General features: G+C 66.3%; 185 protein-coding genes, 1 tRNA gene and 5 pseudogenes (2 of these 191 cut by a window edge). 102 read left to right on the forward strand and 89 right to left on the reverse strand.

The window, feature by feature from the left end; all coding sequences use genetic code 11:
- Window positions 1-3,398: the 5' portion of an amino acid adenylation domain-containing protein gene (locus LZC94_37725; protein WXB13566.1), read on the reverse strand. The gene continues 1,225 nt to the left of window position 1, outside the view; the window shows 3,398 of its 4,623 coding nt (coding positions 1-3,398); it begins with the start codon at window positions 3,396-3,398; the stop codon falls past the left edge of the window.
- A 910-nt stretch (window positions 3,399-4,308) separates the two neighbouring features.
- Here LZC94_37725 and LZC94_37730 point away from each other — a divergent pair.
- Window positions 4,309-4,944, forward strand: coding sequence for a hypothetical protein (locus tag LZC94_37730; GenBank protein WXB13567.1), 636 nt, complete (start codon window positions 4,309-4,311; stop codon window positions 4,942-4,944).
- Between the two features lie 154 nt (window positions 4,945-5,098).
- On the opposite strand, the pseudogene LZC94_37735 reads toward LZC94_37730, so the two are convergent.
- From LZC94_37735 to LZC94_37750, 4 genes and pseudogenes are all read right to left on the reverse strand, one after another.
- Window positions 5,099-5,233: pseudogene (locus tag LZC94_37735) on the reverse strand (IS701 family transposase).
- 520 nt (window positions 5,234-5,753) lie between these two features.
- Window positions 5,754-6,821, reverse strand: a pseudogene (locus tag LZC94_37740) (recombinase family protein).
- 251 nt (window positions 6,822-7,072) lie between these two features.
- Window positions 7,073-8,209, reverse strand: a complete 1,137-nt coding sequence (locus LZC94_37745) for an IS701 family transposase (GenBank protein WXB13568.1) — start codon at window positions 8,207-8,209, stop codon at window positions 7,073-7,075.
- Between the two features lie 121 nt (window positions 8,210-8,330).
- Window positions 8,331-8,993: an HAD family hydrolase gene (locus LZC94_37750; GenBank protein ID WXB13569.1), complete on the reverse strand. Its 663-nt coding sequence runs from the start codon at window positions 8,991-8,993 to the stop codon at window positions 8,331-8,333.
- Between the two features lie 185 nt (window positions 8,994-9,178).
- Here LZC94_37750 and LZC94_37755 point away from each other — a divergent pair, with 185 nt between their 5' ends.
- Entirely contained in the window at window positions 9,179-10,480 is a 1,302-nt protein-coding gene (locus LZC94_37755) for a beta-lactamase family protein (protein WXB13570.1), read from the forward strand.
- On the opposite strand, the gene LZC94_37760 is transcribed toward LZC94_37755, so the two are convergent.
- Entirely contained in the window at window positions 10,398-10,976 is a 579-nt protein-coding gene (locus LZC94_37760) for a hypothetical protein (GenBank protein ID WXB13571.1), read from the reverse strand. The two genes, LZC94_37755 and LZC94_37760, sit on opposite strands and share 83 nt — an antisense overlap.
- Before the next feature lie 344 nt (window positions 10,977-11,320).
- Here LZC94_37760 and LZC94_37765 point away from each other — a divergent pair, with 344 nt between their 5' ends.
- From LZC94_37765 to LZC94_37795, 7 genes are all read left to right on the forward strand, one after another.
- Entirely contained in the window at window positions 11,321-11,749 is a 429-nt protein-coding gene (locus tag LZC94_37765; GenBank protein WXB13572.1) for a hypothetical protein, read from the forward strand.
- Window positions 11,750-11,896: 147 nt separating this feature from the next.
- The gene (locus LZC94_37770) at window positions 11,897-12,913 is read left to right on the forward strand and encodes a hypothetical protein (protein ID WXB13573.1); all 1,017 of its coding nucleotides are present in this window, start codon (window positions 11,897-11,899) and stop codon (window positions 12,911-12,913) included.
- A gap of 3 nt (window positions 12,914-12,916) precedes the next feature.
- Entirely contained in the window at window positions 12,917-15,187 is a 2,271-nt protein-coding gene (locus tag LZC94_37775; GenBank protein ID WXB13574.1) for a molybdopterin oxidoreductase family protein, read from the forward strand.
- A gap of 15 nt (window positions 15,188-15,202) precedes the next feature.
- Entirely contained in the window at window positions 15,203-15,883 is a 681-nt protein-coding gene (locus tag LZC94_37780; GenBank protein ID WXB13575.1) for a 4Fe-4S binding protein, read from the forward strand.
- A 1-nt stretch (window position 15,884) separates the two neighbouring features.
- Window positions 15,885-16,466 (forward strand): Rieske 2Fe-2S domain-containing protein, encoded by a 582-nt coding sequence (locus tag LZC94_37785; GenBank protein WXB13576.1) that lies wholly within the window; start codon window positions 15,885-15,887, stop codon window positions 16,464-16,466.
- A gap of 2 nt (window positions 16,467-16,468) precedes the next feature.
- On the forward strand, window positions 16,469-16,690 hold the full coding sequence (locus LZC94_37790) for a hypothetical protein (GenBank protein ID WXB13577.1): 222 nt from the start codon (window positions 16,469-16,471) through the stop codon (window positions 16,688-16,690).
- Window positions 16,691-16,955: 265 nt separating this feature from the next.
- Complete coding sequence (locus LZC94_37795) at window positions 16,956-18,158, forward strand: MFS transporter (protein WXB13578.1); 1,203 nt, start codon at window positions 16,956-16,958, stop codon at window positions 18,156-18,158.
- A gap of 9 nt (window positions 18,159-18,167) precedes the next feature.
- Here the strand turns inward: LZC94_37795 and LZC94_37800 are convergent, their stop codons facing one another.
- On the reverse strand, window positions 18,168-19,076 hold the full coding sequence (locus tag LZC94_37800; protein ID WXB13579.1) for an AraC family transcriptional regulator: 909 nt from the start codon (window positions 19,074-19,076) through the stop codon (window positions 18,168-18,170).
- An 80-nt stretch (window positions 19,077-19,156) separates the two neighbouring features.
- On the opposite strand from LZC94_37800, the gene LZC94_37805 reads away from it, so the two are divergent.
- Window positions 19,157-20,023 carry an alpha/beta hydrolase gene (locus LZC94_37805; protein ID WXB13580.1) on the forward strand — a complete coding sequence of 289 codons (867 nt, stop codon included), beginning with the start codon at window positions 19,157-19,159 and terminating at the stop codon, window positions 20,021-20,023.
- 370 nt (window positions 20,024-20,393) lie between these two features.
- Entirely contained in the window at window positions 20,394-21,542 is a 1,149-nt protein-coding gene (locus LZC94_37810; protein WXB13581.1) for a hypothetical protein, read from the forward strand.
- Here LZC94_37810 and LZC94_37815 read toward each other — a convergent pair.
- The 4 genes from LZC94_37815 to LZC94_37830 form a co-directional block, all read right to left on the reverse strand.
- Window positions 21,537-22,592 (reverse strand): serine/threonine protein kinase, encoded by a 1,056-nt coding sequence (locus LZC94_37815; protein ID WXB13582.1) that lies wholly within the window; start codon window positions 22,590-22,592, stop codon window positions 21,537-21,539. The two genes, LZC94_37810 and LZC94_37815, sit on opposite strands and share 6 nt — an antisense overlap.
- Window positions 22,593-22,900: 308 nt before the next feature.
- A complete protein-coding gene (locus tag LZC94_37820) occupies window positions 22,901-23,641 on the reverse strand; it encodes a ferritin-like domain-containing protein (protein ID WXB13583.1) in 741 nt (246 codons plus the stop codon).
- Window positions 23,638-24,849: a hypothetical protein gene (locus LZC94_37825; GenBank protein ID WXB13584.1), complete on the reverse strand. Its 1,212-nt coding sequence runs from the start codon at window positions 24,847-24,849 to the stop codon at window positions 23,638-23,640. The genes LZC94_37820 and LZC94_37825 overlap by 4 nt, the downstream gene beginning before the upstream one ends.
- A 331-nt stretch (window positions 24,850-25,180) precedes the next feature.
- A complete protein-coding gene (locus LZC94_37830; protein ID WXB13585.1) occupies window positions 25,181-26,062 on the reverse strand; it encodes a hypothetical protein in 882 nt (293 codons plus the stop codon).
- A gap of 253 nt (window positions 26,063-26,315) precedes the next feature.
- Between LZC94_37830 and LZC94_37835 the strand changes: the two genes are divergently transcribed.
- Both LZC94_37835 and LZC94_37840 read left to right on the forward strand, forming a co-directional pair.
- On the forward strand, window positions 26,316-26,495 hold the full coding sequence (locus LZC94_37835; protein ID WXB13586.1) for a hypothetical protein: 180 nt from the start codon (window positions 26,316-26,318) through the stop codon (window positions 26,493-26,495).
- Between the two features lie 352 nt (window positions 26,496-26,847).
- Window positions 26,848-27,306: a hypothetical protein gene (locus tag LZC94_37840; GenBank protein ID WXB13587.1), complete on the forward strand. Its 459-nt coding sequence runs from the start codon at window positions 26,848-26,850 to the stop codon at window positions 27,304-27,306.
- A 10-nt stretch (window positions 27,307-27,316) separates the two neighbouring features.
- On the opposite strand, the gene ptsP is transcribed toward LZC94_37840, so the two are convergent.
- Window positions 27,317-29,515 carry a phosphoenolpyruvate--protein phosphotransferase gene (gene ptsP, locus LZC94_37845; GenBank protein WXB13588.1) on the reverse strand — a complete coding sequence of 733 codons (2,199 nt, stop codon included), beginning with the start codon at window positions 29,513-29,515 and terminating at the stop codon, window positions 27,317-27,319.
- 224 nt (window positions 29,516-29,739) lie between these two features.
- On the opposite strand from ptsP, the gene LZC94_37850 reads away from it, so the two are divergent.
- Window positions 29,740-30,471, forward strand: a complete 732-nt coding sequence (locus LZC94_37850) for a pirin family protein (protein WXB13589.1) — start codon at window positions 29,740-29,742, stop codon at window positions 30,469-30,471.
- A 249-nt stretch (window positions 30,472-30,720) separates the two neighbouring features.
- Here the strand turns inward: LZC94_37850 and LZC94_37855 are convergent, their stop codons facing one another.
- Window positions 30,721-32,415: a sigma 54-interacting transcriptional regulator gene (locus LZC94_37855; GenBank protein ID WXB13590.1), complete on the reverse strand. Its 1,695-nt coding sequence runs from the start codon at window positions 32,413-32,415 to the stop codon at window positions 30,721-30,723.
- A 460-nt stretch (window positions 32,416-32,875) separates the two neighbouring features.
- On the opposite strand from LZC94_37855, the gene LZC94_37860 reads away from it, so the two are divergent.
- The 7 genes from LZC94_37860 to LZC94_37890 all read left to right on the forward strand — a co-directional run bounded on the left by LZC94_37860 (window position 32,876) and on the right by LZC94_37890 (window position 39,781).
- Window positions 32,876-33,415, forward strand: a complete 540-nt coding sequence (locus tag LZC94_37860; protein ID WXB13591.1) for a hypothetical protein — start codon at window positions 32,876-32,878, stop codon at window positions 33,413-33,415.
- A 217-nt stretch (window positions 33,416-33,632) separates the two neighbouring features.
- Complete coding sequence (locus LZC94_37865; GenBank protein ID WXB13592.1) at window positions 33,633-33,941, forward strand: RNA-binding protein; 309 nt, start codon at window positions 33,633-33,635, stop codon at window positions 33,939-33,941.
- Window positions 33,942-34,186: 245 nt separating this feature from the next.
- Entirely contained in the window at window positions 34,187-34,768 is a 582-nt protein-coding gene (locus LZC94_37870; protein WXB13593.1) for an RNA polymerase sigma factor, read from the forward strand.
- Between the two features lie 38 nt (window positions 34,769-34,806).
- Complete coding sequence (locus tag LZC94_37875; protein WXB13594.1) at window positions 34,807-35,571, forward strand: hypothetical protein; 765 nt, start codon at window positions 34,807-34,809, stop codon at window positions 35,569-35,571.
- A gap of 141 nt (window positions 35,572-35,712) precedes the next feature.
- On the forward strand, window positions 35,713-37,980 hold the full coding sequence (locus LZC94_37880; protein ID WXB13595.1) for a PQQ-dependent sugar dehydrogenase: 2,268 nt from the start codon (window positions 35,713-35,715) through the stop codon (window positions 37,978-37,980).
- Between the two features lie 15 nt (window positions 37,981-37,995).
- The gene (locus LZC94_37885) at window positions 37,996-39,093 is read left to right on the forward strand and encodes a hypothetical protein (protein WXB13596.1); all 1,098 of its coding nucleotides are present in this window, start codon (window positions 37,996-37,998) and stop codon (window positions 39,091-39,093) included.
- A 76-nt stretch (window positions 39,094-39,169) separates the two neighbouring features.
- Window positions 39,170-39,781, forward strand: coding sequence for a TetR/AcrR family transcriptional regulator (locus LZC94_37890; GenBank protein ID WXB13597.1), 612 nt, complete (start codon window positions 39,170-39,172; stop codon window positions 39,779-39,781).
- Here the strand turns inward: LZC94_37890 and LZC94_37895 are convergent.
- Window positions 39,753-40,736, reverse strand: coding sequence for an alpha/beta hydrolase (locus tag LZC94_37895; GenBank protein WXB13598.1), 984 nt, complete (start codon window positions 40,734-40,736; stop codon window positions 39,753-39,755). The genes LZC94_37890 and LZC94_37895 overlap by 29 nt on opposite strands.
- A gap of 130 nt (window positions 40,737-40,866) precedes the next feature.
- On the opposite strand from LZC94_37895, the gene LZC94_37900 reads away from it, so the two are divergent.
- From LZC94_37900 to LZC94_37920, 5 genes are all read left to right on the forward strand, one after another.
- Window positions 40,867-42,492, forward strand: a complete 1,626-nt coding sequence (locus tag LZC94_37900) for a hypothetical protein (protein WXB13599.1) — start codon at window positions 40,867-40,869, stop codon at window positions 42,490-42,492.
- A 131-nt stretch (window positions 42,493-42,623) separates the two neighbouring features.
- Window positions 42,624-43,706, forward strand: coding sequence for an AraC family transcriptional regulator (locus LZC94_37905; protein ID WXB13600.1), 1,083 nt, complete (start codon window positions 42,624-42,626; stop codon window positions 43,704-43,706).
- A 76-nt stretch (window positions 43,707-43,782) separates the two neighbouring features.
- Window positions 43,783-44,847 (forward strand): cyclase family protein, encoded by a 1,065-nt coding sequence (locus tag LZC94_37910; GenBank protein ID WXB13601.1) that lies wholly within the window; start codon window positions 43,783-43,785, stop codon window positions 44,845-44,847.
- A 250-nt stretch (window positions 44,848-45,097) separates the two neighbouring features.
- Window positions 45,098-45,952 carry a hypothetical protein gene (locus LZC94_37915; protein WXB13602.1) on the forward strand — a complete coding sequence of 285 codons (855 nt, stop codon included), beginning with the start codon at window positions 45,098-45,100 and terminating at the stop codon, window positions 45,950-45,952.
- 323 nt (window positions 45,953-46,275) lie between these two features.
- Entirely contained in the window at window positions 46,276-46,596 is a 321-nt protein-coding gene (locus LZC94_37920; GenBank protein ID WXB20300.1) for an enoyl-CoA hydratase-related protein, read from the forward strand.
- Between the two features lie 545 nt (window positions 46,597-47,141).
- Here LZC94_37920 and LZC94_37925 read toward each other — a convergent pair.
- Both LZC94_37925 and LZC94_37930 read right to left on the reverse strand, forming a co-directional pair.
- Window positions 47,142-47,366, reverse strand: a complete 225-nt coding sequence (locus LZC94_37925) for a hypothetical protein (protein WXB13603.1) — start codon at window positions 47,364-47,366, stop codon at window positions 47,142-47,144.
- A 205-nt stretch (window positions 47,367-47,571) separates the two neighbouring features.
- A tRNA-Val gene (locus tag LZC94_37930) sits at window positions 47,572-47,643 on the reverse strand.
- A 126-nt stretch (window positions 47,644-47,769) separates the two neighbouring features.
- On the opposite strand from LZC94_37930, the gene LZC94_37935 reads away from it, so the two are divergent.
- Window positions 47,770-49,806 carry a bifunctional aldolase/short-chain dehydrogenase gene (locus LZC94_37935; protein WXB13604.1) on the forward strand — a complete coding sequence of 679 codons (2,037 nt, stop codon included), beginning with the start codon at window positions 47,770-47,772 and terminating at the stop codon, window positions 49,804-49,806.
- On the opposite strand, the gene LZC94_37940 is transcribed toward LZC94_37935, so the two are convergent.
- The 3 genes from LZC94_37940 to LZC94_37950 all read right to left on the reverse strand — a co-directional run bounded on the left by LZC94_37940 (window position 49,766) and on the right by LZC94_37950 (window position 53,942).
- The gene (locus LZC94_37940) at window positions 49,766-50,881 is read right to left on the reverse strand and encodes a trypsin-like serine protease (protein ID WXB13605.1); all 1,116 of its coding nucleotides are present in this window, start codon (window positions 50,879-50,881) and stop codon (window positions 49,766-49,768) included. The two genes, LZC94_37935 and LZC94_37940, sit on opposite strands and share 41 nt — an antisense overlap.
- A gap of 130 nt (window positions 50,882-51,011) precedes the next feature.
- Window positions 51,012-52,214 (reverse strand): hypothetical protein, encoded by a 1,203-nt coding sequence (locus LZC94_37945; protein ID WXB13606.1) that lies wholly within the window; start codon window positions 52,212-52,214, stop codon window positions 51,012-51,014.
- 9 nt (window positions 52,215-52,223) lie between these two features.
- On the reverse strand, window positions 52,224-53,942 hold the full coding sequence (locus tag LZC94_37950; GenBank protein WXB13607.1) for a TonB C-terminal domain-containing protein: 1,719 nt from the start codon (window positions 53,940-53,942) through the stop codon (window positions 52,224-52,226).
- 160 nt (window positions 53,943-54,102) lie between these two features.
- Between LZC94_37950 and LZC94_37955 the strand changes: the two genes are divergently transcribed.
- From LZC94_37955 to LZC94_37970, 4 genes are all read left to right on the forward strand, one after another.
- Window positions 54,103-55,131, forward strand: coding sequence for an arginine N-succinyltransferase (locus LZC94_37955; protein ID WXB13608.1), 1,029 nt, complete (start codon window positions 54,103-54,105; stop codon window positions 55,129-55,131).
- Window positions 55,128-56,015, forward strand: a complete 888-nt coding sequence (locus LZC94_37960) for a lysophospholipase (GenBank protein ID WXB13609.1) — start codon at window positions 55,128-55,130, stop codon at window positions 56,013-56,015. Before LZC94_37955 ends, LZC94_37960 begins: the two co-directional genes overlap by 4 nt.
- A 101-nt stretch (window positions 56,016-56,116) precedes the next feature.
- Window positions 56,117-58,048 carry a GMC family oxidoreductase gene (locus LZC94_37965; protein WXB13610.1) on the forward strand — a complete coding sequence of 644 codons (1,932 nt, stop codon included), beginning with the start codon at window positions 56,117-56,119 and terminating at the stop codon, window positions 58,046-58,048.
- Between the two features lie 35 nt (window positions 58,049-58,083).
- Window positions 58,084-58,980, forward strand: a complete 897-nt coding sequence (locus tag LZC94_37970) for a hypothetical protein (protein ID WXB13611.1) — start codon at window positions 58,084-58,086, stop codon at window positions 58,978-58,980.
- Window positions 58,981-59,010: 30 nt separating this feature from the next.
- On the opposite strand, the gene LZC94_37975 is transcribed toward LZC94_37970, so the two are convergent.
- A complete protein-coding gene (locus LZC94_37975; protein ID WXB13612.1) occupies window positions 59,011-60,444 on the reverse strand; it encodes an FAD-binding protein in 1,434 nt (477 codons plus the stop codon).
- 66 nt (window positions 60,445-60,510) lie between these two features.
- Between LZC94_37975 and LZC94_37980 the strand changes: the two genes are divergently transcribed.
- Both LZC94_37980 and LZC94_37985 read left to right on the forward strand, forming a co-directional pair.
- Entirely contained in the window at window positions 60,511-61,305 is a 795-nt protein-coding gene (locus LZC94_37980) for a hypothetical protein (protein WXB13613.1), read from the forward strand.
- A gap of 80 nt (window positions 61,306-61,385) precedes the next feature.
- Entirely contained in the window at window positions 61,386-62,225 is an 840-nt protein-coding gene (locus LZC94_37985; GenBank protein WXB13614.1) for a MoxR family ATPase, read from the forward strand.
- Window positions 62,226-62,242: 17 nt separating this feature from the next.
- Here LZC94_37985 and LZC94_37990 read toward each other — a convergent pair whose 3' ends face one another.
- From LZC94_37990 to rpsD, 5 genes and pseudogenes are all read right to left on the reverse strand, one after another.
- Window positions 62,243-63,325: an Mrp/NBP35 family ATP-binding protein gene (locus LZC94_37990; protein ID WXB13615.1), complete on the reverse strand. Its 1,083-nt coding sequence runs from the start codon at window positions 63,323-63,325 to the stop codon at window positions 62,243-62,245.
- Window positions 63,326-63,416: 91 nt separating this feature from the next.
- The gene (locus tag LZC94_37995; GenBank protein WXB13616.1) at window positions 63,417-64,853 is read right to left on the reverse strand and encodes an aldehyde dehydrogenase family protein; all 1,437 of its coding nucleotides are present in this window, start codon (window positions 64,851-64,853) and stop codon (window positions 63,417-63,419) included.
- A gap of 191 nt (window positions 64,854-65,044) precedes the next feature.
- Window positions 65,045-65,488 (reverse strand): annotated as a pseudogene (gene rplQ, locus LZC94_38000) (50S ribosomal protein L17).
- 45 nt (window positions 65,489-65,533) lie between these two features.
- Window positions 65,534-66,565 (reverse strand): DNA-directed RNA polymerase subunit alpha, encoded by a 1,032-nt coding sequence (locus tag LZC94_38005; protein WXB13617.1) that lies wholly within the window; start codon window positions 66,563-66,565, stop codon window positions 65,534-65,536.
- Between the two features lie 135 nt (window positions 66,566-66,700).
- Window positions 66,701-67,330, reverse strand: coding sequence for a 30S ribosomal protein S4 (gene rpsD / locus LZC94_38010; protein WXB13618.1), 630 nt, complete (start codon window positions 67,328-67,330; stop codon window positions 66,701-66,703).
- Between the two features lie 287 nt (window positions 67,331-67,617).
- Between rpsD and LZC94_38015 the strand changes: the two genes are divergently transcribed.
- Window positions 67,618-68,049: a hypothetical protein gene (locus LZC94_38015; GenBank protein WXB13619.1), complete on the forward strand. Its 432-nt coding sequence runs from the start codon at window positions 67,618-67,620 to the stop codon at window positions 68,047-68,049.
- A gap of 15 nt (window positions 68,050-68,064) precedes the next feature.
- On the opposite strand, the gene LZC94_38020 is transcribed toward LZC94_38015, so the two are convergent.
- Complete coding sequence (locus LZC94_38020; protein ID WXB13620.1) at window positions 68,065-68,970, reverse strand: GGDEF domain-containing protein; 906 nt, start codon at window positions 68,968-68,970, stop codon at window positions 68,065-68,067.
- A 260-nt stretch (window positions 68,971-69,230) separates the two neighbouring features.
- Window positions 69,231-70,367 (reverse strand): DUF362 domain-containing protein, encoded by a 1,137-nt coding sequence (locus LZC94_38025; GenBank protein WXB13621.1) that lies wholly within the window; start codon window positions 70,365-70,367, stop codon window positions 69,231-69,233.
- A 345-nt stretch (window positions 70,368-70,712) separates the two neighbouring features.
- Here LZC94_38025 and LZC94_38030 point away from each other — a divergent pair, with 345 nt between their 5' ends.
- Window positions 70,713-71,051, forward strand: a complete 339-nt coding sequence (locus LZC94_38030; GenBank protein WXB13622.1) for a hypothetical protein — start codon at window positions 70,713-70,715, stop codon at window positions 71,049-71,051.
- Window positions 71,052-71,061: 10 nt separating this feature from the next.
- Window positions 71,062-71,631 (forward strand): helix-hairpin-helix domain-containing protein, encoded by a 570-nt coding sequence (locus tag LZC94_38035; protein ID WXB13623.1) that lies wholly within the window; start codon window positions 71,062-71,064, stop codon window positions 71,629-71,631.
- Here LZC94_38035 and murA read toward each other — a convergent pair.
- The 5 genes from murA to LZC94_38060 all read right to left on the reverse strand — a co-directional run bounded on the left by murA (window position 71,612) and on the right by LZC94_38060 (window position 78,727).
- Window positions 71,612-72,919: a UDP-N-acetylglucosamine 1-carboxyvinyltransferase gene (gene murA, locus LZC94_38040; protein ID WXB13624.1), complete on the reverse strand. Its 1,308-nt coding sequence runs from the start codon at window positions 72,917-72,919 to the stop codon at window positions 71,612-71,614. The two genes, LZC94_38035 and murA, sit on opposite strands and share 20 nt — an antisense overlap.
- A gap of 99 nt (window positions 72,920-73,018) precedes the next feature.
- Window positions 73,019-74,203, reverse strand: coding sequence for a hypothetical protein (locus LZC94_38045; protein ID WXB13625.1), 1,185 nt, complete (start codon window positions 74,201-74,203; stop codon window positions 73,019-73,021).
- Window positions 74,204-74,304: 101 nt separating this feature from the next.
- Window positions 74,305-75,735 (reverse strand): bifunctional UDP-N-acetylglucosamine diphosphorylase/glucosamine-1-phosphate N-acetyltransferase GlmU, encoded by a 1,431-nt coding sequence (glmU, locus tag LZC94_38050; protein WXB13626.1) that lies wholly within the window; start codon window positions 75,733-75,735, stop codon window positions 74,305-74,307.
- Between the two features lie 30 nt (window positions 75,736-75,765).
- Window positions 75,766-78,327, reverse strand: coding sequence for an ATP-binding protein (locus tag LZC94_38055; protein WXB13627.1), 2,562 nt, complete (start codon window positions 78,325-78,327; stop codon window positions 75,766-75,768).
- 46 nt (window positions 78,328-78,373) lie between these two features.
- Window positions 78,374-78,727: a hypothetical protein gene (locus tag LZC94_38060; GenBank protein WXB13628.1), complete on the reverse strand. Its 354-nt coding sequence runs from the start codon at window positions 78,725-78,727 to the stop codon at window positions 78,374-78,376.
- 596 nt (window positions 78,728-79,323) lie between these two features.
- Here LZC94_38060 and LZC94_38065 point away from each other — a divergent pair.
- The 8 genes from LZC94_38065 to LZC94_38100 all read left to right on the forward strand — a co-directional run bounded on the left by LZC94_38065 (window position 79,324) and on the right by LZC94_38100 (window position 87,519).
- Window positions 79,324-79,758, forward strand: coding sequence for a DUF2384 domain-containing protein (locus LZC94_38065; protein WXB13629.1), 435 nt, complete (start codon window positions 79,324-79,326; stop codon window positions 79,756-79,758).
- Window positions 79,759-79,986: 228 nt separating this feature from the next.
- A complete protein-coding gene (locus LZC94_38070; GenBank protein WXB13630.1) occupies window positions 79,987-80,532 on the forward strand; it encodes an RES family NAD+ phosphorylase in 546 nt (181 codons plus the stop codon).
- A 135-nt stretch (window positions 80,533-80,667) separates the two neighbouring features.
- Window positions 80,668-82,203, forward strand: a complete 1,536-nt coding sequence (locus LZC94_38075) for a porin (GenBank protein ID WXB13631.1) — start codon at window positions 80,668-80,670, stop codon at window positions 82,201-82,203.
- A gap of 11 nt (window positions 82,204-82,214) precedes the next feature.
- Window positions 82,215-83,237, forward strand: a complete 1,023-nt coding sequence (locus tag LZC94_38080; GenBank protein WXB13632.1) for a sulfate ABC transporter substrate-binding protein — start codon at window positions 82,215-82,217, stop codon at window positions 83,235-83,237.
- Between the two features lie 2 nt (window positions 83,238-83,239).
- Window positions 83,240-84,079, forward strand: coding sequence for a sulfate ABC transporter permease subunit CysT (cysT, locus tag LZC94_38085; GenBank protein WXB13633.1), 840 nt, complete (start codon window positions 83,240-83,242; stop codon window positions 84,077-84,079).
- Window positions 84,076-84,849 carry a sulfate ABC transporter permease subunit CysW gene (gene cysW / locus LZC94_38090; protein WXB13634.1) on the forward strand — a complete coding sequence of 258 codons (774 nt, stop codon included), beginning with the start codon at window positions 84,076-84,078 and terminating at the stop codon, window positions 84,847-84,849. Before cysT ends, cysW begins: the two co-directional genes overlap by 4 nt.
- Window positions 84,840-85,895, forward strand: coding sequence for an ABC transporter ATP-binding protein (locus LZC94_38095; protein WXB13635.1), 1,056 nt, complete (start codon window positions 84,840-84,842; stop codon window positions 85,893-85,895). Before cysW ends, LZC94_38095 begins: the two co-directional genes overlap by 10 nt.
- Window positions 85,896-86,079: 184 nt before the next feature.
- On the forward strand, window positions 86,080-87,519 hold the full coding sequence (locus LZC94_38100; GenBank protein WXB13636.1) for an outer membrane protein transport protein: 1,440 nt from the start codon (window positions 86,080-86,082) through the stop codon (window positions 87,517-87,519).
- A gap of 26 nt (window positions 87,520-87,545) precedes the next feature.
- Here the strand turns inward: LZC94_38100 and LZC94_38105 are convergent, their stop codons facing one another.
- From LZC94_38105 to LZC94_38115, 3 genes are all read right to left on the reverse strand, one after another.
- Entirely contained in the window at window positions 87,546-87,983 is a 438-nt protein-coding gene (locus LZC94_38105) for a hypothetical protein (protein WXB13637.1), read from the reverse strand.
- 127 nt (window positions 87,984-88,110) lie between these two features.
- On the reverse strand, window positions 88,111-90,276 hold the full coding sequence (locus LZC94_38110) for a DEAD/DEAH box helicase (protein ID WXB13638.1): 2,166 nt from the start codon (window positions 90,274-90,276) through the stop codon (window positions 88,111-88,113).
- A gap of 91 nt (window positions 90,277-90,367) precedes the next feature.
- Window positions 90,368-92,446, reverse strand: a complete 2,079-nt coding sequence (locus LZC94_38115) for a LysM peptidoglycan-binding domain-containing protein (protein WXB13639.1) — start codon at window positions 92,444-92,446, stop codon at window positions 90,368-90,370.
- An 862-nt stretch (window positions 92,447-93,308) separates the two neighbouring features.
- Here LZC94_38115 and LZC94_38120 point away from each other — a divergent pair.
- Window positions 93,309-95,330 carry a hypothetical protein gene (locus LZC94_38120; protein ID WXB13640.1) on the forward strand — a complete coding sequence of 674 codons (2,022 nt, stop codon included), beginning with the start codon at window positions 93,309-93,311 and terminating at the stop codon, window positions 95,328-95,330.
- Window positions 95,331-95,911: 581 nt separating this feature from the next.
- Entirely contained in the window at window positions 95,912-98,377 is a 2,466-nt protein-coding gene (locus LZC94_38125) for a hypothetical protein (protein ID WXB13641.1), read from the forward strand.
- Between the two features lie 222 nt (window positions 98,378-98,599).
- Here LZC94_38125 and LZC94_38130 read toward each other — a convergent pair whose 3' ends face one another.
- The gene (locus LZC94_38130; GenBank protein WXB13642.1) at window positions 98,600-99,031 is read right to left on the reverse strand and encodes a hypothetical protein; all 432 of its coding nucleotides are present in this window, start codon (window positions 99,029-99,031) and stop codon (window positions 98,600-98,602) included.
- A gap of 280 nt (window positions 99,032-99,311) precedes the next feature.
- On the opposite strand from LZC94_38130, the gene LZC94_38135 reads away from it, so the two are divergent.
- The gene (locus LZC94_38135; GenBank protein ID WXB13643.1) at window positions 99,312-99,791 is read left to right on the forward strand and encodes a hypothetical protein; all 480 of its coding nucleotides are present in this window, start codon (window positions 99,312-99,314) and stop codon (window positions 99,789-99,791) included.
- A gap of 1,006 nt (window positions 99,792-100,797) precedes the next feature.
- Here LZC94_38135 and LZC94_38140 read toward each other — a convergent pair.
- Window positions 100,798-101,847: pseudogene (locus LZC94_38140) on the reverse strand (VanW family protein).
- Window positions 101,848-102,126: 279 nt separating this feature from the next.
- Here LZC94_38140 and allB point away from each other — a divergent pair.
- The 5 genes from allB (at window position 102,127) to LZC94_38165 (ending at window position 108,051) form a co-directional block, all read left to right on the forward strand.
- Window positions 102,127-103,512, forward strand: a complete 1,386-nt coding sequence (gene allB / locus LZC94_38145) for an allantoinase AllB (protein ID WXB13644.1) — start codon at window positions 102,127-102,129, stop codon at window positions 103,510-103,512.
- On the forward strand, window positions 103,509-105,038 hold the full coding sequence (gene alc, locus LZC94_38150; GenBank protein ID WXB13645.1) for an allantoicase: 1,530 nt from the start codon (window positions 103,509-103,511) through the stop codon (window positions 105,036-105,038). The genes allB and alc overlap by 4 nt, the downstream gene beginning before the upstream one ends.
- Before the next feature lie 9 nt (window positions 105,039-105,047).
- Window positions 105,048-105,386, forward strand: a complete 339-nt coding sequence (gene uraH / locus LZC94_38155) for a hydroxyisourate hydrolase (protein WXB13646.1) — start codon at window positions 105,048-105,050, stop codon at window positions 105,384-105,386.
- Between the two features lie 13 nt (window positions 105,387-105,399).
- On the forward strand, window positions 105,400-106,593 hold the full coding sequence (locus LZC94_38160; protein WXB13647.1) for a urate hydroxylase PuuD: 1,194 nt from the start codon (window positions 105,400-105,402) through the stop codon (window positions 106,591-106,593).
- Between the two features lie 171 nt (window positions 106,594-106,764).
- On the forward strand, window positions 106,765-108,051 hold the full coding sequence (locus LZC94_38165) for an ATP-binding protein (protein WXB13648.1): 1,287 nt from the start codon (window positions 106,765-106,767) through the stop codon (window positions 108,049-108,051).
- On the opposite strand, the gene LZC94_38170 is transcribed toward LZC94_38165, so the two are convergent.
- Genes LZC94_38170 through LZC94_38195 form a run of 6 tightly spaced genes read right to left on the reverse strand, consistent with a single transcriptional unit; the run spans window position 108,032 to window position 114,643 of the window.
- Window positions 108,032-109,426 carry a phosphoenolpyruvate kinase gene (locus tag LZC94_38170; GenBank protein ID WXB13649.1) on the reverse strand — a complete coding sequence of 465 codons (1,395 nt, stop codon included), beginning with the start codon at window positions 109,424-109,426 and terminating at the stop codon, window positions 108,032-108,034. The two genes, LZC94_38165 and LZC94_38170, sit on opposite strands and share 20 nt — an antisense overlap.
- Window positions 109,423-110,346, reverse strand: coding sequence for an FAD binding domain-containing protein (locus LZC94_38175; GenBank protein ID WXB13650.1), 924 nt, complete (start codon window positions 110,344-110,346; stop codon window positions 109,423-109,425). The genes LZC94_38170 and LZC94_38175 overlap by 4 nt, the downstream gene beginning before the upstream one ends.
- Entirely contained in the window at window positions 110,343-110,846 is a 504-nt protein-coding gene (locus LZC94_38180) for a (2Fe-2S)-binding protein (GenBank protein WXB13651.1), read from the reverse strand. Before LZC94_38180 ends, LZC94_38175 begins: the two co-directional genes overlap by 4 nt.
- A complete protein-coding gene (locus LZC94_38185) occupies window positions 110,843-113,104 on the reverse strand; it encodes a xanthine dehydrogenase family protein molybdopterin-binding subunit (protein ID WXB13652.1) in 2,262 nt (753 codons plus the stop codon). The genes LZC94_38180 and LZC94_38185 overlap by 4 nt, the downstream gene beginning before the upstream one ends.
- 5 nt (window positions 113,105-113,109) lie before the next feature.
- Complete coding sequence (locus LZC94_38190; protein ID WXB13653.1) at window positions 113,110-113,772, reverse strand: NTP transferase domain-containing protein; 663 nt, start codon at window positions 113,770-113,772, stop codon at window positions 113,110-113,112.
- Between the two features lie 4 nt (window positions 113,773-113,776).
- Window positions 113,777-114,643 carry an XdhC/CoxI family protein gene (locus LZC94_38195; protein ID WXB13654.1) on the reverse strand — a complete coding sequence of 289 codons (867 nt, stop codon included), beginning with the start codon at window positions 114,641-114,643 and terminating at the stop codon, window positions 113,777-113,779.
- A gap of 96 nt (window positions 114,644-114,739) precedes the next feature.
- On the opposite strand from LZC94_38195, the gene glgC reads away from it, so the two are divergent.
- The 3 genes from glgC (at window position 114,740) to LZC94_38210 (ending at window position 119,257) form a co-directional block, all read left to right on the forward strand.
- A complete protein-coding gene (gene glgC / locus LZC94_38200) occupies window positions 114,740-115,996 on the forward strand; it encodes a glucose-1-phosphate adenylyltransferase (GenBank protein ID WXB13655.1) in 1,257 nt (418 codons plus the stop codon).
- Between the two features lie 32 nt (window positions 115,997-116,028).
- Complete coding sequence (locus LZC94_38205; GenBank protein ID WXB13656.1) at window positions 116,029-116,766, forward strand: metallophosphoesterase; 738 nt, start codon at window positions 116,029-116,031, stop codon at window positions 116,764-116,766.
- A 1,003-nt stretch (window positions 116,767-117,769) separates the two neighbouring features.
- Window positions 117,770-119,257: a hypothetical protein gene (locus LZC94_38210; GenBank protein WXB13657.1), complete on the forward strand. Its 1,488-nt coding sequence runs from the start codon at window positions 117,770-117,772 to the stop codon at window positions 119,255-119,257.
- A gap of 142 nt (window positions 119,258-119,399) precedes the next feature.
- Here LZC94_38210 and vgrG (LZC94_38215) read toward each other — a convergent pair whose 3' ends face one another.
- The 6 genes from vgrG (LZC94_38215) to LZC94_38240 all read right to left on the reverse strand — a co-directional run bounded on the left by vgrG (LZC94_38215) (window position 119,400) and on the right by LZC94_38240 (window position 131,719).
- On the reverse strand, window positions 119,400-121,673 hold the full coding sequence (vgrG, locus tag LZC94_38215; GenBank protein WXB13658.1) for a type VI secretion system tip protein VgrG: 2,274 nt from the start codon (window positions 121,671-121,673) through the stop codon (window positions 119,400-119,402).
- Window positions 121,674-122,033: 360 nt separating this feature from the next.
- Window positions 122,034-122,333 carry a hypothetical protein gene (locus LZC94_38220; GenBank protein WXB13659.1) on the reverse strand — a complete coding sequence of 100 codons (300 nt, stop codon included), beginning with the start codon at window positions 122,331-122,333 and terminating at the stop codon, window positions 122,034-122,036.
- 6 nt (window positions 122,334-122,339) lie between these two features.
- Complete coding sequence (locus tag LZC94_38225) at window positions 122,340-125,420, reverse strand: RHS domain-containing protein (protein WXB13660.1); 3,081 nt, start codon at window positions 125,418-125,420, stop codon at window positions 122,340-122,342.
- Window positions 125,421-126,420: 1,000 nt separating this feature from the next.
- Entirely contained in the window at window positions 126,421-127,944 is a 1,524-nt protein-coding gene (locus tag LZC94_38230; protein ID WXB13661.1) for a hypothetical protein, read from the reverse strand.
- A gap of 35 nt (window positions 127,945-127,979) precedes the next feature.
- Window positions 127,980-130,220, reverse strand: a complete 2,241-nt coding sequence (gene vgrG, locus LZC94_38235; GenBank protein ID WXB13662.1) for a type VI secretion system tip protein VgrG — start codon at window positions 130,218-130,220, stop codon at window positions 127,980-127,982.
- A 272-nt stretch (window positions 130,221-130,492) separates the two neighbouring features.
- Complete coding sequence (locus LZC94_38240) at window positions 130,493-131,719, reverse strand: hypothetical protein (GenBank protein WXB13663.1); 1,227 nt, start codon at window positions 131,717-131,719, stop codon at window positions 130,493-130,495.
- Between the two features lie 474 nt (window positions 131,720-132,193).
- Here LZC94_38240 and LZC94_38245 point away from each other — a divergent pair, with 474 nt between their 5' ends.
- The 10 genes from LZC94_38245 to LZC94_38290 all read left to right on the forward strand — a co-directional run bounded on the left by LZC94_38245 (window position 132,194) and on the right by LZC94_38290 (window position 147,566).
- Window positions 132,194-133,480 carry a hypothetical protein gene (locus LZC94_38245; GenBank protein ID WXB13664.1) on the forward strand — a complete coding sequence of 429 codons (1,287 nt, stop codon included), beginning with the start codon at window positions 132,194-132,196 and terminating at the stop codon, window positions 133,478-133,480.
- Between the two features lie 1,556 nt (window positions 133,481-135,036).
- Complete coding sequence (locus LZC94_38250) at window positions 135,037-136,632, forward strand: adenylate/guanylate cyclase domain-containing protein (protein WXB13665.1); 1,596 nt, start codon at window positions 135,037-135,039, stop codon at window positions 136,630-136,632.
- A 101-nt stretch (window positions 136,633-136,733) separates the two neighbouring features.
- Entirely contained in the window at window positions 136,734-137,618 is an 885-nt protein-coding gene (locus LZC94_38255; protein ID WXB13666.1) for a 50S ribosomal protein L11 methyltransferase, read from the forward strand.
- 12 nt (window positions 137,619-137,630) lie between these two features.
- Window positions 137,631-138,368 carry a 16S rRNA (uracil(1498)-N(3))-methyltransferase gene (locus tag LZC94_38260; GenBank protein WXB13667.1) on the forward strand — a complete coding sequence of 246 codons (738 nt, stop codon included), beginning with the start codon at window positions 137,631-137,633 and terminating at the stop codon, window positions 138,366-138,368.
- Between the two features lie 78 nt (window positions 138,369-138,446).
- A complete protein-coding gene (locus LZC94_38265; GenBank protein ID WXB13668.1) occupies window positions 138,447-139,874 on the forward strand; it encodes a CocE/NonD family hydrolase in 1,428 nt (475 codons plus the stop codon).
- Between the two features lie 41 nt (window positions 139,875-139,915).
- The gene (locus LZC94_38270; protein ID WXB13669.1) at window positions 139,916-141,892 is read left to right on the forward strand and encodes a CocE/NonD family hydrolase; all 1,977 of its coding nucleotides are present in this window, start codon (window positions 139,916-139,918) and stop codon (window positions 141,890-141,892) included.
- 78 nt (window positions 141,893-141,970) lie between these two features.
- Entirely contained in the window at window positions 141,971-142,771 is an 801-nt protein-coding gene (gene dapB / locus LZC94_38275; protein WXB13670.1) for a 4-hydroxy-tetrahydrodipicolinate reductase, read from the forward strand.
- On the forward strand, window positions 142,768-144,780 hold the full coding sequence (locus LZC94_38280) for a CocE/NonD family hydrolase (protein ID WXB13671.1): 2,013 nt from the start codon (window positions 142,768-142,770) through the stop codon (window positions 144,778-144,780). The genes dapB and LZC94_38280 overlap by 4 nt, the downstream gene beginning before the upstream one ends.
- Before the next feature lie 71 nt (window positions 144,781-144,851).
- The gene (locus LZC94_38285) at window positions 144,852-146,384 is read left to right on the forward strand and encodes a hypothetical protein (GenBank protein ID WXB13672.1); all 1,533 of its coding nucleotides are present in this window, start codon (window positions 144,852-144,854) and stop codon (window positions 146,382-146,384) included.
- Window positions 146,385-146,387: 3 nt separating this feature from the next.
- Window positions 146,388-147,566: a hypothetical protein gene (locus LZC94_38290; protein ID WXB13673.1), complete on the forward strand. Its 1,179-nt coding sequence runs from the start codon at window positions 146,388-146,390 to the stop codon at window positions 147,564-147,566.
- Here LZC94_38290 and LZC94_38295 read toward each other — a convergent pair.
- Both LZC94_38295 and LZC94_38300 read right to left on the reverse strand, forming a co-directional pair.
- On the reverse strand, window positions 147,494-148,216 hold the full coding sequence (locus tag LZC94_38295) for a hypothetical protein (GenBank protein WXB13674.1): 723 nt from the start codon (window positions 148,214-148,216) through the stop codon (window positions 147,494-147,496). The genes LZC94_38290 and LZC94_38295 overlap by 73 nt on opposite strands.
- A gap of 182 nt (window positions 148,217-148,398) precedes the next feature.
- Entirely contained in the window at window positions 148,399-150,798 is a 2,400-nt protein-coding gene (locus LZC94_38300) for a hypothetical protein (protein ID WXB13675.1), read from the reverse strand.
- Window positions 150,799-151,078: 280 nt separating this feature from the next.
- Here LZC94_38300 and LZC94_38305 point away from each other — a divergent pair, with 280 nt between their 5' ends.
- Genes LZC94_38305 through LZC94_38315 form a run of 3 tightly spaced genes read left to right on the forward strand, consistent with a single transcriptional unit; the run spans window position 151,079 to window position 153,500 of the window.
- The gene (locus LZC94_38305; protein WXB13676.1) at window positions 151,079-151,876 is read left to right on the forward strand and encodes a hypothetical protein; all 798 of its coding nucleotides are present in this window, start codon (window positions 151,079-151,081) and stop codon (window positions 151,874-151,876) included.
- The gene (locus tag LZC94_38310) at window positions 151,873-152,808 is read left to right on the forward strand and encodes an ATP-binding cassette domain-containing protein (GenBank protein WXB13677.1); all 936 of its coding nucleotides are present in this window, start codon (window positions 151,873-151,875) and stop codon (window positions 152,806-152,808) included. Before LZC94_38305 ends, LZC94_38310 begins: the two co-directional genes overlap by 4 nt.
- Entirely contained in the window at window positions 152,805-153,500 is a 696-nt protein-coding gene (locus LZC94_38315; protein WXB13678.1) for a hypothetical protein, read from the forward strand. The genes LZC94_38310 and LZC94_38315 overlap by 4 nt, the downstream gene beginning before the upstream one ends.
- Window positions 153,501-153,503: 3 nt before the next feature.
- On the opposite strand, the gene LZC94_38320 is transcribed toward LZC94_38315, so the two are convergent.
- The 3 genes from LZC94_38320 to cysE are packed head-to-tail and all read right to left on the reverse strand — an operon-like array spanning window position 153,504 to window position 155,057.
- A complete protein-coding gene (locus LZC94_38320) occupies window positions 153,504-153,773 on the reverse strand; it encodes a hypothetical protein (GenBank protein WXB13679.1) in 270 nt (89 codons plus the stop codon).
- Window positions 153,770-154,264: an SsrA-binding protein SmpB gene (gene smpB / locus LZC94_38325; protein WXB13680.1), complete on the reverse strand. Its 495-nt coding sequence runs from the start codon at window positions 154,262-154,264 to the stop codon at window positions 153,770-153,772. Before smpB ends, LZC94_38320 begins: the two co-directional genes overlap by 4 nt.
- A 31-nt stretch (window positions 154,265-154,295) precedes the next feature.
- Window positions 154,296-155,057, reverse strand: coding sequence for a serine O-acetyltransferase (gene cysE / locus LZC94_38330; GenBank protein ID WXB13681.1), 762 nt, complete (start codon window positions 155,055-155,057; stop codon window positions 154,296-154,298).
- A 174-nt stretch (window positions 155,058-155,231) separates the two neighbouring features.
- Between cysE and LZC94_38335 the strand changes: the two genes are divergently transcribed.
- Window positions 155,232-155,807, forward strand: a complete 576-nt coding sequence (locus LZC94_38335) for an NUDIX hydrolase (protein WXB13682.1) — start codon at window positions 155,232-155,234, stop codon at window positions 155,805-155,807.
- A 66-nt stretch (window positions 155,808-155,873) separates the two neighbouring features.
- Here LZC94_38335 and LZC94_38340 read toward each other — a convergent pair whose 3' ends face one another.
- Window positions 155,874-156,950, reverse strand: a complete 1,077-nt coding sequence (locus LZC94_38340; protein ID WXB13683.1) for a protein kinase — start codon at window positions 156,948-156,950, stop codon at window positions 155,874-155,876.
- Window positions 156,951-157,243: 293 nt separating this feature from the next.
- Here LZC94_38340 and LZC94_38345 point away from each other — a divergent pair, with 293 nt between their 5' ends.
- The 11 genes from LZC94_38345 (at window position 157,244) to LZC94_38395 (ending at window position 167,356) form a co-directional block, all read left to right on the forward strand.
- On the forward strand, window positions 157,244-157,549 hold the full coding sequence (locus LZC94_38345) for a (2Fe-2S) ferredoxin domain-containing protein (GenBank protein ID WXB13684.1): 306 nt from the start codon (window positions 157,244-157,246) through the stop codon (window positions 157,547-157,549).
- Window positions 157,549-157,860: a hypothetical protein gene (locus tag LZC94_38350; GenBank protein ID WXB13685.1), complete on the forward strand. Its 312-nt coding sequence runs from the start codon at window positions 157,549-157,551 to the stop codon at window positions 157,858-157,860. Before LZC94_38345 ends, LZC94_38350 begins: the two co-directional genes overlap by 1 nt.
- Entirely contained in the window at window positions 157,844-158,617 is a 774-nt protein-coding gene (locus LZC94_38355) for a Smr/MutS family protein (protein WXB13686.1), read from the forward strand. Before LZC94_38350 ends, LZC94_38355 begins: the two co-directional genes overlap by 17 nt.
- Before the next feature lie 17 nt (window positions 158,618-158,634).
- Window positions 158,635-159,312, forward strand: a complete 678-nt coding sequence (locus LZC94_38360) for a hypothetical protein (GenBank protein ID WXB13687.1) — start codon at window positions 158,635-158,637, stop codon at window positions 159,310-159,312.
- A 322-nt stretch (window positions 159,313-159,634) separates the two neighbouring features.
- On the forward strand, window positions 159,635-160,492 hold the full coding sequence (locus LZC94_38365; protein ID WXB13688.1) for an RDD family protein: 858 nt from the start codon (window positions 159,635-159,637) through the stop codon (window positions 160,490-160,492).
- Complete coding sequence (locus LZC94_38370) at window positions 160,483-161,487, forward strand: stage II sporulation protein M (protein WXB13689.1); 1,005 nt, start codon at window positions 160,483-160,485, stop codon at window positions 161,485-161,487. Before LZC94_38365 ends, LZC94_38370 begins: the two co-directional genes overlap by 10 nt.
- A 34-nt stretch (window positions 161,488-161,521) precedes the next feature.
- Window positions 161,522-162,331: a hypothetical protein gene (locus LZC94_38375; protein WXB13690.1), complete on the forward strand. Its 810-nt coding sequence runs from the start codon at window positions 161,522-161,524 to the stop codon at window positions 162,329-162,331.
- Window positions 162,328-164,340: a hypothetical protein gene (locus tag LZC94_38380; protein ID WXB13691.1), complete on the forward strand. Its 2,013-nt coding sequence runs from the start codon at window positions 162,328-162,330 to the stop codon at window positions 164,338-164,340. Before LZC94_38375 ends, LZC94_38380 begins: the two co-directional genes overlap by 4 nt.
- Window positions 164,341-164,416: 76 nt before the next feature.
- On the forward strand, window positions 164,417-165,373 hold the full coding sequence (locus tag LZC94_38385; GenBank protein WXB13692.1) for a MoxR family ATPase: 957 nt from the start codon (window positions 164,417-164,419) through the stop codon (window positions 165,371-165,373).
- Between the two features lie 6 nt (window positions 165,374-165,379).
- The gene (locus LZC94_38390) at window positions 165,380-166,684 is read left to right on the forward strand and encodes a DUF58 domain-containing protein (GenBank protein WXB13693.1); all 1,305 of its coding nucleotides are present in this window, start codon (window positions 165,380-165,382) and stop codon (window positions 166,682-166,684) included.
- A gap of 81 nt (window positions 166,685-166,765) precedes the next feature.
- Window positions 166,766-167,356, forward strand: coding sequence for an RNA polymerase sigma factor (locus LZC94_38395; protein WXB13694.1), 591 nt, complete (start codon window positions 166,766-166,768; stop codon window positions 167,354-167,356).
- 13 nt (window positions 167,357-167,369) lie between these two features.
- Here LZC94_38395 and LZC94_38400 read toward each other — a convergent pair whose 3' ends face one another.
- The 11 genes from LZC94_38400 to LZC94_38450 all read right to left on the reverse strand — a co-directional run bounded on the left by LZC94_38400 (window position 167,370) and on the right by LZC94_38450 (window position 180,380).
- Complete coding sequence (locus LZC94_38400; GenBank protein WXB13695.1) at window positions 167,370-167,756, reverse strand: GFA family protein; 387 nt, start codon at window positions 167,754-167,756, stop codon at window positions 167,370-167,372.
- Between the two features lie 729 nt (window positions 167,757-168,485).
- On the reverse strand, window positions 168,486-170,978 hold the full coding sequence (locus LZC94_38405) for a S1 RNA-binding domain-containing protein (GenBank protein ID WXB13696.1): 2,493 nt from the start codon (window positions 170,976-170,978) through the stop codon (window positions 168,486-168,488).
- Between the two features lie 73 nt (window positions 170,979-171,051).
- A complete protein-coding gene (locus LZC94_38410) occupies window positions 171,052-172,677 on the reverse strand; it encodes a 1-acyl-sn-glycerol-3-phosphate acyltransferase (protein ID WXB13697.1) in 1,626 nt (541 codons plus the stop codon).
- Between the two features lie 10 nt (window positions 172,678-172,687).
- Window positions 172,688-173,437: a creatininase family protein gene (locus LZC94_38415; GenBank protein WXB13698.1), complete on the reverse strand. Its 750-nt coding sequence runs from the start codon at window positions 173,435-173,437 to the stop codon at window positions 172,688-172,690.
- Window positions 173,434-175,131 carry an AMP-binding protein gene (locus LZC94_38420; GenBank protein ID WXB13699.1) on the reverse strand — a complete coding sequence of 566 codons (1,698 nt, stop codon included), beginning with the start codon at window positions 175,129-175,131 and terminating at the stop codon, window positions 173,434-173,436. Before LZC94_38420 ends, LZC94_38415 begins: the two co-directional genes overlap by 4 nt.
- Window positions 175,132-175,141: 10 nt before the next feature.
- Window positions 175,142-176,569 (reverse strand): NADH:flavin oxidoreductase, encoded by a 1,428-nt coding sequence (locus LZC94_38425; protein ID WXB13700.1) that lies wholly within the window; start codon window positions 176,567-176,569, stop codon window positions 175,142-175,144.
- Complete coding sequence (locus LZC94_38430; protein WXB13701.1) at window positions 176,566-177,714, reverse strand: acyl-CoA dehydrogenase; 1,149 nt, start codon at window positions 177,712-177,714, stop codon at window positions 176,566-176,568. Before LZC94_38430 ends, LZC94_38425 begins: the two co-directional genes overlap by 4 nt.
- 10 nt (window positions 177,715-177,724) lie before the next feature.
- The gene (locus LZC94_38435) at window positions 177,725-178,549 is read right to left on the reverse strand and encodes an enoyl-CoA hydratase family protein (GenBank protein WXB13702.1); all 825 of its coding nucleotides are present in this window, start codon (window positions 178,547-178,549) and stop codon (window positions 177,725-177,727) included.
- Between the two features lie 9 nt (window positions 178,550-178,558).
- The gene (locus tag LZC94_38440; protein WXB13703.1) at window positions 178,559-179,110 is read right to left on the reverse strand and encodes a MarR family transcriptional regulator; all 552 of its coding nucleotides are present in this window, start codon (window positions 179,108-179,110) and stop codon (window positions 178,559-178,561) included.
- A gap of 19 nt (window positions 179,111-179,129) precedes the next feature.
- Entirely contained in the window at window positions 179,130-179,534 is a 405-nt protein-coding gene (locus LZC94_38445; GenBank protein WXB13704.1) for a RidA family protein, read from the reverse strand.
- 195 nt (window positions 179,535-179,729) lie between these two features.
- Window positions 179,730-180,380 (reverse strand): hypothetical protein, encoded by a 651-nt coding sequence (locus LZC94_38450; protein ID WXB13705.1) that lies wholly within the window; start codon window positions 180,378-180,380, stop codon window positions 179,730-179,732.
- 48 nt (window positions 180,381-180,428) lie between these two features.
- Between LZC94_38450 and LZC94_38455 the strand changes: the two genes are divergently transcribed.
- Entirely contained in the window at window positions 180,429-181,466 is a 1,038-nt protein-coding gene (locus tag LZC94_38455) for a threonylcarbamoyl-AMP synthase (protein WXB13706.1), read from the forward strand.
- A gap of 27 nt (window positions 181,467-181,493) precedes the next feature.
- On the opposite strand, the gene LZC94_38460 is transcribed toward LZC94_38455, so the two are convergent.
- The 4 genes and pseudogenes from LZC94_38460 to LZC94_38475 all read right to left on the reverse strand — a co-directional run bounded on the left by LZC94_38460 (window position 181,494) and on the right by LZC94_38475 (window position 186,539).
- Window positions 181,494-182,744 carry an ABC transporter permease gene (locus tag LZC94_38460; protein ID WXB13707.1) on the reverse strand — a complete coding sequence of 417 codons (1,251 nt, stop codon included), beginning with the start codon at window positions 182,742-182,744 and terminating at the stop codon, window positions 181,494-181,496.
- Window positions 182,741-183,961: an ABC transporter permease gene (locus tag LZC94_38465; protein WXB13708.1), complete on the reverse strand. Its 1,221-nt coding sequence runs from the start codon at window positions 183,959-183,961 to the stop codon at window positions 182,741-182,743. Before LZC94_38465 ends, LZC94_38460 begins: the two co-directional genes overlap by 4 nt.
- Window positions 183,962-184,494: 533 nt before the next feature.
- Window positions 184,495-185,214 (reverse strand): annotated as a pseudogene (locus tag LZC94_38470) (ABC transporter ATP-binding protein).
- Window positions 185,215-185,270: 56 nt separating this feature from the next.
- Window positions 185,271-186,539, reverse strand: coding sequence for an efflux RND transporter periplasmic adaptor subunit (locus tag LZC94_38475; GenBank protein WXB13709.1), 1,269 nt, complete (start codon window positions 186,537-186,539; stop codon window positions 185,271-185,273).
- A 453-nt stretch (window positions 186,540-186,992) separates the two neighbouring features.
- On the opposite strand from LZC94_38475, the gene LZC94_38480 reads away from it, so the two are divergent.
- From LZC94_38480 to LZC94_38490, 3 genes are all read left to right on the forward strand, one after another.
- The gene (locus LZC94_38480; protein ID WXB13710.1) at window positions 186,993-187,586 is read left to right on the forward strand and encodes a sigma-70 family RNA polymerase sigma factor; all 594 of its coding nucleotides are present in this window, start codon (window positions 186,993-186,995) and stop codon (window positions 187,584-187,586) included.
- Window positions 187,583-189,178: a hypothetical protein gene (locus LZC94_38485; protein WXB13711.1), complete on the forward strand. Its 1,596-nt coding sequence runs from the start codon at window positions 187,583-187,585 to the stop codon at window positions 189,176-189,178. The genes LZC94_38480 and LZC94_38485 overlap by 4 nt, the downstream gene beginning before the upstream one ends.
- A 106-nt stretch (window positions 189,179-189,284) precedes the next feature.
- Window positions 189,285-189,443, forward strand: a complete 159-nt coding sequence (locus LZC94_38490; protein WXB13712.1) for a hypothetical protein — start codon at window positions 189,285-189,287, stop codon at window positions 189,441-189,443.
- A 58-nt stretch (window positions 189,444-189,501) separates the two neighbouring features.
- Here LZC94_38490 and LZC94_38495 read toward each other — a convergent pair whose 3' ends face one another.
- The 5 genes from LZC94_38495 to LZC94_38515 all read right to left on the reverse strand — a co-directional run bounded on the left by LZC94_38495 (window position 189,502) and on the right by LZC94_38515 (window position 195,070).
- Window positions 189,502-190,428, reverse strand: coding sequence for a 2-dehydropantoate 2-reductase (locus LZC94_38495; GenBank protein WXB13713.1), 927 nt, complete (start codon window positions 190,426-190,428; stop codon window positions 189,502-189,504).
- 60 nt (window positions 190,429-190,488) lie between these two features.
- On the reverse strand, window positions 190,489-192,249 hold the full coding sequence (locus LZC94_38500; GenBank protein ID WXB13714.1) for a GMC family oxidoreductase: 1,761 nt from the start codon (window positions 192,247-192,249) through the stop codon (window positions 190,489-190,491).
- A gap of 23 nt (window positions 192,250-192,272) precedes the next feature.
- Window positions 192,273-193,079: a gluconate 2-dehydrogenase subunit 3 family protein gene (locus LZC94_38505; GenBank protein ID WXB13715.1), complete on the reverse strand. Its 807-nt coding sequence runs from the start codon at window positions 193,077-193,079 to the stop codon at window positions 192,273-192,275.
- 99 nt (window positions 193,080-193,178) lie between these two features.
- On the reverse strand, window positions 193,179-194,840 hold the full coding sequence (locus LZC94_38510) for a sodium:solute symporter (GenBank protein ID WXB13716.1): 1,662 nt from the start codon (window positions 194,838-194,840) through the stop codon (window positions 193,179-193,181).
- A complete protein-coding gene (locus tag LZC94_38515; protein WXB13717.1) occupies window positions 194,837-195,070 on the reverse strand; it encodes a DUF3311 domain-containing protein in 234 nt (77 codons plus the stop codon). Before LZC94_38515 ends, LZC94_38510 begins: the two co-directional genes overlap by 4 nt.
- Window positions 195,071-195,292: 222 nt before the next feature.
- On the opposite strand from LZC94_38515, the gene LZC94_38520 reads away from it, so the two are divergent.
- Complete coding sequence (locus LZC94_38520; GenBank protein WXB13718.1) at window positions 195,293-197,563, forward strand: PQQ-dependent sugar dehydrogenase; 2,271 nt, start codon at window positions 195,293-195,295, stop codon at window positions 197,561-197,563.
- 29 nt (window positions 197,564-197,592) lie between these two features.
- Here LZC94_38520 and LZC94_38525 read toward each other — a convergent pair whose 3' ends face one another.
- The 3 genes from LZC94_38525 to LZC94_38535 all read right to left on the reverse strand — a co-directional run bounded on the left by LZC94_38525 (window position 197,593) and on the right by LZC94_38535 (window position 199,691).
- On the reverse strand, window positions 197,593-198,495 hold the full coding sequence (locus LZC94_38525; GenBank protein ID WXB13719.1) for a PhzF family phenazine biosynthesis protein: 903 nt from the start codon (window positions 198,493-198,495) through the stop codon (window positions 197,593-197,595).
- Between the two features lie 111 nt (window positions 198,496-198,606).
- The gene (locus LZC94_38530) at window positions 198,607-198,948 is read right to left on the reverse strand and encodes a histidine triad nucleotide-binding protein (GenBank protein WXB20301.1); all 342 of its coding nucleotides are present in this window, start codon (window positions 198,946-198,948) and stop codon (window positions 198,607-198,609) included.
- Window positions 198,949-198,989: 41 nt separating this feature from the next.
- Entirely contained in the window at window positions 198,990-199,691 is a 702-nt protein-coding gene (locus LZC94_38535) for a class I SAM-dependent methyltransferase (protein ID WXB13720.1), read from the reverse strand.
- A gap of 96 nt (window positions 199,692-199,787) precedes the next feature.
- On the opposite strand from LZC94_38535, the gene LZC94_38540 reads away from it, so the two are divergent.
- Window positions 199,788-201,668, forward strand: coding sequence for a hypothetical protein (locus LZC94_38540; GenBank protein WXB13721.1), 1,881 nt, complete (start codon window positions 199,788-199,790; stop codon window positions 201,666-201,668).
- A gap of 9 nt (window positions 201,669-201,677) precedes the next feature.
- On the opposite strand, the gene LZC94_38545 is transcribed toward LZC94_38540, so the two are convergent.
- Window positions 201,678-202,763 carry a DMT family transporter gene (locus tag LZC94_38545; GenBank protein ID WXB13722.1) on the reverse strand — a complete coding sequence of 362 codons (1,086 nt, stop codon included), beginning with the start codon at window positions 202,761-202,763 and terminating at the stop codon, window positions 201,678-201,680.
- A 129-nt stretch (window positions 202,764-202,892) separates the two neighbouring features.
- On the opposite strand from LZC94_38545, the gene LZC94_38550 reads away from it, so the two are divergent.
- The gene (locus tag LZC94_38550) at window positions 202,893-203,756 is read left to right on the forward strand and encodes a LysR substrate-binding domain-containing protein (GenBank protein ID WXB13723.1); all 864 of its coding nucleotides are present in this window, start codon (window positions 202,893-202,895) and stop codon (window positions 203,754-203,756) included.
- 24 nt (window positions 203,757-203,780) lie between these two features.
- Here the strand turns inward: LZC94_38550 and LZC94_38555 are convergent, their stop codons facing one another.
- Window positions 203,781-204,284 (reverse strand): hypothetical protein, encoded by a 504-nt coding sequence (locus LZC94_38555; protein ID WXB13724.1) that lies wholly within the window; start codon window positions 204,282-204,284, stop codon window positions 203,781-203,783.
- Window positions 204,285-204,665: 381 nt separating this feature from the next.
- Here LZC94_38555 and LZC94_38560 point away from each other — a divergent pair, with 381 nt between their 5' ends.
- From LZC94_38560 to LZC94_38575, 4 genes are all read left to right on the forward strand, one after another.
- Complete coding sequence (locus tag LZC94_38560; GenBank protein WXB13725.1) at window positions 204,666-205,436, forward strand: amino acid ABC transporter ATP-binding protein; 771 nt, start codon at window positions 204,666-204,668, stop codon at window positions 205,434-205,436.
- 12 nt (window positions 205,437-205,448) lie between these two features.
- Window positions 205,449-206,396 carry a glutamate ABC transporter substrate-binding protein gene (locus LZC94_38565; protein WXB13726.1) on the forward strand — a complete coding sequence of 316 codons (948 nt, stop codon included), beginning with the start codon at window positions 205,449-205,451 and terminating at the stop codon, window positions 206,394-206,396.
- 84 nt (window positions 206,397-206,480) lie between these two features.
- Window positions 206,481-207,137, forward strand: a complete 657-nt coding sequence (locus tag LZC94_38570) for an amino acid ABC transporter permease (GenBank protein ID WXB13727.1) — start codon at window positions 206,481-206,483, stop codon at window positions 207,135-207,137.
- Window positions 207,134-207,967: an amino acid ABC transporter permease gene (locus LZC94_38575; GenBank protein WXB13728.1), complete on the forward strand. Its 834-nt coding sequence runs from the start codon at window positions 207,134-207,136 to the stop codon at window positions 207,965-207,967. Before LZC94_38570 ends, LZC94_38575 begins: the two co-directional genes overlap by 4 nt.
- Before the next feature lie 352 nt (window positions 207,968-208,319).
- Here the strand turns inward: LZC94_38575 and LZC94_38580 are convergent, their stop codons facing one another.
- A complete protein-coding gene (locus LZC94_38580) occupies window positions 208,320-208,940 on the reverse strand; it encodes a hypothetical protein (GenBank protein ID WXB13729.1) in 621 nt (206 codons plus the stop codon).
- 144 nt (window positions 208,941-209,084) lie between these two features.
- The gene (locus tag LZC94_38585) at window positions 209,085-209,642 is read right to left on the reverse strand and encodes an NAD(P)H-dependent oxidoreductase (protein WXB13730.1); all 558 of its coding nucleotides are present in this window, start codon (window positions 209,640-209,642) and stop codon (window positions 209,085-209,087) included.
- A 263-nt stretch (window positions 209,643-209,905) separates the two neighbouring features.
- Here LZC94_38585 and LZC94_38590 point away from each other — a divergent pair, with 263 nt between their 5' ends.
- The 4 genes from LZC94_38590 to LZC94_38605 are packed head-to-tail and all read left to right on the forward strand — an operon-like array spanning window position 209,906 to window position 213,116.
- Window positions 209,906-210,475: a TetR/AcrR family transcriptional regulator gene (locus LZC94_38590; protein ID WXB13731.1), complete on the forward strand. Its 570-nt coding sequence runs from the start codon at window positions 209,906-209,908 to the stop codon at window positions 210,473-210,475.
- 2 nt (window positions 210,476-210,477) lie between these two features.
- Window positions 210,478-211,038: a hypothetical protein gene (locus tag LZC94_38595; protein WXB13732.1), complete on the forward strand. Its 561-nt coding sequence runs from the start codon at window positions 210,478-210,480 to the stop codon at window positions 211,036-211,038.
- 16 nt (window positions 211,039-211,054) lie between these two features.
- On the forward strand, window positions 211,055-211,819 hold the full coding sequence (locus LZC94_38600) for an SDR family NAD(P)-dependent oxidoreductase (protein ID WXB13733.1): 765 nt from the start codon (window positions 211,055-211,057) through the stop codon (window positions 211,817-211,819).
- A gap of 28 nt (window positions 211,820-211,847) precedes the next feature.
- Window positions 211,848-213,116, forward strand: coding sequence for an NADH:flavin oxidoreductase (locus LZC94_38605; GenBank protein WXB13734.1), 1,269 nt, complete (start codon window positions 211,848-211,850; stop codon window positions 213,114-213,116).
- A gap of 163 nt (window positions 213,117-213,279) precedes the next feature.
- Here LZC94_38605 and LZC94_38610 read toward each other — a convergent pair whose 3' ends face one another.
- The 3 genes from LZC94_38610 to LZC94_38620 all read right to left on the reverse strand — a co-directional run bounded on the left by LZC94_38610 (window position 213,280) and on the right by LZC94_38620 (window position 217,520).
- Window positions 213,280-214,662 carry a pyridoxal-dependent decarboxylase gene (locus LZC94_38610; protein WXB13735.1) on the reverse strand — a complete coding sequence of 461 codons (1,383 nt, stop codon included), beginning with the start codon at window positions 214,660-214,662 and terminating at the stop codon, window positions 213,280-213,282.
- Window positions 214,663-215,019: 357 nt separating this feature from the next.
- The gene (locus LZC94_38615; protein ID WXB13736.1) at window positions 215,020-215,997 is read right to left on the reverse strand and encodes a 2-dehydropantoate 2-reductase; all 978 of its coding nucleotides are present in this window, start codon (window positions 215,995-215,997) and stop codon (window positions 215,020-215,022) included.
- Window positions 215,997-217,520, reverse strand: coding sequence for an acyl--CoA ligase (locus tag LZC94_38620; protein WXB13737.1), 1,524 nt, complete (start codon window positions 217,518-217,520; stop codon window positions 215,997-215,999). Before LZC94_38620 ends, LZC94_38615 begins: the two co-directional genes overlap by 1 nt.
- Before the next feature lie 107 nt (window positions 217,521-217,627).
- On the opposite strand from LZC94_38620, the gene LZC94_38625 reads away from it, so the two are divergent.
- Window positions 217,628-218,230, forward strand: coding sequence for an HdeD family acid-resistance protein (locus LZC94_38625; GenBank protein WXB13738.1), 603 nt, complete (start codon window positions 217,628-217,630; stop codon window positions 218,228-218,230).
- Here the strand turns inward: LZC94_38625 and LZC94_38630 are convergent.
- Window positions 218,218-218,856, reverse strand: coding sequence for a class I SAM-dependent methyltransferase (locus LZC94_38630; GenBank protein WXB13739.1), 639 nt, complete (start codon window positions 218,854-218,856; stop codon window positions 218,218-218,220). The two genes, LZC94_38625 and LZC94_38630, sit on opposite strands and share 13 nt — an antisense overlap.
- Before the next feature lie 113 nt (window positions 218,857-218,969).
- Here LZC94_38630 and arfB point away from each other — a divergent pair, with 113 nt between their 5' ends.
- The 3 genes from arfB (at window position 218,970) to LZC94_38645 (ending at window position 221,346) form a co-directional block, all read left to right on the forward strand.
- The gene (gene arfB / locus LZC94_38635; protein WXB13740.1) at window positions 218,970-219,398 is read left to right on the forward strand and encodes an aminoacyl-tRNA hydrolase; all 429 of its coding nucleotides are present in this window, start codon (window positions 218,970-218,972) and stop codon (window positions 219,396-219,398) included.
- A gap of 43 nt (window positions 219,399-219,441) precedes the next feature.
- Window positions 219,442-219,957 carry a DUF1993 domain-containing protein gene (locus LZC94_38640; GenBank protein WXB13741.1) on the forward strand — a complete coding sequence of 172 codons (516 nt, stop codon included), beginning with the start codon at window positions 219,442-219,444 and terminating at the stop codon, window positions 219,955-219,957.
- Window positions 219,958-220,203: 246 nt separating this feature from the next.
- Window positions 220,204-221,346, forward strand: a complete 1,143-nt coding sequence (locus LZC94_38645) for a glycerophosphodiester phosphodiesterase (GenBank protein WXB13742.1) — start codon at window positions 220,204-220,206, stop codon at window positions 221,344-221,346.
- A gap of 88 nt (window positions 221,347-221,434) precedes the next feature.
- Here LZC94_38645 and LZC94_38650 read toward each other — a convergent pair whose 3' ends face one another.
- On the reverse strand, window positions 221,435-221,872 hold the full coding sequence (locus tag LZC94_38650; GenBank protein ID WXB13743.1) for a response regulator: 438 nt from the start codon (window positions 221,870-221,872) through the stop codon (window positions 221,435-221,437).
- Between the two features lie 180 nt (window positions 221,873-222,052).
- Here LZC94_38650 and LZC94_38655 point away from each other — a divergent pair, with 180 nt between their 5' ends.
- The 3 genes from LZC94_38655 to radC all read left to right on the forward strand — a co-directional run bounded on the left by LZC94_38655 (window position 222,053) and on the right by radC (window position 226,049).
- A complete protein-coding gene (locus LZC94_38655) occupies window positions 222,053-224,110 on the forward strand; it encodes a hypothetical protein (protein ID WXB13744.1) in 2,058 nt (685 codons plus the stop codon).
- A gap of 199 nt (window positions 224,111-224,309) precedes the next feature.
- The gene (locus LZC94_38660; GenBank protein WXB13745.1) at window positions 224,310-225,200 is read left to right on the forward strand and encodes a hypothetical protein; all 891 of its coding nucleotides are present in this window, start codon (window positions 224,310-224,312) and stop codon (window positions 225,198-225,200) included.
- Between the two features lie 174 nt (window positions 225,201-225,374).
- Window positions 225,375-226,049: a DNA repair protein RadC gene (gene radC, locus LZC94_38665; protein WXB13746.1), complete on the forward strand. Its 675-nt coding sequence runs from the start codon at window positions 225,375-225,377 to the stop codon at window positions 226,047-226,049.
- Between the two features lie 9 nt (window positions 226,050-226,058).
- On the opposite strand, the gene LZC94_38670 is transcribed toward radC, so the two are convergent.
- Both LZC94_38670 and LZC94_38675 read right to left on the reverse strand, forming a co-directional pair.
- Window positions 226,059-229,748: a UvrD-helicase domain-containing protein gene (locus tag LZC94_38670; protein ID WXB13747.1), complete on the reverse strand. Its 3,690-nt coding sequence runs from the start codon at window positions 229,746-229,748 to the stop codon at window positions 226,059-226,061.
- A 2-nt stretch (window positions 229,749-229,750) separates the two neighbouring features.
- Window positions 229,751-230,686: the 3' portion of a PD-(D/E)XK nuclease family protein gene (locus LZC94_38675; GenBank protein ID WXB13748.1), read on the reverse strand. 2,169 nt of this gene lie beyond the right edge of the window; 936 of the gene's 3,105 nt are visible here — the last part of the coding sequence; the start codon falls outside the window, past its right edge; the stop codon is at window positions 229,751-229,753.

Consider the following 230,686-nt stretch of genomic DNA (forward strand, 5'->3'; position numbering starts at 1 on the left):
CGCAGCGCCCCGGCCGGCGCCTGATGAAGCGCCAGCGACGCATGAAACGCGGGGAGCAGCGCAAGGCCCCGCACATCGCCCACGATGACCGTGCCGCCCGGCCGCACCAACGCCACCGCGCGCGCGAGCACCCGTTCGAGGTAGTCCGCGCTCGGAAAGTACTGCACCACGGAGTTGAGGATCACGGTGTCGAAGGAGCCGGGCTCGAGATCGTCCAGCGAGTTGGCCGCGCGCTCGAGCAGGCTCACGTGCGGCAGCGGCTGCAAGGCCAGGCGCCGCCGGATCCCTTCGATGGCCGCCTTCGAGATATCCGTCGCCATATACGTCGTGCACATGGGCGCGACGCGGAAGAGCAAGAGCCCCGTACCGCAGCCGATCTCGAGCACCTTCCGCGGCCCCGTCTCCAGGATGGCGCGCACCGTGGTGTCGACCCACTCGCGCATCGTCTCCGCGGGGATCGGCGCGCCCGTGATGCGCGAGCTCCACCCGGAGATATCGAAATCCGATGCCTCGCCAGCCGGCGCCGTGCGGTACGTATCATCCCAGATCGAGCGCCACTGCTCGATCCGCTCGGCGCCAAACGCTTCGCCCTCGCCGTTTCGTGCGCCCGCCTGCGCCCGGTCCATCACCACGTACGCCAGGAGCCTCGGATCGCTGGGCGCCACCTCTTTGGCCACGGCGACGGCTTCGCGCACGGCCGGGTGCGAGCGCAAACGCGCCTCGATCTCGCCGAGCTCGATGCGAAAGCCCCGCACCTTCACCTGATGGTCAAGCCGCCCCAGGTATTCGATCGTTCCATCGGTCCGCGCGCGCACCAGATCCCCGGTCCGGTAGAGACGTTCGTTCGGATCGAGCGGGTGCACCACGAACCGCTCCGCGGTGAGCTCGGGCCTCCCCAAGTAGCCGCGCGCGAGCCCCATTCCCCCGATGCACAGCTCGCCCGGCACACCGTCGGGCAGCGGCTGCAGGCGCGCATCGAGCACGTACGCGGACGTGTTGGCGATGGGGCGCCCGATGGTCAGCGGACCTTCACCCGGCTCCACCTTCTCCAAGGTCGACCAGATCGTCGTCTCGGTGGGCCCATACAGGTTCCATACGCCGGCGCCCCGCGCGCAAAGCCGGTTGGCGAGATCGCGCGAGAGCGCCTCGCCCCCGCAAAAGATCCGGAGCGAGGGTGAGCCGCGCCAGCCGCTCTCGACCAGAAGCCGCCAGGTGGTCGGCGTGGCCTGCATGACCGTGGCACCCACCGCCTCGAGCCGCGCGGCGAGGCGTGCGCCATCGGCGGCCACCTCCCGGCTCGCGATGTCCACGCGCGCCCCCGCGCAAAGCGGGAGGTACAGCTCGAGCCCTGCGATGTCGAACGACAAGGTCGTCACCGCCACGAGCACATCGCTCGCGACGAGCCCGGGCTCCACCCGCATCGACACGAGAAAATTGGAGAGCGCCCGATGCGGGATGAGCACGCCCTTCGGCTGCCCCGTCGATCCCGACGTGTAAATCACGTACGCCACATCGTCGGGCCCGGGGGGATCGAGCACGTCCTCGCCGCTCTCGCGCGCGATGGGCTCCGCGTCCGCATCGAGGTCGACCACCGCGACCCCCGCGCAGGCGAGCGACGGGAGCCGCGCCCGAATCGTCTCCTCCGTGATGAGCACGCGCAGCCCGGAGTCCTCGCGCATGAAGGCCAGCCGCTCCTCCGGAAAGCCCGGATCGAGCGGAACGTACGCGCCGCCCGCCGCCAGCACACCCAAGGTCGCCTCCAGCATGCGCACCGAACGATCGACGCACACACCGACCAGCACCCCAGGCCCGACCCCCCGCTTGCGAAGGTAGCGCGCCAACCGATGCGCGCGCTCGCCAAGCTCGGCATACGTGCGCGTGGACACCCCGTCCGTGGCGGCCACTGCATCGGGCCTGTGTGCGCGCTGCGCTGCGAAGAGATCGAGCACTGTATTCGTGCCATACCCACCCCGCCGCGTCACGCGCGCGCGGAGCTCGAGCTCCGCCCGCTCTCCGTCCGTGAGAAGCGGAAGCTCCGAGATGGGTCGATCGGGCGATTCGGCCGCCGCCCCGAGGAGCACCGCCAGATGCTCCATCATGCGCGCCACCCGGGCTCGATCGAAGAGGTCGAGGTTGTACATAAGACAACCCCACACATCGTCGTCGAGCTCCTCCATCATGAGATCGAGATCGAAGCGTGTGACCCCTTGCGCGAGCGCCACCGACTCGAGCTCGAAGCCGCGAAGGTTCATCCGCGCGCCGCCCGGGCCGAGCACGAACGGCAAGGAGCCGGGCAAGCGGTGCGGCTTCTGCAAGATGAAGGTGACCTGAAAGAGCGGCGTCCGGCTTGGATCGCGTGGCGGGCGAAGCCGCTCGACCGCCAGCGCAAACGGATATTCCTGATGTTGAAAGGCGCCCTTGGCCACGACCCGCGCGCGCTCGAGCGCCTGGGCAAAGCTCGGGTCCCCGGAGAAATCCGCGCGCAGGGCCACCGGGTTCACGAAGTACCCGATGGTCTCCGCCAGATCGGCTCGCCCCCCGCGCCCCGAGGTGAGCGTCCCCAGGAGCTGCTCGTCCTGACCGGAGTAGCGATGAAGGAGCGCCTGAAAGCCCGTGCGAATGACGGTATGAAGGGTCGCCCCGCGCGCGCGTGCAAATTGCCGAAGGCGCGCTGTCAGCGCGGCATCGAGCCGGAACTCGTGAACGCTTCCGCGGTATGTCTGCAAGGCCGGCCGAGGGCGGTCGGTGGGCAGGTCCAGGACCGGGAGCTCACCGCCGAGCTGCGCTTTCCAGTGCGCCCAAAGGCGATCGCCCTCGGGGCCCTCGAGCATGTCGTCCTGCCAACGGACGAACTCGGCGTAGCTCGTGCCGTGCGCCGGCAGCGCGGAGGCTACGCCTTCGGTTTCTTCGAGGTAGAAGGCAAAAATCTCATCGGTCAGGATTTGCAGCGACCAGTAGTCGGCCGCAATGTGGTGCACGGGCAGAAGCCAAAGGTGCTCCTGGGGCGTCCGCGAAAAGATGTGCAGCCGAATGACGGGTCCTTGCTCCAGAACGAACGGCCTGCGGAACGCGGCGGCCGCCTGCGCGCAAAGCTCCTCGTCGCCAATCCCCGGCACCTTCATATGCTCGAAACATATCGGTACACAATCGTCGACACATTGAATGGGGCCATCGTCCGCGAGATGATCGAGGGGATAGCGCGTGCGCAACGAGGGATGTCGTTCGACCAGCTTCTCGAGCGCGCGCCGCCAAGCGGCCGCATCGAGCGGGCGCCGGAGCCAGCACGCGAAAACCAGGTTGTAAGCCGGATCCTCGGGCGCATTCTGATGGAGAAACCAGAGCGCGCGCTGGCCGTGCGAGAGCGGTTGACCGTGCCGGGTGGGGCGAGAGAGGCTCATGGATGGACGGGCTCCTGTCGATCCGACGGACCAAACGCTATTAGGACCTGGTGCCACCGATGACAACTTACAGTCGTATTTTATTCGAAGATGCACCCAATGCGATGAAATCCAAAGAGCATTCGACGAGCCGGCCGACTTCTTAAATCAGTAGAACATCCTTCAAATATCTTAACGAGCCTCGGAACCGGAGCTCCTCGATATGGTAATAATCCACTGAACCAACGATGGTTCATGATGGCAACGGAGATGCGACGGAGCCGTCGATGCCGAACTGGCCTTAAATTGGACTGCTCGGGGCGAGCGAGCTCGGTGAACGACACGTTGTACACATCATCGATGTTCGATAGGCACAATCGACTGGCGCGACTCGTACGATGTTCCTACGCCGCCGTGAACAGCGTGCACGCTCGCCATGCTCGTGCGTGCGGCATGCTCGCGGCGTTCCCACTTGACGGCCTCGTGTCTTTTTACACGGCTCGAAAGATGAATTGCGAAGTTCAGGATCGCGACGTAGTCCTATTGCACATCCCTTCCACGATTTGTACATCGAATTCAACGAGTGCTGTTGTATTTCCCACACCGCATGTCCATGCCATTTGAGCGCACCCGTGTGCTCGATCGCGATCCGCACCCTGACGTGTCGCGTACGTCTGCGTCCGGGTGCATCGCGCGCATCGGAGCTCGTGAACGTGCGCAGGTCCGCTCCCCGAGTCTACGTAGGTCCACTTCCCAAAAAACACGGTGCGTCCGAGCTCGTGAACGTGCGCAGGTCCGCTCCTCGGAGCGTGCGGGGCGTCAGGTTCCGAAGTGACCGGCGCGGCGTTTTCCGGACCGATCGAGCGACACGAGGTTCGGCGGCGCGTCCGAGAATGGGGTGACGGGGTCCGTTCGAAGGTTTATTTATCGCATGATGCTCCGAACGCCCGCGCTCCTGATCCTCGCCGCGTCCGCGTGCACGCCCAGCGCGCCGCCTTCGTCCGCGGCGGCCGAAAAGGGCGCGCCGCCGGCCGGCGCGACGGAAACGCGAGCCGGCGGGGCCGGCGAAACGAACGCTCCGCCCACGAGCGTCGATGTCGGATGTCAAAATAACAAACCGTATGCACCACCGGTCGGTGTCGAGACCGTGCCGGTCACGTTACGGGTTCAAATACGTCTGCCGTCCTTTCGGACAACCCTTGGCTGTGTCCTTCTCGATGGTGCGAGGCTGTTCACGGCCAATGTGACGACGCGGCTGGTCAACGGCGAGAGCCTCATCGAGCAGACCGTCCAAATCCCGCGCGCCGCCGAACACAAGGTGGAGTTCTTCGTTCGCGCGATCCCCATTCGTTTTCCCACCTACCAGTGTGATATCCGCTCGGAGCACGTCTTTCGCGTCACGGGCACGAACGGCGGCGGCGGCAGCATCGACGCGCTCTCCTACGAAAACGAGAAAGAACAACACATCGAGCGCCGCCCCGCCATCGTCTGGAGCGACTCCAGCACCATCGAGAGCATACCGGCCCCCAATCCGGTGCGATCGCCGGCCGCACCCGGCACGCCCTAACACTACTCAGTCAATTTATGGTGGAGCGAACAGGCGCACCGGAGCGCTGCATCGCGGGCAAGGCGTAGTGAGGCACTGCAGGAGACGCTTCCGAATCGAAGGGAGCGTCGCCGGCCGGTGCGGGTCCTCGCTACGCCGAAGCTTTATTTTCGCGGAGGCGTTCCTGTTGAAGAAACGCGAAGCTCACGAGAGTGAGAAGTGCGTGGTGATGAAGGCCACGCCAGGAGCGACCCTCGAAGTGGTCGAGCCCGAGCTCCTCTTTTAGCTGCTGGTGGCCTTGCTCGATCACCTTGACGCAAACCACCAAATCGTCCTGACAGAGGGATAGCGTGCTCGATCGTGAGCTTGTCGCCGGTAACGACGACGCGCTCAAGAAGAAGACGGACGATCCTTTGGCGCTCGGTGAAGTCGAGCTTGTCGAATCCCTTGCGGAGTGTCGAGGCGAAGGCCGCGAGGTCATCGGCGATGCGTGTAACGCGGGTGGAGTCCATCTGCTGACCAATCAAGTCCTCGCCTCGGAGGCTGACGGAGTCCATGGCACTGTCGAGTCTCTCGCGTCGGGACTTCAGTTGCTCGACGCTGATCGCTCCTCGTTGGTATGCGTCGATCAATCGCTCGACTTGGAGTTCGAGTTGTCGTCTCGCTCCTTCCAGGCGCGCGAGCTCCTTGGCAACGCTCGACGCGGCTTGACGACTTGTTCGCCATAGTTCGAGTTCGCGTTGGAGCATTGCGGGGCTCTGCACCCAAGATCGAATCGCGTCCCACACAACACCGTCGAGTTCCTCTGCGCGCACGCGCTTGGCGGTGCACTTGCTCATTCGCCCGGTGTCGACAGGATCGCGGCGAGCACATTCATAGTAAAAATACTCGTAGCGCTTGCACACGCTCGACTGGTGCCCACACGCCATCTTCCAACCGCACTCACCGCACGTGACGAGAGCCCGCAGCAAGTAGTCATGCTGCACGTTGCGTGGCGCCCAGATTTTGTTCTTCGCCAGCCGTGTCCGCACGCACTCTTGATCCTTTTCGGTAACGAGCGAAGGAATCGAAACGTGTAGCCATTGCGCCCGCGGGCGGATGACGTGCGAGCTCTTCGCGTTCTTACGATATCCACCAGGACGACGCGGACGCTTTGGCTCTGCGGGTTCGCGTTTGCCGTACGTCGCCATGCCCGTGTACGCAGCGTTGGTCAGGATGACGTGCACGCTGCCTGCGACCCAGATCTTGGCGCGGCGCGGCTTGATGCCGAGCGCGTTCAATCGTTTGGCGACTTGCCGTGCACTCAGCCCTTCGTCGAGCACCCATCGATACATCGCACGGACATTCTGCGCCTCGACCTCGTCGATCACAATGCTTCCACCGGGCACGGCCTTCGTCCTGACGATCGCGTATCCGTACGGCGGTATTCCAAAAGGAAGCATTCGACCTTCGCGCACTTTGTGCATTCGTCCTCGCCGCGTACGTTCCAGGATCTTGGCACGCTCGTACTCGGCGATCACGCCTTGCATCTGGACAAGCAGTCGATCCTCCGCACGCTCGCCGACAGGATGTTCAACGAAGTGTACGCGCACCCCACGCTTGGTGAGCTCTTCGAGGATGACCTGCTGATGGACGTAACTTCGCGCGAGCCGATCAGGACAATATATGTAAATTACATCTATCAATCCATCTGCCGCGGCGTCGCGAAGTGCATCGAACGCGGGGCGGTCCAAACGCGACCCGCTGAATCCTTCATCGACATAGCGCCGATCCGGCGCGATGCTCACGCCACCAGCGGCGCACGCGCGTTCGATCGCTTCGACTTGCGAGCCGATCGTTTTCTCTTGCTCCTGGCGCGCCGTTGAAACGCGCGCGTACAGCGCCGCTCGGTTCTTCATGCATCACGCTCCTCGAGAACGCCGACGCTCGTGGGGATGAGGAGCCTCGACCTCTCGTTGTTGTCCGTTTGCATTGCGCGGGCGGCGGCCTCTCGGACGATCACGAGCTTCACCACCTGCCCGAGTCGTTCCAAACCGTCGGATTGCGGTCTCGCGCGTAACTCGACCTTCCATTTTCGCTTCGCCATCGCCGATGGCCTCCCCGCGCGAGGGAGCCCCATCACGACTCGCGCCGCAGGGCAAGTTTTCGGCTACGCCGCGATGTCGCGATCGACGAACCAGCTTGAAAACTCGTCGCTCCAGCGCGAAGCGGACCAAGATTTTACGGTTTGCGTCTGGGCTTCCTCGCACGACCAGCGCGCTTTGATCGCGCCCACGACTTTCCGAAGCGATGCGTCGGTTGGATGGTTCGTTAGGTAGTACTTCTTTTCGCCGTTCGCTCGTTCTTCACAGACGAGCCAGGCCTCCGTGCCGGGCAAACGGCATCCGACGCCGGTTCGCTTGCCGTCTGCGATGGCGACGCGACAACGAGCGAAGCGGGCACTCATCGGTCTGCCTGTCGTCGTTGTTCGCCAGGTGACTTTCTTGAATCCTTTATCACCGAGGGCCTGAATCATCTCCGAGGCGGCATCGACGGGGTGGCTCGGAATCGGATGTTTCTGATTTCCGATGCGAGCTGGCATCTTGGTTTTCACGTTGGCCGGATAGACCTGTTGAGTCGACTGTACTCCGAGTGCCCAGAGCAGCCCTTCGCTCGAAAGCGCCTCGCGAAACTCTGTGCAGTGGCCGTAACCGGCGTCGGCCAGCACCGTCCCGAACCGAACGCCCGCTTTCCGAAGGCGTCTCACTTCGTCGATCGCGATCCTCCACTTCTCGCGAAAGACGACGTTGTCCGGGATGCCCACTTTCGCGCGTCGCTCCGGGTCGGCAGCCCAATCCATCGGAACGTAGAGCTGCAAGGACAGCGGAAGGGGAACGATGTCGTTGGCCAACGTCACGGACACCAAGCACTGACAGTTCGCCTGTTTTCCGAGCGCTCCGCAGTACTGATGTGCGACGCCAACCGATTCGCTTCCCTTCTTTGGGAGTGCGGTGTCGTCGATGATCAAGAACGCATCGTCCGCACCAAGTAATGCATCCGCCTTCTCCCACAGCACTTCTTCGACCGCCGCGGCGTCCCAAGCAGACTCGCTTACGAAGTGACGCAACTCCTGCTCGTGACCAGGCGCAACTCGCTCTGCCAGCGGCTCGATACTCTTCCGCTCGCCGGGCAGCAGTAGCCCTCGCAGGTAGAGCGGTGCCCAATACCTGCGTTTCTTCGTCCGCCACGCCGCGAGAAAGGGCTCGAGGAACCGATCGAAGCGCTGCTCCCAACCTGTCGAAGACACGGCCCACAATGGAGCAGAGCGGCCGCCGAATGGAAAGTAAAAAGTGACCGAGTAGTGCTAACCGAGATACCGGTTCTCCGTCATTCGGTTCCGGGCGGCGCTTCGCGACCGCGGCGCGCGATCAGGGAAGGACGCCGAGCTCGTCGAGCGAAGCATCGAGCTCCGCGGCGTCGCGGTAGACGCGATAGGCCCCCGCGCCCGACAGCTCGTCTTCGCCGTAGCCGCCGGTCAGAAGACCGATGCTCATCATGCGCGCGCGCCGCGCCGCGAGGAGATCCCACACGGCGTCGCCGATGACGTAACACTCCTCGGCCGCAACGGACAGACGCGACTGGCAGGCCAGAAAGAGATCCGGCTCCGGCTTGGCGCGCGCCACGTCCCCGCGCTCGATGACCACGGTGCTCGCGGGGATCTCGAGCGCGCGGAGCGACGGATCGATCTCGGGACGGCGCCCCGAGGTGGCGATGCCATGGGGAACCTCCAGCTCGCGCAACCGGCGCAGGAGCGCGATGGCGCCGGGAAGCGGCCGGCGCTCGGGGAGCAGCTGGCGAAAGATGACACCGTGCCGATCTTGCAGCGCGCGCGCCTCGCCGGGCTCGAGGCTGCGACCCAGCTCGCGCGCGAGCGCCCGCGTGAACAGGCCGCCGCTCATGCCGATCTTGCGGTGAATGCGCCACCCGTCGATGGACATGCCCGCCTCCGCGAGCGCCTGCTGCCACGCAAAGACGTGGGCGTAAACCGTATCGACCAGGGTACCGTCGAGATCGAAGATGAGGGCGCGCATGCCACGGATTTAGCGCGTCTCCTTGCGCATGTCCTGCACCCGATACCGGCCTCGGCACGCATCGTGCTGAGGTCGACACCCTCCTCGTCGGATCGACCGCCCGACGATCTCGAAAAAAAAGCGCCGCGCATTTGTCGACTCGGCACCGGCTCGTTCGACTTCCAGATGGAGGCAAGCGGACCATCATGATGCGCACGACACCGAAATCGACCACCGTGGGCCGGCGAGATGCGTTGAAGGCGCTCGGCGGCTTGGGCACCCTGCTCGTATGGGGCTGTCATCCGAACGGAGAAAGCTCGTCCACCCCCCCGCCCGATCGCGTGGGCAAAACCATGGCCGGCTATGTCGAGCGCGGCGAGGTGCCGGGCGTCGTCACCCTGGTCAGCCGGCGCGGCGAGGTGCGCGTGGACGCGTTCGGGCACAAGGCCATCGGCGGCAAGGCCCCCGTCCAGCGCGACACCATCTTCCGCATCGCATCGATGAGCAAACCCATCACCGCCGCCGCCGCCATGATCCTGGTGGAGGAGGGCAAGCTGCGCCTGGACTCGCCCATCGATGGCCTGCTCCCGGAGCTCGCCAACCGCCGGGTGCTGCGGCGGCTCGATGGCCCGCTCGATGATACCGTGCCCGCCAAGCGCGCCATCACCGTGCGCGATCTGCTGACGTTTCGCATGGGATTCGGGCTGCTGATGGTGCCGCCCGAGGCTTACCCCATCGTCAAAGCGGCCAATGAGCTCAAGGTCAGCGTGGGCGCGCCGCGGCCGCAGGAGACACCCGCGCCCGACGAGTGGCTGCGCCGCCTGGGCACCTTGCCGCTCATGCACCAGCCGGGCGAAAAATGGATGTATCATACAGGCGCCGACGTCCTGGGCATCGCGATCGCGCGCGCATCGGGCCGCTCGTTCGGCGCGTTCCTCGAGGAGCGCATCTTTCAGCCGCTCGGCATGAAGGACACCGGCTTCGCGGTCCCCGCGGCCACGATCGATCGACTGGCCACCAGCTATTCGCCGAATGTCACCACCGGGAAGCTCGAGCTCTTCGACGAGGCGGCCGGCGGCCAGTGGAGCCGCCCGCCCGCGTTCCCATCGGGCGGCGGCGGCCTCGCCTCCACCGCCGACGATATGCTCGCCTTCGGTCGCATGATGCTGGACGGGGGAACGCTCGGCGGCACGCGCGTCCTGCGCAGCGAGTCGGTGCAGAGCATGATCACGGACCAACTGACCCCGGAGCAGAAGGCCAGCGCCATCTTCGCCGAGGGTTTCTTCGACAGCCGCGGCTGGGGGTTTGGCCAATCGATCATCACCGGCCGCGACGAGCTGGGGCGGCCCGTCGGGACCTTCGGCTGGGACGGCGGCTTGGGCACCTCGTGGTACTGCAACCCCAAAGAAGACGTCATTGGCATCCTCATGACCCAACGCGCTTGGACTTCGCCGAATCCACCGAACGTGTGCCGCGACTTTTGGCGCTCGGTCTACGCGAGCGGCTGACCCCTGCCGTCTGCAGCGCCCGCGCGCGATTGCGCCGGATGGTCTCGTCGATGGACCTCAGCACCGATCGCGCGTCGCCCGTCAAATAAGCAACTTGGCAATCCTTGCCCACCACGCCGCTCTCCGCGATGCTCGCGATGACCCGCCGCGCGCAGCGCATTTGAATGCCGGGCCGATCTTCGCGGACGTCGCGCCCTCGTTTCAAATCGAGCGCGATGGCCGTCCGCCGCTCGGGATCGGGGGACGAGACGTCCACCACGATGAAATCGCCGCCGAACGCGCGCTGATGGACGCGGTAAATCCACAAATGCGTGCGCTCGGCCAGCTCGCGAGCAAATGTGTATTCGCTGTCTTTGAAGGCGAACGCGCACGCCAGCTCCGCGCGTTTGCCCGCGCGGTGCTCCAGCCGCGCGACGAGCCGTTCGACGACGCCTCTCCTCGCCAGCTCCGCGCGGCGAAGGAGCAATACGAAACGATACGAATGACGGGATGCCATGGACACGCACCAAGCCTTCGCGGAGCGCGCTCCTCGGAGCACGGCCGCAGATTGGAAAACACGTCGGTCGACCCCGTCACAGTGCCTTCCGTGCGAAAACGCGAAACGCGAAGACGCAGGAGAACATCGACGGCGGACGAACTCGGAAGGACGGTTTAGGCTTGGACGTAGCGCATGGCGGGCCTCGCCGGGTGACGAGCGGAAGAAGGCTTAAGCCATTTTGGCCGCCAAAGCAAGGAAGCGGCCGCTCAGTCAGGTGGGACATCAAAACGAACAACGCGACACGCGCCTACACATCGAAAGGAGTGACTCGGAACGAAAGGTGACGAGGTCCGGAGAGGTCCATGTTCATCGCCAAGCTGCTCGTCCCCTTTGCCCTCGCGGCCGCCATCCTGGCCGTACCCACCGTTGCCAACGCGGAAAACACGCTCACCGGGGCAACGCAAAGTGCCACCGCGGCATCGTCGCTCAGCGCCCGCCTGGATGCCTTACGCCAGGGAGAGCGCGAGCTCGACGCGCGCGCCAAGGCCATACGCGTGCGCATGGAGAAGGCGGAGCCACGGCTCCGCCGGCACTCGAAGCGCATCCTGGTCACGGTGGAAGAAACGCAAGTGTCCATTGCGACCCGCCTCGACATTCTCCAGACCACCACCACGGAGATGGAGGAGGCCAGCATTCAGAACATGGAGAAAATGTACAAAGAGGCCATCAAGCTGCTCCAGCGGGTCGAAAGCTGGTATCAGCCCCCGGCCAACAAGCGACGCACCCCTTGAGGTGCATTGCTGAAGCGGAATTTTTCAACTCGGTCCTATACGCGCTGCGATTCCATATCCTATAGTCGCGTCGAATAGGAAACCACGCCAATGGAACGCCGCTCATCTCGTGAGGCGCGCCTTCGAGCTGGCTCCTGGGGGACCGCCGTGACAGCCGTATTGGCGATCTCCATCGTTGCCGGCTCGCGCAATCTCTCACAATTCGACGCTGCGCTCGTGGGCTATACGTTCGCGACGCTTTTTGCAGCATTTGGCATTACTTATCGTTATGCCATATGGCTCCAGCGGCCTCCCACCCAGATGTACTGGAGGCGCGCCTGGCAGGTCTTCTTGGCCCCGCGATTTTTCGCGCGAAACATGGCGCTCGCCGCGCGGCGAGCCGTCGTCGACCTGGGCGCAAACCGCTTTATTTTCCGGCGCGGCATCCTTCGAGGCGCGGCCCACTGGTGCATCATGTGGGGCTGCCTCGTCTCGGCGGCCATTACATTTCCGCTCGTTTGGGGGTGGATTCACTTCGAGACCGTGCCCGGCCACGTCGATTGGTACCGGGCTTTTCTATTCGGTCTTCCGGCGGGAGATTTTCCCGTCCATTCGGCATTTGCGTTCATAATTTTTCATGGCCTTGTTTGGGCCTCATTTCTGGTCATTGTCGGCGTTATGATCGCATTCCGTAGGCGAATGATGGATCATGGCGCCGCCGCCGTGCAGCAATTCGGTGAGGACATCCTGCCGCTCGTCTTGCTCCTCGGCATCAGCGTGACAGGTCTGATGCTGACCGTGAGCTATTCTTGGATGAAGGGATACGCATACTCCTTTCTCGCGGTCCTTCATGCGTTCGTCGTCATTATGACATTACTCTGGCTTCCGTTCGGTAAGCTCTTTCACGTTTTCCAACGCCCGGCGCAACTCGGTGTCAGCTTCTACAAAGACGCCGTCGAGCGCGGAGAGCAAGCCCGCTGCCGCCGTTGCGACAAACCCTATGCCGGCAGCGCGATGGTGCGCGACCTCATCACGGTCGAACGCGAGCTCGGCTTTCGTTACGAGCTGCGCGGCCATGTCGAGCATTATCAATGGATTTGTCCTCGCTGCCGGCGCGCGCTCTTCGGGCTGGCACAAACCGCAATGTGGAAGCCCGGCCCCGCGCCGGAATCCGTGGAGGATTGAAATATGGCAAAGATCCCCACCTCGGACCTCGCCATCACGCGAGCCTATGGTCCCCACCTCTCGGCCGCCGTCCGCATGGGCGGCGAGCCGGAGAAGCTCGTCAAAACCCACTGCTGTTTCTGTGGTCAGCAATGCGGCATCCAGCTGAAGGTGCGCCAGAACGAGGTCATCGGCTTCGAGCCCTGGGACGAATTCCCATTCAACCGTGGAATGCTCTGCCCCAAAGGCGTGAAGCGCTACTTGCAAGGCTCGCACCCCGACCGCCTTCAGAGCGCCCTGCGCCGCGATCCATCGAGCCCATCGGGTTTTCGACCCATGCCGTACACCGAGGCCATCGAGCTCGCCGCGCGCGAGCTCGGGCGGCTGCAAGAAGCGCACGGTCCGAGCAGCGTGGCGGTGCTGGGCGGCGCCAGCCTGACCACGGAAAAGGCTTACCTGCTGGGCAAGTTTGCGCGCGTCGCGTTGAAGACACCGTACATCGACTACAACGGGCGCCTCTGCATGGTGAGCGCCGGGGCCGGCAACCGCAGGGCATTCGGCATCGACCGGGTCACCAGCCCTTGGTCGGACATGCTGGAGACCGGGGTGGTCTGGGTCGCCGGCACCAACGTGGCCGACTGCTCGCCCATCACCACCAACTACGTGTGGCAGGCGCGCGAAAACGGGGCCAAGGTCATCGTGCAGGATCCGCGCATCACGCCCATCGCGCGCACCTGCGATCTGTATTTGCCCGTGCGCCCCGGCCGCGACGCCGCGCTCTTCGCCGGCGTCCTCCACCTTCTGATCGAGAACGCCGACAAGGGATGGATCGACCGGGACTTCATCGCGGCGAACACCATCGGGTTCGAGAAGGCGGCCGACTACTGCCGCGCGTGGACCCCCGCGCGCACCGCCGAGGTCACCGGCGTGCCCGAGCGGTCCATCCGCCAGGCGGCGGAGATATGGGGCTCGGCGCGATCGAGCTTCCTCCTGCACGCGCGCGGCATCGAGCACCACTCGAACGGCGTCGAGAACGTGCTCGGCGCCATCAACTTGGTGCTCGCCACCGGGCGCATCGGAAAGCCGAACAGCGGCTACGGCACCATCGTGGGCCAAGCCAACGGGCAAGGGGGGCGCGAGCACGGCCAAAAGTGCGATCAGCTCCCCGGCCTTCGCGACATCTCGAACCCCGAGCACCGCAAATACGTCGCCCGCATTTGGGGCATCGAGGAGCGCGACATGCCGGGCCCCGGGGTCGACGCGTACGAGATCTTTCGCAAGATCGACGCGGGCGAGATCAAGGGGCTGCTCTCCATCTGCTTCAACCCCAAGGTATCGTTGCCCGACAGCGGGTTCGTCACTCGGGCGCTCGAGAAGCTCGAGTTCTACGCGGCCATCGACTTCTTCCTCAACGACACCGCGCGCCACGCCGATCTGGTGCTCGCCGGGAGCCTCCAGGAGGAGGACGAGGGGACGGTCACCCAAGTCGAAGGGAGGGTCATCAAGATCAACCAAGCCGTCGAGCCGCCGGGCGAGGCACGGCAAGACTGGCGCATCGTTCAAGATGTGGCGCGCGCCATGGGGCGGCCAAAGGGCTTCGATTTCGAGAGCCCGCGCGACATCTTCAACGAGCTGCGCGTCGCCAGCCAGTACGGCATCGCCGACTACTCGGGGATCACCTACGAGAAGCTCACGGAACAAATGGGCGTCTTCTGGCCATGCCCCGCGGAAGATCCAAAGACCCGCCATCCGACGCCGAACCACCCGGGCACACCGAGGCTCTTCGAGCCCGGCAGCTACAACCCGATTGCAAAGGGCGCGGGCCCCTTTTATTTCCCCGATGGCAAGGCGCGCTTCCACGCCGCGGAGTACCGCACACCGGTGGACGACCCCGACGAATCGTATCCCCTTTTTCTGACCACGGGGCGGGTGGTGAGCCAGTTCCTATCCGGTACGCAGACGCGCCGCATCGGGCCGCTGGTCGACCAATATCCGGAGCCGCGCATCGAGATGCACCCGAGGCTCGCGGCCAAGCACGGCATCGCCGACGGCGATTGGGTCACCTGCGAGACGCGCCGCGCCGAAATCACCTTGCGCGCCATGGTGGTGACCACCATACGCCCCGATACGCTCTTCGTTCCTTATCACTGGGCGGGCCCCAAGAGCATCAACCGCCTCACGGTGGCGGCGCAGGATCCCATCAGCAAGATCCCTCAATTCAAGGTCTGCGCGTGCCGGCTCCGCAAGGCGGCCGGCGCCCCCGACTACACGGCGACCCTCGAACCGCAGCAGTGACCTCGCGAGCCATCGATGCCCCACCACGCCCACCTCGAGTTCTTCCTCGATCCGAGCCGATGCATCGGTTGCCAGTCGTGCGTCCAAGCGTGCAGCGAATGCGACACGCACAAGGGCGACTCCATGATTCACCTCGAGTACATCGATCGCAGCCAGAGCGTGCAGACGGTGCCCATGGTCTGCATGCACTGCGAGCAGCCCACGTGCGCCGAGGTCTGCCCGGCCGACGCCATCAAGCGCACGGGCGACGGAATCGTGCAGAGTGCACGCAAACCGCGCTGCATCGCCTGCGGCAACTGCGTGATGGCCTGCCCCTTCGGTGTTCCAGAGTTGTACATCGATCGTCAAATCATGATGAAGTGCGATATGTGCTACGACCGCACGTCCATTGGGAAGAAGCCCATGTGCGCCACCGTCTGCCCTAGCCAGGCGCTCTTCTTCGGCACCCGCGAGCAAATCGATGCGCTCCGCCCGCAGTCGATGCCGACCAATCGATTCACCTTTGGCGAACAGACGATTACGACGCGCGTCAACGTCATGGTGCCCAGGCACAAAGCCCCGCCGGCGCCCCACCTGGACGTGACGTCGGCGATGGATGAGCGCCCCCAAAATCGCACGGTTCGATTGAAGGTCGTGCGCAGCGAGGCGGCGGTCGAACCGCGCATCGACGACCCCTTCGGCGAAGTGGAGATCTGACATGTCCGACGATGCCAAGCGCCGCGCGCTCGCGGCCGAGGAGCTCGATCCCTCCGAAATCACGACGTCGCCCGACGGCGAGCCGCTCGCCTTACAACCGATTTGGCGGGGCGATTTCCCCATCGACGCCCCCGTCGACCAATACGTCGCGCGCCGCAACTTCGCGAGGCTCCTCGTCCTGACCAGCGGGGCCTTCGTCGCCGGGCAAGCGTGGCTGGCCGCGAAAGATCTGGTGCGCAAGCGGCGCGCGCCCCCGCCGCGCATCACCATCGCCACCTTGAAGGACATCCCGGTCGGCGCATCCCTCGTCTTCCACTATCCGACCCCCCGCGACCGCTGTCTCCTGCTTCGCCCCGAGGTGAAGCTGCTCGTCGCCTACAGCCAGGCGTGCACGCACCTCTCGTGCGCCGTGGTGCCGCGTATGTCGGAGGGTGTTTTGCATTGCCCTTGTCATCAAGGCTACTTCGATCTGCGCACGGGGCAGAACATCGCAGGCCCCCCACCGCGCCCTTTACCGCGTATCTTGCTCACCATCGAGGGCACCGACGTCATCGCCACCGGCGTCGAGGAGAGAATGGTGTAACCATGGTCATCTCGCGTCACTTCTCGCGGCAGCAACGGAGCGCGGTCCTCTACGGAATTCTCTGCTTCGTTTTGACCCTGGTCGCGCTCCAGCTCTGGCTGCTCACCGCCACGGTGGACGCGTGGCTCGGCGGCGACGACTCCATCGTCTGGCCGGCCCTCGGCGCGAGCAGCGTGTGCCTGTCGTTCAACCTGGGCCTACTGCGTCATCTTCGCATCGAATGAGCACGGGCGCCCATTCACGAGTACACGGACCGGACCTATTTCAAATCAGCATCACCGCATCACGAAACGAACACCTTACACGCTGAGAACATGGCGCGCCCATCTTGCGTTCCGGGACCGCCAGGAGGGTATGGGGATGTCGCGGTGGATTTCGGAGTGGAACCCCGAAGACGAAGGGTTTTGGCGGCGGACGGGGGAGCGCGTAGCGCGGAGAAACCTCCTTTGGTCGATCCCGGCTGCGAATATTGGATTTTCGGTTTGGCTGATGTGGAGTGTCGTCGCGACACGGCTCCCGAAGGCAGGATTCACGTATACCACCGATCAGCTCTTTCTCTTGGTCGCGCTCCCGGGTTTGGTCGGCGCGTTCATGCGCTTCCCGTACACGTTCGCGGTGCCTCGATTCGGCGGACGCAACTGGACGGTCGTCAGCGCCGCGCTCCTTCTGATCCCCACGGCGTCGCTCGCGCTGCTGGTCACGCGCCCCGACACGCCCTTTTGGCTGATGGCCCTCGCGGCCGCGACGTCCGGCCTGGGCGGAGGCAACTTCGCGTCGAGCATGGCCAACATTTCGTTCTTCTATCCGGACAAGAAGAAGGGGCTCGCGCTCGGCATCAATGCGGCGGGTGGAAACCTCGGCGTGAGCAGCGTGCAGCTCCTGACGCCGATGGTCATCGGCATCGGCGGCGGTATCCATCTTCGGAGCGCGGGGCTCATGTGGATGCCGCTGATCGTGCTGGCGGGCATCGGCGCGTTTGCCTTCATGAACAACTTGAAGGCGGCGCGCTCGAATTTCCGCGATCAAGTGGCGGTGGCCAAGCGAAAGCACACGTGGGTCATGTCGTGGCTCTACATCGGGACCTTCGGCTCGTTCGTCGGCTACTCGGCGGCCTTCCCGCTCTTGCTCAAAACGCAATTTCCGGACGTCTCGGTGAACGTCGCCTTCGTGGGTCCGCTCGTCGGGTCCATGGCGCGGCCGCTCGGCGGGATGCTGGCCGACAAATGCGGCGGCGCGCGCGTGACCCTTTGGAATTTCGCGGCCATGGGGTGCGCGACCATCGGGGTGGTCTACTTCATCGGCACCGGGAGCTTGCCCGGCTTTCTGGCCACCTTCGTCTCGTTGTTCGTCACCACCGGCATCGGAAATGGATCCACCTTTCGGATGATTCCGGTCATCTTCCGCGCGGAGGCGTTGAAGAGCGCGGCGCCCGGCGAGACCGACGCGGCCCTCTCTCGAGCGCGCCGCGACAGCGCGGCGGTGCTGGGCTTCACCTCGGCCATCGGTGCGCTCGGCGGCTATTTCATTCCGCAAGCCTTCGGCGCCTCGATCCGCGCGACCCAAAGCCCCACGACGGCGCTGGCGTTCTTCTTCGGTTTTTATTGCACGTGCGCCGTCACCACGTGGTGGTACTACCTGCGCACCTCGTGGTTCGTGGGGCGCGCCCCCAGCCTCGCGGCGGCCAACGTATGAACACGGCGCTCAACGCGTCGGGCCGAGCAAGAGCCGCGCGAGCCCCGCCGGCATCTTCGCGCCGCGCAGATACCGTCGAAATTGCCCGGGCGAGCAGCCCACCTCGCGCCGGAACGCGTTGATGAAGTTCGATAAATCACCGAAGCCCACGTCGAATGCAATTTCGGTCACCGGCCGATCCGTCCCGCCGAGGAGCTCGACCGCGCGGCGCACGCGCGCCTGCAGAAGGTAACGATACGGCGTGACGCCGAGCTCCCGCTTGAACAATCGGAGAAAGTGATACGGGCTGAGGCCGACCTCGTGCGCGATGTCCTCGAGGTGCAAATCTTCCGACGACGATTGGTCGAGGAGCGCGAGCGCCGCATGAACGCTGTCGCGCGCGCGGCGGCTGTCCGGAGGGATCTTCGGCGGGCGCCGCACGCCCGTTTCGCCGAGCACGCAGGCCGCCAGCGCAAAGGCCAGCTCCTCCAACCCCAGCGAGGGCGCACCCCCGAGGAGGCGCGCCTCGGTCAGGTGCCGGATCACGTCCGCGCGCGGCACCGGGGGCAGCACGGAGCGTGAAAAATAGCCCCAACCATCGTCGCCGTTTCGTGCGCGGCCGCCCGCGAGCTCGTCGAGCGCGGCCTCCTCGAAGCGAAAGGTGATGCACTCGTCGCCGCCGCCGTGCTCGTGCGACACCTCGTAACCCCGCCCTGGATTGCCGAGGAGGAGAAAGCCGCGGGTGAGCAGCTGGGTGGGGCGCTCGCTTCGAAAGCCGAATACGCCGGACTGAACGATGGAGATCACCGGTTTGTCGAATCGCTCGGGCTCCGGCCGATCCCCGCGGTGGGCGGTGCAGCGGTAGGCAAAGACGCGGACCGCTCCTTCGTTTCCGAGCTCCCGGCGCGAAATCGGCAGCGGCGCGTCGCTCTCACCCACAGAGCAACTCTTACCAAGTCCGCGCCGGGGCGGGGCGAATATATGCAGACGCTCGATTCGACGAAACGAAGGAGCGAACCATGACAATCCACGAATTGAAGGCCGAGCGGCACTCCGTCGAGACCTCCCACGGACAAATCCGTTACATCGAAGCGGGCAAGGGACCGGTGGCGCTGTTCGTGCACGGCGTTCTGCTCAACGGGTACCTCTGGCGGCACCAGCTGTCGGAGCTCTCCGATATCCGTCGGTGCATCGCCATCGATCTTTTGGCGCACGGCGAAACCCAAGTCAAACCTGGGGGTGACGTGTCGGCCACGGCCAACGCGGAGATGCTGCTCGAGTTTCTGAACGCGTTGAACATCGACACCGTCGATCTGGTGGGCAATGACAGCGGGGGCGGCATCGCGCAAATTTTCGCGGCGAAGCACCCCGAGCGCATACGGTCTTTGACCTTGACCGATTGCGACACCCACGACAATTGGCCCCCGGAGGCGTTCAAGCCCTTTCTTGCGATGGCGGCCGCCGGCGGCTTGCCCGGCGCGCTGGAACGGATGCTCGCGGACAAACCGTTTTACCGTTCGGAGGCGGCGCTCGGCCCTGCGTACGAGCGCGCAGCCGACGTGGCCGACGAGACCATCGAAGCATACCTCCGGCCCTTGACGCGCTCTCCGGATCGCGTGCGCGATCTCGAGCGGTTCCTCGCCGCGTTCGACAGCGAGCACACCGTGCGCATCGAGGGCGCTCTTCGCAAGCTCCACAAGCCAACGCTCATCGTCTGGGGCACCGACGACGTGTATTTCCCCATCGGGTGGGCCGACTGGCTCGCGAAGACCATTCCCGGTCCTTGCACCAAGGTGCAGTTGGATGGCGCCAGGCTCTTCTTTCCGGAGGAGCGCTGGAGCGAGTTCAACGCGGCGCTTCGCAGCCACTGGAGTGGCATTCGCTGAGCCGCGGCTCGAACCGTGTTCGCGGAGCTCGGCTCGAATCGTGTTCACGGAGCGCGGCTCGAACCGTGTTCACGGAGCGCGGCTCGAACCGTGTTCACGGAGCGCGGCTCGAACCGTGTTCACGGAGCCGCGGCTCGAACCGTGTTCACGGAGCGCGGCTCGAACCGTGTTCACGGAGCCGCGGCTCGAACCGTGTTCGCGGAGCTCGGCTCGAACCGTTTCACGGAGCCGCGGCTCGAACCGTGTTCGCGGAGCTCGGCATGGTGTTCGCGGAGCCACGGCGGGTGGACCCACGGACGCATGGGCGTGGGTCCACGTGCGGAATTTTCCCTTCGTTGATGACGGCATGTGCGCTGCTCTACCCGGCGGCATGCGTTCGATCGTCTCGGCTTCGTTGGCTCGTTGGTTTCGCGTTCTCCCGGTCCTGCCCGTTCTCGCGCTGGCTCCGGCCGTCGCCGGCTGCTCTTCGACGGAGGCCGCTTCGGAACCCTCCGCATTTCCGCGCGCCGAGGACGCGAGCGGCCCCCGACCGTCCGCCGACAAGCTCGAGGCTGCCGCGACCCACGTCGTGCGCGCGGACGACGAGCGCGATCCCATCGGCCCGCAGGATCAGACGGCGCTCGCGCGCGGCGCGTACCTCGTGTGGGGCCGCCCGCCCGCAACCCCGCCGGGGGCTCCCGACACGACCTACGCCATCGCGGCGGATGGCAAGGTCGTGACCGAGGTGCCGGCGACCATCGTCGCCGCGAACGGGCGCCTCTATCGATGGCAGATCCGGCGGGTCGACCTCGCGCGGCGCGCATGCCGCGAGCGCCTCGATGGCGTGGAAGGCGTCGAACCCGAGCAGGTGCGGGCCGCGTACGAAGCGTGGCAGGAGGAGCGCGCGGACCTCGCGAGCCACCCGACGCGCACGGTGGACCAAGCCGAGCTCGTGGAGCTGCGGTCGGGATCGCGAAAGGTCATCTCGCAGCTTCACCCCGAGGACGCGGGCAGCGGCGACCTCACCTCGGGCGCAAACGACTTTCGCTTCGATGTCACCCTCGTGGGCAGCGCCGGACCGCTCCTCTTCGTCCGCGAGAGCACCTGGGTCGATGCGTGCGGCGCGCACGGAAATGCATTTAGCGCGGCCGGCATCCTCGATCTCGCCAACGACGCCAAGGTGACCGACCTCGGCGCCATCGCCCCGCGCGCCCTCCGCCGCGCGCGCGCCCGCGCCGAAAAGCAATTCGACGTCCTTCGCAAAGAGTGGAGCGGCGAAGCCGAGGACGACGCGGAGCTCGTCGAGCTCCTCCCGCAGTACGACGCGCGCGGCTCCCTCTCCTTTTTGGGTCGATTCGCCACCTTTGCGCCCTATGCCTTCTCGAGCGGCGATTGGGCGTCCTACACCATGGCCACGACCACCCCATTGGGCGCCCTGCCCGAACGGCTCGCCCGCGCATCGGCCGCGCCGCCCGCCGTGCGCGCCCTCTTGCGCGCAAAACCCGGATTCGTCATGGGCGGCTACAGCGCGACTTCATAAAGCAAGTACGAGGCACACCGCCGCAATCCAAACCAACGTGGCAACGAAGATCGTAACGCCGAGCCCCCACTCGCGGCGTGACGATTTCTCCACGGCCACCTCGGTGCGAAGAGGAGCGAGGCGGCGGGTGCGGGAGGAGCGGCGGCGGACGGTTCCGGATTCCGTGCGGGAAGAAGGAGGAGCGAGCTCGCAAGGCTCGGCGATGGGGAGCATCCGCTCGGTGGGGGCGCCGTCGATGGAACGATAGGCGCCGAGGGTGGCGAGCACCTTGGAGATGGAGGGGCGATGGGTTCGGTCGTGGGCCAGCATGCTGCCGACGAGCTCGACGATGGAGGACGGGAGGCCGGCGAGGAGCGTCTCCAATCGAGGGCGCGCGTCACCGGCGATTTCGTGGGCGATGCGCTCGAAGGTGTCGCCATCGAAGAGAAATTGCCCCGAGAGGCACTCGACGAAGACGACGCCGAGGGCCCATACGTCGGCGCTGGGGGCCAAATGGCTCTCCCCGAAGAATTGCTCGGGCGCCATGTAATGCGGAGTTCCAACGATCGCGCCCGTCTGGGTGATCGTCGGATGCACGGTGCGCTCGGTCGCGCGCGCGAGCCCGAAGTCGAGGACCTTGACGATCGTCGAGCCGTCGTCCTGCTGCGCGAGAAAGATGTTCTCCGGCTTGAGATCGCGGTGCACCAGCCCGCGCTCGTGCGCGCTCTTGAGGGCGCTCGCGACGGAGACCAGGATCTCGGCGGTCTCGTGGAGGCTCAATTTTCCCTCGCGCAGCAGCCGCCCGGCCAGCGACTCGCCGTGCAAAAGCTCCATCACCATGAATGACGCGCCCGAGTCCGGCAACTCCCAGAAGTCGAAGACTTGAACCACGTTGGGGTGCTGCAGCGAGGCCCCGATGCGCGCCTCGCGAAGAAACCGCTCCACGTCATTGGGATCATTGCGTTTCAAGATCTTGATGGCCACCGGGCGGCCCGTCACGAGATGCGTGGCGGCCCACACCACGCCCATACCGCCTTCACCAATGGCGCGCCCCAGTCGATACCGACCCAACGTGAGCCCTTGCAATGGCACGAAATCGTGACCGGATCCGTCGCTTCGCGCATCCCGGATCCGGGTCCCGCCATGGAATACGGTTCGACGGAATGTCGACGCTCGAAGGGTCGTGGGAAGAAGCTCGTCGGGGATGAACCTGTCGACCATGCACCGGTAAGTGCCCGGTCGGTTCGATTTGCTTCAAAGAAAATGGGGGCCGCGGTCGAAAAGCTCCACGCCGCAGGTTCAATGGAATTTTGTAGGCGCGAGTGCGACACGCGCGAACACGCCCTCGAAGCGGCGTGCCCGCGCGTGCGGCGGTTCGATCATGCGCCCGAAGCCGCTACGCCCGCTTCTTGGAGTGCAGCCGTCGATAGCCAACGACGGAGGGTCGCGAGGTGCTCCGCTTCTTCCTTCAATGCGAGCTGGAACTCGGCCGCCATTTCGGTTTGTCCCATGCGGGTGGTCAAGTCCACGAGCAACTCCCAACTATCGTTGTCGGCCAACTCCGCGATATGAAGCGCGTGCAGCGATTGCAGCACCGACGTGCGCGGATCGCTGATCACCTGCAGGAGCCCCATCGAGGCCACGCCCTCGATATCGGCCGCCGGCGTCTGCGCGGTCGGATCGCCTCCCAGGCGCTCGATGGCCCGGTCGACCATGGCAAAATGCGCGCGCTCCTCATCGTGAAAACGGCGCACGTCGGCGATGGATACGGGGGCGGGCACCTTGGCCACGCTCATCTTGGCGAGGAGCGCCTCGTAGAGTCGGGTCCCCGTGCGCTCGAACGCCAGGCGCGCGCTCAGCTTGTCGAGCAGCACCACTGGCTGCTTCCCGGTCAGCATTTGCACGGCCGATGTCGCCGCGCCCTTCACTGTGGTGGGCGGCGGTACGGTGCCAATCGGCTCCGCCGAGCGCACGTAATCACCGCGAAGGGCGGCGAGCTCGGCGCCGTCCCCGGGGGCGACCGGAACGCCTTCCTCCGCGCTCTCCACGATGGCTTTTGCGTCGATGGGCGACGTTCCCAACCCGGTGCGGTTCGTTCCCATTCCCATTACGTCTTTCATGGCACACGCACCTCCTTGGGTTGGCTTCGTTGCGTGGAGGCGCGGCGGCCATCCGAGAGCTCCGTCCCCGGCGTCCAGCGGTAGCCGGTCGCCACGAGCTCCGACGGCGAGCCGTCCGCGTTCAATTGATTGCGGTACACCACCGAGGGCGAGCTCGATGTCTCTTGGGATTTGTGGATGAACTGCGTGCCCCGGGCGCGCAAATCCACCTCGCGCATCAAGGTTTCACGAACGAAGCGTCGGTGGCTGGCGTATTCGATGGGCTCCGGGAGCGACCTAGGCAAAATCTCGGCGGCGTCCCGGCGCTCGATCTTTTGGAATAGCTCGATCGTCGCGTGAAGCTGACCGAGCTCGTAATCGACGAAGCGCGTCCAGATCTCCTTGATGCGCGGATTGCTCTCCGATTGCGCACAACTGTAATAGTTGTACACCTCGGTGACCTGCATCATCAGCCATCGCTCCAAGGGTGTTTCATGGGGATCCAGCATGGAGCCATATTGGGTGACGTGTTGCTCCTCGATGGAGGAAATCTCGGCGTAGAGCTGCCGCGCCAAGGGGTCCGCGAAGAGCGGACCGATGTTCATGTAGTAATCCTCCGTCTGGAACTCGCCCCCCGTGAGGGTCAGCGCGTGTATCTTGCTGAGCGGCGCGGCCACCTTGCGATCGTAGGGTGTGCGCAGGTCGTCTTCGGGCGCGCGGTGCTCGACGGCCGTGGGTCTACCCGGCCGGACGTCCGTGTAGCATTGAAGGATGTTGTTGGCGTCCTTTCCCTCCAATCGATCCAGCAGGGCCGCGAAGCGGTACAGGTGATCGAAATCTTCGAGCAGCCCGAAGCGATAGACCTGCGCCAGATAGGGATCGGGCTCGTGCTGCGCCACGCTCGCCGTCACCTCGATGGCCACCTGCTCGTACGCAATCGTGGTCTCGAGCGGCGAGAGATCGGGCGGCAGAAGCCAGTTCACCAAGGTTTGTTGATGCTTCTCGATCCGGCGCATGCGCGCGAGCGGCAGGCGCAGCTCCTCGTTCATCCAATTCAGGCCGTGCCCGAGCCGAAGCGCAAAGGTCTCGATCCCATTCATGAGGATGATTCGCACCCGCGTGAACGCGTCGTCATCGAGCTTGCTTACGGGCGTTCGAACCATGTCGCGCCAGGTGAACACCTGGCGATCGAGCGGAACGCCACGCTCGTTCAGAATATCCAATGCCACAGTGGCCTCCTTGCTGTTTCGACGGCCCGTACCATGGGTCGCCGCGAAGCTTGGCCACGAAGCATGGCTCGTGCCCGAGTGGACAGCGCCTCGCGTCCCCCACGCGCGTGCAATCCAATCCGAATCCCTGCGACAAAGAGCCCCGGCGTGACCGTCATGATTCGTCCCGGCCGAGAAGACGCAAATCGTTCCGAGGGGCCTGCTTCGAGAGTCGTCCAAAAGACCCTTTTGCGACGACCTGGGACGGCAGCGGGACCGGCGCGCCTAAACCACTTGATTTAGCGGTCGCGAGCGCCCTCCCCCCCGGGCAAAGCAACTCTGGAATCGGTGACTACGGGGTTAGTTTGATCTCCTCGAACACCAACATGTTCGGCGCGCCGGTGAAGTTTTGTTCGTCTTTGATGAGCTCCGCGTTGGTGGCGAGGGCACCGGGATCGGTCGACATTCGAAGGATGGAGTCGCGACTTTCAATGGTCTCGAACGATAGGCCTTCGTAGTCGGTATCGAAGATTTGATTGTCGGGCTGCACCAGGTCGACGTGCACTTGGCCGTACGAGATCACGGGCTTCGGGAGACCGAGCCCCACCGCGAAGCGGCCGTGCCTCTCGCGCCAGTAGGTGTCCTGGTCTCGCCGGCTCTTCACCGAATCGGGGAGCCATTGGTTGGTGAACGCCATGAAGACGTCGGTGTCGCGCGCTTCGCGCTGCTTGTAACACTGATAGTTGTGGGTCTCGCTGATGTTCACCCGCCCGTGCGGCGTGAGATCCTGGCGGAGGGTGCGCAGCGCGTCGAGCTGCGCCTGGGTCAAGGTCGCGGATGGAAGATCCATTTTGACCAACACGTCGAGCACGGGGGTGAGCGGCTTCTCGTAAGGTGCGGGAACGGGCAGGCCGCTGGCCGCGAGAACCGCAGCCTCCGCCGGCCAGGTTCGGGAGAGATTGCCGGCGAGCGTAATCACACCATTGTCGCTGTCCTCGGACAAAAAGCGCACTTGGGCGTTCTGGAATGCGTGGTTCTTCAGATCGCGAATCTTCGGGACCAGGGTTTGATCGCGATAGTCCTGCCAGCTCGGATCGCCCAGCTTCCATTGATATTTGAAGAGTACAATCACGCTCTGCCCGACGGGGACCGGAGCACCGGGATCGTCGGCCAGCACGGTGGTCGACAAAAGAGCAAAGGCCGACAACGACGATACCAACATCGATTTCTTCATCGAATCCTCTCTAGTGTGGTGACTGCGACGCCCAGAGCACGATTCGTTCCACGGAGGGCGCCGCAATACTGCGCGGCGCGCGGTATCGCCAGCTGCGATCGCGGCGATCCGTGGTGCGATCCACGCGATCGTGTGATCCCACGCATCACACGTGGCGCGGCCTCCGGATGGCCGTGCGCATCGACCCACCGCAGCGGTCTTCGACCCGACAGAGCAGGGGCGTCGTGCCGTCGGCACCATACCGCCACCTGGCTTGAAGACGTATGCGCCGGATGCGGCCAGTCCGCGGCAGGACATGACCGCCTTCCTTGCCGCCGAAGATGCCATATTCGTGCTGCAAGGACACGACGTCGACGTTGTTCACGTTCAAGAAATCGGCGGCTCGCCGATAGGATCCGGGCTCGCTCTCCGCGATCTCGAAGCGGACACGTGATGGATACACGTAGCGCATACCTGGATCGTCATCGCGAGCACGAAGCAGTCGAGCCCAGAAAATTCCTCGGCGATCGCGTCGCTCAAATGAGTCGTAAACGTTGCAATTCCGCACTGCCGCGGCAAATGATTGCCCAGCAACGCGAGCTTGTGGATGGCCCCGCTCCCGCGGATAGCATTATGGATGATCTCCTCCGATCGAGCGCGCCGACAGAAATTCCGCACCGTCACGCCCGACGGTCCAACGCGGCGGAGTGACTATGCCTCCTTCGAGCACGCCGCGCAACGACTCGAATGCAGCGCGAGCATGTCGATTTCCCATCGCGCCGGCCGGACGTGGTTATGTTCCTCGCATGCGCAGACTCGTGCCCGATCTCGATCTCGTCGGGCTACCGAGCGGTATCTCGCGCGCCCAACAGAGCCACCACGCGGCAGGGCTCGGAGAGCTCGTCGAGTTGATGACATCCATCTTGCTCATCGCGGTCATGCGCGAAACGGGGTACTTGCCGACCTTGCGGAACGCGACCTCGGAGAGGATATCCGTGATTTGTGCGGGGCCCGCGCCGTTGGCCGTGCTCCCCACGTCGCTGCGGCTGGAAGAGCGGTTCGTCCGCCGGATGCTCACCGTCTGGGACGGGCACACGACGCGCGTGGCGCGCGACGCGTCCACGTATTTGTTGATCACCCCCGATGAATACGTGGTCGGAATCGCGCCGCGTTATCTGCTCGACGCGATCACCTCCAAGGACAGCGACGCGACGCAGCGGGGGCTCGACGCCGCCGAGAGAGTCCTGGCCATCCGCCACGCCTGATCGAGGGTGATTACGCGGACTGCGCCGCGCGGAGGGCGACCGCGATGGAGCGCGCATCCGACAGAGCGAGGATCTCGGGCACCGCGCGGCGCATGGAATGGACGCGAGCGCGGGCGAGCGCCTGCTTCAACTCGGGAATGGCGGTGGGGGCCACGCTGAGCGAGTCGACTCCGAGCGCGATCAACACGAGCGCCACATCTGTCCGCGACGCGATCTCGCCGCATACGCCCACGCTCCGCCCGGCGCCGTGAGCAGCGGTCACCACGCGGGCGATCATTCGTAGAATGGCGGGGTGGTACGGATCGCTCATTTGGGCCATGCGCGGATCCTCGCGGTCCAAAAGCAATGTATATTGCATCAAATCGTTGGTCCCGATGGACAGGAAATCCACCTCCTTCGCGATATCGGCCGCGAGCTCGACAGCCGCAGGTACCTCGATCATGGCTCCGATCTGGGGTGCTCGTTGCGCGATGGGCTCGTCGAGCGCATCCAGGGCCTGCCGGATCATGGTTTTCACCCGACGGAGCTCTTCGATCGACGTCACCATCGGGATCAAAATGCGAAGCGGGCGGCCTCCTGCCGCGATCGCCAACGCCTGCACCTGATCGCGAAGCAAATCCGGATGATCGAACAGAACGCGGATCGAGCGGTATCCGTGAAATGCGCTTCGACCCGCGCCGAGGGGCCGGCTGCCTACGAACTTGTCACCGGCCAAGTCGAGAATACGAAATTGAATGGGGCCGTCGGGAAAGAGCTCGTACGCCTTGCTGTAGATATGGACCTGCTCCCCGCGCGTAGGGAATGCGTTGCGTACGATGAAGGGGTACTCCGAGCGATAAAGACCGATACCCTCGGCGCCGTTTTCGCGAGCGACGGTGAGATCCGAGGCGAGGCCGGCGTTCGCGTGGAGCTTCACCCGCACGCCATCCGACGTCTGAGCGAGGACGTCGCGAAATTTCGCATACTCGGTGCGTCCCCGCTCGAGGCGGTGTCGTTCCTCCTCGTAGCGCGCCACCGTCTCATCGCAGGGGCGCACGATGACGAGACCGCTCGATCCGTCCACGATCAATCGGTCATTCGGCTGCACCAGGGAGAGCATGTCGGTCATTCCGGTGACGACCGGGATGCCCATCGCCCGCGCCAAGAGAACGCCGTGCGAGGTCTCGGAGCCCGTCTCCGTCACCAGCGCTCGGGCCCCTTGGCTCTTCATTTCGACCACCAGCGACGGAAGGACGCGGCTGGTCACGAGGATGCTCGCCGAAGTGCTCCGCCTGCTCGCGCCCTCGAAGAGATGATCGAGCAGACGGTTGCGCAAATCGTCGATGTCGTCGACCTTCTCCTGAATGTATGCGTCCGGGACGAGCCGCAGCCACGACTCGAACTCGTCGAGGGCCGTAGCGATGGCCCGCGGCGCGCTCAGCCCGCTGGCGATCTCCTCGTCGATGCGCTCCAGGAGCTTCGAATCGTTGAGGAGGAGCAAATGCGATGCGAAAATGAGCGCGTGTTCCTCGTCGATCTCGCGCTCGGCGGCGATCTGAATACGCAAAAGGTCATTGCGCACTTTGTCGACGGCCGTCCTCACGCGGGCGCGCTGCGCTTCGGGCTCTCCCGCGGACGGCGCCCTCGCCGCGAGATCGACCCGGGGAGCTCCGCGAAACACGGCGGCCCCGATGGCGATTCCGGGCGATGCACCGACCCCATGAAGGGGCCATTCCCCCTTCGCCGGCACCGCCGCAGGGACGGCCAAGGCCCTGGTTGCACCTCGGTGGAGAGGTGGCTCACCGCGATCGAGCGCGTCGATGATGCGAGCATCTTCGATGATCCCCGCGAGCTGAGCGCCGATCGCCGTCAGCGCTTCGCCGTCCCCTGCCGAAAAAACACGAGGCCCCGAGCTCTGCACGACCAGCGCACCGGCGACGTCGTCGCGCACGAGCATGGGCGCCGCGAGGAGCGACGTCGCTTCTCCGCGAACCATCGCGCCCCCCCGCTCCGCGATGCCCCGCGCGGCGATGGACTCCGCGGCGGAGCCCCCTGAGCCGTCGGGACCATGGGCGGCGCCCGGGACGAGCCTTCGGCCCTCGTCGAGGAGAAAGGCGGAGCAGCCGCCGGCGTGCATGCGCTCGGCGACGACGCGCACTGCGGCCTCGAGAATGCTCAATGATGAATGCGATTGCTCCACGATGCGACGCAGCTCGGCGATGACGTTCATGTCCGGCCCGTGCACAGCATGTTGCGAGCCGTCGAGATCTCTTTGGATTCGCCGCTCGAACCGCCGCTGGGAGCGGTGGGCCATCCTTTCATATTGATGGATAGCTCCTTCATTTCGATTGAATGACACGCTCGGATCACGGGGCGGCGAGCGAGCTACCCCTCGCAAAACGGCGGAAACGGCGGGATCACGTCCGCGGCGCGCCATATGCTGTTCGGAAAAGAATGGTCACACTGCGCAGAGGTGGAGAACGTCGCCACGTTCGACGTCGCAAGGGAGAGGGCTGGCTCACGTTTTACCCACAAAACCGAGTGAATCCGCTCGCCGGTGGTTTCGGGATCCTCGAGAGTCTCAGCGAAGATCGCCTCCCTCCAGGGGCGGGCATCGCGGTCCAGCCACGGCATGACGCCGAGGTCGTCACATATGTCCTCGAGGGCGCGCTCGCACACGAGAATGCAACGGGTTGCTCGGGTGTCGTTCGAGCAGGGGAGTTTTATCGCGTCGCAGTCGGTCGCCGCATGCGACACAGCGAAAAGAACGCCTCGCGGATCGCCTGGGCGCATGTCTTCCAGATCTGGCTGCACCCCGCCGGCAGGCTCGAGCCGAGCCGCGAACAGAAACGTTTCTGTGCGGCCGATCGACGGGACACGCTATGTGTCGTCGCATCGCCCGACGGGCGCAACGAGTCATTGCGCATCGACCAGGACGTCGTGATCTTCTCGGCCGTTCTGAGCGTCGGGCAGCACTTGGTCCACGAGCTCGTGCAGGGGCGCAGCGCATGGCTCCACGTCGTACGGGGCGAGGCGACGTTCGCGGACGTCGTTTTGAATGCGGGCGATGGCATCGGGATCACGGCCGATCGCGCGGTCTCGCTGACCGCCCGCGAAGAGACGGAGGTCTTGTTGCTCGATTTGGGCGAACGCCGCCAAGGGTCGAGGCGGCACGCATTGGAATGATGTCGGGTCGAGAGGTGAATCATGGTCCGCAGCAAGAAAAAGCGCTCCCCGCCGGAGGATCCCAAACGTAACGAGCTCCCGCGAAAGCCGGGGACGGGTGACGAGATGGAGGCGTGGAGACAGGCAGCCGCCAATCGAAACGCTGCTCGTCGCACCTCTTATCTGGAGTACCTGGACGAACGACGCCGGCAGGAACGTGAGGGGAGTGAACCGTGAGCTGGGCGGTGTGCGGTGAGCCGAGCCCGAAGGTCAGGATGGCGTCGTGCGCGACCTCCCGTGGATCGTCCCATCGCCGGATCCCCGTCCGGGCTTGGTACCGCTCCATCCGTATCCTTTGAGCTTGCGGTAGAGGGTCGCGGACCCGATCCGAAGCTGCTTGGCCGCGCGCGTCTGGTTCCCGCCGTTCAGCTCGAGCACGGCGAGGATATATTCCTTCTCGATGTCTTCGAGCGGCTTCACGGTGCCGCCGACGGCGACCGGGATCGGGAACGCCTGACGGACCTCCTCCGGCAGATCATCGAGCTCGACGCGTGCTCCTCGCGCGAGCGCGACGGCGCGCTCCATGGCGTTCTCCAGCTCGCGTACGTTGCCGGGCCACTCGTAGCGCAGGAGCTGGTCGGCCGCGCGAGGGGCAAGGGCGGAGATTTTGCGTTTCATGCGCATGGCCGCGTCCGTGAGCAGCACGCGAGCGAGCGGCAGGATGTCCTCGCGGCGCTCGCGCAGAGGGGGCACGTGCAATTCGATGACCTTGAGTCGGTAATACAGATCCGCGCGAAAGGCGCCGGCTGCCACGCCGTGGGCCAGGTCGCGGTTGGTCGCCGCGACGACGCGCGTATCGACCCGCCGGTTTTTGTTCTCCCCGACCCGCCGGATCTCCCTCTCCTGAAGAGCGCGCAGGAGTTTGACCTGCATGCCCGGCGAGACCTCCCCGACCTCGTCGAGGAGCAAGGTGCCGCCGCTCGCAGCCTCGAACAACCCCGGGCGATCTTGCGTTGCGCCGGTGAAGGCGCCGCGCGCATGTCCGAAAAGCTCGCTTTCGAGGAGCGTCTCGGTGACGGCGCCGCAGTTGACCGCGATGAACGCCCCCGCGGCGCGTGCGGACTCGTCATGGACGAGCCGTGCGATCCGCTCCTTGCCCGCTCCGCTCTCCCCGGTGATCAGCACGGTGGAATCGACCTTCGCCACGCGCCGCGCCAAGTCGACGAGCTGCCACATGGCCGCGCTCTTCGGGGCGAGCTCGAGGGGCCCTTCGACGTCGTGCGCCACCCGAACCAGGGCGCGGCGGTGCTCGCGGAGCTTGGCCTCGGCCAGCTTCAACGTATCCGTCACCCGGTGGAGCGAGACGTCGAGACACTCCTGGAGGTGCTTCGCCTCGAAGAAGCGCAGCTCCTCGGCGTGTTCGTCGCCCCACTCCTCACGCGTGCGCCCCAAGAGATGACAGGCGGCATCGCCCCTGCCCAGGCAGCGATCTTCGAGGACGTAGATCTCCTGGCCGGCGGTGCGGCTGATGTAACCGCTGGTGAGGCCGCAGATGGTCCAGCACACCGGAAAATCGGAGCGGCCGAAATGAAGCAGATGCTGCTCGGCCTCGTAAGAGGCCACGATCATCGAGCCCTCCTTGGAGAGTGGATCCTTGCCCCCCGACTCCAAGCGGAAAAGGCCCCCGAGGGTGTGAATACGGAAGCCCGCTCGGCGCCACTCCTCGGCGCTCTCCCATTCGAATTCGGATTGCATGGCCTCGGCCATTCGCCAACCATGGGCGAAGCCAAATTGGGTGAGCACCGAGCGCGCGGCGGTATTTCCAAAGTTCTCCACCAGGTATTTCCGCAAGAGCCCCATGGCGACCGCGTCGAGGAGGAGGGCGCGCTGCCCGGCAAATCGAATCATCCCGCCTTCCGAATCCAGCTCGAGGAGTTCTTTGTGATCGAGATCCGTGGCTCGCATGACCTTCCCTTCGACGTAGAAAAAGACACTACTTCATTTCGATTGAATCAACGAACGCGCTGTCACCTTTCTCCTTCTTGCTCGTTCTCGTTCTCCCTCGTTCTCGGCGCGCGGCGGCCTTTGCTCACGGATGAGCGAAAGGGGTGACGCGACCGGTGTGACGCGATCGTGACCGACCCGCGCGCGACGTTCCTGCCGGCGTGGTTACGTTGGCCGTTGGATCGAGGTGCCCGTGTGGAGACGAAATAACGACAGCGCGACCCGCATAGCCACGTGGCTGAGCGCCCTGGCGATTTCCGGATCGGTCGCGATCGGATGCGGAGAGGAGCCGGCTCGTCCCCGCGCGGCTGCAGCGGTTGCCACACTTGCGCAACCCGCGCCTGCCCAACCCGCCGCCGTGCCATCGGCGTCGGCGCCACACGCGACCCTGCCGGGCGGCTGGCGAAAATTGCAATTTGGGATGTCCGAGGCGGACGCGAAGAAGGTCATCGACGAATACCGCAAGGACTCCAACGCGAAATGGGCGCGGTCTCCCACGTCGAAGCTGATGGCGGTGCGATTGGACCTTCGAAAAATCGACAACGTCGCCGTGGACCGAAGACGGTATCACGAGTGGAGCATTCGCGAGCTGGACGACGGTGCAAGGCTCGTCCACGCGTGGTTCGACGAAGGAAGGTTGGCCGCCATCCGCGTGGAGGGCACGGCGACACCGGATAGTTTCGTCCGGAAGGCGAGCGACGCCTACGGGTCACCACCTGGAAGCGCGAACTTCGAGTTCTTCGACGAGAGGACGATGATAAGCCAATCTCGTCATGTGGCGTTCTGGCGAGGAGGCGACGTGACCGCCCTCGTCTGGACCTCCGCTTCCAAGCCAACCCTGCTCCTTTGGTCGAACGATGCCATGGAGGAACATGCAAAACGGGTTCAGGCCGCCCTCGATTCGAGCGCGGTGGCAACGAGCAAGGCGGCGCAGGCAATAGACACTGGAACGAAGTTCTAGCTCGAGGAGCACGAAGAGCATGACGCGTGGCTCCGCTTGATCCTTCGTCTTTCCGGAGTATCGTACGTCGCCTGTGCGAGCATCGTTTTCCCGCGGATCATGACTCGCCGTACATGTAGATGGCGCTGTCGCGCGATGCGGAACATTCCGCGACCTCCTTCCGATTCAGCGGCTCGTTGGATGTAGGGAATTCGAGCCGATAGAATCGAGGATCATCATGGGAAATCGTCTCTACGTAGGCAATCTACCCTTTCAGGCCGATGCCGCCTGGCTTCGCTCGACGTTCTCCGCATCGGGTGATGTTACGGACGTTCAGCTCGTGTCGGACCGGGAGACCGGACAGTCGCGCGGTTACGCATTCGTTACCATGAGCTCGGAGGCAGCGGCCTCGAAGGCCATCGCCAACATGAATGGCTCCGTCGTCAACGGACGAACGCTCAAGGTGAATACAGCGGACGCGCGTCCGAATCCTCGAGGAGGCGATCGAGCGCAAGATACGGACGCGAGCCGACGGAAAAGCCGCTAGTGTAGTGTAGAGTCAATGCACGCGTCATCGCGATAGCGCCCCGGCTTCGAAGAAGGCCGGCCTCCTCCTCGGGAGGAGAGGAGAGCCGGGGGCGCTCCGGAGATTCACTCGATCCGCGGTTGGAAAGCTCCGTCTCGTGGGAAATGAAGAGGAGTGAACGGCCTTGAATCGGCCGAGCCCGTGTGGCAAGAAGCTCGCGGGGCCCCGACGCACCACTTCCCGTGATCCCGACCGACGAAGAATTGATGCGCGCTTACGTTGCCGGCGACGCGGCGGCCTTCGACGAGCTGTTTCGGCGCCATGCCCCCGCGCTCGGCCGAATGTTGCGGCGGGGGCTCACCTCGGACGATGCCGGTGAACTTTTGCAGCAAACGTTTCTGCAGGTTCACCGAAGCCGGCATGATTTTCGAGCCGGCGCCCGCGTCGCGCCTTGGTTTTATACCATCGCGCTCAACGTCAAACGACAGCACCTGCGCACCCTGCGCCGCCGAGGGCTGCGCGAAGATCGGACGGGTGAGGACATCGACGCGGTGCCCGCCCCCCAAGCCAACCCGCCCGCCCACGAGCCACGGATCGCCAGCATGTTGGCCGAGCTCCCGCCCGAGCAACGGGAGATCCTCGAGCTGCACTATGTCGAGGAGCTCCCCTTTCAGCGGGTGGCGGAGAAGATTGGCATCTCGGTCGGCGCCGTACGCGTGCGCGCGCACCGCGCATACCTCCGCCTCCGCGCCACGTTCGCGGGCTCCGCAGGCGAGGCGGACGCGATCGACGCGATAAGCGAGACGGGCGCGACGGATAAAACGAAAAAAGAAAGATCGAAGACGTAACCTTCGTCGCGCCCCGGCATATTTCAAGGAAGACCACGGTGAGCGGCGACGAATCGACAAGGCACGATGCGGAAGGGAGCGGGCCGGAATCCCCTGGCTCGGGCTCGGGCTCGGGCTCGGGCTCGTCCGAGCTGGATTTGGAGGCGGTGCGCCTGCGCGTCCTCTCGGACATTGCGCGCGAGCGAGGCGTCTCGGCCACCTTGCGCAACCTGCCCACGGAGGTTCGCTTCGCGCTGGCCATGGCGGCCATCGGGCTGGTGTTCGCGGCCTTTTTCTCCTTCATTCCTTGGGCGCTCGCCCACTATCCCTACGTCCCCGCCAAATGGAGGGATCTGGGGTGGGGTCGCGCTTGGAAGTGGAACGAGCGGATCCTCGCCCTCGTGATGCTCGGTGCGGTGCTGCTCGTCGCGCTGGTCCGACGTGCGCTTCGTCCTCTGCACGTCGTCGCCACGCGCTCGGCCGATGTGTGGGTGCTCGCACTCGCGTTCATCGCACCTTTCATGATGCCCGTGGCCATGCCCCAGCACGAACCCGAGCCCGCACGGCAGTACGTCGTGTGCTTCGTGCTCGGGCTTGCCCTCGGCGGGTTGCTCCTGCTCCTTTTGCGCACCCTCGATCGAAGCGTGCACGCCGATCGAGCCAGGGCGGTGGTCGCGGTGGGGACGGCGGGGTTTGCCACCGCGCTTGCTCTTCAATTGGCGTGCCCGTGGAAAGGGCCCCTTCATCACCTATCGTGTCACGCCCCGATCGGCCTGGCGTTGGCGGGTGTGTACGCGCTGTTCGTACGCTTTTCCAAACGATGAAATTTCGGCCGGACGCCGGTAACACTTCGGCGCGGCCGGCATAGATCCTCGTAAACGCAGCAAACGAGTGAATCGGGCTGCGATCCGTAAATCGTAAAAAATTCGTACTCCGTAACCCAATTGACCTGGGAGAGCGCATTCATGCGATGGCTCGTGTTGCCAGCCGCCATGTTGGCCGGCTTCCTTGCGTGCTCCGACTCGTCGGACGATCCACGCGCACCGGACACCCCACCCGCGCCGGACGGCAGCTCACCGCCGCCCGTGAATTGCGTGGGAACCACCCCTTACGACGCATGGACGTCGGATCCGAAATTATGCGTTTACGTCTTTGGCAGCGGGCTGGGGGAGCCTCGGCAAATGGCCTTTGCTCCAAATGGCGATCTGTTCGTCAGCAACGGGCGCATCACCGTATTGTGGGACGCCGACGGCAATGGCCGCAGCGACGCGGACGAGCGGGCCACCTTTGCCACCGCGCCCGGCCTCAATCACGGCCTCGCCTTCTCGCCGCAACACGATTACCTGTACGCCTCCAGTCCGGAGGCCGTCTACCGATGGCGCTACGCGAGCGGCAGCCATACGGCGAGCGGGCCGCCCGAGGTGGTGATCGCGAACATTCCGGGGGGTGGCTCGCACGTGAGCCGCACCCTCGTCTTCGATTCGCAAGGACGCCTTTATGTGAACGTGGGCTCGTTCGAGAACCTGGACACCAAGCCGTCCGTTCTGGAGACGCGCTCCCAAATCCGCCGGTTCGTGCTCCCCGCGTCCATCCCCACGGGGGGCATCGATTACGCGAACGGCGAGGTGGTGGCGCGCGGAATGCGCAACGAGGTCGGCCTCTTCGTGGACGCGAAGGATCGACTCTGGGGGGTGGAGAACGGGCGCGAGAACGTGAGCGACTCCAGCGGAAACAACATTCAAGAGGACAACCCGGCCGAGGAGATCAACCTCGTCGACGGCCGGGGCTCACGCTTTTACGGCTATCCCTATTGTTTCAGCGAGTTTCGGTTGCCGCACGGAAGACCCGGGACCGAGTGGGCCGATCCCACGGTCCCCGACGCCAAAAGCGACGGCTGGTGCCAAGATCCGGCCAATGTGCGCCCGCCGGTCTTTGCCATGCAAGCGCACTGGGCGCCGCTCGGCATCTTCCAATATACGGGCCGCTCCCTCCCCTTCTCCGGCGATTTTCTGATCGCGTCGCACGGCTCGTGGAACCGCGAGACGCCCACGGGGAAGCTCATCGCGCGCGCCCGATACCGCGATGACGCCATCGTGGCGGTGGAGCCCCTCATCGGCGCGAAAGATCCCAGCGGCGCGCTCGCCCAAGGCAAGGACGGCGCGCCCCGCCCCGTCGATATCCGACAAGGCCCGGATGGCGCCATTTACTACTCCGATGACGACGGCGGCCGGATCTTCAAAGTAGGGTATCGCGCGCCGGGGCGAGAACGCGACGCCTCCACGGACGGCGCGGCGGCCGGAGACGATTGCGCCCCCGGCGAAGACGGCCTTCCGTCGCATCTTCGTTGCACGGGGCTCTACGCGGACTTCGTGCGCAAGACGTTGGCGGCCGGTGTTCGCGCGTACGAGCCAGGCCTCCAGCTCTGGAGCGACGGCGCGGAGAAGCAGCGGTACCTTTATTTGCCGCCGGGGTCGCGCATCGACACCAGCAACTTGGACGAGTGGCAATTTCCCGTGGGAACGCGCGCGTGGAAAGAGTTTCGCATCGGCGGGGCGCGCGTGGAAACCCGCATTTACGCCAAGCGCGGCCCGCTCGAGTGGGCATGGGCTACGTACCGATGGACGCCCGACGAGTCCGACGCCGTGCGCCTCGACGAGGGCGCCACCAACGTCGCCGGGAGCTATGAAATTCCAAATCATGCATCCTGCAACAAATGCCACGGCGGACGGACGGACAAGCTCCTGGGGGTCGAGGCCATTGCGCTGGCGCTCCCCGCCGCAAAGGGCATCACCCTCGCCGACCTCGCGAACGTGATGACGTCCCCGCCGCCAAAGACGGCGGCCACCTTGCCCGAGGATCCGACGGGCAAAGCCGGCGCCGCGCTCGGCTACCTCCACATGAACTGCGGCACCGCGTGCCACAATCGCAACGCGCGCGCGGACGCGTTCCTCAGCGGGTTCTATACGCGACTGCCTGCCCGCGACGTGCTCGAGGGCGCGGCGGTGGGCGATCTCGACGCATGGAAGACGGGCGCGAACGCCATGCCGGCGGCCATCGCATACAAGCACCTCGCGGATCGGGGCTATCGGCGCATTCTCCCGCACGATGCGCAAAAGAGCCTGGTGGTCCATGTGATGAAGACCCGGGGCGCCGGGCAAATGCCTCCCCTTCTTTCGCACCAGGTGGACGCGACCGCCGTGGACCTGCTCACGGGTTGGATCGATGCCCTTTAGCCGCCGGAGACGATCATGATAGCCACACGATTCGCTGGAACGAAATGGGCGGCCGTGGCCGGGTCGATGGTGCTCGGCGCCACGATCGGCACCGCGAGCTGCAGCTCGGACGAGCAACTCCAACCCCCGCCCGAGGCCGATGCCAGCGCCGATTCGGGTCCCCTTTTGGACGCGACCCGGCCCCCGGACTCCGCGGCCCCTCGTCCCGACGCGGGCCCTCGATTGGGCAACGCGCGGGTCATTCTGGTCAATGCGACGGCCGACGATGCGCTGTCGTTGCGATTTTGCTTTGCGCTGGGGAAAACGGTTCAACCCACGCCGGCGCAGCCCGACCGCGCTGGCGGCGGGCAACCCTATCCAGGAATTCTCCCCGGCACGGGCGGATACCTCCCGGACAATCCGGATACCAACTTGGCGGCGTTCGAGCTCACCCTTTATGCCATTTCGGCGCGCGTCCTCGCGTCGGAGGCGGAGCAGGGCGATGCCTCCGCGGGGCCGCGAAAGAGCTGCCGCGAGCTCATTCCGAGCTTGAACGAAAATGTAGATTACTGGCGGCTGCCGCCCATTCCCAAGGGCACCTTCGCGCAGGGGACCACGTGGGTGGTGGCGGCGACCCATGGCGGAACGCGCGGCCCTCTGCAATTACGATACGCGCCGCTCGATCGCACGAGCCGCGACGGAAGCCCGCCCCGATTCCAATTCGTGCACCTGTCGCCCGAGGCGGAGGCGCTCGCCCCGAGCGGCGTGCACCCCGCGATCGTCACGGCGGCGACCGGCGATGCGGGCGCGCGAACGAGCGACCTCGGAGGTCCTCTTCGTTTTGGCCAAGCCACGGTGGACGCGCGCGCGGTGGACGTCGATCCCAAGACCGGCGCATTCGTCCTTCTCTCCGGCGGCACGGACGCGGGCGGAACCTCCATTGGCAATCAGCCGCCGCAGCCGATTCCCGTCGCGGAGGCTTATACGGTAGGGCCTGGCCAGCCGGAGTACATCGCGCCGGGGAAACCGTACGCCCTCGTTTACGTGGGCGATCCCGCGCGAAGCCTCGCGCCGGGCCGTCCGCCCGGCATCGCGGGGCACTTCCTCGTTTTTCCGAGCGCGCCATCCCCGTAGCGGACCCGCCCGCGCGTCTCCAGCCCTCGACCATACTCGTTGCATCCAAGGACGTTTGTGGCAACTTCGCCTTTGCATGGCAGGCAGACCGCGGGAGTTCGACCGAGACAAAGCGCTGAAGCAAGCACGCGACGCGTTCTGGAGGCGCGGGTACGAGGGGACGTCGATGGCGGATCTGGTGGAGGCCATGGGCATCGCTTCGGCGCGCATCTATGCGGCCTTCGGATCGAAGGAGGCGTTGTTTCGCGAAGCGGTCTTGCTCTACGAGGCCAAAGAAGGCGGCTTCGCCGATCGCGCCCTCGAGGAAGACTCCGTGCGGGACGCCATCGAATCCATGCTGCGGGCCGCCGTCGAAACGTACACGGCGCCCGGCAAGCCACACGGTTGCATGGTCGTGTTGTCGGCCACCAACACCTCGCGTGAAAACGACGCGGTCTCCGAGTGGCTCGCCGAGCATCGCCGCGCCCGCACCGCGGCCATCGTCGCGCGACTGCGCAAATCCGTGAAGGGTGGCGAGCTCCGGGCGGACGCGGACATTCAGGCGCTCGGAGATTGCTTCGCCACCCTGCTGCACGGATTGTCGATTCAAGCGCGGGATGGTGTGCCGAAGAAGCGCCTCCTCGCCATGATCCCCACGGCCCTTCAGCCGCTGGAAGCGCTCATCGTTCCCCCTTCAAAAAGGGCGTAACGTGGGTCGCGACATCGCCGGGGCACTCCTCCGGCGCGAAATGACCGCAGTCGCGAAGGATGGCGCCGCGAACGTCGGCGGCCAAAGGCTGCATGATCGCCAATTGAAGGTCGCGCTTCGAATGATCGCCCCCGAGGGCGAGCACCGGCATGGGGAGCTTGCGCTCGGCGCGTCTCTTGTTTTGCGCCATCGTCTCGGGAAAGGCTCGGTAGTACGCGAGCTGCGCGCTGAGGGCACCGGGGGCCGAATAGGTGTTGGCGTAGACGTCGAGGGCGATGGTGTTGGGTTTGTATCCCCAATGGTCGAACAGCCACCCCAAAAAGGCGCGCTCGCGTCCTTGAATGAGGGCCTCCGGTAGGTCGCGCTGCTGATTGAACATGAAATGCCAGAAGAAGAGGCTCTTGTCCTGCGGCATGAACACGTCTGCCGGGGCGAGGAGGCCGGGAATGCTCCCCTCGACGACGACCAGCCGCTCCACCGCCTCGGGGTGATCGCTCGCCAGCGCATACCCAATCCATACGCCAATGTCGTGGCCGACCACCATGTAACGCGAATGACCCAATTTCGTCATGAGATTGTGAAGCTCGCCCGCCACGCGCCCGGTGTCATAACCATCCGCCGGCCGGCTCGAGGCCCCCATGCCGCGCGGATCCACCGCGATGACGCGAAAACCCGACTTCGTCAGCGAGGGGATCACGTCCCGCCAGACATACGATGTTTGCATCCAGCCCGGTATGAGCAGCACGGGTGTGCCTTCTCCGCTCTCCACGTAATGCAGCTGCGTCGCCTCGATTTGCGCGTAGCGGTCGGCCGTGCCCGGCAACGACGGCGGCGCCGACGCACCGTGCGCGCAGCTGGTGAGCCCTAAGGCGGAGAGGAGCGCGGCGCTCGCGAGCGCGGCGATCCGGGTCCATAAGCCAAGTTCAATGCCTCGATGCCCATCGTTTCGATTCACGTCGTCTCCATTGTTTGTCGTTCGACAAAGAATATGGACCCGACTTCGCCCGCGGACAAGGAGCGATGCGTCGCGCGAAAGTTGCACGCGGGGCTTCCGATTGGGGCCGAGATCACCTACACGTGCCGCTTTGACGTTGGTGAACGTGGGCTTTCGGAAACTGAAGCGAGCTCGGGCAATTGGCGCGCTTTGCGCGGCGCTCGGGCTCGGCCTTGGCGCGCGGGTCGCCAAGGGGGCCGACCGGGATACGCGTCCCATCGTGGTGGTCGTCGAGGGGGATGCGAGCTCCTGGACGAACGAGCTTCGCCAAGCCATTGCCCGCGAGCTGCGCATGCACGTGATCGCGCCCGACGATCCAAAGGCCCCGTCGTCGCGTGGCACCTTGCTGGTCTCGCTCTCCACGGCCAACGCCGAGGTGCTCGTCCGCTATACGCCCGCGCAGGGAAGCGAGATCGCGCGGAGCATCCACGCGCCCGAGAATCACGCGCGCGCCGTCCGCGCGACCACGCTCCTCGTGGGGAACCTGGTGCGCAACGAAGCGCAGGAGATCCTCGATGCGGCGCGAAAGCCCTCGAGACCACGGGCGGACACGGCAAGCGGAAGCGCCTCGAGCGCCACGCCGATCCCCGAAACGGCCGATCCGGACAACGGTGGTCCGAACGCCCCAACGAGCAATCCACGTGAGCCGGCGCCCGGGGATGTGGGACCGGAACCATCCGATACGCCGGCCGATGCTTCGGGGCGCGTCATTCCAACGCTGCCGGTGTTGCAGCCGATGGCGCTCATCGAGCGTCCGTGCGTGAAGCGCCAAGCGAGCGCTCCGTATTTTCCGGTGGTCGGCGCGCTCGTGCATCCTTTGGCCACGAATTTTCGAGCGCCCCATATCAAAACCAACTTCGCCCTGAATTTGGTTTACGGGCGCGCGGGTCGGGTTCAGGGGCTCGACCTCGGCGTCGCGGGCAATGTCGGCTGCGACGTCGACGGGGTGCAGGGTCAATTCGTGGTGGCGCGGGCGGGCGGACGGGTGCGCGGCCTCCAGGTGAGCGGGGTGGTCTCGTGGACGGACGAGACCTTGACGGGCATCCAAGGTTCGCTCGCCTTCAACCGTGCGCGGCGCGTGGAGGGCGCCCAAGTCGCCTCGTTGAATGTGGCGCGCGAGGTGTCCGGCGGTCAGTTTGCGTTCGTGAACGTGGCCCGCGATGTCGTGGGAGGCCAGTTTGGCTTTATCAATTATGCCGGCGACGTGGAGGGCGTTCAGATCGGGCTGGTCAATGTCGCGCGGCGCGTTCGCGGGCTTCAGCTGGGGCTCGTCAACGTCTCGGAGAACGCGGACGTCGCCGTCGGGTTCATCTCGCTCACCAAGTCAAGTTACATACGCCCGGTCGTATGGCTCGGCAGCTCGACATACCGAAGCCTCAATGTCGGCATACGCTTCGACACGCGCTGGATGTACCAGCAGCTCGCCTTCGGCTATGTCGATGGGTCGAACTTCAACGATGCGTCGACCATTCAAACGTGGGGCTTTCACGCGCTCAAGCCCGACGACAATGGCTTCTTGTTCGATCTCGAGATCGGCACCCTGCAGCGCTTCGCCGCGCCGGAAGAGGAAGACAAGCTGCGGGCTTTCGGTCACATCGTGGGCGGCTGGAGGGTCTCGAAGCGCGCCGCGTTCTTTGGGGGGATGGGCATCGTCTTCGCGCAAAAGCCAAACGATTCGCTCGTCGCGCCCGACGTGATCGCGGGCGCGATCTTCTGACGAGCCCCATCTTCGGATGGCGCGATCGTCTGCTAGGGAATCGACCATCCATCGCGGATGAGGGAAAAGCGCTCGAGCCCGCGTGGCGCGAAAGGGAAGAAATGGCGCATGCCGCCGTAGGACGGTGGAGCATGCTCCGTAACACGCGCTCGCCATCGTCCCGACCGCCGCGGCTCCGTGACTGCAACGTCGCGCAGATCCGCTCTCCGTTCCTTCCGCTTCTCTTCGATTGGCTGCGAAACATGGGTGTGCGCGAGATTGTCGATCAGGTCCGCGACGAGTTGGGTCTTTCGGGATGCCAAGGGACCCTCGTACGAACCTCGACCGCTCCGCTCCCGGCCTACCGCGCGGCGAGCGAGCTCGTCTCGTGCCGGCTGCGGGACGCCTATGTGGGATTGCACCTCGTCGAAAATATTCCGCGCGGCAGCTATGGTCTGCTCGAGTTCACCGCGCAGTTCGCGCCGACCGTGGGCGAGGCGCTCGGCCGAATCGCCCGCTACATGCCGCTGGTCACCGACACCTGCCGGCTCGATCTCCGGAGATCGACGAGTGAGTTTGCCCTGGTGCATCGCGTGCCCGGTGAAGCCTTGTGTCTTGGCCGCCACGCCAACGAGTTCGTGCTCGGCACCTTGCTGCGCATCGCACGCGAGGGCACGCAAACGCGCATTCGGCCGGCGCGCATCGAGTTTGCCCACCCGGAGCCAAACGACATATCGGCCCTCGTGGACTTCTTCGGGACGAGAAATATCCATTTCGAAGCAGGCCACAATCAATTGGTCTTCGAGGACACCGTGTTCTCGACGCCCATCGTCTCGCGCGACGAGCGCCTCCTTCCATGGCTGGATCATTGTGCGAACACGCTCCTCCCCGGCGCCGTGCGCGACGAGCCCGTATTGGGTTTGCGCGATGAGATTCGCAAGTCGCTGGAGGAGCACGGGGTGCCGACGTTGTCGAGCGTCGCGCGCGGCATGCGCATCGGGTCGCGGACGTTGCAGCGGCGCCTGCAGGACGCGCACACGTCATTCCGCGACGAGCTGGACGAGGTGCGCCGTCACTTGGCCGAGTCGTATCTGCGGGATCCGGCGCGGAGCATCAAGGAAATCGCGTCGAGCCTGGGGTACTCCGGCCGGGGCGGGTTCGAACGCGCCTTTCGCAAATGGTACCGGGCCACGCCGCATGCGCTTCGAAGCGCGCTCGTAGCTTCGTCGATCTGACGTCGACGGCGGGGCCGGCGCGCGATGAGCGGGCGGCGGCCCACCTTGCCCGTCGTCGCGTGTGCGGTTCGCATCGATGATCGTCATCGACCGCATCGATTGGCCTTGGGCCGACACTGCCCGCATGTTGGCGTGCATGCGTGCATTCGGAATGTCCTTCTGGCTATTTTCTCTTTTGTGCCTTCATGCCTGCGCCGTGACCTACGCGAGCCCAGGGCGGGAGACGTTTCCGCGACTCGGGACGGCCGACGAGATCGAGAACTTCAAAGCAACGTCACGAAACTGGGGTCGCTGGGGCCCCCATGACGAGCGCGGGACGGTCAACTTGATCACGCCCGAGACGAGAAAACGTGCGGCCGGCCTCGTACGCAGCGGAATCACGGTTTCGCTGGCACACGCGCTCGAGACGGCTCCCGCGGCCGATGTTCCGTATCCGCTCGAGCATCAGATGCTATCCACGGGGCAATCTCCAGAGTCCGTCTTCAGCGCCGATAAAGTGGCCATTGCCTATCACGGGTGGTCCCACACCCACCTCGATGCGCTATGTCACATCTTCGACAAAGGTAAGTTGTACAATGGTTACGCGCAGGAGCTGGTGACCATGGCCGGGTGCACGGCGGCGTCGATTCAGTCCGTGCAGGATGGTATCTTCACGCGGGGCGTTTTCATCGACATGGCCTCGTTCCGAGGGGTCCCCTATTTGGAACCGGGGGCGCCGATCTCGGCCGACGATCTCGCGCTCTGGGAGCAGCGCACCGGGGTCCTCGTCGAACCCGGGGATGCTGTCGTCGTGCGAACGGGCCGTTGGAAGCGGCGCTCCGCCGTGGGCCCATGGGACGTGTCGATGCACTCGGCCGGTCTCGCCGCATCGAGCGCCGCCTGGTTCAAGGCGCGCGGCGTTTCGTTGGTGGCAACGGACGTGGGCGCGGACGTGATCCCTTCCGGCATCCCCGGTGTGGCGATGCCGGTGCATCAACTGCTCATCAACACGTTGGGTATCCATATCTTGGACGACGTCGATCCGGAGGCGCTGATGAAGAGGGCCGCGGACGAGCGTCGCGTGACATTTCTCTTCGAAGTGGCGCCGCTCGCGATCGCGGGCGGAACGGGCTCCCCTGTCAACCCGCTCGCGATATTCTGATTGGCTACTTTCGAGCGCGCCCAAGGATCGCGGCCGTGCGAACCATCTGGTCACGGAGCCAGCGATGCCCAGCGTTGGCATCGTTGGAGCCGTGCCAGGTCATCACCACGCGATTCTTCGCGAGCGCGATGGGAGGGGCGCAGCACGCCAGCGTGAACTGCCGTGCGGCAAGCTGCGCCGCGCTCCGCGGAAGAATCCCGATCATCGGCGCCCGTTCGACGATGTACGCGACGCCTAGGGCGCACGACGTATGAACGCCAACTCGCCGGCGACGTTTGAGCTCGACGAGCGCGTCATCGACCACGTCGGGCAGATCGAAACGAGGCGAGACCCGAACGTGTCGAGCGGCGAGAAACTGGCGCAGTGTCAGCGTACCGCGTGGACCTTCTGGCGACACGAGCTCCGGGTTGAATACGCAAAGGTAAGGCTCCGCACAGATTTGGCGCCGTTTGTGGTGCGGGGAGCTGGCAAGCGGAGGACCGATCACGATATCGAGCTCGCCGGTATCGAGCGCGCGAAAATTTTCCGTCGCGGTCAGAGGAGCGACCGCGAACGAGATCCTTGGAGCTTCGGTCGTGAGGTGCTCGATCAGCACAGGCAGCATCGCAATCTCGAGGCTCGCAGGCATCCCGAGTCGGAACCTGTGCTCTTCGCGTGCGGGGTCGAATCGTTGTTCGACGAAGAGGGCTCCCGCAACGCGTACCAGCATCTCTCGCACAGCCTGGGAGAGCGCGTGCGCCCGGGGAGTCGGCTCGATGCCTCCTGGGCGGCGCGTGAAGAGCTCATCGCCGAGGAGCCCGCGAAGACGGTTCAGAGCGTGGCTCATGGCCGCTTGCTTGATGCCGATCCGCGCAGCCGCCCGTGTGACGTGCCGCTCGGTCATCAGCGCGTCGAAGGACACGAGGAGGTTCAAATCGAGGGCGGAAAGCTTGGCGTGATCGACGGATGGCGCGGCCAATCGTGCCACTTCCCGTGCGACATCGTTCATGGGTTGACGGAATGCCACACTTTGCGCGTTATCTCCACCACGGGTCGAAGCCTCGCACCGTTCTCCTTGGTCGAAAGATTTCGTGCCCGGTCGAAGGAACACGGCGCGGCGGGCTGAACGCGGGGCCTGGAGCGCCGCTTCGCGAGCCGCCGCATCGATGCGGGCGCGAAGCCTCCGCTTTCTCCGCGACGGTGGCATTGGCGCTCGACGATGCGTCGCACGTCATGCGCGTGAAGGATCCGGATGGGGAGGCAGAACGTTCGACCAATCCGCCTCACTTTATCCAACGCAAATACCCATTATAACCTTGCAGATAGATGGCCGCCCGATGTCCAACCAAAGCATTGCCGGGCTAAGGGTTTTCATGAATTCCCCATACCGTATTCAGCCTGTCCGAACTGCGCTTCGGCCTGATTCCGGCCTGCGTACTGCCGTTCCTGATTCGCCGCATAGGCCTTTCCAAGGCTCATCATATGACCTTGATGACTCAACCCATCTCGGACAAACAGGCCCAGGCGTGGGGGCTGGTCGATGCCTGTGAAGCCGATAGCGACAATCTGCTGAGGAAGTACCTATTACATCTGGGGCGGCTATCCAAGCAAAGCATTGACCGCTACAAAACGCACATGAACAGCTTGAGTGATATCTTGACAGCGTCCAAGCCGCAGGCGCTCGCCACCAATCGCGCGGTGTTTTTCGATAGGGGCAATCTGCAAAAGATCGCGCGCTATGTGGAAACGGGGAAACTCCCCTGGGAATGATGGCGAAAGCCGACGATTGCACGGTGGGGCCGCCTCGCCGCGGGCCGAGCGCGCTACTGTCATGAACGCCGCAGCACTCGGATACGCCGCCGCGATGCGCTCCTCCTCGGTCGCGAGCTCCTCGCGAAGAGAAAGGAGGAGGCCCTCGCCAATTCTTCCCGCTTCATGGATCACGTTCGACCGATGCACGCCGAAACCTGGCGTGCAGGTGTGGGCGGGCTGATCGCGCCGGCGTGTACTCGCACGATACCGTCCACGGCTGGATCGGCCTCCTGCGGCACATCGGTGCGCGGGTCACCCGAGAGCTCGAGCTCGCAAGGGGTTGCTCTGGCCCGAGGCCGTCGTATCTTCGACCGCTCCGGCGGCATGGGCCGACACCCGATGTCCTTCGGGACCAGGGCGCGATCCTGATCCGTCGATCGCACACGCTCGTCGAGATCATCGACCGAACGAAACGAAGCGGCGCGCGCATCCACCTGCCCAACCGCATCCACCTGCTTACGAGGCGATGGACGTCCTTCGCTGGCACGTCCGAACCCCACGGGTCACCCGAGCAGCAAGCCTCCGAGCTCCTCTTCTTCCCCGCGGATCTTCCCCGCGAAAGACGGACGCCCGCGATCGGAAAGCTTCCCCGCGACGCCCTTCTTCGTCGTCAGCGAGACAATCGGCCTTCCCGTTGGGCTCACGCCCAAGGCGATGCGCCGGGTATTCTCGGGCGACTCCCGCTTGATCGAGATGCGCGGCATCATCTTGATCAAGATGAACAGCATCGTCCGCCAATCCCTTGGCGGATGGGGAGTCAGCGTGGGTTCACAACCCCCGCACGACCCGTCGATGCGCGAGAGCATCCACCGGATGATGCGCCCGTGACGACAAAGCCAAAAGGCCCTGGCACCACCACGACTGGGTGGTACGCAAGGGCCTCGAAGTGGTACTCATTTGGTACCGGGATTCACGAAACTTCGTAAATCCCAGTAGGCGCGATTGGGATTGAACCAACGACCCCTACCGTGTCAAGGTAGTGCTCTACCACTGAGCTACGCGCCTGTGCGAGAAGCCGTGGAATAGCGAGCTACCCTCGCGCTGTCAAGACGAGCACGGAGGAGAGCGTTGAAATCACGGTACGTCGATGCGGAAGCCAGCGTTTTTCAAGCAGATCTCGTGGCGAGGGGGGTGTCAGAAATCGTAGCGGCGCGGACCTTTACCGCCCGGCTGCTGGGTCAAGAGACCGCCCTGGTCCTGCATGGAGGGGGAAATACGTCGGCCAAGGGGGTCGAGAAGGACGTCTTTGGGGAGTCCCTGGAGGTGCTCTACATCAAGGGGTCCGGCAGCGACCTGGGATCCATCGAGCCGGCCGGACATCCCGCGGTGCAGCTCGCGCGCCTTCGCCGGCTGCGCGCCCTGCCCGGGCTCACCGATGAGCAGATGGTCAACGAGCTGCGCCTCGCCTTGCTCGATGCCCGCGCGCCCAACCCCAGCGTCGAGACGCTCTTGCACGCCTGGCTGCCCGCGCGGTTCGTCGATCATACCCATGCCGATGCGGTGCTGGCCATCGCCGACCAGCCCGACGCCGAGCGGATCTGTTCGCATGTTTATGGGCGGGGGCTCGTCTGGGTGCCCTATGTGATGCCCGGCTTCGAGCTCGCCAAACGGTGCAGCGATGCCTTCGATGCGCTCGCCAAGAAGGGCGAGACGCCCTCGGTCATCGTCCTCGAAAAGCACGGCATCTTCACCTTCGGCGAGACCGCCAAGGAGAGCTACGAGGCCATGATCGCCGCGGTGACCCGCGCCGAGCGCTACCTGACCGACTCGCGGCGCACCACCATCGCCACGATCTCCACCGCGCGGCGGGTGACCTCCGCCGATGCCGCCAGGCCGAAGATCATCCCCAAGCTGCGCGGCACGTTGGCCAGGCTCGCCAAGGAGCCCGTCGAGTCGGGGCCTGTCCTTGCGCTGCGCGCCTCCGAGCAGGTGCTCGCCTTTCTCGACCGGCCCGACGCCGAGGAGCTGGTCGCCACCGGGTGCGCCACCCCCGATCACGTCATTCGCACCAAGCCCACGGCGCTCTACCTCGCCAAGCCCAACTACGACGATCTGGATGCCTTGGGCGCGCGCCTGGAGCACGAAATTGTGCAGTATGCACACAATTACGACGGCTACTTCCGGTCGATGTGCGCGGCCAAAGAGGTGCAGCGCACCAAGCTCGATCCCTGGCCGCGCGTCATCCTCTTGCCCGGCATCGGCATCTGCACCGTGGGCCGCACCCGCAAAGATGCCGACGTGAGCGCGGACATCTACGAGCACACCGTGCAGGTCATGACCGACGCGGCCGACATCGGCCGCTACGAACCGGTGAGTCGCTCGGATCTGTTCGACATGGAGTACTGGAGCCTCGAGCAGGCGAAGCTCGGCGGCCCGAAGGCGCGCTCGGCCCTCTCCGGGAAGATTGCCCTCGTCACGGGCGCGGCGTCGGGCATCGGGCAGGCCACCGCGCTGCGCTTCTTGGAGCTGGGCGCGCACGTGGCCTTGCTGGATCGCGACGAGGAGCTGCTCGGGCAAGTGCACGCGTCGCTCGCCGCGCGGTTCGGCAAGAAGACGGTGTTCGCCGCGCCGTGCGACGTGACGCAGTGGGCGAGCGTGAGCGCGGCCACGAACGCGGTGGTGGAGTTCTTCGGCGGGATCGACGTCGTCGTTTCGAACGCGGGCACCGCGCCCGAAGGACGGCTCGACACGGGGAAAGGGGACGCGGCGCTGCGCAGCTCCCTCGAGGTGAACCTGCTCGCGCACAACCATGTGGCGCGCGCGGCCGCCGACGTGATGCTCGCGCAAGGGACGGGTGGGGCCCTCCTGTTCAACGCGAGCAAGGCGGCGTTCAATCCGGGCGCCGGGTTCGGTCCGTATGCGGTGGCCAAGTCGGCGCTGGTGGGCTTGATGCGGCAGTATGCGGTCGACTTGGGCAAGTACGGAGTTCGCTCGAACGCCGTGAACGCGGACCGCGTGCGCACGCGGCTGTTCGCGGGCGGGCTCGCCGAGTCGCGCGCCGCCACCCGCGGCATCTCGGTGGACGAGTACTTCCGCAGCAACCTGCTCGCGCGCGAGGTGGAGGGCCGCGACGTGGCCGATTCGTTCGCCTACTTGGCGGGCGCGCTGGCGACCACCGGGTGCATCGTCACCGTCGACGGCGGGAACTCCGCAGCTTTCCCGCGGTGACCACCAGGGCGATCATGCCCGCCAGCGCGGCCAGATCGTCCCAGGCGCGAGGTGCGCGGCCGCCGGCGGCGCACCCCGAGTCATCGAGGCTGCCGGAGCTTGCGTTGGTCCCCACGAAGCCCGAGGCTCCGTTGATGTCGCCCCCATCGAACCAGCTCGCGTCGAAGGGAGGCGTGGACGTCCACGACGGCGGCGTGTACTTGCCGTCGCGGGCGGCTTCCAGGGCGGCGCCCACGAGCAGATCGCGGAAGGCGTCGACGCGCGTGTAGACGGCGCCGATGCATCGATCGGCGTCGCGGTCGCTGCCGCCGCGCGAGAGGACGCCGAGGGTCAGCGGCACGCGCGCGTCGTAGCTGCGCTGATCGTAGGCGCTGGAGCCCGAGTCGCCCTGGCAGGTGCCATCGGCGGTGACGAACTCGCTCGCGCGCAGCTGATCGTCGCGGGGGCACCCCAGCTTTGCGTCGCCGGGGATGCACGCGATGGCGATGTTCTCGCGAATGCGCCGGGTGCCGGCGCCCATGCCCGCGGGCGACGTGGAGCCGTAGCCGATGGCGGCGATGGAGCGAGCGTAGTACGCGGAGTCGGTGAGCGGGCGGGCGATGGCCGGTGTCACCAGCGGCACGGTGTCGGGGACCGAGGCGTCGAGCTCGATGACGGCGATGTCGTTGCCGCAAAGCTTCGCGTCGGTGGGGACGAACAGCTTCTTGCCGCGGTAGAACGACGACGTCGCGGTGTTCTGCAGCCGCGCGTCCACCGTGATCCAGAGCGAGCCGGGATCGCGATCCTTGCCGAAGGTGTCGGTCGCGCAGCGAACCGCCTCGTGGGAGATCTCCGACACGCAATGGCGGGCAGTGAGGACCAGGTTGGGCGCGATCAGCGCGCCCGAGCACAAGACGGACGTCTGCCGATCGAGGATGCCGACGGCAAAGGCATCGTGCGTGTCGATGTCACCACCTTGGATGGCCTGCTCCGATTCGGCTGCAGGATCCATGTCCGTCGTGGGCGACGTATGACAGCCCGCGAGCAGTCCGACGACCAACGTCGCAACCAGGGCTCCATACACTCGCGTCCGCATTGCGCCTCCGGACGTTCGATGCCCACATGTCGGGTCACGTTCCGAGGCCAGCCGCTGCGCTACCCGCGACGCGCTACCCGATATGCGCTACCGCGACGCGCTACCCGATGCGCAACGCGCGGCCGAAGCTCTAACCGGGCCCAGACTTCTCCACAGCTTCTTCAGCCGCAGGTAGCCCGCTCTCGCTGTCCGCCGCGCTCGCACCATTTGCGCCTGCGCCCTCACGACGAAGCCGCTCTTCGCGCTCGGCGAGGAGCGAGCGCCACATGGCGCGATCGTCGGTGAGCGCGAGCATCATCCACACGGCCGCAGCCGCCGCCGCAAGCGCGCGCAACGGCGCATCGTAGGCGCCGCGACCGATCAGCGCGAGGGCGAGCGCGCTCGTGATGGCGACCACCTGCCCGCGCTGCAGCACGGCCACCAACGCGAAGAGGATCGAGGCCGACACGAGGAACGTCGCGATCGCGCTGAGGCCGTACGACGGCGGAGCACCCGCCGCCTCACCCAGCGACGTATGCAGCACCGCCTGCCACACGTCGGCCCCCGGCTGCGCCCCTCGCGCGGCACCCCACGTGATCAGAAACGCGGCCGCGACGGCCACGCTGGAGAGGATCTGCCCCAGCACCCGCGTTCGCGTGCCGAGCCACGCAGCCGCCACCAGCTGGCCCAAGCCTTCGAGCACCACGCCCCCCGTCGCCAGCCCTCGGCTCCACCCGTAGAGGCGCGCGTTCGCATGATCGCCCGCCATCACCGCGAGCTCCCACCCGATGAGGCGCGCAAACGCCGCCACGCCGAAGAACACCAGCACCGTGCCCACCGCGCGCGTGTGCGCCGCGCGGATCGCGTGGAGCCCCGAGGTGATGGCCAAACCGATGGCGGAGATGGCCATGATCATCGCCAGCGCCATGGGCAGCCGCCGCTGAAACGCGGGCAGCACCGTCGTGATCACGATGCCCACGCCGATGACGGTCGCGATGCGCGGGCCGGAGCCGATCTTGTGGCGGCGCACCAGCTCGAAGATCCCCGACAGCAACGTCGAGATCAAAAGGCACGACATGGCGTACGCGCTGATGGCGGCCGCGCGATCCCAAAAGACGACGACGTTCTCCGAAGCGTTGCCGCGCAACCCCGGCGCGATGATCCGCCCAAGCGCCGCGGCGGCGACGGCGCAGATGGCCGCTACGCGCAAAATCCAGGTGGCGCGCAGCATGGGGTTCGGCTGGGATGCGCTCGTTCGGTTCGCTCGGCTCGAGCCAATCGACGGAGACGCGGGACGCGCAGCCTCGCCCGCGATGGGGTTGTCTTCGGACAGGCGATCGGCGGGGGCAAGCACGGTGGCAGTCTAGCCTGAGCTCCTCGTTCTCGTCGGGCTTGTTGCGGGCAAAAGGGACCCTTGCCGGGTGTCGGGCGTATTGACCGGAGGCGGTCCCTCGTTCGGTCTCGGCCGCGGCGGCAACGGCGGCGGCGCAGGATCTTCGGGTGGGGTCGACGGCGGCGCGGTCAGCATGAAGGGGCGCGCGTTGATCGTCGAACAGGCGTAGTCGTCGCGGTGGAACTCCCAGTGCAGATACACGCGACCATCGGGCGACACGATGGCCGATGGCGCCGTCCCAAAGGGCGAGGCGCGCTGCACCGAATCGAGCGCCGCGATGTCGAAGGCAGTGATGCCGCTGGTCTTCACGATGCCCATATGGTGAAGCTGCCCATCGCGCGTGAGGACGATCTCCAGGCGCGTCATCAGCTTTTGATCGTTGAGCGGATGCGTCGCGGGAAGCCCATCGAGCGAGCCCAAAAAGCTGTCGGCGAAGATGGGGTGAATCCGATTGTGCATCGAGTTCAAGTACGTGGCGAAGGGCACCTTGGCGGTGTTCAGCGCCGTGGTGTTGCCCGGCTTGACCGACGACACATAGTTCTCGATCGCGCTGCGCCACCGCTCGAAGTTCGAGGCGATCCACGAGCCCCGGTGCTCGCTCTTGCGCCGCTCACCGTCGGCCAGCCGCTCTTTGCGCAGCTGATCTTGTCCGACGATGGCCACCACGCCTTGCTGGTTCAAGTTCAGGTTGATCTGCCCCGGCCCGGCCTTTCCACCGAGGCCCATGAGGTTGACCGAGGGCGCGTTGGCGCCGCGACCTTTGTTGCTCGGGTTCTGCTGCCCGGGGTTCATGGGCATGCCGCCCGTCACCCCCGGACGAATCGGATTGAACGACCAGGTCCCACCGGGCGCCGTCACTACGTCGGGGCTGGTGGTCGCGGCGCCGGGCGCAGCTTCTCCACCGCGCGAGTTCGCCGGCTGCTGACCGTCTCCACCCGCTTGCGGCGGCGTCTGCGCCGAAGGCCCCTTGGTCGCGACCGGACCCATGGGTTGATCCGGCGGCGGCTCGTGCTGCACTTGGAACTCGGTCCCCTTCTCGCCCGGCGCGCGGTTCTTCTCCCCCGCGTGCTCCTCGCTCTCCGCGATCTTCGTCTTGTCGCTGTCGCCCATGCGCGGATCGGCGCCGGCGTGATTGCCGCCGGGGGTGGGGTTCGGATCGTTCTGATCGTGCGAGGTCTGGGTGGCGACGCTCTCCTCCTCGACCTTGTTGGCCTCATCGGAGATGAACTTCGCGTTGGGGTTGTCCTCTTGGTCCGGCTTGGCGTGCTGGCGAACGGCGATGCGCTTCTCCTCGAGGAGCTTGGCGGGAGGAGTGACCTTGTTCTCCTCCTTCTTCACCTCGATCGCGAGCTTCTTCTCCTCGGGCTTGGGAGCATCGGGCTTGGCCGGCGTGGGGCTCTGGACGACGGGCTTCTCTTTATCCTTCTTCTTCGGATCCTCCGGCGGAGGCGGCGGCTGCTCTTGGGCCTCGGCCTCCTTCGGCTGCCCTTCCAGGACGACCTCGAAGGTGGACTCCGTGACCCGAACGCGATCGCGAACCTTGCTGGCGAGATCGGCCAACGCCACGCGGTCGTTGTGGATATTGGCAATTATCTTGCCGCCTTGCGCCGCATCCCAATGGAGGTGGACGGCGGCGGCGATCACCACCAACCAGACCAACCATGAGGTTCGGAGGTCGCGCGACATCATGAAAGACCTTAGAGACTAAAACCTCCTCGACGGAGATGCCAGGTTACGAGGTTGATTCACCGCGGTTTGCAAGCTTCTTTCGTAGGCCCCGTCCGCTAAAGGTCCGCCCGCAATGGAATCCGCCGCGCCAGCCGGGACGTTATGCTAGAACCCCGCGCGCATGCCGGCCTTCGAGATTCGCGGCGCCCTCGTCTCCGATGAAGACGAGCTCTTGGAGCTCGCGCATCATCTGAACACGGTCAACCTCCCGTACAGCCGCGAGGCCATCGCTCACCTGCTCGATCAGGCGCAAAAGAGCTTCACGGGTGAGATCAAAGACTCGAAGCGGCGCGAGTACGTCTTCGTCCTGATCGATCGCGACAAGAAGCGCATCGTCGGGACGTCGATGATCATCGCCCAGCTCGGGCGCCGCGAAGCACCGTACATCTACTTGGACGTGGTCGACGAGGAGCGCTACTCGGCCACCCTCGATCGACACTTCAAGCACACGGTGCTCTCGATCGGCTACTCGTACAACGGGCCCACGGAAATCGGCGGCCTGGTGCTGCTGCCCGAGTACCGCCGCTTCCCAGAGCGGCTCGGGCAGTTCATCTCGTACGTGCGCTTCTTGTTCATCAAGCTGCACCGCGAAGCCTTCCGCGACGAGCTCTTGGCCGAGCTTCTACCGCCGCTCGAGGCCGATGGAACCTCGCACCTCTGGGACGCGCTCGGCCGTCATTTTACCGGTCTGAGCTATGCCGAGGCCGATATTTTGTCGAAGCAGAACAAGGAGTTCATTCGCGGGCTCTTCCCCGAAGGGACCTTCTACGCCTCGCTCCTCCCCAAGGTGGCGCAAGACGTCATCGGCAAGGTGGGCGCGCAGACCCGCGGGGTCGAAAAGATGCTGCGCCGCATCGGTTTCCGCTACGCCGAGCGCGTCGATCCCTTCGACGGCGGCCCGCACTTCACCGCGCCCACCGACGAAGTCAGCTTGGTGGCGCGCGCAGAAAAAGCCACGGTGCGCGCCGTCGCCGCGGACGTGCCGCGCACGCGCAATCGCTCGATCGTGGCGCTCGAATCCGAGCGCGCGCCCTACTTCCACGCGGTGCTGGCGCACTGGGATCCGGAGACGGGCACCCTGGAGGCCGAAGCCGCCGAGCAGCTGGGCGCCGTGATCGGGAGCGAAATCGGCGTATTATCGCTGGATTGAGGAGCCGCGCCCGCTCATACAAGCCGAAGACGGCGTCGATCGAGGCCATCGAGGTCCACACCTCGGACGGCATCGCCTTGCGCGCCACCGTGCAAGAAGGCTTTGGCCCCGCCCGCGGGACGGCCATTTTGGCGCACGGCGAGTTTGGCTCGCGCCGCGCATTCGAGGCGCGCGCGGGGGGCTTCGCCAAGTACCTCACCCTGCGCGGGTGGCGCACGGTGGCCTTCGACTTTCGCGGCCACGGCGAAAGCGGCCCGGCCGACTTCACCTACGACGATCTGGTGCGCGGCGACCTGGCGACCGTCGCTTCGTGTGCGCGGGCGCGATGGTCGGGGCCGCTGGCGGTGGTGGGGCACGCGCTGGGCGGGCATGTTGCGCTAGCCGGGTGCGGAACGTCGGTGGTGGATGCCGATGCGGTGGCCTTGGTCGGATCCAATGTGTGGCTTCCACAGCTCGAGCCCTCGGACGTGCGATGGCGCGCCAAACGCGCCGCCATGGAGTTTTTTGCCACGGTGGTGCAGGCGCACGGCTACTTTCCGGCGCGGTCCATGGGCCTGGGGAGCGAGGACGAGCCGGCCTCCCTGATGAACGCCGCCGTGCGGGCCGCGCGCGAAGGAACATGGCGAAGCGAGGATGGCTCGCTCGACTACGAACGAGCGCTCGGCCAGGTGCGCGTGCCCGTGCTCGCCGTCGCCAGCGCGGCCGATGAGTTCCGCTGCGCACCCGAGTGCGCCGAGCGCATGCTCTCCCGCTGCGCAGGGCCGAGGGATTTCCGGGTCATCGCGCACGACGACGAGGGAGGCCGGGCGCCGCGCGATCTGATCGCCGGGCGCCGCGCGTCCAACGTGTGGGCAACGGTCGCCGACTGGCTCGAATCGATTTAGAGGGCCCCGAAGTCCGTGACCCGCCGACCTTGCTATCTATGAATTCTGTGTTTACAGAATGTACAGGTATGGAGCTGACCGCGCGCGAAGAGCGGATCGTCGTGGCACTCGCGGCCGCGGCCATCCCCGATGGTGAAATCCTCCCCGGGGGCGGCGAAGTCACCTTGTCGCGCCTCAAGCGTTGGCTCGAAGGGACGAGCGACGTGCACTGGCTCGGCATCAAGGCGCTGCTCTGGACAGCGGAGCTCGCCGCGGTCGCCGCCACCGCGCGCCCGCTCTCCAAGCTGCCGACGGAGACGGCGCGCCGGTTTCTCGAGTGCTGGCAACACTCCCAGCTCCGTCCGCGCCGCGCGCTCTTGCGCGCCATCCTCACGCCGCTCAAGGCCGCCCACTACGACGATCCGGACATGTTCGCGCGGGTCGGCAGCGGCTATGGCAAGGTGGAAGCCGTCAAGCGCGACAAGCGCGATGGCCTCGCCGCACGACCGGCGCGCCGCCTCAGTTTGGTGAGCGTCGACGAGCCGGTTCGCTGGATGCAAAAGGTGCGGGACGGCCGCAACCTGCGCGAGGATCTCACGCTCGAGTGCGAGGTCGTGGTGATCGGCACGGGCGCGGGCGGCGCCGCGTGCGCGTACGAGCTAGCGTCGCGCGGCAGGGCGGTGCTCTTGCTCGAAGAAGGCGACTACCACCGCCGCTCGTCCTTCACGGCGCGCGCCGCCGAAATGTCGCGCAAGCTCTATCGCGATCAGGGGCTGACCCTGGCCGTGGGCAATGTCGGGACGCCCGTATGGGCGGGGCGCGCCGTCGGAGGGAGCACGGTCATCAACTCCGGCACCTGCTACCGCGCGCCGCCGCGCATCTTCCAGCGATGGGAGGAGGAGCTGGGGCTCACCGAGATCGCGCGCGACCAGCTCGGGCCGTACTACGAGCGGGTCGAGCGCATGCTGGAGGTCACGCCGGCGAAGCGCGAGCTCACGGGCGGCATCGGGCGGGTCATCGCGCGGGGCGCGGGCGCGCTCGGCTACACGCACCATCCGATCCACCGCAACGCGCCCGACTGCGACGGCCAAGGCGTTTGCGTGTTTGGCTGCCCCACCGGCGCCAAGCGCTCCACCGACGTCAGCTACGTGCCGCAGTCGCTCCTCCGCGGCGCGGAGCTCATCACCGCGGCCGAGGCCACGGGGGTTCACGTGGAGGGCGGGCGCGCGCGCGGTGTTCGGGCGCGCCTCGCCTCGGGGCGCGAGCTCGACGTGCGCGCGGAGGCGATCGTCCTCGCGGGTGGCGCGCTGATGACCCCCGTATTTTTGGAGCGCGCGCGGCTCCTGTCGAACAGCCCCGCGCTGGGCAAAAACCTATCGATCCATCCGGCCACGCGGGTCATCGCCTTGTTCGACGAGTCGATCGACATGGCCAACGCCATCCCGCAGGGCTACATGGTCGACGAGTTCATGGACGAGGGCATCATGTTCGAGGGCGGCTCGACCCCGCTCGACGTCACGGCCATCGGCATCCCGTGGGTGGGCTCGTCCTTCAGCGGCTTGATGGATCGCTACCGCAACGTCGCACAATTCGGTCTCATGATCGAAGACAGCTCGCGCGGCGCCGTACGCGCCGCCCCGGGCCACACCGCGCGACCGCTCATCACCTACAACATGAACGCGCACGACTGCGCGAAGATGGGCCGCGCCATCGGCATCCTCTGCGAAATCTTCCTCGCCGCCGGCGCCCGCCGCGTGCTCCCCATGCTCCCCGGCCTCGAAGAGGTGCACACGGCATCCGACCTGAAATACTTCGAGACCCACACCTTCCGCGCGAGCGACTTCGACGTCACGGCATACCACCCCTTGGGAACCTGCCGCATCGGCACCGATCCGCACACCAGCGTGCTCGGTCCCGACCACGAATCCCACGAGCTCGAACGCCTCTACATCGCCGATGGCTCCTCCGTCCCCTCGGCGTTGGGCGTCAATCCGCAAATGACGATCATGGCCATGGCACACCGGGTGGCGGAGATCATCGACGCGAGGATTTAGATATTTGCCCGAGGCTCGGTTAGCGTCGGCGGATCATGCCCGCGTCCTTTTCGCACGAAGGACTCGTCCTTCTCTTCCGCAACCGCCCCACGCTCGCCGCGGAGCTGCTTCGGGATGTGCTGCATCTCGAGCTGCCGGGATTCGAGCGGGTCACCATTGGCGAGGCTGACGTCTCGCAAATTACTCCTACCGAACGCACCGTCGATCTGGTGCTCACCCTCGAAGATGGCGACGGGCGACCCGAGCTCGCCATCATCGTCGAGCTTCAACTCCACCCGAACGGCGACAAGAAGTGGTCGTGGCCCCACTACGTCTGCGCGCTGCGGGACAAGCTTCGATGCCCCGTGCTCCTTCTCGTCGTCACCACCCGCGAAGACGTCGCCGCATGGGCGCGAGAGCCCATCGAGTTGGGCCGCCCCGGGGACCATATTCGCCCGTTCGTTCTCGGCCCCTCCGCGATCCCCGCCGTCCGAGATCCATCCGAAGCGGAGCGTGCTCCGGAGCTTGCTGTGCTCAGCGCGGCGGCTCATGGCCATGATGATCCGGGGATAGCCGTGCAGATTGCCTCCGCCGCCCTACAAGCCTGCCGTCAGCTCGACGACCAACGCAACGTGGTATACTCCGATCTCATCTTCATCTCGCTCAGCGCGGCAGCCAGAACCACCTTCGAGAAAATCATGAGTCAAGGCAACTACGTGTTCCAGAGCGAATACTTCCTCAAGCACCTTCGTGCAGGACGCGAAGAGGGGGTCGAAGAAGGCCTCGCCGCGGGGGAAGCCAAGGCGGTGATCGCCTTTCTCGAGGCCCGCGGACTCCCCGTCCCCGACGAAACACGCGCACGCATTCTCACGTGCAAAGACATCAGCACCCTCGATCGCTGGATCCGCAAGGCAGTCGCGGTCACATCGGCGGACGAGCTCTTTCACGAGTAGCCCGCCCCGCGAGGGGCCGCCGCCGAAACGTCAGCAGCCCCCGTGCCCCGGCCGCACGGGAAAGATCTTCCCCGGATTGAGCAACTCCTTCGGATCGAACAGGCGCTTGATATCCCGCTGAAGCTCGATCAGCTCCTCGGATTGCTCCAGCGGAAGGTACTCGGCCTTGCTCAACCCAATGCCATGCTCACCGGTGAGCGTACCGCCCAGTGAGATGGTGAGCCGCATCAACGCCTCGATGGCGCGATCGACCGCCGGGCGCTCGCCATCGTCGTTCCAGAGGAAGTTGACGTGGAAATTCCCGTCCCCCGCGTGGCCATATGTCAAATGACGGACCTCCGTGTCCGCGCCGATGACGTCGACCCCCTCGAGCAGCTCGGCGATGCGCGAGCGCGGGACCACGATGTCCTCCGATAATTTGTATTTTGCAAGCTTTCGCGTGGCCGGAGATAGCGCACGCCGCGCCTCCCAGAGGCGCGCCCTCTGCGCCGGATCTTGCGCCGCCAACAAGTCGATCAGCCCGGGACCGCCGGACAGAACCTCCGCGATCTGCTCGAGCAACGCCTGGGTGGTGGCCGCCTCGCCGTCGACCTCGATCAAGAGCATGCCCCGCGCCCGCGGATCGATGGCCACCTTTTGCGCGCGCACCGCATCGAGCGTGGCCGCGTCGAGCATCTCCAGGCAGCGCGGCACCAGCCCGCGCGCGATCATGCGGCTCACGGCCGCGCCCGCGTGGCGAACGTCTTCGAAGAGCGCCAGCACCGTGGCCACCTCGGGCGGCTTGGGAACCAGACGCAACGTGATCTCGGTGAAGACGCCCAAGGTGCCCTCGCTGCCCACGAGGAGCGACGTCACGTCGTAGCCGGTCACGCCTTTGACGGTGCGCTTGCCGGTGCGCAGCACCCGCCCGCCCATCAAGCATGCCTCGAGCCCGAGCACGTACTCGCGGGTCACCCCGTACTTGAAGGCGCGCGGCCCGCCAGCGTTCTCGGCCACGTTTCCGCCGATGCAGCAGCTCCCCAGCGAGTTCGGATCGGGCGGATAAAAGAACCCCTCGCGCTCCACCAGCGCGTGCAGATCGCCGGTGACGATGCCCGGCTCCACCACCGCGAGCAGATCCTTCGCGTTGATCTCCTTCACCTGCTTCATCGCGTCGGTCGCCAGCACGATGCCGCCGGCGACGGGCACCGCTCCTCCAGTACGGCCCGTGCCGCCCGCGCGCGGCGTGACGGGTACGCCGGTGCTCTCGGCGATCGTGAGCGTGCGGCGAATATCCTCGGCGTTCGACGCCAGAACGACGGCGGCGGGGACGCGCCCCGTGGCCTCGCTCTCGTCGCGCGCGTACGTCGCGCATGCGTCGCCGGTGAGCACCTTCGAGTCGCCCAGCGTGCGTCCGAGATCTAGAAGAGCTCGCGTGATCGCATCGGGTGATGGAAGCGGAGTTTTTGGGAGTGGAATGAGCACTCGGCTAACGTAGCGCGGCCTGCTGCAAAGTGGGCGATACGGAACACCAAAAACTAGGAAACGAATATGTACGCAGACCCCAAACCCCTGGAAAAACGAGCGCTCCCGTTTTCACCGGGAACCTTCGCCTCCTTTGCCTCGTTCATCGCGTTCGTCGCGCTGCTTCTCCTCCCTTCGCAGGCGCATGCGCAGCGCGATCTTTTGAGCCCGTCTGGCGGGAAGGGCCAGCTCGCCATCGACTCGCTCATGGGCTTTCGAATCGGCTCGTTCTCCGGCGTGTCGTACGCGGGGCCGCTCGGCTTCTCGACCCAGTCGTACAACGCGCACGACGTGACCAACAACAACGCCGAGATCACCCAGAAGCGCACCACGTTCTGGTTCGCGCCGTCGGCGGACTACTTCATCATCGACCACCTCTCCATCGGCGGGCTCATCGAGATTGCCGCGACGAGCGGCTCCGTCAAGACCAAGACCGTCGCCGGCGGCACCACCGCGGAGAACACGCGCGATCTGCCGACCACGACCGCGTTCACCCTCCTTCCGCGCGTCGGTTACATGATCCCGCTCAACAGCCGCTTCGCCGTGTGGCCCCGCGGAGGCATCGGCTACGCCTCGCGACAGGATGCGGTCGTCAGCGCCACGGACACGGGCAAGGACACGTTCTCGTCGGTCATCTTTGCGGTCGACGTCCCGTTCCTCTTTCGGATCAACGAGACCTTCTTCTTGAGCGCGGCGCCCGAGCTCCTCTTCTCGCTCGGTGGAAAGCATTCGATCGACATCGCCAACACCAGCCGGTCCGCGGACGCGAGCTTCTTCCAATTCGGCTTGGTCACCGGCCTCGGCGTTCTGCTCGACCTGTAACGCGGGACACGCATTCCGTAACACGAAGGGAGGACGCGTCAGTCGGGGCGCGTGGTTGGGATGGCTGCTATAAGGAAGCGGTGCAAAGTCCCTTCCGTCGTTTCTCGGGCACGCCGAACTACCTGACCAATGATTCGCTCGAGGCCGCCGTCAATTGCGCGCTGGCCCTCGAGCGCCCGCTCTTGGTCAAAGGGGAACCGGGCACCGGGAAAACCCTGCTCGCCCAAGCCATCGCCGAGAGCCTCCAGCTTTCGCTCATTCACTGGCCCGTCAAGTCCACCACACGCGCCCAGGACGGTCTGTATGTCTACGACACCGTTCAGCGGCTCTACGACGCCCGCTTCGGCGACGGCGATGTGAAGGACATCCGCCATTACATCAAGCTCGGACCGCTGGGGCGCTCGTTCGCCGGGAGCGAGCGGGTGGTCCTGCTCATCGACGAGGTCGACAAGGCGGACATCGAGTTCCCGAACGATCTCCTGCACGAGATCGATCGCATGCGTTTCCACATTACGGAGACGGGCGATGAAGTCGTGGCCAGCGAGCGGCCGGTGGTCATCATCACCTCGAACAACGAGAAAGAGCTCCCCGACGCCTTCCTGCGGCGCACCGTCTTTCACTTCATCGACTTCCCCGATGTGGAGCTGATGAAGCGCATCGTTCGCGTCCACCACCCCAAGCTCGAGAACGAGCTCATCGATCAAGCGGTGGTCGCCTTCTACGAGCTGCGCGAGATGCCGCGCCTGCGCAAGCGCCCGTCGACCAGCGAGTTGATCGACTGGATCAGCGTGCTGAAGCAAAGCGGCGTCGGCAAAGAGCGCTTCGTGAAAGAGCTGCCCTTCCTCGGCGTCCTCTTGAAGAAAGAGCAAGACGTGGAGACATACCGCGCCGCCAAAAAAGGCGGCGGCTGGCGCGCATAGACTCGTAAAACGAGCCGCTACTTCATGATCGGCAGGCGCTTGCGACCTCCGGGGCCGCCGCTGCGGTCGATCTCGGGGGGCGCCTCTTCTTCGCCTTCGGTGCGGCGCGCATCGACGGCGTCGGTGAGGCGCTCGGCCACCGTGACGAAGGCGCGGGCGATCGGGCTGAAGGGGGACGCTTGGACGACAGGCGTTCCTTTGTCGCCCCATTCGCGCACGCTCTGATCGATGGGCACCTGCCCCAAGAGCGGCGCCTTGGCGAAATCGGCGATGGCTTGGCCGCCGCCGCGCCCGAAGAGCTCGTGCTTCACCCCGGCGGTGTCGATGAAGTAGCTCATGTTCTCGATGACGCCCACCACGGGGATGTTGACCTTCTCGCACATGGAGACGGACTTGTAGACGTCGTCGGTGGCCACGGCTTGCGGGGTGGTCACGATCACCGCGTACGGTGAGCTGATACGCTGCGCGAGGGTGAGCGCCACGTCGCCGGTGCCGGGCGGCAGATCGAGGATCAGATAGTCGAGCGCGCCCCAGCGCACGTCCTTGAGGAACTGCAAGAGCGCGCCGTGGAGCATCGGACCGCGCCAGACCACGGCGGCCTTGGGATCCTCGAGGAGAAAGCCGATGGACATGAGCTTCACCCCGAAGCGCTCGAGCGGCTCGATGCTCTTGCCGTCGAGCGACACCGGGCGCCCGGTCACCCCGAGCATGGTGGGGATCGACGGGCCGTAAATGTCGGCGTCGAGGAGCCCCACGCGAAAGCCCGCGCGATGCAGCGACATGGTCAGGTTGGTGGCGCACGTGCTCTTGCCCACGCCGCCCTTGCCGCTCATCACCAGCACCACGTTCTTGACCTCGGGGAGCGGATCCTCCGGGCCCACATTTCGCCCCTGCACATCGGCCTGCCAGCGAACCTCGAAGCCGGCCACGTCGGGCAGCTTGGCCAGCGCCTCGCGCACCTTGGAGCCGAGCTCCTCGCGCGGGCCGCGGGGCCGGAGCGTGACAGTGACGTCCCGACCGAGGACGACGACCTCCGCGAGCGCCGACGGATCGGGCAGGAGCGGGCTTAGGGCTGCGATGACTTCTTCTCGGGTAGCCATGGGGGTTTGCGAGAGGAAGTAAGCTGCGGCGGGCCCCGCGTCAAACCCTTCGGTGAGCCCCCGGCCGATTACCCCGGGCCCCGAATGGCGATTACCGCGCCTCCCGGTAGACGATGAGCTTGCGTTCGGTCATTTCCTCGATGGCGAAGCGGACTCCTTCGCGCCCCAGACCGGAGTCGCGCACACCGCCGTAGGGCATGGAATCGACGCGAAACGTCGGCACGTCGTTCACGATCAGCCCGCCCACGTGCAGCCGCTCGAAGGCCTGGCGAATGCGCGTGTGCGAGTCGGTGAAGATGCCGGCTTGCAGGCCGTAACGCGAGTCGTCGGCCATCGCCAAGGCGTCCTCCCAGCGCTCGTAGCGATGCACGGTGAGCACCGGACCGAACACCTCCTCGTCGACGATCTTGAGCCCGCGCCCGGAGCCCTCGATCCGAACGATGGTCGGCGGCACGCGCGGCCCCTCGGGTCTCCCTCCCGCGAGCACCTGCGCGCCGGCGCCCGCGGCCTCGTCCAGCCACGCGCCTACCCGGCGCGCGTTGTTTTCGTCGATCATCGGCCCCACGAGCGCCTTGGGATCGAGCGGATCGGTGGGCACGATGGCCCGGGCGCGCGCCACCAAGTCCGCGATGAAGCGCTCGGCGATGGGCGCGTGCACATAGAGGCGCTGCACCTTGATGCACACCTGCCCGGCGTACCCGAAGGCGCCGAACGTGACGCGCTCCGCCGCGAAGTCCAGCTGCGCGTCCTCGTGCACCAGGGTGGTGGCGTTGCCGCCGAGCTCCAGCAGCACCCGCTTTTTGCCGGCGATCGACTTGAGATGAAAGCCGACGTTCGCGCTCCCCGTGAAGGACAAGGTCGCGAACCGATCGTCGCGCACCAGGCGCTCGGCCACCACGTTGTCGCACGGGACGACTTGCAGCGCGCTCTCCGGCGCCCCGCTCTTGCGCACCAGCTCCGCCAGGAAGAGCGACGTCAGAGGCGCCTGCGGCGCGGGCTTGAGCACGATGGCGGCCCCGCACGCGAGCGCGGGCGCCACTTTGTGCGCGACCAAGTTCAGCGGGAAATTGAAGGGCGAAATGCCCAGCACCGGCCCGGCCGGCACCCGCGTGTACTCACCGCGGTATCCGCCGCTGGAGGCGGTGATGTCGAGCGGGATCACCTCGCCGCCGATGCGGGTCGCCTCCTCGCTGGCGATCTCGAACGTCGACACCGCGCGCAGCACCTCGACGCGCGCCAGCGCCAGCGGCTTGCCCGCCTCGCGCGCGATCAGCTCCGCCAGATGATCGATGTTTTGCTCCAAGGCGTCCGCGATGGAGCGGCAGATTCGCTTGCGCTCGTAGCTCGTCAGCCTCGCGAGCTGCTCGGAGGCGCGGACGGCGGCGACGATCGCCTCTTCGGCGGTGGCCGCATCCGCACAAACGACATCAGCGAGCTTCTTTCCCGTCCACGGTTCGAAGACCGGGAGAAGAGGCCCGCTGACGATGTGACGAGAGGCGACATAGAGACCGGGGTCGATGGGGAGCACGCGCGTAGTCTTACATGAAAACGCGCGTGCGCTGCCCCGCGGCGGCCCGGGAGTCTAGGGAGCCTAGGGTGCTATTCGGCCTTGGCGCCGGCGCTGGCAGCGACGGCGGTGGCCTTCTTCGACTTGGCCTTGCCGGCCTTGCCCGTGGCCGCGCCCTCGTCGCCCTCGGCAACGACGGGTCCGGTCGCGTCGACCCACTCGATGAGCGAGATGGGCGCGCCGTCGCCCCGGCGGGGGCCGACCTTGATGATGCGCGTGTAGCCGCCCGGGCGCTCGGAGAAGCGCTTGGCGAGGTCGACGAAGACCTTCTCGACGAGGTCGACCTTGACGCTGGTGCCGGCCTTGTTGTCGACCTTCACGCCGAAGCGCGGGATGATCGAAGCCACCACGCGGTGGGCGTGCAGGCGGCGCGCCTTGTCCTTGTCGGACAGCTCGGCCTGCGGCGTGTAAGCGGCCGTCCCGAGGCGCTTGGCGCGCGTGACGAGACGCTCGGCCACGCGGCGGAGCTCTTTTGCCTTGGCGTCGGTGGTCTCGATGCGCTCGTGGAGGATCAAGTTGGCCGCGAGGTTCTTCAACATAGCGCGGCGATGGCTGGTATTTCGGTCGAACTTACGACCCGCGTTTCCGTGACGCATGATGCTGTCTCCCTAATTTCTTTCCGAAGGTTTCCTGAGCTCGCGTCACGCCTGCGCTTGTTGAGCCTTCCAGCGCTCCAGCATCTGCGGCCAATTGTCGATCTTCATGCCGAGCGAGAGCCCCATGTTGGCGAGGATCTCTTTGATCTCCTTCAGGCTCTTACGCCCGAAGTTCTTCGTCTTCAGCATGTCCTGCTCGGTGCGCTGAACGAGCTCGCCGATCAGGGTGATGTTTGCGTTCTGCAGGCAGTTGGCCGAGCGGACGCTGAGCTCCAGCTCGTCGACGCTGCGGAACAGGTTCTCGTTGAGCGGCTCGTCCTCGCCGCCGGGGGCTTGGTACGAGGTCTCCTCGGTCTCCTCGAAGTTGATGAAGATCGAGAGCTGCTCCTTGAGGATCTTGGCCGCGTACGCCACCGCGTCCTGCGGCTTGACGCTGCCGTTGGTCCACACTTCGAGCGCGAGCTTGTCGTAGTCGGTCGCCTGCCCGACGCGCGCGTTGGTCACCGTGTAGTTGACCTTGCGGGTGGGGCTGAAGAGCGCGTCGATGGGGATGGTGCCGATGGGCATGGTCGCCGTCTTGTTCTTCTCGGCGGGGACGTAGCCGCGGCCCACGTTGACCGTGAGCTCCATCGACAGGGGGCCCTTCTTGTCGAGCGTGGCGATGAGGTGATCCGGGTTGAGGACCTGGAGCCCGTCGACCAGCTGGATGTCGCGCGCGTAAATCGGGCCGGGGCCCTCTTTCTCGAGGCGGACGGTGTAGGTCTTCGGCTGCGCGGCCTTGAGGACGACCTCCTTCAAGTTGAGGATGACGTCCGTCACGTCCTCCACGACATCGGCGATGGTCGTGAACTCGTGGAGCGCGCCGTCGATGCGGATGGCGGTGATGGCCGCGCCCTGCAGCGAAGAAAGGAGGACCCGGCGGAGCGAGTTGCCGATGGTGATGCCGTAGCCGCGCTCGAGCGGCTCGCACGAGAACTTGCCGTAGAAATCGGTGAGGGTCTCGCCCTCGATCTGAATCCCGCGGGGGCGAATGAGATCCCGCCAGTTGCGCGTGATGACGGTGCTGCTGCTGCTCATATGTCCATTCCTTCCTTGGCTGCCTATTGAAACGCGGCGATCCCAGCTCGCTTCGGAACCCGCTCCTCTGCGAAACCCGTCGCCTGCCCGTTGACGAGACGTTTCCTGATTACTCGATGAACGAGGCCGAGTGAATTAGCGGGAGTAGTACTCCACGACAAGCTGTTCTCGAATCGCGGGCTCGTTCAGGTCCTCGCGGACGATGCCGCCCTTGAACGTTCCCTTGAAGTTTTTCCTGTCGAGCTCGAGCCAGTTCAGGGCCGGGCGCTTGTCGATCTGCGCCAGCGCGCCTTGAATCCGGCCGATTTCGCGGCTCTTGGCGCGAATTTCGACGGTGTCCCCCGCCCGCAGCAGCATGCTCGGCACGTTGGACTTCTTTCCATTGAGGAGCACGTGATTGTGCTTCACCAGCTGGCGCGCCTCCGTCCGTGAGGAAGCGAAGCCCAACCGGTAGACGACGTTGTCGAGCCGGCCTTCGAGCAAGCCCAACATTTCCGCGCCCGTGCGGCCCTTGCGACGGGCGGCGTGCGCGTAATACCCCTGAAATTGCCGCTCCTGAACGCCATAGACGCGACGGACCTTCTGCTTTTCACGCAGACGGACGGCGTATTCGCTGAGCTTGATGCGCCCTTGTCCATGCTGTCCCGGGGGGTAGGGCCTTCGGGTGACCCCACATTTTTCCGTGTAGCACCGCTCTCCTTTGAGGAAGAGCTTCGTTCCTTCCCGGCGGCATAACTTGCACACCGGACCAATGTATCGCGCCATTCCTTATCCTTTTTCGGGGCTTCGAACGGCGGAAAATCCGCAGAAAGAAGCCGAAAAACCGGTTTACGCACTCCAGAGGGAGGCTTCATCCCGGCGTACCTGGCTCGCAGGCGGGGGGGCGCACCATTTACGACAACTCCGCGGAAAAGCAAGGGGGGCTCGTGCAAGTAGCTCTCCCGAGGGCCCCCACGGCGCCTGTTCGCGCAGAGTGCTACGTGAGCGGGCGCTACGACATCCAACCACGGGCACGCCCCCATCCCGGAGGCGAACCAGGAGCCCCTCCTCCGATGCGACCTTTCCTTCCTCTTCTTGCCGCGTCTGCCACCACCATCGCCGTGCTCGCTACCCCGGTGCTCACCGGCTGCCCCGCGAGCGCGTGCCCCATGCCCAAAACGTCGACCCTGACGATCACCCCGAACGAGGGCTCGCCCGCCGTGCCGGCGTGCCTGTCCACCAAGCTCACCTCCTGCGCGCACCCCACCGTCGAGCTCTACAACTCGTGCGATGTCGCGCTCTATGTGCCGGTCGACTACGGGATCTTCGTCGAGAAGGTCACGCCGGGCACCGAGCTCGAGGTGCGCGCCAAGCAAAACCTCGTCTACGAGATCAAGTCGGAGAAGGCGACCTCGCGGACCTCGAAGCAAGAGGACTACACGATCCCATTCCGGCTCGGCAAAGACGCGTACACGATGGCATTCTCCGCCTACGCCGACTCGTGAGACGCTCGCAAAACGCTAGGCGGCGGTGACCCGGTTTCGTCCTCGCTCTTTGGCGAGGTAGAGCGCCGCATCGGCCAGCGCATAAAGGGAGGCCGCCGTCTTCGGCTTCTCCGGCAGCGCGCCATCGCTCGATCCGCTCGAGGGCGAAGACGCCAGCGGCTCGTCGGCCGATTCGGCAGGCTGCTCCAGCTCCTGATCGGAGAACGACGCAGGGTCGAGCGTCGCAACGCCAATGCTCACGGTGCCTCGGATGATGTGCTTGTCGAACGAGAACTGCGCGGCCTCCACGACCTTGCGCACCTTCTCCGCCGTGGCCATCGCACCCGCGTGCTGCACCTCGGGCAAAAGAACGCCAAACTCCTCGCCGCCCACCCGAGCGAAGATGTCCTCGCGACGCAGCTTCCCTTTCACCTCCAGGGCCAGCTGCCGCAGCACGAAATCGCCGGCGACGTGACCGTAGCGATCGTTGATTTGCTTGAAGTGATCGAGGTCGATCAAGAAGAGCGACAGGTGCCGTTTGTAGCGGCGCGCGCGGTTGAACTCGCGCTCGAGCGCCTCGCCGAAGTAGCGCTTGTTGAAGAGCTGCGTGAGCGCGTCCACCGTGACCAGGCGATAAATTTCCTCGTGGTAGCTGGTCTCGATGTTGTCGCCGGTCATGAACTTCAAGATCGAGCGGCCAATCTTGATCTGATCGCCGTCCGCCAAGCGGTGCTCGGTGATGGCCACATCGTTCACATACGTGCCGTTGGTCGAGCCCAGATCCATCAAGGTGAAGGAGCCACCGCCGGCGGCGGCGATGCGGGCGTGATGGCGGCTGATGCTCTCCTGATCGATGGAAAGATCGCTCTTGGAGGAACGGCCAATCTCGAAGTGACTATGCGCGAGCGGAATCCGCCGGCCAAGCTCCGGTCCGTAGATCACGACCAAGCACGCCTCGCCGCCGCGCCTTAGACTCCCGTCCGCGAGCGCGGCTGGGCTTACAGAAACTGTATCGCCGTCGTCGTCGTCCCGCCCATCCATCACTTCCGCAAGTATAGACGGGCGGGGGATGCTGTTGCCCGTAAGAAAACCAGTCGGGGTGCACGAGTCCACGAGCCCGAGGAGACCCACGGAGGCCGTAGGCTCGGGTGTCAGGTCGAGGGGCAAAGCCCACAAGGGCCTCGCCCGTCGGCGTTCTCTCGCTAAATCGTGAGCTCTTTCACCTGGATATTGGCTCGATCGGCGATGCCGAGCCCCAGATCGGCCGCGGCCTTGATGTAGGCAGGCGCGCGACCTTCCGCGGTCAGGGTGCGGAGGCCTTTGTCCGCACGGAATTTTTCCACGATTTCCCAGCCGATCGTGTCCATGGCCACCGGATCGGTGGTCGCGAACACCGACTCGTACGGGTACCGATACTGGGGTTGTTTGTCGAGCGGCCCCCCATGTGCCATCACCTGGAAGGCGTCGGTGATGCACAATCGCACGCGGCTCTTGATGACGTCCTGCGCGTAGAGCACCGCGATCTGCGGCGACGCATGGTGCGAGTGGAAGTAGTGCGGATAGATCTGCGTGCCGTGCGTCATGTTCTTGAGGCACCCGGTGTAGCCGCAGATCGAGTGGTCTTTGATGAGCGAGAAGTTGATGACCGCCGTGGACTCGGTGAGCGCGCGACAGAACTTGGTGCGCACCCCGGTGCCAGGAATGAGCCGCTCCGGCATGGTGGTGTCGCCGTTCGCGTGGATCGAGATTTTGACCCCGGAAGGGACGTTCTTCTCGTTGATACGTGTACCTTGCAAATAACTGCCGTACTGCTCCAGCACCGTGATGCTCGACGCCGGAATGCCGTACGCGATCATGGCCTCGAGGAAGGGGATCACCAGCTCCTGGTTGGTGGAGTGGTTTCGCAGGGCGATGCCATTGACCTTCACGCAGACCTTGTCGTCTTTGTGCACGAAGCGGCCCACCGCCTTGGGCAGATCGGGCTCGCCCGTCAGCTCGGTGAGGGCCTTGGTCAGCATCTCCCTGGCCGCGTCGGCCTTGGGGTAGACTTTGTTTGCCTGCAGCGAGCCCGATTTCGTCACCTTGACGATGCGGCCTGGCGCGGCGAACGGGGTGAAGCCTGGCGGCGGGCTGGCCGCGAGGTTCGGCTCCACGACGGGTCCTTTGGCGGCCTCCGCGATCTCGCTTCGCAGAAGGGTCGCACCGGCGGCGGCGGCGACCGCGCCACCGAGAAAGGAACGCCGCGTCGATTCTCCGTTGCGTGAATCGTCGGACGCCGTGCCTCCGGCTTCAGAGTGACGTAGCTCGCGGTTTTCCCCCTCGCGCAGTTCGGCAGCCATGATTCGACACTCCTCTTGATCACGCGTTCGATCATGCCCCGGCCGAAGCCAGCAGCATGCCGTTCGAGTTTCTCCGACACGATACACCAGGCGCCCGCAAGCGAGCACTTTCCCGCGAGCGATCTCGTTCGGGGCCGCTCGAGCTCACCCTCATGATGGGCCGTCCGTTGCTGTCGGGTCCGCATGTCCGGGACACCCCTTGGACTGTCCGGGCCAGGGGTTTCGCCTTGTAAGTACGCGGAATTACAGAAGCTCGTGTCTGGTACGCGCGTCGCTATGAGGGTCTCACACGGCGCGATGACGCGGCGTGAACACGGATCAACAGGACAAACAGGAGAAGCCAAGATGGACTTGCACTTGAACAGCACCAACGGGACGAACTCTCCCCGTCATTTGCACCCCATGAAAATCGCCTACACGGTCTCGGAGCGTCAGGGCCGCTCGTTTTGGACGCGGATCGGCGTCGGGTACATCAATCGAGATGGCTCCATCAACATCCGGCTCGATGCCATGCCCGTGTCGGGCAACCTTCAGCTCCGCGACTGGACGCCGCGCGGCACGGACACCGACAACGAGGTCCCGCCTCCGCGCCATAGCAGCGTTCAGCTGGATGACGCGGTATCCGCCACCTCCAACGTGAGCCTCGACGACGGTGCAAAGCGCACCGCCGACATTCCGTTCTGACGGAGCTCGCATGACCACGACGCATTCCTCCGAAGGCGCTGCGACGAGCTCGCGCAGCGCCTCTGCGTCGCCCGGGCTCCCCACGTGGGGGCGGGTGTGGCGCAATTCCCTCCTGCGGCGAGCGCTCCTCCTCGTCGCGGGGCTCGTCGTTCTCGGCATCGTGGGAAGGGCCGCAGGGTCCGGCGACACGGCGCCGTCTTCTTCGTCTTCCCCGCCGACCGCGATGGTCACGGCGGCCGACGCCTCCGTCGAACCTTCGTCCCCCAGCCCCTGCGTCGCCGTCACCTCCGGCGCAGATCCTTTGCTCGGCGCGCCCGCACCCGCGCGCGGTCGCGAAGGCGAGGCCACGGAGGACGATCCGGTGGTCCTCAACACCGCCACCGTGAACGATCTCCGGCGTCTTCCGGGGGTGGGAGCCAAACGCGCCGAGGCGATCCTCGCCCTGCGCACGCGGCTCGGGCGCTTTCAACGCATCGAAGATCTGCTGCGGGTCCGCGGCATCGGGCGGGCCAGCTTGCGGCGGCTGCGCCCCCTGGTCCGCATCGACCCGCCGTCCGGCGCTACCCCTCCGCGCCCTTGACCCGCGCAATGTCGGCGCCGAGGAGGCGCAGCTTCTCCTCGAGCCGCTCGTAGCCGCGATCGAGGTGGTAGACGCGGCGGACCTCCGTCTCACCGTCCGCCACCAGGCCGGCGATCACCAAAGACGCGCTCGCGCGCAGATCGGTGGCCATCACGCTCGCCCCATAGAGGCGATCCACGCCTTGGACCATGGCGATATTTCCGCGAAGGGCCACATTCGCCCCCATGCGCGAGAGCTCGGGCACGTGCATGAAGCGATTCTCGAAGATGGTCTCGCTGATCACGCTCTCGCCGCGGGCGAGGCACATCAGCACGAGAAACTGCGCCTGCATATCGGTGGGAAAGCCGGGGTGCGGTGCCGTGGTCACGTCCACCGCGCGCAGCGGGCCCTCGCGCCACACGCGAACCCCCTGCGACGATTCCCCTGCCCCACCCTCCGAGCCCACGCTCTCCACCTTGACCCCCGCCTGCCGGAGCTTGGCGATGAGGGCCTCGAGATCCGAAAGCTCCGCCCCTTCGACGAGGACGTCACCGCCGGTCGCCGCGGCCGCGACCATGTAGGTGCCGGCCTCGATGCGATCGGGGATGATCGCGTGGTCGAATGGCGCGAGGGTCCCCGGATCGCGACCCACGATGTGGATCACGTCGGTGCCGGCGCCATCCACCTCCGCGCCCATCTTGTTGAGAATGCGTCCGAGCTCCTCGACCTCCGGCTCGCGCGCACAATTGACGAGGGTCGTTCGCCCTTTTGCGAGCGCCGCGGCCATCATGAGATTTTCCGTACCGGTCACGGTCGGAAGGTCGAAATACACCTCGGCGCCACGCAGACGGCCACCGCCATTGGGTCCCTCGGCGATGACGTAGCCGCGCTCCAGGCGAATGCTCGCCCCCATCGCCTCCAGCCCCTTCAAGTGCTGATCGATGGGGCGCGCACCGATGGCACACCCGCCGGGCAAGCTCACCTTGGCCCGTCCAAAACGCGCCAGCAGCGGTCCGAGCACCAGCACGCTGGCGCGCATCTGTTTGACCAACTCGTACGGGGCCTCGGGGCGCACTTTGTCCCCGGCGGCCACGCGCACCTCGGATCCGTCGACCTCGACCCCGCGGCCGAGAAAGCGTAGGAGCGCGGCGGTCGTGTGAATGTCGCGAAGCGCAGGGACGTTGCGAAGCCGCGTTTCGCCATCCGAGAGCAGGGCGGAGCACAAAATGGGGAGGGCTGCGTTCTTGGCCCCGCTGATGCGAACTTTGCCGCGAAGGGTAGCCCCTCCGCGCACACGAATGGCGTCCATGGTCCGAACTTGCCTGATGCTTTCCCGTTTTCCAAAGAAAACGACGTCGACGGGGAAACGCCCGGGCGAGGACGGGCGATTCCTCGTGGTGACGGGCGCTTACTTGGCGACGCGCATCAGGCCGGTAAGGGGGCCGCTGACATTGAGCCAGTAGACGAATTTGTCGGTCACGCCGATGGACGTGGGGCTGCCTTGCCCCTTGGCGATGGGCTCTGGACTCGGCGTGCCGCCATCGGGCAAGGTGGCGTCCAGCGGGAAGCGGTAGATCGTGCCGCCGTTTCGATCAGTGTAGTAGACGTACTTCGCGTCAATGGCGATGGCCGGCTCTACGAGCGACTGACGCACGAGCGCCGTGGCGTCGCCGCCGGTGCCGTCCTTCGGCGCTCGATAGAGACCTCCCAATTCGCCGCTGTTGTCCTCCGCGACGACGTAGTACGCGTTCGAGCCGACGGCAACGGCGTTGGGATAGACCAGAGGGACCCTGGCGACGGTCGTGGCGGCGACCGGCAGGGTCCCATCCAGCGTTGCGGCGGCAATGAGCTTGGCGTCACGAGCAATCCAGACGAATCGAGTTCCGTCGAGCACCAGCGAGCGACCACCCGAAAGGCCACCCTGAGACGTAGCGACGATCGTCGCCTTGTTCGTGCTCCCATCGAGCGGAAAACGTCGGAGATCGCTCGCTACATTGGTAATCCAATAAGCATCCGCGCCCACGATGGCCGTCGATCGCGGACTGCCTACGGTATCCGTGGCGAGCACGAGAGAACCACCATCGCGCAAACTGCACGGGAGCGTATTGTTCCCAAGGCCCCAGCAGACGCGCGTGCCATCGGACGAAGGTCCTTTCGGTCCTATTTGCGGCGCAGCGATCGTATCGATCCTACCGGCTCCATCGAACGGCACGTAATACACGCCACCGACGTCCAATCCATTGGTTACGACGGCGCCACCTTGATCGAGGGCCAAATCCGTCGAATAGGGAAGCGCCGCCACCGACACCGGAGCAAACCGAACCGGGTCGCACTTACCCGCCGTGCACGTCGCCCCCGCGCCGCCGCACGAATGGTCGCAGTCGCCGCAGTTATCCGGATCGGTCTGAATATTCTTCCCCGGACATTTCCCGCCAGGGCCCGAATCGGTCTTCGACCCATCGATCCCCCCATCGCTCCCGGGATCGGGGCCGCCACCGCCGGTGCCGCCCGATTTGAGCTCGCAACCGTAGAACGACAAGAACGTCGCGGCGTTGGCCGTGAGGAAGCCCAGGAAGAGGTTACGGTATCGCACGGAAAAAGTTCATACCATCCCTTCGGCGGATCCGTACCGCCCTTTGCAACGGTGCGACAAAGGTTGTAACGGCGCGCGAGGGCGATGGACCTGGGCTCAGCTCATGTTTTCGATCCGTCGGGGTCCTTCTTGACGGGCTTCAGACGCGCGCGAAGGCGCACGGCGTAGCCCTCTTTGTTCTCTTGGCGGACGCGCGAGATCGCGAGTGCGTCCGAAGGGACATCGCGGGTGACGGTGGTGCCGGTGGCAACATAGGCGCCGTCGCCGATGGTGACGGGGGCCACGATCTGGGAGTCGCTGCCGATGAAGGCGCCCTCGCCGATGACGGTGGTGTGTTTGCGGTAGCCGTCGTAATTGCAGAAAATGGTGCCGGCGCCGATGTTCGCGGCGGCGCCTACCACGCCGTCGCCCAGGTAGGCGAGGTGGTTCGCCTTGGCGCCACGGCCGAGGCGCGTCTTTTTCGTCTCCACGAAGTTGCCGACGTGGGCCTCCTCGCCGATGTCGCTGTCGGGGCGGACGTGCGAAAAGGGACCGACTTGCGCGCGCGGGCCCACGTGCGAATCGGCGAGCACCGAGTACGGCTTGAGCACGGCGCCGTCGTCGACGACCACGTTGGTGAGGACGCAGCCCACGTCGATGGTCGCGCGCGCGCCGATGACCGTGTTCCCGCGGAGCACCACGCCCGTTTCGATCACCGTGTCGTGGCCGATGCGAACGCCCTCGTCGATGCGCGCGCCCGCGCGAACCGTCACGCCCGAGCGGCGCAGATCGCGCGCGATGCGCTCGTGGATGGCGATCTCCGCCTCGATCAGCTGCTGGCGGTCGTTGACGCCGAGGAGCACTTCGTCGCGCGAAGGGGCGGTGCGCACGAGCTGGTTCGAGCCGCGCGCGAAGGAGACGACATCGGTCAGATAGAGCTCGCCCTGCGCGTTGTTGGGGCGGAGCTCGGCCAGGGCGGTGTGCCAAAAATCCAGCTTGGCGATGAAGATGCCCGGGTTGATTTCACGCACGGCGCGCTCGGCATCGGTCCGCAGATCGCGGTGCTCGCGGATCTCCACGATGTCGCCGCGTTCATCGCGCAGGATGCGGCCGTAGCCGTGCGGATCGGCGACCTCGCAGGTGGCCAGCGCCAAGGTGCAGCGCGCATCTTCCTGGAAGGCCCGCGCGACCTGGCTCAGGTCGGCCGCGGCGAGCAGCGGGGCGTCGCCGTAGAAGACCAGGGCGGCGTCGCAGTTGTCGCGGGTTGCGTCGACCGCGTCGAGGCCGGACTTGGCGGCGTCGCCCGTGCCGCGCTGCGACTCTTGCACTGCCGTGCGCACGCGATCGCCGAAGGTCTTCGCCAGGTACGACGAGACATGCTCGCGACCGTGGCCCACCACGACGATCACCTCGGCGCACCCCGCATCGAGCGCGGCGCGCACAGGAAAGTAAATTAGCGGGCGGCCCGCCAGGGTGTGCATCACCTTGGGGAGCTCGCTCTTCATCCGCGTGCCTTGGCCCGCGGCCAGGATGACCGCGGCCGTGCGTTCCATCCGTACCGTTTCTCGTTCGCTCATCGTGGGTCAGTTTGCGTCGGATTCGTCCCCGGGTTGAAGCGAAAACTGGAACGCGATGCCTCCGACCGCTGGGGAGAGCACGCGAAGCTCAGCGCCGTTGCGCCGTAGAACCTGGCTGGCGATGGTCAGACCCGTGTCGAGCTCCAGCGAGTGCCCCGAGTCGGAGGCGAGCACCACGTGGGGATCGAGCAGCCGCTCCGTTTCGTCCGGGCGGATATCGATCGACGTATCGGAGATGGTGATGCAAGGCTGACCCGCCTCCTCGTGCAGGTGCACCGCGATGGGCGAGCGGCGCGAGACCCGGGTGGGGGCGCGGTGCAGGAAGGAAAAGACGCTCTTCAGCGCGAGCCGCAGGTCGTCGCCCGAAACGGCGGTCACGAGCTCGTGACCGGCCTGCGAAGGAACGATGGCCGAGTCTGCCCCCACCTCCACCAGGATGGAGCGAACCAGCTTGGCCACGTCGGTGCGCTCGCGCAGCGAGGTCCGCGGCGGTTCGGCGAGGCGCTCGAGGCCCGAGACCAGCTCGGCGACCCGGGTGAGCGCGCGGGCCGCGTCCGACGAGGGCGAGAAGGTGGTGGCCAAGGAGGCGCTCAAGCTCGCGAGCGGCTGGCGAAGCTCGCCCGCGACCGCGCGACCCAGGCGCCCGGCCAGGGAGAGCTTTTCGGCCTCCACCAGCTGATCGCGCGTCGCGACCAGCTCGTCCATGCGCAGCGCCAGATCCTGGTAAGCCTGGTGCAAACGGCGGGAGGCGGCGATGCGCGCGCGGAGCTCGGCCGGGGAGAACGGCTTGGTCAGGTAATCGTCGGCGCCGCCCTCCTCGAGCCCCGAGGCGACCGCCTCTTTGCCCGCGCGCGCCGTGAGGAGGATCACCGGCACCTGCTTGAGCACCGGATCGCGCTTGAGCGCCGCGACCAGCTCGAACCCGTTCATCTCCGGCATCATCACGTCGGAGACGACGACGTCGGGCAAGTACCTCCGGGCCGACTCCAGCGCCAGCCGCCCATTCTCGACCGCGACCACGTCGTACTGCGCCCCCAAGAGCTCCGACACGTAGGCGCGCATATCCACGTTGTCCTCGGCCAGAATCAGCCGCGGCTTCCCCGTGTACGCGATGGGCGGCGTGCTCGAATCGCGCGTCTCGCGACCATCGCGCGCATCACGCATGGCGGCGAAGGCACCGAAGCGCGCCGGCGGCTGCGAGACCGACTCCTCCGCATCGTCGAACCCCACCCCGAGCAATGTGATCTGGTCCGCGTTCTTCGGGAGGTGCACGAAGAACGACGATCCCTTCCCGGGCTCGCTCTCCACGCCGACGGTTCCGCCCATCTGCTCCGCGAACTCTTTGACGAGCGCCAGCCCGATGCCCGTGCCCTCGTACCGTCGGGATGCGGAGCTGTCGAGCTGCGTGAAGCGCTGGAAGAGGAGCGGGATCTTATCGGCCGGGATCCCGATGCCCGTATCGGTCACGCGAAGCTCGATGCCCTCGTCGCAGCGGGTGAGCAGCACGTCGATGCTGCCGCCCGACGGCGTGAACTTGAGCGCGTTGCCGACCAAGTTGAGGACGATCTTCTCGAACATCCGCGGATCGAGCGGGACGCTCCCCGGATCGGTGTCCGGCGCCGGACCGCGGAGGGTGATCCCGCGCTGCTCGGCGACGGGCCGCGCGTCCTCCACCACGTGCGAGACCACCTCGGCCACGGCAACGGAGCGCCAATGGACCGTGGTCTTACCCGCCTCCAGCTTGGAGAAGTCGAGCAAGTCGGAGACCAGCCCATTGAGGCGCGCGGTGTTGCGGCGCACGCGCTCCAGCCTTTGGATCACCTCGGGGGCGAGCGCGCCGGCTTCGCCTGCCAAGAGCGAATCGAGCGGCCCCAGGATCAAGGTCAGCGGCGTGCGCAGCTCGTGGCTGACATTGGCCAAGAACTCGCCTTTGGCGCGGGCGGCGGCTTCGGCGGCCTCCTTGGCGCGGAGCAGCTCTTGCTCGGCGCGCTTTCGATCGGTGATGTCCTCGGAGATGCCGAGCAGGTACCTCGGCTCGCCGGTCTCGTCGAGCAGCGGGATCTTCTTCGTGTAGAGCCAGCGCTCCTCGCCGGACGGGGTGCCCATGCGCTCGTCGACGGCCACCAGCTTGCGACCCTCGAGCACCTCGCGATCCTTGGCCCGGAAGAAGTCCGCGTTCTCGGGGGTGATCTCGTAGTCGGTCTTGCCGACCAGCTCCTCACGGTTCTTGCCGAGGAGCGTCTCGCCCGCCTTGTTGTAGAGCAAGAGCCTGCCGTCGGCCGCGTCTTTCACGAAGAGCATGATGGGCACGTTGTCGACTATGGAATCGAACAGGAAGTTCAGCTTCTTGTGCTCGGCGGCCAGCGGGTGCTTGCTGATGCTCTTGCGGCGGGCCATGTCGAGCAGCTGATTGAGCCTCGCTTCGAGCGCCCGCATGGCCGGCTCGTCTCCGGCGCCGGCAGAGCCAAGTGAAATGGTCGCCTCGGTGTCGCGCTCCAGGGCCTCTTCGAGCTGCGCGTTCAGCGCGTCGACCAATCCGTCCGTTTGCTTCGCTGTGTTGCCGCTCATGCTCGTCCTCCGCCCACACACCGCGTCTTCATCGCACCACCGCCCCTCATCGCGTCGTCTTCTGCCTCTCGCGAGAGCTTGGAACGACTTCCGTTTCCTCGGAAGAAGGTGGTGGTGCGAAGCTCTCGCCCATCGTGATCTGTCTTCGCAGCAGCGCGATGGTACGCGCGCGCTGCGCCGCCTCGCTCTCCGAAAGGAACGCGCGGAGCCGCGCCTCCAGCCGGGGAATGGCTCGGTAATAATCGTCGATCGTCGCCGTTTCGGGGTCGGCTCCCACGTCCTTCAAGGCGCGGCGCAACGTACCAGGACCCAACAAAGGCGAGAGCCCGCAGAGGGCGAGGACTCTCCGAAAAAGCGTTTGCTCTTCGTTCACGTTCGTGACCCGCGGCTCGACCATCAAGATGCGATTTGACCCGTTCCTTTGAGCGCGCCAACCCAAGCAAGTCGTCGACGACGGACTTGGCAAGATGGCATGAAGGTCAGCCTCATACAATCATGCAAACGCTTATTTTTACTGCGATTGGAGCTTCCATCCACGATGTGGAAATGGTCTGTACGCGATCGCTCCGATTCTTCGAGGGAAGCGAGCCGTTCCCCAAAGTGGCTATAAAACTCGACGATGGCTGAAATTCTTCACCCCCTTCCGGTCGTGATCCAACGCCATCGAATTGACGCGCCATCGAGCTCACGCAAAATGCGACATGTCGCGCGAAACGGTCTCTCGTGCGGATCCACGCCGCGGCACGAATCCATGCCAATCCGCCATCCATCGCCGCGTTCGCCCCGTGCGTCGTAGCTCATCTGGTCCCCCAAAATGAGCCGAGCTCGAGAAGGTACCGACCTATCGCGTGGCGGGGCTCGCGAGGCCACCCGGCGCGCACCCGGGAGGTCCCGCAGAGCCCCGACCTCAAAAAACCAGGGGGAAAATCGCGCTTCGAAAGGGCGGCCACCTGCCAGATGGCATGCTAGCGTGTGCCACAAGGCAGGGATCCACCAATGGCACGAGTAGAAGCCCTCACCAAGCTCCTGGGCGGCAAGCAGGTGCTCGGTCGAACCGTTACCTCGCGATTCGAGCTCGTTCCCCTGGTCCGTGAGGGCCTTCCCTATCAAGCGCTCGAAGCGATCACCCGCAAGCTCGATTTATCCGTGGACGCCACGACCAAGTCGTTGCAGCTCCCCAAGCGCACGCTCTCACGAAGAAAAAAATCGCAGCGGCTCGATGCGCTTCAATCCGAACGGGTGCTCCGCCTCGCGCACGTCGCCACGCGGGCCACCGAAATATTGGGAAGCGAAACGCGCGCACGAAGCTGGCTGCTCGCGGAAAATCGCGCGCTCGGCGGCGACAGACCCATCGATTTGTTGGATACGGACATCGGAACACAAGCCGTGGAAGACGTGCTCGTGCGGGTCGAGCACGGCGTGTTCAGCTAGCGCCGCGCGCGCGCCCGTTCACGTTTCGTGCTCGCGTTTCGTGTTCACGCTTCGTGTTCGTGTTTCGCGTTCTTGTTTTCGTTCGTGTTTTTCGAACGCGTTTCTCTCGTTCACACGTTTATCGTTGAGCGATTCGTTTAGCATCGCGTTGCTCGCGAAGGCTTTGACTTCGATCGGGCCCGCTCCTTTGTTTCATTTCTTCCTCGCATCGCCTTCTTTTCTCACCTCATGCTCATTCTCTGGCGCATCTGCCGTCGCAAGTATGGAACGACGGCGTTCAGCGGCGAGGGCGCGAAGCTCGCCGGCGGACGCTGGAACCGCAAGGGCACCCGCATCTCGTACTGCGGTGGAAGCCTTGCGCTCGCGGCGCTGGAGATGCTCGTCCACGTCGATGTCAATGAGCTCCCCGGCGATCTCGTATGCCTGCGCGCCGCGGTTCCGGACGAGGTGTCGTTCGAGCAAATCGACGTCACCAAGTTGCCACGGAACTGGCGGGCGACCCCTGCACCGGATGCGTTGAAGGACATTGGAACCGACTGGGTGGTACGCGGCTCGAGCGCAGTGCTCGCGGTACCGTCGGCCATTATCCCGTCGGAAATGAACTACTTGGTCAATCCAGCACACGCGGATTTCGAACGTGTTGCCGTGGGGTTGCCGGAACCTTTCGGGTTCGATCCGCGGCTTCGTCGCCCGACAGCGCCCCCGCCCACTCCGCCAAAGGTCATCAAGTTACCGAAGGGCACCCGGACCCGAGCTTCGTCGAAAAAGAGATAGCAGAGAGTTTCGTTATAATAGACACAGTTACGTCTTGACGAGACAACGCTCTCGCTCCACTCTGCCGTCACTATGGGGTCCCCTATCGCGGCACGAGGTCGCGGTGTTTTCGCGATTTTCACGCTTTCTGGCGTCATGATTCTGCGTGCGTCGGCGGCGGAGGCGCAGCAGCCGATTCCTGAGCCCGTAGTTCCGGCACCGGCCCCGCCCTCTGCTGGAACACCTCCTCCGTCTACTGGAGCGCCAGCCCCGGCAACTCCGCCTGCGCCTCCTCCTCCCGCTCCTCCTCCTTCGAGCGCGAGCCCGGCGCCTTCTTCTTCTGTGGGCGGCGCTCCCGTCGAGAAGTCGGCCATCGCCAACTTGGAGGAGCGGCTCGACGAAGCGGATCAGCGCTCGCGGATCGCGATGCGAAAGCTCGAGCTCATGGAGGAGGCGGCAGCGGCCAAAGAGAAGGCGCGCGCCGTCGTCAAGATGGGCCCAGGAGGCTTGGCCGTAACATCGGCGGATGGGGCCAACACCTTGGCGTTGCGCGGTGTCCTTCAGGTCGACGGGCGCATCTTCGTCAACGATGAGCACAAGCTGACCGACACGTTCATCGTCCGGCGCGCGCGCCCCATCCTCGATGCCACGCTCGGAAAGAACTTCACGGCGCGCTTCATGCCCGACTTCGGCGGCGGGCAGACGCTCCTCACCGATGCCTATGTCGACGCCCGGGCCGCGAACGAGTTCGCGGTAACGGTCGGCAAGTTCAAGCCGTCGGTGGGGCTCGAGCGGCTGCAGGCCGAGCAGGCCACGTACTTCGTGGAGCGCGGCTTGCCGACATCGTTCGTGCCCGCGCGCGACGTGGGCGTGGCGGTGCACGGCGATCTTTTCGGCAACCGGCTCGGTTACTCGGTGGGCCTCTTCAACGGTGTCGTCGATGGCGCTGCCACGGGCGATGTCGACTTCGATGACTCGAAGGAGGTCACGGTCCACCTTTATGCGCGGCCCTTCGCGAGCACGTTGAAGGACGTCCCGCCCCCGCTGCTCTCGGGGTTCTTCATCGGCATCGCGGGCACGCGCGGCGAGAAGACGGGCACGGCCGCCAACCCCTACCTTCCCCAGTACCGAACCACTGGGCAGAACGTCTTTTACTCGTACATCGCGGATGCTTCGGCCACCGCGCCCGCGGGTTCGACGGCCGTGGCCGCCGGTGTTCACAACCGGCTCACCGGCCACATCTACGTGCCGATTGGCCCCTTCGCGCTCCTCGGCGAATACGTCGCCTCACAACAGCGCGTGGCGCGCCTGGCCTCATCGAGGCTCCTCACGCACCAAGCGTGGAGCGTCACGGGGGTGCTTGCGCTCACCGGCGAAGACGCCAGGTTCGAAGGGATTGCTCCGAAGCATCCGTTCGACCTCTCCGAGGGTCATGTGGGCGCCATCGAGCTGGTGGCACGCTATGGCGGGGTCGAGATGGATCGCGACTCGTACAACGATTTTTCGCTCGACACCCGATCCGCACGGGCCGCATCGGAGCTCGGCGCCGGGCTCAATTGGTACCTGACGAGGAATTATCGCGTGACCGGTGACTATTTCTATACCGAGTTCCGCTCGGGAGGGGCCTCGGCGGCAGGCGGGCGTCGCGACCTCGAACAAGTCTTCCTACTTCGCAACCAAGTCGCCTTTTAGGGGAAGCCACCATGAAGCCAATCGTCCGAAACAGTCTCCTCCTCATCGGCGTGCTCGCGATCACGTTGGCCTATGTGGCCCAATCTGCGCTCGCGGGCGACGGCTCCTTGCTCAACGTCTCCTACGATCCTACGCGGGAGTTCTACCAAGAGTACAACGCGGCGTTTGCGAAGCACTGGCAGCAAAAGTCGGGCAAGTCCGTCTCCGTCCGTCAATCGCATGGAGGCTCGGGCAAGCAAGCGCGCTCGGTGATCGACGGCCTCGAGGCCGACGTGGTCACCCTGGCGCTGGCCTACGACATTCAAGAGATCGCCGAACGCGGTAAGCTCCTGCCCGACAACTGGCAGTCGCGCCTGCCGAACAACAGCTCGCCGTACACCTCGACCATCGTCTTCTTGGTGCGCAAGGGCAACCCGCGCGGAATCAAGGATTGGCCCGATCTGCTCAAGCCGGGCACGTCGGTGGTGACGCCCAGCCCGAAGACCTCGGGCGGTGCGCGCTGGAACTACTTGGCGGCCTGGGGCTACGCGCTCAAGCAAAACGGCGGCAACGAAGCGGCCGCGCGCGACTTCGTGACCCAGCTCTATCGCAACGTCCCGGTGCTCGACTCGGGCGCGCGCGGCGCGACGATCACCTTCGTCAAGCACGGCATCGGACACGTGCTCATCGCTTGGGAGAACGAAGCGCTGCTGGCCATCAACGAGATGGGCAAGGACAACTTCGAGATCGTGGTGCCGTCGACCAGCATCCTGGCGGAGCCGCCGGTGGCGGTGGTCGACAAGAACGTCGACAAGCACGGCACGCGCGCCCAGGCGGAAGAGTACGTGAAGTACCTCTACAGCGACGAGGGTCAGGAGATCGCGGCCCGCCGCTACTACCGCCCGCGCAACCCCGCCGTCTTCGCCAAGTACGCCGCGCGCTTCCCGGCCGTGAAGCTCTTCACCGTCGACGACACCTTCGGCGGCTGGACCAAGACGCAGAAGGTGCACTTCGCCGACGGCGGCATCTTCGACCAGATCTACCAGCCTAAATAGCGATGATCGCCGCGGCTCGAGTTCAGCGCAAGACGCTGCCGGGGTTTCGCCTGACCATGGGCTTTACCCTGCTGTACCTCGCGCTCATCGTCATCGTGCCGCTCTCTTCGCTGTTCGGAAAGACGCAGGCGCTCGGCCTGGGCGCCCTCTGGGACGCGCTCACCTCGGCACGTGTGCTGGCCGCGTTCCGCCTGAGCGTGGGCGCGGCCATCCTCGCGGCCATCATCGACTCGGTCGCGGGGCTTCTGATCGCGTGGGTGCTGGTTCGCTACGACTTCTTCGGAAAGCGCCTGATGGAGGCGCTGATCGACATTCCGCTGGCGCTCCCCACGGCGGTGGCGGGCATCGCGCTCACCACCGCCTATTCGGAGCATGGGGTGCTGGGACGCCACCTGGCGGAGCGCGGGATCCCCGTCGCCTTCACCCCGCTGGGGGTCACGGTCGCCCTGGTCTTCGTGGGGCTCCCCTTTGCGGTGCGCGCGGTTCAGCCCGTGCTGGCCGACGTCGAGATCGAGCTGGAGGAGGCGGCCGCATCGCTGGGCGCGACCCGCACGCAAATCTTCCGCCGCGTCACCTTTCCGCTGATCCTGCCGGCCATCGTATCCGGTGCGGCGCAGGCGTTCGCGCGGGCGGTGGGTGAGTACGGCTCGGTGGTCTTCATCTCCGGCAACATGCCGATGAAGACGGAGATCGTGCCGCTCCTCATCGTGAGCAAGCTCGAACAATACGACTACGCGGGGGCCACCGCGCTGGCGGCGGCGATGCTCCTTCTGTCGCTCGGGCTCTTGATCCTCCTGCACCGCCTCCAAGGCGCCATTCAAGTGGGCGGAGATCACACATGATCCGGGTGCTGCTCATCGCCCTGGCGCTCGCGCTGGTCGCGCTGCTGCTCGGCGTGCCGCTCTACGTGGTCTTTCACGAGGCGTTCGCCAGCGGCTGGAGCGCCTATGTGGACTCCTTGAAGGAGCCCGACACGCGCGACGCGATCGTGCTCAGCCTGACGGTGATCGCGCTGGTGGTGCCGCTCAACACGGTGTTCGGCGTGGCGGCGGCGTACGTCACCAGCCGGTTTGCCTTTCCCGGCAAGAGGTTTCTGGCGGCCATCATCGATCTGCCGCTCACGGTGTCACCGGTGGTGGCGGGCCTGGTGTTCGTGCTCCTCTTCGGGAGCCAGGGGCTCTTCGGCGGCGTCCTGCAGCGCCACGACATCAAGGTCATCTTCGCGCTACCCGGCATCGTGCTCGCCACGGCCTTCGTCACCTTCCCGCTGGTGGCGCGCGAGCTCGCGCCGGCCATGGAAGCGCAGTCGGCCGACCAAGAGGAGGCGGCGATGCTCCTCGGCGCATCGGGCTGGACGACCTTCTGGCGGATCACCTTGCCGCGGGTGCGCGGGGCGCTCACCTATGGCGTGGTGCTCTGCACGGCGCGCGCGCTGGGCGAGTTCGGCGCCGTCTCCGTGGTGTCGGGGCACATTCGCGGGTCGACCAACACGCTGCCGCTCCACGTCGAGGTCCTCTACAACGACTACGCGTTCGCGGCGGCCTTCGCCGTTTCGTCCCTGCTCGTGGGGGTCACCTTCGTCAACCTCGTCGCGAGGAGCATATGGAAGTAAAGCTCGTTGGTGTTCACAAGTCCTTCGGCAAACACCCGGTGCTCCGCGGCGTCGATCTCAAGGTCGAAGAGGGGGAGATCGTGGCCCTGCTCGGCCCCTCGGGCTGCGGAAAGACGACCCTCCTGCGCATCGTGGCCGGGCTCGAGTCGCCCGACTCCGGCGAGGTGCTCGTCGGCACGAAAGACCCCGGGGGTAAGCCCGTGGTCGGCTTCGTGTTCCAACACTACGCCCTCTTTCCGCACATGACGGTGTTCGAGAACATCGCCTTCGGTCTGCGCGTTCGAAAGCGCAGCGCGCGCCTCCCCGAGGCCGACATCCGCAAGCGCGTGGACCAGCTCCTCGCCTTGATCCGCCTGGAGCACCTGGCCTCCTCCCGCCCCACGCAGCTCTCCGGCGGGCAACGTCAGCGCGTGGCCCTGGCCCGCGCGCTCGCCGTCGACCCCGCGGTGCTCCTGCTCGACGAGCCCTTTGGCGCCCTCGATACATCGGTGCGCAAAGAGCTCCGTCGCTGGCTCAAGAAGCTGCACGAGGAGCTCAAGGTCACGAGCATCCTGGTGACGCACGATCAAGACGAGGCCATCGAGGTCGCCGATCGGCTGGCGGTGATCAACCACGGTGTGCTCGAGCAAGTGGGCACGCCGCACGAGGTCTATTGCCGGCCCGCGAGCGCGTTCGTGAGCACGTTCCTAGGCGATGCCAATGTCGTGCAGGGCGTCATTCGCTCGGGCAGCGTGCGCGCCGCCGATCTGACCCTCACCTTGAACGGCTCCGCGAACGGCGCCGTCGATGGTCGCAAGGCGACGGTAGTCATTCGTCCACATGATCTCGAGCTTCTGCGTGCCGTGGAGTCGGGCGGATACCGCGACGAGGACTCCGGACTGGTCGCCACCGTGCGGCGGGTGCGCAACACGGGCCCCCTGATAAGGGTCGATTTACTCACCCAAGGGGGCTTGTCGCTCGAGGCTCAGCTGCTCGAAACGGTGCCTCTCGAGGTGGATGCGCAGGTCTCAGTACGTGTGCGTGCACATCGCCTTTTCGTCGATTGACGCAAAGTCGGTTTTGCGGCGTTCATTGGATTCGAGCATTCCAATCGCGATTTCGTTTAGGCCGGCCACCATTCCAGATTGGACGGTCGTGCGATTTCGCCGCCATGCGTCATCGTTTGATAGGTGACTTTTCGCGTACGAATCAATTAGCCAGCGGGCGCGTCGATGATGTTAGCCTGAGTTAATGAATCGATGTCGTAGAGCCGCAAAGGCGCTTGCGCTTGCCGTCGGGTTCATCGTCATTGACGCGGCGCTCGATTCCTCGGTGGCGCAGGCGGGCGGTCTTTACTTCTCCGACCGGGGCGTAAAGCCGCTAAGCCGCGGCGGCGCATGGATCGCAGGTGCCGATGACATCGGAGCTATTTGGTACAACCCCGCCGGGCTCGCCGATGCGGGGACGAGCCTCATGGTGGACTTTGCGTGGCTCAATCATCGCAGCGAGTTCACGCGCAAGACACAGGTGGTGGACGCCGCAGGTACCGTGCGCGTCTACGAGTTTCCCACCGTCGAAGGGAAGTCGCCGATCCTGCCGATCCCCACGATCGGTGGCTCCTACAACTTTGGGCAGCGAAAAGAGTTCACCCTCGCGGGAGCGGTATACGCGCCATATACCGCGCTCTCGAGCTTTCCCACCGTGGTCGATGGGCAGCCCGCGCCGCAGCGCTACTCGCTCATCTCCCTCGACGGCTCGGCGCTGGTGGGCATCGGCGCATGGTTTGCGTACAAGCCCATCGAACAGATCCGGCTGGGCATCGGCGTGGGCGCGCTGGTGGGCGCCTTCACGAGCACCATCTTCTTCAACGCCAACCCGGCGGACCGTCTCATCGGCGCCCCGGAGGATCCGAACTACGACGCGCAGGGCCAGCTCAAAGCGAACATCATCAGCCCAACGGCCAACGTAGGTGCGACGTTCGTCCCCGACAAGCACGTGCGCATCGGCGTCAGTTACAACCTGCCGATCTGGGTCAACGCACCGGGCTCGCTCAAGGTGCGCCTTCCATCGGCGGTCTTGTTCGACAAGGCGTCGGTGTCGGGCGACGACGTCAAGGTCAAGTTCAAGCTGCCCGGCATCTTCCGCGTCGGCGTCGAGGTGCGCCCGATCGAAGCGCTGCGCGCGGAGGTGGCCTATGTGCGCGAGTTCTGGGGCATCCACGACCGCATCGACGTCTACCCCGAGAACGTGGCGCTCAACAACGTGACGGGCTTCCCCTCGCCCTACAACGTCCCCTCGATCACGTTGCCGCGAGGCTTTCAGGACAGCAACTCGTTCCGCGTGGGCGCGCAGTACACGGTGCAGATCAAAGAGAAGTACAAGATCGATTTCCGCGCCGGCTTCAACTACGACCAGAGCGCCGTCCCTGCGCCGTACCTCTCGGCGCTGACGATCGATCTCGACAAGTACACGGCCTCGCTCGGCGGCTCGCTCCACGTGGGCAACCATTGGAGGCTCGACGCCGTCTACGCGCGCATCTTCGCCAAGGACCAAGAGGTGTCGCCGGCGGAGGCCGCGGTGCCTCGGGTGAACCCCGTGCGCGGCAACCCGACGGCCACCGAGTCGATCAACGGCGGGACGTACAGCGCGAGCGCGAACGTGTTCGGGGTGGGTGTAAACTACAAGTTTTAGGGCACACCGGCGCCAAGGCCAGCCGGCTACAGCGAGGTGGGGGCCGGCACGTGGGCTTGGCACTCGGTGCGCCGCATGACCTGCGTGAGGAAGCCTTCGCACGCGAGGGAGTCGATCCACCTCGAGCAATCTGCGAGCTCCGCGGCGATGTGGCCGGACGGTGTCGTCGCCGTGCGGCCGCGCATGCAGCTGGTGGGCGCCGTTTGCATGCACCCGTCGGTGACCGTTCGAGCGCCGCCCTCGACCGCGGCGGAGGCGGCGATGCACGCGCCCGCGCGATCGCACATCTTCGCGGTGAGCACGTCGCACCACTCGGCGAGCGCGATGGCGCGCATGGGGCTGTGCTCGAGGGTGGTCTCGATGGGGGCAGGCGGGGAACTGCCGCCGCAGGCGGAGAGGGCGAAGGCCGCGAAGAGGACGGCGACGGCGGGAGCAACCGAGGACGAACGGCGAAGCAATCGCATGGTCTCGACACCTCCGGTGCAGGCGGTTCTTACGACGATAGGCGGACGAGCGTATCCACCTTCCATGGATCCGTCATTTTCTTCGGTCGCGAGCGTTCGAGCGCTGGCCCTGCTCGAGCCTTCGAGCTTATCGGGCGGCGCGGCGCTTGGGTGCGTGGTCGGACCAACCCTTGGATGCGGGGTGCGACTTGGGGCCGGAGCTCGCCGGTGCGGGTGCGCCGTCTTGGTGACGGCTCCGTTTTGGCGATGAAAAGTGCTTCGCGGGCTTCTCGTGCGGGACCGACTTCGCCGTGTGCTTCTCGCCGGCGAAGGGCTTCGCGGGCTTGTCCGCGGTTCGCGGGCGTGCGTGCGTATCGCCTGCGAACGACTTCGGATGCTTCTCGCCGGCGAAGGGCTTCGCGGGCGGCTTTCCGCCGTGCGGCGCCGTGGCTTTCGCGGGCGCGGCGCGGGAGGGCCTTTCGCCTTCGCGGCGGATGGTGACGCGGGGATCGCGGGGGTCGGGCGCGCGCGTGGCCTCTTCGAAGGTGACGGCGGCGTCTTGGGCGATGTCCACGAAGGAGTGCGTCTTGGCGACTTCAATCGCGCCCACGTCGCTGCCTTGGATGCCGCCGCGGCGGCACATCATCGCCAGGAGACGGCGTGCGTCGGCGCCGTGAAGGCCGCCCCAGGTGACGCGAAAGGTGACCCATCCGCCCTCGCCCGCCCGCTCGCGTGCCACCCGCGGACGCGCCTCGCGGCGGCGATCGCCGTCGCGGTGCGCGCCATCGCGCTCGGACCTGCGCGCTGCGCCCGCGCGCGAGGGGCGCTCCGGCGGCATATGGCGCCGGATCTCGCGCGGCTCACAAGGCCCCGAGATCCCGACGCGCGCGAGAAGACGCGCCAGCGCACGTGCCCCTGCCCCCGCCTGCAGCAGCCGCTCCGCCAACGCCACGCAGCGCGGATCGAGCGCGACGCCATCCTTCGCCCCCGCGTTCGCCGCACCATCGCCCACGCCGTCCGCGCCCGACGCCTCCGCGCCCGACGCATCGCTCACACGCGCGCCGTCCGCGCCCAACGGCGCATCGTTCACGGCCGACGCCTCCGCGCCCGACGCATCATCCGCCGACAACTCCACGAAGAGCCTCTCCTGCCGCTGCGCACGAATCTCGTCCGCGGACGCAATCGCCTCGATCCGCGATCGCACCCCCGCACGACGCAGCAACGCCGTCGTCCGCGTAAGCCCCGACGGCGGCGTCAGCACGGAGCTGGTCCCTTTGCGCCCCGCCCGCCCGGTGCGCCCGCTGCGATGCGTATACGAATCGACGTCCGTCGGCGGCTCCACGTGGATGACGTGCGTGACGTCTTGCACGTCGATGCCGCGCGCGGCCACGTCGGTCGCGACCAACGCTTGCAGCACGCCCCGCTTGAAATCGCCGAGCGCCCGATTGCGCTCCGGCTGCTCCATTTCACCGGACAGCGGCCGCACGGAGAACCCCGCCGACCGGAGCTCCTTCGCGATCTCGGTCACCTCGGAGCGCATGCGCGCGAAGATCAACGTCTTGGCGTCGGGATTCGACAGGAGCAGGTTGATGACGGCCGAGGTGCGGTCCGCGAGATCCACCAAGTGGATCACGTGATCGATGTCCGCGTTGGCGGTCCCGAGCGGCGTCCCTTGAACGGAGACCGGATCGGTCTGCACTTTGTTGGCGAGCGCCCGAACCTCGTGCGGGAAGGTTGCCGACACCAAGTGCGTCGTGTGCGGCGTGGGCGCAAAACCCAGGATCCCCTCGAGCTCCTCGCGGAAGCCCAAATCGAGCATTCGGTCCGCCTCGTCGAGGACCACCGTTCGGATCGCCGCGGCGTCGATGCTCCCGCGGCGGAGATGATCGAGCAGCCGCCCTGGCGTGCCCACGATCACCGCGGGCCCCGCGGCGAAGGCACGGCGTTCGTCGCGGTAACCGCTCCCGCCCGTCACCGAGGCCACCTTGATGGAGAGGGGCGCGTAGAGCCACGAGAGCTCCTCGTCCACCTGCTTGGCGAGCTCGCGCGTCGGCGTGATCACCAACGCCAAGGGCGACGCCACTCCATTGCGCGGCGTGGTCGCATCGCCCGCGTTCTCCATGGCGTCGCGCAGGGTGAAGCCGATGGCCACCGTCTTGCCGGACCCCGTCTGCGAACTGATCCGCAGATCGCGACCGCGAAGGGCCGGATCGAGCACCGCGTGTTGCACGGCGGTGAGCGCGGTGAAGCCCCTTTGCTCGATGGCGCTCGCGAGCGCGGGTCCAAGCAATTCGGCGAAGTCGGGCTTTTGCATCGCGGCTACCTAGCACGCGTTCGTAGGTTCGTGCTCCCCACAATCGACAAATGCAGGATCCCCGCCCCCGCGAACCCCCCCGCCAGCGCGTTCAGGGCAGCGCGTTGGGAGCGGGCGCGGGCGGAAGCGGGCCGAGTGGCTCGCCGGCGAAGGGATCGATCGCGCTGGCGCCCGGATCGGCGGACTTGGAGTTGGGCGGCAGGTAGACGACCACCACCTCCCCTTCTTTGAGCCCCTCGTTGCGACTTTTGCGGTTGATGCGCTCCATCGAGGCCGGGGTCACCCCGTAGCGGCGCCCGATCATTTCGATGGTCTCGCCCGCTTTGGCGGCCACCGTGATGCGCCTGCGCCCTTTTTGGCCCTCCCAGTACGTGAAGAAGTCCTCGGTGCCCACCGCGATGGTGCGCACGTCGTTTTCGGACAGGACCATGACCTTGCTCAAATCGGCGTCGGCCGGAACGAACAATTGCAACGTCATTCCCTCTTGGAGGCGCCCCACCGGATCGATCTCGTTCCAGCGGCGGATTTCGTCGACGGAGACGTGGAAGGTGCCCGCCACGTCGCGCAGGGTATCGCCGGTCACCACGCGATAAAAAACGCGGCGCCGATCCGGATAGACGAAGACGTCGGAGGGAACGATGACCACCGGCTTGTCCCCCGAGCTCGCCGCCGGCCCCGAGGAAGCCGGCGAAGGCGCGGATCCTCCACCTTTTCCGGGCGGAAGGAGGAGCACCGTCCCACCGCGGACGACCTCGCCTTGCGCGATGCCATTGAGCTCGATGATCTTCGCCAGCGCGATGCTGCGGGCGCTCGCGATCTGCTCCAAGCTCTCGCCAAAGCGAACGACATAGCGCTCGGGCGCCACGAAGTTCTTCTTGATTTTGGCCATATTCTGCGCGAGCACCACGCCCTTTCCGGCCGGCACCTTCACGGGATAACCGATCGCGGCCAGAGCTTCGCCCGGACGCGCAGGATCCGGTTTGGGATCGCTCGGGTCCAGAGGCGGCGTCCGCTGCGCGCGCAGCTCCAGATTCAATTCGGAGATTTCCTTCGTTGGAGCCCCGATGGCCGAGGCCACCGAGGAGAGCGCGGTGCCCGGTGGAACCGCCACTTCGTCGTACGCGACGGCAGGCTCGACCTTGTCCTCCGAAATGCCAAATACCGCGAGGTTTCGCCCCACGATGGCCGCGGCCATGATCTTCGGCACATAGAGCGTCGTCTCCCAGGGCAGCGCGCCCTCGAGCCGCGACAAGGTCCAAAAGTCGTTCGTATTGAACTTGCGCACCAGCGCCAGCATGCCGGCGTAGCCCATGTTGTAGGAGGCGATGGCCAGCTCCCAGCTGCCGAAGCGCCGGTGCAAATCGTTGAGAAAGTCGGCGGCCGCCTCGGTGGCCAGCTGCGGATGCAGGCGGTGGTCGACCCAGCGATCTTGCAGGAGCCCGTATTGTCTCCCTGTCTCTGGCATGAACTGCCAGAGCCCGAGCGCCCCCACCGGCGAGCGCGCCGCCGGATCGAAGCCGCTTTCCACCATGGCGAGCCAGAACAGATCCTCGGGCGCGGACTTGCGCCGGAGCACGCGGCTGACCATCGAACGGTAGCGCCCCGAGCGCCGGTACCAGATGGCGAGCATGGTTCGGCCGCGCGGATCGTCTTTGAAAAATTCGAGGTAACGAACCACCCGCGGATCCCATCGAATGGGGAAATCCGGCAGTTTAAGGTCCGCCATCCACGACAGATCCCTTCCCCCTTCGGCCGACGGCGGCGCGCTCGCAACGGGCGCGGGCGGAAGCCCCGACGCGTGCACGTGCGGATACTCCGGCGCTGCGCTGAGCGGCGATCCCAGCTCCGCGGGCCAGCTCGTACCGGGTACCGGCGAGGCGGGCGGAAAAAGCTCGCGCTCGGCCTCGTGCAAGGTGCGGAGCTCCGTGCTCTCGTACCCCGCGGCGACATCGTCGCTCGTGGAACCACCCGCCACTTGCCTTCGCGCATTCACATCGGGTGTGCGCGTTGCCGATTTGACAGCGGGACCTTTCCCGCGCCCGCTCGCGCCGTTCGCCGGCTTACGGGCCGGTGCTCCGCTGCCTCCTCCACCCTTCTTCGGGCCCGCGTTCGAATCGGGGGCCTTGGCCACACGTTTGGGGGGCGAGAGCCCCTTTCCCAGGGTCGGCAAGGGGCTGCCACTGGATCGTGCAGCAGCGTCCGCGGGGCCCGCCAAGGCAACTTGCGCAGAGAATGGCGTGAAAGTAGGACCGAGTGCGCAGATAAAAATGGCGAGCGGACACAAAAAAAATCTTCCGCGTCGGAGCATGCTCCGAGGCATCGCATCTTGGTGCGACAACGTCAAATTCTCGAAAAATTGGCCAGTGCTACTTGTAGGTGATTATCTGTGCATTCTGACACTGTAGACGTTAATACCAGATCTCCCTCTCTTGCTTCGTTCACGTCGTTACAGGAAGCTTGTACGACTCACGGGGCAGCGACGGCCACGGTCGAAGCTCTCCTATCTGCAATTTGGGCTGGCGAGCAGTCCAGGGGTACCTCCTTCGAAGCGTCGTGCGCGACCTTGAAGATGTGCCCCCGCCCGTGAATCCCCTCCCGGGCACCTACAGGTCGGACGCACCCTCACCGCAGTCCCGACTGCTCGCGGCCTACTAACTGCAACGGAGCTGCGTAGAGATATGAAGTTGAACCTCCCGGGGGAGTCGATGCTCGCCTATGCGTGCATCATTACCGCAACTTTCGCCTCTGGATGCTCGTCCTCCAGTGGTAGTTCGTCGGATCGCGAGTGCAATGCGAGCCAAATCACGAATGACCAGGTGGTCGCTCGTCCGGCCGCACGACTCTTTCTTTCGCAGCCACTTTTGGCGCGTTTGAAGGCGCGAGTGGCGGCGAATGATGCCGCGTGGGCGCCGCTCAAGCAAAAGTGTGATTCGCTGACGGGCGCGACGATGAATCCGCCCAGCGGACAGGCATATCCCAATGCGCCGAACGTCGGACAGGGATATCAAGGCGAAGAATACATTACACCCATCATGTCACTCGGTCTGTGCTACCGCGTGACCAACGATTCCGCGGCCCAGCAAAAATACGGTGAGGCAGGATCGCGGCTCCTCGAGGCCATGTCGACACCCGCAGGTTCGGGTGGGCAATCACCTTCGACGGACTCGGGATATGGGATACGCAATTACGGAGTCGGTATGGCCGTCGGCTACGACTGGCTCTATCCCGCGCTCTCGTCGTCCACGCGACAGCGCGTGATCGATTCACTCAACGCGTGGGTCGATTGGTACGACACTTCCGGCTTCAGCAGGAATCAGCCCATCGGAAATTACTTCGTCGGATACCTCCTGGCGAAGACCGCGACCGCGCTGGCCACCGAGGGTGACAACTCCAAGGCAGGGACGTACTTCACCGACGTCAGTCAGAGGCTGTGGGGTAAGCTCGTCAAACCCGCTTTCCAGAAATCGATGGTGGGCGGCGGCTGGCCGGAGGGCTGGGGTTATGGTCCGAAAGCGGTCCGGAACGTGGTGGAGTTCCTCTGGGCGGTGAAGACCGCGAAGAACCTCGACTGGATCAGCGAAGTACCGCAAGCGCGCGATCAAGCCAATTACATATCGTACTTCGCGTGGCCGTCGCTCAAGCACATGGACGATCAAGGGACGGTGCGCTCGGGCACGGACATCAAGCCCTCGGCGGCGCTGATGACCACCATCGCCACCGTGCTCGGCGAGCTCAGCGACGGCGCAGCCACCCGCGCCCGCGCCTTCGCGGCCGACATCATCGCGACCAACGACGACCGCGCCCCGTGGCAGTCGTTCCTCTACTGGGATCCGTCGGCGGCCAAGGTCCCGTATCAAGACGCGAATCTGTCGTATCTGGCGTCGGGCCCCGGCCACGTGGCCATGCGCTCCTCGTGGAAGAACGACGCCGTGTGGGGAGCTCTCCAGAGCGGCACGTACATCAACGCGCCGGACTCGGGCGAGCAGATGTTCAATCAGGGCAACCTGAGCGTCACCGTGGGCGACAAGCCGCTGCTGGTGAACGGCGCCGGTTGGATCCCGCAGGTCGCCGGCACGTCCGGTGAGACCTTCGTCTACAGCGATGCGTGGGGCAAGTCGGCGCCGCGCGTCCTGTACAATACGTTCTTCGTTCAGGATTCCAGCAATCCGAACAACCCCGGGCAATCCTCGGCCGGCCCCGATCAGGCGCAGACCCGCGTCGATCGCTACGAGGAAGGCGGCGTCTACGTTCGCGCCCGCGCCACCGATGTCGAGCAGATGTACAAGGGCGGTTCGATCAAGAACTTCACCCGCGATCTCGTCTACGTGCGCCCCGGCACCTTCGTGCTCTTCGATCGCACCAGCGTGGGCAATGGCTCGTCGGATCAGTGGATGTCGTTCCACCTGCCCGCCACCCCGAAGAACCTCATCGACTCCGCCATCAAGAGCTTCGGCATCTCGACCCCCGGCGGCACCTTGAACACCTTGCTCCCGCGCAACGCGAGCGTGAAGTCGGTGACCTTGCCCGGCGGGGTCGTGCGCCTCGAGGAGCACTCGTCCGGCGCCGAGCAGCAGTGGCTGACGGTCGTCAACGCCGAGGCCGCGAGCTCCGCACAAACGCGCCTCTCGTCCCAGGACGGAAACGTGGCCGCTGGCAATGTGGTGGGTGTCCACATGCAGGGCGCACGCAACCAAGTCGTCCTCTTCCCGGGCGACGCCCCCGACACCGCGACCACCGCGTCCGCGCGCTACACCGTTCGCCAGACCGCCGACGCCGAGCACGTGCTGGTCGACGTGGCGCCGGGCAACTACTCCGTCACGGCCTCCGTCGCCGGCGGCAGCATCACGGTCGACGTCAAGCCGGGCGGCTCGCTCACGGCGTCCTCCAAGGGCACCCTTTGCTACTCCGTCTCCAACTCCGGCGACGTCAAAGCGTGCCCCGCGGCCCCCGCCAACGTCTCCATGTCGGGCCCGAACGCCGTCCCCAATGGCGGCACCACCGACACGCAGCAGCAGGACAAGGCCGCGGGCGAAGGGGCCGGCGGCTGCCCGTAACCGCATATCCAAACATCGCACGATGAGCAAAAGAGGCTGCCCTTCCCGGGGCGGCCTCTTTTGCATTTGGCGAACCGGAGCGCCTTTTTTGTCGGGCACAGCGGCCTTCGCGTCGAAGGCCAGACCCTCCACGTGCCGGACAGAGCTACCGAGGATCGAGCCCTCGGACGGGAAAAAATGCCACGCCGGTGCAAAAAAGTATTCGCGCCGCGGGGGCGTTCGAAGCGATCCCGTCATCATGAAATCCAGCGAAATTCTCGAGAGATCGATGGGTACGACCTGCAGCCCATCATCTCCCTTTCGTCGACATCGACAACCTCATCACACATGTCCCTCTCTTGCTTCGCTCGATCGTTTATCCAAAGCTTGCGTGACTCGAGGGGCAGTGACGGCCGACGGTCGATGCTTCCCCATCTGCAATTGGGCTGGCGAGCAGCTCACGGGTATCTCCTTCGAAGTGTCGTGCGCGATCTCGAAGACGTGCCCGCGCCCGCGATTTTTCCGGGCACCCAAGGTCGGACGCAATTCACCGCGATCCGGCGGCTCGCCCCCACCTGACTTGCAATGGAGCTGAGAGATACATGAAACGAAATATCCTGGGGACGCCGCTATTTGCACCTGCATGCATCATCACCGCTGCTCTCGCAGCCGGATGTTCGTCGTCCCTCGACGGGTCGCCGGAGCGTGCGTGCGATACGAGCCCGATGACGGGCGATCAGGTCATCGCGCGCCCCGCCGCCCGGCTCTTTCTCACGTCGCCGCTCTTGACCCGTCTGAAGGCGCGGGCGGCCGCGAACGACGCGGCGTGGGCGGGGCTGAAACAGAAATGCGATGCGCTGGCGGGCGCGACGATGAATCCGCCCAGCGGACAGGCATATCCCAATGCGCCCAACGTCGGACAGGGATATCAGGGCGAGGAATACGTTGCGCCCATCATGTCCCTCGGTCTGTGCTACCGCGTGGCGGACGACCCCGCAGCCCAGCAAAAATACGGGGAAGCAGGGTCGCGCCTGCTGGAGGCCATGTCGACCCCCGCAGGTTCGGGTGGGCAATCACCTTCGACCGACTCGGGATATGGGATACGCAATTACGGAGTCGGTATGGCCGTCGGCTACGACTGGCTCTATCCGGCGCTCTCGTCCTCCACGCGACAGCGCGTGATCGATTCGCTCAACACATGGGTCGATTGGTATGACACCGCCGGCTTCAGCAGGAATCAGCCCATCGGCAATTACTTCGTCGGTTACCTGCTCGCGAAGACCGCGACCGCGCTGGCCACCGAAGGTGAGAACTCCAAGGCGGGGACGTACTTCACCGACGTCACCGATAGGCTGTGGGGCAAGCTCGTCAAACCTGCTTTCCAGAAATCGATGGCGGGCGGCGGCTGGCCGGAGGGCTGGGGTTATGGCCCGAAGGCGGTCGGGAGCGTGGTGAAGTTCCTTTGGGCGGTGAAGACCGCGAAGAACCTCGACTGGATCAGCGAAGTACCGCAAGCGCGCGATCAAGCCAATTACATATCGTATTTCGCGTGGCCGTCGCTCCAGCATATGGACGACCAGGGTACGGTGCGCTCGGGTACGGACATCAAGCCCTCGGCGGCGCTGATGACCACCATCGCCACCGTGCTCGGGGAGCTCGGCGACGGCGCAGCCGCCCGGACGCGCGCCTTCGCGGCGGACATCATCGCGACCAAGGACGATCGCTCGCCGTGGGAGAAGTTCCTCTATTGGGATCCGTCGGCCCCCAACGTGCCTTACCAAGACGCGAACCTGTCGTATCTGGCGTCGGGCCCCGGCCATGTGGCCATGCGCTCGTCGTGGAAGAACGACGCCGTGTGGGGAGCCTTCCAGAGCGGCACGTACATCAACGCGCCGGACTCGGGCGAGCAGATGTTCAATCAGGGCAACCTGAGCGTCACCGTGGGCGACAAGCCGCTCCTGGTGAACGGCGCCGGCTGGATCCCGCAGGTCGCCGGCACGTCCGGTGAGACCTTCGTCTACAGCGATGCGTGGGGCAAGCCAGCGCCGCGCGTCCTGTACAATACGTTCTTCGTCCAGGATTCCAGCAACCCGAACAGCCCCGGGCAATCCTCGGCGGGGCCCGATCAAGCGCAGACCCGCGTGGAGCGCTACGAGGAAGGCGGCGTCTATGTGCGCGCCCGCGCCACCGACGTCGAGCAGATGTACAAGGGCGGCTCGATCAAGAACTTCACGCGCGACCTCGTCTACGTCCGCCCCGGAACGTTCGTGCTCTTCGATCGCACCAGCGTGGGCAACGGCTCTTCGGATCAGTGGATGTCGTTCCACCTGCCCGCCACCCCGAAGAACCTCGTCGACTCGGCGATCAAGAGCTTCGGCATCGCGACCCCCGGCGGCACCGTGAACACCTTGCTCCCGCGTGACGCCAGCATAAAGTCCGTGGCGCTGCCCGGCGGGGTGGTGCGGCTCGAGGAGCACTCCACGGGCGCCGATCAGCAGTGGCTCACGGTGATCAACGCCGAGAGCGCGAGCTCTGCACAAACGCGCCTCTCGTCCCAGGACGGAAACGTGGCCGCCGGCAATGTGGTGGGCGTTCACATGCAGGGCGCACGCAACCAAGTCGTCCTCTTCCCGGGCGACGCCTCCGACGCGGCGACCACCAGCTCCGCGCGCTACACCGTTCGCCAGACCGCCGACGCCGACCACGTGCTGGTCGACGTGGCCCCTGGCAACTACGCCGTCACCGCCTCCGTCGCCGGAGACGGGATCACCGTCGACGTCAAGCCGGGCGGCGCGCTCACCGCGTCGCCCAAGGGCGCCCTCTGCTACTCCGTCTCCAACTCCGGCGAAGTCAAAGCTTGCGCCGCCGCCCCCACCAACGTGTCCATCTCGGGCCCGAACGGCGGCTCGAACAGCGGCGCGGGCGGCAGCTCGAACGGCGGCGGCAGCTCGAACGGCGGCGGCAGCTCGAACGGCGGCGGCAGCTCGAACGGCGGCGCGGGCGGCGGCACCGCGAACCCGCAGCAGCAGCAGGACGAGATCAAGGGTACCGGCAAGGGCTGCCTGTAATCCCGTATCGCATCTCACGATGAGCAAAGAGGCTGCCCTTCACCGGGCCGCCTCTTTCTTTATTTACGATAAGAGTCCGTCGCGAGCCCCACCAGCACTGTACCGCGGTGGCAGCAAAACACCCCTACCCGATGGGGGATCGAACTGTCGCCCCTAGGTCAAAGTCATGATGCAAGCATTTCGAAGCGGCACGCGATGCTCGAAAAGCACGCACACCTCGAATTACGCCTCCTCGGAAAATGCTCGAAGGAGGACGACCATGTCTTCAAGAGACGCAGCAATCCCTGTCTCGCGAAAACCATCGTCTCGTGTGAGCCACGCGATCTCTCCATCTGCGGAAAGCTCGACGTCAAAGATCTTCTCGTCGCCGAGCGACCATCGGATGTGAATCGCGCCGTCGCCGGCTGCAGATGGAACGGCTTGCGAGACGAGAGGGACCTCGTCCTGGATCGTCGCAACGAGTCGACGAGCTTGTTCCCAACGCTGCACAGAGATGGGTTCGCTATCGATCTCGTCCCAGCCGGGAGTCGCCGTCAGTTTGATCAATCGCTCGAACCGCGAGGTTACGTCCTCCACCGCACGCCGAGACTCTCGATGCACCTGCGAACCGGTGAGTCGCTCCATACTGGAAAGAGTGTGGTGATCGACCTTCAACGTCCAGACCCTCCGTGGGAATTGGCAACAATTTCAGGGCGATAACCCGCCCTGACCCGCAAAATGTTCACCTGAACGACTACCCCCTCGAAACTTTCGAACACAGTAATAAATATGCTGCAATTTCATACATTTACACATTAACTGAAACGGCGCCTTGACTCCATAAAGCGCTGATCGCATGTTCATGCCCCTCGGAAGAGGCAGCGTCAAGCGGAAGCTTGATGCAGCTGAGCAACATTCAGGATTGACATCAGATTGACATCGAAGGGGCGCTGGTATGTCCGAAAGAAAAGGGAACGGCACCGGAGTGTCCGCACGGCTTGCGCGTGTCAAAGAAATCGCCGCCGAGGTGGCGATCGCCACGGCGACGCTCAATGAAAGTCTCGAGCGGATCGAGCGAGGTCTCGTCACCCTGAAGTTGGGTATCTCGCATGTTATCGAGATTTCGTCCGAGGCCGACAAATCGGATGGCGAGCAAGTCTTTCTCAGCTTCGAGAAAGGTCACGCCTGGGGCTTCTACGTGCACCGAATTTTTCGCACAACCGAGGAAGAAGCGTCAACGAAACCTCTTCGTCTGGCATCCCGCACAGAACGACTGCTGGCAGCGGACAAGCTGGAGGACCTCGTCTGCGGGATCCTCGAGAAGGCAGGTAATCAGCTCATCGAGCTCAAAGCTACCAGTGTCAAAATCAGCATACTTGCCGACATACTCGATACGGCTTCGAGCAACTACGCGGATTCGGAGATTCCCTTTTGAGCGCGCGCCCGGTTGTAGACGCGCTGGTTGTTGTCGATGACACAGAGTGGGTTATCAAATTTATAAACCCTATTCACTACGACGCGAATGCACCCATTACGCAACGGATTCTGCCTTCCTGGATACAAACCAAAGAGCTCAAGCCATCGGTGGCGAGTTACGGACCGTCTGTTTTCGTCGAATCCAGGTTGAGCGGAGGGCTAGCCGATCTTTATGAGGCAAAACCTCAATGGGCGTCGTTCGGTATCGTCCGTGTGCAAGTCAAGAGTCTCAAAGCGATGAGTATCCCCAAGGTCTGCTACACGCCAATGGATTGCCTCGTGTATCCGACCATTGCGCATGCCCACGCGTCGTTCATCGGGTTGAGTACGAGAGCGGCTCGCGACGAATTGCTCCAACGGCTGGACACCTTTGTCGTCCGGGAGCCCGATAACCTGTAGCGCGAATGACTTCCGTTCTCGCACGAGCCGGCGCGCTAACGGCGGATCGTGACCTTCTTTACCGGACGCGCCTGGGCGCTCGATGGGGCGTGCGCGCCGGGGGCGTCTTCCATGACGACGAGGGAAGCTTGGGGGCTGGTGGTGACGGGGGTCGGCCCGGTGGTGGCTGCGGCCGCGCTGGCGGCGGCTTGGGCGCTGGTGTCGCTGCCCTCGCCTTCGTCGGTGCTCACGGTGGGAAGCGGGGGGAGGAGAGCCAGATCGAAGCCCGGGGGCACGTTGTAGATTTCGGTGGTGGGCGGGTAGAAGTCTTTGTTCTTCTCGACCCGCTCTTTGCCGCCGCGGAAGCGCAAGATGCGTTCGCGCTCGATGCGGTAGCCGAAGATGCCGTGTTGCTTGACGATGACCTTGGCGCCCGCGATGGGCTTCTCTTCGATTTTGCGGGGGTACGGGAGGGTCTGGACGACGTCGCGCGAGAAGCTCACGGTGGCGGGGCGGCTTCGGCCCAGCATGGCGACGCGCAGACGGTTTCCGTCGACGGTGGCTTGAAGGACGATGGGGAAATGAAACGGATTGCGTAGTTTCATATCGACGACCGGGTAGACCACGGTGGCGTCGAGCCCCATCGGGATGTATGCGCTGGGGCGGGAGTGCGGGAGGCGCTCGACGATGTCGAGGCCCGCGAAAAAAGCCGCCGCGTGCACGGTGGACGCGACTTGGCAGGTGCCGCCGCCCACGCCCTCCACCATTTCACCCTTGAAGATCTCCCAGCTCCTTTGAAAACCGTTCTCCTCGCTTCGCTCGCCCACCACGTCGTTGAAGCTGATGAGCTCTCCCGGCGAGAGGACGAGGCCATCCAGCTTGTTGGCGGCGTTGTCGATGTTCTGGCCGCGGCGCGACTGGTCCTTGTTGCGCGAGAACGAGGTGATGTACTCGGCCATCACCGTGTGCACGTCGATGGTGCGCACGAAGTCGCTGGTCACGCGGGGGGCGAAGTTTTTCACGGGTAGAACGAGGGTGTTCTCGTTCCCGTTCGGGTTTTCGCTCGGGCCCGAGGGCGAACGCGCGAGGCGCGTGACCGCGGCGAGGGTGCCGTCGAGATCGATGAAGTGACCGGCGCGCTCGGGGACCGTGGTCTTTTGCGCGACATTGAGGCGCGCGGAGATGGGGGACGCGTCCTCCCGCTCCTTGATGCGATCGACCACGGACGAGAGGGCCGCCACGTCGACCGAAGCGAGGAGCGGCACGTCGAGCTGACCGCGGCGGGCGCGGGCGGCGACTTCGGCGCGGCCCAGAAGGTCGCCTTCGTGGCCCGCCGCGCGCGCGAGACGAAGCACCCGCCCTTCGTCGACGTGGACGCCGAGGCGGCCCAACGTGGTCTCCAGGACGGTGCGATCGCCGATGCGAAGCGTGACCTTGCGCTCGGTGAGGGCTTGGGCCCGGGCGGCGATGAAGGACGCGGGCTCGCCCTGCAGAGCGGCGCCGTCGATGGTGAGCCCCGGCACGATGTCACCCGGCGGAAGGACGTGCCGATACAGCGGCACCGACGCGATGCCGAGTGCGACCAAGAGGCCGCCGGTGAGCAGTGCACGCTTCGGGGTGGGCAAACGGAGCTGCATCGTAGGTACAGAACGCCTCCACTATTATTCCCGATTCCCGGTCCCTTGGCCATTCCCCGCGCCCCCCTCCGCGCCTTGCCTTCCAGCCCGCCTCCCTTCCGGGCCCGTCCTTATCTGCCGCGCTCGCGCCCCGCCTGGGAGAGACCGCCGCGCGCACCCAGCCCGCAGCCCCCGAGCCCAACCCCTTTCGTCGCCCCCTTCTCACGTGGAAACCGCTACGCTTGGGCCCGGATGGGCCCCGATCCCGGGCCCCGCCAGCGAGGAACGAGATTCGAACCGATGAAATTGGACCTATGCCTGCGCAGCCAACGCGTCGTCACGCCCGAAGGGGTGCGCCCGGCGTGTGTGCAGATCGCGCAAGGGCGGATCGTAGCGGTGGAGGCTTGGGAGGCCGCGCCGGAGGGCTGTCCCGTCGAGGACGCCGGCCATCTCGTCGTGATGCCGGGCATCGTCGATACGCATGTGCATGTCAACGATCCGGGGAGGAGCGAGTGGGAGGGCTTCGAGACGGCCACGCGCGCCGCGGCCGCGGGCGGGGTGACGACCTTGATGGATATGCCGCTCAACAGCATTCCGCCGACGACCACCGTTCGGGGGCTCGCCGCCAAGCGGGCCGCGGCCGAGGGAAAATGCCGGGTCGATGTGGCCCTCTGCGGCGGCCTGGTGCCGGGAAATGCCTCGGAGCTCGAGCGCGTGTTCGACGCGGGCGCGCTGGCGTTCAAGTGCTTTCTCGCCGAGTCGGGGGTCGATGAGTTTCCCCATGTGAGCGAGAGCGATCTCGAGGTGGGGATGCGCCGCCTGGCCGAGCTGGGCGCGCCGCTTTTGGTGCACGCCGAGCTCCCTGGTCCGCTCGCGGAGGCCGCGGGCGCCGCGCTCTCGCCGGAGGAGGCGCGACGGTATGCGCATTATCTGGCGTCGCGTCCGAAACGGGCCGAGGAGGAAGCGGTCGCCATGGTCTTCCGCCTGGCGGCCCGCTTTGGAACGCGCGCCCACATCGTGCATTTGTCCGCCTCCACCGCGCTCCCCATTTTGCGCGAGGCGCGCGATCGGCACCTGCCGGTGAGCGCCGAGACGTGCCCGCACTACCTGTCGTTCGCCGCCGAAGACGTGCCGGATGGCGCCACCAGCTACAAATGTGCGCCGCCCATTCGGGAGCGCGCGAACCGCGATGCCCTGTGGGACGCCCTTCGCGAAGGGCTCCTCGATCAAGTCGTGACGGATCATTCGCCGGCGTCGCCCTCGTTGAAGTGCGTCGACTCGGGGGACTTCATGCGCGCCTGGGGCGGCATCGCGTCCTTGCAGCTCGGGTTGCCCGCGGTCTGGAGCGGCACGCGCGCGCGCGGCCTCTCGCTCGAGCACCTCGCGCGCTGGATGTGCGAGGGTCCGGCGAAGCTCGTTGGACTGTACGGGCGCAAAGGGGTCCTCCAAAAGGGCGCCGACGCCGACTTCGTCGTCTGGGATCCGGACGGAGTTTGGACCATCGACGCCGCGCGGCTCGAGCACCGTCACAAGATCACGCCGTACGACGGGCGCTCGCTGTACGGTGTGGTGAAGGCGACGTATCTGCGCGGCGAGAAAATCTACGAAGCGTCGCACGGGAACGCGGGGGCCGATCCCTTCGTCGGCACGCCGCGCGGCAGCTTGATCGGACGAGGAAACGTATGACCGACTTTACGGAGCTGATGGATTTGGCCGCGGAGCGGCTGGGCGGTGCGGTGGTCTATGCCAACGACGAATTTTTCGCCGAGAAGGAGAACCTCCTCAAGGCGACCAAGCCCGTCTTCATCGAGGGAAAGTACACCGATCGCGGCAAGTGGATGGACGGCTGGGAGACCCGCCGGCGCCGCATCCCCGGCCACGACTTCTGCATCGTTCGCCTGGGCCTGGCCGGCGTGGTGCGCGGGGTGGTGGTCGACACCGCGTTCTTCAAGGGCAATTACCCGGCCGCGTGCTCCATCGACGGGTGCGCGCTGCCCGGACGCCCCACGGGCGAGGAGCTCGCGTCGGAGTCCACCCCGTGGGTCGAGATCCTCCCGAAGACCGCCCTCTGCGGCGATTCGCAGAACCTCTTTCCCATCGACGCGGGCCTGCGCCTCACGCACCTGCGCGTGCACATCTACCCGGACGGCGGGGTCGCGCGCCTTCGCGTTCACGGCGACGTGCTCCCCGCGCCGCGTTGGGCCGGGCGGAGCGGCGCCGAGGTCGATCTGGCGGCGGCCGAACACGGCGCTTTGGTGGTCGCGTGCAACGACATGTTCTTCGGCTCGCGCCACAACTTGATCATGCCGGGGCGCGGCATCGACATGGGCGACGGGTGGGAGACCAAGCGCAGCCGCGCCGAGGGGCCGGATTGGGCCATCGTGCGCCTCGCCGCCGAGGGCTCGGTCGATCGCATCGAGGTCGATACGAACCACTTCAAGGGGAACTACCCCGATACGTGCGCCATACACGGAATTCGCGCGCGGCCCAACGCCACGGCGGCGGAGCTCTTGGCCGACGAGTCGCAATGGAAGCTCCTCGTGCCGCGCATCAAGCTGCAAGCGCACACGCGCCACTTTTTGGAGGAGGAGCTCACGGCCGAGCGCGGCCCCTACACCCACGTGCGCCTCTCCATTTACCCCGACGGGGGCGTGAGCCGGCTGCGCGTTCATGGAACGGTCACCGCAGATGGACGCGAGGCGCTCGGGCTCCGGCACCTGAACTTCGCGCCCTCGCCGGAGCTCGTGACCTTGCTCACCAACTGTTGCGGATCGCGCGCGTGGGTCGACAAGATGGTGCATGCGCGCCCGTTCCTCGATCGGGAGGCGCTGATCGCGCAGGCGCGCGAGGTGTGGCAGGCGCTTGGCAAGGACGACTACCTCGAGGCGTTCCGGCACCATCCGCGCATCGGGGGCGCCAAGGCGGAGGCCAGCACCTCGGAGACGGCGGCCTCGTGGTCCAAGAGCGAGCAGGCGCGGGTGGCGGAGGCCAGCGAGGCCACCCACGAGGAGCTCGCGAGGGTCAATCGCGCCTACGAGGAGAAGTTCGGACACATTTACATCGTTTGCTCGATGGGTAAGACGGCCGACGAGATGCTCGCCATCGCGCACGAGCGCATGAAGAACGATCCGGAGACCGAGCTTTTGCGCGCCGCCGACGAGCAGCGCAAGATCACGGAAATTCGGCTCGACAAGTTGGTGAGGGGTGGGTAGGTCATCGGAATGAGCAGCATCTCCACCCACGTCCTCGACACATCGAGGGGCCGGCCCGCCGCCGGTGTGCCGGTCACCTTGGAGCAGCGCGATGCGGGCGGGCAATGGACCGAGCGCGGTCGCGGCACCACCGACGACGACGGCCGGCTGCGCGACCTTTTGCACGAACCTTTGGCCGCGGCCGAGTACCGTCTCACGTTCGACACGGAGACCTACTTCCGCGCATCCGGGGTTACGGGGTTCTTCCCATATGTGCAGATCGCATTCATCGTGCGCGACCCCGGGACACACCATCACGTGCCGCTACTTTTGAACCCATACGGATATTCGACTTACCGCGGGAGCTGACTTGGATTCGAACGTGCGAGAGCTTCTCGATCTGCTGGTGCGCTGGGTGCATCTCATCGCCGGCATCATGTGGATTGGCAACTCCATGCTGTGGAACTGGCTGGATCGCAATCTGCGGCCGCGCGCCGGCGCCCCCGAGGGGTTCGAGGGGGAGATCTGGATGGTCCACAGCGGCGGCTTCTATCAGATGGAGAAGAAGCAGCTCGCGCCCAGCCAGATGCCCGAGGTGCTGCACTGGTTCAAATGGCAGGCGTACACCACCTGGATGAGCGGCTTCGCGCTTCTCTTGCTGGTGTATTACATGGGCGACGCGTCGTTCCTGGTCGATCCGGCGGTGGCGAAGATCAGCCATGGCGCGGCCATGGGCATCGGCATGGGGAGCCTGATCGGCGGCTTCCTGGTCTATGACCTCATCTGGCGCTCGCCCCTCCGCACGAAAGAGCCGGTGGCGATCACTCTCTGCTTCGTGCTGCTGGCCGCGATCATCTATGGGCTCAACCATCTGCTCAGCGGGCGCGCGGCCTTCATTCACGTGGGGGCGCTGCTCGGCAGCATCATGGTGGGAAATGTTTTCTTCCACATCATGCCATCCCAGCGAGAGCTCATCGCTCTGACCAAGGCGGGCAAGCGCCAAGACGCCAAACTGGGAAAGCACGCCAAGCAGCGCAGCATCCACAACAATTACATGACGTTTCCGGTGCTCTTCATCATGTTGAGCAACCACTTTCCAAGCACTTACGGCAACTCGCTCAATTGGCTGGTGCTGGCGGTGCTCATGGTGGCCGGAGCCCTCGTACGTCACTTCATGAACATTCGCTTCTGGTGGCGCGGCTGGCTGGCCGGGATCGCGAGCACCGTGATCATCGGGGTGGGAATCACCTTTGCTCTCACCACGCGCTCGAGCGATCCACCCCCCGCCGCAGCCGCGACCAACCCGCAGGAAAAGGTCGACTTTACGGCGGTTCGCATCGTCGTCGGCCAGCGCTGCGTACCATGCCACTCGGCCAAGCCCACGGACGATCAGTGGAAGGTGCCGCCGAACAACGTGGTCTTCGATTCGCCCGAGCAAATCAAGATGTATGCGGAGCGGATCAAGACCCGCGCCGTGATTACGAAAACCATGCCATTCGGCAACAAAACGGGGATGACGCAGGATGAGCGGGATTTGCTCGCGCGTTGGTTCCTACAAGGCAGTCCGATCGAATAAGGGGAGCTCTCAGCCCAGCGGAAAACAGCACGAGCGTTCCATGGTACGCGCACTTCTTTCGCGCGCTTCTCGCGCACCAACCGAGTAGAAAGAAACGGGATGGAGAAATCGATCCCGCACGGGATGGACATGCGACCATAGTCCATGTGGGGGGTGCGAAGGGGGCCGACGATGCAAGGGGGCCGCATGCAGATGGCGTGGCTGGACGGGCAAGAGATCGAGGGGCCGGGGATCCGAAACGTGCGGATCCCCGCGCCGCCGCCGGAGGCGCGGCTTCTGTCCGGATTCTTTCGCGTGGCGTTCGAGCAGACCAACGACGCCATGCTGGCCGTGGGGAGCGATGGCCGCGTCCTCGACGCGAACGCCTCCGCGTGCCTCTTTTTCGAGCTCTCGCGCGAGCAATTGCTCCGCGCCACCGTCCACGAGCTGATTCGACCGGACGCGCTGGGCGCCATCGGCGGCGCGATGGGCGCGGGCGGCGCGCTTGGACTGGGCGTGACGGCCGCCTCGCCCCCGAGCGCGGAGGGCACGGCGGGCGAAGGGAGCGTCTTTCCCGCGGTTTGCACGAGGGAGAGCGCCATCGTGCGCGGGGATGGAACGGAGCGCGGGGCCGAGGTGACGTTGCGCAGCCACGTGGTCCCCGACGTTCACTTGCTGGTGATGCGCGACCGCGCCGAGCGGCGCGGACCGACGGCGCATTTGCTGCGGGCGGACCGGCTCTCGACATTTGGCATGCTGGCGGCGGGCGTGGCGCACGAGATCAACAACCCGCTCATGTACGCCATGACGAATTTGCGCTCGGTGCTCCGGCGCATCCCCGAGCTCGAGGCGTGCGCGCGAACGGGCGCGCGGGCCGACTTGGTGGACGCCCTCGAAGAGATGGGCCGCATGCTGGCCACGGCCGACGAAGGGATCGAACGGGTCGGAACCCTGGTGCGCGATCTGCGCATCTCGTCGCGCGAGAGCGACCAACGCGAGCGCATCGACGTGCGCAGCATCCTCGAGTCGTGCCTCAACATCGCCCACGGCGAGATCCGCCAGCGCGCGCGGGTGGTGCGGGACTACGCGGACATCTCCAACGTGGAGGGCAACTCCGGACGGCTCGGGCAGGTGTTCCTGAACCTCCTCGTCAACGCCGCGCAGGCCATCCCCGAGCAGCGGGTGGGCGGCGAGATCCGGGTGGTGACACGCAGCTTCGACGATGCGTGCATCGCCGTGGAGATCCACGACAACGGGCTCGGCATCGAGCCGCACATGATCCATCGCATCTTCGAGCCGTTCTTCACCACCAAGGCGGCGGGCGAAGGTACGGGGCTCGGCCTCTACATCGCGCGCGCCATCGTCCACGAGATGGGCGGCCGCATCGAGGCCGAGAGCAACAAAGGGCTGGGTACGATGGTGCGCGTCGTTCTTCCGCAGGCTCCGCAGGTTACGACGGCTACGACGGGACCGCGGTGATCCGCTGCGGATCGGCGCGGTCGCGTAGGATTTTCACGAAGGAGCGGCCGCGGATTTCGTCCAAGCCGAGGCCCGTGGCGGAGGCTTCTTCCTCGGTGATGGCGCCGCAGTGGATGCCGCGCAGGAAGAAGTTGAGCAGCCCTTGACCGGTGGCCGCGTCGTCGAAGACGTCGCCGACCAAGGTGGCCTGCGCGGCTTTCTCGACGAAATTCTTGAGCCGCTCGGAGGCGGGGGCCAGCGCCTCCAGGAAGAACGCGTACACGGCGGCGAAGCGCACGGGCAGCTGCGCGGGGTGGAGATCCCAGCCCTGGTAAAAGCCGGTCTCGAGCGAGCCGCGCGTGTGCCGCATGTGCAATTTCCATGCATCATGCACGCTTTGACGGTTCTCGGCGATCTGCTGCGGGGTGAGCTGGGCGCCGCGGTGCGGGCCCACGGGCATCACGTTGGTGGCGCCGTCGGAGAGCCAGATGCCCGTGCCGGCGAGGCTGACCTGCATCACGTGCTTGGCGAAGTCGCACGCGGGGTGCGCCATGTGCTGGTGGGCCGCGGTGATGCCGCAGCTCGCCGTATAGTCGTAGGTGCCGAGGTGCGCGGCCACGCAGCGGCCGGCGGCAGCGTCGATCAGCGCGGGGAGCGCGACCTTGCCGTCCGGGGCGAAGATGGCCTGCGTCTGCTCGACCATGATCTCAAAGACGAGCGAGCCCTTGGGCAGGCGAAAGCGCGCTTCCAAGAGCTCGAGCGCCTCGGCCATGACGGCGACGTGCTCGGGGAGCTGCACCTTCGGCAAGGTGGTGACATAGTTGGGCGGGAGCTTTCCGCCCGTGGCCTCGAGCAAGGTGCCGAGAAAGCCGTCCAGGGTGCGGAGGCTGCGCGCGTGGTGCTCCTCGGTGAGCGGCTTGATGCGAATGCCGATGAAGGGCGGCAGCGTGCCCTCGGCGAGGGCCTTGGCGACTTCGTTCGCGGCCGCCACCGCGTGCCCGTCTTCCTCCGCATCGGAGCGGGTGCCGTAGCCGTCTTCGAAGTCGATGCGGAAGTCTTCCACCGGCTCGCGCGCGAGCTTCTCGACCACGCGCGCGTACACGGTCTCGGCCAGCCATGCGTCCCGCGGCGACTCATGGATGCGGTGCGCCCCCGGCAGATCGACGGCGCGCGCAAAGGCGATGAAGTCCGGGGCGTGCGCGGCCAGGGAGGCGCGCGCGAGCTCGCCCAAACGGGGCGCGGTGTTCGCACGAAACAGGTGCGCGCCGCCGTAAACGGTGTGCACCGGCTGGCGCGCGCTCCGCTCGCCCGGGTAGCGCTGCGCGAACGCATCGTTGGCCGTGCGCAGCTTGGCGAAGAGCGGCGCGAGGGTCGCCTCGGACAGGTTCGTTTTCATGCGCTCACGCTGGCGAGCGCCCGGCGGACCAAGCTGCGCGCAACGTGCATGCGGTATTCGCCCGTGCTGCGCACGTCGTCGATGGGCTGAATGTCGCGGCCGAGCGCGAGGTCCACCTCGGCGGGATCGATGGCGGAGAGCGCGCGGCCCTCCACGTACGTGCGCACATGATCGAGCGGGTGGGTGGTGGCCGCTACGGAGGCCATGCCGAAGCGCGCGTGGCGAATCGTACCGTTGGCGACATCGATGACGCTCGCGAGGGCGACCTTGGAGATCGACTGCGCCTGCCGCGTCCCCACCTTGCGCCAGGAGACCTTGGCGGATCCCGGGAGGCGAACGTCGATGCGGACGATGAGCTCGTCCGGTCGCATCACGGTCTTGCGGTAGCCGGTGAAGAACTGCGCCAGCGGGATCGTGCGGGAGCCCTGCGTGCTCGCGAGGTGGACGTTGGCGTCGAGCGCCATGAGCGCGGGCACGCCATCGGCTGCGGGCGATGCGCTGGCGATGTTGCCGGCGAGGGTGCCGCGCGTTTGAATTTGCACGGCGCCCACGTCTTTGGCCATCTCGGCCAACATGGGGATCGCCTCGAGGACCAGCCGCTCGCGGCGGAGATCCCAATAGGTCACACCGCCGGCGAAGGAGAGCCGCTCGCCGTCTTTGGCGATGGCGTGAAACTGCTCGATTCGGGTGACGTCCACCACCAAATCGACCCGGTGCGCGCGGTCGATGGGGAGAAGGTGCCGGTCGACGATCAGATCGGTCCCGCCGGCGAGCACCATCACGGCGCGCCCGGCCTGGGCGGCCTTTTCGAGCAGCGAAAGCGCCTCGCGCACCGTGGTCGGCCGGACCAACTCGGCGGCCTCGAGCCCCGCGGGAGCGTGCGCCGCGCGCGGCCTTTTTGCGGTCGATTCCAGCATCATGTGCGGCCCTCGGACCCGAGCTCGGGTGAAGCCTCTTCGCGCTTGCGCTTGGCCGCGTGGAGGATGGCGTCGACGATGCGCTGGTAGCCGGTGCATCGACAGAGGTTGCCGGCGATGGCGTCGCGCACTTGGTCCTCGCTGGGATCGCGGTTTTCGCGGAGCAGCGCTTCGGCTGCGACCAACATGCCCGGCGTACAGATGCCGCACTGGGCCCCGCCGTCCTCGATGAAACACCGCTGCAAGACCGACAGCGCGCCCCCCGGATCGTGGATGCCCTCCACCGTCATGACGGCCTGACCCTCGCACTGGCCGGCCGCGACCAAGCACGAGTTGACCGGCACGCCATCGAGCAGCACGGTGCACGCGCCGCACTCACCCTCGCCGCATCCTTCTTTGGTTCCCGTGAGCCCCAAGGGCCCGCGCAGCACGTCGAGCAGGCGCGCGAGCGGCGGAGCTTCCACCGCGCGCGCCACACCGTTGACCGTCATTCGAAGCATCATTGGATGTTACTCGTCCCGGCGTTTTTGGAATAGGTGAACAGATTCTCGGGCAGGAGCGGCAAATGGTTGCAGTGTGCATCGATTGCCTGCTCCACCGCCGCCGCCACGGCCGGCGCGCCGCCGTCCATGGGCAGCTCGCCGACGCCCTTTGCGCCATTGGGGCCGCCGGAGAACGGGTGCTCGACCAGGATGGTCTTGAAGAGGGGCGCGTCCTTGCTGGTGGGAATGACGTAATTGGTCATTCGCGGGTTCATGATGTGGCCGTTCTTCCAGACCACGGACTCGTAGAGGGCCCACCCAATCGCCTGCAAGGTGCCGCCTTCGACTTGGCCCGCGCAGAGCACCGGGTGAATGGCCTTGCCCACGTCTTGTGCAGCCCAGAAGCCCAAGATTTTCGTCTCGAAGGTGTCGCGATCGACTTCGACCTCCGCGATGTCGCACCCCCAGGAGTACGTGGGGTAGGCGTCGCCTTGGTAGGCGTCGTCGTCCCATTGGTTGGCGACCGGCGGCTCGTATTGAACGAGGGCGGTGACCGGCTCCTTGGCGCTGTCGAGCAAGCGATCGCCGGCGGCGGCAAACGCCGCATGGTCGGCGATGGCTCCTCCCGCCGCGCGGACCTTGTCGCCAATTTGTTTGGCGGCGGTGGAGACGATGGAGCCCACCACCATGACGGTGCGCGAGGCCACGGTGGGGCCCGAGTCGGGTACGTTGGTGGTGCACGGTGTCTCGAACTCGATGGCGTCGAGCGGAACACCGGCCGCGCTGGCGGCGATCTGGCGGAAGACGGTCTCCGTCCCCTGCCCGATGTCCGTCGAGGCGGTGCGGATGCGCAGCTTGCCGCCGCGCTCGAGATCGATCTGCACCTTGCCCTTGAGACGGCGCTCGCCCGATCCGGTGAACCCCGCGCCGTGCATGAAGACGGAGACTCCGATGCCGCGGCGCTGCGCCGCCGCCGCGTCTCCCGCGTCCTTCGCGTAGGCGGCGCGCTTTTCGTAGTAGCCGCTGTCCTGCACGGCGCGCTCGATGCACTCCTCCACCCCGCAGCTCTCCTTGATGATTTGCCCCGTCACCGTGGACGAGCCAATCTTGAGGAGGTTCTTCTTTCGCAGATCGAGCGGATCCATCCCGAGCTTTTCGGCCAGCCGGTCCATGTGCCGCTCGATGCCCCAGATGGTCTGCGGCGCGCCGAAGCCGCGAAATGCGCCATTGGGCGGCGTGTTGGTCGCCACCGCGCGGCCCGCGACCCGCGCGTGCTTCCACTCGTAGGCGCCCGCCGCGTGCAGCACGCCGCGCGAAAGAACGACCGCCGTGAGGGTGGCATAGGCGCCACCGTCCATGACGCAATCGAACTTGAGCGCCACCAGCTTTCCATCTTCGTCGCAGCCGGTGGTGATCTCCAAGCGGGCCGGGTGGCGCTTGGTGGTGGCCTCGATATCTTCTTTGCGCCCGTAAATGAGGCGCACGGGGCGCTTGGCCGCGCGCGCCAGGAGCGCGGCGTGAACGGCCACCACGCTGGGGTACTCTTCTTTGCCGCCGAAGCCGCCCCCGGTCACCGATTGGGCGACGTGAACCTTCTCGCCCTCGAGCGCGAAGGCCCGCTTCATGGCCTTGTGCACGTAATACGGACACTGGAGGGAGCCGGTCACGTGAACGCCGGCATCGTCCCACCAGGCGATCATGCCCTGGGGCTCGATGTAGAGCTGCTCCTGGTGGTGCACCTCGTAGCGACCGGAGAGGACCACGTCGCAGCGCGCGAGGATGGCGTCGATATTTTTCTGCTCGTCGCCGTCGTCGACGTGGTGGCGGATGACGTAGCTCTTGAAGACGTTGTCGTCGCGGTAGATGCGCTCTTCTTTTGCGAGCGCCTCGTCCATGGTGAGCACCGGAGGGAGCGGCTCGATGTCCAGGGTGATGGCCTTCATCGCGCGCTGCAGGCGCACGGGATCGGCGCAGGCGATGAGCGCCACCGGCTCGTAGACGTGCTGAATCACCTTGGAGGCGAGGACGGGTTGGTCGTCTTCGATGAGCATGACGACGTTGTCACCAGGGATGTCCTCGGCCGTGACCACGGTGATGCCGGTCCAGTCGAACGCCGGATCTTTTCGGATGCCGCGCAGGATCCCGCGGGGCACGGAGCTCCTTACGGTCGCGCCGTAGAGCTCCCCCTCGGCCGCATAATCGTCGATGTAGAGGGCGGCGCCCGTGACCTTCGATGCGCCGTCCGTGCGCGGCACGTTGGTGCCGATGACGTTGCTCATACAAACTACTTTAGACGTAAAGGTGTACCCGGCGAAAGGACTACACGCTCCGCAAAGACGGGGGCGGAGATGCCCGCGAGCTGACGCAGATCTTGCGGTGTATCCAAATCGATGGGGATGGTCGGCTCGTCGACCTCGACCCGCACCCGCGCCGGCCCCAACGCCGAGAGCACCGTGCGCAGCGGTGGAAAGCCCTCGGCTCCCGGGACCGAATCGATGCGGTCGGCGCCGCCCGCGCGATAATCGGCCAGCACCTCGGCCCGGCAGAGCACCGGATGACCCCCGCGGCCGCGATGCGCCGGCGTCGCGGCCATGGCGCCAAGGTCGAGCGCCGCCCGCAACCTCGCGCAAATTTCCTTCGATGCCGGAAGCGTATCCACCGGCGTAATCAGCACGCGCTCACATTCTCCCAGCGTACGCAGACCGACGGCCAGCGATCCGGCCGGATCGGGCGCCTCGGAGAGGGCCAGGCGCACATGCGGGCACGCGCGGGCATCGACCTTCTGGGCCACCTCGGGCCGGACCACGAGGACGACCGGGTCGCACCCTACATCGAGCGCGCGCTCCACGTGACGCTCGGCCATGGTGCGCCCTTCGAGCAAGAGGAGCGCCTTGGGTCCCCCCAGCCGCTCGCCGCGCCCTGCCCCGAGGATGATCGCGCCGAGCATGCGATCACCGCGATTTGAGCCACGCGATCAACTCGGCCGCGATGGCCACCGCGATTTCCTCGGGCAGGCGCGCACGAATGTCCACGCCAATGGGCATGCGCACCCGCTCGCGGTCCTCGAGCGAAAACCCTTTGGCCTCCAAGCGGTCGCGCGTGCGCTGCGCCTTGGCGCGGCTTCCGACGCCGCCCACATAGGCGAAGCCCTGACGGAGCGCCCACTCGATGGCGTCTTGGTCGAGCGCATGGTCGTGGGTCATCACGGCGACGACTCCATCCCGGGAAATGCCTTCGCCCACCTCGTCGTAGTCGCCCATGACCATGCGCACCCCGGGGATGCGGCCCTCGTCGCCGCCCCAGGTTTCGCGCGAATCGCACACGGTGACCGCAAAGCCCACGCGGGCGAGCAGGGGTGCGGTGGCCGTGGCCACGTGGCCGGCGCCGATCAAGAGGCACGGCGTGAGCGCTTCGATGGGCTCGAACAAAAGGTCGGCCTGGCCTCCGCAGCACATACCCAGCTCGGGTCCAAGCCGAAAATTGCGGATCTGATGGCCCGCAGGGACCTTCTTTCCCACGGGGCGCGCGAGCATCTCCTGCAGCGCGCCGAGCACCTCGCGCTCGATGGCCCCACCCCCGACGGTCCCGAACGCGGCGCCATCGGTCCCCACGTACAACTTTTGCCCAGGGGTGGCGGGGGCCGACCCATGGCGGGCGATCACGGTGGCCATTGCACCAGAAATTCCGCGGCGCGCGCGCTCGGCGGCCATCTCGAGCACGCGCGGCACGTCGGCCGGCATGGGGCTCGGTAAACCAGGCTCGGCGAGACTTTTCACCAGGGGCACCGGGGGGTGATGGAGCGGGATCAGCTTCGCCATGAGAACGTCTCCCTCTCGTACCACGCCCTCGGACGATTTCCGCGAAAACTCCCGACATGGTTTTCATCGGAGCAGGTTAGACTCGCGCCAATTCCCATGGTGGCGTGGAACAGCATCGATCTCAGGCAAGTGCTCGTCATGATCCTCGCCGGCGGCGAGGGAAAGCGGCTCCATCCCCTCACCCTCGAGCGCGCAAAACCCGCGGTCCCCTTTGGCGGGCGCTATCGCATTATCGATATCGTTTTATCCAACTTCGTCAATTCGGGGCTGACGCGCGTCAAAGTGCTCACCCAATACAAGAGCGCGTCGCTGGAAGAGCATATTTCCCGCGTCTGGCGATTGTCGCCCATTCTGGACAACTGGATCGAGCCCATTCCGGCTCAGCAAAGGCGCGGCAAACAATGGTACCGCGGGTCCGCCGACGCGGTGTTCCAATGCATGCACGTCATCCACGACGAGAAGCCGGAGCAGGTCGCCATCTTCGGCGGTGACCACGTGTACAAGATGGATGTACGGCAGATGCTCAGCTACCACGTCGACCGGAACGCCGACGCCACGGTGGCCGTCATCCCCATTCCAAAGCACGAGGCCATCGACTTCGGCGTCGTCGAGGTCGACGCCAAGGGAAAGATCGTGGCCTTCCACGAGAAGAAGAAGGACGCGCCCACCATGCCGGGGAGGCCCGACATGTGCCTGGCCTCCATGGGGAACTACCTGTTCAAGACCGATGCGCTGGTGCGCGAGCTCGAGGCCGACGCGCGCCTCGAGGAGAGCGCGCACGACTTCGGCCACGACATTTTGCCCCGCATGGTCGCGGCGGGGCAGGAGGTGTGGGCCTACGATTTTGCGACCAACCGGGTCCCGGGCGAGGATTCCCCCAACCTCGGCTACTGGCGCGACGTGGGCACGGTCGACGCGTACTGGCAGGCCCAGATGGACCTCATCGAGACCCATCCTCAATTCAATCTGTACAACAAGCGCTGGCCCATTCGCACCGGCGCCACTCACGATCCGCCGGCCAAGTTCGTCTTCCGCGATGAAGCGCAAGCGCGCGTGGGCACCGCCACGGAGTCGCTCGTCTCACATGGGTGCATCATCTCGGGCGGGCGCATCCATCGGAGCGTGCTCAGCGTGGGTTGCCGCACGAATTCGTTCAGCGAGGTGGTGGAGAGCGTACTCTTCGAGGGGGTGCAAATCGGTCGCTATGCGCGCATCCGAAAGTGCATCGTCGACAAGGACGTCGAAATCCCACAGGGCGCGGAGATCGGCTACAACCTCGAGGCCGACCGGCAACGGTTCGCCGTCACCGATCAGGGCGTGGTGGTCATCCCGAAACGGGCGAAGCTGAAGTAGCAAGCGGCAAGCCTCTGAAACGAAGCAAGCAGATGCGAGAAGAAGCAGCACAGCGCCATCGATCCGTCGATACGGGCCGCACCGTCATCGTGGGGGACGTCCACGGTTGCCGCGCGGAGCTGGAGACCTTGCTCGACCGCATCGCCTTCCACACCGGCGATCGCCTGGTCTTCGCCGGCGATCTCGTGGCCCGCGGCCCGGACTCACGCGGCGTCCTCCAGGTAGCACGCCGCACCGGCGCCATCGTGGTTCGCGGCAACCACGACGCCAAGATCCTCGCCTACCGCGAGGCGGCCAAGGAAAAGAAGCGACCGCCCGTCGCCCTGGGGAAGAACCACCTCGGCGTGGTGGAATCGCTCACCGATCCCGATTGGGCGGTGCTGGAGACCTCATCGCTCTACGTGGATCTTCCGGAGCACGGCGTGCGCGTGGTGCACGCCGGCGTTCTGCCGGGCATCCCCATCGAGGAGCAAGATCCGAAGGTGCTCCTTCATATCCGCACCGTCTCCGACGGCGCGCTCTGGGGCGAGCGGTATGCGGGGCCTCCGCACATCGTGTTCGGCCACAACGCCGTCGAGCGGCTGCAGATTCACCCGTGGGCCACCGGGCTCGATACTGGATGCGTCTATGGCGGGAGGCTCTCCGCGTTGGTGCTCGAGCACGGGCAGTCGATCCCGCAGGACCGCCCGGAGCGCTTGGCGCTCATCGTCTCGGTGCCCGCGGGGCGCGTCTATTACGATCCGATTACGAAGAATCCCGTCGATTCGTAGGCGGCGTGGGGGCGCTCTTGGCGCTCGGCGCGGGGGGGCGCTCGGTGCGGGTACGTTCGGTGCGAGGGGGCGCTCGGCACCGGTACGTTCGGCGCGAGGAGCGCTCGGCACCGGTACGTTCGGCGCGAGGAGCGCTCGGCACCGGTACGTTCGGCGCGAGGGGGCGCTCGGCACCGGTACGTCCGGCGCGGAGAGCGCTTGGCGCGAAGTACGCCCGGCGCGAGGGGGCGCTCGGCACCGGTACGTTTGGCGCGAGGAGCGCTCGGCACCGGTACGTTCGGCGCGAGGGGGCGCTCGGCACCGGTACGTCCGGCGCGGAGAGCGCTTGGCGCTCATCGTCTCGGTCTCCGCGGGGCGCGTCTATTACGATCCGATTACCGAAGAACCCCGTCGATTCGTAGACTGCGTGGGGGCGCTCGGCGCGAAGTACGTTCGGCGCGAGGGGGCGCTCGGCACCGGTACGTTCGGCGCGAGGGGGCGCTCGGCGCGAAGTACGTCCAGCGCGAGGGGGCGCTCGGCGCGAAGTACGTTCGGCGCGAGGGGGCGCTCGGCACCGGTACGTTCGGCGCGAGGAGCGCTCGGCGCGGGTACGTTCGGCGCGAGGGGGCGTTCGGCGCAAAGTACGTCCGGCGCGGAGAGCGCTCGGCGCAAAGTACGTCCGGCGCGAGGGGGCGCTCGGCGCGAGGTACGATCGATGCGACGTGCCCCACCCCCAGTGGCCCCGACCCAAGGGCCACTGGGGGTAGCTATTGTAAGGAAGTTACTTCACTCGACCGGATCCATGTGCTGCGAGAGATTTTGAGACCTGCGCGGGGGACTAATCCAAGTTGAGTGCCAACGTTTGCCGGGGCCTCGTTCCCGCGGGATCCCCGTAAGATCCGCGGAAATCCGCGAGGGGTGTATCAAGGGTGTACCGAACGGCGGCAAGCCTCTTCGGTACACCGTACCGCGGCGCGGTACAGCCGCCGGCGGTTCGGGGTGCCGTGCTAACGTTGTCCTCCGCGTGAAGATCCGGCTCGCATACGACATTGTACGCGAATTTCGGCGCTTCATTCTGCACCCCGAGATGCGGCTGTTTCATGTGACCGTTCCGGAGCTTGCCGTCTTCGACAAGGTGGAGGCGCTCCTGCAGATCCTTGGCGCGCTCGAGGAAAATGCGTGGCACACGTATCGGTTGGCCACCGGTCACACCTCCCGCGACCCGGGCTGGGCGGAGCGCCTCCGGCGGCTCGATGCCATGTATGGCGAGCTGAGACGGTACAAGGTGCACCGGCACCAAGCTCCATTGGGGCCCGCGCCGGATGTCGGTGATCCACTCGAAGCGTTCGCGCAGCGCCTGGGCGAGATCGCGCAAAAGACCATTGCGCCGGCGGAAGGCGTGGTGGTCTTGCTCGAGCCGACGATCATGGAGGGCGAGGCGCTCTGGCAGTCGGCCATCGCACGGCTCATGGAGGATGCGGCGCTGAAGCGCGCACGGTTGGTCGTGCTCGATCCCGTGCATCCGTCGCTCGGGGAGCTGCCGGCACGTCGGAGCGATCGCGCGATGGCACTTTTCGCCCATGTCGGCGCGGGCGATGTGCAGGCAGCCATCGACCGCGTGCTTGCACGTGAGGTGCGGCGGGTGCCCGATGGGCGCGGCCCGGCGTGGGTCGAACGGCGACGAAATGACGAACGGCGATACGAATTTTCGCGCGGGGCGCTGGCGGACGTGCCGGAGGAGGCGGCGAACGCAGATGCAACGGAGGTGCTGCGCGCCGGCACCGCGGCCGAAGGTTCGAGTTTGTTCGACTCCGTGATGGGCCGCTTGGCGACCGACTCCGTCTTGCGCCACGAGCCATGTCACGAAGCGCGCACCGCGCTGGAACGCGCGACGGAGAGCTTCGTGCGAGGCGACGTCGAGACGTCTCTGACGATGCACGAGGAGCTTCTCCGCCGACACGGCTCGCACTTGTCGGAGCAGGACAAACTCGTGCTCGCAGGCGAACGCGCGCGCTGCCTGATCGCGCTGGGCGAAACGCCGAACGCGATCGACTTGCTCGTCTCCACCGCAGAACGCGGCGAAAAATTGAGCCTCGGCGCACCGGTCGCCGCGCTCTACGCGTCGATTGGTGCACTTCACGGCGGCACCGAGGACTTTCAACGCTCGGCCCGCGCCTACGCACGCGCGAGCCGCATCTACGCCGCCGCCGCCGACGTACGCATGGCCGTCCACACCGCGCGCTCCCAAGGCCACGCCGCCCTCAACGCCGGCGATCCGGTGCAAGCTCTCGCGGCGTGGCGCGATGCCCTGCACCACCTCGGCCGCACCGAGCCTCGAAGCGAGGATCAGCCGCTTCCGATGCAGGTCATCGAGCTCGCCCGCGCACTGGCCGCAGCGCTCGAGCAATGGGGCGACGCCCAAGGCGCCGCGGCGTTGATGGGGCATGCCAACGCGATCCATCAGAACTTCCGCACGCGGGCACCCAAGAGCGCACGGCGCTTCGAGAATTGAGGAGGGTTCGCGCGCCCGATCCTTGCTGGAACATGGCACGGTGTCGGAACGTGGCACGGTGCACAGAGTCGGAACGTGGCACGGTGCTAGAACGTGACACGGTGCTGGAACACGGCACGGTGTCGGAACGTAGCACGGCTCGTCAATTGAATTTCACCTCGCCTCCCGCCACCTCGTTCAGGAGGCCCATCGAGCTGATGACGGTCGCTGTGGTCTCGACGCTCTGCTCGCTGATCTTGATGCCGCTCGCCCCTACGGCAAGCGTAATCTCGGTTGGCGCAGACAGCGCCACGTTGCCGCCGCCCATCGCGAGCTCGGCACCCGCGCACCGGATCGCCAGCGCAGGCGATGCCGTTATCGTGACCTTGCCGCTGTTCTCGATTCGAGCGGTCGTTCCCGCGTGCGAGACCTTCGTCTCCCCGGCGACGTCGAGGGTGACATTCTCGCTCTCGAGCTTCAACGTCGTGTCCCCCTGCTCCACGAAGACCTCCTTGTCTCCCGTCAGAGAGATTTTCTCGGTCGCGTGCCCCGTCCAATTTTGCGACTCGAGGGTCGTAAGCCCGGGTTTCACATTCGTCGTGTGATTTCCCGCCGAGACATCGACCGTGCGATTGGCGGAGGTGACCGTCAGGTGCTCGTTTCCACCCTTCACGATGTGCTCGCGATGGCCTGTCACCATCACGTCTTCGCCGCTGTCGACCGTTTCTTTCCGGTGCTTCTTGATCTTCGTCGTCTCGTTCGCGCCCACCGTGACATCGCGCGCTGCCCCCACGGACACCGACTGATGCGCCCCCACGGCGTTGCTCTGACTCGCCGCGACGTTCGTGGTGTGATTGTGCCCGACGGTCTCTTGGAGAGCACGCTGCGCGTGAAGGAAGATCCGTTCCTTTCCCGCAGCGTTGTCTTGCGTAATCTCGTTGAATCCCTTGTTCCCGGGGATGCTGTTCGTCCTCCACACGCTCTTGGCCACCTGCTCCGGCAGCGGATACACGGGCGTTTGCGCCGCGTTGTAAAGGGCCCCTAGAATCATCGGTCGATCGATGTCGTCGTCGAGAAACCCCACCATGACCTCGGAACCGACTTTGTGCGCTTGCCAAAAGCCCTCATTCATATGGGCAACGGGGGCCATCATACGTACCCAGCACGAACTTTTCGCATCGAACTTCCCGTCGCGATCCCAGAAGAACTGCACTTTGACGCGGCCGTGCTCATCGACATACGGATCGCCGTCCGCGGGCCCCACGACCCGTGCACTCTGCAAGCGACTCCGCGGCTTCGCCTTGCGTTTAGGGTGAATCGGCGTTTCGGCCGGCACCGCTGTGAACGTCGTCAGTTCATTCGCGCCTCGAAAGCCGCCGCCGACAGCGCGTTGCACCGCGCCACACGTGGTGATGCTCGTCAAAAGCAATTTGCGGTTGAAGCCATCCTCGCGATGCCCCGCGAGCGTGAACGAGTGCCCCGCCGAAAAGCGCAACGATCGCGCCGCGCCCGAGAACACGAGGGCCTCCGAGCGCAATTCCTCCAGGCGCATTTGCGCGCGTTTCTTTCCCACGCCGTCCTTGTCGATGAATCCGCCAGGATAACCGCGCACCTCGCGCTTGTGCGAATTGCCGGTCGTCTCTTTGCCCTGCATCACCGCACGCGCCGCGAGGGTCCGATTCGGTTCGAGAAAGTCGAAGTCGCGGTGCTCGAAGGCGCCCGTGCGAATGCTCTGCGCCCGCCCGATGCTGCGTACATGCTCCGAGTCAGCCGCGCCGACGGTCTCGTTGAAGGCAATTTCGATCTTCTTTTCGATCTCCGGGTAGCCCTTCGGCTCGTTCGCGAAGACCATCGTGGTCTTCTTGTCGTCGTGGACGAAGAAATAGTGCATCCCTTCTTCACTGGCGATGCGGGCGACGAAGTCCAAATCCGACTCATTGAATTGCGTGCAATATTCACGCTTCGCCGGAACGCCGTGAACGTGCCAACTGCGCTCGATGTTCTCCGGCTCACAGATCGCATTGATAATTTCGTGGGCCGCCATATCCTGAAAAATTCGAAACCCACCACTGTAGCGAAGATTCGCCAAGCGCGGCTCGAGCACGAAGACCACGCGCGCCTGCGTCTTACCGACGAACGCGCCGTCCGGCTCGACGGCGGTAATAATGCCGTGCACGACGTAGGCGATCTTGCCGTCGCACTCGATGGTGAACGTGGCGTCGCGCCCAAGCGCCTCTTCGAGGCTCGCGATCGACTCCGGCTCCGAATCGGTGGCCACCGTAATCGTGTATCGGAAGAGCTCCGATAGCGCCTCGTTGCCTCGGTACGATGCGACGCGCAAGAGGGAGGCTTCGACATCCGTGATTTCGAGCTTGTACGCGATGTCTTCGTGGAGGGTGGCGAAGAGGGAATTTGCGGTGTCGGGGGTGCTAGGCATGGCGGTGGATAGGATCGTCGGCTTGCGGCAGCATTGCAAGACGTTGCGATCTTGGGCGCCTACGCCAAGAAAGGACGTCGGTTGTAAGCTGTAGGGGCTTACCGCGCTGCAAGCGCACGGCATTGTCGCCAACTAATCTTGGACGAGCCATGCCTCCAGCAATCGATTCAATCGCGCCACAGCGGCCGCCCCCTTGCTCAGACTTGGTCGCGGGCATGCCCCGCTCTCTTTGGTTGCCGAAGGCATTCCGCGTCTGCCCGTATGCTTCAGATTTCTGTTGGTGCTCTGTTAGTCGCCCACGCAGAGAGTAGAGACTCTTTTGCTTCTGCACCCGCGTTTGCCCCAATAGCCTCTTTCCTACTAAACAGCACCATCAAAAAAACCCTCGTTCGCGAGCGTCCTTGCGGCGGCCTCCATCGCTTCGCGAGTAACTTCATTCAGAACAATGAGCCCCGGCTCCGCAAAGAAGCCTCTCCCGTTCGCCATTTCTTGTTGTAATTCTTGCTGCAGGCGAATCGTGTCAAAAAACGTCACGCGGTGCTTGGAACCATCGATGAGCTCGACCCAAACATGACTTCGGTACCCGCGCAATGGAGTCTCGTACTCATCACGGTCATCAAACCCATACTCAAAAATCAGTCGACTAAATTTATCAGACATGCGACCTCAGAAAAATTTCACTAGATTTAGCAAAAATTGATATTGCTCCATACTCATCTCCGATCGTGGAACGATCTCATAGTGACCTGCTCGCCCCTGCGGAACAATCGCCAGTCCCTCGGGCACGCTCTTTACTCTGAAAGCTCCACCAAAGCGTTCGAGTCCAGCAGGGTTCCCATTAAGTGATATCCCACGAGTTGGCTTTACCATGCCGTTCGGTCCGATTTTTACATCTATTGGGCGGGCTTGCATGCTCGACCCCCCTCGGTACACGGGAGTATTGCTGGGGTCGATCTCTCCCGTTTTCTTACCACAATCCCCGCCCTGTTCGTTCAAGCCAAACGGATCGACCCATACTAAGGGGTCGGATGTGTAGCCGTAGAGCTCGGTGCCTCCTGCGAGCCGGATCGGATCCTGGCTGATGTAGTCGCCGCGAGTTGAATCGAAGTATCGAAATCGGTTGTAATGAAGTCCCGTTTCGTCGTCTTCGTACTGCCCAGGCCAGCGCCACGGACACGTATCCTTCCGCCCTGTCGTGACGTTCGATGCTCCAAACGCGTCGAGCCGGGCCTTCCATACGATTTCGCCCGCCTCGTCGACCATCTCTTCTGGCGTGCCGAGATAATCGGCAACGATGGAATATCGCTTCGCACGCTGACCCGAGCTTTGCTCCACTTTACCTACAGGCGAGAAGCTCTCCGGCTCGAAGAGCCACATGATCGCGGTGCCGTCCGGGTGCTCTGCCCCCGTCCTCCACTCATGAACCGGAACATTGCGGTCCCAGCGCCATTCCGTTGTGGCCTCACTGCCGTCCGCGCCGTGGACCACCTTTTTCACGCGGCGGCCCAACGCATCGTAGAGAAATTCGACGCTGCCCCCGTCGGGTCGTTCCACGGCGGCCAACATTTCCGAGCCATTCCACGTGAACTTCCACTCCTTGCCGTCAGCCGCTCGCTTGCGAATCAGTGCGCCATCGGAGCTGTATAGGAACGCCATTCCGTCCGCTTCGCGCAGGATCCCCGCCGCACCATAGACGCGGTCGTTCCTATCGCGCCGCTTGTACAGATTTCCACTCGGCCCCGGCGCGCGTACTTGAATCGTGCCATCGGGGAACCTCGCGGCATTGAGTCGCCCGCGGGCATCGTGCGCGTAGTCGGTTACGCCGATCGCATGGTCCTCGCGTCGGCGCAGGCGGTCGTCGCCATCCCAGATGTAATCCGTGCGCGCGATCCGCTCCTTGCCGCGCAGGAGCTCGCGGATCGACGGAAGCCCACGATCGTTGTATCCGCGCAACGCGACGACGTCCCCCGGCATGCTGCGGGCCGTTTCGCGACCGATGGCGTCGCGTTGATAGCGAATCCCCCATACCGCACGCGCAGCGCCACTTGCGTCGCGCTCGAAGAGACCGACGCTCAGCACGTCTCCCAACGGCGTGCGCCCGATTTGCTGATGCAAGCCGCGCGAGCTCTCGATCTCGATCCGACCGCCCAGGCGATCATAGCGGCTTGCTATCCAATCGTCTCCGAACGACTCGTTGAGCACGCGCCCGCGTGCATCGCGCTCCCATTTCACCGTACCGGTAGGATTGGCGGCGCTCAGCAAATTCCCTACTGCATCGTAGGAGAATCGATCGACGCTGCCATCGGGATACGTGACCGAAATGACGTTCCCCATGACGTCGTAAACGATGAGCTCCGCTTGCTTGCTCGGTCGGAGCCTCTTGATCATACGTCCGGCTGCATCACGTTCGAACGTATGCGTACGCCCTTCGAAGCTCCGCTCTTCGACGATGCGCCCGCACGCGTCGCGCTTGAACGCGTACACTTCGCCCACCTCGTTCACGACCTCGAGCAGTTCGTCTTCGGTCGAATACCGATATTGAATCTTGTCGCCACCTTCCTCACGCCACGCGAGACGGTGATAGCCCGAGTAGCCGAATTGAATGCGCCGTAAGTTGTCGCTGTAGCCGATGATGTCGCCTTCGGGTGAGTACGTCGTGCCGCGCCACAGCCCGCCCGTTTCCTCCACCCGAACCAGCCGCGATTCCCAATCATAAGTAAACCGTTGCGCACGTCCAAGTGCGTCGCGCACTTTGATCAGGCGATCCTGCCGATCGTACCAGCGCTCTTGCACAGTCCCATCAGGAAACGTGATCCGTGACACGTTCTCGCCGCCGTCATAATCGAACGTATAGCGCACTTCGTCCGCCTGGGTGACGCTCCGCAGAATGCGCCCTTCGTATGCGAAAGTCGTCACCTCGCCGGCACTGTTCCAACGTTGGAGAAGCCGCCCCCAGCCGTCGTAACGCCAACTCCAATCGACCCCGAGCGGGTCCCGCATGCGCACCGGTTGGTCGAAATCGTCGAACTCGACCATGACCTGGGCGCCATTCGGAAATACCCGCTTCGTCTCATTCCCGCGCGCATCGTATTCGAAGCGCGTCGTACTCCCCAGCGCGTCCGTTTGGGCGATCTTCCATAAAAATTCGTTGTATTCGAACTTCGTCCTAGCCCCCTCCGGATCGATGATCTCCTCCACCCCATTGAGCACATTCATCTTGTACGCCGTCACGTTGCCGAGCGAATCCTCGACCAAGGTGACCATGTTCTTCCTGTCGTAACTAATCTCGCGGAAAAACAACCGATCCTGCCCCTTGCCATCACTGCCCCACGTCCGTACGCAATTCGCATGGCCATCGCGCCCGTCGTATTCGAACCAAAACGTGACGCCGTCGCGATCCGTCTCCTGGATCAGCAGATGATTCTCGTACCGATAAACCCGCGCATTCCCGAGCGAATCGGTCGCCTTCACCAGATCCCCCTCCGCCGAATACTCGAAGCTGACCTGGTTGTACCAACCCTCGTCGCGTTCCGCGATGGGCACCGCGATGCGGCGCAAGAGCCCGTTGCGATGCTCGAGCCGTATCCAGCGCCCCTCGCTCGTGGTCACCGTTTCGAGGAGGTGGTCGCGGTCGTACGCGAAATCGACGAAATGGCCGACCCGGTCGCGAATTCTCGTGAGAAACGAAACGCGCGTGTTGCCCGGCAGGAGCGAAAACTCCCGCGTGAGCCCATCGGGCGAGCGCACCTCGTAGCGACCTTCGCCGTGGTTGCGGAGCGTGAGCCGGTCGATGGGATAAAAGATTTCGCCGCCCTCGCGCAAGTGACGACCGGGCAGGTGCCTGCATTGAAATTCCACCTCGCGACCATCGCCCATTTTGTAGACGACCTTGCCGCGTTCGAGCCAGATTCCTTCATGCAAGGTGTGGCTCCAGCCGTAACCGAGCGGCGACGCGCGCTCGCTCCAGGCAGACGAGTAGTTGCGCTCGAAGGTGAGCGGAATCGGCCCGCGCAAGATGAAATCTTCGGTGCTCGTGAGCAGACGCCCGGTCGCGACGTCCACGGGGTGGCCGGTGAGCCAGCAAGCGGCCTTCGACGCAAGATTGCGAAGTCGCTCGGATGGAATCAAGCTCGCGAGCTGTTGCAGCAGGCCCGCGGTCCACTTGTTCCGGAGAAAAAAAGACTTCGCGGCCGCCGTGAGGTCGAGTGTCGGCGGGCCCATGACGACCACGGGCAAGCCTTTTGGCACCGCCAGCAACACCGACAGGGGCAAACGCACCGGATCGCGGCAGCTCATCGCCAGATCGGGGAGGCGGCACGCGTTCGAGCCCTCGAAGTAAACCGTCTTCGAACCGGTGACCAAAACCGCGTCACCCGCCGGAGCGACCGGGGGATCGGGAGCCGGAGGCGGAGGCTTGATCTTCAGCTTGAGCGGCTTCGGGAGCGGAGTCCACATGAAGCCGGGAGGGATGAGCATGTGCGGGAGCGTCTTTTTGTTGAACGCTTCGTCGCCCGTTTTCGCGGCTTGAAAAATACCATTGATGACGACGGGTCCCGTGATGGGACCACCGAAGACCGCCGACATGCCCGCCCCAATCCCCATTCCGAGGAGGAGGCCGCCCGCGCTGAACTCGATCTCGCCCACGAAGGGCATCGGAAAAGGCGTTGGTATGCCGGCCGGAGGTGGCGCCGGCGGCGCGGGCACCATCTCCATGTGCACGTCCAACCCGACGATGAGGTCCGTCTGTTTACCCGCGAACATCGGTCACCCCCAGGGCATCGTCACCCCCGGCCGGCACATGGCCGGCACCTCGAGCCGCATCTGCGCCGGGTGGCGACGGCCGCGCCGCTGGGCTCTTTTCCGGCGTCGCCTTCGCTCGCTCGTAGTTATCCGCTTGATCGAGGAGCGACTGGGCCGCCGGCAGCGAACCGTGATCGCGATACACCTTCGCCAAGGAGCGAGCCACGAGGGGCGCGCTCGATGCTGCCGCCATCTCCGGCGCGGTGGACGACGCAATTCGAAGCGCGCGTTGCCATGCCGCGACCGCGGCCGACTCCCCGCCGCTCTGCAGCGCCAATTGTCCCGCCATGCGAAAGGCCTCGATGGCCAGCGGGAGACTTTGACCGCGCTCGGCCGCATCACCGGCCCGCGCGTAGACGTGTGCAGCATCGGCGAGGCGGCGATCGAGCATGTGCACGTTGGCGAGGCCCATGAGGGCCTGGGACTCGAGCTCGAGCAAGTTCGCCGCACGGGCGCGCGCCGCGGCCGACTCGAACGCCGTGATGGCGCGCGCTCGAGCGCCCGCTTGAAAGATGTAGACTGCAAGAGAAATTTCGAGAACGCACGCGAGGTTCGGAATGCCCAGCTCGAGGCACTGCGCGCACGCTTCGGTTTGAAGTCGAATCGCGTCTGGATAACGCTGCTCTTGCATCGCGAACGCCGCGCCGGCGATGCGCTGTTTCAAGAGCTTGCCTGCCGCGCCCGCGAGCCCCGCCATCGGGCCGGTCGCGGCGGCGAGGGCCTCGGTCACCTCGGGTGGGAGGGCCACGTCGCGAGGAGGTTGACCGTGCCGCGGTGGCGCGCACACGTCTTTCGGCCCCGCAAATCCGGACTGCACTTCGGCGGACGCCGCGGCGGGAGCTCGAGCCATCGCCGCGAGCTTCGCGCCGTACTCCTGGCGACTCCGCTCCTTGTCGACGATGCACGTGGCCGAGAGACCCGCGTCGGCCACTTGGTGCATCAGCGGCTTGACCAAAGCATTGCCCAGCTCGATCACGATGATACGAACCTGCGCGAAAGCTTGCACACGGAGCAATTCCAGGACAGCGCCAGCAAAGTCGTTCGGCGCCTCCAGCACACCGGGTGCGAGCACCAAGACGAGACCCGAGAGCTCCGGGACGGCCGCCTGCGCGAGGAGGCATTGGTGAATCTGACGGCCAAATGTGACGATATCACGCGCGTCGTGCGCGAGCGGCGGCAGCAGGTGGAGCGAATAGCCCTCTTTTACCATGGCCTCGCGGCGTGCTTCGTGAATCAACCGCATCCGCTCGGCCCGCACACTCCACCCCGGATCGTCGTTCGTGTGCGCATCTTCCAAGACGAAGAACGGGCTCCGGTTGTACGGATTGCCCTCCGCGAGCGCCACTTGATGCAGCACCACGGGGCGTTCCTCACCGCCCGTCGTGATGTGCATGACACGGATCTCCGGACACCCGATGAACCACGAGAGGTCCTCTTGCAGTGCGCAGAATGGCTCGCTCGAAGCCCCCATCTCCGTTTCACCTCACGCGTGCACGACAAACGATGTCAATTCAACTTCACCAAAAGGCCCGTGATCTCGTTCAATGTCGTCCCCGTCGACTTGACGAGGGCCGCCATGGTCGACACCTTCGATTTGCTTATCGTGACCCCGCTCCCACCGACCGCCAACTTGATCTCGGTCGGCGCGGATAGCTCCACTTTGCCGCCCCCCATGGTGAGCTTTGCGCCCGCGCAATCGATTTCGAGCTCGGGTGCCGCGGTGATGGTGACCTTGCCGGATTTGTCGATGACGACCGTGGTCCCTGCGTGCGTCACCTTGGTCTCCGCGGCCACCTCCAAGGTCACATTTCCGTCTTTGAATGTCGCTTTGGTACCGCCCTGTTGCACGAAGACCTCTTGATCCCCCGTCAGGGAGATCTTTTCGGACGCATGCGCCGTCCAATTCTTCGTCTCCAGGCTCGTGAGGCCGGCCTTTACATTCGTGGTGTGGTTTCCCACCGTGATATCGATCGTGCGATTGCCGGTGGTGACCGTCAGGTGATCGTTTCCATCCTTCACGGTGTGATCGCGATGACCTGTCACCGTCACGTCCTCGCCGCCGTCGACCATCTCTTTCCGGTGCCCTTTGATTGTCGTTGTTTCGTTTGCCCCCACCGTGACATCGCGCGCGGCCCCCACCGACACCGACTGATGGGCGCCCACCGAATTGCTCTGATTGGCCGCGACGGTCGTCGTGTGATTGTGCCCGACGATCTCTTTGAGATCCCGCTGCGCATGGAGGAAAATCTGCTCCTTTCCCGCCGTGTTGTCGTGCGTGATCTCGTTGAATCCCTTGTTTCCAGGTATGCTGTTCGTCCTCCATACGCTTTTGGCGACTTGTCCTGGCAAGGGATACACTCGTGGTTGCATCGCGTTGTAAACGGCTCCGAGGATCACCGGCCGGTCGATATCATCGTCGATGAACCCCACGACGACCTCCGAGCCCACTTTATGGGCTTGCCAGAACCCTTCGTCCAAGTGTGCGACCGGCGTCATCGTCCGAATCCAGCACGAGCTGTTCTCGTCGAATTTGCCATCGCGATCCCAGAAGAATTGCACTTTAAACCGACCATGCTCGTCCACGTAAGGATCGCCATCCTTTGGACCGACGACGCGTGCGCTTTGAAGGCGACTCAGCGGCTTGGGCAAGCGCCGCGGATGGATGGGCGCCTCCGCCGGCACCGCGGTGAACGTCACCAGCTTGGTCGTCGCCCGCGAGCCAACGCCATCTCGAAGGGCGCTTTGCACGGCCCCCTCCATCGTGATGCTGACCAGGAGCAGCTTGCGGTTGAAGCCGTCTTCCCGGTGCCCGCTCAAACGAAACGTACGTCCGGCAGAAAAACGGAGTGAGGCGGCGCTGCCCGCGAGCACGAACGCGCCTGCGCGAAGCTCGTCCAACCTCATTTGTGCGAGCTTCTTCCCCGCCTGCGCCTTCTCGATGAATCGGCCGGGATAGTCTCGAACTTCGCGCTTGTGCGAATTGCCGGCAGTCTCCTTTCCCTTGGTTTCTGCGCGGGCCAACAAAGGAGCGTTCGGCTCGACGAAGTCGTAGTCACGATGCTCGAACGCCCCCGTGCGAATCCGCTGGGTACGTTGGATGCTGCGTACATGCTCCCCGTGGACGGCACCGGCGGTATCGTTGAACGAGACGTCGAGCTTCTCCTCGATGGCCTCGTAACGATCTGGCTCGTTGGTGAACACGAGGGTGGTCTTCGTTTCATCGTGCACGAAGAAGAAGTGCATCCCCTCCTCGCTCGCGATGCGCGCAATGAAGTCGAGGTCGCTCTCGTCGAATTGCGTGCAATATTCACGCTTCGGCGGCACGCCGTGCACATGCCACGAGCACTCGATCTGTTCGGGCTGGCAGATTTCGCCCACGATTTCGTGGATTGCCAAATTTTGAAAAATGCGAAATCCGCCGCTGTAGCGCAGATTTGCCATGCGCGGTTGCAGAACGAAGGAGACGTGCATTCGTGTCTTGTCGATGAAGGAGCCGTCGGAGATCACGTCCGTGACAATCCCGTGAACGACGCGCGCGACCTCGCCACCTTGCTTGATCGTGAAGGTTGCATCGCGGCCCAACGCCTCCTCGAGGCCGGCGATCGAGTCGGAATCGGGATCGGTGCCGACGACAACGGTGTAGCGAAAGAGCTGGGAGAGCCCCTCGTTTGCGCTGAAAGAAGCGACCCGCAGGAGGCGTTCGTCGATGTCCGCAATCGCGAGGCTGTACTCGATGTCTTCATGCATCGATCCAAAGATCGAGCTTCCTACGTCCAGCGCGCTGACCATCCCCTATAGCATCGTCGGCCCAGGCCGCCGTGGCAAGGTCCGTTTGGGCCCTGCTTCGCCAATCGAAAACGGGCTAGTGTCATGGCGCGATGGGGCGATTCAATACCCAGCCTCGACGGACGGCTGCATGCAAACGTGGCACGTCGGAATCGTGCCAATCGAGAATGGTCACCGATGCGAAGAGGCTCATCCGAATGAATGGATGTCGCATCGAGATTCTTTGAAGAATATCACGGCGCAATAAGACGAAGCGACTGCGCCTCGATCGCATACGAAGGCGGCTGGCTCGTGCATGTGGCGTAATTGACGTGCTGACACGCTGTGTGCGTGGGGTGCCATCCCCGAGGCGGAGATGCATTGACGGCCAAGTACGAATCGCCCTTTCGAACGAGAATGCCCAAAGACGAAGGCAACGCGAATCGCAACGTGACCATGTGCCCTTCCGCGTCGACGATTCGCACCATGTACGCCCCCACCGGCGTGTAGGCACGTGTCACGACGAGGTACCCGCGCTCATGCGGAACGACGTCGAGGCCATACACGCCGGAGGAAACCTCCGAGGTGTCCACGGTGCGAAGGTCGACCTTCCCTCCGGGAAGCAACGCCGCGAAGGTGAGCCTCTTCTCGCGTAGCCCGAAGACACCGCACGTGCTGGCGGAGGCAAAGCATACCAGATGGTCTCGATCCATCCACGGTAGCTTCCACGGCACGGGCGGCACGGAGTCGATGCGCGTCGCACGGATCACGGGCGGATGGTTTGCGTCAAAGTCACTCCAGCTGATCCAGAACCGCCCGCCGTCCCAGGCGATCTCCTGCGAGGACCCGCGGTATTCGTGAGCCGTGCCGGTACGCATCGTCGCAAGATCGATCTTCACGACCCGGAGCGTGTTCTCGTTTCGAAGATAGGCCACCAGCGCGGAATCGGCTGTCACGGAGAGCGCCGCTTGCGTTCCATTGCCATAATTGCGCCCGATCCGCAGCCTTCGTGTGATGTTCCCGCTCGGGTCGAGCCGCAGGAGCTCGAGCCCCGCGCGTTCGAGCGTCTCGTGGGTGGAGACCAGGGCCGCGTACCCGTCTCCATCGGTCACGAGCGCGTCGAGCGAGACCCAGGAACGCACACTCCGAGACAAGACAAGAGGCGGATCGGCCACACCCGAACGGATCACCGAGACCATCGCGATATCGTACTCGGACCAAGCGACCGCACACGTTTCCCGCGCACACGCGGCCGCGAGGTCACGCATCGCGGCCGAAGCCACGTGCACAACGGTGGAGGGGCCCAATTCGAACCGCTCCACCGCGACCGGCAAGGACGGCCGCACCAACGGCTCCTCCAAGACGAGCGGCGGCGACGTGGGAGGTCGCGCCACATGAACGACAACGGGCTCATACCGTGGCGGGCTTGCGCACGCCATGAAAAAGAGAACAGCGCCCAGCACCAAAGCGTTCTTCGCCACGTCGAGCATTTCCTCCTTTCCGCACCACCATCCTAAGTCAGCCACGCGAACGTCCAGCTCCGCAGCGGTGGGTCGGCGAAGTGGCGAAGCGCGTGCGCCAGAACAGCGTCCGAGTTCGAGCCAATGACAAGATTCGCAATTGCAGGTGCCAGTGAGTGCTCGAGGCGAACGTTGGCGGATGATTCACGTGATGATGCTCCCTCACGTCTCTCCGGGACAGAGCTTCTCCTTTGTTTTGAAGAAACAACCCGCAGCGGGAATCATCCACATCCGCAATTGCGCGGGTGTGCTCGATGTCGTGGTGGACGGTTCCGAAAGTTTGAGCTTCCAACGTCTAGGCGCGGATCATCGCCCGTAGCATTGTCGCCGCGGGAGGCTGTGGCAAGGCATTCGGCGTCTTGCTCCGCGGCGAGAACCGGCTAACGTGATCGCGTGGAGTGGGGATTCGGAAGCTGGCTCTTAACGGACTGCTACATGCAAACGTGGCGGATGTGGATTGGGCCCGTTGGAGATAATACGCGCATCCGTGACGACTCATCCGGCAGCGGGACTTCGCGTTGGGCACTTCCAGACGCTCCGCTTTTCCACATCATCTACAACAGCTTCAATGCGGCGGGCGCATCATCCGACGCCCCGCGCAAGACCTCATCGCAATCGATGACGCGCTCACCGGCTCGGACTTGGCAAGAGTTGAACCAGGTGCTCTACGAAGCCGTCGAAGCGGGGGTGCTCAAATGGGAGCAGTACGAGGTGCCTTGGCCCTTCCCGGCGATGGCGGAGACGCCGGAACACGGGAGGCCCGCCGGCGAATCGCAGGCTTGGATCGCGATCGAGCTCGTCACGAAGAAGGATGCAAGCCCCGTCGCAGAAGCGCGCTATGCGATCAAGGTGCCCGACGGTTCGAGGCGCTCCGGCTCGTTGGACGACCAAGGTCGGGCGCGTGTCGAGAGGATTGACGCGGGCGTGTGCCATATCGACTTTCCGGACTATGTTCCGCGTGAATGGGGAGCGCCCCCCATCCAAGGTCGAGGTTTCGACGATTCCGTCGAGCAGGGCGGCTGCATCGCGAGCACCGCCAAGCAACTCAACTTTGCGGACTGGCACACCATTTACGATGCTCCCGAGAACGAAGAATTTCGCACGCTTCGCCCCCACCCGAACGTCCTATTTGTCGGCGACCGCATTCACATTCCCAGTCGTGACGCCGAACCGGTGACACGCTCGACGGAGCCGAGCCTGACGTATGCTCTCACGCAAACGAACAAAGATCTGGCCGGGGACGGAGCATTTGCACACAATGCGAACATGCTCCTCATCAACCTGGAGGACCTCGCCATCGTTCCGCTCGTCGAGTCCAATCCCACATCGCCCAAGGCGCGCGTCGACACCGTCACGCAAGCCGTAGAGGCGGAGCTCGTGCTGCGCCGCAAGAGCATCGCTCGACGCGACAAGCTCCTGGACGACCGGACGCCCGTGCCGATCGAAACGTGTGGCCATCCCGAGAAAGAACCGCCGCCTCGCCGCGTCTGCGGCGAAGCTTACGTGCTCATGCGCCAGATCGTGAATTTTGGTAAATCCGGCGTCGATGCGCGCGTGGACGCGCGGATGTTTCTCCATGCGCCAGATGACTTCGAGGATGCGCAGATCGCAAGGGCGCGGCAATCGGGCATTTGGAACCGAGCCCTCACCGGGCAGGACTTCGAAGACTACATGGAGAATCATTCCAAGGCAGGGACGCATCCTCCGACGCCAACGAGATGAGGCCCTTCGTCGTCGCGTGCCGGCTCCTGGTCTCGATGATTCTTCTCGAGGGCGCCCCGGCATGCTCGCGCAAAGATACGTCCGAGGCAGCGCATGCCCTACCGAGTCCGCCGGTTCCGAGGGAGACCTCTGCGAACGCCGCCGACGCTCCGATCGCGGCACGGATCCCCGTGCCCGCGCCACCGGCGGATCCGTCGCCCGGCGCGGAGCCTCGCGTCGCGCCCGAAACTGCGCACGACGTTCTTTTTCCTGCTCGCGCGGCACACCCCACGTGCACGGGCAGCGATGACACCGTCATTCGCTGTTTCATTCAAACGCGCTACGCGGAGGATTCCGAGGCCGCGAAATTGGCGATCGACCTCTATGCCCGCAGCGGAGTCGTCGCCGGCGTCGAGGTCGAACACACGATGGATGGTGGCTACCGCGGGATGTTGCACCTCGTGCCTGCCCTGCCAACCGGAGCGGATCGCGTGCATCTGACGCACGTGGTCCGCGCGTTCAGCGATTACGAGACGTTCTTCTCGGCATTGTTGCGCGGTCACGATGCTCGAATTCCCTATCGCTGGCGCGCGCTCACCTTTCGCTTCTTTCGTTCGGTAAGGGCGCGTACGCCATCCGCTTATGCGAGTGGGTGGACCATCGCGTACAACCTTTCAGGCTCGCTCAATACCAGCGACGACTCGGTTCGCGAAACGCTCTTTCACGAGATATTTCACTTGAACGACGCTGCGCACAACGACTGGTCTCACCGCGCGTTGAAAGAAACGTACGATGCCATTCTCGCTCGCTGCAAAACGTCGACCGGATGCCTCGCTCCCTTTTCTCCCGGCTCGACCAAGGTTCGAGGTGGCACGTACTACGCCTTTCAACCCGGCAATGACGTGGGCGAATATGCAGCAGAGTTGGCCATTCGCTATTATCGCGAACAGCGAGGAGCACTTTCGTCAAGGCCGAACGCGACGCCGCCGTTCAAGTGCATGCGGCCGGAGAATGCTCGCGTGTGGGCCGCCCTCGTGCACGAGTTCTTCGATGGCATCGATCACGTTGCCGCGTGTCCATGACCGCGTAGATGCACGGGCGCGACATCGCACGTGAGCATCTCGTCCGGCGCGGCTCGGAGGTCGGAGAACGGGCACGAGCGGCTCACACGGCGACGCACAGTCCCGAAAGTTCGAGCCCTCTCCGCACCCGTCACGAAATACAATCGGCTCGTATATCGCAACAGTTGGTGTCCAAAGCCTCTCACGCAACGCTTTGCGAGGAACGTTGGACGAACATGCCTCGATCCATTGGCGGGCATCGCCAAGCCAACGGGCGCCGAGGCCCCTCGTTCGGCGCCTCGCCGAGGAAAACAGGCCCGGTCCAGCTCGCAACACGTGCATATCTCATGGCGCTCCTAGTCCCCGAGCGCGCTCCCTGAGCTCCGCGCCCCGCGCCCGACGAGCGCAACCGTTTCCGTCTTTGTCGTCATTTGGCCTTCGCCGGCACACCGAAATGGCGAGTTCCGACCATGAGCAGTGCTTGCTGCATCCCTTTGAGGTACATGGCAAGCTGACATGACGACTCATCCGGACCCCGCACACCTCCAGGCCTTGCTCGACATGCACCGCGTGGTCGACGGCATCGTGGAGGAGGGACTCGTTCACCGGCGCAACCTGGCCGAGGTCATGGATCGGCTCCTGCCCGAGGTTTGCCGCACGATCGGCGCAAAGGGCGCCTTCGTCGAGAGCTACGGCGAGGACCTCGGGCTTCGCTGGTTCGGATCCCCCGCCAACCTGTCGCTCTTTCGGCGCCCGGAGTACCAGGACATCCGCACGCGGGCGGGGAGCGCGCAGCGCGAGGTGGTGGTGCAGCCCATCGAGGAGCTCCTGGTGGTGGCGCGCCCGCTCGACGTGGCCGGCGCCTGGTTCGGCACCGCGGGGTTGATCTTCGAGGCCGGAGAGACGCGCACGCACGTGCAGCTGATCGAGCTGGTCGAGATGATGTGCGAGGAGCTCGACAACTACCTCTATGCCATTCGCGCCTCGCGCGAGAAGCATCGCATCATGATGGACCTGGGCCTCGCGCTCCGGCATCGGGTGCTCGGTGAAGGCCTCGGCCAAGCCATCGCGGTGCTGGGCAGCGCGGTGCCGCTCGATCGCGTGCTCCTCGTCTATGTGGCCGAGGAAGACACGGAGTCGATGCTGCACGTGCAGCTCTACGAGGGCGGCGAAATCAAGGTCGATACGATGATGGGCATCGCCGACGGCGACGTCGATGTGCTCTGCCGCGAAGGGAGCGACTACCTCTACGGGCGAAGCCACGCGTTGCTCGAGCGATTCGGCTTCGTCGATGCGCGCGAGGAGGTGCTCATCAATGGGGTGACCAAGCGCGTGGTGGTGGGCAAGATGCTCGTGACCTCCAAGAACGGCGCGTTCAACACCTACGATCGCGAGCTGCTCGGGAGCTTCGCGGGGTTCATCCGCCAGCGCGTGGTCGACTTCAACAAAGAGTGGCGCCATCTGGCGGCCGCCTTCCGCCCGGCGGACGTGGCGCGATTGCTCCAAAGTGACGACTACGAACAACGCTTCCTCCAGCCGCGCGAGGAAGACGTGGCGATGCTCTATGTGGATATCGCAGGTTTCACCCGACTCTCGGAGACGGTGCTGCGCTCGCCCAGCGCCGTGGCGCAGCTCGTGGAGGGCTGGAGCAAAGAGGCCGTCAATCTGGTGTGGGAGCACGGCGGTGTCTTCGACAAGATGGTCGGCGATTGCATCATCGCCTTGTTCGGTCCCCCGTTCTACGAGAGCGCGCCGGGCGATCGCCTCGCCTCCGCCCTTCGCTGCGCGGTCGCCGTTCGCGAGATGACGCGCATGCTCCCCCAGCGCCCCGAGTTCGCCAAGCTGCGCGAACAAGGCCTGAGCGTCGCCACCGGTGTAAACCTCGCGCCGCTGTTCGTCGGTACCTTTGGCCCGAACAACAACTTCACGGGCTTCTCCAGCGGCATGAACAACACCGCGCGCTTGCAGGGGTGCGCCGTTCGCGACGAGATCCTCGTCATGGCCGACGCCATCGCCAAGCTCCCCCGCGACTCCGAATTCCACTTCGGCGAAGAGCGGAACGCAACTGTGAAAAATGTTGCAGCGCCGCTGCGCTTTCGCGCGCTCGAGTAGGTCGACTTCGCCTACCCTACGCGCAGGAAACGAACGGGCCGATGTGTTACTCGGGCAACGATTCCGAGCACCGTGAGAGCACCCAACCAGGAGCAGCAGGAGTGAGCGAGCCTCGATTTTACTTCGTCGTAGTGGACATCGATCCGACCCTCGCGGAGGACGCAGGGGTGCTCTTCTTCGAGCTCGGCGCCACCGGGGTCGAAGAGCGCGATCAGACCACGTTGGTCAAGGGCCCCTCGGGCAAGACGTCCCTGGTCGCCAGCTTCAACTCGCGCGAGGAGGCGGAGTCCGCGCGCGATCAAGTCGATGCGAGCTGGTCGCCGCGGATCGAAGAGCTGGTGGGCGACGCCTGGCGCGACGCTTGGAAAGAGCACTTTCGTCCGTTCGAGATCACACCGGGGATCGTGGTCTGTCCCCCGTGGGAGAAGTACGCGGGCAGCGCCCGATACGTCCTCGAGCTCGAGCCGGGCCGCGCCTTCGGAACGGGTCTCCACGAGACCACGTCCTTGGTCGCAGGCGTGCTCTCCGATCACCGCGACACCTACCGCGACGGCCATGTGCTCGACGTGGGATGCGGAAGCGGCATCCTCGCCTTGCTCGCCCTGCTCCTGGGCGCGGCGGACGCGCGCGCCATCGACAACGATCCGGACGTGATCGACGTCGCCCGCGAGAACGCGGAGCGAAACCATCTCGAGGCGCGGTTGACCGTCGACACCACCCCGGTGGAGCAGATCACGTCCGAGTACGACATGGTCCTCGCCAACATCGAGGCCGACGTGCTCATCGCCCTGGCCGCGCCGATTTCCAAGTGCGTCAAGCCGGGCAAGCTGCTCGTGCTCTCCGGCGTGCTGGCGACCCAGCACGATCGCGTGCGCGCGGCCTATTCCGATTTCGAGGCGCCAGAAGCCGCCCAGGTGGGCACGGGCGTGCGGGCGCGCGGTGAGTGGGTCGCCTTGGTCCTCCGGCGGCCGCTCGGCTCGGGATAAGCGGGGCGCGCGTTGGCCACACGGGTGCGAGCGCCCATCGAGGGATTGCACGAGGGGCTTTGCACCGCCAGCGAGGCCACCGCGCACTACCTCACCCGCGTGCTTCGCCTGGGGGTAGGCGCGGCCTTCGTCGCCTTCGATCCCGAGACGTCGCGCGAGGCCGACGCATCGATCGTGGCCATTTCCGGGAAGGTGCAGCTCGAAATCCAAGGGCTGCGCCCGGCGCGGGTGGTCGCCCGGCGCGCGGTCACCTTCGTCCAAGGCCTCGCCAAGGGCGACAAATGCGACGCGGTGGTGCGCGACGCCACGGAGCTCGGCGTCACCCACGTCATCATCGCCGCCTGCGCGCGCAGCGTCGTGCAGCTTCAAGGCCCGCGCCGCGACGCGCGCGTGGAGCGCTGGCTCCGCATCGCCCGCGAGGCCGCCCGCCAATGCGGCCGCTCGGATCCACCGCGCGTGGAGCTTCTCCCGTGGGACGACGCCATGACGCGCACCGCTCCCGACGCGCGGCGCTTTTGCCTGCACGTCCGCGAGAGCGCGCCGCTCGGCCCCGCGCTCCTGGCGGCCCTCGAAGACGAAAATGCGCCCGTGGCCTTCGCGGCAGGCCCCGAGGGCGGGTTGACCGCCGAGGAGATCGCCTTTGCCTCGGACCAAGGCTGGCAGCTCGTCTCGCTCGGCGACTTGGTTTTGCGCACGGAGACCGCGGCGGCGGCCGTCCTCGGTGCGCTCCGGGTCTTCGAGGGCGGCTAGCGCCACGCCGATACGGCGCACGCCAATACGGCACCGCAGCGCGAAATTTTCACCCCACCGCGTACGAAGGAGTGCGCTATGGATGTGCGTTCTTGGCGAAGCATGCGCCTTCTTGCTCGACCCTCGTGGGGGGCCCTCTGTCTGACGGTGGCCGCCTGCGGCGGGGCGCCCTCCAAAACCGCGGCCGAAGCACCGCCGAACACCGCTTCGAGCGAAGCGCCGCTCACCCCCGTCATCCAAGCGGAGCTGAGCGACCCCGCGAGCATCGTCGCGGCGTTACGTGAACATTATACGAAGTATGAATACCGAATCCCCATGCGGGACGGCGTTCGCCTTTTTACGATGGCGTACGTCCCGAAGGATCGTTCGCGAACGTACCCCATCCTCATGACGCGCACCCCCTATGGGGTCGCGCCCTATGGCCCCGACGCCTATGTGGACGAGAAGAAGCCCGGCTTTTTGTTGCACTCCATCGCCATGTACCTCCGCTCGGGGTACATCTTGGTCCAGCAGGACGTGCGCGGCTGCTACATGTCCGAGGGCGACTTCGTCAACGTACGCCCGCACGCCACGGTCAAGGGTGGGGTCGACGAGAGCACCGATGCGTACGACACCATCGACTGGCTGGTGAAGAACGTACCGGCCAACAGCGGCAAGGTGGGGGTGCGCGGCGGCTCGTACCAGGCGATCGAGTTCCCGTTCGTTCAGCGGTATTTGAAGGGCGCGGCGATCCCTCCCCCGCCGGAGGCGTGGGTGTTCGAGACGGGCACGAACGAGTGGCATTCGTACCCATCGTGGCCTCCGGCGGGCGTGAAACCGGTGTTCGTATCGTTTCATGCGGGGGGCAAGCTCGCCGCCTCCGCCGTCGGCGCGAAGGAAGACGAAGCGGGCTTCGATGCTTATGTGAGCGATCCCCACAAGCCCGTGCCGTACCGCGCCAAATCCGGGGTCGCCGTCGATCAAGATTACATGACCGACGACCAGCGCTTCGCCGCGCGGCGGACCGATGTGCTCACGTATGACATGGCGACCTTGGAGAACGACGTCACGATCGCCGGCCCCATCGAAGCGAGCCTCTGGGTGTCGACCACGGGCACCGACGCCGATTTCGTCGTCAAGGTGATCGACGTTTATCCCTCCGAGCACCCCGATCCGGTGCCCAACCCCGCCGGGGTCCACATGGGCGGGTACCAGCAGCTCGTGCGCGCCGAAATCATGCGCGGCAAGTTTCGAAATAGCTTCGAAAAGCCGGTCCCCTTCGAGCCCGGCGAGCCCGCCTTGGTCCGCTTTACGTTGCCGGACACGTTCCACACCTTTCGCGCGGGGCATCGCATCATGGTGCAGGTGCAGAGCAGCTGGTTCCCCCTCGCCGACCGCAACCCGCAAACCTTCACCGACATTTACCGCGCCACCGATTCGGATTTTCACACCGAGACCCACCGCATCCATCGAACGGCGGCCATGCCCTCCGGGATCACGATGGGCGTCCTGCGGGGAAAGATTTGACCATGCGTTCTCTCCTCTCGCGAGCTCGTAAATGCCTCCCCGTGCTAGCGGCACTGGGCCTCGCCGCGTGCGCGGTGGGCGCGCCCGTCCCCGAGGCCATCGCGCAGCCTCGCAAGTCAGCGGCCCCATCGAACCCCGATTCGCCGCTGATCGCCGCCGAGATCAAGGACGACGACGTCGAGATCGCGGCCGCCTTGCGCGAGCACTATACGAAGTACGAATACCGCGTCCCCGTGCGGGACGGCGTGCGCCTCTTTACGACGGTGTACATTCCCAAGGACGCATCGCGGACGTACCCGATGCTCATGCTGCGCACGCCCTACGGCGCGATCGCGCACTACGGGGTGGACCATTTCCCGGACGGGAGCGAGCGAGGGCTGCGCGGCTATCGGAATTACATCCGTGAGGGATACATCCTCGTCTCGCAAGACGTTCGCGGGCGCTACATGTCCGAGGGGACATTCGTGGAGATGCGCCCGCACGTGATCGCGAAGACGAAGGGCGCGATCGACGAGAGCACCGACACGTACGACAGCATCGATTGGCTCGTCAAGAACGTGCCCTCGAACAATGGCAAGGTTGGCCTATGGGGCGTTTCGTACCCCGGGTTTTACGCGGCCGCGGGGATGATCGACGCGCACCCCGCGTTGAAGGCCGTCTCGCCGCAGGCGCCCATCAGCGATAGCTTTACGGGCGACGATATCTTTCACAATGGCGCGTTCTTCGCGGCGAACACCATCGGCTTCGCCGCGGCCTTCGGAAAAGCGCGGCCCAAGCCCGTCAAGACGAGCGCGCACGATTGGGAGGGGCTCGATTACGAGGGCGCCGACATTTACGACTTTTATCTTGCGCTCGGGCCCTTGTCGAATGTCAACGCGCGGCACTTCGAGAACAAGATCGCCTCGTGGAACGATATCGTGCAGCACAATGTCCGAGACGACTTTTGGAAGGCGTCCGATCCGCGACCGCATTACAAGAACGTGAAGCCGGCCGTCATGACGGTCGGTGGATGGTTCGACGCGGAAGATCTCTTCGGCGCGCTGGAAACGTATCGGGCCGTGGAGCGCCAGAGCCCCGGAACGACCAATACGTTGGTCATGGGACCGTGGCGCCATGGGGGTTGGTGGTACATGGACGGCGACAAGCTCGGCGACGTCTCGTTTGGCGCCAAAACGGGAAATTTTTATCGCGACCACATCGAGTTTCCATTTTTTCAGCGGCACCTCAAAGGCAAACAGGTGCCGCCCCCGCCCGAGGCTTGGGTGTTCGAAACGGGCGCCAATGTTTGGCAGCGCTACGCCAGCTGGCCGCCGCCCGAGGCCAAGCCGACATTCCTCGCATTTCATACGGGCGGCAAGCTGTCGGCGGCGGCCGTGGGGGCATCGGAGGACCTCGCCGGCTTCGACGCCTACATCAGCGATCCGGCGAAGCCGGTGCCCTATCGGGATCGGCTCGAGGACCGCGTCAACGAAAACTACATGATCGAGGACCAGCGCTTTGCGTCGCGGCGGCCCGATGTCCTCACCTATTCGAGCGGCGTGCTCGAGGGCGACGTGACCCTCGCGGGCCCCATCGAGGCCGACCTCTGGGTCTCCACCACGGGGACCGACGCCGACTTCATCGTGAAGTTGGTCGACGTCTATCCGCAGGATTTCCCCGATCCCTCGCCCAACCCGACGGGCGTACGCATGGGCGGCTACCAGCAGCTGGTGCGCGGCGAGGTGATACGTGGCAAGTTCCGAAATAGCCTGGAGAAACCGGAGCCGTTCAAGCCGGGCGAGCCCGCACGGGTGCGCTTTTCCATCCCCGACGCGTTTCATACCTTCCGCTCGGGCCACCGCATTCTGGTGCAGGTCCAAAGCAGCTGGTTTCCGCTGGTCGATCGGAACCCGCAGACCTTCACCGACATTTTCCGCGCGAACCAGGCCGATTTTCGGGCGGCCACCCATCGCATCTACCGAACGCCGCAAATGCCGTCCGGCATCAAGGTGGGTCTCATGCGGGGGAAGCTTCAGTAGCGCGCGGGCGCGCGGTGGCACGGCCCTTCTTTGGAAACTGGCTCTTCTCATCCGCCAAGAACGCCCTATTTTGCGGCCATGACGATTCGTGTAACCATCGCAGGTGCAACGGGGAAGGTCGGGGGGCCGCTCGCCAAGGCCGTGGCGCAATCGGGTGATCTCGAGCTCGTGGGCGCGGTCGCGCGCGCAAACACGGGCAAGCGCCTGGGTGACGTGATCGGCGCCGCGGGAGTCGACGTGGTCATTCGCGGGACGGCGGCGGAGGCGCTCGCGGTGCCGTGCGACGTGTTCGTCGATTACACGCGCGCCGACGCCGTGAAGGCGCACGTCCTCACCGCGCTGGAGCATGGCGCGCACGTGGTCATTGGCTCCTCCGGGCTCTCCGACGCGGACTACGCCGAGCTCGACGCGATTGCAAAGCAGAAGGACCTGGGCGTGTTCGCGGCCGGGAACTATGCGATCACGGCGGTGCTGCTGCAGCGCTTTGCGCGCCTCGCCGCCGCGGAGATCCCGTCGTGGGAGATCATCGATTACAGCTACGAGAAGAAGGTCGACGCGCCCAGCGGTACGGCGCGGGAGCTGGCCAATCAGCTCGCCGCGGTGCGGGCGCCCAGCTACCACGTGCCGGTGAGCTCCACCGTCGGAGCCCGCGACGCGCGCGGCGCCACCATCGCGCACACGCAGGTTCACTCGGTGCGGCTGCCGGGGTACACGTCGTCGGTCGAGGTGGTGTTCGGCGTGGGGAGCGAGCGGCTCTCCATTCGCCATGACTCGCTCGATCCGGCCGGCCCCTACGTGGGGGGAACCTTGCTGGCCATCCGCAAGGTCTCCGCGCTTCGGGGTGTGGTTCGCGGGCTCGACCGGCTCCTCGGCACATGAGGACGATCGCCTTCACCCTTTGCCTCTTCACCGCCGCCTGCGGCGCGGCGTCGCCCAGCGCGGTGGCCGAGCCCCGAAAGGCGGAGTCGGCGGAGAGCCCGCTCATCGCCGCGCAGCTCGCGGACAATACGGACATCGCCCGCGCGCTGCGCGAGCACTATACGAAGTACGATTACCTCGTTCCCATGCGGGACGGTGTGCGTCTGTACACGACCTTCTATGTGCCGAAGGACAAATCGCGGACGTATCCGATTCTTTTGAAGCGCACGCCTTACGCCGTAAAGCCTTACGGCTCGGATCATTACCCCAACGCCGACGAGCCGCGGCTCATGGAGGGCATCGCGCCCTCGGTGCACTTCCTGCGCGAAGGGTACATCCTGGTCCGCCAAGACGTGCGCGGACGCTTCATGTCCGAGGGCACCTTCGTGGACGTGCGCCCGCGCGCCACCAAGAAAGGCGAAATCGACGAGAGCACGGACACGTACGACACCATCGATTGGCTGGTGAAGAACGTACCGTCGAACAACGGCAAGGCCGGGCTCTGGGGGATCTCGTACCCCGGCTTCTACGCCGCGCAAGGCGCGATCGACGCGCACCCGGCGCTGAAAGCCATTTCGCCCCAGGCGCCCGTCACCGAGTGGTTCATTGGAGACGATTGGCACCACCAGGGCGCGTTCATGCTCGGCGATGCGTTCGACTTCTATGTCAACTTCGGAAAATCGCGCCCCAAGCCCACCAAGAAAGTGGTGCCTTGGTTCGATTACGACTCCGGCGATATTTATGAGTTCTTTCTGGCGCTCGGCCCGCTCTCCAATGCCAATACGCGCTACTTGGAAAACCAAGTCTCCTTCTGGAACGACTTGATGCAGCACGGCACGCGCGACGACTTCTGGAAGGCGCGCGATCCCCGGCCGCACTACAAGAACGTGAGGCCGGCCATCATGACCGTCGGCGGCTGGTTCGACGCCGAAGACGCCTTTGGCGCGCTGGAGACATACCGCACCTTCGAGCGCCAGAACCCGGGCGCGAACAATACGCTGGTGATGGGGCCTTGGAGCCATGGCGGGTGGGCCCGCATGGATGGCGATCGTCTGGGCGATATCGGCTTCGGGGCGAAGCAATCGCTCTTTTACCGCGAGCAAATCGAGTTTCCGTTCTTCCAGCGCTACCTCAAAGGCAAATCGGTGGCGCCGCCGCCCGAGGCTTGGGCCTTCGAAACGGGCACCAACACGTGGCAGCGCTTCGCGGCGTGGCCGCCGGCGGAGGCGAAGCCGGTTTTCATTTCGTTCCAAGACGGCGGCAAGCTCTCCGCGTCGCCCGCCGCCGCGGCTACCGGCACGGGCGCTGCGGGGGCGCGCGCGAACGCGGCCGGTGCGGCCAATGCGACGGAGCTGTTCGACGCATACGTGAGCGATCCGGCGAAGCCGGTACCGTACCGCGATCGGGTGTCGAGCCGGATCGATCACGATTACGTGGTCGAGGATCAGCGCTTTGCTTCGCGCAGGCCCGACGTGCTCACCTATTCGACCGGCGTGCTCGAAGGCGATGTCACCTTGGTGGGCCCCATCGAGGCCAGCCTCTGGGTCTCCACCACGGGGACCGACGCCGACTTCGTCGTCAAGCTCATCGACGTATACCCCTCGGACTACCCCGATCCCACGCCCAACCCCACCGGCGTGCACATGGGCGGATACCAGCAGCTGGTGCGCGGTGAAGTGATGCGCGGCAAGTTCCGAAACAGCTACGAGAACCCCGCGCCGTTCAAGCCGGGCGAGCCGACCCTCGTTCGCTTCACCACCCCCGACACGTTCCACACGTTCCGGGCCGGCCACCGCATCATGGTGCAAGTGCAGAGCAGCTGGTTCCCCCTGGTCGATCGCAACCCGCAGACGTTCACCGATATCTACCGCGCCACCGAGGCCGACTTCCGCGCGGCCACCCACCGCGTCTACCGGGCGCCGGCGATGCCTTCGGGGATCAAGGTGGGCCTCTTGCGCGGAAAGCTCTGACCGAGCGTTTCAGGCATCTCGGAGGGCGGCTCCTCGCGAGCGGGGCGCCCTCCTGCTACCTTTGACGCGGTATGCTGGAGCGGATTGCACTTCATCAGACGCGGCTGCGAACCCCCGGGCTCGGGCTCGATGCCAAGGGGGTCGCGCTCGGCGCCAAAGGGCTCGTGCTGCTGGCGTCGATCGATCGCCTGGTGGCATTGCTTGCAGTCTACACGCAAGAGTACTCGCTCGAGGATTTGATGCCCAGCCTCGAGATTCAGCTGGTGCGCTCCAAGCTGGGGACGCGGGAGCTGACCCTGTCGTTCGCCGCCGAGTCCAGCGACCGCATGGATCGCATGGCGGAGACGGCGCGGCTCACGGGCGGGTTCATCTTCACGGGGACCAGCCGGCACTTCGTGCAGTACCGCGACGCGGCGGCCCCCTTTGGGTACGATACGTCGCAGCTCTTGGCGACGGACGCGGCGCTGTCGCTCTACCACGACCGGTTCTCGCAGGTGTACGAGGTGGAGCGCACCATCGAGCTGCGCGCGCTGCTGCTCCGGCTGATGCCGCACGTCGATCCCACGACCAACACCACGCCGGGATCGCGCTTCTTGGTCGCCGAGCCGGGGCTGGGGCCCGCGCTCATTCACTACTTGGTGCGCTCGCGCGTCGACGGCGAGGTCGCCGTGGGCGAGTGGCCGCCGGCGAGCGCGTTCGACGATGGGCCCATCCGGCGCACCATCGTGCGGGTGCCGGATCTGCCCGAGCGCATGCGGCCCTTGATGCAGACCACCCCGGGGATCACCACGTTCTTTCCCGTGGGGCCCGGGGTGGCGGTGGAGGCCGGGTATCGGCACCCGGTGCAGCTTCGGGCGTGCCCGGTGTTCGATCCCAAGGGCCTGGTGCTGCTCCGCGGGCGCGATCGCGAGCCGTGGGTGCTGCCGCGCATGCCGCAGATGGGGGATCTGCGCGTCTTTGCGCGCATCGAGCTGCGCTCGGATCCGAAGGCGGAGGGCTCGTTGGCCGAGGCGCTGCGAAAGGCGGAGTCGGTGCGCGTGCCCTTGCGGGTCACGCCCTCGACCGCGCCCTGGCGAAGCGTGACCGCCACGTGGATCAAGGACGCGGAGATCCCGCTCCTGCGCCGGCTCTCGTACGCGCTCCCCCGGGAGACGATTCAAAAGACGAGCATCGCGATCACCGCGCGCGGCGCGTTCTTGCGCGCGCCGCTGGGGATCGAGGCCATTCCGCTCGGCACGTTCTTCGTGGAGATTCATCCGAACCTGTACATCCCGGCGGGCTACGACGTAACGCCGGCCGTGGCGCCGGAGGTGCTGTATCGGGCGCTGGGCGCGTCGTCGTCGCAGGTGCTGTTCGTCACGCCGGACGAGGCGGCGCTCGCCATCGAGTCGTCGGCGTTCACCTCGCTGGAGATGGCGCTCATCGAGGCAAAGCCTTGGGAGCCGCTGGTGGCCGAGGCCATCGAGTCGGCCCTGGACGAGGCGCCGATCGATCTGCGGATCGCGCCGCTCGGAACGTTCCCCATGAGCGGCGTGGAGCCTCCGCCAAAGCGCGAGGCCCCCAAGGGCCCGGGCGCGTCGGGCGCGCCGTCGGGGGAGTCGTAGCCGGTGGCGACGCTCGATCTCGGGACCATCGCCGAGCAGCTCTTCGTCGACTTCATGGCGCCGCTCGTGCTGGGCGGGGAGATGCGGCCGGGGAAGCCCATCGGGGGCCGCGCGGCGCTGCAGATCGGCGTCGAGCGCCTGGTGGCGGACACCGATCGGCAAAGGCTCGTGCAGCTTACACGCATTCGGTACGCGCGCAGGCTCTGGCCGGTCGACCGGCTCGCGGACGCGACGCCCGAGGAGTGGGCGCTCGCGGCGTGCTTGCACGATCTGGTGCAGTCGACGCACCCGTCGCTGGACGGGCTCTTTCGCGGGCGGGCCACGGACAAGCTCCGGGGCATCGCGCTCGAGACGCTCGACCAGATCACCCGCCCGCGCACGGTGGGCGAGGTGCTCTCGCGGCACACGTGGTTTGCGCGCATGTTCGAGATCGCGCGGCTCGATACCACCGTGTCGTGGTGGGTCGGCTCGCGCACCTTCCTCGGCACCACGCCGCCGCCACGCCTGATGACGTGGCCGGAGCTGCGGAGGGTGCACGTGAAGAAGGAGCAGCGCGGCCTCCCGGATTTGCCTTCGCCCGACCAAGGCCTCGACAAGCTCGCGTTCTCGCGGGCGCTGAACAGCTTTTTGCATCAGACGCCGCTCACCGATTTTTCCACGTTGGACCGCGCCGATCCCGGCTTCGTCTGGAGCGATGGAACGTTGCGGCTGGTGACGACCCGCGCGGGGCGCGCCTTGATCGGCCGGGCGCTGCGCGCGCAGCCGGCGTCCGCCGTTCATAGCGCCTTGGGCCGCGCCACGCGCGCGCTGGTCGCCGCCGAAGCGTGGCGCGACACGATGATCGCCATGGTGCTGCTCGGCGACATTGCTTTGGCGGCCGCGCAGCGCGCCGTGCTCCGCGGCGATGCGGAGGCTGCACCGGCCGCGGCGCCGCTCACGCACGAGGAGCCGGAGACGGCGTTTGCGCGCGTGGCGGGCGCGATCGCCGCGCGCGAGCAGATCGCGCAGGACGGCGGCGCGTTCTCGCGGACCGAGCGCGCGGCGCTGGAGGTGTACTTGCAGCCGCTGTGCGAAGGGAGCTTGGGGCGCGACCTATGGGCCGCCTTCGCTCACTTCTTCCCGTCGTTCTTTGCGAAGGCGGCCTTCTCGGGCGCCTCCTCGATGACGTCGATCTTGGTGTAGGTGATGATGCCGCTCAGCGGATCGGCGGCGATGCCCGAGGACGACTTGGAGAAGTTGACGCCGTACTTGCCGGTCACCTTCACCTTGGCGCCCACCGCGGGCAGCGGGAAGGGAACGTCGATCGCCCAGAGCTCGTCTTTGTAGACTTGCTTCTCGTTCGGCGGCTCCTTCAGGTTCTTGTACTTCTCGAGGGCCTCGAACACGTTGGCGAAGTTCGACGCCCAGCCCATGACCTTGATCTGCGGCCCCTTCGTGTCGCCCTTGTTGTCGGCGATGGTGAAGGTGGGGATATCGGTCTTGCAGTCGTCCGGATCTTTTTTACCCGTCTTGTGCACCGCACACTTGGGCGCCGTGGCGATGTTCGAGTCCACGATGTAGCCGACCACCGTAATCTCTTTGGAGGTCACCTCGGCGTTGTGGATGCTGCTGCGCATTTGGTGAATCGCGCCATAAACGGTGTATCCGTCGGTGGTCTTGATGGGCGTCGTGGGGAGCGACGGCACGGGCGGCAAGCTCGGTTTGCGCCCTGACCACGCGGGATTCGGCTTGTACGGCTCGTCGGCGTTGCTGCCGCAACCCACGCACATACCCGCCATGGCGGTCGTCGCGGCCATGGCGGCGACGAGGGTGCCTACCGTGGAAAACTTCACCCGAGAGAGGATCCGCATCGCGCTTTGCATGACAGTAAAACTGGTAACACGGGGAAAAGCGTTACGACAAGCAAACGGCCGTCATTCGCACGGAAACACCGCAAATGCGTGCACAGCTCATCTTGTCTGGTTTTGTCTAGTTTTGTCTTGTTTGTCTCCCGTTGTCCGGCTTCGCCTCGTCTCTAGAGCAAGCGAATGCCTCGGCGCGGTGTAGGTTGTGGCGGCGCGGTGAGATCGAGGGCATCGATGTCGGCCGCGCGCACGACCAAACGAACGGCTCCCCCGAGCCCCTCCTCGCCCACGTGAGCGCCCCCGAGCCCTGCGGCGCAGCGCTGCACGAGCTTGCGCACCAAGACGGCCACCTCGGCGTCCTCGCCCGGAAAGGGGTACTCGACCAAGCGCGCGAACGCCGCGTCCTCCAGCCCCACCGGGGTGCCCAAGATGCGCATGCCCTCGCGCGCGAGGCGATCGGTGAGGATGGCGCGCACGTCCTCCGGCCGCTCCGAGAGGCGCGGGAGCTCGATGCGTTGATCGAGCGCGCCCTCGAGGCGGGCCGCGAGCCCGTTGTCCAGGCGGCCCGACTCCAGGAGCTCCTCGACGGAGGTGGCGGTGGTGAGCACCAGCACCGTATCGAACGGCTTGGCGCGCTCCCAAGGCGTGCGCCGCTCCGCGAGCACCTGGCCAATGAGCCGCTGCACCTCGGGGGGCAGCGCGGCGCCGTCGACGAGCACCAGCACCCCATCGTCGGCCAGCGCCAGCGGGGACTCGACCGGATCGGACCAGCGCGCCGTCTCGTGCTCGCGCGCGGCCGTGCCGTCGACGATGACCAAAGGCGCCTTGCTGCGCGCCCCCGCCAAGTGCGCGCGGGCGATGTAGGGCACCGGGTCGATGCCGCTCTTGGCGACGATCACCACCGGCGCCCCCGCCTTGGCGCGGCGCTCGAGCGCGTCGTACGCGAGGCGCGCGCGCGGCGAGTAAATGCCGACGGTGGCGCGCCTCGCCAGGCGCGCGGTGGCCCGCACGTAGCGCGCGGTGTCGATGGAGGCCGCGTGGATCAGCCGCTCGCCCAGCTCGTCCGCCTCCTCGGCTTGGCGCACCAGATCGCGTTCGCGCTGGCGGGCGCGCGCGGCCGCGCTCTTGGCATGGCAGGCGGCCGCGAGGCGATCGGCCAGGCGCTTGAGCGCGCGCACCTCCTCGAGGGTGAACGCTTCCACCCGCTCGCCGCGCGGCAGCACCAGCACGCCCTCGGGCTCGCCGTCGCGCGTGATCACCACGCTGGCGAGGGCGCCGCGGTCCTCCATCCAGCGCAGCACCGGGCGCAGATCGGGCCTTCGCACCTCCAGCGCCTCGAGCACCTCGACCCGCAGCACCGCCTCGCGCTCCATGGAGGCCACGGGCACCAGCTCCGGCAGCAGCATCTTCTCGCTCTCGTGCGCGTAGCCCGCCAGATCGATGCGAAGCACCCGCATCGGATCGAAGGTCCAGAGCTCGGGCGAGGGCGCGCTGGGGCCCGCAGGCTCGCGCAAGGCGACCAGCACCTCGCGGAGCGCGTCCTCCGGCTCGTTGCGCAAGAGGGCCGTCTCGGCGAGCTCCATCGCGTCGAGCCACGCGCCGCGCGCGGGCCGGAGACCGGCCGCGAGCCGCGAAGCCCCCATGCCGACGAAGGCCGCGGCCACGGCGGCGCCGGAGGCGATCCAGCCCGCGTCGAAGGGGCGGTCGCTGGCGATGAGCGCGGCCATCAGCGAGAGGGGCCCGAGGCCGCCGGTCAGCACGATGCCGATGCGGGACGCGCGGGCGATGGTCACCGCGTCGCGATGGAGCGAGATGGCCACGATGAGCACCGACGCCACGGTCATCGAGAGGCGCACGGCCCGGTCGGCGATCAGGAGCGAGCCCATGGCCAAAATGGAGGCGATGACCACGCAGCCGGCCAGCATGGCGGCCGACGCACGAAAACGCTCGGCGACCCCTAGCTCGAAGCGGCGCTCGGTCCCCGTGCGAACGCAGCCCGCGAAGAGCCCCGCCGCGCCGAGCACGCCGAAGATGGTGGCGAAGGGTCGCGGGTGCGCGCGAAACATCGAGTCGGAGTCCAGCGCGAAGGTGACGTGGGCGTACCCCGCCAGGAGCCAGAAGACGACGATCGACGCGTAGACCGCGGCCGTGAGCCGCCGATCGCGGCGCCATGTCGAGGCCAGCGAGGGAACCGGTTCGACCGCATCCATCGCCCGCGTGGCCGCCACGCACGCGATGAGCGCGCCCACGCTCCCGAAGGCATCGGCCCAGCCCGGGTTGGGCATCCCCGCGATCGAGGCCAGGACGAGCCCCAGCGCCCACTCCACCAGGGCCGCGTTCGTGTTGGTGCGAAAGGCGGCGTGAATCGCCAGCCCGATGCAGGAAAAAGCCAGGCACCAGCCGCCGAAGTCCAGCCCCGACGACACCTGCCCGTAAATATCCACGGTCCCGCTGCCATGGGCGGCCGAGACACCGTAGAGGGCCGTGGCCACGAAGGGGAACAGCGCCCGCCGCGCGAGGACGCGCCGCCACCAGGACAACGGGGGCTGCGGCGAAGGGGGGTTCGTCATCGGGCCCTGCTGGGGAACAGCGCCCGCCGCGCGAGGACGCGCCGCCACCAGGACAACGGGGGCTGCGGCGAAGGGGGGTTCGTCATCGGGCTTTACTTCGGGTCGCTTCGGGGTCGGCCGGGTTGCCGAGGGCAACGCGGTGGCCTATCTGGCAACTTTGCCCCAAATCAAGTCTCTTCGCGTAGTATCCGACACGTCGAGGGTCTCGTGATGTAGCACGGGCCCACCCCTAGCGGACATGTCGGTGCAGGCATCCGGTCACAGAGGTAAGCGAAATTTCGTGCGGTTCGGCGCTGCGCTTGCGCTCGGCGGGCTGGTTCCACGCCTCGCGGCCGGCTTGGCGGGGCTGGTGATCCTGAGCGCCATCGTGTTCGCCGCGCTCATGGGCCGGCTGGAGTCGCGCCCCCCGTTGGAGCTTTTGCCCTCGCTGACGGCCAGCGCGCTGGCGTGGGGCTCGGGGTTGCTCCTTGCGTTCGCGAGCGCCACCCAGGTGCTTCGCCGCGATCGGGAGCAAGGGATCTGGCAGCTTTTGCGCGCGCGCGGCGGCACGGTGAAGCCCTACCTCTGGGCGAGGCTCTCGGGGCTCGCGGTCGCCCTCTTCGCCATCGTGGGCGGCGGCGCGCTCCTGACGGGGCTGGTGGCGATGCTGGTCGCGCGCCGGCCGGGGCTCGCGCTGTCGTGCGCGCAGTCGTCGCTCGCCTCCTTGGTCTACGCCGCGGCGTTTGCGGTGACCCTGGCGCCGCTCGCGGTGGCCGCCCTCGGGGCACGCACGCGCGCGGGGGGTTATTTTGGGCTGCTCCTGGTGATTTTCCTGCCGGAGCTGCTCCTTCCATGGACGGAGGCGCTGCTGCCCGGATCGTGGGGCGAGCTCGCGTCGCTCCCCTCGGCGCTCGCGGCCTTGCGCGGTGCGCTCATGCCGGAGCATGTCGACGTGGAGCGGTTCGTGCGCGCGGCGGTCGTCCTGGGGCTGGTCGCCGTCGCTGCATTTGCGTACGTGAAGCAGCAGGTGGCAAACCTTCAGCAAGAGCGCGTTCCGTACCTCTGGAGCCCGCGCGTGGAGCGAGTACGACGCCGATGATCGAGCTCGAACGAACGAAGGCGCGCGCGGCACCCGTCGGGCTCGGCCCGCTCTCCGCGAGCTTCGGGGCCGGCATTTGGGCGATCCTCGGCACCAAGAGCGACGGCGTCTCCCTCTTGCTCGACGTCCTCGCGGCGCGCGTGCGGCACAAAGCCGGAGGCGTGACCGTCCTCGGCGATTCCCCCGATGCGCCGGAGATCCGCCGCGCCGTGGGCTATGTGCCGCTCGACGCGGTGCTGCCCGACGAGCTGCGCGTCGCCGAGGCGCTGGAGCTCGCGCGCGCCATTCGCGGGGATGGTACCGCCGGGAGCTCGGCCGCACGAAATTCGGCTGCCGGTGGCTTGGCCGCAGTTAATTCGGCTGCGGCCGGTTCTACCGCACGAAATTCGGCCGCCGACCCGGTGGCGCGGTTGTCGCAGCTGGGGCTCGAGTCGCTGGCGCCGCGGCGGCTGCGCACCTTGGATCGAGCGGAGATCCGGGCGGTGGCCATGGCCGAAGCGCTCACCTCGCAGGCGGTGCGCGTTCTTCTGGTGGAGGAGCCCTTCCTGGCCATGGATGCGCGCGCCGTTTCGGTGCTGCCGAAGCTCCTCCGACAGCGCGCGAAAGATGGGGCGTGCATCGTGATTGGGACCGCCTCCCCGCGCGACGCGCGCGCCCTGACGGACAAGCACCTGACCCTCGAGCGCGGCGTCCTCTCCGAGGCGGCCCCGCACCGCCCGTCCGAGGTGGAGCTTCACGTCGTGGCCAGCGATCCGCGGATCCTCGCCGGCGCGCTGGCCCGCGAAGAGGCGGCGCTCGCGATCGTCGCCAGCGATCACGGCGTGATCGTGCGAGGGACGGATCCCCTGGCGATGGCCGGCGCCGTCTCGCGCGCCGTCCTCGCCTCGGGCGTTACGCTCGACGCGCTCCGGCTCGAGGAGCAAAAGCCGTGATCCTCGCCCGCGTACCGCTCGCCCGATTCACGAACGCGCCGCGCGCATGGCTCTCCATCGCGCTCTGGAGCGCCTTCGCCATCGTGTCGGCTTTGGCGGCGCGCCAGCCCGGAGGTGGGTCGGGCGCCGATCGCATCCTGCTCGGGGCCTTCGGCAACGTGGTGGCGCCGTTGCTCGCGTTCGCCGCCGTCGGCAGCGCGCTGGGCGGCGAAGGGCTCAAGGAGGCCATTCGCCCGGTGGTCGCGCTGGGTGCATCGCCCTCGCGCGTCGCGCTGGCCACGGTGCTCACCGCCATGGGCGTGAGCGCCGCCGTCACCGGGTTGGTCGGCGGCGCCGCCGTCGCCATCGCAGGAAGCCCGCACCTCGGGGCCGACCTCGTCGCCAGCCTCTGGATCGGCGCCTTGGGCGGCGCATGCTACGCGGCGTGGTTCTCCCTCGGCGCCACCTTTGGCCGCGGCGGCGGCGGGCGCGCCACCTTTCTCGTCCTCGACTTTCTCCTCGGCTCGAGCGCCGGCGACACCTCCAGCACGATCGCGCTCTTCACCCCGCGCGGAAACCTGCACAATTTGCTCGGTGGCGTCGCCCCCGACGACGTCCCGCAACAGGTCAGCTCCGTGGCCCTCGCGCTGCTCGGCGGCGCGTGCTTGCTCCTCGCCGCCCGTCGCGCCAACGCAGCAAGCGCGAAGAGGTGACCTTCACCCGCCCGCCAGCGCCACCAGGCGCTCGCGGATCTCGCGGGTCACGTCGATGAGGCGCCCCTCGAGCACGAAGGAGCCGTCGTCCTGCCGCTTCGAGGCGTGAATTTTCACGCGAATGGTGACGGAGGCGTCGCCGCCCGCGGTGAGCGCGCCATCGATGCGCGAGCCAGGCGGCGATGGAATGGTCGAACGCAAGACCACGGCATCGCCGGTCACGCGGGTGACGTCGGCCTCGCCGCCTTTGAGCCATCGGAGGTGCGTGCTCATTCGTTGCCCTTGCGCCCTCGGCCGATGGCCGCGCGCGCCTCGCGGTCGGCGGATTTGCGCGCGATGTCTTGCCGCTTGTCGAGCGTCTTCTTGCCCTTGGCGAGGCCCAGCTCCACCTTGACGAAGCCGTTCTTGAAGTAAATGCGAAGGGGGATCATCGTGTAGCCTTCGCGCTGGATCCGCTTGCCGATTTGATCGATCTCGCGCGCGTGCAGGAGCACCTTGCGCGGCCGGCGCGGCTCGTGCGGAAAGGCGCGCGCCTGCTCGGTGGGCGCGATGGTCAGCTGTTTGAGCCAGATTTCACCGCGCTCCACGCTGGCGAAGGCGTCGACCATTTCGACCCTCCCGTCGCGGAGGGATTTCACCTCACCGCCCAGGAGCACCAAGCCACCTTCGAAGTGATCCTCCACGGCGTAGTCGAAGTACGCCTTCTTGTTCTTGACGATGAGCTTCTCCCCATCGGCGGTCGCTGCAGCTTTTTTCTTGGTCATGACCTTCGAGCACCGCCCGCGTTTCCTCGGTTCATCCCCCATCCAACGGCGGAAGCTCGTCTCCCTCATAGGGCAAGTGAACGTTGTTGTCGCGCTCATCGTGATCGAGGTCCAGCCGCGCCTCGATGCGCGAGAGGCGCTCGCGCAGCCGCTCGTTCTGGGCGGCCAGGGCGCGGATCATGTCGCTGATGGGATCGGGCAGGTTCGCGTGGTCCAGCGCCGCGTCGAAGCGGTGCTTGGCCGGGACGATGACCCGCGCCGGCACGCCGACCACGGTGGCGTCGGCAGGAACGGGGCGGATCACCACGCTGCCGGAGCCGATGCGCGCGAAGTCGCCGATCTCGATGGCGCCCAGGATGCACGCGTTGGAGCCCACCACGACGTTCTTGCCCAAGGTGGGGTGGCGCTTCTCGTGGGTGAGCGTGGTCCCGCCGAGCACCACGCCCTTGTAGAGGAGGCACCCATCGCCCACGACCGCCGTTTCGCCGATCACCACGCCCATTCCATGGTCGATCACCACCCGGCGGCCGATGCGCGCGCCCGGATGGATCTCGATGCCCGTCACGAACCGGTTCACATGGCTCACCACCCGGCCCGGGAGGTAGAAGCCCGACGCCCAAAAATGGTGCGCCACCCGGTGGAACCACAAGGCGTGCAGCCCCGGGTACACCAGGATGACCTCGAAGGGCGAGCGGGCGGCCGGATCGTTGTTGCACACCGCTTGGACGTCTTCGCGAATGACGGCAAACTTGCGGGGAATGTCTCTGATCCAGCGAACAGCACGACCTAGCATCGTGGGAAAGCATATAGGGCTTCCGAGCGTCCCGCGCACCTCCTGCGTGCGCGGATTCGGGGCGCTTCCCCCCCGACCTCGTCCCGGACCTGGAGGCCGAGGTCGCAGGCGCCTGAGATGGGAGCGACCTCGGGCACTCTCCGGCACTTGTGGCCCTAGAATGCGGACCGCGCCATGAAATCACCGCCCTTCGTGCTCGAGCCCCCGCGCATCCAAAAGTGGAACCTCTCTGCCTCGCGCACCGAGGGAAGCTACCGAGTGTTCGACGTGCTGCATCATCAGGTCACCGACCATCTCGGCGCCTCGCGTCGCGACGTTTACACGATGACCTGCCCCGACTGGTGCAATGTCGTGGCCGTAACCCCCGACGATCGCGTCGTTCTCATCTGGCAATACCGCTTTGGAAGCGACGCCCTGAGCCTGGAGGTGCCGGGCGGTGTGATTGAATCGAGCGAGGCGCCCGAGCTCGGGGCGCGCCGGGAGCTCCTCGAGGAGACCGGTTACACCGCACCGAGCTGGGAGCTCCTGACGACGGTGGAGCCCAACCCGGCGCTGTCGAACAACCGCTGCCATATGTTCCTCGCCCGCGGAGCCCAGCCCACGCACCCCACTGCCTTCGACGATCAAGAGGAGTGCGAGGTCGTCCTCGTCCCCGCCGCCCAGATCGCCGAGCTCCTCGATCAGGGCCGCATCACCCACGCCCTGGCGGTGCTCGCCCTGGAGCGCTTCCTTCGAAGCGCCCGCCCGTAAAGCGCTCTCGTTTCGAGTTGATTGCGCCCATCGCGGGTGAGCGCGAGCGATCGCGAGCCAACTCGACTAGAGGTGGCCGGTACGCGAGCGGCGCGCGGGCGCGGTGCGATCCGCCTCCGACGCTTGGTCGGTTTCGGGCGGAATGGCCAGCATGTCGTGCATGGCATGGCGCAAAAAGAGGCGGTTGTCGCCGATGCCCAGCGGCAACGATGCGCGGCGCAGCTCGAAGGCCATGGCCCCCGCGTGCGGAAACCGGTTCGACGGATCGAGCTCCAGCGCGCGGTTCAAAATCTCGGCGACCGGCTCGTAGAGGCGCGGCTCGAGCACGTTCATCTCGATGTCACCTTCGCGGGCGCGCGCAAAAGCATCTTGATCGCTGATGGAGGGCGACCAGCGCGGGCCGACGAGCATCTCGCGCATCAAAATGCCCAGCGCAAACACATCGGAGCGCGCGTCGGGGCGCCGTCCTTTGGCGACCTCCGGTGCAAGCGTGGCCGCGCGGCGCGCGAACGAGCGAATGTTGCGAACGCCCGAGGCCGGGCGAATCGCCTGCGCCAGGCCGAAGTCGGTCAGCTTGACCTCGCCATTCCACGACACCAGAACTTCGCGCGCCGAGAGCTCGCCATGGCTCATGTTGAGGAGCCCGCCTTCGAGGTTGCGGGTGTCGCGCGCGGCGGCGAGGCCTTCGGCGATTTCGGTCGCCATGAAGAGCGCCAGATCCGGGGGAACCTTGCGGTCCATTTTCGTATACGCATCGATGAAAGCTTCGAGGGTGCAACCGTCGATGAGCTCGCTGATGATCATCACGGTGTGCCCTTCGAAGACCACCTCGTAGGTCGCGGCCACGTTGGGGTGCACGATCAAGGCGGCCATCTTCACCGCGTTGAAGATGGCGGTGGGCACCGGCTCCTGTTCATCGTGGGTCGACGCATCGATCACCTTCACGGCGACGCGACGCTGCACACCGTGCGGCGACTCGAGGACGCCGGCGAAGACGGTGGATGCGTTTCCCCGACCCAACTCGGCGCCGAGGATGACGCGGCGATCGGGCGGCGCAGAGGAACCAGAAGCACCTGGAACATCAGAGGACAGCGCGATCGCGCGGCGGCGATCGACGGGTGGGAGCGGAGTCGGCCGGGCCATTTTTTTCTTCGCCGTGCGGGTGTCGCGAGAGGCTCTCTTTTTCTGCGATGCAACGAGCGAACCGCGGGGTGTCACATGGAGCTCACACGCAGCCGGGGTGTTTCATTCCAGCCGTTGACCCGAATACCAGGTAAATATCGCGCCACTTTCATTTCGAACATGGCGGTCATCCGGCGGACCAGACGGCTCGTCCAGCACCTGCGAGGGTGGACCGACGAAAAAACCCGGATCCTTTATGATCCGGATCGTCGGGCCATTGCAATCGAACCTGGCAAACTCGCTCTCGTCTCCTCATGAAAAAGGCACCGCTTCATCCGCAGCTTCATTTCTTCGTGTGCTGCAACCGAAGGCAAAACTCGCCGCTCGGCCCCGGGTGCAGCGCCAACGGAGACGCCGTCTATGCCGCGCTCAAAAAGCGCGTTCAGCAACGCGGCGAGATCCGGAGCGTGTGGGTGACGCAGACGGGCTGCCTGGGCATTTGCCCCGCGAAGGGCGCGACGGTAGCCATCTACCCGGAGCAAGCGATCGCGACGGAGGTCGAGCTTTCGGATATCGATGCTCTTTACGAAATCGGCTTGGCCAAGAAGAAGATTGAATAATGGAAAATTCTTTGACCCTTCGGTTCGATGAACTCGAGATGCTGCTGAAGGAAATGGAAACCCTTCAGACGAAGAAAGTGCTCGACCTCGCGCGGCGTCTGAAGCCGGGCCTCGTCCTGGAAGATCTGCAAAATCCGCATGATTTTCCGGAGCTTCACGATACCGACTGGCACTACGAGGACGGCGTGCTCACCGGCATCAAGAGCGTGCAAATCGCGGTCGGGCGGCTCTTGCGGGACCGGCAACGGCAACCCGAAGAGGCCTCGTCCCCAACCGCCGAGCAAGGAGGCGCCGATGGTCAAGAAAAGTAAGGCTCCGGACGGGCCCTTCGCGGGGCTGCGCGAGCTGCGCGACAAGCTGGTCGAGGAGGAAAAGAAGAAAAAAGAAGCGCCCAAGACGGCGAGCGGCAAGCGGCCGTCTGCCGCGGGCGCGCGCCCGGCTGCACCTTCGAAGCCGCGCACCCCGGCCGCCAAGGCCGCATCGGAGCTCGCCCGCTCGGAGGAGGATGCGCTGGCGTTCCATCGCCTGGTCAGCGGGGTCACGCCGCTCGATCAAACGCGCGGACGGGTGGCCCGAGCGCAGCACGGGCGCGACGAGAATCCGGACGCCCGCGCGCAGCGTGAATCGGCGCAGGCGCGGGTTCAGCAAGAGAGCGACGAGGTGCACGAGCACCTGCGCGTCCTGGTCGAAGGCGGCTCGCGCTTCGAGGTCTCCGACGACGGCCGCCACGTGGAGGGCCGCCGGGTGGACGTTCCCTCCGATTGGCTGCGGCGGGTCCGGCGCGGGCTCGTTCCCATCGACGGGACCATCGATCTGCATGGCCAGCGCGCCGGCGAGGCCCGCGATACGCTCGAGACGTTCCTGCACACCATGCGCGAGCGCGGCGAGCGGTGCGTTCTGGTCGTACACGGAAAAGGCGAGCACTCGCCCGGCGGCCTCGGCGTGCTTCGGGGCGAGATCGCCGCGTGGCTCTCGCAGGGCACCTCGAGCACGCACGTCGCGGCCTTTGCCAGCGCGCGCGAGGAAGACGGCGGGGCCGGGGCCGTCTACGTTCTTTTGCGTCGGTGATGAGGACCATGCGAGCGATGAACTTTTTCCGCGCGGTACCGGTCTTGGTGGCTTGGGTGGCCCTCGGTGCGTTCGGCTGTGCCGAGAGCACACCTTCACCGGTGGAGCGTCCCACCACGAGCGGGCCTGCGGATTCGGCCGGGGGTTCGGGCCCCACCAGCTTCGACACGCAGCACTGGGGCACCGCGCACTCCAAGCGCTTCGCCCTGACGATTCCCCTACCCGAGCCAAAGAACTGGACCCTCGACGACCATTCCCAACGCGAGCTCACCGTCCGGCACCTCGCCACCCGATCCGTCGTCCAAATCTTCACCACCACCGAGCCAAGCCTCGTCAACCGCCAGCGGTGCGAAGATCGGGCGCGCGATCTGGGCTTCGTCCCCACCGGCAAAATGACCACGGTGGAAGACGCCACGACCATCGGCCCCGGCGCCTACGACACGCGGGTTTGGGTCACCTTGCTGCCCGGCGCGACCGAGCGCGACCCCATTCTGGGCCACGTCTTTGCTTTCGGAGGCTACATCCGAAAATGCCTCTTCTTCCACTTCCAGACCGAAATCCCCTCCGCCCGCGACGAATCGGCCCTCTCGGCCCGCCTTGCCCTGGCGCGCACCCGCATCTTAGGAGCTCTGGCGCTGGACGATTTCGACAATCTTCCCCGGGAAGAGCCCTCCAAGCGCCGGGGCGCCCGCTGAACGACCTCGCTGCCCCCGCATGCACGCGCCCCGTGCACCATTTGGCGCACCTGCATCTTAGGAGCTCTGGCGCTGGACGATTTCGACAATCCCCCCCGGGAAGAGCCCTCCAAGCGCCGGGGCACCCGCTGAACGACCTCGCTGCCCCCGCATGCACGCGCCCCGTGCACCATTTGGCGCACCTGCATCTTAGGAGCTCTGGCGCTGGACGATTTCGACAATCCTCCCCGGGAAGAGCCCTCCAAGCGCCGGGGCACCCGCTGAACGACCTCGCTGCCCCCGCATGCACGCGCGCCGAGTACAGTTTAGGATGGTGGAAGTCGTGCACGCTCCGCTCGATACCGACGTCGCCATTGAAACGCCCGAGCACATCGTCTTTCGCCATCGGCTGGCCGGGCCCGCGCGCCGGGGCATCGCGTACCTGATCGATGTCGTCGCGTGTTATTTTTGCGTGTTCGTCGTGGCCATCATCGTCTTCGTGGCGGCCGGCGCCAGCGACATGATGGAGCGCATGCAGCAGTCGTATACGTCGACCATGGGGCTGGGCTTCGGGTTGATCCTCTTGCTGCTGTTCGCCGTGCAGTGGGTCTATTTCGTGGTGTGGGAGGCCTGGAAGGGTACGAGCCTCGGCAAAATGGCCCTTGGCCTGCGCGTGGTCACCACCGGCGGACGGCCGGTCGGCTTCGGCGGGGCTGCGCTGCGCAATGTGTTGCGGGCCGCCGATGCGCTGCCGCTCGTGTACGTGGTGGGGCTCGTCTCGATGCTGGTCACGTCGCGCTTCCAGCGGCTGGGCGACTTGGTGGCCAACACCATGGTCGTCATGATCGATCGCGCCCGCGCCGCCGCGCCGCTGCGGCTGTGGCCTCCGGCGGAGCCCTTCGAGCTCGTCGCCATTCCGGAGCGGGTGACCCTCGACGCCGACGAGCGCACCGCCATCGAGCTGTTCTTGCGGCGCCGCGGCACCTTGGGCCCATCGCGGGAGGAAGAGCTCGCGGCCATGATGGTCGAACCGCTCGTACGCCGGCACGGCTTGAACCTGCCGCGCACCGCGGGCGAGCGCGCCCCATCGCCCTCGCGGCTCCTGGCGCTCCTCTATGAGCGCGCAGCCAACGCGGGCCGAGGCGAGGCGCCGGCATCGTCGCGACAGCCGCGGGAAATGGAGCGGCTTTCGTGGCGCTGACCTCCCACGTCACGGAGGCGGCCTTCGTGGCGCGCCGTCACAAAGATTGGGCCGACCTCGAGCTTCTCACGCGGCGGGCCACCGACAAGAGCCTGGGCGCGCTCGAGATCCACGAGGTCACCCGCCTCTCGCCGCTCTACCGCGACATCTGCGCCGATCTGGCCCGCGCCCAAGCCGCCCGCTACAGCGCACCGCTCGTCGACTACCTGCACGCGCTCACCGCCAGCGCCCACTCGGTGCTCTACGCCCTGCCGCCGCGTCCGCGGTTCACCCTCTCCCTGCGCGGAAAAAAGAGCGCGTTCCTCGCCTTTCCCCGGGCGGTGCGGGCCCACTGGCGCACCATGTTCCTGGCGCTCCTCCTCTTCTTCGGCCCCTTTCTCTTCGGCGCCATCGCGTCGCTCAGCGAGCCGAGCTTCGCCTTTCGCGTGGTGCCCGAGTCGCAGCTTCGGCCTCTGGTCGAAGGATACGCCAAAGGATTCGCCGCCGGGCGCCAGGCGGGGGAAGGCGCCATGATGGCCGGCTTCTACGTGAACAACAACGTGGGCATCGCGCTGCGCTGCTTTGCCACCGGCGTCTTCGGCGGCCTGGGCTCCGCCTTCTACCTGGTGCAGAACGGGCTCGCCATCGGCGCCATCCTCGGCTACGTGGCCTCGCAAGGCGCCGGGGGCAACTTGCTCCTGTTCATCGTGGGGCATAGCGCCTTCGAGCTGGGCGCCATCGTCATCGCGGGCGGCGCGGGCATGTCGCTCGGCTGGTCCATCGTGGCGCCGGGCGAGCGAACGCGCCTCGCCTCGCTGCAGGCCGCGGGCCGCGACGTCGCCGTCATCGTGAGCGGCGCCGCGATCATGTTGCTCATCGCCGCCGCCATCGAGGCGTTCTGGTCGGCTTCGAGCTTGCCGTCCGGGCTCAAGATCGCCTTTGGCGGCACGTGGCTCGTGGTGGTGCTCGTGTACTTGATCTTCGCGGGCCGCGGCGAAGAGTGGGTGCGCTCGTGAGCAACCTCGGCGACCTCAAAGAGTGGGTGCGCTCGTGAGCAACCTCGGCGACCTCAATTTGCACGGCGCGCGCGTGGTGCTGCGCCAGCGCAACGTGCTCGACGTGGTCGATCTGGCCATGCGCTTCGTCGCGCTCCACGGCCGCGCCTACGCGTGGCTCTCGCTTTTGGTGCTCGTCCCCTCGGCCGCCGTCACGTGGCTCATCGGCGAAGGCGCCGGGTGGGGCTGGGGGTGGTTCGCCGGCTTTTTTCTGTCGCTCCTCGCCGGGGCGCCGTTCACCGTGCTCGCCTCGCGCCTGATGTTCACGGACAAAGTCCGCACGCGCGACGTGCTCTTGGCCGCGCTCCGCACGGTGCCGCGCCTCATCGTCGCCCGGGTGGTGCAGACCATCTCCGTCGGGCTCGCGGCGTTCTTCTTCGTCTTGCCGGCCGCGTGGGTGCAGGCGCTGCTCCTCTTTCTTCCGGAGGTGCTCCTGCTCGAGCAAGCGAAGGTGATCCCGGCCATGGCGCGGGCCGGCCGGATCGCGCACGCCCAGGTGGGCAACGTGGTGATCGGCGTGCTCTTGATGACCGCCTTCACCTTCGGCACCCCCTTTCTGGTAGACGCGTGCGGCCGCATGCTGCTCGACGGCCTGCTCGAGGTTCATCCCCCCGACGCGCTCACCTCCGCGGGCGGCGGCGCCCTCTCTACCCTCGGCTTCTGGATGGCGGTCCCCTTCGTGACGACCATCCGCTTCCTCCTCTACATCGACCTGCGCACGCGCACCGAGGGGTGGGACATTCAGACCCGCTTCGCCGCCCTGGCCGCGCGCACGTACCCGCAGGACGAGGGGGCCCTCGCGTGAGCGATTCTCGCCACGCCGCGATTTTCATCGCCGTCTTGGGTGCCATCGTTGCCTCGGCAACGACCACCGACGCCAGGCCTCCGCCCGCGGCCCCGGGCCTCGCCGCCCCGCTCGATCCCGAGCGCGCCGCGCGCGACGTGCCCGACGTTCTGCGCGAGAACAATGCGTTCTGCAAGCAACCCATTCGCCCGCTGCCGTCGCGCGCGCGCGAGCTCTGCAGTGTGGCGGCGCGGCTCCCGGACTGCGAGGGGTTTCGGGCGGCCTGCGCCGAGGAGCGCGGCCCCGCGGTGCACGAGCCGCCGAAGCCGAAATCGGGCTCGTTCGTCGAGACCTTGCAGAAGGCGCTCGGCGACATCGCGCACGGGCTCATTTGGGTCTTGATCCTGGCGGTGGCGGTGGCGGTGCTCTTTCCCCTGCTCCGCCTCTTGGTGCGCACCCGCAAGGACAAAGCGCTGTCCGAGACCACCTCCGACGCGAAGACCGTCACCGGCCGCGCGTCGCGCGCCGCCGAGGAGCTCCTGCAGGAAGAAGACGCGGAGCTCTTGCTCCGGCGCGCGGCCGAGCACGCGCAGCAAGGGAACCTCGAGGCCGCGCTGTTCTCGTACTTGAACGCCTCGCTCCGGGCCCTGGATCATCGCGGCGCCATCCGCATCGCGCGGCATCGAACCAACGGCGAGTACGTGCGCGCGTGCAGCGAGGAGCCGGCGCGCGAGTCCCTCTACGCCATCGTGCGCGACGTGGATCGCGTGCAGTTCGGCGGCGCCCAGGCCACGGAGGACGTGGTGTCGCGCGCAGCGTCGCGGGCGGTGGCCATCGTCCGGTCCGGGCCCTCGCCCGAGGGGGCAGCGCGGGGGCTCGCGCTCACGACGTTGCTCGTCATGGTCCTCGCGCTCTCGGCCGGCTGCGGATTTCATATTCCACGCGGGGCGCGGGCGAGCGATCCGTCGGGGCACGAGGTGCTGGGCGAGCTCTTGCTCCGCCAGGGGGTCACCGTCAAGAGGCTCGGGAGCTCGCTGGCGAGCGTGCCCATCGACGATCGCAACGGCCAGGGGCCAACGTTCGCGATCCTGGTGGACACCGATCGCACGATCCTGGAGACCAACACCGAAGAGCACTTGATCCGATGGGTGCGCGCCGGCGGTTTTCTCATCCTGGCCGGCTCGCCCCTGCATTGGCCGAACGATCTGGGCGCCATCTCGGAGCCCTCGTCGTCGGCGGAGATCGAGACCGAACCGGACGCGGACGAGATGCTCGATCCCGACGAAGAGGAGGAGGACGAGGAGGCGCCCAAAGCACCGCCCCCACCCGCAAACGTGCACCGCGCCAAGCTGGTCGAGCCGGTCGCCATGCGGAGCCCGCGCGCCGTTCCGCTCGCGCACACGGGCGATGGAAAGCTCTATGCGGCCTTTCAGGCCATCGCGCGCGGCAAGGTCATCACCCTCGCGAGCAGCGATCTTTTGACCAACGCCCAGCTCGCGCAGCCCGAGAACGCCGGGGCTTTGATCGCGCTCCTGCGCACCCTCGATCGACGTGAGCTGCGGATCGCGCGGGCCGAGGACGGCATCAGCCCGGTGACGAACCCCATCACCGCCCTGGAGCGCGCGGGGCTCGGGCTCGGGCTGTACCACGCGCTTGCCGCGACCTTGGTGCTGTTCGCGGCGGTGGGCGCGCGCCTCGCGCGCTCGCGGCGAAACGTCCCCGAGGTGCGCCGCGCCTTCACGGAGCACATCGAGGCGACGGGGACCTTCTACTACCGAAGGCGCGCGTCCGCCCACGCCCTGGCGGCGTATGCGCGTTACGCGGAGGAGCGCGTTCGCCAGCGGTTGCCGCGCGGCGCGCAGGACATCGGCGCGTGGCTCGCGCAAAGGTCCGGGGTCGATGCGCGCGAGTGCGCGGAGGTCTGGCAGCGGGCCACCAGCGTGCATGCCTTTGCCGTCCCGCGCGGGGACGAGCTCTTCGTGCTCAAGAAGTTGAGCGCCATCGTGTCGGCGGCGCTTCGAATGGATTAGCAGTCCTCATGTTGGCCAGGTGATTCGCGCAGGTGGCGCGAGCCCGAGTGGTGTTAGCGTAAGAAACGGAAAGCGAATGGACGCCGAGCAATTTCGAACCATCTACGGTCGCATCCAGCAGCAGATCGCCAAGGTGATCGTGGGCCAGCACGAGCTGGTTCACGGGGTGCTCGTCACCACCCTGGCGCAAGGGCACGCGCTGGTGGAAGGCGCGCCCGGTCTCGGAAAGACGCTGGTCGCGCGCACCCTCGGCGTGGTCTCGGGGTGCACGTTCAAGCGCATTCAATTCACCCCCGACTTGATGCCCAGCGACGTGACCGGCTCTTCGATCTTCGACCGGCAGCGGGGCAACTTTACGTTCGTGGCGGGCCCCATCTTCACGCAGCTGATGCTGGCGGACGAAATCAACCGCGCCCCGGCCAAGACGCAATCGGCGCTGCTCGAGGCCATGCAGGATCGGCAGGTCACCGTCGATGGGCACTCGCGGCCCCTCCCGCAGCCGTTCATGGTGGTGGCCACGCAAAACCCCGTCGAGTCGCAAGGGACGTATCCGCTCCCCGAGGCGCAGCTCGATCGGTTCCTCGTGAAGCTCACGGTGCTGGATCCGCCGCGCGAGGTGGAGCAAAAGATCGTGCTCTTCCACGCGCGCGGCTTCGACCCCACGGATCTCTCGCGGCTCGAGCCCGTCTCCACGCCGGAGGAGCTGGTCGCCATGCAGCGCTTCGTCGCGCAGGTGCGGGTGGACGAGGCCATCATCGGCTACATCGTCGATCTGGTGCGGCGCACGCGCGAGGACCGCGCCATCGAGCTGGGCGCCTCGCCGCGGGCGTCGATCGCGCTCCTGAAGACGGCGCAGGTGATCGCCGCCAGCTCGGGCCGCGACTTCGTCACGCCGGACGACGTGAAGCCCATGGTCGCCCCCGTGCTCCGTCACCGGGTGATGCTGCACCCGGACGCGCAGCTGCAAGGCGTCACGGCCGACGATCGCATCAACGAGATCCTGCGCAGCGCACCCGTACCTCGCGTGGCGTGAGGGCCGGTGGTTCCGACCAAGCGGCTCACCGGGCTTCTCTGGCTCATCGCCGTGGTGGCGCTGGCCGCGGGCTTCATCCCGTCCTGGCGTCCGGCGCTCTTGGTGCTCGACGCGATCGCGCTCGTCGCCGCGTTGCTCGACGTGGGGCTCGCGCTCGGGCGCCGGGTGGAGGCCGAGCGCCAGGCCGCGGCGATCTTCTCCGTGGGCCGCGCGAACCCGGTGGTGATCACCTTGCGCAACCGGAGCGGGCGCCGTCTGTCGGGCGTCGCGTCCGACGATCCGCTGGACGACTGCGACACCAAGGATCTTCCCGCGCGCTTCGTGCTTCCGGCGCGCGGCGAGGTGACGTTCCGCTACGAGGTGCACCCTACGCGCCGCGGGCCGCGCGACTTTCGTGCGGTGGTGGTGCGCTACAAGTCGGTGCTCGGGCTCATCGCGCGCCAAGAGCGCATCGAGCTGCCGGCGCACGTCGACATTTTCCCCGACGTGCACGCGGCGCGGGCGCTCGAGCTCTTGCGACGGCAAGGGCGGCAGGATGCGCGCCTCGGCTCGCTGCGCGTGCGCGGAGGCGACACGGAGTTCGAGCGGCTGCGCCCGTACCAGCGCGGCGACGAGGCGCGGCACATCGACTGGCGCGCCTTCGCGCGGCGCGACGATCCGACGGTGCGGCAGTACCAAGCCGAGTCGAACCAAAACGTGGTGTTCGCGCTCGACGTGGGCCGCGGCATGCGCGGGACCTCCAAGGGGCTCACCAGCGTGGACCATGCGCTGAACGCCGCGCTGCTCGCCGCCGACGTCGCGCTGCGCGGCGGTGACAAGGCGGGGATGATCGCGTTCGACGATGCGCCGCGCACGTTCTTGCGGCCCTTGGGCGGGCGCGCGGGCGGGCGAAAGCTCACGCGCGCCAGCTACGCGCTGGAGGCCGGCTTCGCCGCGACCGACTACCACGCGGCCATGTCGTTCTTGCAGACGCAGGTGCGGGCGCGCTCGCTGTTCATCATCTTTACGAACCTGCTCGATCCGCGCTCCGCCAAGGAGCTCGCGGCCGCCGTGCGCTCGTTGCTCCCGCGCCATCTGCCGCTGTGCGTGTTGATGCGCGATCGCGACGTGGAAGATCTGGCTACCACCCCGGCGGACACCGCGCATGATCTCTATGTCCGAGCGGCCGCGGCAGAAGCCCTGGCCTGGCGCGATGGTTTGATCCGCACCTTGCGCAACGCCGGGGTGTTGGTGCTCGACGTCTTCCCCGACGATGTGACCCCGGAGCTCGTTAAGAGCTACCTGGAGATCAAGACACGCCGTTTGTTGTGACGTTTGGATGGCCGTCGTGACGACGGGATGGAAATTTTCAGAGCATAGCGCGACGCCGTGGAGGTGGTAAAACCCTCAGTGATGACGGGTTCTTTCGAGGCTCAGAAGAACATCGAAATGAGCACGCGACTGCCGATGCAGTCAGATGCACATCGCTTGCACCAATCCGAGATGGATCTCGACTTCCGCGCGATCTACGAGCTGGAGGCCGACTTCGTGTGCCGCAATCTGCGCCGTCTGGGCGTGCCCGACGCGGATGTCGAGGACAAACTCCAAGAGGTGTTCGTCATCGCCCACCGTCGCTTCGCCGACTACGTGGACCGCAGCTACGGCCCGCGCGCCTGGCTCTTTCAAATCGCCCTGCGCGTGGCCGCCGACGCGCGGCGCCATCGCCGGCGGCACCCGGAGGACGCCGACGGAGGCGCCGCAGCGGCCCTGGAGACCATCGCGCCCGATCAAACCGGCGCCCTCAGCCGCCGCGAGCGCCTTGCGCGCCTCGATCGCGCGCTCGCGAGCATCCCGCTGGAGAAGCGCGCCGTCTTGATCCTCTACGAAATCGAGGGCCAGAGCGCCGCGGACATCGCCCACACCCTGGGCGTCTCCGTCAACACCGTCTACTTCCGGCTTCACTCCGCCCGCACCGAGCTGGATCGCGCCCTCAAGCGCATCTAAGGCATCGAGCGCGCTAGCTGGTCGAGGGCTCGCTCGGCGGGGACGCCTCGAAGCGGGGGAGCTCGTCGCGAATGTCGACCCAACCCGCCTTGTCGGCCACGAAAATGTGCGCCCAGGGCATGGCGTCCGGCTCGTCATCCAAGGTGCCGATCGCCACATCGACGGACTCCGGCTCGTCGCGATCCTCGAAGAACAGCGACGCGCCACACCGCGAACAAAAGCTACGCGTGGCATGGTCGCTCGACGCAAACACCGTGAGCGCCTCCTCCCCCGCCACGACCCGCAACCGCGCTCGCCGAAGCGTCGCATACGTCCCCACCCCCGCCCCATGAAATTTGCGGCACATGCTGCAATGACAGTGCGTGATCCGCCGCAACGGCCCATCAATCTCGTACCGCACGGCGCGACAGAGACAGCTTCCCCGGTGCATGCTGCAAAATCTAAGCGGGTCCCATCACAACGTCGATCCTCGCCAAGCAAACAAAGTCGACCAGGCGAAAAAAGTCCTCACCCCGGACGCTCCCCCGCCCCCCTTCGGACCGACCGAAAAACCTCCGGAGACGTCCGAAACCCCGACACCGACCCGACAAACCTACGGAGACGTCCGAAAACCTCGGCGCCGAACCAAACCCGAGACCGAACCGACAAACCTCCGAACCGACAAACCTCCGGAGACGTCCGAAAACCTCCGGACCAAACCGACAGACCTCCGGACCGAACCGACAGACCTCCGGACCGAACCGACAGACCTCCGGACCGAACCGACAGACCTCGGGATCGACCGAAAAACCTCCAGAGACGCCCGAAAACCCGGAACCGAACCGACAAACCTCGGGACCGATAAATCTCCGAAGACGTCCAAAACCTCGGGGCCGACCGACAAATCTCCGAAGACGTCCAAAACCTCGGACCGACCGAAAAACCTCCGAAGACGTCCAAAACCTCGGACCGACCGAAAAACCTCCGGAGACGTCCGAAACCTCGAGGCCGACCGAAAACCTCCGGAGACGTCCGATAAACCCCGGCACCGAACCGACACCCCACCCCCCCTTGGGGCGAAGCCCCAAAAAAGAAAAACACCCCGGACGACGAACGCCCGGGGTGCCTCACGCACAGAGCTGCGCAGCTGTTACTTCTGCGTCGGACCGCGCTTGGCGAGCAAGTCGGCAAACGTACCGAACTTGGCCTCGCGTTTGACCTGCTGACGGTACTGTTGGTACGCGCTGCGCTCCGTCTCTTCCTGCATGGCGCGGATCGAGAGCTTGATCTCGGAGCGCTTCGGGTCCATCTCGATCACCTTGGCATCGAGGGTGTGACCCGGCGGGAAGGCCTTTCGCAGATCGGTACCGCGCGGGGTGCCCGTGCCGCCGGCGGGGATGAAGCCGCGGGCGTGACGGCCCGTTGCGCCGAGCACGCGCACGGTGAGACCGCCGGTTTCGATCGAGACGACCTGCACCTTGACGACTTTGTGTAGCTGGACCCGCTGCGGTGCTTCGTCCGCCGCGGGGCCGCTCGGAGCCGGGTGCAGACCGATGCGGTGCGAGCCCGGATCGAGCGAGGCGACGACGACCTCGATGGGATCGCCCACGTTGACGACGTCGCTCGGGTGCTCGATGCGCTTGATCGAAAGATCCGCCGTGTGAATGAGCCCGTCGACCCCCGGCTCCAGCTCGACGAACGCGCCGAACGGCTGCAAGCGCACGATCTTGCCGGTGTGCCGCGTGCCGAACGCGTACTTCTCGGCCACCGCCAGCCACGGATCGGGGATGGTCGCCCTGCGCGAGAGCCAGACCTTCCCCTTTTCGTCGACCCGAAGGATCTTCACGTCGACGGTGGCGCCCACCTTGAAGACGTCGGACGGGGTGTCGCCGCGGTTGTGGCTCATCTCCGTGAGCGGCACCAGACCTTCGACGCCGCCAATGTCGATGAAGGCGCCGAACTGAACGACGCTGCGAACCACACCCGGAACGACCGATCCCGGCGTGATCTTCGCCAGGGCCGCCTCGCGCGTCACCTTCGCCTCGGCCTCGAGCAGCGCGCGGCGTGAGAGCACCACGTCGCGTCCGCGCTTGCCGTACTGGGTAACGAAGAAGGGCAAACGCCGCCCGACGAGCGGGTGCAGATCGGCGCCGAGGCGCAGATCCATGTGCGAGCCGGGGGCGAAGGCGCGAACGCCGTCGACATCGACCTCGACACCACCCTTGATGACGCCCGTCACCAAGCCGAAAATTTCGTTCTTTTGCTTGTACGCGGCCGCCACCGTCGGCTTGGCCTTCGACGCGCGCTTCGGATGGTGCGTGAGCACCACCAGCCCGCCGCGGCCGCCGTCGTTGTGCACGACGCCGACGAACGGTGCGCCCGGCTCCAGCACGACCCGCGGTAGCTGAACGACGCCCGCAGCCAACGGCTCCGCCGCAGCAGCCTCGACGCCCTCCGCCTGCGCCTCGGGCGTACCTTCACCCGATCCGGCCGACTCCGCCGATTCGACCGGCGCCGCCTCGGCTTCACCGCCCGAGGCCACGTCGCTCGCCTCGGCCGCCGCAACCGGCGCCTCGGCTTGCCCATTGGCCAGGGTCTCGGCTCCCGCCGTCTCCTCGTCCTTCGGGCGAGCCTGCACGATGCGGCGGTGCGGAAGACCCTCGGCGTCCGTACCAAGGTCGCCTGCTTCCAGGCTTCCATTGGTCAGCTCTCCCGCCTGAGAAGCCGGAGAAGCTTGAGACGCCTCGGAACCCGCGTCGGTCGCCGCCGGGGTGGCCTCACCGACCGTCGCCAAGCTCTTGGCGCGCTCCTCGGCCTCCTTGGCATGGCTGGCCGCAGCGGCAGCCTCCGCCGCGTCGGGATCGCGACCCGAGATGATCGCCTCCGCGCGTGCTTCGGCGCGGCGCGACTCTTCCTCGAGCTGATCGGCGACGTCCTCGGGCAAAAGGAGCTCGAGCTTGTCGAAGATTGCTCGGCCCTTGCCGGAGAGGTCGACGAAGATGGCGTCCTCGCCCACGTCGAGGATCTTGCCGAAGACCACGTCGCCCACGTTGAACGCGGGGCGCTCGCGGGCCTCTTTGGCAGGCCGCTGGTCTTTCTTCGGCTTCTTCTTTTTGTCCTTGGAAGCCTTGGCCCCTTTGCCCTCGGCGTCCGCCGAAGCGCCGCCCTCGGCGTTCCCAGGAACAGAAGCAGAAGCTTCGGACTCGGACGCCTCGGCGCCCTCGCCTTCTTCGCCCTCTTCCTGAGCTTCCGCCCCGGGCGTGCCCGCGGTGGCTTGCGCCCCCGCACCGGACTTCTTCCGGCGGCGGCGACGGCGCTTTTTCTTTTCCGGCCCGCCAGTGGCAGCGCCGGCCTCGCCCGAGGCTGCGGCTTCGCCACCGGTACCCGTATCGGGACTGGTGCTTTCGCCAGCAGCAGGGGTCGAAGCCTCCTCGTGCGCGTTCGACTCCCCGCGGCCTTCGGTCGGCCCGGGGGAAGCTACTTGCGCCTCACCGGAAGCAGGGAGGTGACTAGTCGGGGCATCGTTCGGCGAAGCCGATGACGATTCGAGAGAATGCGTACTCGCGTTCACTTTGGGTGCGCTCGAGATATCAGTTGGGGGCTTTCCCGTCGATGACGGGTCGGACGAATCGATCGGGTTCACAGCGAAGCCTCTATCCAGAAGGGCGAGCACCATAGCGCACCGCCACGCATCGGCCTAGTACCGTCCGTGGCGATCATGCAATGGCCGCAGCTTTGCGCGTCGCACTGGGGCTCACACCCGATGGAGCGATGAGGTCCGCGGCGAGCCCATGAGCGGCAAGGCGATTCTGGTAGTAAAAGAGCAAACGGGTATCTGCCAAGACGAGATCGCTTCCTCGCGGGGTAATGACTTCGTTGGCGTGGTATCCGGAGAACGCCCGGAGCGCCTCGGCCAGGATAGCCTCTCCATCGGCGCCGCGCACCGTGGGGGCCAGTACAATTTCGCTTCGATCGGCCATTTTTTGAACCTCTGCGAGGAGCTTGTCCAGATCGCGGGCCATCTCCTCGCGCGGAACGACCACGTCATCCTTGTGGCGGAGCAGCGCAAATATGTCTGCTTTGCCCGAGATCGACCGCAGCTTTTCGAAAGCTACGGCCGCCACCAGATGCGTCGCCATCACCACCGTATCGCGTTTGTAGGCCTCGCAGATGGCCTCGCCCAGCTCCCTCGTGTACTCCGCGTCGCGCGCGGGGTCGTGCAAAGGACGGTCGTTTGCATCATACACATATGTCTTGGCGTCGACCCCGCGGCCGCGCGCATCGACGCTGCGCCCGAGCTCATCCACTGTATTGCCGAAGCAGTCCATGGGTCGTGAAAAGCGAATGACGCAGCTGGCGTCCATCTTCAATAGCTTTTGCATGAAGGCGGCAATTCGACCCAGGCGCGTCGACTCGTCGTCGTCGATGATGTAGCGCGATTTGCCTTCCTCTTGGAGAAAGTCGTCGATGAGGGTCTCCGCCTCGAGGGTCAGCAGGTAATTGATGGTGGCCGGAATGAAAAAAACCGGCTGCAACCGACCACGCTCCGCCGACCGAGCAAAGGCCTCGATGCCGGTCCCGGCGAGGCCGAGCTTGAGTTTTCGCTCCACACCACCCGACCGCGAACGCGTCCCGCCCGGGAAAAAAAGACTGTGGTATCCGCGCTCCAGCAGCACGCACGAGTACGTCTTCAGTACATCCTTGTAGAGTGCATGCTTCAATCGGCGGTCGACGCGGTAGGCGCCGAGGTTGTGCATGAAAAAGCTGAGGACGGGGTTGGTGAAGAGGTTCTTCCCGGCGCCGTAGGTCGCGGGCGGGAGCTGCGAGCGCTCGAGCGCAAAGCCGAAGACCACCGAATCGAGATTCGACAAATGCGTTGGGACGAAGACCAACGTGCCAATGCGCGAGAGCGCGCGAATGTGAGAAACCGGCCCTTCGACCAGAATTCGCCCATCGAGCGCGCTCAGATCGCCCACATGGGCCAATTGGCGAATGGCCGTGCGCGGATTGAGGAGCGCGCCCAAAACCGGCACCGTGGCCCGCGAAACGACCTTGTAAACGCGCGGGTCGAAGTTCCCGGCCACGTCCCATGCGTGGCGGCGCGCGAGCTCCTCGAGCCTTCCGCGTTGTTGGTCCGTCGTCCAGCGACCGAGGGAGTGCGCGAGCGCGCGCCACTCGGCCAACTCATCGCCCCCGCCCGAGGCGCTGAGGCGCCGGATCTCATGGTATGCCGCGTCATTGAGGGCAAAGAGCGGGTCCCGGGCGGACTCGCACACACGCTTCACGACTTCATCGACGATGGTCGAGCGGGCAGCGTTGAACCCCATGAGCGGCGTCTGCATGCCCGAGACTCTACCGATTAAGCGCGTCTTTGACCTCGCCTACAATCATCGCGACGAGTTTTTCGTAGAGGACATTGCCCTCGTCGGCCGTCGCCTCGTGCGGCGTCCCCGTGTAGGCTCGTGCGATCCCCATCTCGGCAAACGAGGATTTTCCCGCGCGAATGCCGTCGGCGAGGCTGATGGGCACGGGCGGCAGCGCAGCCGCCGAAGCGCGCACCGCCCCTGCGTCGGCGGCCAAGATCAGCGACGTTTCGTACCGGCCGGCGTGGCAATCGCCCCGTTTGAACTCCTCCGACAAAGTTCGCGCCCAGCGGCGCGTGAGGGGGCACGCCACGGAGGCGCTCCCCTCGGGCAACGCGGCCAGCGCGGCGCGCACCGCTGTGTCGTGGGCGGGCTCGAGGTGGTTGTTCACGAAGCAAACGTGCGAAAAGCCGTCGTCCAGGACGGATCGCGCGATGGCCTCGAGGTAGGCGGTGAGCACCGGGGCGGGGATGGAGAGCGCACCGGCAAAGCCGCGCGCGTAGTCGGTGACCCCGTAAGGGACGCTGGGCGCCACATACGCGGCGATCCCTTCGTCTCGCAGGACCGCCGCCGCCCGGTGCGCGGCCTCTTCGCTGATGATGGTGTCGGTGGCGAGCGGCAGGTGCGGGCCGTGGGGCTCGACGCTGCCCACGGGCACCAGCACGCAGCTGCGCGCATGGCCTCGCGCGGCGGAGGCTTCCTCGGTCGTAAGCTCGGCGAGGCGAACGGGATGCGTCATGGGGCTCTGCGGGCGGCCTCGATGGCGCGGAGCGCTTTGCGGTCGACTTTGCCGCGGTCGTTCTTGGGGACGTCGGCGACGAACTCGATGATGCGCGGGTATTTGTGCTTGGAGAGGCGGCCTTTGGCCAGCTCCTGAAGCTGGTCGGCGAGCTCCTTCGACGCGGGAACGCCGTCGCGCACCACGATGAACGCCTTCGTCTTGGTGAGCCCGTCCTCCTCCACCCCGATGACGGCGGCCAAGGCCACGGCGGGGTGGTGCATCAGACACTCCTCCACCTCGATGGGCGAGACCCAGAGGCCGCTCACCTTGAGGAGCTCGTCGGCGCGGCCGGCGAAGTACAGGTAGCCCTCTTCGTCGACCCGAAAGAGATCGCCGGTCTTGCACCAATGGCCATGAAAGGTGCGAAAGCTTTTGTCGCGGTCGAGGAAGTACCCGAGCGAGACGCTGTCGCCCTTCACCCAGAGCACGCCGATTTCACCGGGCTCGCAGGGGGTGGCGCCGGGGCCCTCGGCCTCCTCCGGCAAGATGCGGAGCTCGTAGCCTTCCACGACCTTGCCGAGCGATCCGGGCTTGATGTCGCCCGGGCGATTCGAGGCATAGATGTGGAACATCTCCGCCGAGCCGATGCCGTCGTAGACGTCGCTGTGGAAGCGCTCGAGCCAGCGGGTCAGGAGGGGCTCGGGGAGCGCCTCGCCGGCCGAGAGGGAGAAGCGGATGCTCGACAGGTCGAGGCCGGGTTTTCCCTCTTTGCGGAGCACCGCGTCGTGCTCGAGCAATTTGCCGAGCATGGTGGGAACGTTGGTGACGATGGTCGGCCGGTACATGCCGATGGCGCGCACCAAGCTTTCAGGGGTGGGACGCTCGCTGAAGAGGCCAACCGTCGCGCCCACGGCAAAGGGGAACATGAGGTTCGTCCCCGTGGCGTAGCCGAAATAGAGGCGCGAGACGCTCACCGTGACATCGCCCTGCTGGTAGCCCACCGTTCTCTTGGCGTACACCTCGGTGTTGAACGCAAAATCCCGATGCGTGTGCATGTTCGCCTTGGGCTCCCCCGTCGATCCGCTCGTGAAGAGCCAGATCGCGGGCTCGTCGCGCGCCACGAGGGGGAACGAGGCGCGGACCTCGACGCGGTCGAGGGCGGGCGCGAGCTCGAGGATCGGCGGCAGCGCCGGGACCGGCGGCGGGTTGGTGGCGAACGCCACGGTCTCGGGATCGTCGCCCGTCGCCGCATCAGGCACCACGAACACACGTCTCAGCTCGGGAAAAAGAGCGCCACCGGCTCCCCCACCCGGGTCTGCCCCGTCCGCGGGACCCGAGAAGAGACCCGCCGCGACCTTCGGCACGGTGACCACCGCGGTGGCCCGCGTGTAGCGGACGAGGTACGCGATCTGCTCGATCGGCGAATCCGGGTTCGCCATGGCGACGACGCAGGCGGCGCGCAAGGTGCCGAAGAAGACCCACGCAAAGGGCGGAACGTCGGGCAAAACGATGAGCACGCGCTCGCCGCGCCGGATGTCCGACTCCATCAGGAGCGACGCCATTTGGTGGGTGCGCTCGGCTACGCGCGCATACGTGTACGCGCGCTCGCCGAAGCGAAGGGCCACCTTGTCGCCGAGGCCCTCGGCCAGGCGATCGAACAGGTAGTAGTCCGCCAAGTTGAACACACTGGGAAACGCCGGTGCATCACCCATGCAAGCCTCCTCACGAAAGAACCGCACGCACGGTGGGGCTCATCGGACCATGATTCCCGGCCAGATCGTAAGGCCGAATCGCATACCGATAGACTTGGCCCCCGAGCACCCGGGCATCCTCGTAGCGGGTGGAGCTGCCGCGCACGCTGGCGTGATGCTGCAAGATGCCATCGCCCTCGGCGCGCATCACCTGGTAGCCGTAGACGCCCTCGTTGTCGGTCGCCGCCTTCCAGCGAAGGAGCACCCGCCCATTGTTGCATTCTGCACGCAAATCGGGCCCCGCCGCCGCCCACACGGGCGGCACCACATCGCGGCTCTCGGGGGCGCGCCCCAGCGCCTTGGGCCACAGGGTGCACGTCACGCGCCGGAAATTCTCGTCGAGCGCCTTGCACACGTTGCCATAGACGCAGCGCACCACCGTGTCCTCGCGCCCCTCGCGCCACTTGCGCGGAAGGTCGGGATCGGCGAGCAGCGCGCGCGCCATGCCCACGAGATCGCCTTTTTCGTGCGCGATCACGCGCTCGGCCAGCTCGCGCGTCGGGATCTTGCCGGCGGCGATCACCGGGGTCGTCAGCCCCGCGTTGCGCACGGCGGCGCGCACCGCCTCGGCGATGTAGAGGTTTGCGCCGTCCGGGTACTGATTGCCAGGCATGCATCGATCGCCGGAGTAACCGGTGTACGGATAGAGCGGCTCGCCCGGGATGGGCCGCGCATCTTCGAATTTGCCGCCCGCCGAGAGCGACAAGTAGTCCGCCCCCGCGCCCGCCAGGCGAATGGCGATGGGGCCCGCGTCGAGCACCGTGTAGCCGTTGCGGATGCACTCCTCGCCGAGGAAGCGCACGCCCACGGGAAAATCGGCGCCCACCAGGCTCCGCACCCGCTCGAGCACGCGCAGCGGCACGCGCAAACGGTTCTCCAGGGTGCCGCCGTACTCGTCGCGGCGCGGATTGACGCGCGAGAGGAACGACGAGAGCGTGTAGGCGTGCGCCATGTGCAGCTCGACCCCGTCGAAGCCGCATTCGCGCGCCCGCACCGCGGCCAAGCCGTAGGCGTCGACGATGGCGTCGATGTCCGCGTGCGAGAGCATGTCTACCGTCTGCCGCCATCCGGAGCGCGAAATCTTCAGAAAATGGATGATCTGCGGCACGATCTTGCTCGGCCCCGCGTCGTGGCACATGCGCGCCAGCTCCGACAGACCCGGCATGAACTCGTCCGTGCCGATGCGAAGCAACGGGCCGCTCTTGGCGTTGTGAACGGCCATGGCCTCCACCACGATGAGCCCCACCTCGCCCTTGGCGAAGCGCACGTAGCGCGTCTTGATGTCGTCGTTGACGATCCCGTCTTCGCCCGAGAGGCGCGTGACCATGGCCGGGAGCACCAGCCGATTCGCCAGGACCATCGAGCGAATCGGGAACGGCTCGAACAGGACCGAGCTCATGACCCCTCGCTGGCCTTGGCGAGGCTCGAGCCGATGATGAGCTTCTGAATCTCCGTGGTGCCCTCGTAAATGCGCAAGGCGCGGATCTCGCGGTAGAGGCGCTCGACGACGGAGCCCAGCACCACGCCGAGGCCACCGTGGAGCTGCACGGCGCGGTCGATGATGCGCTGCGCGGCCTCGGTCGCGAACATCTTGGCCATGGCCACCGCCGTGTCGCCCGCGCGCGCGCCTTGGGTTTCGTCCTTGAGCCACGCCGCGCGGATCACGAGCAGGCGGGCCGCGTCGAGCTCCGTGGCCATTTCGGCCAGCGCGGCTTGCGTCAGCTGAAAATCGGCGAGCCTTTGCCCGAACTGCCGGCGCGTGCGCACGTGCGCCAAGGTTTCATCGAGCGCGCGCGACGCCATGCCCACCGCCGCGGCCCCCACCGAGGTGCGGAAGACGCCGAGGGTGCCGAGCGCCAGGCGCATCCCATGCCCCACCTCGCCGATCAGCGCGCCCTCCGGCACCCGGCAGTCGCGCATCACCAGCCGCCCCAACGGATGATCGACGCTCATCGGGACCTGCGCGAGCTCGAGGCCTCGCGCGCCGGCGTCGACCAAAAAGGCGCTGATGCCCTTCTTCGACCCCGCGGGATCGGCGTTGGCGAACACCACGTAGTGCCGGGCGATGCCCACGTTGGAGATGAACACCTTCTCCCCATCGAGCCGCCAGCCGCCGCCGTCGTCTTTGCGCGCCGTGGACCGCATCGACGCCACATCGCTCCCCGCCTCCGGCTCGGTGAGCGCAAACGCCGCGACCCTCGCCCCGGACACGACATCGTCGAGGATGCGCTCGCGCCCCGCGAAGCCCGGGGTGAGCACCAGCGGATACGAGCCCAGGCCCTGCACGGCGAAGATGGAGTCCGCCAGCGGCGAGCGGTAGCCCAGCGACTCGCGCACGATGCACAAGGATCGCACGCTCACCGCGCGCCCGGCAGGCGGCGCCAGATGCGCCAGGTACCCCGTTTTTCCCAGGTACGGAATGACCTCGCCCGGGGTGTGCAGCGCGGGTGCATCCCGCTCGACGAAGTCGGCGTAGCAGCGCTGCCCGAGCGCCGTGTGCTCGGGCGAGAAGAACGGCGTCAGGTCGAAGGTGGATGGCTTCACGAGGGCCTCGCTAACTTTTTTGCCAAGGCTTGCTGGCGCCCGCAAAGGTGGGCGGCGCTTTCTTCTGCCACGCCTCGAAGGCGGTGCGGAAGTCGGGGTGCTGCATGCAGATGGCCTGCACCTGCGCCTCGGCTTCGATGGCCGCGTCGAGGGCCATGGTGTGCTCGCTCTCGAGCATCTGCTTCGTCATGCCGTGCGCGAACGCAGGGCCGGACGCGAGCCGCAGCGCCAGCTTTCGCGCCTCGGCCACGCAGTCTTCGGCCGGCACCACGCGGTTGGCGAGGCCGATGCGCAGCGCGTGCTCGGCGCCGATGATGTCGCCCGTGAAGAGCAGCTCGCTCGCGTGCCCCAGGCCGACCACGCGCGGGAGCAGGTACGCCGCGCCCATGTCGGCGCCGCACAAGCCGACCTGCGGAAAGATGAAGCCGAACTTGGCCTTCTCGCTGCAGATGCGCACGTCGCACGCGAGCGCGATCACCGCGCCCGCGCCCACGGCGACCCCGTTCACGGCCGCGATCACGGGCCGGCGCAGCTTGCGGATGTTGGCGATGAGGCGCCCGGTGGCGCGGGTGAAGGCCACCAGGCCTTGCATGTCGCGCGCGAAGAGCTCTCCGATGATGTCCTCCACGTCGCCGCCGGAGCAGAAGGCGCGGCCGGCGCCGGTGAGCACCACGCTTCGAACTTCGTCGTGCGCGTTCATGACCTCGAGCGTGTCGCCGAGCTCGCGGTACACGTCGAAGGTGAGCGAGTTGAGTCGGTCCGGACGCGACAGGGTCAGGGTGGCTACGCCGTCTTCGAGCGCGTAATGGAAGGTCTCGGGTGCGATGGCGTGCATGGTGGTGCTCTAATCCTTCGAGCCGTTCTTGGGCTCGCGCGATTCGGCCCGCTCGGCGGCGCGGGAGGAGGTGGCCAGCGACTGGCGCAGTTTCCCCAGGAGGCGGCGCATCTCGCGCCGCTCGCTCGGGTCGAGCGCGGAGAGGAGCTCCCCCACGTGCTCGGCGTGCATGGGGACGAGCTCGGAGACCAGCTCCCGCCCTTTGCGCGTGAGGAACACGCGCGAGAGGCGGCGATCGCTCGGGTCGGCGCGGCGCACGACCACGCCATCGCGCTCGGCGCGATCGACCAGGCCGGTCAGGTTCCCCGCGGTGACCAGCAAGCGGCGGCTGAGGGAGGCCAGGGTCTGCCCGTCTTCGCGTTCGAGGTTCGCGAGCAGATCGAAGCGCGGCAAGGTGATCTGCCCATCGAGCCGCCGCCGGATCTCGACGAGCATGCGATTGTGGCAGTCGAGGAGCCGCACCCAAAGGCTCACGTCCCGCGCGGACCGCAACCTCGCTTTGCTGGTGCGCAGGCCATGGGATGGGGGCAGCTTGGGGGCGGAGACGGCGGCGGTGCTCATGCGAAAGCGCGCCTCGGTCTCAGCGTGGAAGCGAGGCGATACCTTCGATTTCGACGAGCGCACCCGGCTCGAGCAGGCCTGCCACCTTCACCAGGCTCATCGCCGGGTAGTAGTTCCCCATGCGCGCGCGCCAGCCATCGCCGATGGCCGTGCGCGCGGCGCGGTAGGCATCCAGATCGGTGACGAAGGCCAGGAGCTTCACGATGTGCTCCGTGCCGCCGCCGGCCTCGCGCACCACCGCGATCACGTTGTCGAGGGCTTGCAGAAACTGCACGGCAAAGTCGGGGCTCACGATGTGCGCGTCGGAGTCCCAGCCGATTTGGCCCGAGACGAAGAGCAGCTTTCCTTCGGCGACGATGCCGTTCGCATAGCCACGCGGCTTGGGAAAATGCGTGGGCGTAACTACTTTGCGTCCTTCGCTCATGACGTCCACCTCGTGCCTTCGACTGTCGATGCCGCACGCATTTCCGCGTACGATGTCCGTTTCAGCATGGTTCCGGCGCACAGCCACGCCCGGCTTGATGGGCGTTGCGGTACGGCTGGTACCGGCTCAGCGCTCGCTGACGAGCAGTGCTAAAAGGTATAGATGTAAAGGATTGCCGCGACAAGCCATCGAAGCTCAATCGCTCCAGATCTGAACCGCGTAAGCGCCCTCGCCTGAACCGACGCTCACCGTGACCTGGGCGTCGTCGTTCGCTTTGAAACAGAGGGCGCCGTCCTCGGGGGCGGCCACGCGTGCCTCTTCCGTGCGCGACTCCCAGACCACCGCACCGGCCGAGTCGGTCACCACCACCACGAGATTCTTCACCGCGGGCGCAGCGGCTGCATACACCCGGTAACAGCGCCCCGATTCAGCCTTGAGCTTGATGCTCTGCGCGGGCGCCCCCTGCGCTTGCGTACCCGACACGGGCGCACCCGCCGGATGCATCTTGTCGCTGCACGCTTTGGCGAGCCTTTGCAGCTGCCCCGCGGGATCCGAGGCGGGGGCCGGGGAGGCGAAGGCGTCGCGGCAAGCCGGGGTGCCCGAGGATGGCAGCGGCTTTTTCTCCGCCTTTTGCGAGCCATAGCGAAACGGCGGCGGCATCGGCGCCATGGGCACATTGGAGGGGACGAAGGGGAGCGCGCTCGGGGGAGCGGCCGCCGTCTTCGCCCCCGCGTCCGCGACGGGGGGCGCGGGGCTGGCGGCTCCTTTTGGCTCGCCACCGCAGGCCACCATCCCGAGCCCAGCGACCGCGGTCATGGTGAACATGGCGAACGGCACCGCACGCATGGTCTCCCTCGTAGCACACACCCGAGTCGAAAGTGCTAAGAGGCACGCGTGACCGATCGCAAATCGCAGAAGCCCGAGGTCCGGGTCCTCGATACGGCGCACCCCGATCCGGTGGATATCGCCGCGGCGGTGCGCGTCCTGCAGGACGGCGGTCTGGTGGCCTTCCCCACCGAGACGGTGTACGGCCTCGGCGCGCGCGGGCTCGATCGCAGCGCCGTCGCCAAGGTGTTCGAGGCCAAAGGCCGCCCGCGAAGCCACCCGCTCATTCTGCACGTGCTCGGCGAGGACGAGGCCCGCTCGCTCGCGGTCGGTTGGAACGAGCGCGCCACCCGGCTGGCGCAGGCCTTTTGGCCCGGGCCTCTGACCTTGGTCGTGGGGCGCGCCGAGCATGTTCCGGCAGAGGTGGCCGGCGGGGGCGAGAGCATCGCGCTGCGCGCGCCGGTGCACCCGATCGCGCGGGCGCTCATTGCTCGATTGGGCGAGCCCATCGCCGCCCCCAGCGCGAACCGCTACCAAACCATTTCGCCCACCACCGCCGCCCACGTGGTGAAATCCCTGGGCGCCGCGGTCGATCTGGTGCTCGACGGCGGCGCCTGCATCGGCGGCATCGAGTCCACGGTGATCGACGTGCGCGGCCCGCGCACGCGCTTGCTGCGCCCGGGCGGCATCGATCTCCCCACCCTGCGCGCCGTGGTCGGCGCCATCGACGTGGCGACGCCTTCGACGGCGGATGCCGCGGGCGACGCCCCCCGCCCCTCCCCCGGCATGGACGCGCGCCACTACGCGCCGCGCGGGCGCGTGATCCTCGCCACCGGGATGAACGAGGTGGAGCGCATCGCCATCGCGCATCGCGAGTCGGGCCGCGACGTGGCCATCGTCGCCTATTCGGCGCCTACCCCGGCGACTCCGCCGCTGCGCGTGCACACGCTCCCCCACGATCCCAAGGGCTACGAGCGCGCGCTCTTCACCACGCTCCACCTCTGCGACGACGAAGGCACCCACGTGATCGTCGTCGAATCCCCGCCGCACGACGATGAGCGCTGGCTGGCGGTGCACGACCGCCTCCGCCGCGCCGCTTCGACTTGACGTCGCGCCGGGCGTGCGCCCATCGGCTCACTCGTGGCGGAGCGCGTCGATCGGATCCAGCTTGGCCGCGCGGCGGGCGGGGAAGAAGCCAAACGCGATGCCGATGACGGCGCTCACGATGAGGCTGATCGCCAGCGACACGCCGCTCACGCTCATGGACCAACCCAGCGCGTGCCCGATGCCGGCGACGCACACCGCGCCGACCGCCGCGCCGGCGACGCCCCCGAGGAAGGAGAGCACCACCGCCTCCACCAGGAACTGCAGCAAGATGTCGCCCTCGCGCGCGCCGATGGCCATGCGGATGCCGATCTCGCGCGTTCGCTCGGTGACGCTGACCAGCATGATGTTCATGATGCCGATGCCGCCCACGAGGAGGCTGATCGCGGCCGCCGCGACGAGCAGCACGGTGAGCACCGTGAAGATCGTCTGCTGCACCTCTTGAATCTCCTTTTGCGTGTGCATCTCGAAGTCGGGCTCCGCGCCCTCGTGGAGGCGGTGGCGCTGGCGGAGCACGCTGGTGATCTGCTCGACCGCGCGATCCGTCGTCTCGGCCGACGTCGCCGTGAGGGTCATCGAGTGCACGGTGCCCGGCGCCATGCGGGCGAAGCGCGAACGCACCCCGCCGAGCGGGGTCACCACGATGTCGTCTTGATCGCCGCCGAAGAGATCGCCCTTTCCATCGAGCACCCCCGTGATGCGGTAAGGGTAATTGCCGATGCGAATCACCTGCCCCACCGGATCTTGGCTCCCGAAGAGGCGCGTCTTCACGGTCTGACCGAGGATGCACACCTTGGCCTTGAGCAGCGCATCGCCGTCGCTCCACATGGCGCCGGCGGCGAAGGTCCAGCGGTGCACCGCGAACCACTCCGAGGTGACGCCCATCACCTGCGTGGAGTAGCTGCTGTCGCCGTTGAAGACCTGCACCCGCGTGGCGATGGTCGGCGAGACGCGGGCCACGCTGGTCGACTCGCGCACGATGGCGCGCGCGTCCTCCTCCGTGAGCCGGCCCGTGACGGTGCGGCTGCGCGCGCCCGAGGCCGAGGTGCTGCGCGGGAAGAGGAAGATCAGGTTCGAGCCCAAGGTGTCGAGCTGGCGCGAGACGGCGTCGCGCGCGCCCGCCCCCAGCGACGTGACGATGACCACCGCCGCCACGCCGATGAGGATGCCGAGCACCGTGAGGGTCGCGCGCATGGCGTTGCGGCGGATGGCGCGCAAGGCCAGGCGGATGGGGACCAGGGCGCGGCCGAGCGGGCGCGTGATGGGGAGCAGGAGCTTCATTCCGTCCGCAGCGCGTCGATGGGATCCATCTTCGCCGCCCTCCGCGCGGGCAGATATCCGAAGACGATGCCGATGGTGGAGCTGGTGAGCAGCGCCACCGTGAGCGCGATCCCGCTGGGGACCACCCGCCAGTCCAGCGCGAACCCCAAGCCGAACGCCGCCAGCATGCCGAGCGCGATGCCCGCCACGCCGCCGATGGAGCTGAGCACCACCGCCTCCACCAGAAATTGCGTGAGGATGTCGCCCTCGCGCGCGCCGATGGACATGCGAATCCCAATCTCGCGCGTTCGCTCGGAGACGCTCACCAGCATGATGTTCATCACCCCCACCCCGCCCACGATGAGGCTCACCCCCGCCACCCCCAAGAGGAGCGCCGAGAGCACCGCGGCGATGGCGCCCTCCGTGCGACGGAACTCGTCCTGCGAGCCGATGCGGAAGTCATCCTCCGCCAGCTGCGGGAGGCGGTGCCGCTGACGGAGGATGTCCGTGATCTGCCGGATCGCGCGATCGGTGGTCTCCTCCGAGGTGGCGCTGGCGATGATGGTGTCCACCTTGCCGCCGTACGTGAACGACACGCGCGATCGGTAGCTGCCGACCGGCATGATGATGCGATCGTCTTGGTCATCGCCAAAGGGCGAGTTGCCCTTGGGCGCCAAGAGCCCGATGACCCGATACGGCGCGCGGCCGATGCGGATGATGCGGCCCACGGGATCCTCGCCGCGAAAGAGCTTGTTCGCGACCGTGCGACCGACGAGGCACACCTTGGTCTTGAGGAGCTCGTCCGAGTCCGTCCACAGCTGGCCGCGCTCCACCGTGAATTTTCGGACCTTGAAGTACGGCAGGGTGGTGCCCACGATCTGCGTGGCCACGTTTTGATCGGCGTACACCACCTGCGCGATGGTGCCGCTGAACGGGGCCACGCCGTTGACGCTCACCGCCTCGCGGTCGATGGCGCGGATATCGGTGTCGGTGAGGCGCGTGTTCGTGCGGCGCTGGCCCGCGTGCTGCGAGGGGCGCGCGCTGATGAAGATGGCGTTGCTCGCGAAGCTGTCGAGCTGGCCGCCCACCTTTTCGCTGGCGGCCGTGGCCAGCGCGGTCACCGTGACCACCGCGGAGACGCCGATGAGGATGCCGAGCACCGTGAGCGCCGAGCGCGTCTTGTTGCGCGCGAGGGCGCTCAGCGCGAGGCGAAAGGCGTTGAGGAACATGCGGTTCATGGCGCGGAGGCGCGGCGCGGACGGCCGGCGACGTACCTCTGGAAGAAGCCCGACCCGAAGAAGGTGAGCAGAAGGTAACGAAGCAGCGCCAGGGCGAGCACGAACAGGAGCAAGGCGAGCGCGATGCCCCAGGGCAGCCGCCCCGGCGCGACCCACGCATCGAAGCTCGACGCCGGGAGGGTGGGAAACACCAGCCAACCCGCGAGGAACGCGATCACCGCCGTGGTGATCAAGGTGTACACGAGCGCCAGGCGCGCGCGCTGATCGGCCGCGAGCGGATGCCCGAGCACCTTCGCCCCCCGGCGCGCGCCCCACCACGCCTCGCCTACGAACCCGAGGAGCACGGGGATGGTCGCGCCCACCGCGCCGAGCACCACCGCGTCGTAGAGCAACCCCACCAGCGCCCCCAGCGCGAGCCCGCCGGCCATCGCGAACCCCGCCGACCGGGGCACGGGCCCGCCTCGAAGCACGTGACCATGCGCCGCGTCGCTGTCGGCCGCGCGATCCCCTCCGGCGCTCGCCTCCTGGGGCGGGGGCAGCTGGGCCAGCGCGGCGGCGGCGTCGATGGGCTCGTCCTGGCGCGTATCGCTCTCGATGCGCCCATCGCGCACCACGATCACGCGCGACGCGCAGGCCGCGATGTCGTGCTCGTGGGTGACCAAGCAAATGGTGATGCCGCGCTCGCGGTTGAGGCGCTGCAGGAGCGCGAGCACCTCGTAGCTGGTGCGCGTATCGAGGTTGCCCGTGGGCTCGTCGGCCAAGAGGAGCGGCGGATCGGTCACCAGCGCCCGCGCGATGGCCACGCGCTGCTGCTGGCCGCCGGAGAGCTGGTTCGGTGTATGATACATACGTTCGGCCAAGTTCACCGCTTCGAGGGCGCGCGTGGCCCGCACGCGCCGCTCGCCGGCGGGGACGCCGCGGTACTGCAGCGGGAGCTCCACGTTCTCGAGGGCGGTGGTGCGCGAGAGCAGGTTGAAGCCCTGGAAGATGAAGCCGATGAGCCGGTTGCGCACGATGGCGCGGCCATCGTTGGTCCGCCCGCCCACGTCGAGGCCACCGAGGCTGTAGGTGCCTCGCGTGGGCCGATCGAGGCAGCCGAGGATGTTCATCATCGTCGACTTGCCGGAGCCGCTGGTGCCCACGATGGCCACGAACTCCCCGCGCGCGATGGAGACGCTCACGTCGCGCAGCGCGCGCACGAGCCCCGCCTCCGAGCGGTACTCCTTGGAGACGCGGGTCAGCTCGATGAGCACCTCGGACGAGGCGGGCGCCGGATGGTCCGCGCCGTTCGCCCCCGTGCGCGTCTCCACTAGAAGGGGCCCTTCTTCTTCGAGTGATCCAGCTCGTCGGTCACCACCTTGGTGTCGGCCGGGAGCGAGGGGTCCGTGATCTCCGTCACGATGCCGTCGCTCGCGCCGATGGTGACGACCTTGGGCTCGGCCTTTTCCTCACCCGGCTTGTCGTTGGTCACCACGTACACGCGCCCCGTCCCCTTGGCCAGCGGTGGATCCGGCGGCTGCAAGATGGGCTTGTTGTCCGGGCCGAGCGGCGGCGAGGGACGGTAGCGAAGCGCGGAGTTGGGGATGCGCACCACGCCTTTGGCCTCGCGCGTGCGGATGGTGATGGTCGCCGTCATGCCGGGGCGGAGCTTCTCCTCGGGGTTGGCCACCTCGACCACCGCCGAGTAGGTCACGACGCCGGCTTGGTTGTTCGGGCTGAAACGAACCTGCTGCACGATGCCGCGAAACAGCTCGCCCGGGAAGGCGTCGACCACCGCGTCGGCCTCCATTTGCTCTTTGAGCCGGCCCACGTCGGCTTCGTCCACGTCCGCCAAGACGCGCATGCGCCGCAGATCCTGGGCGATGACGAACAGCTTGGGGGCCGTGAAGCTCGCGTTCACCATGGCGCCGGGATCGGTGGAGCGCGTGACCACGATGCCGTCCACCGGCGAGTAGATCTTCGTGTAGCCCACGTTGGTCTTGGAGGCTTTGAGCTGCGCCTCGAACGATCCGACGGAGGCCTTCGCGGCTTCGGCCGTGGCCTTCGCGGCCTGGTACGTGCCGCGCGCGGTGTCGAGGGTGGCGCGGCTGGCGAGGCTCTGCTGGTAGAGCCTCTCGGCGCGCTCGTAGGCGAGACGGGCCGCCTCGGCGTTCGCGCGGGCGCTGGCGACTTGGGCGCGCTGGGCGGCGAGGTTTGCCTGCCCTTGGTTCACGGTGGTGCCGTACACCGTGGAGTCGATCTCCGCGAGCGGGTCGCCTTTCTTCACCTGCGAGTTGAAGTCGACGAACACGTTGGTGACCCTGCCGTTCACCTGCGCGCCCACGTCGACTTGAAGAACCGGCTGCACGGCGCCCGTGGCCTGCACCTTCTCGATCACGTCCCCCACCGAGGCGGTCGCCGTCACGTACTTCGCGGGCGGGAGAGGTCGATGCTTGGCGCGCCAGACCAAACCGCCCGTGATGGCGACCACGACCACCCCGGCGATGATGCCGCGCCGAAGCCAAAGCCGGCCACCTTCCTCGGCGGCCAGGGTTCGTCGGAGTTCGTCGGTTACGGCGGGCGTCGTCGAGTCATTCACGGCGGGCGTCGTTGAATTGTTCATGAAACGTCTTTCGAAGCGACCGAATCTAAGGGCGGATCCCGGGGGAAAGTAGGGCGGCCTAGCTCAAGGGTAACTGACACCACCTACAGGGGGGCCTACACGAGGGGTGGGTGCCGTACCGATGCAATATTGTTCACTCGAAGCGCCTGATTTATTTCATTTTGGTGAAGAAACCTTTGGTTCGCTTCGAACACCGGCGAATCCAAGCGGCGAGCCCGACCTGCCCACCTCGCCCGACCCTGGCGACGCAATATCCTCGCCATCCAAAGACCTGGTGCTTCCCTTTGTCGAAGGGGCGTGTCCGCGTTATCGTTTTGTAATCCGATCAACGAGATTCCGCGCGATCCACCACGAAATGATTGGGGCTTTCGCTCCCGGTCGTCCTTGGCGGCTCGCAACGGCTCGGCGATTCTGAGCTCCCGACAACGCATGGCCAAGCCCACCGACCGAGATCTCGTCGAGCGCGCCCGCGAAGGCGACGTGGGTGCATTTGGGCAACTGGTGCGCCGTCATCAGCAGCGCATCCATCGGCTCGCGGTTCACATGCTGCGCGATGAGAGCGAGGCGGAGGACGTCACCCAGGAGACCTTCGTGCGCGCCTACCACGCGCTGAGCCGGTTCGACGGGCGAAGCGAGCCATACACCTGGTTTTACCGCATCGCCGTAAACCTCTCGCTCAACGCCCTTCGCTCCCGGCGGACCTCCCGCATCAGCGGCGACTCGATGGACCCGCGCCTCGAAGGCGTGATGACGGAACGACGACCGAGCGCTATGGCCGATCCCCCCGGGGACGCGGCCCGCAAGGAGCTGTACAGCGCCCTTTGTGAAGGCATCGATACGTTGAGCGATACGCTTCGCACCACCTTGATCCTGGTGTGCATCGATGGCCGCTCGCACGAAGACGCCGCCGTCATCCTTGGGGCGCCGGAGGGCACCATCGCGTGGCGCGTGCACGAGGCGCGCCGGAAGCTGCGCGAATACATGGCCTCTCGGGGCTTCGATATCGCGGGAGAGGTGGCGTGACAGCCGGCAAAATGGGCGGCGTCGACGACGCCGCAATTGCCGAGGCTTTGGCGGAGTGGCCGAGTCCCGTTCGCACATCGGCCTCGTGGGAGGCGGCCGCCCAGCGTTTGCTCGCGCAAATCGCCGATCCCGTGTCCAAGTCGAGCCTCACCGCGCCGGCCTGGCAAGAGACCATCGCCCATGCCGCGAGCCGGCACGAGCGGCGCGAGAGCGCGGTCGAAGCGTCCTCGGACGAGCGCGCGTCCCAGAGACCCGACAGCACCTTCGCATCGTCGGACGATTTCGACGCCGACTGGGATGACGCGGTCGATGCGGTCGTCCCGCCGCCCGACGATGATGCGCTCTTTTTGCCCCCGCTGCCGCGAGCCGAGGGTGAGCCGGAGGAGTTGGACGAGCAGCACGTGCTCGCGGCCAACGACATTCCGGAGCGCCGCTCGGGCAGCGTATCGCCACCGATGGCCGGGCGCTCCGAGAGCGATGTCACGGCGGAGACGTCCATCGAGGCGCCCATTTCCATGCGCCGCCCCTCCGTGCGCCCGAGCGCGCCCGGGGCCATGGCCGCGCCGGAGTCGCGCACAGCGCCGGAGTCGCGCGTCGCGGCGGCGTTGCCCGCGTCGTTGGAGCCCGCGCCGTTGGAGCTCGCGTCGTTCGAGCTCGCGCCAAGGGAACCCGTCCTGGAGCCCGCGCCATCGCCGGAACCCGTCCTGGAACGCGCCGCCGTTCCGCCGCCGGAGGCCGGCGCGTTTGGCGAAGAAGCGGTCACGGCGGAGACGTCGATGGCCGTTTACGAATCGCCGCTGGCCTCGCCCGGCGCGGTGGCGACGGCCTCGAGCCTGGTGCCGCCGCCCATCTCGAGCCCCATGTCGGAGGCGGCTCCCTCGACCTCGAGCTCACCCCAGGCAACGCAGAAACGGCGCGCTCTGTTGTGGGGCGGGCTTGCGGCGATGGCAGCCGCCGCGGGCATGGTCGTCTGGATGAAGAACGCAGCGCCGGCGGCCGACGAAGCTCGACTCTCGGCGCCCAGCCCGGTGGCCGAGCCGGAGGCGACCAGCTCCGCGCTCGCATCCATGGCCCCCGCGGCGGCCACGCCGGAGCCCGCGATGTCCGTGCCGATCTTCGATCGCGCCCCGCCGGGGACCGCGGAAAACGCGGGCAACGCCAGCAGCACGGTGCCGGAGGAGAAGCCCCCGGCGCGCGCGTCGAAACGGCCCGCGCGCAGGTTCCTCACCGCGCCGAGCAAGCCGAAGAAAGACGACATTCTCAAGGCGCCCCCGGACTCGAGCGCGATGCGCATCGCCGCCGCGCCGAGCGATACCGCTGGGGGCGTGCCGCAACGGCCGGCCAACGGCGCGGTTCAGGGCGCGCTGAGCTTGGTGCTCCCGAAAGCACGAGCTTGCCTGCGCCGCGACGAGGGTATCTCGCGCGCCACCCTCATTTTCGACTCGAGCGGCGCCGTGCGAAGCGTGAGCATCACGGGCGCCTCCGTTGGAAAACCGGCCGAGGGCTGCATCCGAACCGCGCTGCGGCAGATGAAGCTGCCTCCCTTCGCCGAGCCTAAATTTTCGGCCATCGTCACGGTTCGTCCGCCGTAATGCAGCAGGTACGCAGCGGGTACGGGCGGCGGTTTTGACCGGGGTTGACAGAAGCGACGCAAAAAATCATAGTGCGCCGCCTATTTCACGAGAGGGTTACTTCCCCATGGTTTCGTCAACACAGCAGTTCGCGCGCATTCGTAAGCGCAAGGCGACCACCAACGGCAAGCGGAACAAGCGCGAGCGCCGTGCGCTCGGCACCCCGAAGTTCGCGGTCCATCCGGAAGGATACGACCCGAAGGCGGCCGACGCGAAGCCGTCCTGAGCGCTTGACCGCTTGACCGCTTGACCGCCTTCTTTCGCTGGCGCCAAGCTCGACGAATTTAAACCCCCGCGCACCCGCGAAGGTGTGCGGGCAGCAGCACGGCATATAAAAATTCGTGCGTCGGTGTAGGTACACCCCGCGCGCGCCCGCGACGGATGAACGAGCCGCTCAGCGACTCGATTTCGGTGCGGCGATTTGCCTCGAAATCGCGCAGGAGCGAGAGCTTCGTCCCTGCTTGCAGCGCTTCGCCGCGCGCGAGCAGGGTTTGCACGAGGTTTGGCTCCAAGGTCACGCCTTCTTTGTCCGCCACGGCCACCGCTTCGCGGAGCGCGGCGATGTACAAGGCGCGTGATTCGGCGCATGCGAGCACCTCGCGCGCGGACGTGCGCGTCGCGGCGATGACGCTCGCCAGGCAGGCGATGTAGATGGCCTTGGTCCAGAGCGCGGTCTGAATCGACTCGGAGACGACCAGATCGACGCCGGTGCCAGCAAACACGTCGGCGAGCGCCGCCACGCGGCTGGTGAGGCGCCGATCCAGCTCGCCCACCACGATTTGCTGCGGCCCCGGCGCCTGCCGGATCACCCCGGGCGCGGCCACCTCGGCCAGCACGCTGCATTGCCCCGCCACCGTGCGGCGCGGAAAGGCGGCGCCCAGCTTGTCGACCGCATCGACCCCGTTGAGCAGCGGGACGAAGCACGCGCGCTCCCCCGCGAACGGCCGCAACGCCTCGATGGCCGCATCGAGATCGTAGTTCTTCACGCACACGAAGGCAAAGTCGCAGCGCCCGACGGCCCGCGCGTCGGCCTCGGCGCTGGCCGGACGAACGGTAAAGGTGCCCGACGCCGCCTCGATGCGCAGCCCTTCGCGACGAATCGCCGAAAGGTGCTGGCCTCGCGCGACGAAGTGAACGCCAACACCTTTGCGCGCAAGCAAGCCGCCAAAGTAACCGCCTACACCGCCTGCACCGATGAACGCGACATCCATCGTGGTCCTTTCTCGATCACGGCTCCGTGTTCGCGTGCGCTCTCTCGCCAGAAGCTGGGATCAGAGCATCCTTGGTCGCTGCGTATATTGAACGAGATCGTCGCCCAAGCGCAATGCGAGCGCGCCAAGCGGCCCTGTCGGATTGTATCCGGAGTCGTGGGGGTAGGTTGACGCCCCCACCACGAACAGGTTCTCCGCGTCCCAGTGCTGCAAGTGCGGTGAGACCACGCTCGTCTTTGGATCGCGCCCCATCACGGTGCCGCCGGTGATGTGCGTGGTCTGATACACCCGCGTGTCGAACGGCCCCTTGCGGGGATTTGCCGGTCCAACGAGGGTGGCGCCGCTCACCTTCGCGAGCTCCTCCATCTTCTTCGTGACGTACTCGGACATTTTGAGCTCGTTCTCCCGCCAGTCGAAGGTCATTCGCACCAGCGGCTGCCCGTAAGCGTCCTTGTATTCGGGATCGAGGTCCAGATAGTTCTCACGGTTGGGGTAGCAAGAACCCCACGCCGACAGCGCAAATGCGTGCGCGTACCAGTCGGCGTTGGCCTGCTTCCACTTGGTTCCCCAACGCGGCGTGCCAGGAGGAACGCGGCGCGCCCCAATGGGCCTTCCGCTGAACACGGCCGCGCTGATCACGGCGCCGCCGAAAAAGCCGAGCCCCGTGTGATCGAAGTTGTCGTTGTTGAACTCGTCGATGGTGGTCGCCGTGCTGCCGGAGTTGAAGAACGGATTGATCCAGCGATCCTTGAAGAAGAGCGAGACGCTCGACGTGGTCTGGTAGCAAAAATTTTTCCCGACCACCCCCGTATCCGTCTTTGGATCGTACGCCTTTCCGATGCCCCCCACGAGCAGGAGCTTCGTATTGGTCATCGTAAAGCCGGCGAGCACCACGGCATCTGCGGGTTGCTCGATTTCCTCCCCCGTCACCAAATCGACATAACGCACCCCCGTAACGCGGCGCGCTTTGCGGTCGTACAAAACGTCGAGGACGTGACAGCGCAGGCGAAGCTCGAAGCCCTTTCGCGTGGCCAGCATGGGATAGAGGAGCTGATCGGGCGTGCCCTTGGCGTGGGCGTCGCAAACGAACCGATCGCAGTGGCCGCAGTACTGACAGCGTCCGAGCGTCTGGCCATCGGGGTTGGTATAGGCCCCCGTGGAGTTGGCGCCGGGCATGGGGAATGGCTTGTAGCCCTTCTTTCGGGCGGCCTCCTGGAAGATGAGCCCCGCCTCCGTGATCTCCAGCGGCGCCTGCGGGTAGTCGTCGCGGCGCGGGGCCTCGAAGGGATTTCCGCCCTCCTTGATTTCGCCTTTGATATTTCCGGCTTTTCCGGCGACGCCAAAGAGCTTCTCGAACAAATGATGATACGGCTCCAGCTCCGTGTACGTGACCCCCCAATCCTGCAAGGGCATGTTCGCGGGGATGCTCTTTTTGCCGTAGCGCGCCTCGAGGTGCGAGCGCATGGCCGGATCGTATTCGGACCAGCGCCAGGTGATGCCGTTCCAATGGCTGCCGGCCCCCCCCAGTCCTTCGCCCGGAAGAAATGCCTCCATCCACCGGACGGGCAGCGCATCTTCTTTCGTGTCGTGACGGAGCGAATAGGTCTGCAGCGACCAGTCTTGGATGATCCCTTGACGCGTGTCCCAACGCAGCTCGTCGCGCTGGTTGGGAAAATGAGATTCGGCCGCGGCACCATGGTCTGCGCCGCGCTCGAGGACGAGCACGTCGATGCCCTTGGCCGTGAGCTGACGGGCGATCAGGCCCGCCGTGAGGCCACCGCCGACGATGACCACCGTGTGGTTGCCGAGTCTCTTTGCCATCGGCTCGCGCTCTCTGGTCGTTGTTAACTAAAATCGGCGATCGACTTGGGCGTTTTGGCACCAGGGAATGGTTTTCCGCGAAAGTCGACCATGTTTCGGGTGTTGTTCGATGGAAGGCCGGGATACCCGATCATCTTCCAAAAAACTTTGTCCACATTGCCGCCGTAGATCGGGTCGGCAAAGCATGCTTGCGTGAACAGCGGGTACACCAGATCGTTGAACCAGACGCCCAAGGGAACGCGCGCGTCGGCGATCTTCCCCGCCGCAACCTCATTGAGGAACACGTCGGCGTCGGCCGCGCCCAGCTCGGTGAAGGGTTTGCCGAATCGCTTCTTGCATTGCGCGTTCGCGGCGGCAATACCTGCTTTGAAAAACTGTTCGGGGGTGAGCGGGCTTTGATATCCGTGCTGGGGCTTTCCTGCCTTCGCCTTCCAGGGGCCGCGCAAATAACGCCTCGCGCCCTTGCCAAAGTCGCCCGCGAGCTGGCGATCCATGAATATGGCTAGCCCGCAATCGACCCCATTGGGCGTGAGGTTGTCGGCAGGACACATGACGTTCACCATGACTTCGACGAACGCCGCTTCCTCCGGACCGAAGCTTTGATATCCGACAAGTCCCGCCATACCCGCGTGCCGCGAAGCATTCGGATGACCCGGAGCAGAAGCAGGAGAAACAGGAGAAGATTGAAGAAGCGTTGGGGAGCGCGCAACGCCGGATGTGCCGGATGTGCCGGATGTATTTTGAACACACCCGGGAATGCTGCCTATCGATGCGGCCCCCGCCGCCGTTGCGACCTGTTTGAGAAATACACGTCGATTGGCCTTCGTCACCAGGTCGTCAGTCTGGTGACCTGACAGGGCTCGATCAAGGCCTCGAATGCACTTTTCTCGTTTTTGTTTTTGGCGCAAAGCGCCAATCGCATTTTCATCTCAGTGGTGCGCGGTGCCGACGGCGGAGGGGAGCTCGCCCAACTCCTGCGCGACACCGGGATCGCCGGCCGCGGCCTCGTAATCGTCGGCGGCCGTTTCATCGCGCCCCTCGGGCACCTTGAGGGCGCGGAAGATCGGGGTGAGGACCACGGTGACGAGCACATTGACCGCGAACGCCGTGAGCGCGATGTACCCCAGCTCGCCCAGCAGCGGAATTTCCGCCACCTGACCGCCGAAGTGGGTTCCCGGCTTTCCCGGTGCCGGAACGAAGTAGCTGGTGGTCGTCCCGTAAACCATGCCCACCAGCCAGCCGACGAGCAGCGCGCGACCATGGAACCACCGCGTGTAGAGCCCGAACACCAGCGCGGGGAACGTCTGCAGGATCCAGATGCCGCCCAGGAGCTGGAACTGGATGGCAAACGACTTGTCGAGCACCAGCACGAACACGAGGGCCCCGAACTTGACGAGCAGGGAGCCGAGCTTGCTCACCTGCGTCTCGGCCGCGGGGGTGGCGTTGGGCGAAATGAACTCGCGGTAAATGTTTCGCGTGAAGAGATTTGCAGCGGCGATCGACATGATGGCGGCCGGCACCAGCGCCCCGATTCCAATCGCACCAAAGGCAAGGCCCACGAACCAGTTCGGAAAGAACTGCTGGAACAGGAGGGGCACCGACAGTGAATTGTTCCCACCCGTCTTCACGCCCGCGGCGAGGGCCATCAACCCGAGCAGGGCGATGAGGCCGAGCAAGATTGTGTAGAGGGGGAGCAGGATGGTGTTGCGCCGGATGACGTTGCGGTTCTTGGTGGAGAGCACCGCGGTGATGGCGTGCGGGTACACGAAGAGCGCGAGGGCCGAGCCGAAACCAAGGGTGGCGTAAGGCCAAAGCTGCTTTTGGCTGAGGATCAACCCGCCGAAGGGCTTGCCCGTGTTGGGGTTGGTCTTCGCGAGCGAGGTCCCGGCGGCCGAGAAGATGTTCTCCCAGCCCCCGAGCTTGGCGGGCAGGTACACGATCGAAACGGCGATCACCAAGTAGATGAGTGTATCCTTTACGAACGCGATCAGCGCAGGTGCACGCAGACCCGACGAGTACGTGTAGGCCGCAAGCACGGCAAAGGCCACGAGCAGCGGCATCTCACGCACGATCCACGAGGTCTCGGGACCACCGCCCACGCCCATGACATCCAAGCAAACCTGAATGCCCACCAGCTGAAGCGCGATATAGGGCATGGTCGCCAGAATGCCCGTAATGGCCACGGCCAGCGAAAGCGCACGCGAGCCATGACGGCCTCGCACGAAGTCGGCTGTGGTCACATAACCGTGTCGATGAGACACCGACCAAAGACGTGGAAGGAAAAGGAAGATGACCGGCCACACCATGATGGTGTACGGCACGGCAAAAAATCCGAGCGCGCCCACACCGAACACCAGCCCGGGCACGGCGATGAACGTATACGCCGTAAACAGGTCGCCACCGAGGAGGAACCACGCGACGAAGGTGCCGAACGAGCGCCCGCCGAGGCCCCACTCGTGAAGGTGCTGAAGGTTCGCGGGGCGGCGCCAGCGGGCTGCGAGGAAGCCCATCACGGCGACGAGAAGGAACAAGACGGTGAAGACGGCGAGCGCGACGCCGTTGAAGTGCTCGGTGGCCAGGGTGGAACTCACGGAGGACCTCCACGCTTCTGCGACTTCGTCGGCTGGACCACGAGAAAGTACGCGCCGCTCATCGAGGCCATGGTGAGCACGACCCAGAGCAGCTGATACCAGTAGAAGAACGGGAACCCGAAGAGGGTGGGCTCCATCTTATTGTACGTTGCGGGCAGCAAGATCGCGACGAGCGGGGCAGCCAGCAGCGGTGCGGCGAGAAGATACCTGGTCGATTGCGACAGCGTCATGCGAGGTCGGCTCCGAGCATCCAAACGGCAGCAGGGTGCATGGTCGCTCATCTGTACCACGACCGGAAAACGCCATCGCGCGTCAAAATACGACGGTGAAAGATTCCTCCAGCCGTTGCCATGCGCAATGGTCTGGACCGATGGGTTGAAGTGCGATTCACGTTCGATCGATGGCGCGAAGGGTGAACACGGCCGCCGCGTCGGGATACTCAAGCTTGGTACATGCGATTGCGAACCACGATCGTCTCTTTGGGAGTGGGTGCGTTCTGCGCCTTTGGCGCGGCTGGCGCGGGGTGCGGTAACGACAGCAGCAACGGCTCCAGCAACGACGGAGGATTCTACGACGACGGCGCCGTTCGTCCGGAGCCTGCGCCTTATGGGCTCGATGAGCGCCCGGCCAATGCCACGTGCCGCGCGCCAGCCCGTCCGCCGGCCGCCGCGGCGGTCAAGCTCGAGCGCGTCTATGCCAACGTGCCCCTCGACAACCCCATGTTGATGGCGCAAATCCCTGGCGATCCTTCGCGGTGGTACGTGGCCGAGCGCGTGGGCAAGATCGTGAGCTTTCCCGCGCAGAACCCGCCCAACGCGGTCCGCGAAGACCTGAACATCACCGGCCAGATCACCGATCTCCGCAGCGAGGGCGGTCTGCTCGGAATGGCGTTTCATCCGAACTTCGCGCGCAACGGTCACGTGTACGTGTCGTATACGACGGGCACCGAGGACCGCATCGTCTCGGCCGTGCGGCGCTTCACCAGCGCGGCGCGAAATGGAACGGCGTTCGGCGGGCAGTCCGACGTGCTCGTGTTCAATCAGGAGAACCAACCGAACCACAAAGGTGGCTGCGTCGAGTTCGGGCCCGATGGATACCTTTACGCGTCGTTCGGCGATGGCGGCGGCGGCGGCGATCCATTCAAGCATGGGCAAGATACGAATAGCTTCTTCTCCAAGGTGCTGCGCGTCGATATCGACAATGGAAGCCCTTATGCCATCCCCGACGGCAATCCCTTCAAGAACGATACGACGGGGAAGAAGAAGGAAATCTTCGCCTATGGCTTTCGCAATCCCTTTCGCTTCTCGTTCGACCGTGTCTCGCAGCAGCTCTGGCTGGGGGACGTGGGGCAGGACGATTGGGAGGAGGTCGATATCGTCAAGAGCGGTGGCAACTATGGGTGGAGCGTCAAAGAAGGGTCGCACTGCTACCCGTCGAGCACCACCAACTGCTCGAGCGCGGGCTTGATCGATCCCATTTACGAGTACCTGAATCCGCCGAGCGGAACGCGCGCGGTCACCGGCGGGCGCGTGTACCGCGGCAAGGCCATCCCCGAGTTGGTGGGGAGCTATCTATTCGGCGACTCGCAGACGGGCGAGGTCTGGGCGATGACCCTCGATCCGGTGACCCGAAAGCCCACCGTGACCCGCATCAACGATGGCAGCACGGGAGGGCCCGTCACCGCGTTCAACGAGGACGCCGATGGGGAAATCTTCATTACGGCGCTGGGGAGCAAGATCTACAAAGTGGTGGCCAACGGGAAGCCTTCGGGGGCGCAGTTTCCCGAGAAGCTCTCTCAAACGGGGTGCGTCGATCCGGCGAACCCCAAGAACCCCGCGCCGGGGCTCGTTCCTTATGGCGTGAACAGCCCGCTCTGGTCCGACGGCGCGGACAAGGATCGGTATCTGGCGCTGCCGGATACCAAGAAGATCCACGTCAACCCCGACGGGGACCTCGATCTTCCGGTGGGCACCGTGCTCGTCAAGTCGTTCACCCTCGGCGGCAAACGCATCGAGACGCGCTTGCTCGTTCGCCACGAAGATGGAGATTGGGGCGGCTACTCGTACGAGTGGAACGACGAGCAAACCGACGCCACGCTCCTCCCGGCGAACAAGACGAAGGCGGTCGCCAACCCGAGCGGCCAAACATGGTACTTCCCGAGCCGCTCGGACTGCATGTCGTGCCACTCGGCGGCGGCCGGGCGCTCGTTGGGGCTCGAGGTGGGCCAGCTCAATGGCGACTTCGTTTATACCTCCACGCGGCGCATTTCCAATCAGCTGGCGACGTTCGAGCACATCGGTCTCTTCGATGCGAGCCTCGGCGCGGCGCCGCAGCAGCTGACCCGGTACCCCACCCCCACCATGCCGGGAAGTGAGCTGGGCGATCGCGCCGCCTCGTATCTGCACTCCAATTGCTCGTTCTGCCACCGCCCCAATGGCCTGGGCGGCGGCGGCACCGATTTCCGCTACACGACCTCGCTCGCCAACCGCAAGGCGTGCAACGCGAACCCATCGAACGGAAACCTCGGCGTGCCGGACGCCAAGATCATCGCCCCCGGCTCGCCGGGCAAATCGGTGCTCTCGCTGCGCGTGCACGCGCTCGACGCCGCCCGCATGCCGCCCTTGGCCTCGAGCCTGGTCGACAAGGCGGGTGCGGCGGTGCTCGACGAGTGGATCGCCTCCCTCGCCGCGTGCCCGAAAGATGCGGACGCGGGCAAGGATTGACCGAGCCCGGATCACGCGGTGGATGCGAATCAGATGAAAAGCTCGCCCTCGGCGATGACGATGCCGGCGCCATAGAGCCGGACGTCATCGCCGCGGACGCGCATTTCGATGCGGCTCGGGCGGCCCATGGCAAAGCCTTGCTCGATGATCACGGTGGAACCATCGGGCACGACGCCCTTGGCCACCAGCTGCACGGAGAGCGGGCCGGCGGCGGTGCCGGTGGCGGAGTCCTCGTAGATGCCCACGGTGGGGTTGAAGAAGCGCGCATACGCCGTGGCCGCAGGATCGACGGGGTCGAGCGAAAAGACGTAGCAGCCTTCGCCGCCCGCGTCGCGCAGGAGGGACAAAAGGCGCTCGGCGTCGGGCTTCGCGCGGTCGATGGCGCCGCGGTTGCGAACGGGGATCAAGCAATGCGGCGCGCCCGTCGAGACGACTTGCGCGGGGAAGCGCGCGAGATCGATGTCGCCCGGCTCGAGGCCGAGGGAGGCCGCGATGCGCGCGGGATCGGAGACGGTGGCGCCGAAGGCGGGGGTCGCGTGCTTCATGACGATGCGGCGCGCGTCTTGGCCCTCGAAGAGGACGTCCACCGGCAAGACATGCTCGCCGAGCTCCTGGTGAAAGGTGACCTCGGGCGAATCGGCCTTCAAATGACCGCGCGCGGCGAGCGCCCACCAGGCCCCCAGCGCGTTGTGCCCTGCGCCGGACACCTCGTGGCCAGGAACCGTAAAGGAGCGCAGGCGGTGGGTGGCGCCCGGCTGCGTGGGCTTCAGGATGAAGGTCGTCTCGGCCTGGTTGAACTCGCGGGTGACGAGCTTCATCGTGGCCTCGTCGAGCCGATCGGCGTCGAGGACGACCGGGAGCGGGTTGCCCCCGAGCGGCTCCGTGGCGAAGACATCGACCCAGTAGAACTTGAAGTGGTTCTTCGTTGCCATGCGTGAAGCGCCTCGCGGTTAGATTATATTTTACCGAGTTTCTCTAAAACTGGGGTCGAGCGCGCCTCGCGGCCACCCATGGTCTGCTTTTTGGCAGCTTTTGGCGTTTTCTCAGCCGGGCGGCCAGCCGAGGGCGCGGCCCCCCAGCACGTGCAGGTGCAGGTGAAACACGCTCTGGCCGGCGTTCTCACCGTTGTTGACGACGAGCCGGTAGCCGTCGTCGAGGTGCAATTCTTCGGCGACGAGGCGGCCGGCGAGCATCACATGGCCCAAGACGGCCACATCGTCCTCGGTGGCTTGGCCAATTCCGACGATGTGCTTCTTCGGAATCACCAGCACGTGCGTCGGCGCCATGGGCCGGATGTCGTGGAAGGCCACCACATGCTCGTTCTCGAATGCGAGCTTCGCCGGAATTTCCCGCGCTACGATCTTGCAAAATAGGCAGTCCATGATCGGCGAGTCTAACGTGGTCCCCGCGCCCGCGGGGGCACCATTCACGGCGCCAGCTTCATCATGAAGAGCACGGGCCAGCCCAAGTACTTCTCGGCGCGCGGAACCCTGGCGGCAAGCTCGGCGTGGACCGCGTGCTCCGACACGTGCAGAAAGCGCAGCCCTGCCGCCGCCGCGGCCATGACATAGTCGCTGATCACGTTGGGGCTGCTCTCGGGACGCGTATCCACCCCCGTCTTGGGATCGAAGAAGCGCGCTTGCACCCCGCGCAGCATCATCGCCGGGTGCATCACCGAGACCACGATGAAGCCGTCCTTTTTGCAAATCCGACCCAGCTCGCGGAAGAGCGGCGCGAGGCGCGAGGTCGGCACATGATCCACGACCAGGCACGAGATGGCCCGATCCACGCTTCCATCGGCGAGCGGCAGCGCGGTGGTGATGTCGTGCACCACGAAGTCGGCCCCGGGCGGCGCCTTGGCCTTGGCGCGCGCGATCATGCCCTGGGAAAAGTCGAAGGCGGTGACCTTGGCGCCTTCGCCCGCCAGACGGACCGCATGGCGGCCGGTCCCACAGCCGACGTCGGCGATGGAAAGGCCGCGCACGTCACCCAGGTGCCGCCGGACCTCGGGCTCCTCCAGGGAAATCAGCGGGTTTTCCTCGGTGTCGTAGATCTCGGACCAGAGATCGTAGCCCTCTTGCGTGGAAACGATGCGCGGGGTCGCGGTCTGGCTCACGTTTTGGCTCATGCGTAAGATATATTCGATCATGCGAATGAACGCAAATTTAGCCTTCGACCTAAGCCATTGCGACGTTCTGCGCGCTCCTCGGTAAGCTAGGTCACCGTGCGTACGGATCTTTGTGTGGGAGCGCTCTTGGTCGGATTGGTGGGCGCGCTCGGTGTGTCCTTGCCCCTCGCGCGCGGGCAGGCGCGAAGCCCGACCATCGCGGTCGGCGAGATCAAAGAGGGGATGAAGGGCTACGGGCTCACGGTGTTCCGTGGGACGACGCCCGAGAAGTTCGACGTGGAGGTCATCGGCGTGATGCACAACTTCCGTCCGTCGCAAGATCTCATCTTGGTGAAGACGCCGCACCCGCGCTTGAACATCACGCGCAATGTCAAAGGGATGAGCGGCAGCCCCATCTACCTCGACGGCGGGCGGCTCGCGGGCGCGTACGCCTACAGCCTCTCGAACTTCCAGTCCGAGCCCGTGGCCGGGGTGACCCCCATCGCCACCATGCTGACCGAGCTGCAACGGCCCATCCCGCCCGGATTTTGGCCCTTGGAGCGGCGCGCTCCCCTGCCCACCCCCGATCCGAACCGCGATCCGCGAAGGGTCACGGGGCCGCGGAGGGCTTCGCTCGACGCCAACGGCTTCGACGGCGCGCCGGGGCGGTACGATTTGATGGCCCACGCCGAGCAGATGGCCAAGCGCGTGGCGCGCGATCGCTCGGGGCCCATCCCCGCCGGAACACCGCTGCTCATGGCGGGCGTGGGCGATCGCGCCGCGGACCTCGCGCGAAAGCTGTTCGAGCCGCTCGGCCTGGAGCCGATGCAGGCGGGCGGCGGCCATGCGGTGGCGCCCGACGCGCCCCAGCACTATGTCGATGGAGGCGCGGTGGGCGTGCAGCTCACCAGCGGCGATGTTTCGCTCATGGGGCTCGGCACCGTCACCCATGTGCAAGGGAACAAGCTCGTGGCCTTCGGTCACCCGATGCTCAACGGCGGCGATAGCGCGCTGCCCACCGCGGTGGGGCGCGTGCTCTGGATCTATGCGAGCGAGCAGCACAGCTTCAAGGTCGGCGAGGCGGTGCGGCCGCTGGGCGCGCTGGTGCAGGATCGGCAGAGCGCCATCGTGGTCGACGAAAAGCAGACCGGGCCGACGTTCCCCGTTCGCGTGGACGTCAAAGGGGTCGACGTGGCGCCGCGCAAGGTGTGGAGCACCGAGGTGGCGGAAGAGAAGTTCATGAGCCCGGGTCTGGTGGCCACCGTATTTGGCTCGGTGGTCGAGGCGACGATCAGCGAGCGGCGCGATGTCACGTGGCAGATGCACTCGCGCATCACCATTCGAAACCACGGGAGCATCGAGCTCGACGACTTCGGCGTGGCCGTCGGGGGTCTGCCGGAGGCGGGCGAGTGGGCCGCGTCGCGCGCCGTTCGCGCGCTGGGCGATGTGCTCAACAACCCGTGGGAGCCGGCGCACATCGAGCGGGTCGACGCGACCCTTAGCGTGCAATATACACGCGATTTGTGGCGGCTGCGCGGGGTCGAGCTCCTCGACGACGAGGTGGACGCGGGGCAAAGGGCGCGCATCACCTTGCACCTGACGCCCTTCGCAGGGCCCGACACGGTGCGCACCATCGAGGTCCCCATCGCGCCCGAGCTGGCGGGGCGGGACGTGGAGCTGGAGATCGTGCCGGGCTACGAGGTCACGCCGGAGCTGGCCGCGCCCGAGAACCTCTCCGCGCTGATCGCCAACGAGCCGCGGCAGAGCGTCGCGCCGAAGAGCGTGGTGGTGCAATACCGGGTCCCCTCGCAAGGCGTGACATACCGCGGCCACGTCGCCGCGCGCTTGCCGGACTTCGCGCTCGATGCGCTGCGCCCGACCCACGCCAGCGTGGGGCCCGATCCGTTCAACAGCTACATGCGCACGGTCGTGCCGATGGATCGCTACCTCGACGGCCGCGATCGGGTCAAGGTGAAGGTCCGCGAGATCGTGCGCTGAGGCCCGGGGCTAGCGCGTGGCACGCGGGGCGCGCGCACCCCATTGCGCGACTCCGATCAGCACCACGCCGGAGAGCTGCGCGGCGCTGAGGGCGCGCCCGTAGACGAGCCAGTCCACGGCGACGGCGCAGGCGGGGTAGACGAATTGGAGGATGGCGATGCGCCCGGCGGGCAATCGGCTCATGCCCACGTAAAGGAGCACGTACGCCAAGCCCGTGTGCAGCACGCCGAGACCCGTGAGCCATGCCCACGCGGTGCCCCACCTCGGCAAGCCGTGCGCGAGCGGCCACCACCCGAGGAGGACGGCGCCCACGACGCACTGCCACCACGCGAGCGCAAAGGAGCTCACGCGGCGCACCGTCTTGGCGATCAGGGAGACCCCCGTGTATGCGAGCGAGGCGGCGAGGCACATGGCGAGGCCTCCGACGTATGCCGGCGAGGCGCCGGTCCCGTTGGTTTCGGCGGCGCCCGCGATCCCGTTGGCGCCGGAGGCGAAGGCGCCGTCGAGGAGCCCCGTGGCGAGGGTGAGCCCGATGAGCGCCAGCAGCGCGGCCCCGGCGCGAAGCCGGGAGAAGGGCTCGCCGAGCCACAAAACGCCGGCGGCCATGAGCCAGAGCGGCTGCACGTGAAAGACCACGGTCGCCACGGCGATGGACGTGTGCTCCAGCGCGGCGAAGAAGAGCGCCCAGTTCGCGGTCATGAGCGCGCCCGCGAGGAGCGCCGCGCCGAGCCCGCGCCGGTCGAGCCAGAGCTCGCGAGCTCGCCCGCGTGCGAGGCCCCAGGCGAAGAGCGCGGCGGCGCCGAAGACGCAGCGAAACCACACGGCCGTGAAGGGGTGCTGCCCCGCCTCCTCGACGAACACGCCCACGGTGCCGAGCAGGGCGCCGCCGAGGATCATGAACACGGCGCCCTGGCGCTCGCGTGCGGATGTCGCGACGGAGGGCTGCGCCGGGTCGTGTGCCGGCGGATCGTGTGCCGGCGGCGCGGCGGGCGCCTGCGCCGGATCGGCCGCGATCGACGCCGGCGCGGGTTCGCGTGGCGTGTCGGTCGGATCGAGTGACGCGGCGGCCACATCGAGTGACGTACCTTTTGCCATGGCCCGACAGTGCGATCCGATTTACGTTGCGTAAAGTGCAACTATCGAACAGGTACGTTTCGATTTTCGAAATGTGCCGGTGTGGCTGCGGGAATTCGCTTGCAGGCTCCCCTCCCCGGAAACGAAACCATGCGAACTGCGGATCTTCAACTCGATTGGCTGCGCGCGTTCGTGGCGGTGGTGGACGCGGGATCGCTCACCGCGGCCGTGCCCCACGTGCACCGATCGCCATCGGCCCTGAGCATGCAGCTCAAAAAGCTGGAGGACGCGGCGGGCGCGCCGGTGCTGGTGCGCGATCCGCGGCATTTGGAGCTTACGCACACTGGGCGCGAGCTCCTCGGCTACGCGCGCCGCCTCTTGGAGCTGCACGACGAGGCGCTCACTGCCCTGCACGGCCCCACGGTGACGGGGCGGGTTACCCTCGGCGTGCCGGACGATTATGCGTTCGCGTACCTCACGCCGCTCTTGCGCGCCTTTGGCAATCGGCACCCCAGCGTGGAGATCTGCTTGGTCTGCGAGCAATCCACCTTGCTCATTCCAAAGGTGCAGCGCGGTGAGCTCGATCTGGCGGTGGTCTCGCGCGATCGCGTGGAGCGCGGGACGTTCCTCTTTCGCGAGCCGGTCGTATGGGTCGGCGCCATGGCCTACGAAATATGGCGCAAAGATCCCTTACCCATCGCGGTCTACGAGACGGGCAGCCGCGCGCGCCGCGACGTCATCGCCGCGCTCTCGGGCGAGCGCCGCGCGTACCGCATCGTCTACTCGAGCCGCAGCTTGGTCGGATTGCTCGCCGCCGTGGAGAGCGGGCTCGCCGTCGCCGCCATCACCGCGACCGCCGTCCCCCCGCAGCTCCAAGCCTTGGGCACCGAGCACGGCCTGCCGCCCCTCCCCGATCTCGACGTCGCCGTCATCCGCGGAAAAGCTTCGTCGCGCACCCCCGCCGCCAACGCCATGCACGAACAAGTCGTACGCACCTTGCGCCGCCGCACGTAATCATCGGCGCGTACGCCCCGCCGCTCACGCGCGCCGATTTCCGGCGCAGGGCTCGGGCGGTGACATTTCCCAGCCGCCGCCGTGTTGCCTTCGTCGGTATTCGGCTTTTAGCTCGCTGCGCGCGTCGTTCGAGAGAAGGTCGCACGGATCGAACCAGTGCTCCGTCGTCACGCACGCCAACATGGGCGGCAGGGCGCCCGAAAAATCTTGGATGTTCGGGCACCGCCAGTGCCAAAGCGCCCATCGATCGGGCGGTGTGTCGAAGCACAGCACCTCTTTGACCCCGCCGTTGCAGTTGGTCGCAATGACCAAGATGGGGCCAGGTAGGACCCCCTGCGCGTCGGGAACACGCACCACGATGTCGTGGTGGAACTCACCTTGTTTCCAGTGATCGAGAAGCTCGTACTTGCCGAATCGAAGGCGAATCTCTTCGAGGAGATTGCCGAGAATCGTCGTCGCCGCAAGGGCTCGAACCGCGCCGGTCTCCATGACCGGCTCGAACAACCCGGCCCAAAGATAGATTCCCACCGCGCGCTCGGAAGGTCCCCTCGTTTCCAATTTGTCATCATGCGTCGAACCGCCACCGACGCGTGGAACCGCCCACCAATGCGTGGAACCGCCCACTGACACGTCGAACCACACCGACGCGTGGAACCGCATCAACTCCGGTTTCGCGCTCATCCTAAAACTTTCCTCTCAGCGTACTCGGCGGGTGGATGTGCGCCACCCATTGGCGTGATCCCGGAGAACACCCCGGAGCCCGGCCGGCGGCGGGCGAGAGGCTACAGGCGTCTTCGTGAAAAGCGCGCCTACTTTTCCCGGGGTTCTGTCGCAGAACGCCCGCAGGTCGCGGAACCACGCACACGCGGGTTGCGCTGAAAGAGCGAACTTTCTAACGTTGCGCTCTTAATGACCAACGGCACCGTCACGCCCGGCATATCGAAGGATCCCCTCGTAGTCCTCAAGGGCGTCAACAAGTGGTACGGGCAGCTCCACGTGCTGCGGGACGTGAACCTCGAGATTGCACCGGGCGAGGTCGTCGTCGTCATCGGCCCCTCCGGCTCGGGCAAGTCGACTTTGTGCCGCGCGATCAATCGGCTGGAGACGATTCAGTCGGGCGAGATTCGATTTGCGGGTAAGCCGCTGCCCGAGGAAGGCGCCGCGCTGGCCAAGCTTCGCAGCGAGGTCGGGATGGTCTTTCAATCGTTCAATCTGTTCTCGCACAAGACTATTCTCGAAAATGTGATGCTCGCGCCCGTCAAGGTGCTGAAGGAGCCGGAGGAGGAGGCGCGCAAGCGCGGGCTCGCGCTGCTCGAACGCGTGGGCATCGGCAGCCAAGCCGACAAGATGCCGGCCCAGCTCTCCGGCGGTCAGCAGCAGCGGGCGGCCATCGCGCGCGCGCTGGCCATGCGCCCCAAGGCCATGCTCTTCGACGAGCCGACCAGCGCCCTCGATCCCGAAATGGTGAACGAGGTGCTGGATGTCATGACAAGCCTCGCCAAAGGTGGGATGACCATGGTGGTCGTAACCCACGAAATGGGTTTTGCCCGCAAGGCCGCGCACCGCGTGGTGTTCATGGCCGACGGCCAAGTCGTCGAGCAAGCGGCCCCCGAAGAGTTCTTCGACCGCCCGAAAACCGATCGAGCCAAAGATTTTCTTTCCAAGATTCTAACGCACTGAAAGAGAGAAGCGATGATCTCCTGCAAATTTGCCTCCCTGGTCGGTGTTGCTGCGCTGGCGTTCGTCGCTGCGCTCGGCGGTTGCAGCAAGAACTCGTCCGCCCCTGGCGGTAGCGGTGGCGCCGCGGCCGATCCGCTGACCGGCACCGGTGACAAGTGCGCCAGCTCCGGCGTGAAGCTCACGCCCGCGACCGATGTGAAGATCGAAGGCAGCAAGACCTTCGACAAGATCAAAGCGGCCGGCAAGGTCGTCGTCGGCGTCAAATTCGATCAGCCGAACCTCGGCTACAAAGACGCCGACGGCAAACGCTGTGGGTTCGACGTCGAGATCGCCCAGCTGGTGGCCTCGCGTCTCGGCATCGATCCGGCCAAGATCGAATACAAGGAAATCCCGTCGACCAACCGCGAGACAGCGATCAAAGGCGGAGAGGTCGATTACTACGTCGGCACCTATTCCATCAGCGACAAGCGCAAGAACGACGTCGGCTTCGCCGGCCCGTACTTCATCGCCGGCCAGGACCTCCTGCTCCGCAAAGACGAAGCGGCCATCACCAGCAAAGAGACGCTCAAGGGCAAGAAGGTCTGCTCGGCCACCGGCTCCACCCCGCTCCAGCGCGTGCGCGATCAAAAGCTGACCGAGGACGAGAACATCAGCGAGTTCAAGACGTACTCCGAGTGCGTCTCCCAGCTGCTCGACAAGAAGGTCGACGCGGTCACCACCGACGACGCCATTTTGAAGGGCTTCGCCGCGCAGAGCCCCGCGAAGCTCAAGGTCCTCGGGCAGCCGTTCGGCCAAGAAAAGTACGGCATCGGCGTGAACAAGGAGGACACCGCGTTCCGCAACGCGATCAACGACATCCTCGAGGCCGTGGCCAAGGACGGCACCTGGAAGAAGATCTACGACGGCACCCTCGGCCTCTCCGGCTCCACGGCGACGCAGCCGCCCGTCGATCGCTATTGATCGCGCGCTGCTCTTTGCCACGACGTCCCGTCACCACGCCTCCCTTGCTTCTACTGGCGCTTTCACCGGTGCTCCCACCATAAGATGCTCGAATTTTTCGGTACGCTTACCCACAATTGGGACATTTTCTCGCGCGGGTTTCTCACCACGCTCAAGCTGTTTTTGGTCGGTGCCGTGGGCTCGCTCGTCCTCGGCACCGCGCTCGCGACCATGCGGGTTTGCCCCATCCCCGTGCTTCGCGGGCTCGGGGCGGCGTACGTGAACACGGTTCGCAACACCCCGCTGACCCTGGTCTTCGCCTTTTTGGTGTTCGCGGCGCCCAAGCTCGGCCTCGACATCGCGTTCGAGCCGGCGGCCTACTTGGCGCTCACCATCTACACCGGCGCGTTCATCTGCGAGACCTTGCGCTCGGGCATCAACACGGTGCCGCTGGGACAAGGCGAGGCGGCGCGCGCGCTGGGGATGACCTTCGGCCAGGTGCTCTACCTCATCGTGCTCCCGCAAGCCTTTCGCACGGTGGTGCCGCCTCTGATCAGCATGCTCAACGCGATGTTGAAGAACACCACGGTGGCCGCCGGCTTCTCGGTGGTGGAGGCGGGCGCCATTCAAGCTTACCTCTCCGAGCGCGGTGAAAATCAGATCTACACGTTGCTCTGGATCACCCTCGGCTTCTTGTGCTTCGTGGTGCCCCTGATCATCCTCCAGCGCTACCTCGAGCAGAAGTGGGCGGTGGCCCGATGAACGCCACGGTCCTCTACGACGCGCCGGGCTCGCGCGCGCGCGTTCGGCATCGGCTCATCGGCGCGGTGACCATCGTCGGCCTGGCCGCGCTGGTGATCTTCGCCATCTACCGCTTTTGGGATACAGGGCAATTCGAGCCACTCAAGTGGAAGCAGTTCGAGTACCCCGCCATCCAAGCCCAGTTGATCGATGGATTGCTCGGCACCTTGAAGGCCGCGGGCACCGCCGCGGTCTTGGCGCTGCTCTTCGGGGCCACATTCGCGAGCGCGCGCATCAGCGACGCGTGGATCTTCCGCGGGCCTGCCACCTTCGTGGTGGAGCTTTTCCGCGCGATACCGCTCTTGATCCTGATCTTCTTCGGCTACTACGTGCCCGTTCGGTTTGGGATGGCCATCAGCAATTTCTGGGCGCTGGTGGCCGGGCTCACCGTCTACAACGGCTCGGTGCTCGCCGAGATCATCCGCGCCGGCATCGCGGCCATTCCGCGCGGTCAATCCGAGGCGGCGTACGCGCTGGGGCTCCAGAAGACGCAGGTCGTTACCTTGATTCTTCTGCCGCAAGCGGTGCGCGCGATGTTGCCGTCGATCGTGGGGCAACTGGTGGTGCTCCTCAAGGACACGGCGCTCGGCTTCATCATCACCTATCCGGAGCTCCTCTATGTCGGCAAGCAAATGGGCAGCCGGCTGGCGTTCGATCTCCCCTATGTCCCGACGTACATGGTAGTCGCCGCCATTTACATCAGCATGTGCGCGGCCCTCTCCGCGTTTGCCAATTGGCTCGCGCATCGCGGCAACGGGAAGCCATCGCCCAAGCCGGCGAGCCCTCGCTAGGTTTCACCCCTCCGCCGCGGGTCTCTCCGGCCCGCATGGCATCCAAAAGGCGCGATCGAGGCCGTTGAGCAACGGCCCGGTCGCGCCGCAGCATTCAACGAGACGCGGGCGACGTCGGGCGTCATGCGCGATGTTCTGTCCGCGACATTCCCAATGCGTGATCGAGATCGTGGTTCGATGTTCAATTATCATTGATAGATGTGCACACACATTTTTCAGCAAATCGCATAAGAGCTCGAAATACCGCTTCACGCAAATGTCCACTATAGCGAACAAAACTTCAATGTGTCCGGGCTTCTGCTGTGGCTCACCTTCCGACCTTGGAGGCGGGAGCCGCAGAAAACATGAACGTCTACGTTTGCGACGTTGACGCAGGCGGCGCAGGCGCAGCTTGCGACGAGGCCCGCAGGACGCGGGGACGAAACGCCACCGCCAGCGCGAGCGCGTCCGCCGTGATCTTCACCTGACCGCCCAGCACGGCGAGCTCGAAGCCGGAGACGTCCTCGAGCACGGCGGGCAGGCCGAAGGTGTGCGAGAGCGTCTTGGCGAAGTTCCACGCGATGCGCTTCTCCGCCAGCGCCGCGTTGATCTTGTCCGTAATGCGCGTATCGATCACGGACGGCACCCCCGCCAGATCGGCGTGCTCGATGGCCAGCCGAAACACGAGCGCATCGTGGCCATCTTCGCGCTGCACCTCGGGCGACAGAATGGCGGTGAGCGATTTCACGGAGACCGGCACCCGGATCCGCAGCACCGGCCAGCGCACGCTCGCCTTGCACACCACGCGGAGCCCCACGTCGGGGATGAGGGTCACCTCGGTGGGATCGTGGAGGACGAGGTAGCGCTCGTCGTCATCGTCCCCATTCGTAGCTTCGCTCTCCGTGCTGTCCGTACCAAACCGGATTTTGACCGGTACGAGCTGCTCCACCACGGCCGCCAAATCATCGCGTGAAAGGATCGCTTCGAGCCACATGCTGTGACGCTATCGCATTTCGCCGGCGCGAGGCGCGGACTCCACGCGCGGCGGCCGATCGTGCAGCACACCTCAGCCACGCAGGCTCGAGCCGGACGAGTCGGTTCCTCGAGCCTCGAGCCGGCCCCGCGGGCGTGGTGCTCGCTACTTCTTCAGCAGCGCGATCCAGTCGTAGAACTCTTGCAAGTGCTGCGCGAGCACCTTGCGCGTGGCCTCGTCGGTGAGCTTGCCCTCGGCGTCGAATTTGTCCTGCGCGCGGGCGATGAACACCTCCGGCTTGTTGAACGTGCGCCAGTTCAGCATGACGCCGACTTGGCGGAGGTGGTATTGCGCGCGCATCGTGCCGCCGTTTCCACCGCTGGCGCCGATGATGCCCACGGGCTTGCGATCCGACGGGGGCGACGGAGGACGCGAAAACCAGTCGATGGCGTTCTTGAGAACACCGGGGATCGAATAGTTGTACTCGGGGGTGGCGAAGAGAAGGCCGTCGGCCGCCAGAATGCGCTCGCGCAGCTCTTGCACCGAGGCCGGCAGGCCCTGCGCTTCGACGTCGCCATCGTAAAAGGGAATATTGCCAATCTCGACCATTTCGATGGTCAGCCCGGAAGGCGCCAGCTCGCTCGCCGCGCGAAGCAGCGCGCGGTTGTACGAAGCCTTGCGAAGGCTGCCTGCAATTCCCAAAACGCGAAAATTCGTGCTCATGGCGCGCAGCATCGCATGTTCGCCCGGCGTACGCATCACCTAGCCCCGCCGTTCCATGCGCCGGCGCTCGGGAACCTCTCCGCCGCTCTTGACGCGGCGACCGCGCGCGGTCACAGTCATGCGGAATGAACGTTCCTTCCGGAAGCCGTGCCGATTCGACCCGCCGAAAAGCCCGAGCGCCAAAGGGGCAAGCTTCGACGAATTCGGGCTCGAATGCAGCTTCCGATGCGCTGCGCGAGCGGATTTTGGAGGCAGCCCTCCGGATGTTTGCGGAACGAGGATTCCACGGAACGTCGGTGCCCGAAATCGCCCGCGCCGCCCGGGTCGGTGTCGGATCGATCTACCGGCACTTCGAGAGCAAGGAGCGGCTGGTCAACGCCGTCTTTCGTGAGGCGAAGACCAAGCTTCGCGACGCGCTCCTCCTCGACTTCGATATGCAGCGGCCGCCGAACGTCATGTTCGCCGATGTATGGTCGAGGTTGGTCCGCTTTCAACGCGAGCACCCGGTGGCGTTCCAATTTTTGGAGATGCAGGACCACGTCCCCTACCTCGACGGCGAGAGCCGCGCGGTCGAAGCCTCGGTGCTCGCGCCGCTGCTCATGGCCATCGAATCCGTGCTCGGGGTCGGCGAGGGCGCTTCGGGCGTCTCGCCGGCGGTGCTCATCGCCATGGTCTGGGGTGGTTTCGTGGGTCTCACCAAGGCCGAGCGCCTGGGGTACCTCACGCTCGACGACGCCATGCTTCGCAGTGCCGGCGAGGTGTGCTTCGCCGCCATCGAGTCTTCGCTTCTGGCTCCGAAGGTCAAACGCAAGCGCAACAGCACGGGAGAATGATCATGCAAAGTGCAACGTCCACGTCATTCGGTTCGCAAACGAACGGCAAGGTCACCGCCCTCGATTCTTCGCTCGATGCGCTCGCCCAAAAATCGTACGGCGAGCTCGAGAGCCTTTATCGCATTTCGCGTAGTCCGAAATCGATCCGCGCGCTCGACGGCGAGCCCAAAGGCCGCATGCTGGCCGCGCGCTTCGTGAGCCGCACGCCGGCCGGCGCGCTCCTGCGGGGCTTTGCGGCCTCGTCGCTCTTCGTGTGGGATGGAAAGTCGTTCGCGTCGCGCTCGGACGAGGAAGGAACGGGCATCAACCGGCTCCAAGTTCCGGGGGCGCTGGGGCGGCAAAAGCTATTTCCCTTCCATACGCGCTTCGGCAACTCGGGGATCGACGGGCAGCGCGCCTTCGTCTTGGATTACGATTTGCCGGAGAACCCCATTTGGATCCGCAAGATCCACGACGAGGTGCGCGAGGTGTCCCCGGGGCTCTTCTTCGGCCCGGCCATGTGGAAGGGCCAATCGGGGCTCATCACCGTTCTCTGGTTCGCCCTCGACACCGGCCGTCGTTGATTTCGTGTCGAACACCATGAGCGAGCATATTTTCGTGACGGGGACGTCGGGCGCCATCGGGGGCGCGCTCGCGCGTGCGCTCCGGAGACACGAGCCGCGCGCCCGGCTTACCTTGGTCGACGTGGCCCCGGAGCCGTCGCGCGCGCTCGCCTCGGAGCTCGGCGGCGAGATCCATGTGGCGGCGTGCGATCTCTCGAAGAGCGACCAAGCCATGGCCGCGCTCGAGGAGGCGCGGGGCCGCTTTGGTCCCGTGCACGGGCTGGTCAACTGCGCGGGGTTCATGGAGGTGCGGCGCTTCGAGCGGCTTCCATGGGCGCGGGCGGAGGCGCTCTTGGCGGTGGATCTCGTCTCGCCGCTTCGGTTGATGCACGCGGCCGTGCCGGACATGCTCGCGGCGCGCCGCGGGTTCGTGGTGAATGTGGCCAGCATGGCGGGGCGGGTCACCTTGCATGGCTGCGCGTTTTATTGCGCGGCCAAGGCGGGGCTGGCCATGGCGTCGGAGGTGGCCCGGCGCGAGCTCGCCCCGGCGGGGATCTCCGTGGTCACCGTTTATCCGGGCGCCGTGCAGTCGGAGCTCGAGTCGCGGGCGCGCGAGCAGTACGGGCGAAAGCTGCTCGCGCGCATCATCCCCACGGGAAAGCCCGAGGTGCTCGCGGACAAGGTGGTGGACGCGCTGGCGATGAAGCGCGCCCGCGTGGTTTACCCGGCGTCGTACTCGGTCGGGCTCCTCTCGGTGGCGAGCCCGATTGCGCTCGCGTTCGGGCCCACGGCGCAAGACTAGCAGCTCGCAACGTGCAGGAGGTGCTCCCATGAACGATCGTCTCTTCTCCGAGCTCCGTCTTGGCTCCCTCACGGTGGCCGGAAGGATCGCCAAGTCGGCCACGTCCGAGACGCGCGCGAGCGAAGGCGGTCACGTGACCGACGAGCTCCTCGCCTTTTACGAGCCGATCGCGCGCGCCAAGACGCCGCTGATCATCACGGGGAACGTCTATGTGATGCCGCAAGGCAAGTCGACACCGCGGCAGTGCGGCATCGACGATGACGACAAGCTGCCCGGCCTGCGGCGATGGACCGCGCTCGCCCGCGAGCACGGCGCCCGCATCGTGGCGCAGCTGAATCACTGCGGGCGGCAGAACATTCCCGCGGCGGTGGGGCTCACGGAGGCCGTCTCCGCCTCCGACGTGACCGAAAAGCTGATGGGGACCAAGCCGCGCCCGCTCGGAAAGGGCGAAATCCACGACGTGGTCGACGCCTTCGCCGAGGCCGCGGTGCGCGCGGAGCGTGCGGGGTTCGACGGCGTTCAGATTCACATCGGGCACGGCTATCTGCTCAACCAATTCCTTGCACCTTACACCAATCGCCGCGACGACGCGTACGGGGGCTCGCTCGAGAACCGCATGCGCATCGTGCGCGAGACCTTGGAGGCCATCCGCGGCCGGGTCGGGCGCGACTACCCCGTGATCGCCAAGCTCAATGGCGCCGATCTGCTCTACGGCCGCCGCGGCGCCACCACCAAGGAGCTCCTGGCCGTGGCCAAGATGCTCGAGCGCGGGGGCATCGACGCCGTGGAGATCACGGTCGGCCACTACGAGTCGGGCCTGCCGATGATGCGCGGCAACTTCGACACCTTCTTCTCCACCATGGCCGAGCACGGGGCCGCGAAGAACACATCGCCGGCGAGGCGCTTGGGTCTGCGCCTGATCGCCCCCGTGCTCGCGCGGGCGTGCAACACGCTCTGGCCCGCCCAGGAGGGCTTCAACCGCCGCTATGCGCGCCTCTTTCGCCGCGAGCTCCGGATCCCCATCCTCTGCGTGGGCGGATTTCACACGCGAAGCGCCATGGAGGACGCCATCGCGAGCGGCGACTGCGACGCCATCACCATTGGCCGCGCCATGATCGCCAATCCATGGCTCGCACGCGATCTTCGCGAAGGCCGCGCCGGGCCCGTGTGCAACTACACCAACGGGTGCATCGCCAGGGCCGGGAACATGCCCGTCGACTGCTACGATCCGCGGGTGACGGCGGAGCGCGAGCTCGTCACCCTCCGCCGCAAAGGGGCCGCCGTGGCTACGGTGTGAGGGCGCTCGCGGCCGCGTCATCGAGGGCGCGGGCGATGAGGGCGACGTCGTCGTCGGTGGTCGACCAGTTGGAGAAGGCGGCGCGGATGGCGGGCCTGCCCGAGAAGGTCGTGGGGGTGAGAAAGGCGCGGCCGTCGCGGCGGACGCAAAGGGGCCGCCGTGGCTACGGTGTGAGGGCGCTCGCGGCCGCGTCATCGAGGGCGCGGGCGATGAGGGCGACGTCGTCGTCGGTGGTCGACCAGTTGGAGAAGGCGGCGCGGATGGCGGGCCTGCCCGAGAAGGTCGTGGGGGTGAGAAAGGCGCGGCCGCCCGCGCGGAGGGCCTCGAGGACGCGATCGCGTTGGGAGGGGTCGCCGCCGCGCGGGGCAAAGCAGAGGATGTTCAAGCGAACCTCGTCGAGGAGCTCGAACGAGGAGGACGCCGCGAGGTGCGCGCCCAGGCGCCGGGCGTGCGCGCAGCAGCGGTGGATGATGGCGCGGTAGCCCTCGCGGCCGTAGGCCATGAGGGTCATCCACGCGGGCAGCGCGCGAAAGCGACGCGAGTTCTCCGGGGTGCGGTGGAGCAGATCGGGGCCGGCGCCGAGGTAGGGGCCGGCGGCGCGAAAGACGCGCTCTTGCAGCGGCAAATGCCGGGTCCAGACGAACGCAGAGTCGTAGGGGACGTTGAGCCATTTGTGCGCGTCGGCGGCGATGGAATCGGCGGCCTCCACCCCGGCGACCAGGTGCGCGAGCTCCGGATCGACGGCCGCGAAGAGGCCGAACGCGCCGTCGACGTGAAACCACGCGCCGTAGCGGCGCGCGATCGCGCCGATGGCGCGCAGATCGTCGAAGTCGCCGGTGTTCACCTCGCCCGCGCTGGCGGTGACGATGCACGGCGGGCCGCCCTTCGCCGCGTGCGCGGCCAGGCGTTGGTCGAGCGCCGCGGGATCGATCGCCGCGCGTCCGGGCAAGCACGGGATCCGCTCGATGCTCGCGCGCCCCATGCCCAGGATGGAGAGCGCTTTGTCGATGCTCGCGTGCGGGGAGCCCCCCAGCACGGCCACCGGGGGCGCCCCCGCGAGGCCCACCTGCGCGACGTCGACGCCGACGCGGTCGTAGACCCATTGCCGCGCGGTGGCGAGGGCGACCAAGTTGGCTTGGGTGGCGCCGCTCACGAAGGCGCCCTCGAACGCATCGGGGAGGCCGAAGAGCGTACGCAAGAGCGCGAGGGTGTGGCGCTCGACGGCGGTGGCGATCGAGTCCCCGTCGTTCGATACGTTTTGATCGTAGGCCGAAACCAGCCAGTCGCCGGCCACGGCCGCGGGGGTCGCACCGCCGGTGACGAAGCCCAGGTAGCGGGGTCCCGGCGAGCCGGAGAGCATCGGCTCCAGGTTGGCGCGGAAGAACTCGATGGCCCGCAGGGCGCCCCAACCTCGCTCCGGCAGCTCCGGAAAAGGAACGGGCTGCAAGGGCGCCGCCACCGGCCGCGCGGCCGCGGTTTGCAAAAAGGCCCGCGCAGCTTCGTGGGCCGAGTTCAGGATTTCATCGAGCTCTCGCGTGTCCGTCATTTGCCATGTCCTCCGCGGCACGAACGCGGGCCGCGCGGCGCGCGCAGCGCCCGGGCGACCCGTTTGCAAAGAGTGGAGCCGGTAACCCGCCCCGGAAAGGCACACGTTTGGTTCACTGCGACCGGTACAGATGATTCTCGTTTCGCATGATCGAGGGGTACAGTCACCTCGCCCATCGGCGTTCGGGTGAAACGACGCCGTCCCCGGCCGAGCGCGCACGCCGCGCGGCGCCACGCAAGCGCACCTCGCGCGGCGCCTGGCGAGCGGGCGCGCCCCGCTAGGCGAGCGGGCGCGCCTCGCGCGGCGCCTGGCGAGCGGGCGCGCCTCGCTAGGCGAGCGGGCGCGCCTCGCGCGGCGCTAGGCGAGCGAGCGCGCCTCCAGCAGCTTCACGGCGGCATAGACCGCGTCGATGGCCGGTGTGGGCACCTCGAGCCAGCGCCCCAGCTCGGAGACGGACCCCAGCATGGCGTCGATTTCGGTGGGTCGCCCGCGCTCGATGTCCTGGAGCATCGACGTTTTGTGGGCGCCGACTTTTTGGGCGCCGTCGATGCGTTGCTCCAGCTTGATGCCGAACTCGATGCCCAGCCGCTCGGCGATCACCTGCGCCTCTTGCATCATCGTTCGCGCGAGCTGGCGGGTGAGCGGGTAGCTGCAAATTTGCTCGAGCGTGGAGCGGGTCAGGGCGGAGATGGGGTTGAAGGTCAGGTTCCCCCAGAGCTTGATCCACGTCTCCCAGCGGATGCGCGGCGTGACCTTCGCTTTCACCCCGGCTGCCTCCAGCGCGTCGCGAAGACGGCTCACGCGCTCCGTCTTTTGGCCGTCGAGCTCCCCGATCGAGAAGCGATCGCCCTCCACGTGCCGCACGATCCCGGGCGCGTCGATGTCGGCCGCCGGGTACACGATGCAGCCGATGACCCGATCTGCCTCGATGTTCGCGGCGATGATCCCGCCCGGATCGACCGCCTCGACCCGGTGGTTCGCGTACGGGCCTTCCAGCTTGTAGAAATACCACCATGGAAAGCCATTCTGCGCCGTGATGACCATGGTCTCCGGGTGGTAGAGCGCGCGGAGCGAGGGCGCGACGGCGGGCAAGCTCCCCGCCTTGAGCGCCACGATCACCGCGTCCTGCGGCCCCGCCTCCGCGATGTTCGCCGTGGCCTTCTCCGGGCGCACCACCCGCTCCGTTCCATCGATTTCAATCAGCTTGAGACCATCGCGCTGGATCGCCGCGAGGTGCGCGCCGCGCGCGATGAGGGTGACCGCGTGCCCGGAGAGCGCCAAGCGCGCCCCGAGGAAACCACCGATGGCGCCCGCGCCGACGATGCCGATGCGCATCACTCGTCTGCCGCGCCAATTTTGAGCAGCTTGGCCATGTTGATGCGCTGAAGCTTGCCGGTGGCGCCGCGCGGTATTTCGGTGAGGACATGAAAGCGCTTTGGAACTTTGTATTCGGCCAGCGCCTCGGCGCAATGGGCGCGGAGCTCGCTGCCCTCGACCGGATCCTTGAGCACCACCGCCGCGTGGATCTCCTCGCCCAGCATTTTATGAGGAACCGCGAAGGCCAGCGCCTCGGCCACCGCCGGGTGGCGCAAGAGAACGTCGTCGATCTCGAGCGGCGAGACCTTCTCGCCGCCGCGGTTGATGAGCTCCTTGATGCGCCCCGTGAGCGAGAGGTACCCGTCCGCGTCGAGGACACCCTGATCGCCCGTGCGAAACCAGCCGTTGGTGTACGCCGCGAGGTTGGCCTCCGGGTTGTTCTCGTATCCATCGACCACATTCGGCCCGCGCACCACCACCTCGCCGATCTCGCCCGGCGCGAGCAGGTGGCCCGCCTCGTCCATGATGCGCACCTCCACGCCGTGGCCGTAGCCCACGGTGCCGGCCTTGCGTTCGCGCGGAGGCAATGGGTTCGACGCCATTTGATGGCTCGCCTCGGTCATTCCATACGAGTCGAGCACCGGGGCGTTGAAACATTGCTCGAGCCGCTCGCGCACCACCGGGGGCATGGGGGCGCTGCTCGATCGAATGAAGCGCAATCGGCGCTTGCGCAGCTGCTCGGCGTGGCGATCGACGCGCGCGAGCACCATTTGATGCATGGTGGGCACGGCCGAGTACCAGGTGGGCGAGAAGCTCTCGATGAGCGACAGGAACTCCATGGCGTTGAAGCCCGGCGGGCAGACCACGGAGCCACCGGAGGAGAGGGTCGAGAGCATGGAGCCCACGATGCCGTGAATATGAAACAGCGGCATCACGCACAAAGTGCGATCGGACGGTCCCAAATCGTAGGTGCTTCGAATATTGTTTGCAGACGCAACCAAATTGCGGTGCCGCAGCGGGACGCGCTTGGGGCGGCTGGTGGTGCCGCTCGTATGGAGAATCATGGCGACATCATCGCTCTCGCTGACCTCCTCCGGTTTGGGATCGGGCGGGGGCAAGGACGAGCCATCGGAGACGACCGCGAGCCCGCAGTAGCCATTTTCATCGGCCGAGACGCTCAAGAGCTTCATACCGGGAAGAGCCGCGGCCATCGCGGCCGGGATCGGGCTCCCCGAGAGCGTCACCAGCGCTTTCGCGGCGGTGTCTTCATAATAGAAGGCGAATTCATCCTGCTTGTATTTTGGATTGAGCGGCGCCGCCGTGGCCGCCGTGGCAATCCCGAAGAACGTGGTGATCAGCTCGGGTCCGTTGATCATGGCCAGCGCGATGCGGTCGCCACGACCCAAGCCGAGCTGATTCAATTGGGACGCGATCTCACGCACATTTCGCCGCAGTTGACCGTACGTCAGCATCGGCTTGCCGGGCGCCAGAAGCGCGGGTTGATCGTCTTCGCCCGCGAGGAGCTCATACAGGGTCGACATGGGTGGATTCCCTAGTAAGCGGTGCAGGACTTGCGTGCCCGCGGTGGCAGGACGCGGCCTCATTATCACCGACAAACCGAGCGGCGGTCGGAGAAAGTTGGACTTCGATGAAGACCCTCATTGTCCAGAGCGACATCGACGGCCTGACCCATCAGTGGGGCACATTGGTCTTGCGTGGCATCCTTGCCATCGTCTTCGGCGCCGTCGCCCTCGTCGTACCTGGTCTGACCTTGCTGGCATTTCTCCTCGTGTTCGGCGTTTATGCGCTCGCGGAGGGACTCGCCAACATCGTCGACGCCGTGCGCGGCCTGCGCAAGCAGCTGCCTTGGGGCGCGCGGCTCCTGCACGGGATCGTGAGCATCGCGGTGGGGTTGATTGCCCTGCTCATGCCGGGGATCACCGCCATTGCGCTCGTCTACTACATCGGTGCGTGGGCGCTCGTCACCGGCGTCCTCCACATCGTGGCGGCCATCCGACTTCGCCATGTGATCGAAGGCGAATGGCTCCTCGCCCTCTCCGGCCTGCTCTCCGTGGCGTTCGGCGGCTTGTTGCTGCTCGCCCCCGGGGCAGGCGCGCTCGCGCTTCTGCTATGGATTGCCGGATATGCGATGGCGTTTGGCGTGCTCTTGCTCGTGCTCGGGTTTCGCCTGCGCGCGCTGCAGCGCTCGACTCATCCGGATTATCCGCCCCGGGTCCTTCATGGGACGTGAGCCTCGGTTCCGCGCTTTCGAACCACCATGGCCAGCCACGGCTGCTCCTCCCGCGGTTTTCCCGTCGGTCGGTAGAAGTGCGTGACCTCCTCGAAGCCCGCCTCGTCGAAGAGCGCGCGCCAGCGTTCGTAATCGAAATAGCAGCCGTACCTCTCGCCCGACCAGCCCTCCACATCGTTCCCGCGCGGGTTCGAACAGAAGAGAATGCCTCCCGGCTTCAAGGCGGAGCCCAACTCGGCGAGCACGCGCGGAAGGTGCGCGCCCGGAACGTGAAAGAGCGACGCATTGGCAAAGACGCCATCGAACGAGGCGGCGGGCAACCCGAGCGCGAGGAAGTCGCGCTGCCAGACCGGACAGCCGCTGTAGCCTCGGGCCATCTCGGCAAAGCGGGCGCACCCCTCGAGGCCGATCGGCTCGTGGCCCGCAGCCTTCAGCGCCTTCAAATCGCGCCCCGGGCCGCAGCCGAAATCGAGGATCGAAAAGGGCGGCGAAAACGACGCGGCCTCGAGGGCCGCGAGCAAGGCCGCGATGTTTTGCGCGACGTCGTGCTCGCGCGTGGCGTCCCAGAAGCGTTCGGCGATGGACGCGTAGTATGCGAGGGTACGCTGGCTCGTCTCGAAGGGCATGTGCAAGGTGCATCCTACGGTTCCCGGGCCATCCGTGCTAGGACGCTGGGCCGCCGGGTGCTGGATGGCAAATGCCGGATGGCGGATGCTGGGTGAGAGAGGGCGAGGAGAGCGTGGCGTCGGAAGCTTTGTCGGTCGGAGCAGTGGTCATCCCGGGATCGGATCTCACGTGGACGGCCACGCGCTCGTCGGGGCCCGGCGGCCAGAACGTGAACAAGGTGTCGTCGCGCGTCGAGCTCCGCTTCGATCTCGAGGGGACGGCGGCGCTCAGCGGTGCAGCCAAGACGCGGCTGCGCACGTTGGCCAAGGGGTACCTCGACGCCGACGGGCGCATCTTGATCCGAAGCGAGCGAACGCGCGATCGGCTGCAGAACCTCGCCGACGCGCGGGACAAGCTGGGTGAGCTGATCGCGCGCGCCCTGGTCGTCCCGAAGAAGCGGCGCCCGACCCGGCCGTCGCTACGCGCGCACGCGCGTCGTGTCGATGAAAAACGACGTCAAGGAAGCAAGAAACGCGATCGTCAGGGGAGCGACGCGTCATAGCGCACACCTTGACGAACACGGGGCCACACTCCACAGCAGCGCCATGTCCCTTTACGACGCGTCGGTCCCTCAATTCAAACGCATGCTCACCAACCTCGATCGATGGCTGGAGCTCGCGATCGCCCACGCCGAGAAGAAGCCGTTCGATCCGAACGTGCTCTTGGTCGCGCGCCTCGCCCCCGATCAATATCCGCTCACCCGCCAAGTGCAGGCCGCCTGTGATGCCGCCAAGTTCGGGGCCGCGCGCGCAGGCGGAAAAGAGCCCCCGAAGCACCCGGACACCGAGACCACCTTCGAGGAGCTGCGCGGGCGCATCCGCGACGTGATCACCTACCTCGATACGTTCACGCGCGACGACTTCGCGGGGGTCGAGGACCGGCTCCTGGAGCTGCCGTTCTTGAAAGGAAAGCTGATTACGGCCAGCGATTATCTTTATCAAATGTCATTATCCAACTTCTATTTCCACGTGACCCACGCCTACGCGATTCTGCGTCACAACGGCGTGCCGCTCGGCAAAACCGATTACATCGGTGCTGCCAATTTGCGCAACCCCGAGTAGAAGCTCATTCCGAGCCTCGTACCGCGATCCGTCGCCGTCCCCATCGGCAAGGTGGGGCTCTGCGCCGTGACGGTCGCGGTACTGGACTGGATCACGAAGTGGGACGGGATCGCGACGGGCATCGAAACGGGACAGCGTGTAGGGCTCGAAACGCTTCAGAAATTTACAATTCCGACATGAAGCGTCACAATGATGTCACCTAATAACGCTCGCATTCGGTGACCTCCATGACTACAACCCGGCGCCATGCGCTTTAGCCGTCGAATTTCGCTCCTCGCCTCGGGGCTCGCTCTATCCATGCTCCCTGTGACCTTTGCGCACTGCTCGTCGGATGGCTCGGTCGTGCCCACCGCGGATGCGTCGACCCCCAAGGACAGCTCGGTGAACGCCTCGGGTCTTCCGCTCGTCATTGGTCATCGCGGAGCGTCGGGGTACAGGCCCGAGCACACCTTGGCGGCGTATCGGCTGGCGATCGACATGGGCGCGGACTTCATCGAGCCGGACGTGGTGTCGACCAAGGATCACGTGCTGATCTGCCGCCACGAGAACGAAATTGGCGGCACGACCGACGTGGCCATCAAGTTCCCCGAGCGCAAGAAGATCAAGGTCCTCGACGGCAAAGAGACGAACGGCTGGTGGACCGAGGACTTTACGCTCGCGGAGATCAAGACCTTGCGCGCCAAGGAGCGCGTTCCGGATCTACGCCCGCTGAACACGGCGTTCGATGGGCAAGAAGAGGTTCCCACCCTCAAAGAGGTCATCGAGCTGGCCAAGAGCCGGGGCGTGGGCATCTACCCCGAGACGAAGCACCCCACGTACTTCAAGGAGGCGGGCTTGGCGCTGGAAGAAGAGGTGGTGAAGCTCCTCGACGAAGCCGGCTGGCGCGAGCCGACCGATCCGGTGTTTTTGCAGTCGTTCGAGCCGGGGAGCCTGCAAAAGCTCAAGACGTTGACGCACCTGCGGTTGGTGCAGCTCATCGACGAAAACGGCAAGCCATTCGACTCCGACAAGTCGGCGAACGGGCGAAGCTGGGAGGATCTGACCAAGCCCGAGGGGCTCGCGTTCATCGCGACATATGCGCAAGGCATCGGTCCGAGCAAAAAGTGGATCATCCCGCGCGACGCGGCGAACAAACTCACCGCGCCCACCACGCTGGTCGCCGACGCGCACAAGGCGGGCCTCATCGTGCACGCCTGGACATTCCGCAACGAGAACAACTGGCTCCCGGAGGACTACCGCGGCGGCAACCCCGACGCATCCACCTACCTCCAAGAGCGCGGCGACGCCCCCGGCGAATACCGCCGCTTCTTCGAGACGGGCCTGGACGGCGTCTTCAGCGACTGCGCCGACACGGCCGTCGCCACCCGCAAAAAGGTATTCGGCCGCTAGCCCGCTACGAGGGCCGCTCCTGCGGCTTTGGCGACTGCGCGCGGACACGCCTGTCGCCACACGCAAAGGTATTCGGCCGCTAGCCCCGCTACGAGGGGGGATCCTCCAACATTTCACGGCGGGCGCTGAGGTCTTGGGGCTCGCCGATGTAGTCCGGCAGGAGCTTTTGGATCTCCTCCAAGAGGCGCTCGGGCAAGCACGGCTTGAGCAAAAAGACGCTGCATCCGGCGTCGCGGGCGGCGCGGTGGTGGCGGTCTTCGGTGTGGCCCGTGAGGGCAATGACCGGCACCGACGAGGTGCGCGGATCGGCCCGCAAGCGGCGGGTGGCCTCCCAGCCATCGATGACGGGGAGCGTTAGATCCATCACCACCAGAGATGGGGCGAGCTCGAAGGCGGTCTTGAGGGCCGCCGCGCCGTCCTCGGCCTCGGCAATGCGGTAGCCGTAGCTCTCCAGGTACTCCACATACATCTCGCGGTTGTCCTGGCTGTCGTCGACGATCAAAATGAGCGGTGCGGGTGATGACATCGTGCGGCTCCGCCCGGCAGTCCCTCCCCCGGGTTCGTTTCCTCGTTTGGTTTTCCAACGATGGATGGGGCACGTCCCCAGGTCAAGGGCCCTGCGGTCGCGCCAACTCCTTTCACCTACATAGATGGTTTGCGCTTGAGATATCGCATCGTCGTGCGGCGTCGGTGTAGATTCGCTGCCATGCGGCTGAAACCAGCTAGGGCCTTCGCGAAGGGCGGCTTGCAGGGGTTGTTCCTGGCATGCTCGTCGCTCGTCGCATCGAACGCAGCGGCGGTCGGCACGCGCACGTTCGATCTCGATACGCTCGACGAGTTCTCCGGCGGAGATCTCAAGGGTGTGGCCGTGAGCTCCGACGGCGGCGTGCGCGCCGGGTTCAACGTGGGCAATGTGCCGCTCACCGATGCCTCGTCGTCCTTCTCGGCGCTCGCCCTCGGCGATGGAAGCGTGCTCGTTGGAACGGGTCCGTCCGGCAAAGTGTTCAAGGTCACCGGCGATCGCGCCGCGCTGTTCGCCGACACGGGCGCGCTGGCCGTCACCGCGATGATCGAGGTCCGCGGGACGATCTACGCGGCCAGCATGCCCGACGGCAAAATCTTCAAGCTGTCCCAAGGCAAGGCCGAGCCCTGGGTGACCTTGCCCAACGCCAGCCACGTGTGGGCGCTCGCGGCCGACGCGCGCGGCGCCATTTTCGCGGCCACCGGCCCCGAAGGCCGCGTCTACCGCATCGAGCCATCGGGCGCCAACTCGGTCTACTTCCGCAGCGACGAGCCGCACATCGTCTCCTTGGCGCTCGGCGAGGCGGGCGAGCTTTACGCGGGCTCCAGCGGCAAGGGCATCCTCTACAAGATCGCAGGCCCCGGGCGCGCGGTGGTGCTCTACGACTTTTCGGGCGAGGAAGTGAAGGCCATCGCCGTCGGTAAAAAAGGGACGCTCTACGCCATCGCCAACGACTACGGCGAACCCCCGGAGCCGCCGAAGCGCTCCCCCGCGGGCGCACGAAGCCCGGCAGGCCCCACGAGCGCCAAGCCGGTACGCCCCGGCAAGGGCGCGCTCTGGCGGTTCGATGCCACGGGCCGCCCCGAAAAGATGATGGCGCACACCGAGTTCCATTACATGTCGCTGGCCACGGACGCCGAAGGGCGCCCCTACGTGGGCACCGGTGCCGAGGGGCGCGTGTACACCGTGGACGACGCGCACACCGTCACCTTGGTCGCCGACACCGACGACCGCCAGATTGGCGCGCTCGCCTTTGGCAAGAGCACCACCTACCTGGCCGGCTCGGACCCCGCCACCGTGCATCGCGTGGTGGCGCAAGGCGGGAGCGAGGCCGTGTGGACGAGCAAAGTGCTCGACGCGGGGCTGCGTGCGCGGTTCGGTCATCTCTCGTGGCACGCCAGCGGACCGCTCGAGTTCTCGACGCGCACCGGCAACACCTCGAGCCCCGATCCCACGTGGAGCGGGTGGAGCGCGGGGACGTCTGCGCCCACCACGGTGACCAGCCCGGCCGCGCGCTTCATTCAAGTGCGGGCGCGGTGGTCGCGCGATCCCAAGGCCGTTCTCTCCGAGGTGATGCTCCCCTTCGTGACCGAGAACGTGCGCCCGGTGGTGCTCGAGGTGGAGGCGCGCCCCAAGAACGCGAGCAAGTCGGAGAGCAAGGAGAGCATCCCCGCGAGCGGGAGCGAGCCACCGAAGCACGACAGCGTGCTCAAGGTCACCTGGCGCGTGGACAACCCCGACAACGACTCCCTTCGCTACCGCCTCAATTTCCGCCGCGAAGGCCAAGGCGTATGGCGCGACGCGCTCCGCGATGGCGAGATCCTGACCAAGAGCGAGTACGAGTGGGAGACGACGGCGCTGCCCGAGGGCAAATACCGACTGCGCGTCGAGGCGAGCGACGAGCCGGCCAATCCGCCCGATCTGGTGCAGCGTCACGCGCTCGAATCGGGCCCGGTGCTCGTCGACAACACGCCCCCGGTGGTGCGCGATCTCACGATGACGGGCCGGCGGCTCAAGGTGCGCGTGGTGGACGGCCTGGGCCCCATCGCGCGGGTCGAGATGGCGGTCGACGGCAAGCCCGAGTTTCGTACGCTCGGGGCAAGCGACGGTGTATTCGACACGGCGGACGAATCGGTGGACGTGGACGTCACCAGCATCGTCCCGCCTGGCTCCCACATCGTTGCGGTGCGTGCGTATGACGCAGCCGGCAACTATACCGTTCGGGAAATCGAATCGCGATGACATGACAGCCATGCCATAGCTGGACCATGCCCCAGCTCCCCTCCCAAGGGGTCTCGGCCATACAACTGGCGGGATTTACTGGTTTTTTTGGAGTGTGGTGCCATGCTTACGAATGCGGCACGCGCCGTGAATTCGGGATTTTTCTTCTTCACTCATGTTCGCGAAACCTGGCCAATTCATGAAACGAAGCTCCCCTCGGATGGCACACGCGCGTGCCGGAATGGGGGCGCTGGGGTTGCTCTTTGGAGCGATCGTGCTTGGGTGCGCGATGTCGGACAGCGGTTCGCCCGGAAACCAGCGGTGGGGCCCTACCGGCGCAGCCGACGCCCCACCGGGGGGCGGCTACCAAATCGGGGGCAACTCCGATGGGGGTGACAAGGCGAAGCTCGAGTTCGGCAATCCGCTTTGCCGCGCCACCACCTTGAGCTGTTACCCGGATGGATCGGGAAATCGGCCCTGCGAGGACGCGGGCTCGCCGCTCGCGGGCGATGGCGGCGGGGTCGTCTCCGCCGAAGTGGGCGCTTGCCGGGTGCGCGAAAAGAACGCCCCCGTGTGCACGGCCTCCGGCGCCGGGATAGACGGTGCCCTGTGCACCCGGGCCAACGATTGCGCGTCGGGCTACGAATGCGTCACCGAAACGGCGGGCGACCCCGTGGGCCGGTGCCGTCATTATTGTTGCGGCGGTTCGAGCGCGTGCGGGGACGCCACGCACCGATCGCCCGCCACCCGCTTCTGCGACATTCGGCAGACATACGGATCGCCGAGCCTGGCGGTGCCGGTGTGCATGCCCTTGCAGAAGTGCGAGCTGCTCCAAGACGGCCAGCAATGCGGCATCGGCGAGAGCTGCACCATCGTCAACGACGAGGGCGCCGCCAGCTGCGTGCGCGACGGCACGGCGCGCGTCGGTCAGTCCTGCGAGGATACGCACTGCGCGAGCGGGCTTGCGTGCCTCGGGCAAACGGGATCGCGCACCTGCTACCAGCTGTGTCGAAAGAGCAGCAACGACGGCGTCTGCGGCCCCACGGAGAAGTGCAAAGGCACGGCGCCCCTCTTTCAAGATCCGGACATCGGGATCTGCTCGAAGGTGTAAGCGCGGGAGGGGTTCGCGGCAGGGTGTCCGGGACAGGCGAAAATCGTCCTGGGACACCCTCAGAGGTCTGAGCGCAAATGAAAAGCTCAATCCTTTCGCGGGCCCGAGCGCGGTCTGAGCTTGGGCGCGGTGGGCATGCGGCATGCGAAGTCGTGCGGGTCAGGACGGCGCAGGATGAACCAAACCGCAAGCTATGGTCCGCGCGAGCGTGCGCGCGCGATTGGAATCGACTCCTTGGGCGACGCCGATCTGGTGGCGCTCCTCCTCGGTACGGGCACGGTGAACGCCCCCGTGCAAGCCGTCGCCGGGGAGCTGGTCACGTCCTCCGGAGGGCTCCTCGGCCTGGCGCGCGCGGGGGTCGGGGAGCTGGCCGAGCTGCCGGGGCTCGGCTTTGCAAAGGCCGCGCGCATCGCGGCGGCCGTCGAGCTGGGGAAGCGATGCGCCTGGGCCACGCTCGACGCGAGCGGCATGGCGATGAAGGGGAGCGACAGCGTCAGCGCGTGGGCGCGGCCGAGGCTCGCGGGCCTGGAGCACGAGGAGCTCTGGGTGCTCGCGGTCGACGGGCGCAATCATCTGCGGGCCGCGCGCCGGGTGGCGGTCGGAGGGCTCCATGGAATGCACGTATCGGCCCGTGATCCGCTGCGCATCGCGCTTCGGGAGGGCGCCAGCGCCTTCGTCCTCGTGCACAACCACCCCAGCGGCGACCCCACGCCGAGCTTGGAGGATCTCGAGTTCACGCGCGCGGTGCTGGTGGGCGCCGAAGCCATCGGCACGCCGCTCATCGACCATGTGGTGATCGCGCGCGACGGGCACGTATCGCTGCTCGAGCGAGGGATCGTGCCGCTATGAGGCGAGCGCTCAGCCGGAGAAGAGCGCCAGCTGGCGCGGGCGCGTGGGCGGGTGGCAAAGCGAGACATACCCGCAGCGGATCTGTTTGCACCGCGAGAGCGGCACGCGCGGAAACGCTTCGGTATGGCGGGCTTCGACCAAGCGCAGGGCCAAGGCGAGCAGGTGCTTTCGCGTGGCCTCGGGGGCGGCCGGCTCGCGAAAGCGGGGCTCGGAAGGATCACCGCCGAGAAAGACGATGCCCGTACGAACCTGGGTGGCCGATGGAACGAGATCGCGGGCCGCCAGCGCGTAGACGTCGAGCTGAAAGGCGTACGGCTCCACGTGGGTGCTGCGGGCGCGCTTGTAGTCGAGCACGTCCAGACGGCCATCGGGCCAGACGACCATGAGATCGATGGTGCCGCGCAGCACGATGGTGTGCCCGCGGCCATCCTCGAGCGAGAGCGTGAACGGCTCCTCGCGCCGGAGGCTCGCGCCCTCCTCGGCGACCTTGGCCGCGTAGGGACCGCGCACGAAACGGGAGAGCGTTCGCGCCAAGCGCGCATAACGCGGATGGTCGCGCTCCACCCCTTCGCGCCCGAGCAGGCGTTCGATGTCCGCGAGCGACAGGTCGGAGCCAAAGTGCTCCGCGGGGGCGCGCTCGAGGACGCGGTGCAAGAGCGTGCCCTCGGTTCGCGGGTCCACCGGGGAGGCGTAGGCGGGAGCGTCCGTCTCGCGCTCACCGCCGGTGGCCGCGAGCGGCGGAGCCTCGTGCTCGGGGAGGTCCAGCACGTGAACGAGCTGGAAGCGGCGCGGGCAATGGTGAAAATCCTGGAGCGAGGTGGTGGCCATGGTCGCCGTCCGCCACGGCGGGCGCCACGTTTTGTCGCGGGCGGCGAGGGGCGCCTCGTCGCCCGCGGGGTCGGCGCCGCGGTGCAGATCGGCGCTGGGATCGAAGGGGAGCGGCGACGCCGTCGGGATCCGCGGCGGGAGCTCTTCCACCGTGAAGAAGGGCCGCAGGGACTCGTCCGCCGCCAATTCTTGCAGAGTACACGCGATGGAGGCGAGGAAAGCCTCGGACATGTCCTTGGGCGGGCGTCGATCGCCCACGAAGTACATGGCCTCCGAGGCGCGGGTCACGGCCACATAGGCCAGGCGCGCCTTCTCGGCGCGGTCGCGGCGGCGAAGCGTATCTTTGGCGCGCGTGAACGAGGGCGGCTCGAAGCGCGCGCCGCTCTCGTCGGTGAGCCGCACGGAGAGCGTGGCGGCGCCCTCGCCGGACGGGGGCTCCAGGATCATGGCGGAGGACTCGGTGCGCCTCCCGTCGGCGCCGACCTCGGGGACGAAGACGATGGGAAAGTCGAGCCCCTTGCTGGCGTGCACGGTGAGCAGGCGCACGGCGTGGTCGTCGTCGCCGAAGGTGGCGGCCTCCGTCTCGCTGCCCCCGTCGGCCGCCGCGCGCGTCAGCCGGGAGAGCAAGGTGCTCGCGTCGGTCGCGCGATCGGCCATGGCGAGGAGCTTGCGCACATTGGCCACGCGCTGCTCGCCGCGCGGGAGCTGGATGAGCACCTCCTCCAAGTCGAAGGCGCGCACGGCTTCGCGCAGGAGCGGTCCGGGCAAGATGCGGTCGACGTTGCGGCGCAGGCGCGCGACCACCTCGAAGAGCGTGCGCACCCGGGCGCGATCGCCCTCGTCCATGAGCGCGCGGCGCGGGCCGGAGTCCCACGCGCTGGCGCTTTCCATGGAGACCATGCCGCCGCCGGGGCTGGTGAGCGCCAGCAACGTCTCGTCGCGCACGGAGACCCATGGGCCGCGCAGGACCTCGAGCAGCGCGAGCCGATCGCGCGGGCGGACGATGAGCGCCAGCATGGCCATCACGTCGCGCACCTCGCGCGCGGAGAAGAAGCCGCGGCCGGCCACGACATAGGGCACGCCCTCGTGCGCCAGGGCGTAGGCGACCACCTCCAGCATTTCGTTGGTGTGGCAGAGCACCGCCATGCGCCCCAGCTTCGTGACGTCGTCGGCGGCGAGGGCGCGCACGCGGTCGGCGATGGCGAAGGCTTCGACCAGCCGCGGGGTGCGGCCGCGCGGAGAGACGGGGGGCCGGAGCCAATACGTGCGCGGCGCGGGGATCGCGGGCGGCGGGCGCTCGGGGGGCGGGAGGAGATCTTCCGTCTCGGGCACGTAGTTGATCTCGAAGAGCACCTTGCCCGAGGAGACCAAGCGGCGCCGGCTGAACGCGTTGGCGAAGGTGAGCAGTTCGTCCTGCCCGCGGCGATTGTGGCGCAGCGGGACCAGATCGGCCAGCGGCGCGGTGGGCTCGCGAATCTCGGCGTCGATGCCGAGCGCCTTGCGCGCGCGCCAGCCGGCCAAGCCGACGCAGAGCTCCGCGAAGACGGCCACGTCCGCGCCGCGAAAGCCGTAAATGGACTGTTTGCGATCGCCCACCACGAAGAGCCCCGTGGGCCGGAGTCGATCGAGCGGCGGGACGGTGCCCGGCGCGCGCGCCGCGGGATCGTTCTCCCACAAGAGGTGCACCAGCTCGCGCTGCAGCCGCGAGGTGTCTTGGAACTCGTCGACCAAGAGCGCGTCGATCCCCTCGCCCACCTCGCGGGCGATGGAAGGGTGGTCGCGAAGCAGATCCCGCGCCGCGCGCAGGACGTCGCCGAAGCCGAGCGCGCCCGCCCGCCGGCGCGCGCGCTGGATCTCGCGATCGGCGTCCACCAAGAGCTCGCGGGCCGCCCGCGCCCGCGGCGCGAAGCTTTGCCGCATTTCCCAGGCGCGGATCAAGCGGTAGCCGCGCTCCGCGTTGGTCTCGCCCGCCGGGAGCTTCTCGCTGCGAAAGTCGAAGAAGCCCTGGCTGGCCTCGCTCTTGGTCTTGCGGATCGAGCAGAAGTCGCGCACGGCCGCGGCGAGGTTGTCCACGCCGGCCGCCGTCGGCACCTCGCCCATGGCGCGCCGCTCGTTCCAGGCCGCCACCAGGGCGCGCGCCTCGTCGGCCTTCTTTTCGTGCGCGATCAGGTAGTGCGCATGCGAGAGGAGCTCGCCCACCAAGCCGTCGAGCACCTCGGCGTCGCGCGGGTCGATGATCAGGCTCTCCGCGCCGCGCCCATCCTCCTCGAGGCGGGCCAAGGTGCTCCCGATCTCGCGCACCAGCTCGTCGACGCCGCCGCTCGCGCGCACCAGATCGCGCACCGCCTCCGGATCGATCTCCGCGCGCTGCGCGAGGGCGCGGCCGATGGCGTCGCGGGCGCGCTCTTGGGCTTCGTCTTCGCCCTCCATGTCGAAGTCGGGCAAGAGCCCCATCTCGAGCGCGTACGTCCGCACCAAGGTGCCGGCGAAGCTGTGCAAGGTCCCGATCTGCGCGTGCGCGAGCCGCTCCAGCGCGCGCCGGGCCCTCGCCTCCATCTCGGACGCCGACCACGGCGAGGTGTGCGCGGCCTCGCACGCGCCGAGCAGATCGGCGCGGTATTTGGCGTCCGGATCGCGCAGGGCGAGCCGCTCCAGCTCGGTGGAGAGGCGGCTGCGGATCTCGGCGGCGGCCTTGCGCGAGAAGGTGGTGGCGACCACCCGCGACGGATCCACCGGCGGGTGGAGCTGCTCTTTGCGTCCGAGTTCGCTCGCGCCCATCAGCAAATGAACGAGGACGCCCACGAGGCTGTGGGTCTTTCCGGTGCCCGCGCTCGCCGCCAGCACCAGGTTCCTTCGAAACGCGAAGATCACGTTTACCAGCCCCCTCCGCCGCCGCCCGATCGGGCGCCCGGGGAGTCGCTGCGTTGTTCGTCTTCCTCGCTGGCCACGAAGCGGGGCCGCCGGCAGCCGCCGTCGTAGGGGCAGCGATCGCAGACCTTGGGATCGTCGGGCGCCGGGCCCACCGCGCCGTCGCGAACCGCCCGCACCACGGCCAAGGTCCGCGCCACCACGCCCGATGGACCGTCGCCCATGGCCTCCGCCCAGGCGCTCGCGTAGGCCGACGTCGAATAGGTGCGGTCGAGCTGGTGCGTCGGCAGGTACATGCCGTCGGCGTACCTCGCGCCGAGCACTTCGCGCGCGATGAGGGCGTAGAGCGGCACCTGGTAGACCGACTTAGTCACCTCGCGCTGCGCGTCCTTGGCGGTGCGCGCGCCGCGCTTGTAGTCGACGATGCGGATGGCCGTGCCGTCCGGGGATCGATCGACGCGGTCGATGGTGCCGCGGATGGAAATGGCGACGCCGTCCTGCTCGAAGCGCAGCGGAGGCCAGGTGCCCTCGCGGCCATCGCCGAAGGAGCGCTCGGCCAGCTCGAAGTCGTACGACTCGTCGCCCAAGCTGAAGTCGATGACCTTGCGCACGTCGTCGCGCGTCTCTTCGAGCGCCATGCGCCGGAGCGCCGATGCCACCCGCTCGCGCGCGAGCACCCGGTCGGCCGCCTCGAAGGCGAGGGCGCGGATCCCTTCGGCGTCGCGCGGGCGCTCGCGCCAGAGCGGCAAGGTGGCGACGAAGGCCGCCGCCAGGGCCTCGTGCACCAGGGTGCCGCTCTGGCGCGCGTCAGGCACGTCCGACGCTTCTTCCTTCTCGCGCGCGCCGAGCACGTGCCCCGCGAAGCCTTGAAAGGCGCACCGCGCGAAGCGCTCGAGCGACGTGACCGGCAGCGGGCGCGCCGCGCCCCCCGTGTCCTCGGT

The organism is Sorangiineae bacterium MSr11954 (assembly GCA_037157815.1).
GTDB lineage: Bacteria > Myxococcota_A > Polyangia > Polyangiales > Polyangiaceae > Pendulispora > Pendulispora albinea.

Bases quoted from the DNA above. Each gene is read 5' to 3' on its own strand.
- LZC94_37730 (WXB13567.1), top strand. From the start codon at position 4,309: ATGATGCTCCGAACGCCCGCGCTCCTGATCCTCGCCGCGTCCGCGTGC.
- LZC94_37750 (WXB13569.1), bottom strand. From the start codon at position 8,993: ATGCGCGCCCTCATCTTCGATCTCGACGGTACCCTGGTCGATACGGTT.
- LZC94_37755 (WXB13570.1), top strand. From the start codon at position 9,179: ATGATGCGCACGACACCGAAATCGACCACCGTGGGCCGGCGAGATGCG.
- LZC94_37760 (WXB13571.1), bottom strand. From the start codon at position 10,976: ATGGCATCCCGTCATTCGTATCGTTTCGTATTGCTCCTTCGCCGCGCG.
- LZC94_37765 (WXB13572.1), top strand. From the start codon at position 11,321: ATGTTCATCGCCAAGCTGCTCGTCCCCTTTGCCCTCGCGGCCGCCATC.
- LZC94_37775 (WXB13574.1), top strand. From the start codon at position 12,917: ATGGCAAAGATCCCCACCTCGGACCTCGCCATCACGCGAGCCTATGGT.
- LZC94_37780 (WXB13575.1), top strand. From the start codon at position 15,203: ATGCCCCACCACGCCCACCTCGAGTTCTTCCTCGATCCGAGCCGATGC.
- LZC94_37785 (WXB13576.1), top strand. From the start codon at position 15,885: ATGTCCGACGATGCCAAGCGCCGCGCGCTCGCGGCCGAGGAGCTCGAT.
- LZC94_37790 (WXB13577.1), top strand. From the start codon at position 16,469: ATGGTCATCTCGCGTCACTTCTCGCGGCAGCAACGGAGCGCGGTCCTC.
- LZC94_37795 (WXB13578.1), top strand. From the start codon at position 16,956: ATGTGGAGTGTCGTCGCGACACGGCTCCCGAAGGCAGGATTCACGTAT.
- LZC94_37805 (WXB13580.1), top strand. From the start codon at position 19,157: ATGACAATCCACGAATTGAAGGCCGAGCGGCACTCCGTCGAGACCTCC.
- LZC94_37810 (WXB13581.1), top strand. From the start codon at position 20,394: ATGCGTTCGATCGTCTCGGCTTCGTTGGCTCGTTGGTTTCGCGTTCTC.
- LZC94_37820 (WXB13583.1), bottom strand. From the start codon at position 23,641: ATGAAAGACGTAATGGGAATGGGAACGAACCGCACCGGGTTGGGAACG.
- LZC94_37830 (WXB13585.1), bottom strand. From the start codon at position 26,062: ATGAAGAAATCGATGTTGGTATCGTCGTTGTCGGCCTTTGCTCTTTTG.
- LZC94_37840 (WXB13587.1), top strand. From the start codon at position 26,848: ATGCGCAGACTCGTGCCCGATCTCGATCTCGTCGGGCTACCGAGCGGT.
- ptsP (WXB13588.1), bottom strand. From the start codon at position 29,515: ATGAACGTCATCGCCGAGCTGCGTCGCATCGTGGAGCAATCGCATTCA.
- LZC94_37850 (WXB13589.1), top strand. From the start codon at position 29,740: ATGGTCACACTGCGCAGAGGTGGAGAACGTCGCCACGTTCGACGTCGC.
- LZC94_37855 (WXB13590.1), bottom strand. From the start codon at position 32,415: ATGCGAGCCACGGATCTCGATCACAAAGAACTCCTCGAGCTGGATTCG.
- LZC94_37860 (WXB13591.1), top strand. From the start codon at position 32,876: ATGTCCGAGGCGGACGCGAAGAAGGTCATCGACGAATACCGCAAGGAC.
- LZC94_37865 (WXB13592.1), top strand. From the start codon at position 33,633: ATGGGAAATCGTCTCTACGTAGGCAATCTACCCTTTCAGGCCGATGCC.
- LZC94_37870 (WXB13593.1), top strand. From the start codon at position 34,187: ATGCGCGCTTACGTTGCCGGCGACGCGGCGGCCTTCGACGAGCTGTTT.
- LZC94_37880 (WXB13595.1), top strand. From the start codon at position 35,713: ATGCGATGGCTCGTGTTGCCAGCCGCCATGTTGGCCGGCTTCCTTGCG.
- LZC94_37885 (WXB13596.1), top strand. From the start codon at position 37,996: ATGATAGCCACACGATTCGCTGGAACGAAATGGGCGGCCGTGGCCGGG.
- LZC94_37890 (WXB13597.1), top strand. From the start codon at position 39,170: ATGGCAGGCAGACCGCGGGAGTTCGACCGAGACAAAGCGCTGAAGCAA.
- LZC94_37905 (WXB13600.1), top strand. From the start codon at position 42,624: ATGCTCCGTAACACGCGCTCGCCATCGTCCCGACCGCCGCGGCTCCGT.
- LZC94_37910 (WXB13601.1), top strand. From the start codon at position 43,783: ATGATCGTCATCGACCGCATCGATTGGCCTTGGGCCGACACTGCCCGC.
- LZC94_37915 (WXB13602.1), top strand. From the start codon at position 45,098: ATGAACGCCAACTCGCCGGCGACGTTTGAGCTCGACGAGCGCGTCATC.
- LZC94_37925 (WXB13603.1), bottom strand. From the start codon at position 47,366: ATGCTGTTCATCTTGATCAAGATGATGCCGCGCATCTCGATCAAGCGG.
- LZC94_37940 (WXB13605.1), bottom strand. From the start codon at position 50,881: ATGCGGACGCGAGTGTATGGAGCCCTGGTTGCGACGTTGGTCGTCGGA.
- LZC94_37950 (WXB13607.1), bottom strand. From the start codon at position 53,942: ATGATGTCGCGCGACCTCCGAACCTCATGGTTGGTCTGGTTGGTGGTG.
- LZC94_37955 (WXB13608.1), top strand. From the start codon at position 54,103: ATGCCGGCCTTCGAGATTCGCGGCGCCCTCGTCTCCGATGAAGACGAG.
- LZC94_37970 (WXB13611.1), top strand. From the start codon at position 58,084: ATGCCCGCGTCCTTTTCGCACGAAGGACTCGTCCTTCTCTTCCGCAAC.
- LZC94_37980 (WXB13613.1), top strand. From the start codon at position 60,511: ATGTACGCAGACCCCAAACCCCTGGAAAAACGAGCGCTCCCGTTTTCA.
- LZC94_37990 (WXB13615.1), bottom strand. From the start codon at position 63,325: ATGGCTACCCGAGAAGAAGTCATCGCAGCCCTAAGCCCGCTCCTGCCC.
- LZC94_38005 (WXB13617.1), bottom strand. From the start codon at position 66,565: ATGAGCAGCAGCAGCACCGTCATCACGCGCAACTGGCGGGATCTCATT.
- rpsD (WXB13618.1), bottom strand. From the start codon at position 67,330: ATGGCGCGATACATTGGTCCGGTGTGCAAGTTATGCCGCCGGGAAGGA.
- LZC94_38015 (WXB13619.1), top strand. From the start codon at position 67,618: ATGCGACCTTTCCTTCCTCTTCTTGCCGCGTCTGCCACCACCATCGCC.
- LZC94_38025 (WXB13621.1), bottom strand. From the start codon at position 70,367: ATGGCTGCCGAACTGCGCGAGGGGGAAAACCGCGAGCTACGTCACTCT.
- LZC94_38030 (WXB13622.1), top strand. From the start codon at position 70,713: ATGGACTTGCACTTGAACAGCACCAACGGGACGAACTCTCCCCGTCAT.
- LZC94_38035 (WXB13623.1), top strand. From the start codon at position 71,062: ATGACCACGACGCATTCCTCCGAAGGCGCTGCGACGAGCTCGCGCAGC.
- murA (WXB13624.1), bottom strand. From the start codon at position 72,919: ATGGACGCCATTCGTGTGCGCGGAGGGGCTACCCTTCGCGGCAAAGTT.
- glmU (WXB13626.1), bottom strand. From the start codon at position 75,735: ATGGAACGCACGGCCGCGGTCATCCTGGCCGCGGGCCAAGGCACGCGG.
- LZC94_38055 (WXB13627.1), bottom strand. From the start codon at position 78,327: ATGAGCGGCAACACAGCGAAGCAAACGGACGGATTGGTCGACGCGCTG.
- LZC94_38065 (WXB13629.1), top strand. From the start codon at position 79,324: ATGGCACGAGTAGAAGCCCTCACCAAGCTCCTGGGCGGCAAGCAGGTG.
- LZC94_38070 (WXB13630.1), top strand. From the start codon at position 79,987: ATGCTCATTCTCTGGCGCATCTGCCGTCGCAAGTATGGAACGACGGCG.
- LZC94_38075 (WXB13631.1), top strand. From the start codon at position 80,668: ATGATTCTGCGTGCGTCGGCGGCGGAGGCGCAGCAGCCGATTCCTGAG.
- LZC94_38080 (WXB13632.1), top strand. From the start codon at position 82,215: ATGAAGCCAATCGTCCGAAACAGTCTCCTCCTCATCGGCGTGCTCGCG.
- cysT (WXB13633.1), top strand. From the start codon at position 83,240: ATGATCGCCGCGGCTCGAGTTCAGCGCAAGACGCTGCCGGGGTTTCGC.
- cysW (WXB13634.1), top strand. From the start codon at position 84,076: ATGATCCGGGTGCTGCTCATCGCCCTGGCGCTCGCGCTGGTCGCGCTG.
- LZC94_38095 (WXB13635.1), top strand. From the start codon at position 84,840: ATGGAAGTAAAGCTCGTTGGTGTTCACAAGTCCTTCGGCAAACACCCG.
- LZC94_38100 (WXB13636.1), top strand. From the start codon at position 86,080: ATGAATCGATGTCGTAGAGCCGCAAAGGCGCTTGCGCTTGCCGTCGGG.
- LZC94_38105 (WXB13637.1), bottom strand. From the start codon at position 87,983: ATGCGATTGCTTCGCCGTTCGTCCTCGGTTGCTCCCGCCGTCGCCGTC.
- LZC94_38110 (WXB13638.1), bottom strand. From the start codon at position 90,276: ATGCAAAAGCCCGACTTCGCCGAATTGCTTGGACCCGCGCTCGCGAGC.
- LZC94_38120 (WXB13640.1), top strand. From the start codon at position 93,309: ATGTCACTCGGTCTGTGCTACCGCGTGACCAACGATTCCGCGGCCCAG.
- LZC94_38125 (WXB13641.1), top strand. From the start codon at position 95,912: ATGAAACGAAATATCCTGGGGACGCCGCTATTTGCACCTGCATGCATC.
- LZC94_38135 (WXB13643.1), top strand. From the start codon at position 99,312: ATGTCCGAAAGAAAAGGGAACGGCACCGGAGTGTCCGCACGGCTTGCG.
- allB (WXB13644.1), top strand. From the start codon at position 102,127: ATGAAATTGGACCTATGCCTGCGCAGCCAACGCGTCGTCACGCCCGAA.
- alc (WXB13645.1), top strand. From the start codon at position 103,509: ATGACCGACTTTACGGAGCTGATGGATTTGGCCGCGGAGCGGCTGGGC.
- uraH (WXB13646.1), top strand. From the start codon at position 105,048: ATGAGCAGCATCTCCACCCACGTCCTCGACACATCGAGGGGCCGGCCC.
- LZC94_38165 (WXB13648.1), top strand. From the start codon at position 106,765: ATGCAAGGGGGCCGCATGCAGATGGCGTGGCTGGACGGGCAAGAGATC.
- LZC94_38170 (WXB13649.1), bottom strand. From the start codon at position 109,426: ATGAAAACGAACCTGTCCGAGGCGACCCTCGCGCCGCTCTTCGCCAAG.
- LZC94_38175 (WXB13650.1), bottom strand. From the start codon at position 110,346: ATGATGCTGGAATCGACCGCAAAAAGGCCGCGCGCGGCGCACGCTCCC.
- LZC94_38180 (WXB13651.1), bottom strand. From the start codon at position 110,846: ATGATGCTTCGAATGACGGTCAACGGTGTGGCGCGCGCGGTGGAAGCT.
- LZC94_38185 (WXB13652.1), bottom strand. From the start codon at position 113,104: ATGAGCAACGTCATCGGCACCAACGTGCCGCGCACGGACGGCGCATCG.
- LZC94_38190 (WXB13653.1), bottom strand. From the start codon at position 113,772: ATGCTCGGCGCGATCATCCTCGGGGCAGGGCGCGGCGAGCGGCTGGGG.
- LZC94_38195 (WXB13654.1), bottom strand. From the start codon at position 114,643: ATGGCGAAGCTGATCCCGCTCCATCACCCCCCGGTGCCCCTGGTGAAA.
- glgC (WXB13655.1), top strand. From the start codon at position 114,740: ATGGTGGCGTGGAACAGCATCGATCTCAGGCAAGTGCTCGTCATGATC.
- LZC94_38205 (WXB13656.1), top strand. From the start codon at position 116,029: ATGCGAGAAGAAGCAGCACAGCGCCATCGATCCGTCGATACGGGCCGC.
- vgrG (WXB13658.1), bottom strand. From the start codon at position 121,673: ATGCCTAGCACCCCCGACACCGCAAATTCCCTCTTCGCCACCCTCCAC.
- LZC94_38220 (WXB13659.1), bottom strand. From the start codon at position 122,333: ATGTCTGATAAATTTAGTCGACTGATTTTTGAGTATGGGTTTGATGAC.
- LZC94_38230 (WXB13661.1), bottom strand. From the start codon at position 127,944: ATGGGGGCTTCGAGCGAGCCATTCTGCGCACTGCAAGAGGACCTCTCG.
- vgrG (WXB13662.1), bottom strand. From the start codon at position 130,220: ATGCATGAAGACATCGAGTACAGCCTCGCGATTGCGGACATCGACGAA.
- LZC94_38245 (WXB13664.1), top strand. From the start codon at position 132,194: ATGCAAACGTGGCGGATGTGGATTGGGCCCGTTGGAGATAATACGCGC.
- LZC94_38250 (WXB13665.1), top strand. From the start codon at position 135,037: ATGACGACTCATCCGGACCCCGCACACCTCCAGGCCTTGCTCGACATG.
- LZC94_38265 (WXB13668.1), top strand. From the start codon at position 138,447: ATGGATGTGCGTTCTTGGCGAAGCATGCGCCTTCTTGCTCGACCCTCG.
- dapB (WXB13670.1), top strand. From the start codon at position 141,971: ATGACGATTCGTGTAACCATCGCAGGTGCAACGGGGAAGGTCGGGGGG.
- LZC94_38280 (WXB13671.1), top strand. From the start codon at position 142,768: ATGAGGACGATCGCCTTCACCCTTTGCCTCTTCACCGCCGCCTGCGGC.
- LZC94_38285 (WXB13672.1), top strand. From the start codon at position 144,852: ATGCTGGAGCGGATTGCACTTCATCAGACGCGGCTGCGAACCCCCGGG.
- LZC94_38300 (WXB13675.1), bottom strand. From the start codon at position 150,798: ATGACGAACCCCCCTTCGCCGCAGCCCCCGTTGTCCTGGTGGCGGCGC.
- LZC94_38310 (WXB13677.1), top strand. From the start codon at position 151,873: ATGATCGAGCTCGAACGAACGAAGGCGCGCGCGGCACCCGTCGGGCTC.
- LZC94_38320 (WXB13679.1), bottom strand. From the start codon at position 153,773: ATGAGCACGCACCTCCGATGGCTCAAAGGCGGCGAGGCCGACGTCACC.
- smpB (WXB13680.1), bottom strand. From the start codon at position 154,264: ATGACCAAGAAAAAAGCTGCAGCGACCGCCGATGGGGAGAAGCTCATC.
- cysE (WXB13681.1), bottom strand. From the start codon at position 155,057: ATGCTAGGTCGTGCTGTTCGCTGGATCAGAGACATTCCCCGCAAGTTT.
- LZC94_38335 (WXB13682.1), top strand. From the start codon at position 155,232: ATGAAATCACCGCCCTTCGTGCTCGAGCCCCCGCGCATCCAAAAGTGG.
- LZC94_38340 (WXB13683.1), bottom strand. From the start codon at position 156,950: ATGGCCCGGCCGACTCCGCTCCCACCCGTCGATCGCCGCCGCGCGATC.
- LZC94_38345 (WXB13684.1), top strand. From the start codon at position 157,244: ATGAAAAAGGCACCGCTTCATCCGCAGCTTCATTTCTTCGTGTGCTGC.
- LZC94_38350 (WXB13685.1), top strand. From the start codon at position 157,549: ATGGAAAATTCTTTGACCCTTCGGTTCGATGAACTCGAGATGCTGCTG.
- LZC94_38355 (WXB13686.1), top strand. From the start codon at position 157,844: ATGGTCAAGAAAAGTAAGGCTCCGGACGGGCCCTTCGCGGGGCTGCGC.
- LZC94_38360 (WXB13687.1), top strand. From the start codon at position 158,635: ATGAACTTTTTCCGCGCGGTACCGGTCTTGGTGGCTTGGGTGGCCCTC.
- LZC94_38385 (WXB13692.1), top strand. From the start codon at position 164,417: ATGGACGCCGAGCAATTTCGAACCATCTACGGTCGCATCCAGCAGCAG.
- LZC94_38395 (WXB13694.1), top strand. From the start codon at position 166,766: ATGACGGGTTCTTTCGAGGCTCAGAAGAACATCGAAATGAGCACGCGA.
- LZC94_38410 (WXB13697.1), bottom strand. From the start codon at position 172,677: ATGCAGACGCCGCTCATGGGGTTCAACGCTGCCCGCTCGACCATCGTC.
- LZC94_38415 (WXB13698.1), bottom strand. From the start codon at position 173,437: ATGACGCATCCCGTTCGCCTCGCCGAGCTTACGACCGAGGAAGCCTCC.
- LZC94_38420 (WXB13699.1), bottom strand. From the start codon at position 175,131: ATGGGTGATGCACCGGCGTTTCCCAGTGTGTTCAACTTGGCGGACTAC.
- LZC94_38425 (WXB13700.1), bottom strand. From the start codon at position 176,569: ATGAGCTCGGTCCTGTTCGAGCCGTTCCCGATTCGCTCGATGGTCCTG.
- LZC94_38435 (WXB13702.1), bottom strand. From the start codon at position 178,549: ATGCACGCCATCGCACCCGAGACCTTCCATTACGCGCTCGAAGACGGC.
- LZC94_38440 (WXB13703.1), bottom strand. From the start codon at position 179,110: ATGAGCACCGCCGCCGTCTCCGCCCCCAAGCTGCCCCCATCCCATGGC.
- LZC94_38445 (WXB13704.1), bottom strand. From the start codon at position 179,534: ATGAGCGAAGGACGCAAAGTAGTTACGCCCACGCATTTTCCCAAGCCG.
- LZC94_38450 (WXB13705.1), bottom strand. From the start codon at position 180,380: ATGCGTGCGGTGCCGTTCGCCATGTTCACCATGACCGCGGTCGCTGGG.
- LZC94_38460 (WXB13707.1), bottom strand. From the start codon at position 182,744: ATGAAGCTCCTGCTCCCCATCACGCGCCCGCTCGGCCGCGCCCTGGTC.
- LZC94_38465 (WXB13708.1), bottom strand. From the start codon at position 183,961: ATGAACCGCATGTTCCTCAACGCCTTTCGCCTCGCGCTGAGCGCCCTC.
- LZC94_38480 (WXB13710.1), top strand. From the start codon at position 186,993: ATGGCCAAGCCCACCGACCGAGATCTCGTCGAGCGCGCCCGCGAAGGC.
- LZC94_38490 (WXB13712.1), top strand. From the start codon at position 189,285: ATGGTTTCGTCAACACAGCAGTTCGCGCGCATTCGTAAGCGCAAGGCG.
- LZC94_38495 (WXB13713.1), bottom strand. From the start codon at position 190,428: ATGGATGTCGCGTTCATCGGTGCAGGCGGTGTAGGCGGTTACTTTGGC.
- LZC94_38500 (WXB13714.1), bottom strand. From the start codon at position 192,249: ATGGCAAAGAGACTCGGCAACCACACGGTGGTCATCGTCGGCGGTGGC.
- LZC94_38515 (WXB13717.1), bottom strand. From the start codon at position 195,070: ATGACGCTGTCGCAATCGACCAGGTATCTTCTCGCCGCACCGCTGCTG.
- LZC94_38520 (WXB13718.1), top strand. From the start codon at position 195,293: ATGCGATTGCGAACCACGATCGTCTCTTTGGGAGTGGGTGCGTTCTGC.
- LZC94_38525 (WXB13719.1), bottom strand. From the start codon at position 198,495: ATGGCAACGAAGAACCACTTCAAGTTCTACTGGGTCGATGTCTTCGCC.
- LZC94_38535 (WXB13720.1), bottom strand. From the start codon at position 199,691: ATGAGCCAAAACGTGAGCCAGACCGCGACCCCGCGCATCGTTTCCACG.
- LZC94_38545 (WXB13722.1), bottom strand. From the start codon at position 202,763: ATGGCAAAAGGTACGTCACTCGATGTGGCCGCCGCGTCACTCGATCCG.
- LZC94_38550 (WXB13723.1), top strand. From the start codon at position 202,893: ATGCGAACTGCGGATCTTCAACTCGATTGGCTGCGCGCGTTCGTGGCG.
- LZC94_38560 (WXB13725.1), top strand. From the start codon at position 204,666: ATGACCAACGGCACCGTCACGCCCGGCATATCGAAGGATCCCCTCGTA.
- LZC94_38565 (WXB13726.1), top strand. From the start codon at position 205,449: ATGATCTCCTGCAAATTTGCCTCCCTGGTCGGTGTTGCTGCGCTGGCG.
- LZC94_38570 (WXB13727.1), top strand. From the start codon at position 206,481: ATGCTCGAATTTTTCGGTACGCTTACCCACAATTGGGACATTTTCTCG.
- LZC94_38575 (WXB13728.1), top strand. From the start codon at position 207,134: ATGAACGCCACGGTCCTCTACGACGCGCCGGGCTCGCGCGCGCGCGTT.
- LZC94_38580 (WXB13729.1), bottom strand. From the start codon at position 208,940: ATGTGGCTCGAAGCGATCCTTTCACGCGATGATTTGGCGGCCGTGGTG.
- LZC94_38585 (WXB13730.1), bottom strand. From the start codon at position 209,642: ATGAGCACGAATTTTCGCGTTTTGGGAATTGCAGGCAGCCTTCGCAAG.
- LZC94_38590 (WXB13731.1), top strand. From the start codon at position 209,906: ATGTTTGCGGAACGAGGATTCCACGGAACGTCGGTGCCCGAAATCGCC.
- LZC94_38595 (WXB13732.1), top strand. From the start codon at position 210,478: ATGCAAAGTGCAACGTCCACGTCATTCGGTTCGCAAACGAACGGCAAG.
- LZC94_38600 (WXB13733.1), top strand. From the start codon at position 211,055: ATGAGCGAGCATATTTTCGTGACGGGGACGTCGGGCGCCATCGGGGGC.
- LZC94_38605 (WXB13734.1), top strand. From the start codon at position 211,848: ATGAACGATCGTCTCTTCTCCGAGCTCCGTCTTGGCTCCCTCACGGTG.
- LZC94_38610 (WXB13735.1), bottom strand. From the start codon at position 214,662: ATGACGGACACGCGAGAGCTCGATGAAATCCTGAACTCGGCCCACGAA.
- LZC94_38615 (WXB13736.1), bottom strand. From the start codon at position 215,997: ATGCGCATCGGCATCGTCGGCGCGGGCGCCATCGGTGGTTTCCTCGGG.
- LZC94_38620 (WXB13737.1), bottom strand. From the start codon at position 217,520: ATGTCGACCCTGTATGAGCTCCTCGCGGGCGAAGACGATCAACCCGCG.
- LZC94_38625 (WXB13738.1), top strand. From the start codon at position 217,628: ATGAAGACCCTCATTGTCCAGAGCGACATCGACGGCCTGACCCATCAG.
- LZC94_38630 (WXB13739.1), bottom strand. From the start codon at position 218,856: ATGCCCTTCGAGACGAGCCAGCGTACCCTCGCATACTACGCGTCCATC.
- LZC94_38640 (WXB13741.1), top strand. From the start codon at position 219,442: ATGTCCCTTTACGACGCGTCGGTCCCTCAATTCAAACGCATGCTCACC.
- LZC94_38645 (WXB13742.1), top strand. From the start codon at position 220,204: ATGCGCTTTAGCCGTCGAATTTCGCTCCTCGCCTCGGGGCTCGCTCTA.
- LZC94_38650 (WXB13743.1), bottom strand. From the start codon at position 221,872: ATGTCATCACCCGCACCGCTCATTTTGATCGTCGACGACAGCCAGGAC.
- LZC94_38655 (WXB13744.1), top strand. From the start codon at position 222,053: ATGCGGCTGAAACCAGCTAGGGCCTTCGCGAAGGGCGGCTTGCAGGGG.
- LZC94_38660 (WXB13745.1), top strand. From the start codon at position 224,310: ATGGCACACGCGCGTGCCGGAATGGGGGCGCTGGGGTTGCTCTTTGGA.
- radC (WXB13746.1), top strand. From the start codon at position 225,375: ATGAACCAAACCGCAAGCTATGGTCCGCGCGAGCGTGCGCGCGCGATT.